This is a genomic window from Bosea sp. 685 (assembly GCF_031884435.1).
GTDB lineage: Bacteria > Pseudomonadota > Alphaproteobacteria > Rhizobiales > Beijerinckiaceae > Allobosea.
On the sequence record NZ_CP134779.1, the window covers coordinates 447,412 to 675,730 of the forward strand.

Below are 228,319 nucleotides of genomic sequence, written 5' to 3' on the forward strand. Positions count from 1 at the left end.
CGAAGGATGGTGTGGACTCGAAGGCGACTGTTGGCGGAAGCTGGCAGGCAGCGTGAAGCGGGGTTTGACGATGAGCGAAACCAGCAAGTCGAGCGTGGCGGCGGCAGCTGCGGCTTTCCCGGCAGTGCGTGATCCTGCAATGCCCGAGCGCCAGGGGCTCTACGACCCGTCCTACGAGAAGGATTCCTGCGGTGTCGGCTTCATCGCCGACATGAAGAACCGCAAGACCCATGCGATTGTCCAGCAGGGCTTGCAGATCCTGCATAATCTCGATCATCGCGGCGCCGTCGGGGCGGACCCCAAGCTCGGCGACGGCTGCGGCATCCTTGTCCAGATCCCGCATGGCTTCTTCATGGAGGAGTGCGCCAAGCTCGGCATCGAATTGCCGGCGGCCGGCCACTACGCCATCGGCCAGTTCTTCATGCCCCAGGAAGCCGAGGATCGCGCCGTCTGTGAGGAGATCGTGGCGCAGGCCGTCACCGAGGAGGGGCTGATCTTCCTGGGCTGGCGCGACGTGCCGGTCGACTCGTCCGATCTCGGCGAGGCCGTGAAGGAGAGCGAGCCGGTCCATCGCCAGCTCTTCGTCGGCCGTCCGGCCGAGATCGCTGACGAGGACGATTTCGAGCGCAAGGTCTATGTCCTCAGAAAGTCGGTCTCCAACAAGGTCTATAAGCGCCAGGATCGCGCCACCGCGACCTATTACCCGGTCTCGATGTCGGCCCGCACCATCGTCTACAAGGGCATGGTGCTGGTGACCCAGCTCGGCTCCTATTTCAAGGATCTGACCGATACGCGCTTCGTCAGCGCGCTCGCGCTGGTCCATCAGCGCTTCGCCACCAACACCTTCCCGTCCTGGCGGCTCGCCCACCCCTACCGGATGGTGGCGCATAACGGCGAGATCAACACGCTGCGCGGCAACGTCAACTGGATGGCGGCGCGCCAGGCCTCGGTCGATTCCGAACTGTTCGGCCCCGATATCTCGAAGCTCTGGCCGATCTCCTACGAGGGCCAGTCCGACACAGCCTGCTTCGACAATGCGCTCGAATTCCTGGTCCAGGGCGGCTATTCGCTGGCTCACGCCATGATGATGCTGGTGCCCGAGGCCTGGGCCGGCAATCCGCTGATGGATGAGGAGCGGCGCGCCTTCTACGAATATCACGCCGCGCTGATGGAGCCCTGGGACGGGCCGGCCGCGATCGCCTTCACCGATGGCCGCCAGATCGGCGCGACGCTCGACCGCAACGGCCTGCGTCCGGCGCGCTATCTCGTCACCGATGACGGGCTCGTGGTGCTGGCCTCCGAGTTCGGCGTGCTGCCGATCCCCGAGGAGCGCATCGTCCAGAAGTGGCGCCTGCAGCCGGGCAAGATGCTGCTGATCGATCTCGAACAGGGCCGCATCATCGGCGACGACGAGATCAAGACGAGCCTGTGCCTCGCCAACCCCTACAGGGACTGGCTGAAGCGCACCCAGATCGTGCTGGAGGAATTGCCCCCGGTCGAGGCACGGGCGCAGCGCACCGATGTGCCGCTGCTCGATCGCCAACAGGCCTTCGGCTACACCCAGGAAGACACCAAGCTCCTGATGGCGCCGATGGCCGTGACCGGCCAGGAAGCTGTCGGCTCGATGGGCACGGACACGCCGATCTCGGCGCTCTCGTCGAAGTCGAAGCTGCTCTACACCTATTTCAAGCAGAACTTCGCGCAGGTCACGAACCCGCCGATCGACCCGATCCGCGAGGAGCTCGTGATGAGCCTCCTCTCCTTCATCGGACCGCGTCCCAACATCCTCGACCTGGAGGGCACCTCTCGGCGCAAGCGGCTCGAGGTGCGCCAGCCGATCCTGACCAATGACGATCTCGAGAAGATCCGCTGCATCGGCCATTACGAGGACCGCTTCGACACCAAGACGATCGACATCACCTATCCCGCCCGCGATGGCGCGGCCGGCATGGAGCATGCGATCGAGCGGCTCTGCGAGCGCGCGGAGGCTGCCGTCAACGGCGGCTACAACATCATCATCCTGTCCGACCGGCAGGTCGGCCCGGACCGCATCCCGATCCCGGCGCTGCTGGCGACGGCGGCCGTGCACCACCACCTGATCCGCAAGGGCCAGCGCACCTCGGTCGGCCTCGTGCTGGAATCGGGCGAGCCGCGCGAGATCCATCACTTCGCCTGCCTCGCCGGCTTCGGCGCCGAGGCGATCAACCCCTATCTCGCCTTCGAGACGCTGGAGGCCCTGCTCGAGGCCGGCGAATTCCCCAGGGAGGTCGACCGTTACGAGGTGGTGAAGCGCTTCATCAAGTCGGTCGGCAAGGGCATGCTCAAGGTCATGTCCAAGATGGGCATCTCGACCTACCAATCCTATTGCGGCGCGCAGATCTTTGATGCTGTCGGGCTCAAGACCGAGACGATCGTGAAGTATTTCACCGGCACGATCTCCTCGATCGAGGGCGTCGGCCTGCCCGAGATCGCGGAAGAGACCGTGCGCCGCCACCGCGACGCCTTCGGGGATTCGCCGATCTATCGCGACTCGCTCGATATCGGCGGCGAATACGCCTTCCGCCTGCGCGGCGAGGACCATGCCTGGACGCCGGAGAACATCGCTCTGCTCCAGCATGCGGTGCGCGGCAATGCGCAGGACAAGTACAAGGCCTATGCCGAGCTGGTGAACGACCAGAGCTCGCGCTTCTCGACGATCCGCGGCCTGTTCCAGATCAAGGATGTGGATGCGCTCCAGCGCAAGCCGATCCCGATCGAGCAGGTCGAGTCGGCCGCTTCCATCGTCAAGCGCTTCTCGACCGGCGCGATGTCCTTCGGCTCGATCAGCCATGAAGCGCATTCGACGCTCGCCATCGCGATGAACACGATCGGTGGCAAGTCGAACACCGGCGAGGGCGGCGAGGAGCCGGAACGCTTCGTGCCGATGGCCGACGGGCGCTCGATGCGCTCGGCGATCAAGCAGGTGGCGTCGGGCCGCTTCGGCGTGACGACGGAGTATCTCGTCAATTCGGCGATGATGCAGATCAAGATCTCTCAAGGCGCCAAGCCCGGCGAGGGCGGCCAGCTTCCTGGCCACAAGGTCGATGCGCGCATCGCCAAGGTACGCCATTCGACGCCTGGCGTCGGCCTGATCTCACCGCCGCCGCATCACGACATCTATTCGATCGAGGACATCGCCCAGCTCATCTTCGATCTGAAGAACGTCAACCCGGCCGCCGACGTCTCGGTCAAGCTCGTCTCCGAGCTCGGGGTCGGCACGGTTGCGGCCGGCGTCGCCAAGGCGCGCGCCGACCACATCACCATCTCGGGCTATGAGGGCGGCACGGGCGCGTCCCCGCTGACCTCGATCAAGCATGCCGGCTCGCCCTGGGAGATCGGCCTCGCCGAGACCCACCAGATCCTGGTGATGAACAAGCTGCGCGGTCGCATCGCGCTGCAGGTCGATGGCGGCTTGCGCACCGGGCGCGACATCATCATCGGCGCGTTGCTCGGGGCCGACGAGTTCGGCTTCGCGACCGCGCCGCTGATCGCGGCGGGCTGCATCATGATGCGCAAATGCCATCTCAACACCTGCCCGGTCGGCGTCGCGACGCAGGATCCGGTCCTGCGCAAGCGCTTCAAGGGCGCACCCGAGCACGTCATCAACTTCTTCTTCTTCCTCGCCGAGGACGTGCGCGAGATCATGGCGAGCCTGGGCGTCGCCAATTTCGACGACCTCGTCGGCCGCTCCGACTGGCTCGACAAGAAGCAGGCGATCGAACACTGGAAGGCCAAGGGGCTCGATTTCTCCCGCATCTTCCATAAGCCCGAGGTCGGCCCCGAGGTCGCGATCCGCCATGTCGAATTGCAGCAGCACCCGATCGACACGGTGCTCGACCGCATGCTGATCGCAAAGTCGCAAGGCGCGCTCGAAAAGGGCGAGAAGGTCGTGATCGAAAGCCCGATCCGCAATGTCGACCGCTCGACCGGCGCGATGCTCTCAGGACAGGTCGCCAAGCGCTACGGCTATGCCGGCTTGGCCGAGGACACGATCACGGTGAAGCTCACCGGCACCGCCGGCCAGAGCTTCGGCGCCTGGGTCGTCAATGGCGTCACGCTCGATCTCACCGGCCAGGCCAACGACTATGTCGGCAAGGGCCTCTCGGGCGGCAAGCTGATCATCAAGCCCTCGCCCGATGCCCGGCCGCTGGCCGAGCAGTCGATCATCGTCGGCAACACCGTGCTTTACGGCGCGATCTCGGGCGAATGCTACTTCCGCGGCGTCGCCGGCGAGCGCTTCGCGGTGCGCAATTCCGGCGCGATCGCGGTGGTCGAGGGCACGGGCGATCATGGCTGCGAATACATGACCGGCGGCGTCGTCGTCGTGCTCGGCCAGACCGGCAGAAACTTCGCGGCCGGCATGTCGGGCGGCGTCGCCTATGTGCTCGACGAGGACAAGAGCTTCGCCAAGCGCTGCAACCTCTCCATGGTCGACCTCGAACCGGTCATCGAGGAGGAAGAGCTGATGCAGCGCATCCATCACCATGGCGGCGATCTCGAATTCAAGGGCCGCATCGACGTGATGGCCAATATGTCCGGCTACGATGCCGAGCGCCTGCACCAGCTGATCAGCGATCACCTGCGCTATACCGGCTCGCTTCGCGCCAAGCACATTCTCGACAGCTGGGCGGAGTACCTGCCCAAATTCGTCAAGGTCATGCCGGTCGAATATCGGCGTGCGCTACAGGAAATCGAGCAGGCGCAGGCCAGCATGTCGGTCGCGGCGGAGTAAGACGATGGGCAAGGTAACCGGCTTTCTCGAGATCGACCGCCGCGACCGGAAGTATCTTCCGGCCTCGGACCGGATCCGGAACTACAAGGAATTCGTGATCCCCCTCGGGGGCGAGGCGACGCGTGACCAGGCGGCGCGCTGCATGAATTGCGGCATCCCCTATTGTCACAATGGCTGCCCGGTCAACAACCAGATCCCGGACTGGAACGACCTCGTCTACAACGACAAATGGCGCGAGGCCCTGACCAACCTGCACTCGACCAACAACTTCCCGGAGTTCACCGGCCGCGTCTGCCCCGCGCCTTGCGAGGCGTCCTGCACGCTGAACCTCGAGGACACGCCGGTCACCATCAAGTCGATCGAATGCGCCATCGTCGACAAGGGCTGGCAGGAGGGTTGGATCACGCCCGAGCCGGCCAAGGTCAAGACCGGCAAGAAGGTCGCGCTGATCGGCTCCGGCCCGGCGGGCCTTGCTGCCGCCCAGCAACTCGCGCGCGTCGGCCACGAGGTGCATCTCTATGAGCGCCAGGCCCGGGCCGGCGGCCTGCTGCGCTACGGCATCCCGGACTTCAAGATGGAGAAGTCCCATGTCGAGCGCCGCGTCCGCCAGATGGAGGGCGAGGGCGTCATCTTCCATTACGGCGTCAATGTCGGCGTCGATATCGATCCCGCTGAACTGCTCGCGCAATATGACGCCGTCGGCCTGACGGGCGGCGCCGAGAAGCCGCGCGACTTAGCCATCGAGGGCCGCGAGCTCGACGGCGTCCAGTTCGCGATGGACTTCCTGCCGCAGCAGAACCGCCGCGTCGGGGCCGAGCCTGCGACCGGCAACGCCAAGCCGATCCTGGCCTCGGGCAAGCATGTCGTCGTCATCGGCGGTGGCGATACCGGCTCCGACTGCATCGGCACCTCGGTGCGCCAGGGCGCGCTCTCGGTGACGCAGATCGAGATCATGCCGGAACCCCCCGTCAAGGAGAACAAGGCGCTGACCTGGCCGAACTGGCCGCTCAAGCTGCGCACCTCGTCGAGCCATGAGGAAGGCGCCGAGCGCGACTTCGCCATCGGCACGCTGAAGTTCATCGGCGAGAACGGCAAGGTCCGCAAGCTGCGCTGCGCCAGGGTCGATGGTCAGTTCAAGCCGATCGAGGGCACCGAGTTCGATCTCAAGGCCGATCTCGTACTGCTCGCCATGGGCTTCATCTCGCCGGTCCATGAGGGGCTGCTGGCGAAGCTCGGCGTCGCGCTCGACAAGCGTGGCAATGTCGAGGCCAACACGCTCGCCTACAAGACCTCGGTCGAGAAGGTCTTCACCGCGGGTGACATGCGGCGTGGCCAGTCGCTGGTGGTCTGGGCCATCCGCGAAGGCCGTCAGATGGCTCATGCGATCGACAAGCACCTGATGGGCGAGACGATCCTGCCGCGGTGAGCCTGCCGCGTAACTCTACTCCGGCGGCCGTCTGACGCGGCTTTCTGCGCTTCCGGTGCTCACGGACATGAAGTCCGCTGCGCTCCGGTTCTCGAAAGCCACGCCAGCCGACTCACCGGAGCGAGTTTCGCGACAAGCTCCGAGGAGTCCGCGAGGATTCAGCGCGGCCATTTGTAATCGTCGAGACGCCCGGGCTTCGGCTCGGGAGCGATGCCTTCGCCGAAGATGCGGTCGAGCTGGGCTGCGGCCTCGCTACGTCCGCGGGCATCCGTGATCGACGCCAGTAGCGCCTGTTCGCCCGCGCTCGCCTGCCCGGTCAAAGGCTGGATCGGCCCGGCCAGTGGCTTGACCTGCAAGGCGGTCGGTAGCCCCGGTGCCGCAGGCAGGTTGCCGACCATGCCGTCGATCAGGCGCTCGATGCCGCAGGGTTGGAGCTCGGGATTGGTCGGAGCGCCGGTTCCCGGCGCGACCGGCAAGGCGATGAGGCCCGGCTGCGGCTGGCTTTCGATCTGCCGGCGGATCAGCACATCGACGAAATGCGCGGCCTTGCGCGCTCCCGCCGTGGTGAAATGGATGCCGTCGCCGAGCCGCAGCCGCATGGTCTGGCCCGAGACATCCGGCCCCATCGCCGTGTAGCGGTTCTCGGCATCGACGAAGGCGCCCCAGAGATCGACATATTGCCCGCCGGCCTTCTCGACCTGCTGACGGTAGAGCTCGTTGAAGGAGACGAAATCGACGGAGAGGCGAGGATTCTGCACGGGCGGCGCGCCGACCCAGATCAGCGGAACGCGCCTAGCCGCGAAGGCGCTGGCGACCGCCTCGATGCGGGCCTTGTAAAGTTCGCTCCAGCGCGGGCTGAGCGGCTCGTGCACCGTCTCGCCTTCGCGGATCGCCTGCCGGTCGTTGAGGCCGAGCAGCATCACGCCGAGGCTGATTTTCGAGTCACTCGCCAGCAGATCGTTGGCAACCTTGGGCCAGTCGTAGAAATCGCTCCTGACCAGGCCGGAATCGGGCTTGGCCTTGTTGACCACCGCCACGTCGGGCCTGTCGTTCAAGGCATCGTCGAGCCCGCCGGCAAGGAGCACGGCGAGCGAGTCGCCGATCACCAGGACATGATGGGCGATATCGATCTTCGGAATGACGGGGTCGTCCCTGACGATGACCGGCGGCGCACGTCGTTTCACCACCGGCGGCACTACACGCGGACGTCTCGGCACGACGACGGGAGGCGGTGGCGGCTGCTGCCAGAAGAAGGAGAAGAAACTGCGCTGTTGCGGCTGGGGCGCGCCTTGGGCGAGCGAGGATGGCCCGCCGGTCATGAACAGCAGGCAGGCCGCGCCCAGCACTGTGACGAGGGAACGCAAACGCATGAGTCTTTCGATCCTGCGCCGTGGCCGATCCTGCCCCGATCCCGGCCACTATAGCCCAGGATCGGGGCAGCGTCAGCGGGCGTCGCGCATCTTGGCCAGCAGGGCCGGTGTCGGATAGCCGTCGGCGATCTCGCCGGTCTTGAGCTGGTATTGCCGCACGGCCTCGCGCGTGCCGGTACCGATGCGTCCATCGGCGTCGTGATTGTAGAGGCCGACCGCCTTGAGCCGGCGCTGCACCTCCTGCAGTCCCGCCTTGTCGAGGCGCGGCGCCTGGACCGGCCAGTCGGCCTGGATCGCCGGGCGGCCCATGATGCGGTCGCCGAGATGGCCGACGGCGAGCGCATAGGCGTCGGAGGAATTGTATTTCTTGATGACGTCGAAATTCTCGGTCAGCAGCATGACCGGCCCGCGATAGCCGGCGGGGAAGAACAGCCGTGCTTCGCCGGAGCCGGGCAGGGGCCGCCCATCCGCCCGACGCACGCCGGCGGCAGCGAAGGAGGAGAAGCTTGCCTTGTTGACGCGGTAGTCGAACCGTTCGGGCAATGTGACCTCCAGGCCCCAGGGCAGGCCCGGCACCCAGCCATAGCCCTTGAGGTAATTGGCGGTGGAGGCGAGCGCGTCGCTGGTCGACGTCCAGATGTCGGCATGGCCGTCCCCGGTCCAGTCGACGGCATATTTCATGTAGCTCGACGGCATGAACTGGGTGTGGCCCATCGCGCCGGCCCAGGAGCCGCGCAGCTCGGCGCGCTCGACATGGCCCTTCTCGATCAGCTCCAGCGCGGTCAGCAATTCGTCGCGGAAGAAGTCGCCGCGATAGCGGATCTGCGCCAGGGTCGCGAGGCAGCGGATCGTATCCTTGTCGCCCTTGAACGAGCCGTAATTGGTCTCCATGCCCCAGATCCCGAGCACGACCTCCTTGGGCACGCCGTAGCGCGCCTCGACCTGCGCCAAGACGCTGGCATTCTCAGTTGCGGCGTCGCGCCCGCGCGGGATGCGCGTGCCGCCGAGCGCGCTGTTGAGATAGCCCCAGATCGGCGCGGTGAACTCGGACTGCTTCTTGGTCAGCGCCACGATCGAGGCGTCGGGCGTCACGCCGCGAAAGGCGAGGTCGAAGGTCGCGCGCGAGATGCCGCGCGCCTGGGCCTGCGGCCAGAGCCCCTTCAGGAAGGCATCGAACGAGGCATCGGCCGGGGCCGTCTTGGCGTCCTTGGCGCGGGCCGCCGAGACGTTGATCGAGCCGGTGGTCTGCGCAAGCGCGGGGGCGAGGCTGATGATGGCCGCGGCGGCAATCACGGACAGACGCATGACGAACCTCGCTCAGGCGGGCTAGTGGGAAACGGAGCTTTCCCCACAGCGCCCGAACAAGATTAACCAAGGGTAAACGGCGCGCAATCGCGCGCCGGTTTCGCGGGCCGTTTTGCTTGGTTGCAAGCTTATTTGGCGTTGCGGGTTTTCAGCTGGTCTTCCCAGGCCAGGGCCTGGCGCACGATCTGCTCGAGATCATCATGCTCGGGCAGCCAGCCGAGTTCGGCGCGGATGCGGTCGGCCTTGGCGATGAGCGAGGCGGGGTCTCCGGCGCGGCGGCCCGAGAGCTTGACCGGGAAATCGACGCCGGAGACCTGCTTCACCACATCCACCACCTGCTTGACCGAATAGCCGCGCCCATAGCCGCAGTTCAGCGTGAGGTTCGCGCCGCCCGCGCGCAGATGGTCGAGGGCGGAGAGATGCGCACGCGCCAGGTCGGTGACGTGGATGTAGTCGCGCACGCAGGTGCCGTCGGGCGTCGGATAATCCGTGCCGAAGACCTCGAGCCCGGCGCGCTGGCCGAGCGCCGCCTGGCTGGCGACCTTGATCAGATGGGTGGCGTTGGGGCTCGACTGGCCCGAGCGACCCCTGGGGTCGGCGCCGGCGACGTTGAAATAGCGCAGCGCGACATAGGTCAGGGGAAAAGCGCGTGCCACGTCGCTCAGCATCCATTCGCTCATCAGCTTGGAGCGGCCATAGGGGTTGATCGGGTTGAGCGCGATCTCCTCCGGCACGGGGCTGACCGGCGGCTCGCCATAGACGGCCGCCGTGGAGGAGAAGATGACATGCTTCACGCCGCCGCGGACCGCGCTTTCCAGAAGCGCGCGCGTCTTTACCGTGTTGTTGAGATAGTAGCCGAGCGGGTCGGAGACGGAATCGGGCACCACGATCTTGGCGGCGAAATGCGCGATTTCGGTGATGCCGTGCTCGGCGATGACGCGCTCGACGAAAGGCTGGTCGCCCATATCGCCCTGGACGAGGGTGGCTTCCTTCGGCACGGCCCACCAGAAACCGGTCGAGAGATCGTCGAGTACGACGACGGCCTCACCACGATCGAGCAATTCCAGAACCATATGGCTGCCGATATAGCCGGCGCCGCCCGAAACCAGAATCGCCATTACACATCCTCATCCGTCACAATCGTTTCGACTCATCTAAGCAAAAGATGTTGACGAGCCATCAAGGTCGTCCTGCTATTTGCCATCATCGGCGGGCTCAGTGAACATGTGAGCCAAGTCGCCACCTCCACCCCAACCGCCGCCGTCATCGCACGGCTAAGCGCGCGAAATGGATCCTTCATGACGAAACGCATTCGCAAGGCCGTTATTCCCGTCGCCGGGCTCGGCACACGCTTCCTGCCCGCCACCAAGGCGATCCCCAAGGAGATGCTGACCGTCGTCGACCGCCCGGTCGTGCAGCATGTCGTGGATGAGGCGAGGGCCGCCGGCATCGAGCATTTCGTCTTCATCACCGGCCGCAACAAGGGCGTGATCGAGGACCATTTCGACCTTGCCTACGAGCTCGACGACACCTTGCGCAAGCGCAACAAGCTCAAGGAGCTGGAAGGGCTCCTGGCCGATCTGCCGGCCGCCGGCGCGACGAGCTTCACCCGCCAGCAGGCCCCGCTCGGCCTGGGCCATGCCGTCTGGTGCGCGCGTGACATCGTCGGCGACGACGAGCCCTTCGCGCTGCTCCTGCCCGACATGCTGCATCATAGCCATGGCAAGGGCTGCCTCGCCGAGATGATGGATGCCTATGAGAAGCATGGCGGCAACCATATCGCCGTGGCGCCGGTGCCCGAGGACCAGACCCATCAATACGGCATCGTCGGCGTCGAGGATCGCAACGCCAAGGTGTCCAGGGTGACGAAGATGGTGGAGAAGCCGGCCAAGGGCACGGCGCCCTCGAACCTGCACATCACCGGCCGCTACATCCTGCAGCCGACGATCTTCAATCTGCTGGCCAATCAGGAGCCGGGCGCCGGCGGCGAGATCCAGCTCACCGATTCGATGATCGCGCTGTCGCGGCTGGAGCCGTTCCACGCGGTGCGCTTCGACGGCGATATCTACGACACCGGCTCGAAGATCGGCTTCCTGACCGCCAACATCGCCTATGCGCTCGAGCGCGGCGATCTCGGCCCGCAGCTCCGCCAGGAGATCGAGCGGCTGCTGGAGCGTTGATGGTGCGCACTGGCGAGGAGCCGTGCGCGAGGAGCCGTGCTTGAGCGAGAACCAGCCCGTCTTCGATCGCGATCTCGGCCGGCGTCGGCTGGCGCGGGCGCTGGCAGTCGGCTACCCGGATTTCCTGCTCGCGCGGGCGGCCGAGGATCTGGCTGAGCGGCTCGACGCTGTCCTGCGGCGCTTTACGCTTGCCGCCGATCTCGGCACGCCTTTGCCGGTTGCGGCTCCGGTGCTCCGGGTCAAGGCGGAGGCGCTGCTGCGCATGGCCGAGGCGGCGGGTGCGGACGCCGACATCCTCGGCGACCTCGAGCGCCTGCCTTTCGCGGTTGGCTCGCTCGACCTCGCCGCCTCGCTCCTGGCGCTGCACGGCGTCAATGACCTGCCCGGCGCGCTGATCCAGATCCGGCGGGCCTTGCGGCCGGACGGGCTGTTCATCGGCTGCCTGCTCGGCGGCCGGACGCTACAGGAATTGCGGCAGGTACTGCTGGAGGCGGAGGCGGAGACCTCGGGTGGGGCGAGCCCGCGCGTCGCGCCCTTCGCCGATCTGCGCGATATGGGCAGCTTGCTGCAGCGCGCCGGTTTCGCGCTGCCCGTCGTCGACAGCGAGCTCGTCACGGTGCGCTATCGCGACATCTTCGGGCTGCTTGGCGATTTGCGCGCCATGGGCTGGGCCAATGCATTGACGCAGCGCAGCCGAACCGGATTGCGGCGCGAAACGCTGGCGAGGGCGGCGGCGCTCTATGCGGAGCGCTTCGCCGACGCAGACGGGCGCTTGCGTGCAACCTTCGAGATGGTCTGGCTTTCCGGCTGGGCCCCGCATGAAAGCCAGCAGAAGCCGCTGCGTCCGGGCTCGGCCAAGGCGCGATTGGCGGATGCGCTCGGCGTGCCCGAGATCGGGGCGGGTGACAAGGCTCCCCGATGAGTGCCCGCGAGCTTCGCCTCTCCCGCGACGACTTCAAGCTGTTCCGGGCGATCCCGACGCGCTGGCACGACAATGACGTGTTCGGCCACGTCAATAATGTCGTCTATTACGGCTGGTTCGATACGGGCGTGAACGCCTGGCTGGTCGAGCAGGGTTTTCTCGACCCGGCGACGAGTCCGGTCGTCGGTCTCGTGGTCGAGACGAGCTGTACCTATTTCGAGAGTGTCGCATTTCCTGAAACCGTCGAGATCGGGCTTGCCGTGGACCGGCTGGGCACCAGTTCCGTGACTTACCGGCTCGGGATTTTCCGCCAAGGCGGGCGGGAGGCGGCGGCGCAGGGCCGCTTCACCCATGTCTATGTCGAGCGGGCGGCGCAGAAGCCGGTGCCGATTCCGGCCCCCTTGCGGGCGGCGTTGGAAGCACTTTCCGCCTGAACAGCGCCATTGCAGGTCGGGAATGCGTTGTCTCGCGCCCGCAGGCGCGCTATGCCCCGCCCATTGAGGGCCGGCCCTTCTTCATGCCGGACGATCAGGAACCGTCGCGCCGTGATTCCCAACGAGATCAAGATCACCCCGCAGCTCGTGGCCGAACATGGCCTGAAGCCCGACGAATATCAGCGCTTCCTGCATCTGATCGGCCGCGAGCCGTCGATCACCGAGCTCGGCATCGTCTCGGCGATGTGGAACGAGCACTGCTCCTATAAGTCCTCGAAGCTGCATCTGAAGACGCTGCCGACCAAAGCGGCCTGGGTGATCCAGGGGCCGGGCGAGAACGCCGGCGTCATCGATATCGGCGATGGACTGGCGATCGTCTTCAAGATGGAGAGCCACAACCACCCCTCCTTCATCGAGCCCTATCAGGGCGCGACCACCGGCGTCGGCGGCATCCTGCGCGACGTCTTCACCATGGGCGCGCGGCCGATCGCGGTGCTCGACGCGCTGCGCTTCGGTTCTCCCGATCATCCGCGCACGCGCCACCTGGTCTCGGGCGTCGTCGCCGGCATCGGTGGCTACGGCAATTCCTTCGGGGTGCCCAATGTCGGCGGCGCGACGGGTTTCCACAGCCGCTATGACGGCAACATCCTGGTCAACGCCATGGCGGTCGGCATCGCCCGCGCCGACGAGATCTTCTACGCCAAGGCCTCGGGCGTCGGGAAAGCCATCGTCTATCTCGGCTCCAAGACCGGCCGCGACGGCATCCATGGCGCGACCATGGCCTCGGCGGCTTTCGGCGAGGGTGGCGAAGAGCGGCGCCCGACCGTGCAGGTCGGCGACCCCTTCGCCGAGAAGCTTTTGCTGGAAGCCTGCCTCGAGATCATGGCGGCCGGCCATGTCGACGCGATCCAGGACATGGGTGCGGCAGGCCTGACCTGTTCGGCCGTCGAGATGGGCGCCAAGGGCGATCTTGGCGTGGAGCTGAACCTCGACGCCGTGCCCTGCCGCGAGGACGGCATGAGCGCCTATGAGATGATGCTGTCGGAGAGCCAGGAGCGCATGCTCATGGTGATCAAACCCGGCCATGAGGGGCCAGCCGAGGCGATCTTCCGGAAATGGGGGCTGGATTTCGCCGTCATCGGCCACACCACCGATACGCTGCGCTTCGTTGTGAAGCACCAGGGTGAGACGATGGTCGATCTGCCGATCAAGGAGCTCGGCGACGAGGCTCCCGAATATGACCGGCCCTGGATCGAGACGCCCAAGCTGCCGGTGGTCGAAGCCGCTTCGGTCCAGCCGCCGCTGTCGCACGCCGATGCGTTGCTGAAGCTCGTCGGCTCACCCGATCTCAGCTCCAAGCGCTGGATCACCGAGCAATACGACACGCTGATCCTGGGTAATTCGGTGATCACGCCCGGCGGCGATTCCGGCCTGATCCGCATCGAGGACGGGCCCAAGGGCCTCGCCATGACGGCCGATGTGACGCCGCGCTATTGCGAAGCCGATCCGTTCGAGGGCGGCAAGCAGGCGGTGGCCGAAGCCTGGCGCAACCTCACTGCCGTGGGCGCGACGCCGCTCGCCATCACCGACAACCTGAATTTCGGCAATCCCGAGCGCCCCGAGGTGATGGGCCAGCTCGTCGGTGCTATCCGGGGCATCGGGGCCGCCTGCAAGGCGCTCGATTTCCCGGTCGTTTCCGGCAATGTCTCGCTCTACAACGAGACCAATGGCGTCTCGATCCTGCCGACCCCGACCATCGGCGGCGTCGGCGTGCTGGCGGATGTGACCAAGCATGCGACCGTCGCCTTCAAGGCCGCGGGCGAGACCATCATCCTGGTCGGCGAGACCTCGGGCTGGCTTGGCCAGTCGGCTTATCTCGCCACAATCTGCGGGCGGGAAGAGGGCGCGCCGCCGCCGGTCGATCTCGCGATCGAGCGCAGGAATGGCGATGCCGTGCGGGCGCTGATCACCGCCCAGCGCGTCACTGCCTGCCATGACCTGTCGGATGGCGGCCTTGCCGTCGCGCTGGCCGAGATGGCGATGGCGGGCAGCGTCGGGGCGACGATCGACGCCCTGCCGGATGGCCCTGCCCATGCCGTGCTCTTCGGCGAGGATCAGGCGCGCTATCTTGTCACGGTGCCGGCGGCTTCGGCCGTCGGGGTGCTTGCCGAGCTCAAGGCGGCCGGCGTTTCCGCACTCGCGCTCGGCAAGACCGGCGGGGATGCGCTTGCCCTTCCCGGCGAGGCGGCGATCGCGGTTGCGGCCCTGAAATCCGCGCATGAAACCTGGCTGCCTGCCTATATGGCAGGCCAAGCCGCCTGAGGAGAGCCACGATGGCGATGGATGCGCATGATATCGAGGCGATGATCAAGGCGGCGTTGCCCGACGCCACCGTCGAGATCAAGGATCTCGCTGGTGACGGCGACCATTACGCGGCGACCGTGACCTCGTCGGCCTTTGCCGGCAAGAGCCGGGTGCAGCAGCACCAGATGGTCTATGCCGCGCTCAAGGGAAACATGGGCGGCGTGCTGCACGCCCTTGCGCTGACGACTTCGCTTCCCCAGAATTAGAGCAAGACCATTCCAGCAGTCCTTGCCAGCGGGCCTTGAACCCGCCTCAGGAGATCAGATCATGAGCGACGTCAACGCCCGCATCGATGCCGAAGTGAAGTCCAACGATGTCGTGGTCTTCATGAAGGGCACGCCGCAATTCCCGATGTGCGGCTTTTCCGGCCAGGTCGCGCAGATCCTCGGCTATCTCGGGGTGCCCTATAAGGGCGTCAACGTGCTTGAGGACCAGGAAATCCGCGAAGGCATCAAGGCCTATTCGAACTGGCCGACGATCCCGCAGCTCTACGTCAAGGGCGAGTTCATCGGCGGCTGCGACATCACCCGCGAGATGTTCCAGGCCGGCGAACTCCAGACGCTCTTCGAGGAGAAGGGCATCACGGTCAAGCAGGCGAGCTGAGGGCTCGTTCTCGGCCCACCAAGGCCCGCCTCTCGCCTGCGCGCGGCAGGCTACTGGCGCTCTCCAAGCCGCAGGGCCCTTCAGGCTGGCGGCGCAGTTGCATGCATGGCGGGCCTTTGGTTCATTCCCGCCCACCAGGCCTTGATCGCTGGCTCATCAGCGAGCAACTGGTCGGCTTCCGGCGCCAGCGTGAAATAAGCGAACATCGGCGCGGCATGCAGATCGGCCGATGTGAGCACGGCGCCGGCGAGGCAGGGGCCGCCATCCATCAGATCGCCGATGGCGCGCAGGCAGAGCCGGGCTTTCGGCAGTGCCGCCTGGATGCGTGCCTCGTCGGGCGAACGGCCCTTCCTCGGATTGGACACGCGCTCCACATAGATATCCCAGACCAGAGTGCGGTAGGCGTATGAGTCGAGGATGCTGATCACCTGATTGACCCTGGCCCGCTCGCGCGGAGCGGAGGGCTGCAGGGCCGGTCCCGGAAACGCCTCATCGACATAGCGCTCGATCGCTCCCGCCTCGTACAGCTTGAAGCCGTCATGCTCGAAGGCGGGTATGCGGCCGAAAGGTTGCCTCTCGAGCAAGGCAGCCGGCGGCCCGGTTTCGGCAAAGACATCGATCGGCTCCAGCCGATACGGCACACCCTTTTCTTCGAGCGCCAACCGGACTGCCCGGACATAAACACTGTAGGGCGCGCCATAGAGGACGGGTGCGGACGTCATTGCGCGCTCCTTGCCCGATCGATCATCCCCATATGCAGGTGCCGTTCAAGCCGCCGCGCATTCCGGATGCGGCTTCCTCACGCGCTCCTGCGAGGCCGGATATGTCTCCAGCTTGCTTGCTGGCCTGACCGGCCGGCGCACCAGTTCGCCGCCGCAATTCGGGCAGGCGCCCTGGAAGCGCGTATCGGCACAGTCCGCGCAGAAGGTGCATTCGAAGGTGCAGATCATCGCGTCGCGCGCGTTAGGCGCCAGGTCGCGGTCGCAGCATTCGCAGTTCGGGCGCAGTTGTAGCATGGCTATCTCCTTCTTGCGCGGAGAATGCGGCCAGTCGCGGCTGTCTGCCAACGCTTCTTGCTGATGGGTTGGATCACTTCACCAGAAGCCAGTCCTCTACCACCAGCGCGTCGAGGCCGCTCGTATAGAACATCAGGATCGCGTCCTCCGCCGTGTGCAGGATCGGCTTGCCCATGATGTTGAAGGAGGTGTTCAGCACCACCGGCACGCCGGTCAGCGCATGGAAGGCCTGGATCAGCGCGTGATAGCGCGGATTGCGCTCCACCGTGACGCTCTGGAGCCGGCCGGTCGCATCCTCGTGGACCACGGCCGGCACGCGAGCGCGCACAGCCCGCTTCCAAACCAATGTGCGCTCCATATAGGGCGCGTCCTGGTAGTTCTCGAACCAGTCCGGCCCGTGCTCGGCCAGGATCGAGGGCGCGAAGGGGCGGAAGGCTTCGCGATATTTCACCTTGGCGTTGAGCAGGTCCTTGGCGTTGGCAGGGCGCGGATCGGCCAGGATCGAACGGTTGCCGAGCGAGCGCGGGCCGAACTCGGCCTTGCCCTGGACCCAGCCGATCAGCTTGCCCTCGGCTAGCAATTGCGCGGTGAGGGGGGCGACCTCGTTGGGGTCAAGCTTTCTCAGGCGCGGCTCCCAGGCCGCCATGCGCTCCAGCGGCTCGGTCGAGACGGTCGAGCCGAGATAGGGCGATTGCGGGCCCTCAGGCGCGCGCCAGTCCGGATTGGCCTGCGCATGGGCGAGCCAGGCCGCACCGATCGCGTTGCCGTCATCGGCCGGCGCGGATGGGACATGGACGCGGGCGAAGCCGTGGCGTCCGACGATCTTGCCGTTGAAGGAGGAGTTCAGCGCGCAGCCGCCGGCGAGCACGAGATTCTCTGCCGGTACCAGCGCGGCGGTTTCGGAGAGCAGCGCCTCCATCATCTCGGCGAAGACGTCCTGGCCGCAGCGGGCGAGATCGGCCCAGCCCTGATCGAGCGCATCGGTCGGGCGCAGCGCCAGGATCTCGGCGCTGACCTCGCGCACCGTCGCGGCATCCGCGAAGGAGAGCTTGTGGCCATCGACCCGGTAGAGCCGGCGCAGCAGCGCCATCAGCGCGGCGTCGGCTCTGCCATAGGGCGCGAGCCCCATGATCTTCCATTCCTCGCCCTTGGCCTGGTCGAAGCCGGCAAGGTCGGTGACGAGGCCGAAATAGAAGCCGATCGACTCACGTCCGCGATGGCGCTTCACCTCGGTGATCTTGCCGTCCGCGAGTGCGAATATTGCCGAAGCCCCGGTCTCGCCCATGCCGTCGACGATCAGGCAGGCAGCGTCGGTGAAGGGCGAGGACCAGCAGGCATAGGCGGCGTGGCTGAGATGGTGGTCGTAGCGCGTCAGGCCGGTGACATTGGCCTTGCCGAAAGCGCGGTCGAGCCCGAGCAGCGTGCCGAGGCCCGCGCGCTGCTGGCCCAGATGCAGCGAGGCGATCAGCGCGCGCTCGGTGCGCTCGGGCACCAGCGAGCGGTTGAGTTCGGGCGAGAGCTTGAGCAGGGCGTCGAGCGAGAAGGAGCCGGCGCGGCTCATTTGGTCGAGGAAGCCGGTGAAATCCTCGCTCCAGCTCGTGGCGATCCGGACCTCGGCGTCCGCGGGGACATAGCGCTTGAGCAGCCCTTCCATGCGCTGCACGGAATCCGGCTCGCAATTGGGAGCGCGCTTATATTGCAGATAGCGCTCGGTCGCCTCGGCGAAGACGACCTCGCCATCGGGGCCGATGATGGCGAGGGCAGGGTCGTGGAAGGTGGTGGCGAGGCCGATAGTGTAGGTCATGGCCGGCAGCGTATGGCGCAGCTGCAAGCGGGAGGCAATCGATGCAAGCGGTCCACGCTACCGCTGCCGGCCTATTGTCCGGCCGCGAAGGCCACGCTGCCGGCAATCGCCGCGATCGTCGGCTGCAGCTTTTCGAAGCTGGCGTCGTCGGCTGAGGCGATCATGCGGAGGAAGCGGCCCTTGGGGTCGAACGCCATATACTGCACGAACCGTTTGGTGGTCCCATTGGCATGGTCGAATGTGCCTGACAGCAACAACCCGTCGGTGCCGGCGAAGCGGGTGCGCTCGCGGGCCGTGATCTTGGCTGTCCGGTAATCGCGCGTCTGTCTCAGCGTAGCTTCCGCCGTCGCTTCGAGCGTGCTCGCTGCCGTCGGGGCGGAGAGCTGGTAGGCGACGATCAGCAGCGGCTGTTTGCCGGCGGGATCGGTATTGAGTTCGCCGGCCGTCATCAGCACGCCGGAGCCGGCGATCGTATCGACGACCCGGAACGGTTCGGCCGGTGTGAGGGTGAAGGGGAGGACGGCGAGCCTTTCCGCCAGCGTCGGCTCCTTGCCGAGCGAGACCGACGACATCAGGGCCAGGATCGTGGCATGCCCGAGCTTCGCGGCCTGCGGAGCCTGGACCGTGACCATCACGGTCTTCTCCCCCTTGAACAGGCCGATCCATTTGTCGAGGCGAGCGCCGCCGGCGGTCTGCGTTCCGCTGATCACCGGCGCCTTGTCGCCGCCCGCGGTGGCCACTTCGTCGATGCTGGCGATGGCGATATTCTGCTTGGCGAAGTTGGTCTTGGCCGTCGCCATGTCGGAGAACAGCGGAACGAGCTGGGGGTGGGCGACTGCCGGCATTTCCATGATCAGGACGCTTGCCTGCGTGGCCTGGTTTGCAAGGCCCGCGAAGCCGGTCGCCGGGACGAAGCCTTTTGGCGCGACGAGCGAGACGCTGGTGCCGGCGATGGCCTGTCGATCTTGAGCGAGGGCGTTCGGGCAAGCTCCGAAGCCGACAGCAAATGCCACGAACAGCGCGGCAACGTAGCGCTGAGCGCTATGGTTGAAATAGTTTTTGTTAGAATTCAGCAATTTTATCCTCCACCAGTCATCGATGAGCGCGCGCTCCCGCAGATGAACTGCAGTCGTGATTAGCCTTGGATTATGATCGGTCGATCACAACTCGAACAGCAAGGCAAGCGGATGCCTGCCTTGCCGTCTGCGGATAAGCGAACCGGCTGCGCTATCCGTGTCGAAGCCGCTTTATTCAGCGCCCCATGGCAGCGGCGATCAGCGCCTTGGCATCGGCGCTCGCCCACTCCGCCGGCCCCTGGATCATGCCGAGTTCGCACCCTTGCGGATCGACCAGCAGGCTCACCGGCATGCCTTCGATCTTCCGCGCAGCGCGCAGGTCCTGGAAGACCTTGGCCTGGGCGTCGGCGTAATAGGGCAGGCGCGTGACCTTGTTCTCGGCGAGCCAGGATTTCGGCTTGTCGAGATTGCGCGTGTCGATGTTGATCGCGACCACCGCGAAATCAGGCCCACCAAATGCGCCCTGCAGGGCGTCGAGCGCCGGCATCTCCTTGAGGCAGGGCGCGCACCAGGTCGCCCAGAGATTGACGAGCACGGTCTTGCCCCTGAAGGCCGCGAGCGTCGTCGGCTGACCGTCGGGGCCTTCGAAGGCGAGATCGGGTGCCGGCTGCGGGCTCGTCCGAACCTCGACGGCGGCGACCTCGCCCTGCGCCAAAGGCTGCATCTTCGCCGCCCGCGCCGCTGCTGCGCCGCAAGAAGCGGAATTGCCGGCACGGCCCTGGCCGGAGTAGAAGGCCGCCATGCCCGCGAGGCCGAGCGCCGCCACGACCCCGAGGGCCAGACCTATCTTCGTTCCAGACGTCATCATACGTCCTTTGAAATCAGGAAAGACCGCCGTGAGCAATCGCATGTGGGGTGGGCGTTTCGCCACGGGTCCCGACGCCATCATGGAGGAGATCAACGCCTCCATCGATTTCGACAAGCGCCTGTGGCGGCAGGATATCCGAGGCTCGCTCGCGCATGCGGCGATGCTGGGCGAGACCGGCATCCTGACCAAGGACGATGTGGCCGCCATCAGCGCCGGACTCAAGAGCGTCGAGGGCGAGATCGAGGCGGGGAGCTTCACGTTCTCGCGCGCGCTTGAGGACGTCCATATGAATGTCGAGTCGAGCCTGAAGGACAGGATCGGCGCCGCGGCTGGCCGTCTGCACACAGCGCGCTCGCGCAACGACCAGGTCGCGACCGATATGCGGCTCTGGGTCCGCGACACGCTCGACGCCATCGACGAGCAGATGGCCGATCTCCAGCTCGCCTTGGCCGAGAAGGCCGATCTCCATTCCGGCGCGGTGATGCCGGGCTTCACCCATCTGCAATCGGCTCAGCCGGTCACTTTCGGCCATCACCTGCTGGCCTATGTCGAGATGCTGTCGCGCGATCGCGGCCGCGTCCGCGATGCGCGTCAGCGCCTCAACGAGTGCCCGCTGGGGGCTGCGGCGCTTGCGGGCACCTCCTTCCCGATCGACCGCCATATGACCGCGAAGGCGCTCGACTTCGACCGCCCGACGGCGAATTCGCTCGATTCGGTCTCGGATCGCGATTTCGTGCTCGAGACTTTGTCGGCAGCCTCGATCTGCGCCATGCATCTCTCGCGGCTCGCCGAGGAGATCGTGCTTTGGGCGACGCCGCAATTCGGCTTCGTCAAGCTCTCCGACAAGTTCTCGACCGGCTCCTCGATCATGCCGCAAAAGCGCAATCCCGATGCCGCCGAGCTGGTTCGCGGCAAGGCGGGCCGGGTTTTCGGTGCGCTGCAAGCCATGCTGACGATGATGAAGGGCCTGCCGCTGACCTATTCCAAGGACATGCAGGAGGACAAGGAAGGGACCTTCGACGCCCTCCAGACGCTCTCGCTCTGCCTTGCCGCCATGGCCGGCATGGTGCGCGACATGGAACCGGACCTGAAGGTGATGAAGAAGGCGGCCGGGCTAGGCTACGCCACCGCGACCGACCTCGCCGACTGGCTCGTTCGCGTGCTCAAGATGCCGTTCCGCGACGCACATCACGTCACCGGCCGGCTCGTCGGCATCGCTTCAGCCAAGGGCGTCGGGTTGGAAAAACTGACGCTCGCCGAGATGCAGGAGGCCGAGCCCAAGATCACGGAGGCGGTCTTCGCCGTGCTTGGCGTGACGCAGTCGGTGAAAAGCCGCGTCAGCTATGGCGGTACGGCTCCGGTCAATGTCCGCCGGCAGGCGAAGTCCTGGCTCAGGCGGCTTGCGAAGGAGCGCGGCTGACGAAATCGTCAGGCTCGGGCTTGGCCTTGGCTTCTCCGCCAGGTGGCCTGGCCTGCGCGGAGCCTCTCCCTGGGCCGGCCAAAAAGGCCGGACCCGAGGGTTGCGCCCGAGAATGAGGTTGCAGCGCCTTCAAAAGCTCGCAACAGGTTGCTCCATTCGCTACAGTCTCCACCACGCTTCGTCCGAGGGTTTCCTTTCGTGCCGCATTCCAGCCTGAAATTGGGCCGCGCCATCGTTCTGGCCGGCTTGCTCGGACTTGCCTTGACCGCCTGCGGCCGCAGGGGGCCGTTGGAGGCGCCGCCGAAGGCGACGAGCGCACTCGACTTGCCCGACCGCGACATCGGTGGGGATGAGCAGCAGCAAGCCGAGGTCCAGGCCGGTGGCGCGCCATTCGGCAAGCCGCCGAAAGCGGACCGGAACTTCACGATTCCGGAAAAGAGCTTCGCGCTCGATCCGATTCTCTAGAGCCGGATGATGTCAGACGGCATCACGAAGTGATCCCGTCCGAGATCTGAATCCGTCTCTCATCAAAGAGTTAGAGCAGGATCGACGCGAAGAACCGGTTCCCACTTTTTCGCATCCTGCTCTAAAACGAAGCTTTTGAAACGCGAGCCCTCGCGCTTCGAGATGCTATTCCGGCCGGAATAGCTCCTTGGCGAGGGCCATCGGCATTCTCGAACAGGCACTGAGCGCCCCATGCATCATTTCAACTATCGCGACGGCTCGCTTTTCGCCGAGGATGTCGATCTCAGGCAGATCGCGGCCGAGGTCGGCACGCCGGTCTATGTCTATTCCTCCGCCACGATCGAGCGGCATTACCGCCTGTTCGCGGCCGCCGTTAAGGCGAATGCTCCGGCCGGAGTGGCCCATGTCTTCTATGCGTTGAAGGCCAACGGCAATCTCGGCGTGCTGAAGACGCTGGCCGCGCTCGGGGCCGGGGTCGATACGGTATCAGAGGGCGAGGTCCGCAAGGCGCTCGCCGCCGGCTTCCCGCCCGAGAAGATCGTCTTCTCCGGCGTCGGCAAGAGCGAGAGCGAACTGCGCTTCGCGGTTGGGGCCGGAATCTATCAGGTCAATATCGAGACCGAGGGCGAGCTCGATCTGCTTTCGCGCGTCGCGGCCTCGCTCGGCAGGCGTCAGGAGGCGGTGTTTAGGGTCAATCCCGATATCGGCGCCGGCGGCCATGCCAAGATCACCACGGGCTCGTCCGAGAACAAGTTCGGCGTCTCCTTCGAGGAGGTCGGCAGGCTTTATGCCCGCGCCGCCAATATACCAGGCGTCAGGATGATGGGGCTCGCGCTCCATATCGGCAGCCAGATCCGCGAGACCGATTCATTCGAGGCGGCCTATATCAAGATGGCGACGCTGGTCGGAAGCCTGCGCAGTGAGGGCCACCGCGTCGAGCGGCTCGATCTTGGCGGCGGGCTCGGCATCCCTTACGAGATTCCGAAGGATTTCGACTACGGTCCCGATCTGATCGAAGCCTATGCCGCCATGGTCGGACGGGTCACCAAGGGGCTCGATGTCGAGCTCGGCTTCGAGCCGGGCCGCCTGATCGTCGGCAATGCCGGCATCCTGCTGACGCGGGTCTTGTATCTCAATCCGCGTCCGACCAAGCAGTTCCTGGTGGTCGACGCCGCGATGAACGACCTGATGCGGCCGGCGATGTACGAGGCCTATCACGAGATCTGGCCGGTGTCCGAGCCGGCTGCGGATGCAAGCCGCATCGCTTATGACGTGGTCGGACCGGTCTGCGAATCAGGTGACACCTTCACGACCGGGCGCGTCCTGGCCGCGCAGAAGCCCGACGATTTGATCGCCTTCATGACCGCCGGCGCCTATGGCGCCAGCATGGCCTCGACCTACAACCAGCGCCTGCTCGTTCCGGAAGTGTTGGTGAAAGGCGGGCAATTCGCGGTGACCCGGCCGCGCCAGAGCTATGAGGAGCTTCTCGGCACGGATCGTGCACCGCCCTGGCTGGCCTGAGCCCGTCGATCACGATGCGCTGAGGCCCCTGTGGGCGGCGCGCCTTCGCTCTGGCCTTGCCACATTCACGTGTTAGCGTGTGTCGAGTGGCGAAGGTTCAGGATGGTGCGCAGGCAGCTCGGAGCGACGGCATGAATGAGGCTGAGCGCCGCAAGGCGTCTGATCCGATCGAGGGCATCCGGCAGCGGCTCGGCCGGCTCACGACCGCCTCACGGCTTTCGCTCGGTTGGGAGCGGGCCTGGCCGCGGCTTTGGCTGGCGGTCGGCATCATCCTCGCCTTCCTGGCGCTCTCATGGTTTGGCCTGTGGACGCTGCTGCCCTGGCAGGGCCGCGCGCTCGGCGTCATCCTGTTCCTTGCGGGTCTGGCGGCGAGCCTGTGGCATGTCGCGACGATGCCGCTGCCGACCCGGCGCGACGGGCTTTCGCGGCTCGACCATTCGCTCGAGGGCGGCCATCGCCCGGCCTCCTCGCTGGAGGATAGCCTTGCCGTCGGCTCGGGCGACCCGGTCTCGCAGGCGTTGTGGAAGCTACATGTCGAGCGCCAGAGCCGGCAGGTCGCCGGGCTCAAGCTCGCGGCCCCGCATCCGCTCATGGCCGGGCGCGACCGCCTTGCCTTGCGCGCCGTCCCGCTGCTCGCGGCGATCACCGCCTTCTTCGTCGCCGGCCACGAGGCTGGGCCGCGCCTCAATGCTGCCTTCGACTGGCGCGGGTCGGCCTCGGCCGCGCCCGCCACCCGCATCGACGCCTGGATCGATCCGCCGGCCTATACGCGCCTGCCGCCGATCCTGATCGACTTCGCCAAGCTGGCGAGCCCCAATTTCAGCGCGCCCGAGAAATCCGTCGTCGTCGTCCGCATCGCCGGCAAGTCGGGCATGGATGTCGCGACCACGGGCCGGCTCGACGCGCTGCCCGCGGCCGACGCCAAGGAGGCGAAGCCGGCGGCGGGGAACGCTCCTGCTGTGCTGGAGAAGCGCTATACGTTGGCCGGCAACGGCACGCTGCGGCTCACCGGCAGCGGCGCCCCCAATACGACGCTGCATCTCAATGCCGTACCCGACCAGCCGCCGGAGATCAGCTTCATCGAGCCGCCCAAGCCGATCACGGGCGCGCAGAGCGGCGGGCTCGGGCTGAGCTACCGCGCCAAGGATGATTACGGCGTCGCCTCGGTCGAGGTTCTGGTCTCGCGGCCCGGCCCACCCTCGGTCGGGCGTTCGCTGGTCGAGCCGCCCAAGCAGTCGCTCAGCACACCCTCTTCGCCGACCGGCGAGGAGGAGATGAAGAGCACGGTCGATTTCTCGGCTCATCCCTGGGCTGGCGCCAAGGTCAGGATGACGCTGGTCGCGCGCGATGATGCCGGCCAGGAGGGGCGCAGCGAGCCGGTCGAGGTCACGCTGCCGCAACGCACCTTCACCAAGCCGCTCGCCAAGTCCCTGGTCGAACAGCGCCGCAAGCTGGTCATGGATATCGAGACCCGGAGCAAGGTCCAGCTCGCCATGGACGCGCTGCTGATCGAGCCCGAGCTGTTCCTGAAGGAGACCGGCGTCTATCTCGGCATGCGGATGATCGCCGAGCGGCTGCGCCGTTCGGCCAGCGACGACCAATTGCGCGACGTCGCCGACCTGATGTGGGCGATGGCGCTGCAGCTCGAGGATGGCGACCTGTCCGACGCTGAGCGCGCCTTGCGGGCGGCGCAGGAAAACCTCCAGCAGGCGCTCGAGCGCGGCGCCTCCGAGGAGGAGATCAAGAAGCTCACCGAGGAGATGCGGCGGGCGATGGACCGCTTCATGCGCCAGCTCGCCGAGCAGATGCAGCGCCAGCAGCAGAATGGCGATCAGAAATCGGCGCAGCTGCCGGAGAATTTCCGCTCTGTGACGCCGCGCGACCTGCAGAACATGCTCAACCGTATCGAGGAACTCTCGAAGCGCGGCGACATGGCCGAGGCGCAGCGCCTGATGGAAGAGCTCAACCAGATGCTCAACAATCTCCAGATGGCGCGCCCCGGCCAGCAGGACCAGCGCCAGCGCGAGATGAACCAGGCGCTGGGCGAGCTCGACAAGATGACGCGCGAGCAGCAGGGACTGCGCGACGAGACCTATCAGCAGGAGCAGCAGCGCCAGAACCGGACCCAGCGCGGGCAGCGCCCTGGCCAGCAGCAGGCGCGCCCCGGTCAGGGACAACGCCAGCAAGGACAACAGGGCCAGCGCGGGCAGCGTGGCCAGCAGCCTGGCCAACAACCCGGCGACCAGGGCGAAGGCGAAGAGGGACAGGACGGCGAGGGCCAGCAGGGGCAGGGACAAGGCCAGAGCCTGTCCGAGCGCCAGCAGGCCCTGCGCGAGCGTCTGCAGGAATTGCAGCGGCGCATGCAAGGCATGGGCGCCCCCAGCCAGAGCGAGCTCGGCGAGGCCGAAGACGCGATGCGCGAGGCCGAGGGCCAGCTCGGCCAGGGCCAGGGCGAAGGCGCGCTCGACTCGCAAGGGCGTGCCCTGGAAGCCCTGCGCAAGGGCGGCCAGAACCTCGCCCAGCAGATGCAGGGCCAGCCCGGCGAGGGTGACGGCACCGAGGGCGCCTTCGGCGAGCCCGATGGCCGTCCGGCCGGACGCCCTTCGGCGCAGCAGCGCGGCCGCGAGGATCCGCTGGGCCGGCCGCAGCGCCAGCGCGACTGGGCCGATGGTCGTGTCCGCGTACCCGGCGCCGATGAGAGCGCGACACAGCGCGCGCGCCGCATCCTGGACGAGTTGAGGCGGCGTCTCGGCGACCCGTCGCGGCCGAGCGAGGAACTCGATTATCTGGAGCGCCTGCTCAGGCGGAATTGAGCTCTTCCGGAATCGTGAAGCGCGGGGAACCCCTCTCCTGCATCGAAGTCGGGTCTACCCGACTTCGACACTCTGAGTGCTGAACTCGGGCAGGCCCGAGTTCAGTGAGAGGGGCAGGGTTGATGTGTAGGCCCCTGAACCAGCGCAGTGTCGATCTCACGGCAAAGCAACGGTGAGGTCGAGATCAAGCGTCAAACGGCCTACCCCTCACCCTGCCCTCTCCCTCCCGGAGGGGGTTCCCCGTGCGCTTCTCTCAAGTGGGGCGCCGTCCCCAGCTTGCCACCAGCGCCCCGACCACGATCAGCAGGCAGGACGCCGCCAAGAGCCAGCTTGCGGGTGCATAACCGGCGATCACCAGAATGATCGTCGAGAGCACCGGGGCGGCGTAGGAGGCGACGCCGAGCAGGGCGACATCGCCCTTCTTCATGCCGATGTCCCAGACGACGAAGGCAAGCCCGATCGCGCCGAGGCCGAGCCCGAGCACGCCGCCCCATTCGACTGATGTCAGCGACCACAGGGTCGTCTCGAAGGCGAAATGGCAGGCGAAGGCGGGGATCGCGCAACCGAGCATGGTGATGCTGAGACTCTCGGAGGGCACGGTGCTGAAGCGGCGCGAGACCACGGAATAGCTTGCCCAAACGAAAGCGCCGAGCGCCGCCAGTCCATGGCCGAGCGAGATGCCGCCGCCGGTGCCGAGGCCGCCCGAGATCAGCAAAGCGGTCGCTGCGAGCCCGATCAGTGCGCCGATGAGGTGGCGCGGCTTCAAGCGGCCGCCCGGCAGCAGGGCTGCAAACAGCACGATCAGCAGCGGCCAGAGATAATGGATCAGATTGGCCTCGGCCGCCGGCGCGGTTTTCATCGCGGCATAATAGAGCGCCGTGTCGCCGAAGGGTCCGTAGAGTCCGAGTGCGAAGGAGGCCGGAGTCGGCATGACGCGGCGCAGCGTCCCGCGCGCTGCGGCGATCGAAAGGATCAGCAGCCCGCCGATGACGAAGGTCATGCCGACAAGCTGGAACGGCGGCACCCGGCCGGACATGGCGGCGAACAGCGCCAGCGTCGACCAGAGCAGGATGGCGATGAAGCCGATGAAGGTGGCGCTGCGGGAGGTCATGGTTCGGCGGGACTTGGCTGGGCAGGACTTGGCTGCGGATCGAAGGAATCTTGCGCCCGCGATATCAGTTTCGGCGGCAAATGCCGATGGGGCGGCAAATGCTGATGGGGGCTTGCCGAAGACGGCTTTTTTGCACCGCAGCACGGCCTGGGCGCGATAGGCGCCATGCTCTGAGCGCCGCGCCGGAATGTTGACCGCGCCCCCGCGTGGGATCATGCGTCAGTCATGGCCACGATCCCGATGCCCACTGCTGCTGCGCGGCGCCCGTTGCTTCCGGTGCTGCTGGCGCTGAGCCTGGCCCATCTGCTGAACGACCTCGTGCAGTCGATGATCCCGGCGCTGTATCCGCTGATCAAGGAAGCCTACCGGCTCGACTTCCTCCAGGTCGGCTTCATCACGCTGGCCTTCCAGGTGACGTCGTCGCTGCTGCAGCCGCTGCTCGGCTACGTCACCGACCGCAAGCCCTGGCCCTATGCGATGGTCGCCGGCATGTGCGGAACGCTGGCCGGGCTGCTGCTGCTCTCCCATGCGCACAGCTATGCGGTCGTGCTGGTCGGGGCTGCGCTGATCGGGTTGGGGTCCGCCGTGTTCCACCCCGAGGCGACGCGCATGGCGCGCCATGCGGCGGCTGGCCGGCAGGGGCTGGCGCAGGGCGTGTTCCAGGTCGGCGGCCATGTCGGCTACGCAACCGGCCCGCTGCTGGCCGCGGCCATCGTGGTGCCGCGCGGGCAGGAAAGCCTGTCCTGGTTCTCCGGGGTGGTACTTGTCGCCATGCTGGTGATGGGCTGGCTTGGCGCGCGCTATTCGGCGCTGCGCCGCGACCAGAAATCCTCCAAGGACCATGTCGAGGAGAGCGCCAGCCACGGCCTGCCGAAGGCGAAGGTCATCCTGGCGATGACGATGCTGATCGTGCTGCTGATGTCGAAGAACGGCTACACCTCGGCTTTCAGCTCCTATTACACCTTCTACCTGATCGAGCGCTTCGGCATCGAGATCCAGCTCTCGCAGATCATGCTGTTCCTCTATCTCGTCGTCGGCGCGCTCGGTGTGATCGTCGGCGGCATGATCGGCGACAGGATCGGCCGCTACCGTGTGATCTGGCTCTCGATCCTGGGCTCGCTGCCCTTCGCGCTGATCCTGCCCTATGCCGATCTGTTCTGGACCGGCGCGCTCAGCGTCGTCATCAGCTTCATCATGGCGAGCGCCTTCTCGGCGATCCTGATCTATGCGATCGACCTCGTGCCGCACCGCATCGGCCTCGTCGGCGGGCTGTTCTACGGCCTCTCCTTCGGTCTGGGCGGCATCGCTGCGGCGGGGATCGGCGCGCTCGCCGACCAGATCGGCATCGTCAGGGTGTTCGGGCTCTGCGCCTGGTTGCCGGCTGTCGGGCTGCTCGCCATGTTCCTGCCGCGGGCCCGGCCGGCGGTTGCATCATCGTCGTCTTGATGGGGCAATTCACGGGCCCGGAGCGCGGCGGCGCGCCGGCACGGATGTCGCCGAGAGGCTGATCAACGCGCCGATGAGATGGCAAGGCACGGGCATCACGCCACCTGCGGCCGCCAGGCGATGACGCCCTCCGTCCGCGCCCGCACCTCGGGCGAGGCCAGGCAGGTCGCGACGGCCTCATAGCCCGGTGCACCGGGATAGGGGGCGACACGGCTCGGTGGGCTGTGATTGGCGGGGCAGAGGATGATCGCCTCGTCGGGGCCAATGGCAGCGAGATCCAGGATCGCGCAGGAGCGCGTGAGCAGGAAGAGCGGCCTCCCGCTTGAGCCACGGCGGCGCAGATGGGCGATCACGGCCTCCTGCGTGGCCTGGTCCAGTCCCTGCTCGACCATGTCGACGACCAGGATGGCCGGGCCTTCGGCTTCCAGCCCGGCGAGCAGGGCGATGAGCGCGTCCGAGAGGACGGCGCCATCCTCGGCGAGCCAGGTCAGGGCCTGGTCGACACGCGCCTCGAGAGTGGGCTCGGCCTTTAGCCGGGCGCGGGCCGCCGCGCCGCCATCGGCCAAGCGATCCAGGCCGAGGAAGGCGGCGCCGGGCAAGGTCTCGGCCAGGCGCAGGGCCAGCCGCGTCTTGCCGCTGCCCAGCGGCCCGATGATGTAGTTCAATGGCCGGATGTCGCGCAATTCGAAGCGTTCGCCGCCCCAGGGCCAGGGCAGCGCGAAGGCGACGTCGAGTTCGGGAGCCGGACCGAGCAGGCGCGCCAGCTCTCCGGCGCCCGGCGCCTTGCCTTGGGCGAGGTCGCTGCGCAGCTCGCGGACCCTCTCGATCGCCCCAGTGAGCTGGCGGATCTGGTCTTCCAGCGTTGCCTGATGCGCGGCGAGTGCCGGCTCCAGGCCCTGCGGGTCGCCGCCCAGCACCCGCGCCACCTGGGCGAGGCTGAGGCCGAGCTTGCGCAGGGCCACGATCTCGTTGGCGCGGGCCATCTGGTCGGGGCCATAGGCCCGCCAGCCGGCGGCGCTGCGGATGGGAGAGACCAGGCCGCGCTGCTCGTAGAGCCGCAGGGCCTTGGTGGAGACGCCGAGCTGCTTGGCGGCTTCGGACGGGTTCAGGAATGGGGTGGAAGCGCTCACGAATCACCTCGCTGTTGCTGACAGCCATGCTTATCGAGGCGGTCCCAGGGGCCGGGTCAAGCGCTGGCGGCGCTTGTGGCTGGTGCCTGCGCTCCATAAACATCGTAGTCCGCGACGCCTTAGAGCAATTGCCGATCCAACTGGATCGTTCAATTTCTCTAACTTTTTATTTTGACGCGTTTTCTTCACGCGAACCGGTATCCACTTCGCTCGAAAACGCTTTAGATTCCGGAGCATCCGCCAGGTGACGATATCGACAGAAAGCTATGCGCCACCGTCGGATGGCGACGCCTGGGACAGCCTTTCGCCGGCACAGGCCGGCTTCGATGCCTCCGGGCTTGCTGCCGCCATCGATTTCGCCAAGGCGCATGAAAGCTCCTGGCCGCGCAGCCTGTACTATCCCGATGGGCGCTATGTCGGCCTTGTCGAATGGAACGAGAGCGGGCCCTGGAGCGAGATCGTCGGCCCCGTGCGCGAGCGCGGCGGGCCGGCCGGGCTCATCGTCAAGGGCGGCCGCATCGCTGCCGAATGGGGCGACACGACCCGCACCGACATGACTTTCTCCATCGCCAAGAGCTATATCGCCATCCTGGCGGGGCTTGCGGTCGCTGACGGGCTGATCGGCGATGTCGACGCGCCGGTGGCAAAGACCGTCGCAGGCCCCTGGTTCGAGAGCGCGCATAACCGCGCGATCACCTGGCGCCATCTGTTGCAGCAATCGAGCGAGTGGCAGGGCGAAATCTTCGGCAAATCCGACCAGGTCGACCATAACCGCCAGATCGGGCCCGGCGCCGACAACAGCCGCAAGGGCGAGAAGCGCGCGCTCCAGCCGCCCGGCAGCCATTACGAATACAACGATGTCAGGGTCAATCTGCTGGCCTATTGCCTGCTGCAGCGCTTCCGCCGGCCGCTGCCGGAGGTGCTGCGCGAGCGCATCATGGACCCGATCGGGGCCTCGCCGGACTGGCGCTGGCAGGGCTATGACAACGCCTTCGTCGAGATCGACGGGCGCCGGGTTCAGTCCGTGCCGGGTGGCGGCCATTGGGGCGGCGGGCTCTTCATCGGTGCGCGCGACCATGCCCGGGTCGGCCTGCTGGTGGCGCGCGCCGGCATGTGGGGCGGCCGCGAATTGCTGTCGCCGGCCTGGATCGCCGCGATGCTCACACCCTCGCCGACGCTCGGCAATTACGGTTATCTCTGGTGGCTGAACCGGGGTGCGGCGGCAAAGTCGGGCGTGCCGTCGACGGCGGTCTTCGCACTCGGCGCCGGGGTCAATGCGATCTGGCTCGACCCGGCGCAGGATCTCGTCGCGGTGCTGCGCTGGATCGACAAGACGGCGCTCGACGGCTTTATCGACCGCCTCATCGCGGCGATCCGCTGAGTGGACCAACAGATAGAGGGATGTCTGGCATGGACCAGTCTTCACGGCGCTTCGGGCGCTACGATATCACCATCCTGCGCGATGGCGTTTTCCAGGCCCCTGCGGATGTCCTGATCCATGCGGGCGGCGACGAAGCGCGAAAGCAGGCTCTCGCAGGCTGGAGCAAATCCGCCATCAGCGTCGATGTGAACTGCTTCCTGCTGCGGGACGATACGAGGATCACCCTCGTCGATGCCGGAACAGGCCCCTCCTGGGGCGATGCCTTCGGCCATGCCCGCGCGGCGCTCGCAGCCGTGGGTGTGACGCCGGACCAGGTTCAGCGCATTCTGATCAGCCATCTCCATGGCGATCACGCGCTCGGTCTCTTCGACGGTGAGGCGCCCTATTTCCCACAGGCCGAGATCTGGGTTCCGCAGGTCGAGCTCGCCTTCTTCACCGACGAGCAGGCGCGCGAATCGCTACCGGCGTCGCGGCGAAGCGGCTTCGTGATCGCGGCGAAGCTGCAAAGCCTCTATGGCGGCCGCATCCGCAGCTTCGGCGAAGGTGAGATCCTGCCGGGCATCGCCGCTCGCGCCCTGCCTGGGCACACGCCAGGCCATACCGGCTTCATCGTGCAGGATCCGCAACACAGCCTGCTGCTCTGGGGCGATCTCGTGCATATCGAGGATCTCCAGCCGGGAGATCCCGATGTCGGGCTCGTCTATGATCTGGATCCGGCGGCGGCTGCGCGCAGCCGTCACATCATCCTGAAGGAGGCGGCCCGAGATGGTTGGATCGTCTCGGGAGGGCATATAACCGGTTTCCAGCGGGTGGAGGCGGTTGGGGACAGCTATCGGCTCGCGCCGGCCTGAGCCCGAGGGCGCCCCTGGCTTGAACCGAGCGCCGGCGTCTCGCGGGCGACCACGCTTGCCGCGACGGGAGCCAGCGCTGCATAGTCAAAAGCCTCAACCCCGATGATGGTCCCGCTTCATTGCCAAGCGATACGCCTGTTCCGCGCGCCGAGAGGCCGACTTTCCTCGACTGCGAAGCCGTCGCCATCGATGCCGTGCCGCGAGGCGCGATCGCCGTGATCGGCCTTCCCGGTGCGACGCCCTATGCCGGGAATGGCGCCCATAGCGCGGGCGCCCCGGCGGCGATCCGGACGGCAAGTGCGCGACATGCCGCCCGCCGGACGCATTACGATTTCGATCTGGGCGCGCCGTTGGTGACGCTTGACACGGTTCTGGTCGATTGCGGCGACCTCGCCTTCGACGAAACCGATTTCACTGGCAATCGCGTGAGGATCGAGGCGGCTTTTGCGACGCTGCTGGGCCGTGGCGCGCGGCCCCTTCTGCTGGGCGGCGACGACAGCGTCCAGATCCCTGCGCTGCGCGCCTTTGCTGCGCATGGCAAGATCACACTGTTGCAGATCGATGCGCATATCGACTGGCGCGACGAGGTCGAGGGCGAGCGCTTCGGGCCCTCGAGCACGATGCGGCGAGCTTCCGAAATGGCGGGTGTCGGGGCAATCGTTCAGATCGGCGCCCGGGGTATCGGCAGCGCCCGGGAATCGGATGTGGCAGACGCCGTCGCCGCGGGAGCGCGACTGGTCGATATGCGCACGCTGCGCGCCAAAGGGCTCGCTTATGCCGTCGAACAGGTGCCGGAAGGCCAGCCGGTCGTCGTGTGTTGCGATGTCGATGGGCTGGACCCCACGGTGGTCCCCGGCGTTGTCGGCCGGGCTCCGGGCGGCCTGGGTTATGGCGACATCGTGGAGCTCCTGCACGGTGTCGCCGTCCGTGCGCCGATCGTCGGCTTCAACCTCGTCGAATTCACCCCTCAGCATGATCTCGGCGACCTCGGAGCCAGGACCGTCTGCCGCCTCGCCATGCTGGGGGCGGGCTTTCTGGCGATGAGCGAACGGGCACGATCGCAGCGGTCATAGGCGACTGTGCTGCGCCCTCACAGCGCGTGCTTCAGGATTTCCGCCGCGGCCCCGGCAAGGATGAGCGCCAGCGTCGCCGTGAGCGCCATCCCGCCGAGATAGGCGCCCAGGGCTCGCGCGGCAGGCAGATCATTCTGCTGCAGCCTGCCCTCTCGGCCGGGCGTGCCGATGTGAGAGCGGGCGTTCATAGCGCACCTGCTTGCGGCAGGGTGTCGAGCAGCGGCCGCGCGAGATGCAGGATCTCGTAGCTCGTGCCGTCCTCGTTTCCGCTTGGCTCCTGCTCGGACAGCAGCACCCGGGTGAGCGTCCAGCTCGCGGTGTCGACGCCGATCGTGGCCGCGACCGTGCCGGGCCGGCTGGCGAGAGCTCGGTTCAATTCGATCTCTCCAGCGAAAATCGCGGTGAGGTCGGCATCGAGCGGGATGGCGAGATCCTCCCGGTAAGCGAAGCGGGCCTCGCGCCCGGTTCCCTTGCGGGCGTCGAGGGCGAAACGCGTCTGGATTTCGGCGCGCCCAAAACTCTCGGTCACGACCTTGTAGCGCCCGCTGACAAGGAATTCGCGGAAAGCCTCGTCGTGACGCCAGAGATAGAGCGAGGAATAGTTGTTCGCGATCGCGCCGTGGCGACCGGCTTCGCGCAGCAGGAAGCCCTTGAAAAAGAGCTCCGGCACGGCGTCCCAGAGCGGACCGCGCTCTCTGGCTCTGGCGCGGATCAGCCCGATGTCATGGTTGGCCGGCAGACGGTGAGCATAATGCGCGATGATCATCACAGGGCTCCTTCTTTATCTCCAGAAGGTAGCGAGACCTTGATCACAAGAAAATCATATGAGATCATATTTCAATGATTTCATTTTGAAATGAAACTCACATGAAAGCGCTCGATCTCGAAGCTGTGCAGGCCTTCATCCTGATCGCCGATCTGAAGAGCTTCACCCGCGCCGCCGAGACGCTGGAGACGACGCAATCGGCCGTGAGCCTGAAGATCAAACGGCTGGAGGACAGGCTCGGGCGGCGCCTGTTCGACCGGACGCCGCGCCTCGTGCGGCTGTCGGCGGAGGGCAATAGCTTTCTCGATGCGGCCCGCAAGCTGATCGCGGCCCATCAGGGCGCGCTGGGCTCCTTCGCGGTCCAGCAGCGGCGGTTGGTCGTCGGCATCAGCCACCATATCGTCGGCTCGGAATTGCCTGCTTTGCTGCGCCGCATGAAGGACGCGGAGCCCGGCCTCGTGATCGAAATGCGCCTCGCCTCGTCGCGGCAGACCCTCGATGATTTCGATCGCGGTGCGCTGGATGCGGCGATCGTGCTGCGCCATGACAACAAGCGTCGTGATGGCGACGTCATCTTCGAGGAGGCGTTTGGATGGATGGCGGCGCCCGATTTCGCCCATCACGCGGGCGAGCCGCTGCGGCTTGCTACCCAGGCCGAGCCCTGCAGCGTCCGCAGCATGGCGGTGTCCGCGCTGGCAGAGGCCGGCGTGCCATGGACGGAGGTTTTCGTCGGTGGCGGCATCGCGACGATCGGGGCCGCGGTCTCGGCCGGCCTTGCCGTCGCGGCGCTCGGCCGGCGTGTCGCTCCCCCTGGTACGGTGGATGTCGGCAGGCCGCTTGATCTGCCGCCGCTCCCGGCGCGGGATGTGGTGCTTTATGCCAATGTCGCAGGCGCACAGGCGCGCGCCTCGCTGCGAAATTTCGTCGCCGTCATTCGCGCCTCGGCGGGTGCGCCGATGGCGTCACGGAAACCGTAGAGCCGCCGCCTGAACTCGGAATCTCCCGGTCATTCCGGACTCAGGCCTGCGGCCTGCCCCGGAATGACGGATGGATCCGACAGAGGCTCAGGCCATGTACTGCCCGCCATTGACCGCGAAGGTCGCGCCCGTCGCGAAGGCGCCGTTATCGGAGGCGAGGAAGACGACCATCTGGGCGATTTCCTCCGGCTTGCCGAGGCGGCCGACCGGGATGCCGGCGACGACACGCTTCAGGGCTTCCTCGGGCATCGCCGCGACCATGTCGGTACCGATATAGCCTGGCGTGATCGCGTTGACGGTGATGCCCTTATTGGCGTTCTCCTGGGCGAGCGCCTTGACGAAGCCGATATCGCCGGCCTTGGCGGCGGAGTAGTTGACCTGGCCCATCTGGCCCTTCTGGCCGTTGATCGAGGAGATCACGATGATGCGGCCGAAATTGCGGGCGCGCATGCCCTCGATCACGGGACGCGTCATGTTGAACAGCGAATCGAGATTGGTGCGGATGACGGCCGACCACTGATCCTTGGTCATCTTGTGGAAGAAGCCGTCGCGGGTGATGCCGGCGTTGTTGACCAGGATGTCGATGGGGCCGAGTTCGGCCTCGACGGTGGCGATGCCCGCGGCGCAGGCGTCATAGTCGCCAACATCCCATTTATAGACCGGGATGCCGGTCTCGGCCTTGAAGGCGGCCGCCGCCTCGTCATTGCCGGCATAGCTCGCCGCGACCTTGTGGCCGGCCTCCTTCAAGGCCTTGCTGATCGCCGCGCCGATGCCGCGCGTGCCCCCTGTGACCAAAGCGACCTTCGTCATTCCTGTCTCCTCCCTCATGGCGGCGTGAGCGCCGCGCTATTGTTCTGCAAGCTTCATGTCGGGCGAATAGGGCCCGTCGACATCCTTGATGATCGCCTGCCCGCAGACCACGCGTCCTTGCGTTGCGTCAAAGGTCAGGGTCGGGTGCCCGTAGAGCACCCAGCCCTGGCTCAGAGCCTCCGAGACCCGATGACAGAACGCGGCGTCATCAGGCCCGGTGAGATAGCGGTAGAGCGTCGTCTGCCTCGCCATGCGCAGGGCTCAACGCTCGACCGCGAGCGCCACGCCCATGCCGCCGCCGATGCACAGCGTCGCCAAGCCCTTCTTGGCGTCGCGCTTGGCCATTTCGTGCAGCAGCGTCACCAGCACGCGCGCGCCGGACGCGCCGATCGGATGGCCGATCGCGATCGCGCCGCCATTGACGTTGACGATGTCGGTATTCCAGCCGAGGTCCTTGTTGACCGCCAGCGCCTGCGCCGCGAAGGCCTCGTTGGCCTCGACGAGATCGAGATCACCGATGCTCCAGCCGGCTCGCTCCAGAGCCTTGCGCGTCGCCGGGATCGGACCCGAACCCATGATCGCCGGGTCGACGCCTGCGGTCGCCCAGGAGGCGATGCGGGCGAGCGGGGTCAGGCCGCGCCTGGCGGCTTCCTTGGCGCTCATCAGCACGAGCGCGGCGGCGCCGTCATTGAGGCCCGAGGCGTTGCCGGCGGTGACGGTGCCCTCCTTCGAGAAGGCGGGGCGCAGCTTGGCCATGGCTTCGATCGTCGCGCCATGGCGAGGATATTCGTCGTCGGAGACGATGATGTCGCCCTTGCGGCCGGCAATGGTGAAGGGAACGATCTCGTCCTTGAAGCGGCCGGCCTTCTGGGCGGCCTCGGCCTTGTTCTGCGAACCGACGGCGAACTTGTCCTGTTCCTCGCGGCTGATCTGCCATTTGGTCGCGACGTTCTCGGCGGTGGTGCCCATATGGTAGCCGTGGAAGGCGTCCCAGAGCCCGTCCTTGATCATCGTGTCGATGAACTTCATGTCGCCCATCTTGGTGCCGTTGCGCAGATGCGCGCCGTGCTGGGACATCGACATCGATTCCTGGCCGCCGGCGACGATGATGTCGGCATCGCCATTGACGATCTGCTGCAGGCCGATCGCTACTGCGCGCAGGCCGGAGCCGCAAAGCTGGTTGAGGCCCCAGGCGGTCGCCTCCTGCGGGATGCCCGCCGCCATCGCGGCCTGGCGGGCCGGGTTCTGGCCCTGACCGGCGGTCAGGATCTGGCCCATGATGACCTCGTCGACCTCGGCCCCTTCGACCTTGGCGCGGGCGAGCGCTTCCTTGATCGCGGCGGCGCCGAGCTCATGGGCGGGAGTATTGGCGAAGGCGCCGTTGAAGGCGCCGACGGCGGTGCGTGCTGCGCCGACGATGACGATGTCCGTATCAGCCATGGGAGAGATCCTCGCTGTTGTCGAGACGGTCCGCTCTCACGCCGGCCGCCTGGTTCGTCAGGCACCTTCGAAGCCAGCCGCGCTTGCGTCAAGTCAGGCGAAGGGAGCGCTTGTCGGGATTCTGCCGGGTCGTCACGCTCCGCCTGCCGCAAAGACGGGCAAACCGGGTCATGCTTTAGTCTTGTTTTTGCGCTGCACGCTCAAAAAACTTGCGGCAAACCACTGAGCGGCTATCGTCAGGAGGGGAGATCGTTCCGTTTGGTCCGTCGCGGGTTTCGCGGCAGGCGCCGAACCAACGTCATGTAGGGTACTGATGGCTAGCGAAAAAGAACCGACCGTCATCAAGAAATACGCCAATCGGCGGCTCTATCATACAGGCACGAGCTCTTACGTCACGTTGGAGGATCTGGCCGGCCTGGTGCGCGGCGGCGAGGATTTCGTCGTCTATGACGCGAAATCCGGCGAGGACATTACCCGCTCCGTCCTGGCCCAGATCATATTCGACGAGGAGGCTAAGGACGGGCAGAACCTGCTGCCGATCGCCTTCCTGCGCCAGCTCATCCGCTTCTATGGCGACAGCATGCAGGCGCTGGTGCCGCGCTATCTCGAATTCTCGATGGATCATCTGACCAAGGACCAGGGCCAGTTCCGCGAGCAGATGACCAAGGCCTTCACGGGCGGGGCCTTCGGCGGCGGGGCGCTCGACGCGATCCAGCAGCAGACGCGAGCCAATATGGCGCTCTTCACCGACGCGTTCCGCATGTTCAACCCCTTCGCTGCCGCGGCAGCCGCCGCCAAGGCGAAGGAAGAGGGCACTGCCGCTCCAGCCAAGGGCGACGATCTCGGCGATCTCAAGCGCGAGCTCGGCGAAATGCGTGAGCGCCTGGACAAGCTCACCAAGACGAAGTGAGCATCGGCCCGAAAAGTGGCAACCGGTTTTCGGGACGAGCCGATGCCAAATCGAGGCTCTGCAGCATCAGACCCGATACGGTATTCGGCCTGATGCTGTAGATTTCGGGCTCAGCCGGTCACGCGCTCGGGCGACCCGGCCTGGGCCTGCGGCCAGATCGCAGCCTTGCCGATCAGGTGACCCTGCAAATAGGTCACCCCCCAATCGGTCAGCATCGTCGCCTGCAATTCGTCATCGACCCATTCGGCGACGGTCTCGACGCCGAGATGGCGGGCGAGGTCGATCAGCGTGCGCACATAGAAGCGGTCGTCGGTCGAGCGGCGCAGATTTTGGGTGAAGGCGCCGTCGAGCTTGAGGATGTCGATCGGGAAGGCGCGCAGGTGCCGCAGCGAGGTGTGGCCCGCGCCGAAATCGTCGATCGCAATGCGGGCGCCCTGATCCTTGATCTGGCCCAACAGCTTGGTGATCCGCACGGGATCCTCGATCGTCGCCGTCTCCGTGACCTCGACGATCAGGCGCTTGGCCACGCCGCGCGCGGCATTGGTGCAGGCGAGGAAGGCGTCGAGCCATTCCGGATCGGCGAGCGAGCGCGGCGAGACATTGACCGAGAGCGACAGGCCAGGATCGCCCACGAGCATATCGACCGCGAGCTCGAGGACGCGATGGTCGAACAGGCGGATCAGGCCGCGCCGCTCCAGTAGAGGAATCAGCTCCGCAGGAGCGAAGAAGAGGCCATTATCGCCCTGGCCGACCCGCAGCAGAGCTTCATGGAAGGCGATGTCGCGCTGGCGGGCGCGGACGATCGGCTGCAGCGCGAGTTGCACGCGCCGTTCGTTCAGGGCGGCCACGGCCTGCAGGTCAAAACCCTGCCGCGCCACGGCGGGCTCGTGCATGTCGCTGCGTTTTGCGATGACGGCGGCGTCGATCGCGCCGGCCTTGGCATTGGCGAGCGCGTTCTCGGCGCCCGCGACCAGGGTTCCGGCATGGGTCGAGAGGTTGGGAGCAATCGCTGCACCGACGCGCAGGCGCACCAGGGCGATGCCGCGCGCGGTCTCGATGGCTGATTGGGCCACTGCCTTGATGAAGCGACGCGCCGCCGCCTCGACCTGATTCTGCGGGCAGCCGGTGAGCAGGATGGCGAAGCGGTTGCCGGAATAGCGCACGAGATGGTCGCGCCGGCGCATGACCGAGCGCAGGCGTTCCTGCACCACGCCGATGATCTCGTCGGTTGCCTCATGGCCGAAATCGTCGTTGAGGCGGGTCAGTTCGTCGATCGCCGCGATGAGCACGACGACGACGCGCTCGGCCGGCAGATGCTCGGCCAGGGCCTGTTCGACGCGCTCGACCAATGAGGTGCGGTCGCAGAGTTCGCCATTGCTGGCGTTGAGCTCGTCGGGCTTCACCGCGCGCTCCAGGCGCAGCACGCCGCGCGCGCTGGCGGGGCGGCCATCGACGCCGGCGAACCAGCGGCCGGCGTCCTCGATCCACATCTTGCGGCCGGCGAGGTCGGCGGCGTAGCGGGTGCGGTAGACCACGCCCTCGCCCTGGTCCTGGCCACTGGCGGAGAAGATCGCATCGTAGCGGCTGCGCCCGCTACCGGGCTCGACCAGGCCGGCGAAGGAGAGGCCGCGACTCATGACGGCGTCGGAGACGCCGGCGAGGACTTCATGCGCATTGGGCCCCCAGCTCAGGGCGTCATGGACGATGTCCCAGGTGTAGACGACCTCGCCGATCGACGAGAGCAGGCTGCGCGGATCGATGCGGCAGTCGTCGCGGGGGCTGAGGATCGACGGCGAGGGCATCGGACGGGGGCCTCAATGGGGCTGCTCGAACGATGCGGATCGATGCCGTCTCGTCTTGGCCCGGGCGGATCAGGAAATGTCTCGAAACGATGCGGCTTTCAGCCTTAACGCGCCGTTAAGTTTGGCTGCGGCTTTGCAAATTCAGCTCCGATGCTGGCCCAATGTTTCGGAGCGGGACATGACGGATTTCGACGATCATAGCCACAGTCGGGCCCCGTTCGCAGCCGATTCCGCATCCGATCTCGCCATGGTGCTGCTGCAGCTCGCGGCCTGCCGGGCCGAGATCGGTCCCTTCGCCCGGTCCGGGCGGGAGACGCCGCGCGAGGCGGCGCGCGTCTATGAGGCGGCCCAGACCGCCAAGGCGACCACGATTTTCAGGGACCGCAGGCCGGTGCGCCTCTAGAGCAGGATGCGAAAAAGCGGGAACCGGTTTTTCTCATCCTGCTCTAACTCCTTGATGAAAGCCGGATGAGTTCGTATTCCAAAGAAAAAGCCGGCCTCGCGGCCGGCTTGTTTCGTTAGCGTCGAGCACGAGGCCCGGCGCTGGGCCTTGAGGCGATCAGGCCTCGGCCTTGACCTTCAGGACCTGGCGGCCGCGATACATGCCGCTCTTCAGATCGACATGGTGCGGGCGGCGCAGTTCGCCGGAGTTCTTGTCTTCGATATAGGTGGGCTGCTTCAGCGCGTCGGCCGAGCGGCGCATGCCACGCTTCGACGGCGACGTCTTTCTCTTCGGAACGGCCATAGTAATCTCCATCGTGCCGCCGTCCGGAAGCGCTTGGCTCAAGGCCGCGCTGCCGTCACGACGACGGATCAATCTCGTGAGGCGTTGCCCATACACGCTGCGGCGCGCGCTGGCTAGAGCGGGATGCGAAAAAGTCGCAAGCCAGCCTGTGAATTTGACTCCACAGCCTCCCGATCAGTCCATGTCCTCCTCGCCCTCGGGCACCGCGCAGCTGGCGAGCGCGCCCAATTGCCCGACGCGTCGCTGCACGCGCGCCGCCCCTGCCTGCAGGCTGCGGCTCGGCCGGCCGGGGTCGCGGGCGCTCGGGTTCGGCAGGGCGGCGGCGAGCCTGGAGGCTTCAGACCCGGTCAGCCCCGCCGCTGATTTCTTGAAATAGCGCTGGGCCGCGGCTTCCGCGCCGAACAACCCGTCGCCCCATTCGGCGACGTTGAGATAGACCTCGATGACGCGCTGCTTCGGCCAGGCGAGGTCGATCGCCAGCGCCAGCGGGATTTCCAGCGCCTTGCGGATGTAGGAGCGGCCGGGCCAGAGGAAGATGTTCTTGGCGGTCTGCATGGTCAGGGTCGAGGCGCCTCGGCTGGGCCCGTCCTCATCGTCGAGCACCGTGTTGAGCTCGATCCAGTCGACGCCGGAATGGGCGCAGAAGCGCTGGTCCTCGGCGGCGATCACGGAACGGATCAGGGCCGACGAGATCTGGTCGAGCGGCACCCATTGCCGTTCGACCGGCTGCAGGGTCAGCCAGCGCGCGATCATCAGCGTCGATGGCGCCGGGATGAAGCGATAGAGCAGGAGGCCGAGCACCAGCAGGATCAGCAGGCCCAGGACGAGCCGGCCGATCCAGCGAATCAGGCGCGCGAAAAACCCGCGCCGCGCCGTCCGCTCTCCTGCCGCCATGCCCTTACGCCCCCTTGGCTTGCTGTCCCCTGGCTTGACGGTGCCGGCCGGCTCCGGCAATCGAGGCTCTCATCACTTGGTGAGGGCAGGCTTCATGCGAGACACCGGTTGCCGCCGTCCCGCATCCCGCGCTCACGGCGAATGCGAGATCCGCGCATGAGTTCCGCCCTGCCCATCGCCGAGACCGGCGACCTTGCCTCCAGCCTCGCACGGACGGCGCAGGCGATCGAGTCCCTGTTGGACGCGCTGCTGTCGGCTGCGCCACGCGAGAGCGAGATCGCCCGGCCGGAGCCCTTGCTCTCGGCCATGCGCCATGGCGCGCTCGGCGGCGGCAAGCGGCTGCGGCCCTTCCTGACGGTCGAGACCGCGCGGCTCTTACGTGGCGATGCTGGCCAGGCGCTGCGGGCGGGCGCGGCGGTCGAGCTCGTGCACTGCTACTCGCTGGTCCATGACGACCTGCCTGCGATGGACGATGACGATACACGCCGCGGCCGGCCGACCGTGCACAAGGCCTATGACGAGGCGACTGCGATCCTGGCCGGCGACAGCCTGCTGACGCTGGCCTTCGATGTGATGGCGGATGAGGCGACGCATCCTTCGGGCGAGGTCCGCGCGGCGCTCGTGCTGGCCTTGGCGCGCGCCTCGGGGCTGGGCGGCATGGCGGGCGGGCAGATGCTCGACCTTGCGGCGGAGGGGCGCTTCGACGGCGGCCAGCCGCGCAGCCTCACCGAGGCCGAGATCCGCCGGCTGCAGGCAATGAAGACCGGCGCTCTGCTGGCGGCGAGCGTCGAGATCGGTGCGCTGATCGCAGGCGCTGCGCCCGAGGCACGCGCCGCGCTGATCGGCTACGGCCGGGCGCTGGGCGCCGCCTTCCAGGTGGCTGACGACATCCTCGACATCGAGGCCACGCCCGAGGCGCTCGGCAAGGCGACGGCGAAGGACCAGGACAAGGGCAAGGCGACGCTGGTTTCCGTGTTGGGGCTGGACGCGGCGAAGCGCGAGCGCGACCGCTTGAGCGCCGACGCGATTGCGGCGCTGGCCGGCTTCGGGCCGGAGGCGAACACCTTGCGCGCGGCGGCGCGCTTCGCGGCTGAGCGGAAAAGCTAGGGTCGCAGGCGCGGCCCGGAATGACGGCGAGCTGCCGTCAGAACGCGAAGGGTTCTAGCGCCAGCGGCCGAAGGCGTCGGCCAGGGTCTGGCTGCCCGGGAAACCCTTTTCGAAGGTCAGGATACCGCGCTTGCCCGAGGCGAAGCGGATCGGCACGTCGATCCAGTTGCGGTTCAAGATCAGATCGAGATTGCGCTCGACCTCCACGGGCACGTTCGACAGGGCCGCGACGAAGAGGTTCTCGCCAAGCGCCGAGTTGATCGCCGACAAGGGCGCGCCGCGCTCGTTCTCGTCAGTCTTGAACTGCGGTACGCCGACCTCGCGAATGGCCTCCGGCGCCGTCGTGCCCGTACTGGTGAAGCGCAGGCCGATGATGTGCGAGGCCGGAAAGGCCGTATCGGTATTGCGGCGGATGGTGAAGTCGAGTCCGATGCCGGCCTCCGGCACCTCGATCGTGGCGCGCACGATCGTCTCGACCGGCCGGCCGGGTCCAGCGCTCTCGCTGTCCAGCCGCCAGAAGACACGGCCGTTCAGGGCGCGCGGCTGCTGCGGGCTCTCGGCGACCTCGGTGTAGAGGATGGCGCGCTGTGCGACGGCGACCTCGCTGCCCTGCGCGGGTGTGCCGGCGTTGCTGTTCGGCCGGGTCTGCGATGGCGCTCCGGCATCGCCGACGCGGTCGTTCAACTTGCCGGCAGCGTCGGGCTGCGGCGGCTGGGCCGGCGTCTCGACATGGCTGCGCGCGGTGTTCTCGGGCGGCCTGATCTTGTTGACATAATAGGCGGCGGCGGCGATCGCCGCGACCGCGATGGCGACGCCGCCGCCGACGATGGCGGTGCGGACATGGCCGGGATTGACGCGGCGTTCGCGCCGGGGTGCGACGCGGGGGCGGATCGCCTGCTGCTCGGCGACTTCCGGCAGCGGATCCTCGAAGCGCCCGTCATCCTGGTTTTGCTCGGGCTCCGGCTCCGCCCGCGTGATGGCGGCCGGAGGTGTCGTGACCTCCCTGCGGGCCGGCTCGGGCGTGACGGCAGGGCGGAAGACCGGTCCGGCCTGGGCCGGCGGCTGCGCCGGGCCCTCGCCGTAATCGGCCTCGATCTTCGCCACGGCCTCGTCGAGCGAGAGCCGCTCGCGCATGATCTCGGCCTCGCCGAGCGGTGGGTCAAGGCTGCGCAACTGCGCGACGAGCGCGGTCCTGGCGCGGTCATAGACGGCCCGCCGCGCCGCAGACGACTTGTCGGGCAACCCAGCGATTGCACGTGCCAGGATGGGATAGAAATCGGCCATTGGCCTCACTTGTCGATGTTGGCTGGTCCCGTCAACCCTCGAAGGGGTTGTGGACGAGGATGGTGTCGTCGCGTTCCGGGCTGGTCGAGAGCACCGCCACGGGCGCGCCGATCAGTTCCTCGATACGGCGGACATATTTGATCGCCTGGGCCGGCAGATCGGCCCATGAACGGGCATTCGCGGTCGAGCCTTCCCAACCTTCGATCGTCTCGTAGACGGGCTCGACGCGGGCCTGGTCGCTCTGTCCGGCGGGCAGGTGCTCGAGCAGCTCGCCATTGAGCTTGTAGCCGGTGCAGACCTTGATCTCCGTGAAGCCGTCGAGGATGTCGAGCTTGGTCAAGGCGATGCCGTCGATGCCCGAGGTCTTCACCGTCTGGCGGACCAGGCAGGCGTCGAACCAGCCGCAGCGGCGCTTGCGCCCGGTGACGACGCCGAATTCCTTGCCCTTCTGGCCGATCAGTTCGCCGGTCTCGTCGAAGAGTTCGGTCGGGAAGGGGCCTTCACCGACGCGGGTCGTATAGGCCTTGGCGATGCCCAGCACATAGCCGACCGCGGAGGGGCCGAGCCCCGAGCCGGTCGCGGCCTGACCGGCGACGATGTTGGAGGAGGTCACGAAGGGGTAGGTGCCGTGGTCGACATCGAGCAGGGCGCCTTGGGCACCCTCGAACAGGATGCGCTTGCCGGCGCGACGCTCCGAATCGAGCAATGCCCAGACGGTGTCGGCATAGGGCAGGATCTGCGGCGCTATGGTCGTGAGCTGCGTCAGCAACTCCGCTCCGTCGACCTCGGCGATGCCCAGGCCCCGCCGCAGCGCATTGTGATGCGCGAGCAGGCGCTCGATCTTGGCCTCGAGGATCGCGGGATCCTTCAGGTCGATGACGCGGATGGCGCGGCGGCCGACCTTGTCCTCATAGGCCGGGCCGATGCCGCGCTTGGTCGTGCCGATCTTGAGACCGGCATTCGAGGTCTCGCGGAAATGGTCGAGCTCGCGATGCAGCGGCAGGATCAGGGTCGCGTTGTCGGCGACGCGCAGGTTCTCGGGGCTGATCGCGACGCCCTGCTTGCGCAGCCGCTCGATCTCTTCGACCAGATGCCAGGGATCGACGACGACGCCGTTGCCGATGACCGAGAGCTTGCCTGGCCGCACGATGCCCGAGGGCAGCAGCGAGAGCTTGTAGACATTGCCGTCGATGACGAGGGTATGCCCGGCATTATGGCCGCCTTGAAAGCGCACCACGACATCGGCTTGGCTCGACAGCCAGTCGACGATCTTGCCCTTGCCCTCGTCGCCCCACTGGGCGCCGACCACCACCACATTTGCCATGGTCCAGGTGTCCTGCTGTCTTGCCTGTTTGATCCCACGCAAGCGCCGCGCACATGAAAAACCCCGGCGCAAGACCGGGGTTTGTAAGGCAGGTTCTTGCAGGCCCTCATGAGGCAACACTGCGGCGAGGTCAAGGCTGTGCATATCCTACGTCGCCGGCGGCGGGGTTCGTGGCGGCGTCAGGCGCCCGGTGGCACAGGCTCCGGTATCGCTCAGCCCGGCAGCGAACGGCGCATATAGGCGCGCGGCGGGGTTCCCAGGCGGCGCGTGAACATCGTGGTGAAGGCGGCGACATTGTCATAGCCCGCCAGCATGGCGATCTGCGTCACCGGAGCGCCGGCGGCGAGCTTCGGCAGGCAGGCGAACAGGCAGGCCTGCTGGCGCCATGCCGCGAAGCTGAGGCCGGTTTCGCGCAGGAAGAAACGCGTGAAGGTGCGCCGGCTCATCGCCAGCCTGTCGGCCCACTGGTCGAGGCGCAGATGGGCCGAGGGCGCTTCCATGAAAGCCCGGCACAGCACCGAGAGCCGGGCGTCGGTGGGGAAGGGCAGGCCGAGCGGCCGGGGCGCCAGGGTCGTGACCTCCTCGGCGAGCAAATCGAGCACCAGTTGCGATTTGCGGCCCTCCACCCCGGCGTCATGCAGGCGAATCGCCTCGATGATCAGGCTGCGAACGAGCTGCGTGACCGCGAGCACCTGCAGGAAACGCTTGGCGAGCGCATCGTCGCCGGGCAGCAGATAAACCGAGCGCATGCTGACATCGCTCATCATCTCGACGGAATGTTCGAGGCGAGGCGGGATCAGCAAGGCGTGGCCGGGCGGGATCATCCAGCAGCCGACCCCGGTCGCGACCAGCACGACGCCGGAGAAGACGCAAAGCAGCTGGATATGCCTGTGGCTGTGCGGCGGCACGGTGTAGCCGGCCGGATCGTCCGAGCGATGCACGATCACGGTGCTGTCGGCATGGAAGATCTTGCCGGCACTGTGCCGGTGGCTCTCGTCGAGCGCAGCGACCGTCGGCATCGGCAGCTTTGTCATATCTTTGGTTTCGTCACTACCTTGGCCCAATCGCGAAAGTTTTTGACCAAAACACGAATGAAGGTCAGCGGCAAGACCTGTAGAAGGAGCCCGGCATGGCGCGCCGAATGGCGCTGCGAACGAGGTTTCGAGATGGTTGCGGCATTTCCGGGGGCACAGCCCCGTATCGAGAAGACGACGACGTCGATCCTGCTGGCGGTGAGCTTCTGTCATCTGCTCAACGACCTGATGCAGTCGCTGCTCGCTTCGCTCTACCCGCTGTTCAAGGCGAATTACGCGCTCGATTTCGTCCAGATCGGGCTTCTGACCATGGCCTTCCAGGTCACGGCGTCGCTGCTGCAGCCGCTTGTCGGCATGGCGACGGATCGCTGGCCGATGCCCTATTCCTTGCCCGTCGGCATGGGCTCGACCTTCCTCGGGCTGATCCTGCTCGGCAATGCCGGAAATTTCACACTGCTGGTGACGGCGGCCTGCCTGATCGGGTTAGGCTCGGCGATCTTCCATCCGGAGGCGTCGCGGGTGGCCAGGCTGGGTTCCGGCGGCCGGCATGGGCTGGCGCAATCGCTCTTCCAGGTCGGTGGCAATATGGGCTCGGCGATGGGACCGCTGCTGGCTGCCTTCATCGTCCTGCCCTTCGGCCAGGGCAGCGTCGCCTGGCTCTCGGGCGTCGCGATGCTGGGCGTCGTCGTGCTCTGGCGCGTCGGGGCCTGGTATGCGGCTCATCGCAAGCAGAACGCCGGCAAGCCTGCCGCCAGCCGCGCCTTGCCGCTGCCGCAGGGGCGGGTCGCCATCGCCTTTGGCATCCTCGTGCTGCTGACCGCGACGAAGAACGTCTACATGGCCAGCATCTCCAGCTATTTCACCTTCTATGTCATCGACCAGTTCCAGCTTAGCGTGCGCGAAGCGCAGCTCATGCTGTTCCTGTTCCTGGCGGCGGCTGCGGCGGGAACCTTCCTCGGCGGGCCGATCGGCGACAGGATGGGCGCGCGCTTCGTGATCTGGTTCTCGATCCTGGGCGTCATCCCCTTCGCTTTGCTGCTGCCCTATGCCAACCTGTTCTGGACGGGTGTGCTCAGCGTGGTCATCGGGCTGATCTTCGCCTCGGCCTTCTCGGCCATCGTGGTGTTCGCGCAGGAACTGGTGCCGGGGCGCGTCGGGCTGATCGCGGGGGTGTTCTTCGGCTTCGCTTTTGGGGCCGGCGGGTTGGGGGCGGCGCTGCTCGGCAGCTTCGCGGACACGCATGGCATCGCCTTCGTCTACCGCATCTGTTCCTACCTGCCGCTGCTGGGGCTGCTCACCATCCTGCTGCCGCGCCTGCCGCGCGCGGGGTAAGGGGCCGACCGCTCTGGCTGCAGTGGCAGGCCGTCATCCGCGGCGGCTACCGCGAAGAGGGCGGCTCGCAAGAGCAGGATGCGAAAACTGGGCACCGGTTTTTCGCCTAGATCCTGCTCTCGCTTTTAGATGAGCGACGGATTCAGATCTCAGATGGGATCACTTCGTGATTCCATCTGAGATCATCCGGCTCTATGCCGACCTGTCCCTCCAGTCGCCCGGTGCTCCCGCATGAAGACGCTCGCCATCTCGACCCTGACGATCTGCGGCATCGACGAATTGCCGGCGCAGAGCGAGCGCCGCGTCACGCATGTCCTTTCCCTGCTCGACCCGGGCCTGGCGGAGCTCGACGCCTTCGGCGCCTATGGCGAGCATCACCGCGTCACCCTGCGCTTCCACGACATCCTCGGCCCCTCCCAGGGCTATACCCATCCGCAGCCGAAGCATGTCGAGGCGATCCTGGGCTTCGGCGAAAGCCTGCGGGAGGGCGTGGCCGGCCGCGTCGAGGGCCATCTCCTGGTGCATTGCCATATGGGCATTTCGCGCTCGACCGCGGCGATGCTGTCGCTGATGGCGCAAAACGACAGCGAGGCGAGCGAGGACGAATTGTTCGAGCGCCTGCGCAGCGTGCGCCCGCAAGCCTGGCCGAATTCGGTGATGATCGGCTTCGCCGACGAGCAGCTCGACCGTGGCGGGCGATTGGTCGAAGCGCTGCGCCGCCATTACGGCCACCAGCTCAAGGTCCAGCCGCAATACCAGGACTGGATGCCCCGGCTTGGCCGGCAGAGCGAGCTCGACATGGCGCTGTGAGCGCCGGTTGGCACCAGAACCACGCCGTCATTCCGGGGCTTCGCGCAGCGAGGGCGGAACCCAGAACCGATGGGCCTTGTCGCCAAAGCTCGGCTGTCGGGCGGCTTTCGTTAGCCTGCATCGGTTCTGGGTTCCGGGCTCAGGCCTGCGGCCTGCCCCGGAATGACGGCGTGGTTCCGAGGACGGCTGCGTAGCTGAGCCTGCCTCAGCGCATCAAGCGCGGTTCCGCTATGGCCTGGGGCTGAAAGGTCACCTCGCGGTCGCCGGGCCATTTGATCCGGTAGGCGAGCTTGATCTCCTTCTCGGTCGCGGGGGCGAGGTCGAAGGTCCAGGCCTGGATGCCGCGCTTGTCGCCGACCTGCTTTTCGGTCGGCGGGGTGGTCTGCGGCAAGGTCTCGATGGTGATGGCGCTGCTCTCGGAGAAGGGCACGCGCTCGGTCACTGTGACCTTCACGGGCTGGGCGTGCAGGCTCTTCACCACGGTGCGGAACTCGCGCAGATCGGTGCGGCTCTGGCCGAGCCAGGTCGGGTCGTTCTCGCGCCGCCTGACCGGCGCGCGCGTCACCTTGAGCTTGTCGTCGGCGCCGAAGCCGAGCTCGACCTTGTCGCCTGATGCGACGAGGCCGATCCGGCCCTTGCCGATATAGCCGCCGTCGCGATGCAGGAAGACCTCGCCGGGCAGCAATGGGGCCTCGTCCTCATGGGTGAAGGCGGCTTCGAGATAGGCTTTCTCCTCCAGCTCCGGCGTCGTCCGGGCGCTCAGATTCGGGCTGACCTTGCTCTGGCTCAGCAGGACGGCCTTGGACGAGCCGTCCTGCGGAACCGTGATCCGGCCGGGCACCTGGAAGCTCGCCTGATAGGCGCCGGCCTCGATCGTCGAGGCCTCGATGGTCGCCGGCCGCGCGACGCGGTCCTCCAGCGATTGCGTTGCACCGAAGCTGCGTGGCGCCGGCGCACTGGCAGGAGGAGCGGCGCGCTCCGTCGCCTGTTTGCGGGCCTGCTCCATGGCGCGCTCGCGCGCCTGGTAGATTTCCTGCGGCTCGAAGAACATCACCTGCATCGGGGCAAGATCGGGCGCCCGCGTGCCGCCGGCCGAGCGGGTCGTCGAGAGGGTGACGGCGACATCGGCCCAGTCCTCGCCGCTGCGCTGGCGCAATTCGGCGCGGCGCATGAAATTGATCTCGGGCTTGGCCCCAGTGCTGCCGGTGGCGAGCCTGGCCTCGTAGAGCGGTGTCCAATTCGCCCCGGCAACGCGATAGCTCACCGTGAACTCGGCAGCGACGGGAGTGGGGGCCTCGACGGCGATGGCGACGTCGCGCTTGGGCGCGCCGGGGCGGCCGGTTTGCGGGCGGGCGCGTTCGAGGGCTGCGATCTCGCTTTCGATCTCGGAGGCGCGGCCGCGCACAGTCCTGAGCTCGGCATTGACCTTGACCAGCGCGGTGCCGATCGCATCGAAAATCGCCGGCCAGTCGGCGACCGGCAGCGCCTTGCCGTCGGGGCCGAGCTTGTCGGGGCCGGTCTGCGCAAAACGTTCGATCGTGCCGCGCTTGGCCTCGATGGCGCCAGCCTGGCCGTCGAGCACGTCCTTCTCGTCGCGCAGAGCCTTGAGCTTGGCCTCGATCACGCTGTCGAGCGGCTTGGCGTCGCCCGGGGCGAGGCGGACATCGACGGCGCCGATCGAGAAGGAGCCGTCACCGGGTTTTTCCGAAAAGCTCTTGCCCTCGACGCGGATCGAGGCCGGATCGATCGTCGCCGGCAGGCCACGCAGGACGATCTGCGAGGCGCCCTGCAGCAGTTCGGCCCGGCCGAGACGGGTGATCACCGCCCCGTCGGGATAGACGGTCACGCGGTCGATCCGCGAGGCGAGGTCCGTTTCGGCGGCGGCTGCGAAGCTCGGCGCGATGATCAAGGCTGCGGCAAGTCGGCTCATCATGATCTCATCCCCTCCCGGATTGCGAAGCCATTATAGGCACGCTGGATTTCGACGCCGCAAAGGCGGAATTGGGCCGGACTGCGGAAGGGAATGGCAGAGTGCGCCACAGGTGTTGACGCAGGGGTCGGGGGCGCAGAGCCGTTCTCGATCAGAAGCGGCTCTCTCGCAGCGTCAGGGCTTCGCGCCTGGTCGCATGGTCAGAACGGCGGAAGGTCGATCGTGGTGCTGAGCATCGGCCCCTGGATCGATCCCAGAAGGTCGACGCTGAGATAGCTCGGCTCGTCCCACTTCAAGGGTTTGACCAGATAAGTGAAATCGGCGGCTCCGCGCGTCTTGCCGAAGGCAAACGAGTCGTTGGGCAGGAATTTGCCCTTGGCGATCTTGGCGTCGCCGCCGAAATCACCGGTCGTCATGATCCGCGCCTGGCCCGGAGGGGTCCAGAACGGGTGATAGCCGCTGGGCTTCAGGGTCTTGCCACCCTGGATCTCGGAGCCGAGGCCGGCATTGAGCTCCTCGCCTTCGAACAGATAGCGGTGCGGCCTCTGCTTGAAGCGGTCAGTGATCTCGACGTCGATCTTGATCTTGCCCAGGAAGAAGACGCCGACCTTGGTGATCTTGAGGAAGCGGAGATGGAACAGTTGCGCCTCGCCGATCTGGGGCGGCAGGGGCTTGTCCTCGAAGGGCGGCGGCTCGTCATCGGGCTCCACGCCCTTGTCGCTCGGCACCGCCTTGATGTGCACCGAGCGGTCGAGGCGGTTCTCCCACTCCTTGGCGTATTTTTCGCCGGCGCCCGTCGGCTTGATGCGCAGCGAGCGCAGCGGCGTATGGAAGCGAAGATGCAAGGCGACGGCCTGCGCCCGCCGCAAGGACAGCTCCTTGTTGTGGGCCGTGCTGCCCGAGGCGCTGCAATGGCCGATAATGGCGATGTTCCAGGGCATGAGCATGCCCTTTTGCATGAGGATGGGGGCGAGAACCTTCTCGATATAACCGCGATGCAGCGACTTCAGCCGGGTGCTGTCGATGTCGAAGTCATAGAGCAGGGTGCTCACAGTCGGTTCGCGGCTATATTCTTCGAACCCGCCGGCGCTTCCGGTTTTTCTTATCATCGCAAGTCCTCCTTTGAGTAGAGGTTGCCTGCGACGTTACGGCATGGAGGGCGCTATTGCACGCAGATTCCTTGAGTCAATGCGGTAGATTGGGCCAATGCGGCAGATTGCGCGTTTGCTGCGATTGCGGGCCGGTATGGGCGACGCGCTGCCGTTGCGTCATATTCTAGGCCCGTCCCCGGGCGCTCACCTGCGGCTGGACGCGATGCTCCAGGAAATTGCGCAATTCGGTGACGCGCCGCCAGGGATCGAGCACCTCCTCGTCGAGGGCATGCGCCCAGGCGAGGTCGAAGCGCGCCGGCTCGGCGTCGAGCGCGGTGATTTCCTCCAGCCAAGTCTGTGCTGCCGCCTCGTCCTTGCGAAAGCCTTCCGCGATCAGCAGCGGCGTCATCCGTCCCAGGATCGAGGCGACCTGCGCCAGCGGGAATTCGGGGTGGTATTGCACGCCCCAGAACAGCCCGCCCTCATGGGCGATCTCGCAGGCATGGACGACGCTATAGGGGTTGGAGGCGAGCACGGTCGCGCCGGCTGGCGGCTGCGCGATGGTATCGAGATGGATCGCCGGCGCGTCGAAGGCGGCTGGCCGGCCCGCGAGCAGTGGATGGCTCTGCCCGGCCTGCGTCAGCGTGATCCTGCGGGCGAAGCCGATCTCGCGGCCCCTGGGATTGGCGATGACCGTGCCGCCGGCCGCGACCGCGCCCATCTGGATGCCCCAGCAGGAGCCGAAGCAGGGCGTGCCGCTGGCATAGATCGCCCGCATCAATTCGATCTGGCGCGTGACCGCCGGCTCGAGATTGTAGATGTGCAGCGAGGAGCCGGTCAGGAAGACGCCGTCATAGGATTGCAGGCCGCTGCCGTCGGGCAGGTTGGCGCCCTCATCGGCCGGCAGGCAGATATCGGTGATGCTGCCCGGCGCGATGCAGCGCACCTCCTCGGCATAGGCGTCGGCGGGCGAGAGGTCGCGATAGCCTGCCGCATGGTTCTCGCGCTGCTCGCGCGTGTTGCCGTCGACGAAGAGCAGGCGGAGCGGGCGAGGCGAAATCTGCAGCATGAGCGGAGTCCAGGCCAGGAGTGCGTGCAAAAAGGGCGTACTGAGGGATGCGCGGGGCGACGGGCGGCCCTGCGCCTCATCTCATAGGACGCAAGCCGTCTGCAAGGCTATTGCAATTGCCCATTCCTGAGGCAGCCGGACGCCAGACGTGACAGAAGTCGAGACCATGCCTGCCAAGATTCCGCTCAACAAGCTCCCACTCGACAAGACCCTGCTCGACAAGACTCCCCTCAACGGGGTCGTCAGCAAGACCTTGCCGCAGCGCCTCTGGGGCAACGCCTATCTCCTGCTCAGCCTGACCACGCTGATGTGGGCCGGCAATGCTGTGGCCAGCCGGCTCGCAGTCGGCCAGATCTCGCCGATGGCCCTGACCTCGCTGCGCTGGGTCTTCGTCTGCGCCATCCTGCCCTGGCTGATGCGCCACGAGCTTGCCGCCTATTGGCCGGTGCTCAAGGCGCGCTGGCGCTATGTCGTCATGACGGGGGCCGTGGGCTTCACCGCTTTCAACGCGCTGATGTATCTCGCCGGTTATTCGACCACGGCGATCAATATCGGCATTCTCCAGGGCGCGATCCCGATCTTCGTCCTGGTCGGGGCCTTCGTGGCCCATCGCACCGCGATCGGCCCGCTGCAGGCGCTCGGCGTCTTTGTCACCCTGCTCGGCGTCATGGTCGTCGCCAGCCGTGGCGACTATCACGTGCTGACGCAGTTCGCCTTCTTCCCCGGCGATCTCCTGATGATCCTGGCGAGCTTTTTCTATGCCGGCTACACGGTGGCGATCCATTCGCGCCCAGTCATGCCCGGGCTCGTCTTCTTCACCGCGCTGGCGATCGTCGCCTGCCTCGCCTCGCTGCCACTCTTCGGGGTCGAGATCGCCTTGGGCCACAGCTACTGGCCGACGCCGAAGGGCTGGCTCATCCTCGCCTTCGTGGTGATCTTCCCCTCGCTGATCTCGCAGATCTTCTTCCTGCGCGCGGTCGAACTGATCGGCCCCGGGCGCGCCGGCGTCTTCGTCAATCTGGTGCCGGTCTTCGCGCCGATCCTGGCGGTCTTCATCCTCGGCGAGCAATTGGCGCTCTATCACGGCCTGGCGCTGGCGCTCGTGCTCGGCGGCATCTTCATCGCCGAGCGGCTGGGGAAGCGGTGAGCCGGCAGCCCGGAAGCGGCCGCCATCGACACCCCAAATCGAGAATCTGGCTCATGTACATGATCTCGCAAGTCAGTTTGGTCGCGGGCTTGATGACCGTGTCGATCTCCGGCGTCTCGGCGGCGCCGAGATATCTGTCCTGCGAATTTGCGCAGCCCTCGGGCAAACCTCAGGTCTTCAATTTCGCGCTCGATGCGTCCTCGGGAATGCTTGGAATTCATGTTCCGAGCACCGGCAGGGAAAGACAGGTGAAGGCGGTCTTCGCCGCCAACACGGTCAGCGCGAATGAGGGCGCGGTCGCATGGGAGATCGACCCATCCAAGCTGGTTGTCGTCCGCGACAAGCGGATGGTGGGGGCGAAGGATCGCGGCGTCTGCAAGCGCATATCCGCCGGGGAAAGCGGTTTTGACCAATAGGGGGCCGGCGTGCTCGGAAGGCGCCGATGAGATCAGCCCGGCCGGCCCCTCGACGGGTCGTTGTAGAACTCTGGACATTCGCGACAAGACGGGTGGCTGCGGTCGGCATGCCGCGATGGCTCACGGCCGAGTTGGAAGGCATTCTACGAGGCAAGCGCCCGTTTTACGAGGCAAGTCCCCGCGGAAGCGCGATCGCCCGCTTTTGCTGCTCTGCCACGATCAGCATTTCCACGAAGGCGGTCACCTTGCGCGGCCGGAACCGCGCTGCGGGATAGACCGTATGGATGCCGCCGGACGGTAGCGACCATTGCGGCAGAATGTGGATCAGCCGGCCCGACGCCAGTTCATCTGCGACCAGGAAATCCGGCAGGACCGAAAGACCGCCCCCGGCTCGAACGACCCCGAGCACGCCTGGAGTCGTGTCGGTGGCAATTCTCGCCTGCAGGCGAACCGCGCGTCGATCGAGATCCCCGCGCGAGAATTGCCACAGCAGCGGTTCGCGCAGCGCCATGTTGGCAACGAACGGAAGGGACACAAGATCGTTCGGGTCGAGGGCCCCCGCAATCCGGTCCGCGAACGCCGGTGCTGCGACCAAGACTTGCTGGAAGGCACCTATCTTGCGCGCCTGAAGGCTGGAATCCGCGAGCCAGCCGAGGCGGACCGCCATGTCGACCTGGCCGGATGTCAGATCCATGGTCTGGTCGCTCAGCGTCTGCTCCACGCGGCAAGCCGGATAACGCGCCGTGAAAGCCGCGATGACCGGAGCGAGCACCGCGGCGCCGTAGTCGTTGGGCGCGGTAATCCGCAAGGTGCCGGTCGGCTCGATGGCGGCCTGGGCAAGTTCGTCGAAGGCATCCTCCGCTTCACGCAGGATCATCACGCAACGGGCATGAAACATCACCCCGGCCTCGGTCGGGTGGACGCGCCGGGTGGTGCGCACGAGCAGGCTCGTCCCGAGATCCTGTTCGAGCTGTGCCACCTGGTGGCTGACCACGGCCTTGGTGATGCCGAGCCGCTCCGCCGCGCGCGTGAACGATCCGGCATCAACGACCGCAGCGAAATAGGTCAATCGATTGAGATTCATCGTTTCGATCAAGTCTCGCCGGCATTGATTGTCAAATAATAACAGACATTCTGTCTTATCTGTCGGTCTTTCTCAATCAGTATCCGCGCGTCATATCGGGTGGCGAAGGAGCCCGGATATGATCGTCACCACCCGCATCACCTATCTCTTCGATCCGCTGTGCGGCTGGTGCTACGGCGCCTCGGCGGTGCTCGAAAAGCTGGTGGCCGGGCCGGATTTCGCCATCGATCTCGCGCCGACGGGACTGTTTGCCGGCACTGGGGCTCGTCCGATGGACGATGGTTTCGCGGCTTACGCCTGGAGCAATGATCAGCGCATTGCGCGCCTGAGCGGCCAGCCCTTCAGCGCAGCCTATCGCCGCGATGTGCTTGGCGACCATACGCGTCTCTTCGACTCCGGCCCGGCGACGCTGGCGCTCACCGCTGTCGCCGTCACCGCCCCGGGGCAGGAATTCGCAGCGCTCAAAGCCATCCAAGGCGCCCGCTATGTGGAAGGCCGCGACATTACCGCTGTCTCCGTCCTCTCTGATGTGCTGCGCGCCCTGGGTCTTCAGGAGGCCGCTCACCGCCTCACAACGCCCGATGACGGTCTGCTTGCCGCCTATCGCAGACGCATCGAGGCCGCCCGCGAAGAGATCCGCCGCTTTGGCATTGATGGCGTTCCAGCCCTGATTACGGGCGTTGGAGAGAGCCGCCGTCTCGTGCCCGGGAATGCGCTCTTCGGCAGCCTTGAGGTCCTGGTCGCCAGGCTGAACGGCGTGAGCCCCGATCTGCCCGGAACAGGCACAGGCCGCGGCTGAATTTCACCTTCACAAATCCAGCAGCAGGAGACGATCATGCTCACAAGGAGAGCCATCATGACATCCAGCATCGCCGCCGGCACCGCTGCCGTCTTTGCTCCCGCAGGCCTCGGCCATGCCGCAGGCGCGCTCAGCTGGAAGCATTTTCCAGCCGGGCAGAACGGCTTTTACCGCGCCCCGGTCCTGGTCTCCGGGGCGACGGAAGCCGTGCTGATCGACGGCGGCTTCACCTTGTCTGACGGCCGCGCCCTCGCGGACGCAATCAAGGCGACCGGCAAGACGCTCACCACGATCTATATCAGCCAGTCCGACCCCGACTACTACTTCAGCCTCGGGCCGATCAAAGCTGCCTTTCCCAATGCGCGCGTGATTGCCGCCTCGGCCACGGTCGAGGCGATCAAGGGCAGCGTCGAGAAGAAGCTGGCCGTGTGGGGGCCGCAGCTCAAGGAGAACGGCCCGCAGACCCTCGCCGAGGTGGTCATTCCCGAAGCCTTCGACGGCAAGACGCTGACCGTCGATGGCGAGAGCATCGAGATCGTCGATGCGGAAGGCCTCCCCAACCGCCGCTATCTCTGGGTGCCGTCGCTCAAGGCGGTGTTCGGTGGCGTGCTTGTCTTCTCCGGTGTTCATGTCTGGACTGCGGACACCAATGGCGCCGAACTGCGAGCCGCCTGGGTCAGGAATCTCGATCTGATCGCCGCGCGTCGGCCCGCCCTCGTGGTCGCCGGCCATATGACAGCGGACGCCAAGACCGATCTGTCCGGCGTCGATCACACGAAGGCCTATCTGCTGGCCTTCGAGGAAGAGCTGGCGAAGAAGCCCGATTCCGCTGCGCTCAACGCAGCGATGAAGGCACGCTTCCCCAATTTGGGAATGAGCGTCGCGATCGATATCGGCGCCAAGGTCGCGACCGGCGAAATGAAGTGGGGCTGAGCGCCAAGGGCGCCAATCTCGATCTGATCCGCTCGAGGCCTTGCGCGCTTCAGCGCAGCGCCGCGACCGCCGCCTTCGCCACCGCCGCATGGGCGGCCTCGCGGCCCTTCTCGTCGGCCTTCGATCCGGCGAGATAGATCGCGATGGCGAAGACGCGGCCATTGGGCAGCGTCACGATGCCGATGTCGTTGGTGGCGTGGTTGACGCCGTCCATGGTCAGCCCGGCCCCGGTCTTGTGGGCGAGGCGCACCCCTAGCGGCAGGCCGACGCGGATGCGCAGCGGGCCGCTCTTCGTCTCCGTGATGACCGTATCGAGGAAGGCGGCATGGGCTGGGTCGCGCAGCCAGTTGCCCTTGGCCAACGCCTCGAGGAACAGCGTGCTGGCCTCGGGCGTGGCGGCGTCGCGCGGGTCCTTGAGGGCGAGAGCGAGCGCGGCGGAGCGCTTCTTCGGAGCGAGCGCCTTCAGCTCGGCCCGGAAAGCCTGCTCATCGACGGTCCTGTCCCAGCCGAAGCCTTGCAGGCCGAACACCTGCGGCTGGAACTCGCGCTCATAGCGATCGACCGAAATCCCCCCGATGCCGCCATCCCGGAGCATCTTCGTCACCACCTGAGGGCCGCCAATGAGGCGCATCAGAGTGTCGGCCGCGGTGTTGTCGCTCTGGCCGGCGGCGAGCGCGATCAGCTCGCGCAGCGGATAGGCGTTGCTCTCGCCCTTGAAGGCCTTGGCCAGCGGGCTGTGAAACAGCGAGAAATCCTTGCGGGTGATGGTGATCGGCTGGTCGAGCTTCAGCTTGCCGGCCTCGACCGCCTGCAGCACCGCAACCGCCAGCGGCAGCTTGAAGACGCTCTGCATCGGGAAGGTCTCGGAGCCGCGATGCGACCAGCTCTTGCGGTCCTTCAGGTCGAGCAGGGCGACGCCGAGCCGGCCCTGCGACTGGCGCTCGATCGCCGCGATCTCCTGGTCGAGCTTGGTCTTATCCCAATCGGCGAGGGCCGGTGTCGCGAGCAGATTCGGTGCGGCGGCGAGGATTGCGAGAGCAAGGGTGGCGTAGCGAAGCATGAGGCATCTCCTGTGGCGGCGTCACAGGGGCGTGCGATTGGGGCGGCGATGGGGCGCGTTTTGGGCTAAGCCGCGCCGCCCGGCTCGTCCGTGCAGATCTCCAGCTCGATCGGGCAGTCGCAGTCGAGATCGAGATGATCTGGCACGAGCTGCTTCAGGCGTTCGCGCAGGCCCTCCAGCGTCGGGGCTTCCGTGACGATGCCGAGATCGCAGCAGGAGACCGCGTACCAGACGCCAGCCTCCTCGTCGCGGCGGACCTCGAACTTGACGGGAAGCATGGGCGCAGCCTTGCGGGGTGCGACCATGGCGCGCAGATCTGCAAAACGCATCAGCTCAGAACCTGAGCCGCCGGGCCCGTTTGACCATCGGGATCTCGTGGATCTTGTCGAGCAGCGCGTCCGAGATCGGCTCGTCGACGGCAACATAGCAGATCGCGTCGCCGCCGGGCTTGTCGCGGCCGAGCGAGAAGGTCGCGACATTGACGCCGGCCTCGCCCAGGAGCGAGCCGAACTGGCCGATGAAGCCCGGCTTGTCGGCGTTGCGGACATAGAGCATGTGCGGGGCGAATTCGGCATCGACCTGGATGTCGCGGATCTCGACGATGCGCGGCTTGCCATCCTGGAAGACCGTGCCCGAGGCATGGCGCGGCATGTCCTCGGCCTCGACCACGATGCGGATGACGCTTTCGAGATTCCCCGCCACGTCGCGGGTCAATTCCTCGACCACGATGCCCTTCTCCTTGGCGATCATCGCGGCGTTGACCATGTTGATCTCGGGCAGGAAGGGCCGCAGCACGCCGGTGATGGCGGCAGCCGAGATCGCCTTCAGGTTGAGATGGGCGACGGCGCCCTCATATTCGATGCGGATGCCCTTGACCGGCGCCTCGGTGAGCTGGCCCAGGAACGAGCCAAGCTTCTCGGCCAGCGCCACGAAGGGCTTGATCCGCGGCGCTTCCTCGGCCGAGATCGAGGGGAAGTTGACCGCATTGGTGATCGCGCCCTTGAGCAGATAGTCCGACATCTGCTCGGCGACCTGCAGCGCGACATTCTCCTGCGCCTCATTGGTCGAGGCGCCCAGATGCGGCGTGCAGACGACGTTCTCCAGGCCGAAGAGCGGGTTGGCCTCGGCGGGCTCGACCGAGAACACGTCGAAGGCTGCGCCCGCGACATGGCCGGACTTGATCAATTCGGCCAGCGCCGCCTCGTCGACCAGTCCGCCACGGGCGCAGTTGATGATGCGCACGCCCTTCTTGGTCTTGGCGAGGTTCTCCGCCGAGAGAATGTTCTTGGTCATCGCCGTCATCGGCACATGCAGCGTGATGAAATCGGCGCGCTTGAGCAGGTCCTCCAATTCGACCTTCTCGACGCCGAGCTGAACCGCCCGTTCGGCTGAGAGATAGGGGTCGAAGGCAATGACGCGCATCTTCAGCCCGATGCCGCGCTCGGCGACGATCGAGCCGATATTGCCGCAGCCGATCAGCCCGAGCGTCTTGGCCGTGATCTCCACGCCCATGAAGCGGTTCTTCTCCCATTTGCCGGCCTGTGTGGAGGTGTCGGCTGAGGGGATCTGCCTGGCCAGCGCGAACATCATCGCGATGGCGTGCTCGGCGGTGGTGATCGAATTGCCGAAGGGCGTGTTCATCACGATGATGCCGCGCGCGGTGGCGGCGGGAATCTCGACATTGTCGACGCCGATGCCGGCGCGGCCGATCACTTTCAGCCTCGTCGCGGCCTCGAGCAATTTGGCGGTGGCCTTGGTCGCCGAGCGGATGGCGAGGCCGTCATACTCGCCGATGATGCTGGCGAGCTTGTCCTTGTCCTTTCCCAGATTGGGATCGAACGTCACCTCGATGCCGCGATCCTTGAAGATCTGCACGGCCGCGGGGGAGAGGGCGTCGGAGATGAGGACTTTGGGGGCGGGGTTCTGAGCGGTCATCGGGGATGGCTCCGGCGGCGCAGCGGCGCACGCGAAAAGAGGGTGCCTCGTCTGTCATTCCGGGGCGGCGCGTCAGCGCCGAACCCGGAACCCATGACGGGGTGCGGCGGTATGGATGCAGCGGCGGGGAAGGCTCGCCCGGTCGTGGGTTCCGGGTTCGCGGGCTTGCGCCCGCGCCCCGGAATGACAGGGCAGCGCCTTACGCCGCCTTCTTGCTCAGCCCCGCCTTGGCCTCGGCGAAGGCATAGGTAATCCAGGGCAGCAGCGCCTTGAGATCACGCGATTGCACGGTGGCGCCGCACCAGATGCGCAAGCCCGGAGGGGCGTCGCGGTAATGGCCGAGATCGAAGCCGGCGCCCGCCTTCTCGATGATCGAAACGACCTGCTTGGCAAACGCCGCCTGCGCGTCGGCCGGCAGCGCCGTCACCGCCGGATCGGTGAACTTCAGGCACACGCTCGTATTGGAACGCGTCTTCGGCTTCACCGCCAGGAAATCGATCCAGTCATTTTCGCGCACGAACTTTTGCAGCACACGGAAATTGCCGTCGGCGCGCTTCACCAGCCCGTCCAACCCGCCAACCTTCTTCGCCCAGTGCAGCGCATCGAGATAATCCTCGACCGCGAGCATGGAGGGCGTGTTGATCGTCTCGCCCTGGAAGATGCCCTCGGAGAGCTTGCCGCCCGAGACCATGCGGAAGATCTTCGGCAGTGGCCAGCTGGGCTTGTAGGTCAAGAGCCGCTCGACCGCGCGGGGCGAGAGGATAATCATGCCATGGGCCGCCTCGCCGCCGAGCACCTTCTGCCAGGAGAAGGTGGTGACATCGAGTTTTTGCCAATCGAGGCGCTGGGCGAAGGCCGCCGAGGTCGCGTCGCAGATCGTCAGCCCCTCGCGGTCATCGGCGATCCAGCTGGCATCGGGCACGCGCACACCAGACGTCGTGCCGTTCCAGGTGAAGACGACGTCGCGGGTTTTCGTGTCGACCTTTTTCAGGTTCGGCAATTCGCCATAGGGCGCGGTGATGGTGCGCACATCGGCGAGCCGGAGCTGCTTGGCGACATCGGTCACCCAGCCCTCGCCAAAACTTTCCCAGGCGACCATGTCGACGCCGCGGGCGCCGAGCAGCGACCACATCGCCATCTCGACGGCGCCGGTGTCGGAAGCTGGCACGATGCCGATGCGGTAATCCGCCGGCACCTGCAGCACCTCGCGGGTCAGGTCGATGGCAAGCTTGAGCTTGTCCTTGCCGACCTTGGCGCGGTGCGAGCGGCCGAGCGCTGCGTCAGAGAGGTTCTTGAGAGCCCAGCCGGGGCGCTTGGCGCAGGGGCCGGACGAGAAATGCGGCACGCGCGGACGCGTGGCCGGAACGGTATTCGCCATCGATGTCTCCATCCTTACAGATGGGCGCGCCACGGTGGGGTGGCGTGTCCCGTCGATGGGGGTAAGGCGGGAGGGTGGGGGGAGTCAAGGGTGGGGCCACCCGATCTGGGAACTGGCGCCAAAGGCTCGCGCTGCCGGACGGCCTCGCGAGGCCAGCGGCCAGAGCGCGCCTCAATCCCCCGTGATCGTCATCTCCGCGTCGATCGCCTTCATCTTCGGGTTGGCGGCGCAGAAGGCCCTGATCCTGGCTTCGACATCATGGCTGGCCTGATGGGCCTTCGGCTGGCGATGGCCTGCTGCGCTGTTCTTGAGATAGGCGGCGCAATCCATCTCCGGATCGGTGATGGCGGCGCGGGCCGGGGCGGCGAGGAGGAGCCAGGCGAAGGCCGCGATGAGTGCGCGGAAGGCGAGGGGCATGATGGCGGTCCTGAAACGAGCGGGCCGCGCGCTGCGGCCGCGCCGCTCGTGCACTGCCCCGCTGCCGCGCGCAACGGCGTTTCCGGGTGCCCCGGATTGCAGGGAGGGCATTGCTCGGGGGAGGGCACGTCATGCTCGGGCTTGACCCGAGCATCTCTGAAACCAGTGCCTTCTGGTCATGAGATTCTCGGGTCTGCGCGGAGCCTGTCCTTGGGCCGGCCAAAGGCCGGACCCGAGGGCTCCGCCCGAGAATGACGGAGAGGACGGCTCACCCAAGCCCACCGCCCAGGCCCAAAATTGACATGATCGCGGCAAAAATTGCTATTGGGAGGGGGCGCTGGGAACACGGCGATCAAGATGACCAGAGATGACAATCCGGGCGGCTTTGACGACGCGCCGCCTCCACAGCAGGAGCCGGGCGACGACCCCATGGTCGCGGAGGCGATGGAGCTGGTGAAGCTGTTTCGGGCGCTGCCGCCGATCAAGCGCAAGCTCGTCACGGATTTCGCCCGGGCGCTGGCCGAAGAGGCGGCGCGATAGCGGGATGTGGAGAACCAGCTTAGAATTGTTGCAAGATTGGCCCGGAGCGGCGCAGTCTTTCGCGGTGCAGCAGGGCGCCGGTCCGGCTTCACCGCGACGAGGTCGATATGGCGGCACCCGCAAAGCGTGATCCAGCTCTGATCGGTCCCAGGCGCGTGCTCGGCTCGTGGCTGTGGAAGATCGAGGAGGGCACGCTACGGGCCAGCCCCGCCATTGCCAGGGCTTTCCGGGTTGATCCCGAGCGCGCCAAGATCGGGCTGCCGCTCGACGATTATATCCACGCCGTCCATCCCGATGATCGCGAGGCTTTCGATATTGAGGTCTCGAAGGCGGTCGCTGTTTCCGGTGAGTTCTGGGCCGAGTATCGCGTCGTGGCGCATGATGGCTCGGTGCGCTGGCTCTGGGATCGCGGCCAATGCGTCGTCTCGAAAGCCGGGCGGCCGATCGAATATATGGGGGTGGTGATCGACATCACCTTCGGCGCGCACCACGATCTGGACGATGCCGCCGACCATCTGATGGCGGCGCGCGAGATCGCGGCCGCTGCAGGGCAGAACGATCTGCGCTTCATGATCGACATGGCCCTGCTCGAGGTCGGCCGCGTGTCTCCGTCCGAGCAGGTGCGGCTGTCTCCGGGCAGCGAGCGCTAGAGTAATTTCCGATCCAGTTGGATCGTTCAATTGCTCTAGGTCTTTGTTTTAACGCGTTTTCTTCACGCGAACCGGTAGCCACTTCGCTCGAAAACGCGCGAGAGCATCGGCCCGAAAGGTGGAATGCGGTTTTCGGAAGAAGCCGATGCTGTAAGCGGAAGCGGGCTGGCTTTGCGCAAAACGGCCCTTGCGCTGGCCTAGCCGTCATGATGGGACAGGCTGACACATGCACCGGAGCCCGTCATGGCCAAGAAAACCCCCGAACAGCTAACCAAGGAGTTCGAGGGCCGCAAGGCGAAGGGGCTCGCCAAGGGCGCGGCGGCGTTCTGGCCCAACATCATCGCCAATGCGGTGCTGAAGCTCACCGTCGCCGGCAGCGAGATCAATGCGGCCGTGCTGATCGAGATGATCGAGCGCGAGGCGCAGACGCAGGAATTGGTGATCAAGGCCGGCGCGACGGAGGCCGTGGCGCGGTTGAAGCAGGCGGTGGCGAAGGGGACGTAAGGGCGTTTTCCTTTCTCCCCTTGAGTTTTCCTTCTCCCCTCGGGGGAGAAGGTGGCAGCGCGTAGCGCTGACGGATGAGGGAAGGACGGATGAGGCAAGACTTCCCTCATCCGTCTGCTTCGCAGACACCTTCTCCCGCCCATCTCGGGCTTGCCCGCGATGGGCGACCCAAAGTGTCAAGTCGGCAACAGCCGACTTTGATGGGGGAGAAGGGAAAAGAAGCCGTCGTGCCCTTTAGGCGCTCAGGCGCCCTTCAGCTTGGTGTTGCACTGGCTGTAATAGCCGCCGCCCTTCTCGATCCATTTCAGGCCGCCATTGCCGGTGCCGCCGCCGGCCTTGTTGGCGTTGTACTGGTCGTCGCAGGTCTTGAAGCGCTGCTTGCCGGCCGAGAGGGTCGAATATTTGGGATCGACCTTGGCGGGGAAAACGGCGTTGCCGACGGCGGCCGGCGCGGCAGCCACGGGCTTGGGAGCCGCTGCGGGAGCTGCGGCCACAGGCTTCGCCGGAGCGGCTGGGGCCGGCGCGGTGGCTGCAGCCGGGGCGGCCGTGTCGGAGCACTGGGCCTTGCGGAAATCGTTCCAGGATTGACCGCCCAGCGTATTGCCGGTCTTGGCGGCGTTATATTTGGTGCTGCATTCCTTCATCGTCAGTGCCTGGGCCGGAGCCGAGGCTTGCAGGATGAAACCGCCGACGAGTGCGAAGACGCCGGCGGCGAGCGCGGTGCTGGTCTTTGTCATGATCATCGTTCCCTGACGGGCATGGCCCGTTGGTGGAGCTTCGGCCGGACGGCTCATTCCGGGCGGTCGTGCTGCAAGGAAGAAGGCTAACGCCTTTAAAATGAACGGTCCATGACAGAAATCCGGGCTTGTGGCCGAGCCAAGCCGGTCCTTTAGCCGGGTTCGCCCGCGATCACGCCCTTGCGAAACAGGAAGCAGCCATAGGGGCGGGGATCGCCGACCTGGACGACGGCGAAGGCGGCCTTCGCCGCCTCATAGAAGGCGAAGCGCTCGATGCCGACGAGCGGGAGCGGAGCACCGGTCGCGCGGTCGAGTTCATGCTGCACCTGCGCCTGCACGGCGGGCACCGCCTGCGCATCGCCGACCACCAGCATGCGCCGCACTGGGGCGGGCTCGAAATCGTCGATCGGCAGCACGGAGAGGATGGCGCGGGCGGCGCGGGCCATGGTCAGCCCGGGCAGGCGAATAAGCCGGCCGCTGGTGGTGGCGCGCGCGATGGTTTCGGCCGGGTGGTTGGCGTCGACCAGCGCGAGATCGTCGCCATGGCCCATGGCGGCGAGCAGCCAGAGCAGATCGGCGGAGAGGACGGGATCGAGGCCCTTCAGCATGCGAGACCTTTCTGAATCCGTTTGGAAACACAGCCCTCATCCTGAGGAGCCATTCCGAGCGGAATGGCGTCTCGAAGGATGCTCCAGCGGATACCGGAGCCTCCTGGAGCATCCTTCGAGACGCCGCTACGCGGCTCCTCAGGATGAGGGCTCAGAAAAAGGCGCGAACAGATCGTCAGCATGGCAGCACCGTCATAGCGGGTTGCGTCCCCGGCGCGCGAGATAGAGCTTGCGGGCGTTGCCGCCCATGATGGCGGCGCGCTCGGCCTCCGCAAGCGGCGCGAGCAGCGTCTCGACGGTCTCGATCCAGCGGCCATAGCTGGCGCGCAGGGTCAGGACGGGCCAGTCGCTGCCCCAGATCAGGCGCTGCGGGCCGAAGCTCGCAAGCAGATGCTCGAAGACCGGGCGCAAGGTCGCGAGCGTCCAGTCCTCGCTGGCCTCGGTGACCAGGCCGGACAATTTGCAGAAGAGGTCCGGATGCCGCGCCAAGGCCGTGATGCCCTCGCGCCAACCGTCGAGATCGCCACTGACGAGGTCGGGCTTGGCGGCGTGGTCGATCACGGCGGCGAGCCCGGGATGGCGTTCGAGCCGGCTCAGCATCGGCGCGATATGCCGGGGCTTGAGCAAGGCGTCGAAGACGAGGTTTTCCGCGATCAGCGCATCAAAAGCGGGGTCGAGCTCCGGTTTGCCGAGCCAGTCCGCGTCGGGGATGTCATGTACCATCGGGCGCAGGCCGACGAGCAGCGGGGTCGAGGCGAGATGCGCGATGCGCAGGCTTGCATCCCGCGCCTCGAAATCCGTCCAGCCGACGACGCCGGCGACGAAGGGCGTATGGGCGGCGACATCGAGCAGGAACAGGGTCTCGGCCTCGGTCGGGGCAGCCTGGACCAGGATGGTGCGGTCGATATCGTGGCCGGCCAGAAGCGGGGCGAGATCGTCGGGGCCGAAATCGCGATGGATCGGTCCCAGCGCCGGCGTCAGCCAGCCATAATCGCCGCGTGCGAGCGTCCAGACATGCTGATGGGCGTCGATCCGCATCGATTCAAACCGGCACGGGAACATTGGCGCCGAGCAGCCCTTGCGCCTTCAATTCGGCCCAGAGCGCGGCGGGAACAGGGGCGGCGAATTCGGCGATCTGGTCCTCGACCTCGCGAGGAGAGACCGCGCCCATGACGAGGCTCGCGACAGCGGGATGCCCCAGCGGGAAATGCAGCGCGGCGCGTCGCAGCGGCACGTCATGGCGGAGGCAGACGGCTTCGATCGCCGCCACGCGGGCGAGGATCTCGGGCGGGGCGGGCTTGTAATTGTATTTCGCCCCAGTAACCGGGCCGGTCGCGAGGATGCCGGAATTGAAGACGCCGCCCAGCAACAGGCCGATGCCCTTCTCCAGCGCCAATGGCATGAAGGAGGCGAGCCCCGGCTGCTCCAGTAGGGAATAGCGGCCCGCCAGCAGCATCGTGTCGAAATCGCCGGCGCGGGCGAAGCGCTCGCACATCTCAGCTTCGTTGACGCCGACGCCGATCGCTTTCACCGCGCCGGAAGCGCGCAGGCGTTCGAGCGCGCGATAGGCCCCCTCCATGGCTTGCGAGAAGCGCGCCTCGATCGCGTCCGCGCCATGCGTCCAGACATCGACATCGTGGATCAGGACGATGTCGATCCGGTCGACGCCGAGCCGTAGCGCCGATTGCTCCAGCGAGCGCATCGCGCCGTCATAGGAATAGTCGAAGCGCAGCGCATGCGGCAGGCCGCCGAGATAGCCGGAGCCATCGCCGCGCGGACCGAAGGGCTCGGCGACGCGGCCGACCTTGGTCGAGATGGCGATGTCGGCGCGGTCCACACGGCGAAGCGCTGCGCCGATGCGGTGCTCGGACAGGCCGTGGCCATAAAGCGGAGAGGTGTCCAGAAGCGTCACACCGCCCGCGATGGCGGCCTCGACCGTCGCCACGGCCTGGGCCTCGTCGAGCCGGGCATAGAGATCGCCGAGCGGCGCGCCGCCGAAGCCGAGCGTCGAAACATCGAGGCCGGAGCGGCCGAGCGGGCGCGTTGCGAGGGCAGTCGTGGCAGGCATGTCGGGGCATTTCCATGGTTGTTACCGGCACTATGTGCACGCCAACATGTTAGCTTGCAACCCGGATCGAACGGCGCTAGCGTCCGTGCCGGATCGATCGAGGCCGAGGTCGGAAGATCAAGGCGATCGCATAACCAACAGGCCCGAAAACGGGTCGTGCCATGTCCGGAGGGAGGACACCAATGTCATCTGAGATTCTCAAGCTGACCCGTCGCGCCTTATTGCGCAATGCCGCAGCGCTCGGCGCGCTGGGCACGCTCGCGGCGCCTGCGATCATTCGCGAGGCCAACGCCCAGTCGAGCTTCAACTGGAAGCGCTTCGCCGGCGCCAAGCTCGACGTGATGCTGGTGAAGAACCCGCGTTCGGATTTGCTGCAGGCGCATGAAAAGGAGTTCACGGAACTCACCGGCATCCAGGTCTCCTCCGAGCAGGTGCCGGAGCAGCAGCAGCGCCAGAAGGCGATGATCGAATTCTCCTCGGGCAAGCCCGCCTTCGACGTGACGATGCTGGCGCTGCACGTCCAGAAGCGGCTCTCGGCCAAGGGCAAGTGGATGGAGGACCTGCGGCCCTATCTTGCGGACGCCTCGCTGACCTCGCCTGATTTCGACTATGCCGATTTCGCAGCCGGCGCGGTGGATTTCGGCAAGCAGGCGGACGGCTCGATCGACACGCTGCCGCACTTCATGGATTTCTGGATGGTCTATTACAACAAGGAGATGTTCGCCCAGAAGGGGCTCGAATATCCCAAGACCTTGGACGAGCTGGTCGCTGCCGCAGCCAAGCTCAACGACCCGTCGAAAGGTATCGCGGGCTTCGTTTCGCGCGGCCTGAAGAACGCCAATATTCCGGTCTGGACCTCCTGGCTGCTGGGCCAGGGGCTGGAGACGGTCTCGGCCGACGGCAAGCTGCAGACGGACGGCCCCGAAGCTGTGTGGGCGGCGGACATGTACCGCAAGCTCAACAAGGATTACGGCCCTCCGGGCACGATCGGCTTCAACTGGAACGAGTGCCAGACCACCTTCATGCAGGGCCGGGCCGCGATGTGGCTCGACGGTATCGGTTTCGCGACCCCGCTCGAGGATCCGACCAAGTCGCGCATCGTCGGCAAGGTCGGTTATGGCGTGACGCCGGCCGGCCCGAAGGGGCATCACTCGGCGTTGTTCGGCGACGGACTCGGCATTGCGCGCGGGTCGAAGAACAAGCAGGCCGCTTGGCTCTATGTCCAGTTCATGTGCAACAAGGGCCACCAGCTCGCCATGATCAAGGCTGGCGCCGGCGCGCCGGGGCGGCTCTCGGCGCTGAGCAACCCGGAAGCTGCGGCGGGTTCACGCTTCCCGAAGCAGTATTTCGAGTGCCTGGCGGAGTCCGGCAAGATCGCGCGGGCCGGCCTGCCGCAGATCATTCCAGTGACGGAATTCCGCGACGTCTTCGGCGTGGCTCTCACCAATACCCTGTCGGGCGCGGATTCGGCCACCGAACTGAAGAAGGCGACCGAGACCTTCAAGCCGATCCTCGAGAAGAGCGAGCAAGCTTAAAGCATCCGCGCTCGCGTCATGGCCGGGCTCGTCCCGGCCATCCACATCTTCGCGGCCGCCATGCGGCGTTCAAGAGGTGGATGCTCGCCGCAAGGGCGAGCGTGACCAAGCGTGCCAGACAAGGCGCATCTGATGACGATCAGCACATCCATGCCTGCAGCCATTGCGCGGCCGCCCTCCGCGGCGTTCCAGCATTCGGCCGATTTCACGCCGCGCTACTGGCTGTTCTCGCTGCCGGCGGTGCTGCTCATCCTCGGCGTGATCGTGTTTCCGTGGCTGTTCACGCTCTACATGTCGACGCAGGACTGGAAGATCGGCGGTGGGCCGGAATTCGTCGGTCTGCAGAATTTCGCCGAACTCTTTCGTGATGCCCGCTTCATCGAATCGATGGGGCATACCGCCTATTTCACGATTCTGGCGGTAGTGCTGCCGATCCTCTTCGGCACGGCCGCGGCGCTGGTCTTCCATCGCGAATTTCCGTTCCGGGGTTTGCTGCGCACCGTCTTCGTGATGCCGATGATGGCGACGCCGGTCGCGGTCGCGCTGGTCTGGACGATGATGTTCCACCCGCAACTCGGCGTGCTGAACTACCTGCTCTCGCTGGTCGGCATCGGTCCGCAAAACTGGGTCTACGACCCGGGAACGGTGATCCCGACGCTGATCCTGGTCGAGGTCTGGCACTGGACGCCGCTGGTCATGCTGATCGTGCTCGGTGGCCTCGCCGGACTGCCGCGCGAGCCCTATGAATCGGCGCTGATCGACGGTGCCAATAACTGGCACATGTTCCGCCACATCACGCTGCCTTTGGTCTGGCCCTTCATCATGGTCGCGATCGTGATCCGCACCATCGACGCGCTGAAGGCCTTCGACACGATCTTCGTGATCACCCAGGGCGGGCCGGGCACGGCGTCGGAGACGCTGAACATCTTCCTCTATCTGCAGGCCTTCCAGTTCTACAAGATCGGCTACGCCTCGGCCGTGGTGGTGATCTTCTTCGTGATGATCATCATGCTCTCGCTGCTGCTGCTCTATGCGCGCCAGAAGTCGAAGTGGAACGCGTGATGAAGCGCCTCGCCACCAAAATCGGCTTCTATGCCTCGGTCTTTGTGCTGGTCTCGCCGGCGGTGCTGGTCTTCCTCTGGATGATCTCGCTGTCGCTGAAGAACGAGCTCGACAACACGGCGTTCCCGCCAGTCTTCATCCCCGATCCGCCGACGCTGAAGAACTATGTCGACGTCTTCGCGCAGAACAATTTCGGGCTCTATCTCTGGAACTCGATCCTGGTGACGGGTGGGGCCGTGCTGATCGGCCTGCTGGTCGGCGTGCCCGCGGGCTACGGCATCGCGCGCGGCAAGGCGACGAAGTTCGCGATCCTGATCCTGATTGCGCGGATGACGCCGGCCTTGTCCTATCTGATCCCGCTCTTCCTGCTGTTCCAGATCACCGGGCTGGTGGGCACGATCACGGCGCTGGTGATCACTCATCTCGTCATCACGATCCCGATCATCGTCTGGATCATGATCGGCTATTTCGAGAATGTTCCCATGGAGCTCGAAGACGCGGCGCGTATCGACGGCGCCACGACCTGGCAGGCCTTCCGCCATGTCGCGTTGCCGCTGGCGCTGCCCGGCGTCACGATCGGCGGCATCCTCGCCTTCATCTTCTCCTGGAACAACTTCATCTTCTCGGTCGTGCTCGGCGGCAAGAACAGCCGCACGCTGCCCTCGGCGGTCTATAACTCGCTGACCTTCGAGCAGATCTCCTGGGGCCCGCTCGCGGCGGCTGCCCTGCTCGTGACCCTGCCCGTCCTCGTCGTCACCGTACTCGCCCAACGTCAGATCGTCGCTGGACTCTCGGCCGGCGGCCTCAAAGACGGCTGAGAGCGGCGCGACGATATTGCGTGGCACGAACTTATCACATACTAACATGTCAGTCCGTCATCTTCCTGGAAAGACAAGCTCCATGGCTCTCAACCCCAACCGTTTCGGCCTCTCCTGCGCCATCACCACGCCGATGCGGGAAGGCGGCGCCGTCGATCTGCCGCGCCTCGTCAAGCATGCGCGCCATGTCCTCGCCGAGGGCTGCGACAGCATCACCCTGTTCGGCACCACCGGCGAGGGCGCGGCGCTCGGCCTGCCGGCGCGCACCGCGATGATGGGCGCGCTGATCGGGGCGGGCGTCGATCCGGCCAAGCAGATCTATGCGGGCATCGCGGCGGCTTCGCTGCATGAGGCTGTCGAGCAGGCGCGGCTGGCGCTCGACGCCGGAGCCAAGGGGCTCCTGGTCGCGCCGCCCTTCTACTTCAAGGGCGTCAGCGACGAAGGGCTCTATGCCTGGTTCTCGCAGTTCTTCGACAAGCTCGGCGCCTCCGCGCGCAACGCCATTCTCTATCACATCCCCTCGGTGACGGCGGTCAGCATCAGCGTCGGGCTGGTACAGAAGTTGAAGACGGCGTTTCCGGGTGTCGTCTCCGGCATCAAGGATTCCTCCGGCGATTATGCCAGCACGGAAGCGTTCCTGAAGGCGCATGGCGAACTCGCCATCCTGGTCGGCGACGAGCGGCAGCTCGCCCGCGCGGTGCGTGCGGGTGCGCAGGGCTCGATCTGCGGCGTTGCCAATCTCGTGCCGCATCTGCTGCGGCCGCTGGTCTATGAGGGAACCGACAGCCCGGTGGTGAACGCGCTGGTCGACGAGATCTGCAGCTATCCGGTGCTGGCGGCGGTGAAGGCTCTGGTCGGGCATTTGCATGGCGATGCCGGCTACGGCGCGATGCGCGCGCCGCTGGAGGCGCTTGACGACAGCCAGCGCAAGCGGCTCTTCGCCGCCTTCGACACGATCACGCGCGCCAAGGCGGCCTGAGTCGGGGCGGCCCCAGGGAGGACAGGTTGAACCAGCCGGAGACGGAGCCCGAACGCGAGGCCGAGCCGCTGAAACTGCGGGAGCGGGCTTATGCCAGCTTCACCGAACGGTTGTTGGCGCGCGAGATCAAGCCCGGGCAATTCGTGACCCAGCGCGAGCTCGTGGCGCTGACCGGCCTGCCTCTGGGGGCGATCCGCGAACTGATCCCTCGGCTCGAAGCCGAGGGATTGATCAAGACGGTGCCGCAACGGGGCATGCAGGTCGCCCATGTCGACCTCAACCTGATCCGCAACGCCTTCCAGTTCCGGCTTTTCCTGGAAAGGGAGGCGACCGCGCTCTATGCGGCGAACGCGACCGACACGGAAATCGCCGAGCAGCGCGAGCGGCACGAGGCGATCATCGCGCGCGCTGAGGCCGGCGGCGACGAGGCGCTGATCGAGGACGCCGAGGATGTCGACCGATTGATGCATGAGGCGATCATCGATCACCTCGACAACGATATCGTCTCGAAGGCCTTCCGCGTCACCTGGCTGAAGATCCGGCTGATCCGGCAATATGAGACGCGGATCCAGAACCACATCCTGGTGCCGGTGATGCGGGACCACCTCAAGATCATCACGGCGATCGAGGCGCGCGATCCGGTGCGCGCCGCCGAGGAGATGAGCCTGCATATCGGCAATGCCCGGATGCGGGCGATGAATTACTGACGCAATATGAAGCCGGCTCATGAGAGCCGGCTTCACCCAATAGCGATCCGGATAACCGGGCATTCTCGGGAGGAGCAAAGATCATGACCAGGCTGACCAAACGCGAACTGCTCGTCGGCTCCGCCGCGCTTGCCGGAGCAAGCATCGCCATGCCGGCCGTGCTGCGGGCGCAAGCGGTCGTGCTGCGCTGGGCCGACGGCCAGCCGATGACGCATCCCTCGCCGCAAAGCGCGGTGAAGGCCTCAGCCGAGGTCAAGGACAAGACCGGCGGGCGCATCGACATACAGACCTTCCCGGCCGGCCAGCTCGGCTCGTCGCGCGACATGGTCGAGTCCGTCGCCAGCGGCGCCTTGACCATGGTGACGGAAGGGGCGGCGCAGCTCGGGCAGTTCGTGCCGCAGCTCTCGATCATCGAGGCGCCCTATCTCTGGCGCGACGCGGCGCATATGGCGCGGGCGCTGAAATCGCCACTGATCGACGAGCTCAACAAGGCTCTGGTCGAGAAGCGCGGCATGCGCGTCATCGGCGTGAACTATTACGGGGTCAGGCATCTGACCAGCGGCAAGCGCCCGATCAACTCGGTCGAGGACATGAAGGGCTTCAAGCTGCGGGTGCCGGAGGTCGACACCTTCCGCGCCATGGCCGAAGCCTGGGGCGCGCGGCCGACGCCGCTGAACTTCAGCGAGCTCTATCTCGCTTTGTCGCAAGGCGCGGTCGACGGCCAGGAGAATCCGCTGCCGACGATCCAGTCGGCCAAGCTCGCCGAGGTCCAGAAATACCTCGTCCTGACCGCCCATATCATCACCCCGCGCCTCGTCATCGTGAACGAGGCTGCCTGGTCGAAGCTCTCCGAGGCCGACCGTGCCCTCGTCCGGGCCGCGATCGACACGGCCGCGACCTGGCAGGACAACGAGATCATCACGCAGGAGAACGGGCTCGCCGAGAGCCTCGGCAAGAGCGGCATGATCGTGGTCAAGCCCGACCTGGAGAGCTTCCGCAAGCCGGTGCTGGCGTCGCTGCCGGCCAAGTTCGAAAGCAAATGGGGCAAAGGCCTGTGGGAGCGCATCGAGGCGCTCTGAAACGACTTCGCCGAGACTATCTCAGCCCTCATCCTGAGGAGCACTCTGCAGGCGTGCGTCTCGAAGGATGCCCCAGCTTGCACGGGAGCCTCCTCTTGTACGGAAGCCTCCTGGAGCATCCTTCGAGACGCCGCTTCGCGGCTCCTCAGGATGAGGGCTGAGCCAGCAACCCGCTTTGGAGACACAGCATGATCGCCCTCGCGCGCACGGTGTTCGACCGTGCGATGGAGATCCTCGCCGGCATCCTGATCGTGACGCTGCTCGTCTGCGTGACGCTGGGCATCGTCACGCGGGCGCTGGGCGATCCGCTGATCTGGACCGATGAGGTCTCGCGCTTCCTGATGCTCTGGGTCGCGGTCTGCGGCTGGGTCATCGCCAGCCGGCGGCAGGCCCATATCCGCATCCGCTTTTTCCATGACCTGCTGCCGCGGCAGGGCTGGCGGGCCACTGAGACGGTGATGCAGATCGCCATGATCGTCTTCGGCCTGCTGGTTGGCTGGTACAGCATCCATCTCGTCGCCGTGAACTATGATCTCGAGGCGACGACGGTGCCGATCTCGATGGGGATGCTCTATGCGCCGATGGTCTTCGCCGGCTTCGTCACGGCTGTGCAGGGCCTGTTCGAACTGATCGCCAATCTCAGGAACTGGGCGGTTTCGCCCTATGAGCCGGCCGAGCCGCCGATCACGGGAGAGGTCCTTTGAGCGCGCTGATCTTCAAGATCTCGGGCGTCTGGCTGCTCTCGATCCTCGCCGGCTTTCCGCTCTTCGCCTCGATGGGGCTCGCCGCCTTCGCCTTCGTGGCGCTGGCCGACCTCTCGGCCTCGATCGTGCCGCAGAAGATGGCGCAAGCCATGAACGCCTTTCCGATCGTCGCCGCCCCGCTCTTTATCCTGATGGGCAACATCCTGGGCGCGGCGCGGATCACCGACCGGATCGTGGCGTTTGCGACCTCGGTGATCGGCTGGCTGCGCGGCGGCTATGCCCATGCCTCGATCCTGACCAGCATGATCTTCGCGGGCATGGTCGGCTCGGCTGTCGCCGATGCGGCAGGCTCAGGCGCTATCGAGATCAGGGCCATGAAGAAGGCCGGCTACCGGCCCGAGACGGCGGCCGCGATCACGGCCGCCGCGGCGACGATCGGCCCGATCATCCCGCCCAGCCTGCCGATGGTGATCTACGGCGTCACGGCCGATGTCTCGATCGGCCGGCTCTTCATCGGCGGCGTCATTCCCGGCATCCTGATGGGGCTGTCGCTGATGGCGATGGTCATGCTGATCTCGAAGCGCCAGGGTTTCCGCAAGGAGCCGTTCAAAGGCTTCCGCGAGATCGGCCGAACCTTCCTCAGCGGCTTCTTCGCGCTGATGACACCGCCCTTGATCCTGGGCGGCATGTTCTCCGGCATCTTCACGCCGACGGAAGCCGCCGCGGTCGCCTGCCTTTACGCGCTGTTCCTCGGCTTCTTCGTCTACCGCACCCTGGAGGTGAAGCAACTCGGGCCGATCCTGGTCGAGACCGTCGAGACCACCGGCCTCGTCATGGTCCTGGTCATGGCGGCGGGCGCGCTCGGCTGGTGCATGTCGATCTCGCGGGTGCCGCAGACGCTGACGCCGCTGATCGTCGAGACGATCAAGAATCCGCTGGTCTTCCTCCTCGTCTGCAACCTGATCCTGCTTCTGGTCGGCTGCTTCATGGAAGCACTGGCGGCGATGCTGATCCTGATCCCGATCCTGGTGCCGGCCGCGCATAGTTTCGGCATCGACCCGGTCCAGTTCGGCATCATCATGATCCTGAACCTGATCCTGGGCACGATCCATCCGCCGATCGGGGTGGTGCTCTTCGTGGTGACCCGGATCGCCAATGTCTCCTTCGAGACCATGTCGAAGGCGATCCTGCCCTGGATCGTGCCGCTGCTGGTCGTGCTCGCGGCGATCACGCTCTGGCCGCCGCTGACGACCTGGCTGCCCAATCTGGTGATGGGCAAGTAAGGCGGCGGGTAAGTAAGGCGGCTTGGCCGCGAGAGCAGCACGCTGCTCATGCTCTGAACCACGCCGTCATCCTGGGCGACCCACCGGGTCCGGCTTTCAGCCGGCCCGATGGCAGGCTCCGGTCGTCCCAGGATCCGAAGCGCGTCATGGTCGGGCTTGACCCGACCATCTCGGAAACTGGAGCGCTCTGGTCACGAGATTCTCGAGGCGCAACTGTTCTTCTTGAGAGATATCGCCCTGGAATGACGCCCTCCGATCGACCCCGGAGCGGCGTCGGCTGTCCTGCATGCCAGAAACCTCGCGCGCAGGCGGCTGCGATTGCGATTTCACGCCTGCAGACGCAGACTCGCAGCAAGGGCTCGTCTTGCAATTGGTATTCTAGAGGGCTAGCCTTCGATGAGACCACTCCGGGCAAGGCCATAGGCCGCCCGATGCATTCGGTAGGGGAGTTGAGGCATGGCGCGTTTTCTGACCACCACGGCGCTGGCGCTGACCATGGGGCTCGCTGCGGCGGCTCTTCTGCCGGCAACATCGCAGGCTCAGGTCCTGCAAGCGGCGGTCGATGCCTCTCCCGCCGGGCTCGACCCGCATATCATCACCGCCTTCAGCTCATTCCAGGTGGTGAACGGCTCGATCTATGAGGGCCTGACCGGGATCGACAAGGATCTGCACGTGGTGCCGGCCCTGGCCCAGTCCTGGACGCTCTCCGCTGATGGCAAGAGCTATGTCTTCAAGCTGGTCTCGGGCGCGACCTTCCATGACGGCAAGCCACTGGAGGCGGCCGATGTGGTGGCGAGCCTCAACCGCGTGCTCTCCAAGGACATTGCCTCGCCATTGGCGAGCCGTCTCGCAGCGATGGAAAAGGCGAGCGCCGTCGATGCCGGGACCGTCGAGGTCACGCTGAAGGAGCCGTCGGCGCCCTTCCTGACCGCGCTGGCCTCGATCGCGATCGTGCCGCGCGCTTTCGAGGCCGACAAGGATGGCTTGCAGCGCAAGCCTGTCGGCACAGGCCCGTTCAAGTTCAAGGAATGGCAGCCCAACGGCTTCATCGAATTGGAGAAGCATGCCGGCTACTGGAACAAGGGCCAGCCCAAGCTCGACGGCGTGAAGTTCAACATCATCCCGGAATCGGCGACGCGCCAGGTCGGGCTGTCGAGCGGCCAATATGCGCTGTTGCCGAATATCGATGCGGCCACGGCCCTGCAGCTCAAGGGTCGGCCGAACGTCAAGATCGCCGACACGCTGGAGCTCGCCTATACGCTCGTCGGCATGAACACCTCCAAGCCGCCTTTCGACAATCCGAAGGTGCGCGAGGCGCTGAATTACGCGCTGAACCGGCAGGAGATCGTCCAGGCCGCGCTGTTCGGCGCCGGCGTTCCCGGCGGGCCGCTCTCGCCGGCGCTGAAGCAATGGGCGCTCGACGTGAAAGAGTTCCCCTGCTTCACGCCGTCCGCCGCCAAGGCGCAGGAGCTGCTCAAGGCCGCCGGCATTACGACGCCGGTTGCCGTGACGCTGCTCGTGCTGCCGCGCCAGGATATTCGCGACATCGCCCAAGTCGTGCAGGCGCAGCTCAACAAGGCCGGCTTCAAGGCGGAGCTGAAGATCCCCGAACTCGGCCAGTTCGTGCAGGATTGGCGCAACTCGAATTTCGACGCCTTCGTCTCGACCAATGCGGGCTCGATCGATCCCGACGACTATTTCTACCGGACCTTCCGCACGGCCGGCTCGACCAATGTGTTCAAATACTCGAACCCCGAGATCGACGGCCTGCTCGATGCGGCCCGCATCGAGACCGATCAGGCGAAGCGCAAGGCGTCCTATAACCGGGTGCAGTCGCTGCTGACCTGTGACGGCCCGGCCGCTTTCATGACCTATGGCCAGCTCTTCACCGCCATGCGCACGAATGTCAGCGGGTTCGACATCGTCGCAAACCGCTCGCTGTTCTCGCTTTCCACGACGATGCAGGCGCGGTGAGGCAGGGTTGATCGTCGCGATTTTGGGATTGTATCCAAAAACCGCGCCGTCATTCCGGGCGCAGCCCTCGGGTCCGGCCTTCGGCCGGCCCAAGGACAGGCTCCGCGGAGACCCGGAATCCCTTGTGGAGTGCGCCGCCCTTCGATGGATTCCGGATCAGCGCCGCTTGCGCGGCTTGTCCGGAATGACGGGAGATCGTTTGCCGAGCGCCTGCTGGTTTCGCCAATGAATTTCCTGCGCTCCCGTGCGCTTGATCTTGCCGTCGTTTTGTTTGGCGTGTCGGTGCTGACGTTCCTGATGATCCGGCTGATCCCTGGCGATGCGGTTGCGATCATGCTCGGCGCCAACACCGAGGTGACGCCCGATCGGGTGGCTGCGCTGCGCAGCCGGATCGGGCTCGATCAGCCGGTGCTGCTGCAGTATTTCAGCTGGCTCGGCGGCGTGCTGAGCGGTGATCTCGGCGTGTCGTTGTGGACCAGGCGGCCGGTCTCGCAGGAGATCGCGGGCCATATGTGGCCGACGCTCCAGCTCACCGTGCTGGCGCTGATCGTGGGAGCGGGCCTGTCGCTGCCGCTGGGCGTGCTGATGGCGCGGTTGCGCGGCAAGGCCTGGGACACCGCCTTGCGGATCGGCTCGGTGGCGGGGCTCACCATCCCCTCCTTCTGGCTCGGCATCATGATGATCCTGGCGCTGACGACATTGGCGCCGGACTGGCAGCTGCTCGGCTATGTCCCGTTCAGCGAGGACCCGCTCGGCAATGTCGCAAAACTGCTGCTGCCGGCGGTGGCGCTGGCCCTGCCGATCCTGGCCAACCTGTCCCGGCTGGTGCGCTCGGCCATGCTCGACGCGCTGCAGCAGGACTATGTCCGCACTGCCCGCGCCAAGGGCCTGTCGGAGAGGCGCATCCTGTACCGGCACGCGCTGCGCAACGCGCTGATCCCCTTCGTGACGAGCGCGGGCATCATGACCGGCTATCTGCTCGGCGGTGCTATCGTGGTGGAGCAGGTTTTTGCCATTCCGGGACTGGGACGATTGATCCTGGGGGCCATCGCCGAACGCAATTATCCGCTGGTGCAGGCGACCATCCTCGTCATCACCTTCGCCTTCGTGCTGGTCAATTTCGTGGTCGATCTGCTGTATGTGCTGATCGACCCGCGCGTGCGGCTGTGAGCGCTGCCATGGCCGGCAAGACGCCAAAAACAGGCAAGACACCAAAGACAGGGAAGTCGCCAAAGCTGCTGATCGTGGCAGCGAGCGCCGTGATCATGCTCGTCCTCGTCGCCGTGCTGGCGCCCTGGATCTCGCCTTACGATCCGCTGGCGCAGGACATCCTGGCCCGGTTGAAGGGTCCAAGCGCGGCGCATTGGCTCGGCGCCGACCAGTTCGGCCGCGATCTGCTGTCGCGGCTGATCCATGGCCTGCGCGCTTCGCTGGGCATCTCGGCTGCGGCGGTGATCGTCGCACTCCTGATCGGCGGCACGCTTGGCCTGGTCGCCGCCTATTATCGCGGCTGGACCGAGCGCATCGTCATGCGCTGCATGGATGTGCTCTTCGCCTTCCCGGTGATCCTGCTCGCCATCGGCGTCATCGCGATGCTGGGTCCAGGCTCCGGCCCGACCGCGATCGCGATCGCCGTCGTCTACACGCCGATCTTCGCGCGCTTGCTGCGCGGGCCGGCACTGGTCGTGGCCGAGAGCGATTTCGTGATGAATGCGCGCGCGATCGGGGCCTCCGATGCGCGCATCATCTTCGTCCATATGCTGCCCAATCTGGCGAGCGTGCTCTTGGTGCAGACGAGCCTTCTGCTCTCGGCCGCGATCCTGGTCGAAGCCTCGCTCTCCTTCCTCGGGCTCGGTACGCAGCCACCGGCGCCATCGCTGGGTACCATGCTGTCGGAGGGGCGCAATGTGCTGCTGCTCTCGCCCTGGAGCGCGGTGTTCTCAGGCGTGGCGATCCTGATCCTGGCCTTCGCGCTCAACCTGCTCGGCGACGTGCTGCGCGACACGCTCGACCCGCGCCTGCGAGGCGAGCAGTGATCTGCCGCGACGCTACAGCATTTCCGCGTTTCTCCGAATCGCGGAAATGCTGTAGCTCCTTGTTTTATCACGTTTTCTTCACGCGAACCGGTGTCCACTTCGCTCGAAAACGCTCTGGCGCCCGCGATCTCGCATGGCTGACAGAGGTGGCGTTCTGATCGTCACAGCGTTTCCGTGATCTTCTTCAGATGCGGTGGATTGTCGGGGTCATAGCCCATCGCGAGCGCCGTGCGCTCGATCATGCGATAGGCCGGGGCCAGCATGGCGATGGCGTCCGTGACCGGGTGATCGTCGCCGATCCAGGGCAGGCGCGAGTCCGGCCCGCCGGCCAGGTGCGCCGCGAGATGGGAGGCGTCGAGATTGGCGACCAGCGCGTCGACCGCCTCGGCGGTCTCGTCGCCGACCCGCAACGCCAGCACCGGGGTCTGGTCGGTGACGGCTGCGCGCGGCCCGTGCAGCAATTCGGCAGCGGAATAGGCGAGTGCCGGCAGGCGCAGGGTCTCGGCCATCTTGAGCGCGATTTCGCGCGCCGGGCCCAAGCCGTAGCCGCGTCCTGCGATGAAGGCGGCGCGCGCCGTCGGCAGGCTCCGGCCGACCACGTCCCAATCGAGCCGCAACGCTTGCGACAGCCGCCCCGGCAGGCGCTCCAGCGCGGCCACGAGCTCGTGATCATCGGCGAGAAGAGCGACCAGCAGCGCGCCAAGCGCCATCGACCCGATCACACTCTTGGTCGCGGCGACCGAGCGTTCTCGCCCCGCCTCGAGCGGCAGCACCCATTGGGCGGCCTGAGCCACGGGCGAGGCGATGTCGTTGAGGATGGCGACCGTGGCGGCACCTTCACGCCGGGCGGCCATCGTGGCCGCCACGAGGTCCGGGCTGCGGCCCGATTGCGAGATGACGATGAACAGTGCGCGGCGCAACGCCACCGGCCGTTTCAAGCTGGTGATCACCGACGGCGCGGTCGCGGAAACGGGCACGCCGATACGCGTCTCCAAGAGATAGCGCAGATGGACGCCGGCATGCCCGGAACTGCCGCGCCCGCAGATCACGGCGACATCGAAATCCATCCGCTGCAAGCGCGCTGCCAGCGCCGCGAGGTCACCGCGCGAGGCCATGATGCGAGCCACTACATCCGGGGCTTCGGCGGTTTCATTCGCCATTGCGGAGCCGAGCTCGAGATCCGTCATAGGTCGTTGGCCATTGCTTGACCGGCGCGGGGAGCGGCGACGGCCGAATTCGCTCCCTCCAGCGCATCGCCGGCCATCCCGGGGTGGGGATCGACGAAACGGTGACTGAGGCGTTCCGTCGGCATGGCTGGATTCCCTAGTGGTTATAGAACCACTTTAATGCCTTTCGTCATTCTAGCAATACCAATCGATGCGCGCCTGGGTAAAGTCGCTGCCACCGGATGACCGGAGTCCGTACCCGGCTCTCATCAAAAAGTGAGAGCCGGACCGACGCGAAAAACCGGTTCCCGCTGTTTCGCATCCAGCTCCAGCGCTGCTGGGTTCCTCAGATTGTCCCCGCCGCCTGCAACCGTTCGATCTCAGGGGCGCTCATGCCGAGCCAGTCCGACAGGATCTCGGCGCCGTGCTCGCCAAGGCCGGGCGCGCCGCGGCGAATGACGGTGGGCGTGCCATGCAGCCGCACCGCAGGCGCCTGGAACGGCACCGAACCCATCACCGGGTGAGGCACGTCGACGATCTGCTTGCGATGCACCACCTGCGGATTGGCGATGACGTCGGCGATGGTGGCGACGCGCTCGCAGGGTATGTCGGCTGCGTGGATGATCTCGAGAACGGCTTCGCCATCGCGCTCAGCTGCCCAGGCATCGATGATCGCCTCCAGCTCCGCGACATTGGCATTGCGGGCGACGAAGGTGGCGAAGCGCGCATCCTGCGCCAGCTCCGGCCGCCCCATTGCGGCGGCGAGCCGCGGGAAATGCACGTCGTTGCCGGCGACGATGTAGATCCAGATGCCATCCCGGCTGCGGAAGCAATGCGAGGGCGAGAGGTAGCGGTCACGGTTGCCAAGGCGCTCCGGCTCGCGCCCGAAGAGGATGCGCTCCGGAATCGCTGTGGTCATCAGCGCCATGCCGCTATCCATCAAGGTCGCCTCGACGACCTGGCCGCGGCCGCTGGTCTCGCGCGCATGCAGCGCCGCGAGGGTACCGATCACTCCATAGAGCGCGGTCGAATAGTCGCAGACGAAGACGCCCGCCATGGTCGGCGCGCCGCCTGCGGGTCCGGTCATCGCCATGACGCCGGACTGCGCCTGGGCGGCGCCGTCGAAGCAGGGGTGCTGGGCGAGCGGCCCTTCCTGCCCGAAGCCGGAGATGCGCACCATGATCAGGCGCGGATTCAGCGCGCTCAGCACGTCCCAGCCGAGCCCCATGGCCTCCATCGTGCCGGGCCGGAAGTTCTCGATCAGGATGTCGGCCGTAGCGGCGAGCTGCCGGAGCAGCGCCTGACCTTCCTTGTCGCGGAAATCGATGGCGAAGCCGCGCTTGTTGCGGTTGGCCGAGAGAAAGAACAGCGTGTCTCCCTCGACCGTCTCGCCGACGCGCCGGCCCTCCTCGCCGCCGTCGATGCGTTCGACCTTCACCACATCGGCGCCGAGATCGCCCAGAAGTTGACCGCAGAACGGCCCGGCAATATAGCGCGAAAGGTCGATGATCTTTACCCCGTCAAGCGATGCCGGCATGAATTCACCCTTCGGTTATTGGCGCGTTTCTATAAAAATACTATAAATCTTGATTTTCTGAGAGATTGTTATTGACATAAACGTCGATACCAGAATGTATTACGCTTGGAAATGGAGATCCATATGAAAATTTCCTATTTCTCCTGGCTCCGCACCAAGACCGGCGTCCCCAATGAGGAGATCATCTTGCCGGCGCAATGCCGGACGGTTGACGACCTCGTGCGGCATCTTGCGGCGCGCTATCCGGCCCTGGCCGAGATCGCCGACGCCCGCGGCAGCATGCGCTTCACCGTCAATCGCCGTTACGTCGAGAATTCGCACGAGCTTGCCTCCGATGACGAGGTCGGGCTGTTCCCGCCGGTGACGGGCGGCTGAGTCAACGCTTCGCAGGTCAGGCAACCCACCCGGCGTGGCAGGGCGATGGCGTCGAGCGCGCAGCGCCAGGCGTCGTACATCATCAATGTGCCCGAGAGGCTCGGCCCCGTGCCCAGGACCTCCTTGATCACCTCGATGGCCTGCATCGAGCCGAGTGCGCCGACCGCCGGGCCGAGCACACCGATTTCGGAGCAGGACGGCGTCACCGCCGCTGGCGGCGTGTCCGGGAACAGGCAACGGTAGCAAGGGTGCGGCGGGCCGAGATAGGCCTTGAAGGTGGTGATCAGCCCGTCGGTGAGCTGTACCGCGGCGCTGACCAGCGGGATCTGTGCCGCAAGGCAGGCCGAATGCACGGCGTCCCGGGTGGCGAAATTGTCGCTGCCGTCTGCGACGATGTCGTAGCCGGCCACCAGCCCTGCCGCGTTCTCCGCGCTGATCGGCATGTCGTGCCGGATGATCGCAACATGCGGGTTGAGCGCGCGCAGCGACTTCTCGGCGCTCTCGGTCTTCGGCATATCGAGCCGCTCGACCGAATGCAGGATCTGCCGGTGGAGGTTGGAGATCTCGACATAGTCGAAATCGACGATCCCCAGCGTGCCGATGCCGGCCGCGGCGAGATACAGCAGCAGCGGCGAGCCCAGCCCGCCGGCGCCGATCACCAGGACCCGGGCCGCCTTGAGCTTTTCCTGGCCGGAGACGCCGATCTCGGGCAGCACGGTCTGCCGCCGATACCATTGCAGCTCCTCGGGACTCAGCGTCTGGGGCATCCGCATTCCGGCGCTCCTCCTTGCGTGCAATCCTGGCGGGCTGCCGCCGCTCATGCTTCCTGGGCCATCTGACGCCCGTCCGACGCGGCCGCTGCGGCCGCCCTGATGCGCTTGACCACCAGATACAGCCCATTGGCGCGACTTGGCGCGAGGCTGCGGCCGACGAGCAGCCGCTCGACCACCTCGGGCGAGTAGGCCAGGATCTCGTCCGGTCGCCGATCGCCATAGAGCCTGAGCACCATGGCGAGCAGGCCGCGCATCAGCATCGCGTCGGAATCCAGCGCGAGCCGCATGCGGTCCTGGTCGGCGTCATGCTCGGCCACGACCCAGACCTGAGACTGGCAGCCCTTGACGCGGTTGTCCTCGCAGCAATCCTCCGGCGCCAGACGCGGCAGGCGCCGGCCGAGGCTGAGCACGTGCCCGACCCGTTCGGTGAAATCCGCGAAGGCGGCGAACTCGGCTTCGAGTTGCGCCGCGACTTCGGCGATGGATTCCTCGATCGGGCTGTCGAGCATGGTCATGGCCGACTCCGGCTTGATGACATTGGTCGTGCAGAGGGCTTGTTCCAGGCCGGTTCAGGCCCGCCTGGCCGTGGCCGGGCGGGTCGCGATCTGCCCTCCGGTCATCGGCCCGGCGACGCCGGTGGTGAGGGGGAAGCTCAACGGCATGCCGCGCAAAGCGCGGACCGCGAGAAAGGCGAAGCATTCGGCCTCGACCGCGTCGCCACGGAAGCCCACCGCCTCGGCTGGAACGACCTCGACCCCGGCGCGCTTCTGCAGCGCCGCCATGATCGCCGGATTCTTGCGCCCGCCGCCACAGACGATGAGCTTCGTCGGCCGTTGCGGCAACTGGTCGAGCGAGCGCCCGACCGTGCCGGCGGTGAAGGCGGTCAGCGTCGCTGCCCCGTCTGCCAGCGAAAGCCCTTCGGCCATGTCGGCGGTGAAATCGTAGCGGTCGAGCGATTTCGGATAGGGCGCGGTCAGATAGGGGTGGTCGAGCAAGCGGGCGAGCCGCTCCTCATCGACCGTGCCGCTGAGCGCCAGTGCGCCGTCGATATCCATCTCGCCCTTGCCGTGGCGCATGATCCAGTCGTTGATCGGCCCGTTGGCCGGCCCGGTGTCGAAGGCGTGGAACTCCTCGCCACCTGCCCACCAGGTGATGTTGCCGACCCCACCGAGGTTCAGCGCAGCCGCCTCGGGCCCCGCATTGATGCCGCGCAGCAGCGCGACGTGATAGCTCGCCGAAAGCGGCGCGCCATGGCCGCCGGCGCGCATGTCGGCAGTGCGGAAGTCGTAGACGACGTCGACGCCCAGCATGTCGGCCATCAAGCGCCCGTCGCCGAGCTGGCGTGTGTCGCCATGTCGGCCGGGCTCGGGCGCGCGGTGCAGCACCGTCTGCCCGTGGAAGCCGACAGCTGCGACATCGGACGGCGTCAGACCCGCCTCCGCCATGAAATCGGCCACCGCCTCGGACTGCGCCCGGGTCAACGCCGCCTCGGCTTCGGCGAAGATGGCGGGCTCCGGCCCTTCGAAGCGCCAGGCCAGCGCCGCCTCGACCGCGGCCGCGAGCAGGGCCCGGATGTCGGTCTTGTACGGAGCGAGCTTCCAGTGGCCGAACTCAGCCACATTCTCCCCATCGGTGCGGATCGACGCCACGTCGATCATCCCGTCGAGAACTGTCCCGGTCATTAACCCGATAGCCCAAACCGGCTTCATGCGCCGCACTCCCTTTCCGTTCCCAGATCCTAGTGATTCATAGTCAATTCGGCGCGGCGCGCATCACGGTTCATCGCCTCAGGCGGCCAGGCGGTGCTTGGCGTAGACCTGACCCTCCGGCTTCCGGCAGGTCTTGCAATGGCCGACGCTGCAGCGGCCCTGCGTTTCCATGCGGTCGCGGAAGGCCAGTCCGCGCTCCAGCACCTGCTCGGCGCTCTCCTCGAAGAGATTGCCGATCACGCCGTGCTGGCCGTGGCTGATGATGCAGATCGAAACCTTGCCGTCCGGCGCCAGGCACATGACATGACCGGCCCAGAAGCAGGCGCCGCTCGGCACGGGCAGTTTGGGGTTGACGTCTTGCATCATGCGCTGGTGCAGCTTCTCGTCGCTTTCGAGATCCGACAGGGAGGCGACGTCGTGATGCGCGCCGCCGGGCAGCAGCGGCGTGACCTTGACGTGGTCGTCGACGCGTTCGAGCAGGCGCAGGAAAGCCGGATCATAGCTCTCGATCGGTTCGCCGAGGTCGATCTGGTAAACTCCGACCTTGACGTGCTCGTCGCCGGCCGCCTCCTCGAGCAAGATCTCGAGCCCACGCAGCGTGCGCAGGAAGGTACCCTCGCCGCGGTTGAGATCGTGAGACAGTGCGTTGCCGCCGTCGATCGAGACGAAAATCTTGTGCCGGTGCTTCACCTCGAGCAGCTGCCGCGCCCGCTTCCTGGTCAGCATCGTGCCGTTGGTGTGCCATTGCAGCTGGGTGTCCGGCATGATGTCGCGCGTGACCGCCAGAAGTTCGTGGAAACGGTTGTTCATCAAGGGCTCGCCGCGCCAGTTCAGGTGGATGGTCTTCACCTCGAGCGCCGGCGATTCCTTGAGCTTGATCAGGGCCTGCTCCAGATCGGCCGGATCGAGGTCGAGCTTGCCGTGACTTTCCTTGGTGTAGCAAAGGCGACACGCCAGATTGCAGCGTGTCGTCGGGTCGAGCCAGAGCCAGACGGGCGAAGGAGTGGCCCCCTGGGCGGTGTTTGCATGCAGCATAGCCTTGGCCTCCGGGTTGAATTGCCCTTGCATGATTGCCATGGCCGGCCTGCCGCCCGGCGCACGCGCCGGGCCTGTTCTTGACGGCAGAAATACGCGCCGCCCTGCGGCGGCCAACCCTGTGCAACCTCGAAACGCCCCACCACGGCGCTCGCTGCGCCGGTCGACCTCCATGCGTGTTCGATCATGGCCCCGCGGCGCGTCACGGGGACGCCGCCTCGGCAGCCGGGAGAGAGTGTGTTTCGCGTATTTTTATAGGACCACTTTAGTATCGGAATAATACCACTGCGTCAAACGATCCACCGCGCCGGACGCTCACGCCGGAGCCGGCGTCCGGAGAAATTTCGTCTCGTCATGTGCCGGAAAACCACCCTCGCGCGGGTAATAGATTGGTACGCACCAATGGTTCGTGGCGGCCCATTCCGTATTCGGCAGCGAGACGTCCTGGCCGAATATCCGATGGCACGGCAATTCGTAGACCTTGCCGGTCGAGACCGGGATCTCATCGAAGACGATGTATTTGTAGAAGCCGCTCGACATGCCGGCGGGCAGGCGCACGCGGTTGGGGTGGTGCTGGTCCAGCACGTCGCGGGCATAGGCCTGCTTCCAGGCCACGATCTCGCCGAGGCGGCGGGTCTGCACCACGCCCAGCGCGGCCCGGAACTCGTCCAGGCGGTGGTTGAGGCTGCGCACCTTGTAGCGCGAGCCGCGCCCGTAATCGCGGTAGCTGCGCAGGTGCCGCACCATCTCGTCATTGGTGCTGACGGCGATGCCGCCCTCGGCCGTGGAGATCGTCTTGGTGGCATAGAAGGAGTAGAGGCCAACCTCGCCCCAGCTCCCGGGCTTGCGGCCGTTCCAGTCCGCGCCCGCAGCATGGGCGCAGTCCTCGAACAGGACGATGCCCTTCTCGCGGCAATAGGCGGCGATGCGCTCGATGTCGAAAGCGATGTGCCCGCCGATATGAACGATCCAGGCGAGTTTGGGCTTCACCATCTCGGCCTTGGCGACGAAGTCGTCATAGGAGCCGCAGAGATCCTCGCGGTTGCAGTCGTAGAACACGATTTCGGCGCCGGCGAGCTGGGAGGCGCGCGGCGTCGCCAGGAAGGTGTTCGACGGGCACAGCACCGTCTCGCCGGCGACGCCGACGAAATCCAGCGCGGCCAACGCGGCCCCAGCCCAGTTATCGAAAGCGACGGAGGCGAGACCGTTCCAGTCCCGCCACAGCGCTTCGAACTCCTCGATCTGTTCGCCATGGCTCCAGCGCTGCGAGCGCAGCACTTTGCGCCAGCGCGCCATCACTTCGTCCTCGTCGCGGTCGTCGAAACCGACGGTGAAGGGCATTGGCGGCGGCATGGCGGGGGTCATGGGCTTTGCGCTCCGGTGCTGATCGATGGCGCCTCGCAGCGCCAGATTTTCGAATTCACCAAATTTCTGCAGTTGCAATCCGCAGACAATACGAATCTATGGTAGTAGTCAATCAGATTATTATAGTAATTTTACGAATACTATTCCATAAAATGAACTATAATACCGTATCTTCTACGCCAACACCAAGCATAAATCCGCCAAGTGAGCGACCTTGAGCTTCGCTTTGATTGGCCGCATGCTGACGCGCGGCGGCGATATCGGCGAGATACCGCCCGAAAGGATGGCTCTTCGCCAGCCCGGAGGCGCCGCAGGCCTTGAACAGCCTCGCGGCAAGCAAGGTGCAGCGTTCGGCCGCCATCGTCGCCTGCAGGCGGTAGACCATGCGCTGTGGGATCGGCGCCTGCTCGCCGCGGCGGGCATAATCCGTCAGCCGCGCGAAGTTGCGTCCCATCATGGCGGTGATCTCGTCGAGGGAGGCCTCGACCTCGGCGACGATGAGCTGGGCCACCGGATCGCGCGCCACGGCCTGGCCGGTGACGGCGACGCGGGCGCGGCTATGGTCGAGGAAGGCGTCAAGGAAGCCCTGCAGTGCCCCCACCGCCGGCATGGTGATGGTGCGGAACAGCAGTTGCGGCAGCGGCAGCCGGTAGAGCGGGGCCGTGTTGATCGCGAGCCCCGGGCTGGTGCCGAGGAAGCGGTCGATATGCCGGTGCGCGCGGTGCTCGGGAACGAAGATGCTCTCCACCGTGACATCTTGGCTGCCGGTGCCGCGCAGCCCCGTTGTGTCCCAGTTGTCATGCACGAGGGCGTCGGCGCGGGGCACGAGGAAGACGCGCAAATCCGGCAGCGCGCCTGATGCCCCGGCTGCCGTTTCGGGCGTCTCGGCGTTTACGCTGCCGGCGAGTATCAGCCAGTCGCAATAGTCGGAACCGCTGGCGAAGCCCCAGCGCCCGCTGAGTCGGAAGCCGCCGCCGACCGGCGTCGCCTTGCCTGTCGGCATGTAGCTGCAGGCGAGGAGAGCGTCGGGATCCTCGCCCCAGACATCGTCCTGCGCGCGTTCGTCGAACAATGCGAGGTGGAAGGCGAGTACCCCCATCACGCCCTGCAGCCAGCCGGCCGACATGTCGCCCTCGGCGAGCGCCGCCTGGATGATGAAGAAGGTCTCGGGGTCGAGTTCCGGCCCGCCATAACGCTGCGGCTGCAGCAACCGGAACAGCCCGGCCGAACGCATGGCATCCATCACGATCGGCGAGAGCCGTGCATCGCGATCGCCGTCCCCGGCCTTGCTGCGCAGCAGGGGGATCAGCGCCCGAGCCCGCGTCAACGCTGCAGCACGAGACTCCTCCGCCGCGGCACTGGGCGGGGCGGAAAATGATCGAAATACGCTAGCATTCTGCATGGCCACACTCCTCGAGATAGGACCAATTCGAATTATCTTCGCTTTCGCCTGCGATGTGTTGGCAAACGGCGAGGCCGTCTAACGATGGATAAAATATCGAATAATATCAGTAGAATTGGACTGTTCAGCTTCGGAGATGATCAAAACAGGGCCATTTGAGATCTTACGCTGAATTCTCGGCGGACATCCAGTGGCAGAAAGCCGTCATAGAGGTCGCCGAGAACCCTCTCAAGAGCAATACCTATCCTGTACCAATCTGTCTATTGCGTGACGGGAAAGAGAACGCCATCCTGAATCGGAGCGGCACTGCCGCAGGCATGAATCCGGCGGTCGCGCCGGCACAAGCGCTACCTGCGCGAAGCCGCTCCGGGAGAGCCGATGACCGAGGCCGTTTTCGCCCTGAAGGCCGCGCTGGCCGATCCCGCTCAACTGGAGGCCCGCGCTGCATGGCTCGCCGGCGCCGGCCGGCCCATCGTGCTGGAGCTGCATACCTTCGGCGCGCGCGACATCGACACGACCGCCGGCCTCGCCGCCTCCCGCGCGACGGTGACCCAGCTGCGGGAACATCACGCGGTCGAGCGCCTGATCGTGCATGTGCCCGTGCAGCAGGTGCCCGTGGTGACGCAGGTCGATTTTGACGCCGGCCAATGCCAGAGGGCGATCGCCTTCGCGGCGGAGATCGGCGCCGAGGCGGTCGTGCTGCATCGCTATTTCGATCTGGTTTTCGGGGATGCGCCGCCCCGCGCCACCTCGAAGCTGGAGGCGGTCGCGCGCTTTAACGCCATTATTCACGACCTTGCCCGTCTCGCGCCCGAAATCAGGCTGCTGGTCGAGAATATCGGGCACTACTCGCTGCTGCCGCGCGATGGCCGAACTTACCTCAGCGGACCGCTCGACCATTTCTTCCCTTGGGAGATCAGCGCCTTCCGCCGCTTCTGCGCGCAGGAAGGGCTGACCAATGTCGAGCCCTTCGTCGACGTGGCGCACGCCACGCTCTCGGCCAATCTGTTCAACCGCCGCAAGCTGCACTTCACTGAGACGGTCGACGATCCGCGCTTCGCCTGGATCACGCCGGACGATCTCGATCAGGCGGAATGGCTGGCGCCCTTCGATTTCGTCGATCCTGCGATGAGCTACCTCCATGTCTCGGACGCCAGCCTGCTTGATGCGGCCGAACTTGCGGAGCCGAACCTGCCCGAAGCGCGTCTCGTCGAGGGCATCGTCAGCGAGGGGCTGGAAATCTGTACGGGCAATCTGCCTTTTGCGCTGCTGCCAAGCCGGCTGGGACAGGGGACGCCGACGCTTGTCGTCGAGGTCGAGCCAGGAGCCGGTGAAACGCATATCGACAACGGCGCCCAGCTCCGCTCGCTCGAACGGCTCTCGGCGCTGTTCGACCGGGCGCCGGCGTCACATCGACCCGATGGCTCATAACAGCCTCTAGCCTTTGGATAAGGGCGCGTTCGCGGAATGAATCGATGTTAAACTCGTTTCGTCTGGCATAATCTCGATCCGCGGCCCCTGAGGCTTTTCAAGCATCGGCGGGGTGGAGCGTGTCGGCTCCCGGCGCAGCAGCACCCGTCGCGAGACGCTGCGGCCGAGTTCCGGTGCGCTTCGCGTAGCGCGGACATAAACAGACGAACGGATGATGACGAAGCAGCCGTCGAATCGCGCCCGGTCGACGGTCGCCGAGCAAGCATCTGAAGCGGGGGACGCCGTCCGGCGCAATGTGCGGACGGAGCTCCTCGCGGCACTCAACCCGGCAAGCGCAACGCCGCGCTATCTACAGCTCGCCTCGGCCCTCCGCTACCTGATCCAGCGCGACGTCTTTCGCGCTGACGAGGCGTTGGCATCGGAGCGCGACCTGGCGGCCTGGACCAATTTCGCACGCATCACGGTGCGTCGCGCGATCGAGGTGCTGCTGGGGGAGGGCATCCTGACACGGCGGCAAGGCTCAGGCACCTATGTCACCCGCCGCATCGAGCAGCCTCTCTCCGTGCTGGCGAGCTTCACCGAGGAGATGTCCTCGCGCGGGCGTCGGGCCGGCTCGACCTGGATCTCCAAAGAGGTCGCGCGGGTCTCCTCCAGCGAGGCGCTGGCGCTGGGCCTGGATCCTGGCGAGTCCGTACTGCGCCTCTCCCGGGTCCGCACTGCCGAGAACGAACCGCTGGCTATCGAGATCGCGGCCGTGCCCGCCTCTTTGCTGTCCTCGCCGGATCTGGTGGGGGATTCCCTCTATGCGGCGCTCGCGACCGCCGGCTGCCGGCCGGCGCGGGGCGTGCAGCGTCTGCATGCCTCGCTCGCCACCACGCAGGAGGCCAAGCTGCTGATGATCCCGCCCGGCAGCGCCGTGCTCCGGATCGAGCGCCGCGCCTTCCTCGCCAATGGCCGCCCGATCGAGTTCACCGTCTCTGCCTATCGCGGCGACCGCTATGATTTCGTCGCGACGCTGCGTTCCAGCCCGAGCGAGGCCAATGGCGAGGGCGAGGGCAGCTGACGCAACCTTCGCGTAGAGCCGCCCTCGCCTTAGACTTTTTCCGCCACGATCTTTCGGGCGGGTTCCCAGTGGGCCGGAGGCTGGAAGGGGGCCGTGTCTGCAGCCTGATCGGCGAAGCCGCGCACCCGGCCGCAGGCGCAATCGCCCTTGCGGCGCTGCGGACGGTCGACGGCGCCGAGGCATTCGGCCACCAGATCGAGCTGGAGGCGCTCGAATTTGGGATCGAAGCGCCCGGTCAGCCAGCCGATGACGAAGCCCGCCGCCAGCGTTCCCGCCGTCGTGGTGATGTAGCCCACCGTGTCGATCTGTGGGATCGCGCTGGCGATCGGGTCTGGCCGCTCACCGCGCGCGACGGCCGCCTCGGCTTCGGCCTTAGCGGCCTCGCGCTCGCTGGTCGACATCAACTCCTGCCGGAAGCGGGTCGGGTTTATCATGCCCCGGCACTGCGGGCAGGGATCCTCCGGGAGGAAGCGGACGAGTTGGACGATCTGCCCCGTGACCACCCCGTTCGCGCCCTCGATCAACCCGCCGGTGTCGAGCGCCGGCATGGCGTAGCGCCGCGCGATGTCGGACACCGCGAGCCGGCTCGTATGCTGGTCGGTGCAGCCCATCAGGACATCGGCCTGGATCACGGCGTCGATGATCTCGGGCTGGGGCAGCCGGCCGATCCAGGTCTCGACGATCACGTCGGGCGACATGCCGGCGACATGGCGACGTGCGATCGTGACCTTGGGCACAGCATCCGCCGCGTCCTGCGGCACGCTGCCATGCAGCCTTTCCAGATTGGATTCGCTGGCATGGTCGGAATCGATCACGATCAGGCGTCCGACCCCGGCGCGCGCCAGGATCGGGATCGCGGCCGAGCCGGTGCCTCCGGCGCCGATCAGCGCCACGGTCGCGCGCTGGAGCCGCTGGTAGGCCTCCTTGCCGAAGGCGCTGGTCAGCCTGGCCACGCGCTCGGGCGGGATCGGAGGGGCGGGTGGGCGCTCGCCGCGCGGCCAGGCGACTACGTCGGGCCGGCGTGCCGCCGCCACGCGTGTCACCTCCCGCCAGATGCCGCCGTGGAAGATGCGGCCCGAGACCGCGATCTCCTTGCCGGTGTCGCCTGCGAACTCTGACATGATGATGCTGAGATAGGGGCGGCCCGGCGCGAAATCGGCAAAATACTCCGCGTAATAGCGATCCATCTCATCATCGATGGAGCTTGGCCGGGGCGGAGCGCCTTCGGGATGCGAGTGGATGATGCCGATACCAAGCGCATGCCGCTCCGCTGCGAGCGCGATCCGCCGCGAATAGCGGGCCGAAATCTTCACATCCGCGACGCTGTCGTCGAGATCGCCCTCAGCCGGCTCGTCGAGCGCAGCCAGAGTCACGACGAGCCCTTCCGGCGTCTCGCGCCAGCCGAAGCGCGCGAAACTCGCCCATTCCTTGTGCGGATAGCGCCGGAAGACGAGGCGCTCGAGGAGGTCGAACTCCGGCGAGGCGAAGCGCAACAGCGCTGTCGGCTCCGCCATGCGATGGAGGGCGTTCACGCGCGCTCTCCGGCCGGCGACCCGCCCATCACATATTGGCGCGTGACCAGGAATTGCTGGCCAGGCGCGAGCGTGACGGGCGCATCCAGCACCAACTCGGTGGGTTCGCCATCGCTCGCTTCGATCTCGACCACGGCGTTCTCCGCCGGCACCCCGAGCAGGGCGGCGATGCCTGCGCCTGTCACCCCCGGCTTGACCTCGAACCGCCTGCGATTGACGAAGATGACGACGGCGCTGGACGTCGTCTCATCACCGGCGGGGTTTGTCGTGCTGCTCATCGCTTGCCTCCTGGGGACGCTGCAAAGCCTTGGGTTCAAAAAAGCCTTAGGTTCAAACTTTGGGTTCGAGCGCATGCGTGCGGCCCAGCGGCCGCTCGCGAATACCTGCGGCGAGGCAAGGCGCAATCATCGGCGCGGCTGCCTGCGGCAATACCAATATGAAACCAGATAGCCGCAACTTTGGGTAGATAGTCAAGGACGGACCGGATCATCGTTAAGGGCAGCCCAATCCGCGATGGAAGCATTGAACGATCGGCGAGGCAGGGGTATCCCACTCGAGGCCCGTGAAGCTCTTTCTCTGCGTCGATGGCGGCGGCAAGGGCTGCCGACCGTGGATCGATATGCGGCATGGGCTGTTGTTGACGCTGGGCGATGCGATGGCGGGCGTGTTGTTTCTCGCCGACCGTCCCTGAAAATTCCGCCGTCGCGGGCGGGCAGGGATGTAAGTGGCTTGCAATTGGTATTCTCGAAGATTACCAATTTAGAACCGGATGGATGCTGGCATCGTCCGCCCAACGCACGGGCAGTCTCCGCCCGCGCCTGCAGTCAAAACCGAGTCAGTCAAACCGCATCATGCGCTCCTTCCTTGCCAACCGCGCGATAGATCTTGCCGTCGTTTTGTTTGGCGTGTCGGTGCTGACGTTCCTGATGATCCGGCTGATTCCTGGCGATGCGGTTGCGATCATGCTCGGCGCCAACACCGAGGTGACGCCCGATCGGGTGGCTGCGCTGCGCAGCCGGATCGGGCTCGATCAGCCGGTGCTGCTGCAGTATTTCAGCTGGCTCGGCGGCGTGCTGAGCGGTGATCTCGGCGTGTCGTTGTGGACCAGGCGGCCGGTCTCGCAGGAGATCGCGGGCCATATGTGGCCGACGCTCCAGCTCACCGTGCTGGCGCTGATCGTGGGAGCGGGCCTGTCGCTGCCGCTGGGCGTGCTGATGGCGCGGTTGCGCGGCAAGGCCTGGGACACCGCCTTGCGGATCGGCTCGGTGGCGGGGCTCACCATCCCCTCCTTCTGGCTCGGCATCATGATGATCCTGGCGCTGACGACATTGGCGCCGGACTGGCAGCTGCTCGGCTATGTCCCGTTCAGCGAGGACCCGCTCGGCAATGTCGCAAAACTGCTGCTGCCGGCGGTGGCGCTGGCCCTGCCGATCCTGGCCAACCTGTCCCGGCTGGTGCGCTCGGCCATGCTCGACGCGCTGCAGCAGGACTATGTCCGCACTGCCCGCGCCAAGGGCCTGTCGGAGAGGCGCATCCTGTACCGGCACGCGCTGCGCAACGCGCTGATCCCCTTCGTGACGAGCGCGGGCATCATGACCGGCTATCTGCTCGGCGGTGCTATCGTGGTGGAGCAGGTTTTTGCCATTCCGGGACTGGGACGATTGATCCTGGGGGCCATCGCCGAACGCAATTATCCGCTGGTGCAGGCGACCATCCTCGTCATCACCTTCGCCTTCGTGCTGGTCAATTTCGTGGTCGATCTGCTGTATGTGCTGATCGACCCGCGCGTGCGGCTGTGAGTGCTGCCATGGCCGGCAAGACGCCAAAGACAGGCAAGACACCAAAGCTGCTGATCGTGGCAGCGAGCGCCGTGATCATGCTCGTCCTCGTCGCGGTGCTGGCGCCCTGGATCTCGCCTTACGATCCGCTGGCGCAGGACATCCTGGCCCGGTTGAAGGGTCCAAGCGCGGCGCATTGGCTCGGCGCCGACCAGTTCGGCCGCGATCTGCTGTCGCGATTGATCCATGGCCTGCGCGCTTCGCTGGGCATCTCGGCTGCGGCGGTGATCGTCGCGCTCCTGATCGGCGGCACGCTTGGCCTGGTCGCCGCCTATTATCGCGGCTGGACCGAGCGCATCGTCATGCGCTGCATGGATGTGCTCTTCGCCTTCCCGGTGATCCTGCTCGCCATCGGCGTCATCGCGATGCTGGGTCCAGGCTCCGGCCCGACCGCGATCGCGATCGCCGTCGTCTACACGCCGATCTTCGCGCGCTTGCTGCGCGGGCCGGCACTGGTCGTGGCCGAGAGCGATTTCGTGATGAATGCGCGCGCGATCGGGGCCTCCGATGCGCGCATCATCTTCGTCCATATGCTGCCCAATCTGGCGAGCGTGCTCTTGGTGCAGACGAGCCTTCTGCTCTCGGCCGCGATCCTGGTCGAAGCCTCGCTCTCCTTCCTCGGGCTCGGTACGCAGCCACCGGCGCCGTCGCTTGGCACCATGCTGTCGGAGGGGCGCAATGTGCTGCTGCTCTCGCCCTGGAGCGCGGTGTTCTCAGGCGTGGCGATCCTGATCCTGGCCTTCGCGCTCAACCTGCTCGGCGACGTGCTGCGCGACACGCTCGACCCGCGCCTGCGAGGCGAGCAGTGATCTGCCGCAACGCTACAGCAGGCGATCTCACATGGCTGACGGCGGTGGCGCTCGACAATTACCGCGCGGTGTTCGCGCCGCTCCTGCCGGATTGCGATTGGTCGCCTTTCGACGAGGCGCATTTCCGGGCGCGCTTCAGCGAGGCCTGGCCGCGCATCAGGATCGTTGCGGATGCCGTTCCGCTCGGCTTTGCGCTGGTCACAGATGGGCATATCGACATGTTCTTCGTCGATCGCAGCGCGCAGGGCAGGGGCGTCGGGGCGAGCTTGCTTGGCGACGTGCAGGAGCGCGGCGCAGGCTCGCTTGAATCCTTCGCGGTCAACCAGGCCGCGCGGCGTTTCTATGAGCGCGCCGGCTGGCGCATCGTGGCGCGCTATTCCCGGCCTTTCGCCGGGGCGGAGTGCGATTTCCTGCGCTACGAACGGCCCTGACCGCTGTCAGATCGCGCTCTCGAGTTTAACGCCCTCGCTGCGCAATTCGCGGACCTCGACGACGAAATCGTAGCGGTCGCCGCGATAGGCCGAGCGAGTGAACTCGACCGGCGTGCCATTGGGCAGGAAGCCGCGGCGCTCGATCCGCAGGATGGCGGCGCCCACCGGCACGGATAGCAGTTTCGCCTCGGGCGCGGTCGCGAGCGAGGCTTGCAGGCGCTGCAGGCCGCGCACGGGCTTGGCGCCGCGCGCCTCCAGCGCGGCGTAGAGCGAGATGCCGACCTCGTCGAGCGAGGGCAGGTGACGCGCGGGGATGACGGCGCGCTCGATCGCGAGGGGCTCGTCATCGGCGGTGCGCACGCGCGTCAGGCGATGCACGGGTTGGTCGAGCGACAGCGCCAGCGCCATGGCCTCGTCGGGCGTGGGCAGGCCGGTCGCCTTCTCGACCCAGATCGAGCCCGCAGCATGGCCGCGGATCGCCATGTCGGCCGAGAACCCGGCCAGCAGCGCCGCCGGCTGTTCGATGCGCGGCGCGATATAGGTGCCCGAACCATGCTTGCGCGAGAGCAGGCCCTCTCGCAGCAGCACCTCCAGCGATTTGCGCACGGTGACGCGCGAAATCCCGATTGCGTCCGATAGTTCGCGCTCCGAGGGCAGCGCGTCGCCGGTCTTGATCGCGCCGTCGCGGACCTGGGTTCGGATCAATTCGGCCAGCTGCAGATAGAGCGGCGTCGGGCTCGCCTCGATGAGTTGGCCCTTGGTGATGCGCAGCATCAGAGCGCCTCGTCGGCGATATCGGAGAGCGCGACGCGCAGATTGCCGCCGCTGCGCGCGAGAATGCCGGCCGCCGTCTCGGGCGTATAGCCGAGCACGACCAGTGTCGCGAGCTTGATGTCGCCATGCGTGATCTGCAGCGCAGCGGCGGCCTCCTCGACATCGCAGCCGGCGATGCGCGCGACCATCTGCTGCGCCCGCAGCTTCAGCTTCGCATTGGCGGTACGCATATTGACCATCATGCCGCGATAGACGCGGCCGAGCCGGAGCATGATGCCGGTCGAGATCAGATTGAGCACGACCTTCTGGGCGGTGCCGGCCTTCATCCGGGTCGAGCCCGCGATCAATTCGCTGCCGGTCTCGACCAGCACCGGAAACCGCGCCGCTGCCAGCAAAGGCGCGCCGGCATTGTTGGCGATGCCGATCGTCACCGCACCGCGCTCCGTCGCGCGCTGGACCGCCGCGACGGTGAATGGCGTCGTGCCGCTGGCCGCGACTCCGATCACCACATCGGCAGGGCCGATGCGCGCTTCTTCCATGCGCCGGATGCCGTCGGCGGTGTCGTCCTCGGCGCCTTCGACGCTGGAGATCAAGGCGTCCTGGCCACCGGCCATGGCGAAGACGATGCGCTCCAGCGGCCAATCGAAGGTCGGCGGCAATTCGGCGCCGTCCTGCACCGCGACGCGGCCCGAAGTGCCTGCTCCGACATAGACCAACCGCCCGTTCTCGCCGAGGACTTCGGCTGCTGCAGCCGCTGCTGCGGTCAGTGCGGGCAGGGCGCTGCGGACAGCGGCGACAGCGGCCATCTGGCCGTCCCACATCGCTTCCATGGCGCTGGCGAAGGGCCAGGCGTCGAGATCGGTGAATCGGGGATCGACGTCTTCGGTCGCCATTTGCGGCAGGCTCTCAAGATACCAGTTAAATGCCTTTTACGAAATCAGAGATACCAATTAGTCCAGGCTACCGCAATCGCCAATCCGCCCCGGCCGAGTGTGAAGCATCGCGATGGAGAGCCTGGTCGCCCGATTTCCCTTCGTCGCCGCCTGGCTCGGCATGGCGCCGCTGACCGGCACTGGTCGCGCTGGTGCTGACGCCTGTCCTTGTCGTGCAGTTCGTTTGGCCGTCGCCTCAAGCCGGGCTGGTCTTCCTGCTGCGGGCCGGGGCTGCTCGGGGCTATGTCTTCTTCCGAAGGATGCGGCCGCTGTCCGTCTGGCTCGGCACTGGCGTGATCACCGCGGGCGTCCGAGGACGCATCAAGCCTAAGTTGCCGTCGTTCTCGCCAGGATGATCGCGCCCGAGACTGCATCGCCGTCGGCGGGCTTGAGGCGATGGCGGACATCGGGCGAGAGCCAGGGTTCGATCGCGCTCGACAGGCCGCCGAGCAGCGTGACGCGTGGCGCGCCCTGGTCGAACAGAGCGCGCACGAGCCCGTCGACATGCTCGGCCGCGCTCTGGACGATGCGCCGGCCGGCCGCGTCGCCCTGATTGGCATGGCGCATCACCAGGGGAGCGAAGGTCGCGTAATCCGTCGCCGTGGCGCGGTCCATCCAGGCGACAGCCTCGGCCGGCTCGTTCTGGAAGCGCTGCATCACCTCGCCGAGCAAAGCGGTGCGTTCATGGCGGCCGTCATGGGCCCGCAAGGCGAGCCTGACGGCTTGCAGGCCGAGATCGGCGCCGCTGCCTTCGTCCGAGATCGGGAAGCCATAGCCGCCGACACGCAATTCGCGCTCTCCGACGCGGCCGATTCCCATCGAGCCCGTGCCGGCGATCACGATCGCGCCGTCCTGGCCGGAATGCGCGCCGAGGCAGGCAGCGAAGCCGTCGCTGGTGAAAGCGATGCCGGCGAAGGGGTGGGGCAGGGCCTGCAGAGCCTCCAGCGCGCCCTTGCGGCCGAGCCCCGCAAGCCCGATGCCGGCGCGGATGGCGCCACGCGCCTCACCGGCAATACCGGCCTCCTGCAAGGCGGCCTCGACCGCCGTCATGATCGAGGCCCAGGCCTTGTCGATGCCGAACCGCGTCGCCGCCGGTCCCGACAGACCCTGGCCGAGCACCTCGCCCGTGTCTGTCTCAAGCCGCGCGCGGCAGCCCGTGCCGCCGCCATCGACGCCCAGATAATGACGTGCTTGGCCCGACACCGCGCTCAATCCTTCAATCGGGTGATGTCGGCACCGCAGCGGCGGAGCTTGACGTCGAGCTGCTCATAGCCGCGATCGAGATGGTAGACGCGGTTGATGATGGTCTCGCCCTCGGCGACCAGCGCTGCCAGAACGAGGCAGACCGAGGCGCGCAGATCGGTCGCCATCACCTGCGCGCCCCTGAGAGGCGAGCGGCCGCGCACCAGCGCGGTCGTGCCCTGCAGCGCGATATTGGCGCCGAGTCGCTGCAACTCCGGCACATGCATGAACCGGTTCTCGAACACGGTTTCGCGGATCATCGCCGCACCAGTGGCCTGCGTCATCAGGGCCATGAACTGCGCCTGCAGATCCGTCGGGAAACCCGGATAGGGCTCGGTGCTGATGTCGACGCCGGTGAGGGCACCATCGCCGGAGACGATCAGGCCGCGATCGCCCGGCCAGATCCTGACGCCGGCTGCCTCCAGCACCTGTGCGACCGAGGCCATCTGTTCGAGCCTGGCATGAGTCAATTCGAGCTGGCCGCCGGTGATGGCGGCGGCGATGGCATAGGTGCCGGTCTCGATGCGGTCTGGGATGATCTGGTGTTGCGTTGCGCGGAAGTCGGTATCGCCGGCAATCAGGATGCGGTGCGTGCCGACGCCTTCGATGCGCGCGCCCATGGCGATCAGGCAATCGGCGAGGTCGGCGACTTCCGGCTCGCGCGCCGCGTTGACGATTTCGGTCTCGCCCTTGGCGCGGGTCGCCGCCATCATCGCGGTCTCGGTCGCGCCGACCGAGGGCGAGCCGAGCACGATGCGTGCGCCCTTCAGCCCCGCCTTCGCCTCGGCGACGATCGTGCCGCCTTCGATCTCGATCCTGGCGCCCAGCGCCATCAAGGCCTTGACGTGGAGGTCGACCGGGCGCGCGCCGATGGCGCAGCCGCCGGGCAGCGAGACCCGCGTCGCCCCGAAGCGCGCGAGCAGGGGGCCGAGCACGAGCACGGTCGCGCGCATGCGTCGGACGGTGTCGTAGGGCGTCTCGCCGCCATTGGCAGCACCAGCGTCGATCGTGGCGGAATGGAGATCATGGCGTGTGACCGTCGCGCCATGAGCGTGGACGACCGCCAGCATGTTGTCGATATCGCTCACGGCCGGGAGGTTGGTGAGCGTCAGCGGCTGGTCGCTCAAAAGAGCGGCCGCGATCTGGGGCAGACTCGCATTCTTGGCGCCGGCGATGGTCACCGCGCCTTCCAGCCGCTTGCCGCCGACGATCCTGAGCCGATCCATGAGCTTCCTCTTGTGATGAGCTGAATGGTGTTATACTGGTCTTGTCAAGACAAGACCACAACAAGCAAGATCACAGCAAAGCGGCATCGCGCCGCGCGAACGGTCCTCAGCCCTTGCATCGCGATCCCTCTCCGTCTTGGCAAGGCCCCCATCTGATCGCGGCGTCGCAGCTCTTCGACGGCGAGCGGATGCTGGGACCGTGCTCGGTTGAGATCGCCGCTGGCCTCATCGTTGCGCTGCATGAGCCGGACGAGGCGCCAGCGGGGCTGCCTGCAAGGCAATTGCCCGCCGGCAGCCTGCTCGCGCCGGGCTTCATCGACATCCAGGTCAATGGCGGCGGGGGCCTCCTGCTCAATGACGATCCGTCGGTGGAGACGGTCCGCACGATGGCTGCTGCGCATCGCCGTTTTGGCACGACGGGGCTGTTGCCGACATTGATCACCGACGCGCCGCGCCGGCTGACCGCGCTCGCTGCGATCGCCGGCGAGGCGCTGGCGGTCCCGGGCGTGCTGGGCTTTCATCTCGAAGGGCCCTTTCTGAATCCGGGGCGCAAGGGCATCCACCCACTGCCGCATATCCGCCAGCCGGGCGAGGCGGAGATCGCGCTGTTGACGCGGTTCGGCATGGTGGGCCGTTCGCTGTTGACGCTCGCGCCGGAGCAGGTCGACGGGGCCGTCCTGAAGCGGCTCGCTGCTGCGGGCCTGCGCATCGCGATCGGCCATAGCGATGCAACCGCTGCCGAGGTCGCGGCTGCTGTGGGCGATGGCGCGACGGGAGTGACGCATCTCTTCAATGCGATGTCGCAGATGACACCGCGTGCGCCCGGCGTCGTCGGCGCAACGCTGGCGGATGAACTCCTCTTCGCCGGGATCATCTGCGACGGCCTGCATGTCGACCCGGTCAATCTGCGCGCCGCCTTCCGTGCGACGGGGCGCGACAGGCTGATGTTGGTCACCGATGCGATGTCGCTTGTCGGCTCCGACAAGGCATCCTTCCTGCTGCATGGCCGCATTATCACCCTGAAAGACGGGCGCCTGACCGATGCGCAAGGCACGCTTGCGGGCGCGCATATCGGCATGATCGAGTCGGTCTGCAATGCGGTCAGGCTGATGGGCGTGACGATCGAGGATGCGCTCATCATGGCCTCGCGGACGCCGGCGCGCTTTCTCGGGCTGGACAAGGAGCTTGGACGGATCGCGCCTGGCTTCCGGGCCAATCTTGTCGCTTTTGATGCGACAAGCGTGCTCGCGACCTGGATCGATGGCCGGCCCTGACGATCCGTGCTTGCGGCTTCGCCCGCAGGCTGCATAACTCCGGCCGCCTGATTTTGCGCCGGACCTTTACGCCCATGAGCCCAGCCTCGCATCTGATCGCCATTGACTGGGGCACCTCGTCGCTGCGGGCGGCGCTGATGGACCGCGACGGCACGATCCTCGACCGGCTGCAATCAGGCGACGGTGTCATGGCGATGCTGGGGCGCGATTATGCCGAGCGTTTTGAGAGCCTGTTCGGCCCCTGGCTCGACCGCCATCCCGCGGCGACCGTCCTGGCCTCGGGCATGGTCGGCAGCCGCCAGGGCTGGCGCGAGGCGGCTTACGTCGCTTGCCCCGCCAGTTTTGAGGATCTGGCGCGCGGCATCGCCTATATCGAGGTGGAAGGGCGCGGCCGGATCGGCCTCGTGCCGGGCCTCGTCAGCGATCAGGCCGGGTCGGCGCCGGATGTCATCCGAGGCGAGGAGGTCCAGGTTTTCGGCGGCATGGGCCTCAACGGGCAAGGCAGCGGCGTCTTCGTGCTGCCGGGCACGCATAGCAAATGGGTCGTGGTCGAGGAGGGGAAGATCGCGCGCTTCCACACCTTCATGACCGGCGAGCTCTACGGCTTGCTCAAGCGGCATTCGATCCTGGGCAAGCTGATGCCGGAGGACAGCGAGCCGCCTTTCGCTCCCGCAGCCTTCGAAGCCGGTAGCAGGCTCGCGCTTTCCGACGAATCGGGTGCGCTGCTGCACAGGCTATTCTCGGTCAGGACGACCGGGCTGTTCCACCGCTTCACCAGCGAAGAGTTGCCGAGCTATCTCTCTGGCCTGCTGATCGGGGAGGAGGTGCGCGAGGCGAAGGCGCTGATCGGGGGGCATGCCCCCGGCCCCGTTCAGCTCATCTGCCGCGAGGATCTGGCGCGCTCCTATCGGCTCTGCCTCCAGGCCGCCGGGATCGACAGCGCCTGGATCGATGACGCGGCCTTTCTCGGCCTGTTCGATATCGCCCGCCGCAACGCTTTGATCGCCTGAGGTCCAGCATGAGCTTTCACGATGCGCTCCGCGCCTTTCCGTTCATCGCCATCCTGCGCGGCGTGAAGCCTGACGAGGTCGTGGGCCTCACCGCGGAACTGGTCGAGGCGGGATTTCGCATTGTCGAGGTGCCGCTGAACTCGCCCGAACCGCTGCGCAGCATCGAGGCGCTGGCGCGCGCCTTTCCCGACATCCTGATCGGCGCGGGCACGGTGATGAGCGCTGAGGCCGTGGCTTCTGTCGAGCAGGCCGGTGGACGCCTGATCCTGATGCCGCATAGCGATGGGGCGGTCGTGCGCGCCGCCAAGGAGCGCGCCTTGACCTGCGTGCCCGGCGTCGCGACGCCGACAGAGGCGTTCGCGGCGCTCGCCAACGGGGCCGATGCGCTGAAGATGTTTCCGGCCGAGCAGATGCCGCCTGCCGTGGTCGGCGCCTGGCGCGCCGTGCTGCCGCAGGGGACGCTGCTCGTCCCGGTCGGCGGAATCAGCCCCGACAAGGTCGAGGCCTATCGCAAGGCTGGCGCAGGCGGCTTCGGTCTCGGCTCGGCGCTCTACAAGCCGGGCATGACGCGCGAACAGATCGGTGCCACCGCGCAGGCCTTCGCCCAGGTATCGGCTTGACGCGATAGGCCTGGCGTTAGCTACGCAGCCCCGCCGCTCGGGCCGCTGTTCCCACGACGATTTTTGCAGAGCCGCGCGCTTCCTCGCGCGGCTTTTGCATGTGGCTGCCTGTGTAAAGCATTGCCGCGGGCGAGCGGGGCATGTCGGGCTGCCATGGCTCGATTGACTCCCGATCGCAGCGGCGTATATGTTCCTGTTATTGCAACTTAAGTTCCATTTAATGGAACTTTCTGAGATGCGCTCGATTGTCCATCCTGCTCGCAGCCGCTGATGTGCTTCGTTGCTTCTCCAGCACGCGTCACGATGTGACGGTGACGGATCTGGTTGCTTTGCTCGACATGCCGAAAAGCAACGCGTCGCGGCTGCTGCGGACGATGCGGGATGCGGGGCTCCTGGAAACGGTCGGCGACAGCAAGCGCTACCGGCCCAGCGTGCTCCTGCATCAGGCCGGGCAGGTCTATCGCTTCTCTGCCTCCCTGATCGATCGCGCCGACGCGGTCGTTGCGCGAGTCTCGGCCGAGATCGGCCATACCGGCTATATCAGCGTGCGCCAGGGCACCGATATCATCGGCGTTACCGCCCATCCCGGCCGCCATGCGCTGCGGGTGGTCACAGCGATCGGCGACAGGATCGCGGCCTTTGCCTCCAGCACCGGCCGGGCTTTGCTGGCGCGGCTGCCCGATGACGAGATCCGCCGCCTCTATGCCGGCGGTTTCACCCCGCCATCGGCCACGGCGCCGCAGGGTTTCGACGAGTTGTTCGCCCGCCTCGCGGCGGCGCGTGCCCGCGGCTATGCCGAATCCGAGGACGAAGCCGTCCGTGGCGTCGGCGCGATTTCGGTCGCGGTCGGCGATCCCGTCAGCGGCGACGAGGTCGCGCTCTGCATTTCCTTTCCGGCAGCGATGGCCAGCGCGGCCGAGCGGGCCGCCATCATCACCTCCCTTGGGCAGGGGGCGGCCGAGATCGCCGCCATCACCAAGGATCCCCGCTTCATCCCCCTCTCATCCTCTATCGCGGAGTGAGCTCCATGAGCACGCGTTGGCGCATCGGCTTCGACATCGGCGGCACCTTCACCGATTTCATCCTCTATGACGGGCAGGAGCGTTCGGTCCGGCTGCATAAGCGCCTGACCACGCCCCACGACCCGTCCGAGGCGGCTCTGATCGGCCTCGAGGAACTCGTCGCCATGGCCGGAATCACGCTGGCGGATATCGGCGATATCGTCCACGGCACGACGCTGGTGACCAATGCCGTGATCGAGCGCAAAGGCGCCAAGCTCGGGCTGATCACCACCCAGGGCTTCCGCGACATCCTCGAAATGGGGACCGAGCAGCGCTACGACATCTACGATCTGTTCCTGACCTTCCCGGAGCCGCTGGTCTCACGCGAGCATCGGCTCGAAGTCACTGAGCGCATCGATCGCGACGGCAAGGTCGTCACGGCCCTCGACGCGGAGGCCGTGCGCAAGGCTGCCGGCGAACTTACTGCCGCCGGCTGCGAAGCGGTCGCGATCTGCTTCCTGAACAGCTATCGCAACACCGCCCATGAGCGCGAGGCCGGTCGCATCGTCCGCGAGGCCTTCCCGGAGCTGATCGTCTCGATCTCGAGCGAGGTCGTCGCCGAGATCTGGGAATATCAGCGCTTCGTCACCACCGCCGCGAATGCCTATGTCCAGCCCTTGATGGGGCGCTATCTCGAGCGGCTGCAGCGCGAACTCGCGGCCCGTTCATTTGCCGGTGCGCTGCGCCTGATGCATTCGGCCGGCGGCCTGGTCTCGCCCGAGACGGCGCGCGCCTTCCCGATCCGCCTGCTGGAGAGCGGCCCGGCGGGCGGCGGGCTGGCCACCGCCCTGTTCGGCGAGCTTGCCGGCCACAAGGATGTGATCTCCTTCGACATGGGCGGCACCACCGCCAAGGCCTGCATGATCGAGGACGGCCGCGCCGAGATCGCGCCGATGCTCGAGGCCGGGCGCGTCAACCGTTTCGCCAAGGGCTCCGGCCTGCCGATCAAGGCGCCCGTCATCGACATGATCGAGATCGGTGCCGGCGGCGGCTCGATCGCGGCGATCGACGAGGTCGGCCTGCTCAAGGTCGGTCCGCATTCGGCCGGCTCCGATCCGGGCCCGGCCTGCTACGGCATGGGCGGCACCAAGCCGACCGTGACCGACGCCAATCTCGTGCTCGGCTATTACGATCCAGGCTTCTTCCTCGGCGGGCGCATGGCGCTCGACTTGGAAGCGGCGCGCAAGGCCGTGGCCTCGATCGCGACCCCGCTCGGCCTCTCCATCGAGGAGGCTGCCTGGGGTATCCATAAGGTCGTGACCGAGAGCATGGGCGCCGCAGCCCGCGTCCATCTCGTCGAGAAGGGCAAGGATCCCCGCCGTTACGCCATGGTCGGCTTCGGCGGCGCGGGTCCGGCGCATGCCGTCGATGTCGCGCGTGTGCTCGGCGTCAGCCAGGTCATCATCCCGCCGGCCTCGGGCGCGGCTTCCGCGCTCGGCTTCCTGGCCGCGCCGCTGTCCTTCGATCTCGTCCGTTCGCTGCCGGTCGAATTCGCGGAGGGGTTTGACGCCACCTCGGTCAACGCCATGCTGGCCGATCTGGAGGCGGAAGGGCGCAAGCACCTTCTCGAAGCCGGCGTGAAACCGGTCGACATCGCTGTCGAGCGCTCGGCCGATATGCGCCTCGTCGGCCAGATGCACGATATCGCGGTCGATCTGCCAGCCGGGACGATCGACGCGTCGAGCCTGGAGGCAATCCGCGCCGCCTTCGCCAAGGCCTATTCGGCCCGCTACACCTCGGTCTATGAGGGCGCGCGGCTGGAGGCGATCAATTTCCGCGTCCGCTGCATTGGCCCCGCGCCGACGCTCTCGTTCTCCGGCGCTGCCGGCGGGGCCGAGGCCAGCGCCAAGGTCAAGGGCAGCCGCCAGGCCTGGTTCGAAACCGGCTGGAGCGAGGCCACGGTCTATGACCGCTATGCGCTGCGCCCCGGCGACCACATCAGCGGACCGGCCATCATCGAGGAGCGCGAGGCGACGACGATCGTGCCGCCCGGCGACACGGTGGCGATCGACGAGGTCCTGAACCTGCTGATCAGCGTCGCCAGCACCAGCGCGGCCGATGTCAGCATCACCGCCGACATGCCGATGGCGGAAGCGGCGCGCCGCATTGAGGCCGATCCGATCTCGCTCGAGATCATGTGGAGCCGCCTCGTCAACGTCGTCGAGGAGATGTGGCTGACCGTCTGCCGCACCGCCTTCTCGCTGGTGATCTCGGAATCGCAGGATTTCGCCTGCGAATTGCTCGATCCGGAAGGCGAGACGCTGGCGCATAGCCCGCGTGCCATGCCGGTGTTCAACCTGACGCTGCCGCGCGCGGTCAAGGCGCTGCTGGAGCGCTATCCGGCCGAGACGCTGAAGCCCGGCGACGTGCTGATCACCAATGATCCCTGGCTCTGCGCCGGCCATCTCTTCGACATCGCCATCGTCACGCCGGTCTTCCTGGGCGAGCGCGTCGTTGGCCTGATGGGCACCGTCGGCCATGTCTCCGACATCGGTGGCACCAAGGACTCGTTGCGGGCTCGCGAGATCTATGAGGAAGGCTTCCAGATCCCGCCGATGAAGCTCTACGAGGCCGGCGCGATCAACGAGACGCTGGTCAGGCTGCTGGCTGAGAACGTCCGCAACTCCGAGCAGGTGTTGGGCGACCTGCACTCCTTCGTGGCGGCCAACGCCATCGGGGCCGAGCGCCTGCAGTCCTTCATGGGCGATTACGGCATGCAGGATCTGCGCGCGCTCGCCTTCGTCGTGCAGAACCGCTCGGAAAAGGCGATGCGCGAAGCGATCTCGGCGCTGCCGGACGGGACCTATCACGGCACCGTCTCGAACAACCCGTTGGGCACGCCGATGACCTATCCGCTGGCGCTGACGGTGAAGGGCGACACCATCCATCTCGACTTTGCCGGCGCACCGCCGCAGCTGGCGCAGGGCGGGCTGAACTGCACGCTGAACTACACCAGCGCGCATGCGACCTACCCGCTGAAATGCATGCTGACGCCGAATGTGCGCGGCAATGCCGGTTGCTACCGTGCCTTCACGCTCGATGTGCCCAAGGGCTCGATCCTGAACTGCGACAAGCCGCTGGCGGTCAATTTGCGCACCCGCACCGGCTGGTACATCGCGCCCAACATCTTCCGGGCGCTGTCGCAGGCCGCGCCGAAACAGGTCCAGGCCTTCACCGGCCTGCCCGTGGCGGCCAATGTCTATGGTCGGGACGAGGCCGGCAGCACCTATTCCGACATGCTCTTCGTCGGCGGCGGCCAGGGCGGTTCCGCCCATGGCGACGGCAAATCAGGCTTGCTCTACCCGACCTCGGCCGCCAACACCTCGATCGAGACCTTCGAGGCGCGCGTCCCGGTCCTTGTCGTCGAGAAGACCTATCTCCAGGATTCCGGCGGTGCCGGCCAGCAGCGCGGCGGCCTCGGCCAGCGCGTCAAGCTGCGCAAGCTCGCCGCCGACGGCCTGCCGACGCTCGTCTCGCTCTATCCGGAAGGCGTCAACAACCCGATCCCCGGCCTGTTCGGCGGCAAGCCGGGCGGCGGCGCTTCGGGCCGCGTGCTCAATGAGGCCGGCGAAGTGCTCAAGGATGTCGGCACCGGCCAGCTGGTCCAGGTCATGCATCCCGATGAGATCGTCGAGCTCGTCCTGGCCGGCGGTGCCGGCTACGGCGCGGCTTCTGAACGCTCACCCGACGCCATCGCCCGCGACATCGCCCTGGGCTTCGTTTCGCCCGAGGCCGCCAGGCGCGACTACGGCGTCGCGGGCGGAGAGGCACGGCTGGACGAGGAGAAGACCAAGTCCGGTGCGTTTGCCGCCGGCTGAGATCATCGCCAATCGGCGTTCAAGCCCGAAAGGGGCAAAGAGGGGGACTACCTATGACTGAACCTACCGGGGCGGGGCCGCAGAAGCACCCGAGCCTGTTCGAGCCGGCGACGCTGGTGCTGATCGGCATCCTCAGCGTCTTCGGCGCCATCATCGGCATGCAGCTTTTGGTGTCGCTTGGCGTCACCGCCAACACCTCGCTGATCGGCGCAATGGCGGCGATGGCGCTGGCGCGCCTGCCGCTGGGGCTGTTCCTGCGCTACCGCTCGATTCATGTGCAGAACCTGGCGCAAAGCGCGATCTCGTCGGCGACCTTCGGCGCCGCCAACAGCCTGCTCCTGCCGATCGGCATTCCCTTCCTGCTCGGGCGCCCCGACCTGGTCCTGCCGATGTTCGCCGGCGCCTTCATGGCGATGCTGCTCGACGCCTATCTGCTCTATCGGATGTTCGATTCGCGCGTCTTCCCGGCGACCGGAGCCTGGCCTCCGGGCGTCGCCGCCGCCGAGGCGATCAAGGCCGGTGACGAGGGTGGCCGCAAGGCCGTGCTGATGGGTGTCGGCTTCGTCACCGGCATCGCCGTGTCCTTCATCAAGATCCCGCTGGCGGCGATCGGCTTCGTCGGCTCGACTGCCGTCTCGGGCATTCCGATGTCGGCTTTCGGTGTCGCCTTCATCGGCAATACCTGGGCCCTGACGATGTTCGGCGTCGGCCTGCTGCTGCGCGGCTATTCCGGCCAGCTCTTCAACAACGAGACCTTCGCCACGCTGATCCCCAAGGGCGATCTGATGGCGGCCTATATCCCTCACGGCTTCATGATCGGCGCGGGTGTCGTCGCGCTGTTCCAGGTGGTGCAATTGCTGATGCAGCGCAACGAGGCCGCCCGGAAGGCCGAGGCTGCCGCGGGCACGTCGGACGCTGCGGTACGCCGGGCGCTCGGGCTGGGCACCATCGGCTATCTCGTGATTGCCGTGTTCATCGCTGTGGCCGGCGGGCTGATGAGCGACATGTCGATCGGTATGCTGATCCTGTTCGTGCTCTATGCGGCCTTTGCGGCCTATGTGCATGAATTGATCGTCGGCCTGGCGGCGATGCATTCCGGCTGGTTCCCGGCCTTCGCAGTGGCGCTGATCACGCTGATCATCGGCATGCTGATCGGCTTCCCCGTCCCGGCTCTGGCCTTGCTTGTCGGCTTCTCCGCTGCGACGGGGCCGGCCTTCGCCGATATGGGCTACGACCTCAAGGCCGGCTACATCCTGCGCGGCAATGGCGTCGATCCCGCCTTCGAGCTTGACGGCCGCCGCCAGCAGCTCTTTGCGGCGATGTTCGCCTTCGTCATCGCCGGCATCGTGGTCCTGGTCTCCTATCAGAGCTATTTCGCCCAGAACCTCGTGGCTCCGGTCGACAAGGTCTATGCCGCGACGATCAAGGCCGGCGTTGCTCCGGGCGTTGCGTGGTCACTGTTCATGTGGGCGATTCCGGGCGCGATCCTGCAGTTCATCGGCGGGCCGAAGCGCCAGATCGGCGTGCTCTTCGCGACCGGCCTGCTGATCAACTTCCCGATGGCGGGCTGGGCCGTGCTGTTCGGCATCGTCTGCCGGTTGATCTGGGAGAAGCTGCGCGGCACGAGCGGCGAAGGCGACATGGAGGTCTTTGCCGCCGGCGTCATCGCGGGCGATGCGATCTTCAGCTTCTTCGACTCCGTGCTGAAGGGCTTCAAGCGCTAGATGTGAGCTGTCAATAGGTTGTCCATCCGGTCCCGAGCGAGGAAGCTGAGGTTGCGAAGCTTCAGAGCCCTCGGGGAGGAACCGGATGAACATCCACAAGAATGCCCGTCTGACACCGCTGGGTCGAGAGCGGATTGTGCGGATGGCGGCCGATGGGCACAGGCCTTCCGAGATCGCGGTCTGCGTCGGCGTCAGCCTGAAGACCGTCGATAAATGGATCGCCCGCTTCGCCGCCGAGGGTGTGGCAGGTCTGGCCGACCGCTCGTCGCGGCCGCACCGGCTGCATCGCCCGACGCCGAGCGAACGGATCGAGCAGATCCTCGCGCTGCGGCGCCAGAAGCTGAGCGGCAAGGCCATCGCCAAGCAAGCTGGCGTCTCGCCGGCGACGGTGAGCCGGATCCTGCGGCGGGCGCGATTGAGCCGGATGCGCGACCTCGAGCCGGCCGAACCGGTGCGCCGCTACGAGCGCGCCCATCCCGGCGAGTTGATCCACATCGACATCAAGAAGCTCGGCCGCATCGACGGTGTCGGCCACCGCATCACCGGGGACCGGACCCGCCAGAGCAACCGGCGCGGACGCGGCGAAGGCCTCGGCTGGGAGTTCGCCCATGTCTGCATCGACGATGCCTCGCGACTCGCCTTCGTCGAGATGAAGCCCGACGAGAAGGCCATAAGCGCGGTCGCTTTCCTCAGGGCGGCGGTGGCCTATTACGAGCGCCTCGGCGTCACCGTCACCCGCGTCATGACCGATAACGGCTCATGCTATAAAGCCTTCGCTTTCCGCGACGCATGTCGCGATCTCGGGCTCAAGCACATCCGGACAAAACCCTACACACCCAAGACCAACGGCAAGGCCGAGCGCTTCATCCAGACAGCTCTGCGCGAATGGGCCTACGCCAGGCCCTATGATCACTCAGACCGCCGAACAGAGGAGCTGCCGCGCTGGCTCCACCATTACAACTGGCATCGACCCCATGGCGGTATCCAGGCCAATACCCCAATCAGCAGACTCGCTCTCGATCAGGACAACCTGTTGAGGCTCCACAGCTAGAGCAGGATGCGAAAAAGTGGGAACCGGTTTTTCGCAATCGATCCTGCTCTAACTCCTTGATGAGAGACGGATTCAGATTTCAGATCGGATCACTTCGTGACCCGATCTGAAATCATCCGGCTCCAGTGCCGGGGTCCGCGCGTCGGGGCTCCTCCCGGCGCGCGGACTGCCCGATAACGACGAGATCCCACCATGACGATGACGGCTCGCAAACTCGGCACGCTCACCATTGGCCAGGCGCCGCGCGCCGACATCACGCCCATTCTCGACGCCGTCATCGATGCGGGCACGCCGCGCCGGCACGCCGGCGTGCTCGACGGTTTGAGCAGAGCCGAGATCGAGCGCGATTTCGCAGCCCGCCCGGGCGAGGCGATGCTGATCACCAAGCTGCTCGACGGCAGCTCCGTCATCATCGAAAGGAGCAAGACCGAAGCTGCGGCGCAGGCCAAGCTCGCCATGCTGGAGGCCGAGGGCTGCAGCACGATCCTGATGCTCTGCACCGGCCATTTCGAGACGCTCTCCTGCGAGCGGGCGCGCCTGATCGAGCCCGACCGCATCCTGCCGCCGACGGTCGCGGCCCTGACGCATGGGGCTCGGCTCGGCATCATCGTGCCGATCCCCGAGCAGATCGCCAGCGAAGCCGGCAAATGGGCGGCGCTCGGCCAGGAGCCGCTGTATGGCGCGGCCTCTCCCTATGCGGAGCCGAGCCCGGCGCTGGCGGAGGCCGCGCGCGATCTCGCCGAGCGCGGCGCACAGATCCTGCTGATGGACTGCATGGGCTTCGTCGAGAGCCATCGCCGCGAGGCGGCGGAGGCTTCCGGTTTGCCGGTCATCCTGTCCAACAGCCTGATCGCGAAGCTGGTCTCCGAAATCGTCTGATTACGGGCGGCGCGCGCTCGCCACGCCGAGACAGCAGATGCCTTCGCCGAGCTTGGCGGTGGCGTTGGGAAAGATGGTGAAGCCGTCGCGGGCTGCGGTGACTGGGTCGCCATTGGCGCGCCGCGCGATCACCTGGCCGGCCGCGATGCGGTCGCCGGTCTTCCAGATCCCTTCAAGACGGTCGCCCTCTGCTTCGCAGAGCACCTGATCGACCATGTCGATCACCGTGCGCTGCAAGGGCGCGGGTGGCGGCGCATCGACCAGCCCGAGATGTGTGAGCGCGTTGTGGATCGCGGCATGGCCGACATCCGCCGAGCTGGGGTCGTCATGCCGGCCGCATTCCAGCGTGACGCCGTAGCCCCCGGCGAAGCGCATATATTCCGTGGTGCCGAAGCCCTCCGTGACCGAGAGCGGCGGCAGGTTCAACCGTTCGCGCGCCGCGATCTGGCGGGCATAGATGGGAAGCCAGCCATGGGTCAGGATGTCGGGGCCGAGGCAGGCGGCGAAGGCCGCCTCCTCCGTGGCATGACGGAAAGCCTCGAGCTCGCCGGTATTGTTCTCCGGACCGAAGAAGACGAAGGGCTCGCCCTCGCCTTTGAAGGAGTGGATATCGAGCAGGACATCGTGTTGGCGCAGCAGGGCGCAGAGGCGGTTGCCGATCCGGTCCTCATTATCGGCGGGGAGCGGCTTCTCGCGCAGGTCGCGGTTGAGGTTGCGATCGCCCTCGCGGGTGTTCTGCCGATAGGCCTTGGGATTGGCGACGGGCAGGAAGGTGACCTCGCCGCGCAGGATCGTCAGCCGGCCTTCCCGGCAGTCGGCAATGGCGCGGGCGATCGCGTTGGGGCCGCAGATCTCATTGCCATGGACTGCGCCGAGCACGAGCAGCTTCGGGCCGGCCTTGAGGCCGTGGAAGCACAGGCTTTCCAGCGGCGCGAGATCGATTGCGGCGTCAGGGCTGGGTTTCGTCGTCATGGTCTCGGTCTCGGCTTTGAGGAGGCGGCCGCTCAGGCGCGGCGCGATTGCGATTGGGGGTCGAGGATGTCGCGCAGGCCATCGCCCAGCAGGTTGAGGCCGAGCACGGTCATGAAGATGGCAAGCCCGGGAAAGACCGAGATCCAGGGCGCGGTGGTGATCTGGTCGCGCGCATCCGAGAGCATCGAGCCCCAGCTCGGGAAGGGCGGGCGGATGCCCAAGCCCAGGAAGGACAGGGCAGCCTCCGCCAGCACCGCCCCGCCCATGCCCAGCGTGCCGATGACGATGATCGGGCCGGCGATATTGGGCAGGATTTGTTTGAGCATGATCCGGGTATTGCCGCTGCCGAAGGAGCGCGCCGCCTCAACATAGCCCTGCTGCTTGATCGAAAGCGTCGCCGCCCGCGAAAGTCGGCAGGTATAGGACCAGTTGGTCAGCCCGAGCGCGATCAGGAGGCTGGTCAGGCCGGGCTGCAGGATCGCCATGATGGCGAGCGCGAAGATCAGCGAAGGGATCGAGAGCATCAGATTGGTCAGGCCGTTGACGAAATCATCCCACCAGCCGCCCCAATAGCCCGCCGATAGTCCGAGTGCGACCCCGATCAGGGTGTTGATTAACTGCGAGACGATGCCGACGGTCAACGAGATGCGTGCGCCGTAGAGCACGCGGCTGTAGATGTCGCGCCCCTGCGCGTCGGTGCCGAACCAGAACTCGCTGCCGGGCGGCACCTCGGCATTCATCAGGTTGGCGTCCATGACCGGATCTGTATGTGCCAGCCAGGGCGCCAGAGTGCCACCGACGATCACAGCTGCGAAAAGCACGCCGCCGATCCAGAGATTAGCTCTAAATTTCATAGGCTTACTCGATCCTAGCTGTATTTGATGCGTGGATCGATCAACGCGCAGAGCACGTCCACGACGATATTGACGATGAGGAAGAACAGCACGAGCAGCAGGATGCAGGCCTGGACGACGGGTATGTCGCGCAACGAGACGCTATCGACCAGCAGCGACCCGATGCCTGGCCAGGCGAACAGCTTCTCGATCACGACGGCGCCGCCCATGATCGAGCCGAACTGCAGGCCGAGCGTCGTCAGCACGATGACGGCTGCGTTGCGCGCCACATGCCAGCGCATCACCCGGACTTCGCTGTTGCCTTTGGCGCGCGCGGTGCGGACGAAGTCTGCGTTCATCACCTCGAGCACGGCAGCCCGCGTGGTTCGTGCCAGCAGGGCCAGCGGCGCCACGCCGAGCGCGACAGCCGGCAGCACGAGATAGCGCGGATTACCGTCGCCATAGCCGAAACTGGGGAACCAGCCGAGCAACAGGGCGAAGGTGTACATCAGCATCAGGCCGAGCCAGAACTGCGGCAGAGACAGGCCGGAGACGGCGACGACCATCGACTGCATGTCGACCCATCCGCCGGGCTTGAGAGCGGCAAGAAAGCCAAGCGGGACGCCGAATGCGATCGCAAACAGCATCGCGGCCATGGAAAGCTGCAAGCTGGGCCAGATCCGCTCCGACAGTGAATTGATCACGGGCTGACGCGTTCTGAAGGATGTCCCGAGGTCCAATGTCAGCAGTTTCGCGGCATATTTGCCAAAGCGCAGATGCACGGGTTCGTCGAGACCGAACTGCGTGTTCATCCGCGCCACAGCCTCAGCATCGATGGCCGAGCGGCCATCGGACGACTGTGTGGATGCGAAGTCGCCGGGGATCACGCTGAACATCACGAAGACCAGCGCCGCAACGGCGAGCAGGATCGGCACGGCCTGCAGCAATCGCTTGAAGATATAGGGCAGCATGGGCAGCTCCTGGCCATGAACGCCCGGCGGAACGAGCCGCCGGGCGTAGGGACTTGGCGCGGGAGGGTTACTTCGCCGCCGGCGACGAGGCGTCGACCCAGAGATCCTCGAAATATTGCAGGGCGAGCTCTGTCGCGTTCGGCTGCAGGCCGTGCAGCCAAGGCTGATAGGCCAGCACCGCCTTGTTGTAGTTGAAGAACCAGACCGGCGCGTCGGCATAGACGATCGCATTGGCCTGCTTGATGAGGTCGAGGCGCTTGGCGGCGTCGCCGGTGGTGCCGGCCTCGTCGAGCAATTTGTCGACCGCGGGGTTCTTGTAGGTGGTGTAGTTGCAGGCGCTCTGCGGCGTCGCCGAGTGGAAGCACTTCATCGCCGTCAGCGGGTCGGGCCCCGAGGTGTTCGACCAGATATAGGCCTGGAAATCGCCTTTCGCGACGATGCCGCCCAGGGCCGACCCCTCGACCGGCTTGACCTTCACCTTGATGCCGACCTTGGCCAGCATCGGGATCGTCGCCTCGACGATCGGCATGCCCCAGCTCTCATTGGGCGTCGCGGTCCATTCGAATTCGAAGCCGTCGGGATAACCGGCTTCAGCCAGGAGCTTCTTGGCCTTCTCTGGATTGAAGTCATAGGGCTGCATCGCCTTGTCATAGGCCGGCGAGGAGAGCGGCAGCCAGCCGGTGGCGCGATAGGCCTTGTCGCGGACGAGGCGCTTGATGATCAACTCGCTGTCGATGGCGTGGTTGATCGCCTGGCGCACACGCTTGTCGGCAAAAGGCTTGAAGCCTGGATTCATGCCCATATTGCGGGTGAAGACCTCGGCGACCTCGAGAATGCCCTTCGACAGGTTGGGGTCGGCCTTGTAGGCGACGTATTGCGTCGGCCCCAGGATCGAGACGTCGATCTCCTTGTTGCGGAAGGCGACGTCGCGGGCGGCAGCCTCTCCCATCGGCGAGATCACCAGCTTGTCGGCATAGGGCTTGCCGGGCTGATAGAACTTCTCCCAGCGCTCGAAGACCATGCGCGAGCCGGGGATATGCTCGACGAATTTGAACGGACCGAGTCCGATCGGCTTGTTGAAGAAGTCCGGCGCCTGGGCCTCCTTGGCAGGGTAGATCGAGGTCGTCGCGAAGTTGAAGAGGAAGCCGGGCTCGGTGCGCTCGGTGAAGGTCATCTCGAGCGTGAAATCGTCGATCTTCCTGAGGCCCACGATCTCCTTGGCCTGGCCCTTCTCGACATCGATCGCGCCCTTGAGCAGGCGGACATAGCGCGCGGCAGGATAGCTCTTCGAGCCGTCCATCAGACGCGTGAAGGACCAGATGATGTCGTCGGCGACCATCTTGCGGCCATTGTGGAAGAGCGCGTCGTCCCTGAGCTTGAAGGTGTGGACGAGGCCGTCGGCCGAAACCTCGACGCTTTTGGCGAGCTCGAGCACCGGCTTGTTGTTGGCCGAATCCCAATTGTAGAGCGAGCGGTGCAGCGCCTTGCCGTAGATCTCGTCCTGGATTTGGTTGGAGACGTGGCTGTCATTACTGACGAAGGAGGCCGCATAAGGCGCGGTGAAGCGGATGGTGCCGCCCCGACGCGGTTCCTGTGCCTGGACCGTAAAGGCCGCGAGCGTCAGCGCGGTCGTGAAGACAAATGTCTTGAGCATCGAATATCCTCCCATATGCGCCGTCTAACCGGACCGCTCATCGGCCTGGCTGCGGCTTTTCCGTTTTGCCGGCGCGGTTGGGGCCGGATCTCTCCGGCCTTCCGCGCCTGGCTGGTTTGGCGCAGTCAGCTTGCGGCGGACACGCGCTCGAATACGACAACGCCGCCGCGGATCGTCAGATCGCAGCGCGTGTCCTTCAAGATCTCGTCGGGCGCTGCCGCCAGCAGGTCGCGTGAGAACACGGCGACATCGGCCAGGAAACCGGGCGCGAGTCTGCCCTTCACGGCCTCCTGCTTCTGCGAGAAAGCGCCGAACTCGGTATAGGCCTGCAATGCCTCTTCGATCGAGACGCGCTGGGCTTCGTCCATCACCGTGCCGCGCCAGGTCTGGCGGGTCAGCATGGCGTGGAAGTTCGGGAAAGGATTTGGGTCACAGACCGGCGCGTCGCTGCCGGTCGCAGGCTTCAGGCCGAGATCGAACCAGGTCCTGAACGGATAGCTTGGCAGAGCGCGCTCCGGTCCCAGAACCTTGACATAGGCGTCGCCGAAATCATGGATGAAGACCTGCTGCGGGCAGGGGTAGATGCCGGCCGCGACCATGCGCTCATGCTGCCTGGGCGTCGAGAAACCGCAATGTTCGACGCGATGGCGCCGGTCCGGATCGGGATGGGCCTTGAGCGCCTTCTCATAGGCGGTGATCAATTGCTCGATCGCGGCGTCGCCAATGGCGTGGCAGGCGAGCTGGTAGCCCTTGGCATGGATATCCATGACCATGCGCTCGAGTTCAGCATCGTCCAGCATCCAGACGCCGGTTGTCTTGTCCTCGCCGAGATAGGGCTGGCTCATCCAGGCGGTGCGGCCGCCGGCCGAGCCGTCGAGGAAAAGCTTCACCGCGCCGATCATCAGCATGTCGTCGCCGGTGCCCGAAATCAGCCCGGCAGCATGGCATTGCGGCACGATCGAGCGGCCTTCGTCGCCGAGCAGGGTCAGCCAGGTGCGCACCGGCAGGCGGCCGTCGCGCTTGGCGCAGTGATAGGCGGCGATTTCTGCAAAGCCCGCCTTCTGGCCGACAGCGGCGTCCATGCAGCTGGTGATGCCGAGCGAGAGCAGGTAATGCCCGGCGCGCTCGATCGCCGCGACGATCTCGGCCTCGCTCGGCAGCGGGATCGCGGCCTGTATCGGGGCACGGGCGTTCTCGGCGAGCAGACCGGTGAGCCGGCCGTTCTGTTGCTCGATCAGGCCGCCTTGCGGCGTCGGCGAGGCCTCGTCGATGCCGCCGAGTGCGAGCGCCGCCGAGTTGCAGATCGCGATATGGCCGCAGGTGCGCACCAGCATGACCGGATTGTCAGGGGCTGCGCGGTCGAGTTCCTCGCGGAAGGGATGACGGCCGGTGTCGAGCTTGGTCTGGTCGTAGCCACGCGAGAGGATCCATTCGCCGGGTTTCGCCGCGGCGGCGCGGGCCGCGATGGCGCCGAGCAATGCCTCCAGTGTCGGCGCGGCGGCGGGCTTTGAATCGACCCAGTCCATGGTCAGCCCGAGCGAGACCAGATGGAGATGGGAATCGTTCAGGCCCGGCGTCGCCAGCCGCCCCTTCAGATCGATGACCCGTGTCTTGGGGCCGATCAGCGGCGCGATCTCGCTGTCCTGGCCCGCGGCGAGCACCTTGCCCTGCCAGAGCGCCAGCGCCTGCTTGACGCCATCCTCGCGACCGCACCAGATCGGGCCGTTCCGCAATACGATATCGGCCTGCACGCTCATGGGCGGGACCTCGTTGCCACCTTGCTCGCCTTGGTCATCGCTGTCCTCCGATTGCCTTGTTGTCGCCGGCGCTTCAGGGCCGGTCGTCGTCAGATATCGTCGAGCGGGAAGATCGGCCGGCGCACCTTGCGGTAGGGCCGGGTCTTGAAGTTGCGGGTCGAGAGCGCGCCGGTGTCGACCTCCAGCACCTCGCATGCGACGGGCTCGAAGGCGGCGCGGAAATGCTGCATCGATTTGACGATCAGGGTCGATTTGCGGGCCGGATCGACGCCGAGCGAGGTGAACTGGGCGAGATCGGTCGCCTGGCCGTTATGGCTGATCACGATGATCTCGACATCATCGACGCGGAGCAGGGCGGACAGCCCGTAATTGCGCCAGACGCCGCCGCCCATCGGGCCATAGGCGATGAAGTGGCCGTCGGTCAGCGCCACGACATGGGCGTCGAGATCGAGCGGCCCGCCGCCCGTCGATGGATCGACCTTGCCGCCGAGCTTGAGCCTGACCCGGTTGCCGACGCCCGCCGCCTGGGCAGCGAGCGCGGCCTGCGGATCGCGGATCGCGTGGAAGCCGACATTGTGGAGCCCGGCATCGAGCACGGCGCGCAGCAGATTGGTCGCGTCGCCATAGGCGCCGGAACCCGGATTGTCGGAATAGTCCGAGATCAAGAGCGGCTTGTCATATTGCCCTTCGCCAGCCTTGGCGCGGGCCATGGCTTCTGCCAGCGGTGTGAAGCTGATCGAGGAGAAATGCCGCTGCTCCCAAGCATAGTCCATCAGCTCCTCGGCGATGGCCTGAGCCCGGCCGCGATCATTGGCGGTGACGGCGACGGAGGGGCCGATATCGTGGACATCGGCGGAGGAGAAGCCGGCTTGCACGCTGACCACCAGCGCTTCGCCGGAGGCCTCAAGGGCGTCGCCCCGGCGCAGCAATTCCTTGAAGGGCGGCGAGGTCGTGCGGCCGCCGTCGAGCGCGTAGAGGATCGGGCGGCGGGCGACTGCGACCTTTGGCCTGATCTCGCCGGCCATGGCCCTTTCGAGCAAGCGCGCGCCCTGCCAGCTCCGCTCGTACTGATCGATATGGGGATAGGTACGGTAGGAGATCAGCGCATTGGCGCTGTCGGCCATGAGCTGCGTCAGGGTGGCGTGGAGGTCGAGCACGGCGATAACCGGGATGTCGGGGCCGAGCCGCTTGCGCAGCCGGGCGAGCAATTCGCCCTCGCCATCATCGGAGCTTTCCGTCGCCATCGCACCATGGAGATGCAGCAATACGCCATCGACGTCGGCGCTGGCGTCGAGGATGTGGCCGGCGAAGAGCTCGAAAGCCGCGTCCAAGACGCGGCCGGACGGGTTGGCGCCTGTCACCAGCGGGTGAACGAGGTTCCAGCCGAAGTTCTCGGCGGCCTCGAAGGCTGCGCCCATCGCGGTTCGCGTGCCACGAAACGCTTGTGGAATCGCGTTGCCGAGATAGACGCCATGCGCCTCGAAGGCGTCCTGGCCGGTGAGTTGAACACTGAAGGTGTTCGTCTCATGCATGAATTCCGCGATCAGTACGCGCCGCCCCATCGCCTCGTTGCCCTCCCGGAGCCGGATAAAGAGCAGGTTTCACGCGAAAGCCGCTTCCAGCCTTCTCGCATCCTGCTCTGGTCGTTTCCTGTCCCAATACCCTTTTCGACTCTTGTGGCTGGTCGTTCGGGTCGCTGCCAATTCCCTTGCGTGCATGTGCTCCCTGCATTCGGGCGCTTGCCGAGCCCGGGCGGATATGCTCGCCGCTCTGTCAGGCGGCGCGGCTGGTCTCACTCGCCGGCATGTCGCCATGGTCTTGTGCCCGGGCATAGACCTTGCCGAAGCGGTTGGCGAGGAAGGCCTGAAGCGTGATGTCCTCCTGCCGGACGAAGCCGCTTTGCGGGAGGGTTCCATTCGCGAGCAGATCGAGCACCGTGCAGATGCCGGCCGCGGTGGTGATCTGGATGGCGCTGCGCGTCACGCCGTCGACCAGGCCGCTATAGATCTTGTGGGCGTAGGTCTCCTGCACGAGGCGGCCGCCTTTGCGGCCGCTCACCGTGACGAAGACGATGACGACGTCCTGCAAGGTGCTCGGCAGCGCGTTCTCGAAGATGTCCTTCAGCACGTCGCGACGATCGGCCAATCGCAGATCCTGCAGCAGCACCTTCATGAGGGCGCAATGGCCGGGATAGCGGATGGTGCGGTAGTTCAGCGTGCGGACCTTGCCGGCCAGTGTCTCGCAGAGCGTGCCGAGGCCGCCCGAGGTGTTGAAGGCCTCATAGGTGACGCCGTCGAGCGAGAACTCCTCGCGCTCTTCCAGCGCTGGGACGAGGACATGCTCGCCATTGGCAATCGCTTCGCAGGGCTCGCAATATTCGTTGATGATCCCGTCCGTGCTCCAGGTCAGGTTGTAGCCGAGCGCGTTGGAGGGATATTGCGGCAAGGCGCCGACCCGGAGCTTGAGCGAGTCCAGCGTGTCGAAATCGCGCGCCAGATCGGCCGCCACGATCGAGATGAAGCCGGGCGCGAGGCCGCATTGCGGGATCAGTGCGGCCCTGGCGTCGACAGCCAGCTCCTTGACGCGCTTCGTGCTCGCAACATCCTCGGTCAGGTCGAGATAATGCACGCCGAGCGGGGCGGCGGCTTCGGCAATCAGCGTCGTCAGATCGTAGGGCGCGGCGCTCAGCACGGCGAAGCGGCCAGCGAGCAGGCGGTTCAGGGCAGCGGCATCGGCGATGTCGATCGTCTGGGTCGAGACGGTCGCGCTCTTGCGGATTCCGGCGAGCTGAACGTCGGAACGATCGGCCACGATGACGCGGTAATCGCCGCTTCCGCCGAGCAGATCGGCGATCGTTGCTCCGATCTTGCCCGCGCCAACCACCACCACGTCCCGCATCGTCTTCGTCCTCAGCTGCAATCCTTAAGAGCGATGGTCGCTCGCGGCATCATCGGATAGAAGCCACGAACACGACGATTCATATGGTATTTTTCGGCAGATCGCCGTAAGCATTACTCAAGATGACGATCGACCAGACCGACCGCCTCCTGCTCGTGCTGCTGACCGAGAACGCCCGCGCGCCGGTCGCCGAACTCGGCCGCAAGCTCGGCTTGTCGCGCACCACCGTGCAAAGCCGGATCGAGCGCCTGGAGCGGCGCGGTGTCATCGCCGGCTATACCGCGCGCCTCTCCGACGATCACGAGAAGGGGCTGGTCAAGGCGCATGTGCTGATCACGGCGATGCCGAAGCTTGCGCCCAAGGTCGAGGCGGAATTGCGCCGGATTCCGGAGGTCCGGATGCTGCATTCCGTCAGCGGGCATTTCGACATGATCGCGATCGTGGTGGCGCCATCGATTGGCGAGCTCGACCAGCTCATCGACCGGATCGGCGGACTTGAAGGTGTCGAGCGGACGATGTCCTCGATCATCCTCTCGACGCGGATCGAGCGTTAGAGCCTGGCGCTTGGAATTCCATGGCTTGCCAGGTGTGGGTGCACCGGCTTTGATCCCAGCAGGCCGTCTCTCACGACGCGGCGGGTTCAATCTACCAATCAACTTGCATACCAAACGGCCTGCTCAAGCAGGCGGCTATCGGGAGAGAAGCATGACGGTCGTTGCATTGTTCGGCGCTGGCGGAAAGATGGGGATGCGGCTTGGGCGCAACCTTGCCGGCTCACATTTTCAGACGCGCCATGTCGAGGTCAGCCCGGCCGGTCGCGAGCGCGTGAAGCAGGCCTATGGCTTGGACTGCCTGGACGCGGCCGAGGCTATCATGGGTGCTGACGTCGTGGTCTTGGCGGTGCCGGATACCGCTGTCGGCGCGGTCGCGCATGATCTCGTGCCGAAGCTTGCCCCCGGCACCATGGTCGTCATCCTCGATGCCGCCGCCCCACATGCCGGCCATCTGCCTGAGCGCGCCGACATCACCTATTTCGTCACCCATCCCTGCCATCCGCCGATCTTCAACGACGAGACCGATCCGGCGGCGAAGGCGGACCATTTCGGCGGCATCGCCGCCAAGCAGCATATCGTCAACGCATTGATGCAGGGGCCCGACGCGCATTATGCGCTCGGCGAGGAGGTCGCGCGTGCGATCTGGGCGCCGGTGATGCGTTCGCACCGGGTCACGGTCGAGCAGATGGCGATTCTGGAGCCCGGCCTGTCGGAGACTGTCTGCGCCACGCTGCTGGATGCGATGCGCGAGGCGATGGAGGAGGCGATCGCGCGCGGCGTACCGCGCGAGGCGGCGCGCGACTTCCTGCTCGGCCATATGAACATCCTCGCCGCCGTGACGTTCGAGCAGGTCCAGGGCGTGTTCTCCGACGCCTGCAACAAGGCGATCGTCTTCGGCAAGGACACGATCCTCAAGCCGGATTGGAAGCGGCTCTTCGAGCCGGAGGAGATCTCTGAGAGTGTGCGCCGCATCACCTGAGACACAGCCCGAAGTGACGACGCTCGGCTCAATGTCTGGGGCCTAGCCCCCAAGCGCGCGGTCATCCCGGGCGGAGCGAAGCGCAGACCCGGGATCCATTCCGGAGCGCTGACCGGGGAGGTTCAGGGATGGATCCCGGATCTCCCGGAGCCTGCCATCGGGCCGGCTGAAAGCCGGACCCGGTGGGTCGCCCGGGATGGCCGCGTGTTTGATTTTTGACTATATCGTATTGAAATCGTGGCGCTTCCTGCTCCGCCCCTGACGGACGTGGCCCCTGTCATCTCATGCGCCGCTCATTCCCGGCGCTGGTCACGCAGGCCTGCGCTGCCTCAATTTTTTGCCGAATTCGCCCATGGATTGAGCGCTCTCGTCTCGATTGGCTCTTGACGTGTCCCATTGGTATACCAAAAATATCCCACAAGGAGCCAATGCCTTTGACCACGTCATCAAGCCCTTCCGACGCGAGCCTTGCCGACGACGTCGACGAGTCGCTGGCCGAGCGCGCCAAGCAGCAGATCCGGCAGATGATCCTCGTCGGGGAATTGCCCGGCGGCGCGGTCGTCCAGGATCGCCGCCTGGCCGAAAAGCTCGGCCTGTCGCGGACGCCGGTTCGCGAGGCGCTCGGCCGGCTGGCGGGCGAGGGCTATCTGCGCCGTGACCGGCGGATCCTCACCGTTCATTCGGTCTCGATCGAGGACGTCATGGAAATCCTGGCGACGCGTCGTGTCCTCGAAGGCGAGACGGCGCGGCTGGCGACCGGGCGGCTCGCGCCGGCGCGCATCGCGGACATCCGCGCCGCCGTCGAGGGCATGGTCAGCGCGGCTGCCGTCTCGCATGACAAGCACTGGTCGGTGGACGATCTGGTGCATCTCTCCATCGCCGAGGCTGGCGGCAACGGGCTGATGGCGCGGATGGTCAAGGATCTGCGCGAGCGGACCCGGATGTTCGGCCTCGCCCGGATTCCGCGCCGCTTCGATCCGGGCAAGGGCGAGCACCTTGCCATTCTGGCCGCGATCGAGGCCGGCGATGCGGAGACCGCCGCGCTGGCCATGCAAAGCCATATCGACAATGCCCGCCAGGGCATCCTCGACCTGCTGGCGGGAACGCTGGCGAGGGATGCGCGGTGAAGCGGCTCAGCATCAGGTCATGGCGCGCAAGCCAGGAAAGGACGACGAGATGAGCGGACGATTGCTCTTCCTGCAGAACGGACCCAGCCGGAACTCGGTCGCGCAGCTGCCCGAGCGCTTCGCCTCCTGGGGGCTCGATGTCGATGCGCGCTGGGCTTATGACGGCGACTTCCCCGAGCGGCTCGACGGCTATGACGGCATCTTTCTCTCGGGCAGCCCGCATGGCGCCTATGAGGACGTGCCCTTCATCCATCGCGAGCATGAATTGATCAGGGAGGCCGTGAGCCTCGACATCCCGATGCTCGGCGTCTGCTTCGGCAGCCAGATCCTGGGTTCGGCGCTATGCGGGCGCGACCAGGTGTTTCGCCGCTCCGTCTGCGAGGTCGGCAATAAATGGCTTGATGTTGCGTCGGCGGCGCGGACGGACCTGATCGCCGACGCGATCGGCGAGCGTGTCTACATGTTCGTCTGGCACAATGACGAGGTGCGCGCCGGCCATCCGGACATGACGATCCTGGCGTCCAGCGATCTCTGCCCCAACCAGATCTGGCGTTACCGCGATCGCAAGGTCTGGGGCATCCAGGGCCATCCCGAGGTGACGCAGGCGCAGGCGCGGGTCTGGTTCGAGCAGAACCGGGTCACCATGGAGCGCGACGGCGCCGATATCGACGAGCTCAAGGCGACCGCCGACGAGGCGCTGCCTGCCAAGACCATGCTCAGCAAATTCGCCGCCCTGTGCGGCGCCACGGCCGCGTAGCCCGCGTCCAATCTTGAGGAGAAGCGTGATGAAGAAGCTGCTCATCGCAGCGGCCGTAGCGGCCTTGCTCGCTCCGGTCGCGGCATCCGCGAAGGAGATGACCTTCGCCTCATGGGGCGGGGCCTATCAGGAGGCGATCCGCAAGGCCTGGATCACCCCGTTCTCGAAGGAGAGCGGCATCAAGGTCGAGGAGGATACCGGCCCCGATACCGCCAAGATCAAGGCGATGGTCGACACCAAATCGGTGACCTGGGACGTGGTGACCGGCGGTGGTGGCGGGTTGATGCGCGGCGTCAAGCTCGGCCTGTTCGAGAAGATCACGCCCGACATGGTCAAGACCGACCATGTCCTGCCCGGCGCGCGCAATGACTACGCCATCCCCTCCGAGATCTTCTCGACCCTGATCGGCTATTCGACCAAGGCCTTCCCGACGACCGGCGCGCAGCCCAAGAGCTTCGCCGATTTCTGGGACACCGCGAAGTTCCCGGGCAAGCGCACGCTGCCTGATGCACCGGAGACGGTGGTCGAGGCGGCATTGCTCGCCGATGGCGTGCCGATGGCCGATGTCTACAAGACGCTTTCGACCGAAGCCGGCCTCAAGCGCGCACTCGACAAGATCCGTGCCTTGAAGCCGCAGGTCGCGGTCTGGTGGTCGAGCGGGGCGCAGCCCGTCCAGGCGCTGGGCTCCGGCGACGTCGTCATGGCGCTCGGCTGGAACGGCCGCTTCCAGGCCGGCATCGACTCGAAGCTGCCGATCGCGATGGCCTGGGACCAGCAGATCCCGCAGGTCGGCTTCTTCATGATCCCCAAGGGCGCGCCCAACAAGGCTGAGGCCGTCGCCTTCCTGAACTACATGGTCAAGCCCGAGAACAATGCCCGGCTGAGCGAATATGTCGCTTATGGCCCGGTGACCGAACAGGCCTGGGCCTCGATCGATGCAGGCCGTGCCGCCACCCTGCCCTCCACGCCCGAACGGCTCAAGAACGCGCTCTTCCTCGACATCGAATGGTGGGCCGAGAATGGCGCGAAGGTGACGGAAGCCTACAAGACGATGCTCAAGGAATGACGATGGCGACCCCCAGCTACTGGTTCCCGCGCGAGGATTACCTCGCGCGGGTTGACAAGATCCGGGCCGAGCTCGTGCGGACCGAGCAGGACGCGTTCATCGCCTTCCTGCCGGAGACGGTGACTTATCTCACCGGCTTCTTCACGCGCGGCTATACGAGCTTCCAGTTCGCAATTATCCCGGCCGATGGCGAGCCGGTGCTGTTCTGCCGCGATGTCGAGGAATATTACCTCGACGCGACCTGCGTCTTCCCCAAACGGGTGATGTGGACCGATTCCGACGATCGCCATGCCGTCGCGGCCCGCGCGATCAGCGAGGCGGTCGGCGCCAAGGCGCGGCTCGCCGTGGAGATGCAGGCCTGGCCGCTGAGCGTGTCGCGCTATGACGCCTTGCGCGCGGCCTTGCCGGAGGCGCAATGGAGCGACGCCTCGCGTTTCGCCACCGAAATGCGCTTCATCAAATCCCGCGCCGAGATCGCCTATCAGCGCTCTGCCGGCAAGGCGGCGGAAGCCGGCATGGCGGCCGGCATCGCCTCGGCCAAGGCCGGGGCGACCGAGCGTGAGATGGCAGCCGAGATCTGCGCCGCGATGATCCGCGCCGGTAGCGACCTGCCGGGGCCGGGTGTGCTTTCCTCGGGCGAGCGCGCCTATCACCTGCATGGCGGCTATTCCGATCGCGTGCTCGAGCGGGGCGACATCGTCCAGTTGGAGACGACGCCCAATGTCCGGCACTACCACGCCCGCTTCATGCGGCCGATCAAGGTGGCGGAGGCGACCGATGCCGAGCACGCCATCGTCGAGCAGTTGATCGCCATCCAGGACGCGGCGATCGCTGCGGTGAAACCAGGCGTGGCGGCGATCGTGCCGGATGCAATCTATCGCGAGGGCGTGCTCGCGGCCGGCCTGCGCGAGACCTACACCAACAAGACCTTCTACTCGGTCGGGCTGATGTTGCAGCCCAATGGCGGCGAGCCGCTGGAGGCCGAGCCCAGGGCGAGCTGGTCCTTCGTGCCTGGCATGACCTTCCATACCTATGTGCTGGCGAAGGGGTTCGGCATGTCCGAGACCATCGCCGTGACGGACAACGGCTGCGAGCGCTTGACCAATTTCCCGCGCCGCCTGTTCGTGTCGTGAGGCTCACCGCGTGACCGGGATCGCCACCAGCGAGGGTCGCAGCCGCAGCGCGGTCGGGCGGGGTTTCCCGGTCTGGCTCGGCCTCGCGCCCTTCGCCCTCGTGCTTGCCGTTCTGTTTGCCGCGCCGGTGCTGTCCCTGCTGCGGCTCGGCTTCGGCGAGGGCGCCTTCACGCTCGCGCAATTCCAGCGCCTGATCGACGTGCCGGTCTATCGCTCGGTGCTGGGCACGACCTTCGGCATCGCGGGGCTGGTCACCGGGCTCTCGGTGCTGGCGAGCTACCCGCTTGCCTATGTCATGGCGACGGTCGGCCCGCGCACGCGCAACCTGCTCCTGATCCTCGTCCTGCTGCCGTTCTGGACGAGCGCGCTGGTGCGCACCACCGCCTGGATCATCCTGCTGCAGAGCAATGGCGTGGTGAACCAGCTCCTGATGGCGGGCGGCCTGACCTCGTCGCCGATCGCCTTCGTCTATAATCTCTCGGGCGTGCTGATCGGCATGACGCATGTGCTGATGCCCTTCGTCGTGCTGCCGCTCTATGCCGCCTTCCGCAGCCTCGAACTCTCGACCGTCCAGGCGGCCGAGGGCCTGGGCGCCGGGCCGCTCACCATCTTCAGTCGCATCATCCTGCCGCTGACGGCGCCGGGCGTGGTCGCTGGTGCGATGATCGTCTTCATGAACGCGATCGGCTTCTACCTGACGCCGGCACTGATGGGCGGGCCAGGGCAGACGATGATCGCCCAGATGATCGCCACCAACATCAACAAGGAACTCGACTGGCCGTTCGCCGCGGCGCTGGCGAGCGTGCTCCTGGTCGCGACGGTCTCGCTGCTGGCGCTGTTCCAGCGCCGTTTCGGGCTCGACCGCCTGATCGAGGGCGGCGGCGGCAAGGCGGGCGAGCCCTTCACCGTGACCTCGCGCGGGCGCTCATGGGGTGGCTGGGCGGCGGTTGCTGCGGCCGTTCTGGTCGCAGCCTTCCTGATCGCGCCGATCGTGATCGTTTTCCCGATGAGCCTGGGCTCCTCGCCCTTCCTGAGCTTCCCGCCCGACAGCTACAGCCTGGTCTGGTACGAGAACTTCTTCTCGACCAGCAAATGGATGGCGGCGCTGACGCGCTCGCTGCAGATCGCGGCGCTGGTGGTGGTGATCTCGGTCGGGCTCGGTACGCTTGCCGCGCTCGGTGTCTCGCGGATGCGGCCGCGCTGGCGCGCTTTGGTCGAGACGCTGTTCATCCTGCCGATGATCGTGCCGGTGATCATCCTGGCGGTCGGGCTCTACTACCTGCTCGCGCCGACCGGCCTCGTCGGCTCGATCTGGGGCGTGACGCTCGGCCATGTCGTGCTGGCGACGCCCTATGTCTTCATCACCGTGCGGGCGGCCTTGAAATCCTTCGACGGCAATCTCGAACTCGCCGCGCTGGGCCTGGGCGCCTCATGGCCGACGATGTTTCGCCGCGTCATGCTGCCGGGCATTGCGCCTGGCATCGCGGCGGGCGCCATCTTCGCCTTCATCACCTCCTTCGACGATGTCGTCATCGCGCTGTTCCTGACCAATATCCGCAGCCGGACCTTGCCGAAGCTGATGTATGAGGGCGTCGCGCATGAGATCGACCCGACCATCATCGCCGCCTCCTGTCTCATCATCCTGGTGACGATCCTGGTTCTGGGCGCCAACCTCCTCGTCTCGAAGCGCACATGACATGACCATTCCCGCTCTCGGCAAGGCCGTCTCGATCCGCAGGCTCGACAAGCATTACGGCGGCACCAAAGCGCTGGAGGGCGTCTCGCTGGAGATCGCGGCCGGCGAGTTCTGCACGCTGCTCGGCGCCTCCGGCTCGGGCAAGACGACGCTGCTCAAGACCATCGCCGGCTTCGAGAGCTATGATGCCGGTGCGATCCTGGTCGGTGGCGCGGATATCGGCCCCGTGCCGGTGTCGAAGCGCAATATCGGCATGGTCTTCCAGAACTATGCGCTGTTCCCGCATATGAGCGTGCGCCGCAACGTCGCCTTCGGCCTGGAGATGCGGCGTTTGGCGAAGCGGGAGGTCGATGCCCGTGTCGAGGAGGCGCTGGCGCTGGTCGATCTCACGGCGCTGGCCGAGCGGCAGCCGCGCCAGCTTTCGGGCGGGCAGCAGCAGCGTGTGGCGCTGGCGCGCGCCCTCGTCATCCGACCCGACATCCTGCTGATGGACGAGCCGCTCGGCGCACTCGACAAGAATCTGCGCCAGTCGATCCAGCTCGAACTGAAGCGGCTGCATGCGGCGGTCGGCGCGACGGTCGTCTATGTCACGCATGACCAGGAGGAGGCGCTTTTCCTCTCCGACAGGATCGCGCTGATGGACAAGGGCCGCATCGTGCAGACGGCGAGCCCGCAGGAGCTTTATGCGAAGCCGGCGAACCGTTTCGTCGCAAGCTTCCTCGGCGAGTGCAATTTCATCGCGATGGAGGCGGGCGAGGTCGCGGTCAGGCCGGAGAAGACGCGCCTCGGCGAGCAGGCCAGGGTCTGCGACCGCATGATCCAGGCCGAGATCCTGTCGGTGATCTTCATCGGCCGGGGCTACCGCATCCTGCTCAGCGCCGGCGGGCACGAGATCATGGCGCTGGCCGAGGCCAGCGACGAGATCGCCGCGCTTAAGCCCGGCCAGAGCGTCGCGGTCGGCTTCGACCAGAGCGACGTCATGCCGTTGGCCGCGGCCTGACGGGACGGCTGTTTACGCTCGCAACCACGCCGCCAGCCCGATTGCCCGGGATGGCGGCGAGGGTCTGAGTGAAGATGAAAAAGCTCTACCGCGCGCGTTTCGCGCCGACCAGCTCGTCCCATTTGCGGAAGGCTACGACCATCTTCTCGGGCTTCAGCGGCAGCTCGATCGGATTATTGGCGATGAGGTCGGCATATTCCGGCCGGCCGAATTCGGCGATGACCTTCTGGCTGCTTTCCGGGGCGAGCGAGAGCGGGACGTTCTTCACCGCCGGGCCCGGATAGAGATAGCCCTCGTCATAGGCATAGGCCTGCGCCTTGGGCGTCAGCACATAGGCCATCATGTCGAGGACCACGGCGAGGCGGTCATTGGGGACGCCCTTGGGCACGCACATGAAGAAGGCGTCCGAGACCCAGTGGAAGCCTTTCAGCGTCTGGATCTTCGCCTCTTTCGGGACGATGCCGAGCGCGCGCGGATTGATGTCCCAGCCGGTGGTCGAGATGATGATGTCGCGCGAGCCGTCGCCGAACTCCTTCATCGTCGCGCCGGTGCCGGTCGGGTAATATTCAACGTATTGGCCGAGTTCCTGGAGATAGGCCCAGGTCTTGTCCCAGCCACCGAGCGGGTCCTGCGGGTCCTTGTCGCCGAGGATATAGGGCAGGCCCATCATGAACGTGCGGCCCGGTCCCGAATTGGTCGGGCGGGCATACATGAAGCGGCCCGGATTGGCCTTGGCCCAGGCGAGCAGCTCTTCGGCCGTCGTCGGCACGGCCTTCACCCGCTCGGGGGCGTATTCGAGCAGCGGGCCTGACGGGTAGTAATTGACCACGACGCCGAAGCCGTCGCCCTGGACCTTGTGCAGGTTGAGCGCCGCCGGCTCGTAGTTCTCTTCGATCTTTGGGAATTTATCCGCGAAATCGGGCAGAATCTTCAGCCAGAGCTTCTGGTCGAGCCCAGCGGCGAGGCCGTCGCTGCCGGTGAGGACGAGGTCGAGATCGGCGCGGCCGGCATCCTGCTGCGCCTTGATCTTGCTGGCGAGCTCAGGTGCGGGCGCCTTCACGAAGGCGATGCGCGAGACCAGCTTGGGGTTGGCCGTACGGTAATCCTCGAAGGCTTTCTGCATCAGGGCGAGCGCGCCGCCGACATCGATGATGCTGATCGTGACCGGCGCGCTCGGCAGCGCTGGCGACGCGGCGAAAGCGCTGGGCGCACCGGCTGCGATTGCGCCCAGACCGCCTAGCACCGTGCGGCGGTTGATGCTCGTAAGATCCTGTTTCATCCGGTCTCTCCCCTGTTGTTGTGACTGGCTAGTTCCAACGCGTTTTCTTCACGCGAACCGGTATCCACTTCGCTCGAAAACGCTCTAGTGCACCGTTTCGATCGTGCCGAAACGGCGTTCGATTTTGTCGACGCGCACGCGCCGGACCCTTAGATCGTCGGACCATTCGACCTCGCTGTCCGCGAGTGCGATGCCGTGAGCGGCCAAGGCCGGCGCAAGCACGGCGAGCGGGTGGTGCGAGGCCATCGCGATCGCTTCATCCGGGGTTGCGAGCCCCCAGGCGACGACGTTGCGGATTGCCGCATCGAGACACAGCGCCGAGCCCGCGAGCAGGGCGGTGCCAGTCTGCCGGACCGAGCCGTCGGCGAGGCGCTCGACGCTCATGCCGGCGAAATCGTAGCGGCCCGTTTTGGCTGCCGCGCCGACCACCGCGTCGGTGACGAGGATCGAGCGCGACAGCCCTTTGGCCCGGATCAGCGATTGCAGGGCCTTGGGATGGATGTGGATGCCGTCGGCGATGAAGCTTGCCCACATCCGGTCCTCGGCGAGCTGGGCGAAGATCGGGTTGGCGAGCTTGTGAGCGGTCTGCGGCATGCCATTGCCAAGATGGGTCGAGAGCGTCGCGCCGGCTTCGGCTGCCGCCGCGATCTGATCGAAATCGGCGGCGGTGTGGCCGAGCGCGACGATGCGCCCTTGCCGGGCGAGGGTCTTGATCAACGCCGCCGCTCCCGCAACTTCCGGAGCGACCGTCACCATCAGGATCGGCCGCTTGAGCCCCTTCTGCAGGCTTTCGACGAGTCCGGAATCGGCTGCCGTCATCGCATCGGGCGGGTGGCAGCCGGCATAGCCGGCGGCGGGATTCAGGAAGGGGCCTTCGAGATGGTAGCCTGGGCACATCGCCGGCCCCAGCCGGCTGGCGGCAACGGCGGCGTCGAGCGCCTTGAAGCGCGCCTCCAATTCATCGGGATGGGCGGTGATGATCGTCGGCAGGCAGGTCGTGACGCCGGTCGCGAGCATCGCTTCCAGCGCCCGGTCCAGTTCGGCGGCGGTGATCGTGCCGGAATTGAAGTCGACGCCGGCGAAGCCGTTGACCTGGAGATCGACGAGACCGGCCGAGATCCGCATCGCGCCGCCTCAGGCCTTGGCCAGCAGCGACGCCGCCGGCGGGTCGAGGAACAGCACCGTGTTGGGGTGGGTCTGCAGGATCGAGGCAGGGTGCTGCGGGCTCACCGGGCCTTCGACGGCATCGCGGGTCGCCTTGGCCTTGCGCTCGTCGGGCACGGAGAGGACGATCAGCTTGCTCGTCATGATCTGTCGCACGCTCATCGAGATCGCGCGCTGCGGCACGGCCTCAAAGCTCTCGAACCAGCCTTCGCCGAATTGCTGGCGGCGGCAGGCTTCGTCCAGCGTCACCACGATATAGGGCTCGGTCGTCTCGAAATCGGCCGGCGGATCGTTGAAGGCGAGGTGGCAGTTCTCGCCGATGCCGGCGAAGCAGACATCGATGCGGCGGCCGGCGATCAGTGTGTTCAGCCGCTGCGTCTCGGCTTGTGGATCGCTTTCGCCATCGACGGGGATGAATCTGACCGTCCCGCCCAGGGGCGCGACGAAACGCTCGCGCAGATAGCGCCGGAAGCTCGCCGGATGGGCCTCGCTCAGGCCGACATATTCGTCGAGATGGAAAGCCGTGACCTTCGACCAGTCGATGCCCTCGGCCGCGACGAGATGCTGCAGCACCTCGAACTGGCTCGCGCCGGTGGCGACGATGATCGTCGCCTCGCCATGGCGCGCCAGTGCTTCGCGGATCGCGGCCGCGCCGAGCGCGGCAGCCTGGGCGCCGAGGGTCGCCTTGTCGGGAACGATGCGGATATCGAGCATGGTATTTTTGAACCGTTTGCGCTTGTTTTTGTTTGAAAACCTGTCGTTCGAGTTTAGAAAAGCGCGCGACAAAGGCAATCGATATTTTTGAACGATGCGGTTCTAAAAGGAGGTGCGATGGCGCTTACGAGCCTCGACGAGAGCGTCTTCTCCAATGCCCATGAGCGCGACCGCGCCCGCGTCTACGGGCTGGTCGCCGGGGGGCTTGCGCAATCGCGCGCCGAGGCCGGGCGGCTTTCGGGTTTGCGCTCCACCACGGTCTCGCGTGTCGTCGCCGATCTGGCGGCGCGCCGCCTCGTGGTCGAGAGCCTCGGGGAAACGGCGGGGCGGGGCCGGCCGGCAGGCGTGCTGCTCGCCAATGCGCGACGCATCGGCGGCAGCGTGATCCATGTCGTCAGCCAGTCGTTGATGGGTGCGCTGGTCGATCTCAACGGCCAGATCATCGCCGAGCGCGCGGTCGCGCTCTCGCCTGAGGCCGATAATGAGGCGATGTCGCGCGCGATGTGCGGCCTGGCGGCCGAGTTGAAGGAGGCGACGCCGCTCGGCATGGTCCATGCCGGCACGGTGGTCTCGCTATCGGGCCTGCTCGATCTGCGCGAGAAGCGCTGGCTGATGGCCTCGCGCTGGCCGCGCATGCGCAACCTCGACATCCAGGCGCTGCTCGATCCCGTCGCCGGCCCGGTCGAGATCTGCCGCAATCTCGACGCCGAATTGCGCGCCCGCGTGGCGCGCGATCCCGGGCGCTTCTCGGGCGGTACGCTGCTGCTGCATTGGGGGTGGGGCATCGGCCTCGCCCATGCGGTCGATGGCGAGCCCCTGGCGCCGGCCGGCGGCCCGTTCGGTGAGATTGGCCATTGGCGTTTCTCGGTGCTCGGCGAGCGGCGCTGCGGTTGCGGCAACACCGCTTGCCTGGAGACCGGTTCGGCGCTGTGGGCGCTGCTGCCGATCCTGCGCGGCCATTGGCCCGAGCTTGACGAGGATGAGGCCGATCTCGGCGAGCAGTTCGCCAGCCGCGACCTGATGAGCGTGCCCGAGATCGACGCGGCCGCGCGCATCCTGGCGCGGGCGCTGGCCAACGCCTGCCGCCTGCTCTTTCCGCAGCGCATCATCGTCAGCGGTCCGCTGGTCGCCAATGCGCGGCTCTGGGCGCATTTCGATGCGCTGTTCCGTGCCGAGGGCGCGATGGAAGGGATCGCGGTGCCGCAATTGACCAGCGTGCGCGCGAGCCAGGATCACGAAATCCAGGGCGCGGCGGCGCCGTTGCTCCGCCGCGCCACCGAGGCGCTCCTGAAGGGGCTGTGACGAGAACTGTCTCTCAGGACAGCGGCCAGCCCTTGGGCGAGGATACGGCCCGCATCACGCCGCGCAATTCCGCCAGGCCTTTCAGCCTGCCGATGATCGGGTAGCCGGGATGGGTCGGCTTGCCGATGTCGTCGAGCAGTTCATGGCCATGGTCGGGCCGCATCGGGATGCGCCAATTTTCGTCGCCCGCGAGGCGGCGGCGTTCCTGCTCCTCCAGCAGCACCGAGACCAGCGCGACCATGTCGGTATCGCCGTCGAGATGGTCGGCTTCCATGAAGGAGCCGTCCGCTTCCTTGGCGACATTGCGTAGATGGGCGAAATGGATGCGGCCGGCGAAGCGCCTAGCGATGGCGGGCACGTCGTTATGCGGGCCGGCGCCGAGCGAGCCCGAGCACAGGGTCAACCCGTTGGCGATGCTGTCCACCGCGCCGAGCACGAAGGCGATGTCGTCGCCGCCCGAGACGATGCGCGGCAGGCCCATCAGCGAGCGTGGCGGATCGTCGGGATGGATGGCGAAGCGCATGCCGAGCTCTTCGGCGGTCGGGATGATCTCGCGCAGGAAGCGCGCCAGGTTTTCGCGCAGGATCGCCGGCGTGATGCCGCGATAGCGGTCCAGCATGCGTCGGAGGCCGGGGATGTCGTAGCGGTCGAAGGCGCCGGGCAACCCGGCCATGATCGTTGCCAGCAGCTGCGCCTTGGTGCTTTCGGAGGCGGTCTTGGCCCAATGCCGCGCGGCTTCCAAAGTGGCGGGGGCGAATTCGGCTTCCGCGCCCGGCCGCTCTAGCATGTAGCAGTCGAAGGCCGCGAATTCGACGATGCCGAAGCGCAAGGCGCGGCCGCCGCCGGGCAGGGGGTGGGCGAGTTCGGTGCGCGTCCAGTCCAGCACCGGCATGAAGTTATAGCAGATCGTCTTGACGCCGCAGGCGGCGAGATTGCGCATCGAGGCGCGGTAATTCTCGAAGAGCGGGGCGAGGTCGCCCTCGTTCAGCTTGATCCGCTCATGAATCGGCAGGCTTTCGACCACGCTCCAGCGCAGGCCGAGCGACGGGTCGGCGGCGATCAGCGCCTTGCGCTCCTCGATCGCGGCAATGCTCCAGACCTCGCCATAGGGGATGTCGTGCAGTGAGGTGACGATCCCGCGCGCGCCCGTCTGCCTGATCTGCGACAGCCCGACCGCGTCCTTCGGGCCGAACCAGCGCCAAGTTTCTTCCATAACGTCTCTCCCTGCGGGCGCTTGCTGCGCTGCCAGTGTCTTGTCTCAGTCCCGTGACGGGCCGAGCCTGCTCTTGTCGAAGGCGTCGACATGCGCTTGTGCGATCGCTTCGATCGCGTCGAAAACGGTGCGCAGATGGGCTCGCATCGCAGCTTCCGCGCCGCTCGCGTCGCCGCGGCCGACGCAGGCAGCGATCTCGCGGTGCTCCCTTAGGATCATGTCCGACCAGGACGGCGTCTCCAGCGAGAGGCAGCGGACCCGGTCGAGCTGTGCTTTGACGGCTTCGATCATGCTCCAGACCGAAGGGTGGCCGGCAAGGCGCGACAATTCGGCATGGAAGCTCTCATCCAGGCGAAAGAAGCTCTTGCGGTCGCCTGCCGCCATGGCCTGGCCCTGCTGCGCGACGAGAGCGTCGAGCCGCGCCTTGCCGGCGGCGTCGATGCGCTCGGCCGCCAGGACAACAGTGCGGCATTCCAGTGTTTCGCGGACGAACTGGCTGTCATGGACGGCCGCGAGGTCGATCGGGGCGACGAAGGTGCCGGCTTGCGGCCGCACGAGCAGGAAGCCCTCATCGACCAAGCGTTTGAAGGCTTCTCGTACCGGCGTGCGGCTGACCCCGAATTGCGCCGCCATCCGCGCCTCCGACATCGCCTTGCCCGGCAAGATCGCGGCGTCGAGGATATTGGCCCGAAGCGCACGGTAAATCTGATCGGCGCTTTGTCCCGCCGTGGAGAAGGTCATTGCATTCTCACTCGCTAGTATACTAGCATACCAATGCCGCGATCAGAGCGTCAACCGTCGTCGGGCGGAAGGCGTCACGGATGTTGCAAAGGGGAGACCCGGCGCGATGCCCGAATGAAACAACACTGCGGTGGACATTGTCGGGGAAGAGGCCATGGCACGGGACAGGACCAGCGCGGACGTATCTCGCCTCGAGCGTGATCTCCCAGCAGCAGTGCTCGCCGCCTCGCCTCTCAGCGCATGATCCTGCCCGTGTTTCCGCTCGGCGCGACTCCCTTGTTAAACACCTGGCCCTTGTTCAACGCTTCGCTTCCGCCCGCTCCAGGCGGCCTGCGCCTGCCCTCAATCCCGTGGCTTCCATGACAATACATGCAGCGAATTTCCACGAGCTCAGGCTCGATCGACTCAGTCGCGATTTCGGCACGCACAACGCGCTGAAGGACGTCTCCCTGACGATCAAGAAGGGCGAGTTCATCGCGCTTCTCGGCCCGTCGGGTTGCGGCAAGTCGACGACGCTGAACCTGATCGCCGGTCTCCTGCCCGCGACGGGCGGCGGCATCTGGCTCGACGACAAGCGTATCGACCCGCTGCGGCCCGAAGAGCGCGGCTTCGGCATGGTGTTCCAGAACTATGCGCTGTTTCCGCATATGAATGTCCGCCGCAATATCGGCTTCGGGCTCAAGATGCGCGGCCTGCCCAAGGCCGAGATCGACAAGCGCGTCGACGAGGCGGCCGCGCTGGTGCGCCTGCAGAGCCAGGTCGACAAGCTCCCCGGCCAGCTTTCAGGCGGCCAGCAGCAGCGCGTCGCGATCGCCCGCGCCATCGTGGTCGAGCCGCCGCTGGTGCTGATGGACGAGCCCCTGTCCAATCTCGACGCCAAGCTGCGCCTCGAGATGCGCGCCGAAATCCGCCGCATCCACAACACGCTCGGTGCGACCACGATCTACGTCACGCATGACCAGGAGGAAGCGCTGTCGCTCGCCGATCGCATCGTGGTGATGCGCGACGGCGAGGTTCGCCAGGTCGGGGTGCCGGAGGATTTGTTCTCGCGGCCCGACCATCTCGACGTCGCCGAGTTCATGGGCTTCCGCAACGTCGTGGCCGGTCGCGTCACCTCCGTCGATGGCGGCGTGGCGCAAGTCGCGGTCGGCTCTGCCAGCGTGACCGGGCGGGTTCGCGGCGCGGTCGCTGCGGGTGCAGCCTGCCATGTCGCGATCCGGCCGGAAGACCTGAATCCGAGCACCGAAGGCGGGCTCAAGGCGACGATCATCTCGACCGAATTCCGCGGCCGCGAATTCGTCGGCTTCGCGCGCATGGAGGACGGCACCGACCTGTCCTTCCTGGCTCACACCAAGCTGGAACCCGGCACGACCGTCACGCTGGGCGCCGATCCCGATCGCGTGCTCGTCTTCGGCGGGGGGCGGCATGAGCGCTGTTCCCGACACGATCCCTCTCCAGCAGCGGCTCGCGGCGCGCGGCGTCGACGGCTTGACCATGCTGGTCCTGCCGGCGGTGCTGTTCCTGCTGGCGCTGTTCGTCTACCCGTTCCTTTACGGCCTGGTGTTGTCCTTCAACCCCAAGAGCGGTGGCGCGCTGGCGAACTACACCAAGTTCTTCTCCGACTCGTTCCTCTACGGCACGATTGCGACGACGCTCTGGCTTGCACTGCCGGTGACGTTCCTGACCTTGCTCTTCGCGGTCCCGATCGCATTCCGCGTCAGGCTGCTGCAACATCAGCGCCTGCTGACGACGCTATTGGTGATCCCGATCACGCTCGGCACCGTGCTGGTCGCGCAGGGGCTGCTGAACTATCTAGGCCCGCAGGGCTGGTTCAACCGGACCCTGCTGACGCTCGGCCTGATCTCGACCCCGATCAAGCTCCTGCACAATTACTGGGGCGTCGTGATCTCGCTGGTGATCACCGGCTTCCCCTTCACCTTCCTGCTGACGCTGTCCTATCTCTCGGGCATCGATCCGGCGCTGGAGCGGGCGGCGGCGACGCTGGGAGCAGGCCCCTGGCAGCGCTTCAAGACCATTATGTTCCCGCTGCTGCTGCCGGGGCTGGCGATCACCTTCTGCCTCAGCTTCGTGCAGGCCTTCTCGGTGTTTCCCTCGGCCGTGCTGCTGGGCGCGCCGGCGGGACCGACGCGGGTGATCTCGATCGCGGCCTATCAGGCTGCCTTCGAGGAGTATGATTATTCGATGGCCTCGGCGGTGGCGATGATCATGGGTGTCGTTCAGCTCGGGATCGTCGTCCTTATCCTGAGCGCGCGCGGCCTGCTTTATCGCGGCCCGGCCGGCGGCGGGAAGGGCTGACGATCATGGTTGCAGATACCCGCCTCTCGACGAAGCTCTGGGCCGCCGCCAACTGGGCTGTCATCGGCTTCTTCCTGCTCAACCTGCTGGCGATGATCGCCACCGTGGTGACGAGCTCCTTCGCCACGCGCTGGCTCGGGACATGGTTCCCGGCCGGCTGGACCATACGCTGGTACTCGGCCGCCTGGGCTGAATTCCAGCTCGACGAGGTGCTCAGCGTCACCTTCCAGATCGTGTTCCTGGTGGTCCTGCTGTCGGGATTGATCGGCGTGCCGGCGGCCTATGCGCTGGCGCGGCGCGAATTCCCGGGCAAGCGGCTCGTTATGCTGCTGTTCCTGCTGCCGCTGCTGGTGCCGCCGATCACCTTCGGCATTCCGCTGGCGACGGTGCTCTACCGGCTCGGCCTCGCCGGGCAGATGTCGGGCGTCGTGCTCGCCAATCTGGTGCCGACAGTGCCCTTCGTCATCCTGGTGATGATCCCCTTCATCGAGCAGATCGACACCAAGATCGAGGCGGCGGCGCGCGTCTTCGGCGCCAACACCTTCAAGCTCTTCGTGCATGTGCTCCTGCCCTTGCTGATGCCGGGCATTCTCGCCTCGCTGCTGCTCGTGCTGGTGCGCACCATCGCGATGTTCGAACTGACCTTCCTCACCGCCGGCCCGACCAGCCAGACGCTGGTCGTGGCGCTCTACTACGCGGTCTTCGCGGCCGGCGTGCGCGCCGTGCAATCGATCGACGCGATGGCGGTGGTCTACATGGTCACGACGCTGATCTGGCTCGTGATCGCGCTGCGCTTCGTCAACCCGACGCAGATCGTCGGGCGGGGAGGGCGGCGCTGACGTGATCTAGCGCAGCCGGCTCAGGGCCGGCTGCGGAGGGATGAATTCAAGGCCCCGGCGCGCCCTGTCAAAGGGGGCGGATAGAGGGTCGAACCTTCAGGGAGATAAGCCATGACAGATTCGACATATCCGACACGCAGACGCGTCGTGGCCGGCGCGGCGGGACTTGCCGCGTTTGCCGCGACCGGGGCCCGCGCCCAGGCCGCGCCGGTGGCGCTCAACATCATCGATGTCGCGGGTAATCTGCAATTGACGCAGGCCGCGATCGAGCGCTTCGGCAAAGACAATCCCAAGCTGATCTCGCGATTGAATTTCTCGCGGGCGCCCTCACCGGAACTGCCGGCGAAGCTCAAGGCGCAGCAGGAGGCCAACCGCGTCGATATCGACCTCGTCCTGACCGGGCCGGGCGCGATGTCGGACGGCATCCAGCAGGGGCTTTGGGTCGATGTCTGGAAATCGCATGCGGCGAAACTGCCCAAGGCCGAGGAGGTCTATCACGAGCAGGCGCTGATGATGCAGCGCAATTTCGGCCAGAACGAAGGCGTCGCCGTCGTCTATTCGCCGTCGGGCCCGCTCTTCGAATATGCGCCCGAACGCCTGAAGGTCGTGCCCAAGACGGCGGAGGAGTTCCTGGCTTACGTCAAGCAGAACCCGAAGCGCTTTACCTATGCAAGGCCGGTCAATTCCGGCCCCGGCTGGACCTGGCTGCAGGGCCTGCCCTACATCCTCGGCGATGCCGATCCGTCCGACCCGATGAAGGGCTGGGACAAGAGCTGGGCCTATCTCAAGGAGCTCGGCACCGGCATCGACTACTATCCCGGCGGCACCACGCCGACGATGAAGGAGCTCGGCGAGGGCACGCGCGACGTCATCGTCTCGACGCTGGGCTGGGACATCAATCCGCGCGCGCTTGGCATCGTGCCGAAGGAGGCCAAGGTCTTCGTGCTGGCCAACACGCACTGGATTCCCGACACCCAGTTCATGTGCATTCCCAAGGGCGTGCCGGCCGACAAGATCGCCGTGCTGCTGGCGCTGATGTCGTATATGCTGAAGCCCGAGGCGCAGGCCGCGACCTATGACAAGGGCTATTTCTACCCAGGGCCGGCGGTGAAGGGCGTGACGCTTGCCATGGCGCCGCAGGAAAGCCGCGACGTCCTCACTGAATATGGCCGCCCGGAATATGACGACCTCATCGCCAAGCTGCCGACCAGGCCGCCCTTGACGCCGGAGCGTCTCGTCGCCGCCTTCCGGCGCTGGGACCAGGAGATCGGCGTCGGGCACGGAGCACCGAAATAGGATGCGCTTCGCCGCGACAGGGCTGGACCACCGCCATATCTTCCACATGGTGGGCGGACTTATCGAGGCCGGCGCGCAATGCGTCGGCTTCGATCCGCGGACCAGCGACGAGCGCGTGCTTTCAGGCTTCCGCGAGCGCTTTCCCGCTCTCGCGCCGCGCAGCACGGACGAACTTCTCGACGACCCCTCGATCGAGCTGATCGTCTGCGCCGGCATTCCCGATGAGCGCGCCGCGCTCGCGATCCGTGCGATGCGGGCCGGCAAGGATGTCATGGTCGACAAGCCCGGCGTCACCACGCTGGCGCAGCTGGCCGAAGTCGAGACGGTTGTGGCGGAGACCGGCCGCATCGTCTCGGTCTGCTTCTCCGAGCGCTTTATCGTTCCCGCGACCATCATCGCCGGCAAATTGATCGCGGATGGCGCGATCGGGCGTGTCGTGCAGACGATCGGGCTCGGGCCGCATCGGCTCAACCGCGCGATCCGGCCCGGCTGGTTTTTCGACAAGGCCAGGTTCGGCGGCATCCTGACCGATATCGCCTCGCATCAGATCGACCAGTTCCTGCACTTCACCGGTTCGCGCGAGGCCGAGATCGTGGCCTCCGCCACCGGTCATTTCGGCGCGAACGATCTGTCCGATTTCGAGGATTTCGGCGAGATCCTGCTGCGCAGCCCGCAGGCCGGCGGCTATATCCGCGTCGACTGGTTCACCGCCGATGGTCTGCCGACATGGGGAGACGGACGGCTCACCATCCTGGGAACCGAGGGCACGATCGAGCTGCGCAAATATGTCGATATCGCCGGCCGAGCGGGGACCGACCATGTCTTCCTCGTCGACAAGGCCGGCACGCGCCATATCGACGCCTCGCAGGAGCCATTGACCTATTTCCGCAACCTCGTCGCCGATATCGGCGCGCGGACGGAAACGGCCATGGCGCAGGCCCATGTCTTTACGGTCTGCCGTTTGGCGTTGGAGGCGCAGGCCAGGGCCGTGCGTCTGCAAGAGGAACCGGGCCGGGCCATGCCAGGGAGTTCACGCGCATGACAGGCAAGGTCGGCATCGCCATCATCGGGCTTGGGCCGGCTTCGCTGCCGCATTCCAAGAGCCTGCTCGATCTCGCGGATAGCAGCCAGGTGCGCTGGGCGGTCAGCCGCTCACGGGAGCGTGCGGACGCCTTTTCCCAGCAGTTTCCCTTCCCGGTGACAACCGATCTCGACGCTGTTCTGGCGGACCCCGCCGTTGATGCAGCGATTGTTCTGACACCGCCGAGCAGCCATCTCGATGCGTCGGCGCGCTGCCTTGAGGCCGGCAAGCATGTCCTGGTCGAGAAGCCGCTGGAATTAACGAGCGCGCGCGGCGCCCGCCTCGTCGAGGTGGCGCGAAAGGCCGGTAAGGTCTTCGGCGTCGTGCTGCAGCATCGCTTCAGGCCAGCGAGCCTTCGCCTCAAGGCTGCGCTGGACGACGGCGAGCTCGGCAGCGTCGAGGCCGCCTTCCTGCGGGTGCCGTGGTGGCGGCCGCAATCCTATTATGACGAGCCGGGGCGCGGCACGCTGGCGCGCGATGGCGGCGGCGTCTTGCTGACGCAGGCGATCCATTCGCTCGACCTGTTCCGTTCGCTGGTTGGCGTCTCCAAGGTCGTGGCGGCGCAGGCCCGCACCACGGCGTTGCACCGCATGGAGACGGAGGACTACGTCTCGGCCCTGCTCGAAACCGCTGGCGGTGCGCCCGCGACATTGGTCGCGACCACGGCCGCCTATCCCGGCCACCCCGAGCGCATTGAGATCATCGGCGGCAAGGGGTTTGCCGCATTGGTCGGCGGCCGGCTGGAATTGTCGTTCCTCGACGGCCGCTCCGAGATCGTCGAGGCCGAGGGCTCGACCGGCAGCGGCGCCAACATCATGGATTTCCCGCATGACGCCCATCGCGCCGTGATTGCCGATTTCCTCGAGGCGATCACGCAGGGCCGCGATCCGGTCGTGACCGGCGAGGAGGCGCTGACCTCTCAGCGGCTCGTCGACGATATCCTCGCGGCAGCGGGCTGGAAGGCTGGCGAGGGAGCGGTATCATGAGTCCGGGCTCGCGCCGCCGCTCATATGTTCTACGGCAGCTTTGTCTCGGGTCGCAGCCGCACGATCTCGGTGCAGGCGAGCAGCAGGTGGTAGAGCACGCGCACCGGGACCGGTTCGACGATGGCGTGCGCGGCGCTGTCGATCTGGTTGATCCAAAGCCCGGTCTTGCGATCGACGAAGCGGTCGAACATCAGGCGCAGATGCGCGTCGAGCCGGTCGGCTCCGGCCTCGTCGCCCTCGAACTCGATCCGTGCGACGAGCGCCTTGAGATATTCGGTCTGGGGCCAGAGCAGCGCCGCACCGTTCAGGACCGCTCCGTTGGGATCGATCTCGTTGATGATGGGATGCGTCGTACCTTGATCGCGGTGCCGCTCGGCGAAGCCATAGAGCCGGCGCGCGTCGACGCGGGCGCTGGCGGAATGCGTCAATCGCTCATGGTGGTAGAGCAGCCAGGTCCATTCGTAATGGTGGCCGGGCTCGCGGACGAGCCGGCGCGGTTCCGGCCAGGCGCTCCAATCCTCGCCGAAGAACTCCCCGAGCGAAACTGTCGCCTCATCGAGCATGCGCGTGCGCATCAGCGCGACGATGGCGTCCGCGCGCGCGAGCCAGCGCCTGTCGCCGCTCGCTTCGGCCAGAGCGTGGCAGGCTTCGAGCAGGTGCATATGCGGGTTCTGCCGGCGCGGCAGCGTGCCCAGCGTATCCTCGGCGAAGCCGCCGCTCGGGTGGGCGAGGGTCGTCTCTATGAAGCTCATCACCTCCTCAGCGTGCGCGAAGGCTTGGCCGTCACCGCTCGCCTTGCCGTACCAGCCCAGTGCGAACAGCACGAAGGCGAGGTCGTAGAAATCGGACCTGGTATCGACGACCTCTCCGCTCGTTCTGCAGCGATGGCAGAAACGGCCATCGGGGCGCCGGCAGGTCTCCCAGAGGAAGGCCATGCCGTGGCGCGCGGCGTCCAGGGCGCCGGGCACGCCGAGCAGATGGGCGTGGCTGAAGACATAGGTCAGGCGCGCCGTCACCAGCGTGCTGCGGATGTCGCTGCCGGAGGCTGCGCCGCTGGGCTCGAGCATCTCGACGAAGCCGGGCCGGGCGGGGTCGTAGACGCGCGCGAGCCAGCCCGGCAGCAGCGTTTCCCTCAGCCAGCCGGAAAGAGTCTCGGCGGTGTCGGCAGGCATGGCGTCGTCCTTTGCAGGCCCCGGCGTCGGGGCAGCTCGAAGGCGATGTATCGGGACGCCGCGGCTTTCGACAAGTGCGCGGTGCGAGCGCGCGCCATCTCATTTCCGCATCCGCCTCGGCGCTGCGGCCAAGGACGTCAGGCCTGACTCGACGGAGTTCCGGCCTGACGAAGCAACCAAGCAAGGGAGACAAACGATGACAGACGATCAGAGGACAAGAAGGCCGGGCACCTCACGCCGGCAATTCGTCGAAGGCGGCGCAGCCGTGCTGGCGACCCTGCCGGCACTGGGGGCGACGGGTGCCTTCGCGCAGGCGCTGGCGCTGCCAAAATCGCCGGTTGCGATCAGCGTGATCGATGTCGGCGGTGCGCTCGCTTTGCTGCAGAAGCCGCTGGAGAATTATCGCGACGCCAAGAAGAATCTGGTCTCGCGCATGACCTTCACCAAGGCGCCGGCGCCGGAGCTGCCGGGCAAGATCAAGGCAATGCAGGAGGCCGGCCGGGTCGATATCGACCTCATCATCGGCGGCCTGGATGCGCTCTCCGCCGGTATCGAGCAGAATCTCTGGGAACCGCTCCTGCCGGCTCACGCGGCGTCGCTGCCCGATCCGACCAAGATCCTGCTCAAAGCCGCGCTCGACATGCATAATCTCGGCAGCGGCCAGGGCATGTGCGTGGTCTATTACCCCTCCGGTCCGCTGCTCGAATACATGCCGGCCAAGGTCAAGACGCCGCCGACCACGGCCGAGGAGCTGCTGACCTGGACCAAGCAGAACCCCAACCGCTTCCTCTATGCCCGCCCGGCCAATTCCGGTCCGGGTCGTACCTTCATCATGGGGCTGCCCTATCTGCTTGGCGACAAGGATCCCAAGGACCCGGTCAATGGCTGGGACAAGACCTGGGCCTATCTCAAGGAGCTCGGACAGAACATCGAGTACTACCCGACGGGAACTGGCGCGACGATGAAGGAGCTCGGCGACGGCTCGCGCGACATGATCGTCTCGACCACCGGCTGGGACATCAATCCGCGTGCGCTCGGCATCGTGCCGAAGGAAGCCAAGATCCAGACGCTGAAGGGTTTCCACTGGGTCTCCGACGCCCAGTACATGTTCGTGCCCAAGGGCGTCTCGAGCGAGAAGCTCGCCGTCATCCTCGACCTCATCAGCCACACGATGACGCCGGCGCAGCAAGCTTTCACCTATGACGAGGGCTATTTCTATCCGGGTCCGGCGGTGAAGGACGTGCCGCTCTCGATGGCGCCCGAAAGCAGCCAGAAGGCGATCGCCGAATATGGCCGGCCCGAATATGCCGACCTGATCGCCAATAACCCGATCGAGACGCCGCTGACGCCCGACAAGATGGTCGTGGCCTTCCGCCGCTGGGACGAGGAAGTCGGCACCAAGCGGAAATAAGTTGTCCAGCGGCCGGTCCAGGCCCGAAACGAGAAGGCGGCGCGGTTCATCCGCGCCGCCTTTTTCGTATGGGTCCGGTCTCTCGGCTCAGGCGGCTTGCGCGAGGAAGCGCTCGGCGTAGTGGCAGGCGACCAGGCGCTGGTCGAGCTCCCGGGCGGGCGGGCGCTCGCTGCGGCAGAGATCGGTGACATGCGGGCAGCGGGTCGAGAAGACGCAGCCCTTGGGCGGGTTCAGCGGCGAGGGCAATTCGCCCTTCAGCACGATGCGCTCGCGCTTTTCCGTGGTGACGCGCGGCGTCGAGGCGAGCAGAGCCTGGGTGTAGGGGTGCAGCGGGCGCGCGAAGATCGCCTGCTTGGGGCCGTGCTCGATGGCATGGCCGAGATACATCACCATCACGTCGTGGGCGATGTGCCGGACGACGCCGAGATCATGGGAGATGAAGAGATAGGCCAGCCCGAATTCGTCCTGGATATCGGCGAGCAGGTTCAGCACCTGGGCCTGGATCGAGACGTCGAGCGCCGAGACCGGCTCGTCGGCAACCAGCAGCTTCGGCGAGAGGATCAGCGAGCGCGCGATCGCGATGCGCTGGCGCTGGCCGCCCGAGAACATATGCGGGTAGCGGCTGTAATGCTCGGGACGCAAGCCGACCTTGGCCATGATGGCGCGCGCCTTCTCGGTGCGCTCGGCCTTGCTCAGCTTGGTGTTGATCAGCAGCGGCTCCTCAAGGATCGCGCCGATGCGCTTGCGCGGATTGAGCGAGCCGTAAGGGTTCTGGAAGACCATCTGCACCGTACGGCGCAGCCTTGTCTTCTCGGAAGACGGCGGGTGGATCGCGTCGAGGCCGTCGAGCGTCAGCGCGCCCGATGTCGGGGTCTCGATCAGGGTCGCCATCCGGGCGAGCGTCGATTTCCCGCAGCCGGATTCGCCGACGACGGCGAGCGTCTTGCCAGGTTCGACCGTGAAGGAGACCCGGCTCACGGCCTGCAGGCTCGCCGGCGCGCGGAACAGGCCGCGCTTGACCGGATAGGTTTGCGTCAGTTCGCGCGCATCGATGACCGGGTTTGTCACGGCGTCGTCTCCGGGGCCGCGAGCTGATTGCCGCCGGCCGCGCGCAGGGCGTCGCGCTGCGGATCACCGAGCGGGTAGTGGCAGCGGATCTGCCCGTCCTGCCAGGGCCGCAGCTCCGGCTGGACCAGGCGGGAATGATCAGTGGCATAAGCGCAGCGCGGGCTGAACAGGCAGCCCTTGGGCCGGTCATGCAGGCCCGGCACCATGCCGGGAATGGTCGCGAGCCGATGCTCGCCCTCGCTGCGCTCGGGCAAGGCGGCGAGCAGCGCTGCGGAATAGGGGTGCTGCGGGGCCGCGAAGAGCGAGGCGACGTTGCGCTCTTCCATGATCTGGCCGGCATACATCACCATGATGCGCTGCGCCGTCTCGGCGACCACGCCCATATTATGGGTGATCAGGACAAGGGCCATGTCGCGCTCGCGCTGCAGCGAGATCAGGAGATCGAGGATCTGCGCCTGGATGGTGACGTCGAGCGCGGTGGTCGGCTCGTCGGCGATCAGCAGGCGCGGATTACAGGCGATCGCCATGGCGATCATCACGCGCTGGTTCATGCCGCCCGACAACTGGTGCGGATAGGCCTTCATCCGGCTCTCGGGAGCGGGAATGCCGACCTGCTCGAGCAGTTCGATCGCGCGCCGGCGCGCCGCCTTGCCGTCCATGCCCTCATGCTTCCTGAGCGTCTCTGCGATCTGGAAGCCGATGGTGAAGCAGGGATTGAGGCTCGTGCTGGGCTCCTGGAAGATCATCGCGACATCCTTGCCGGTGAGCTTGCGGCGCTCCCGGTCGGACATGGCGAGCAGGTCACGTCCGCCGAACATCAGGCGGTCGGCGGTGATCTTGCCGGGATAGGCGACGAGGCCCATCAGGGCGAGCATGGTGACGCTCTTGCCGGAGCCGGACTCGCCGACGACGCCGAGGATCTCACCCTCGTCGAGCGTCAGGCTGATGCGGTCGACGGCCTTCAGCGTGCCGGCGGAGGTCGGGAATTCGACACTCAGATTCTCGATTTCGAGCAGCGGCATTGTTCTAGCGTTTCAGTTTGGGGTCGAGGGCGTCGCGCAAGCCATCGCCGAGCAGGTTGAAAGCGAGCACGGTGATCAGGATCGCCAGGCCCGGCAGCGTCACCACCCACCAGGCGCGCAGCACGAACTCCCGCGCATCGGCCAGCATCGTGCCCCATTCCGGCGTCGGCGGCTGCGCGCCCAGGCCGAGGAAGCCCAGCGCTGCGGCGTCCAGGATCGCTGTGGAGACGCCGAGCGTCGCCTGCACGATCAAGGGGGCGGTGCAGTTGGGCAGCACTTCGCTGAACATCAGTCGCAGGGTGCCTGCGCCGCTGACTTTGGCGGCGACGACATAGTCCTTCGAGGTCTCGGCGATGACGGCGGCGCGCGTGATCCGGACATAATGCGGCAGAACCACGATCGCGACGGCCAGCATCGCGTTCATCAAGCCCGGCCCCAGGATCGCGACGATGACGATGGCGAGCAGCAGGCTCGGCATCGTCAGCACGATGTCCATCAATCGCATGATGATGATTTCGGTGATGCCCTTGAAGAAGCCCGCGACCAGGCCGAGCACGATGCCCAGCGCCATGGCGAGCGCCACCACGGCGATGCCGATGACCAGCGAGAGGCGCGCGCCATAGAGCAGGCGCGAGAGAATGTCGCGGCCGATTGCGTCGGTGCCGAGCGGATAGCTCCACGAGCCGCCTTCCTGCCAGGCCGGCGGTTTCAGGAAGACAGCGTTGTTCGTCAGATAGGGCGAATGCGGCGCCAGCACCTCGGCGAAGACGGCCGCCAGCAGCACGAGGACGATGACGACGAGGCCTGCGACTGCGCCGCGATTGGCGCTGAAATAGCTCCAGAACTCGCGCAAGGGATGAGGCGGGGCGCCAGCATGGGCGGTCGCGCTCGGGGCTTCCAGGGTTTCGGCGGTCATGGTTCAGCGCCCCTCAACGTGCATGGCGGATGCGGGGGTTGATCAGACCGTAAAGCAGATCGACGAACAGATTGACGCTCATCACGACGACGCCGATCAAAAGCGTGCCGCCTTGCAGGATCGGGTAGTCGCGCCGGCTGATCGCTTCGATCAGCCATTTGCCGATGCCCGGCCAGGAGAAGATCGTCTCGGTCAGGATCGCGCCGGTGAACAGCACGCCGACCTGCAGGCCGATGACCGTGATGACCGGAATCAAGGCGTTGCGCAGGGCGTGCAGCGCGACGACGCGCAAAGGCGCCATGCCCTTTGCGCGCGCGGTGCGGATATAGTCCTCGCCGAGCACCTCCAGCATGGCCGAACGCGTCATGCGCGCGATCACGGCGAGCGGCACGGTGCCGAGCACGATCGAGGGCAGGACGAGATGCGACAGCGCCGATTTGAAGGCGTCCCAATCGCCCGCCAGCAGGCTGTCGACGGTGAGGAAACCGGTGACGGGCTCAATGTAATATTGAACCGCGATGCGGCCCGAGACCGGTGTGATGCCGAGCTGGACCGAGAATAGCAGGATCAGCAGCAGGCCCCACCAGAAGATCGGCATGGAATAGCCCGTCAGCGACAGGCCCATCACACCGTGGTCGAAGATGGAGTTTCGCTTGACCGCCGCGATGATGCCGGCGGGCAGCCCGATCGCCAGCGCGATGAAGATGGCGCAGAGCGCGAGCTCGATCGTCGCCGGGAAGAGCGCGTTGAATTCCGAGATCACGCTCTCGCGGGTGACGATCGACTTGCCGAGGTCGCCATGCAGCACGCGGTCGATATAGATGCCGTACTGGACCAGCAGCGGCCGGTCGAGGCCGAGCTCCTTGCGCAGTATCTCATGGCGCGTCGCGTCGATGCCGCGCTCGCCGGCCATGGTTTCGATCGGGTCGCCAGGCACGAGCCGGATCAGGAAGAAGGCCAGCATCGTGATGCCGATGAAAGTCGGGATCACGAGACTGACGCGTGTGAGGATGAAGCGAAGCATCGGAGCCCCAGTCTTGTCGGCCTGTTCGCCGCGTGAACCGATCGTCGCGACAGATTTTATTTGGTCCTGTTACAACAAGGTCGAGCGCGCCTGCAAATCCTGCCTGTGGATTAGGCAATCCGGGCGCGGCTTTGAGAGGCCCGCGCCCGGTTTTTCAAATCATTTCGCCAGCGAGACGCCGACGAAGGGCTGGCCGCCGAAGAAATGGATCTTGTAGTTCTGCACGTCCTTGCGCACCGGTGTGAAGGCCTGCGCGTTGGCGAAGAGCAGTCCGCCGACATCCTCCTGGAAGATCTCCTGCATGCGCACGAACATCTTGGTGCGCTCGGCCTGGTCGGTGATCGTGTTGGCCTTGGTCAGGAGGTCGGAGAACTCCTTGTTGCACCAGCGCGCCCGGTTGGCGCCGGATTTGACGCCGTCGCAATGCCAGCCCGAGAGCAGGATCTGGCTCGGATCGGGATAGTCCCAGGTGTAGCCGAACATGCCGACCTCATGGTCGCCGGCACGGCCGCGCTTGAGGTATTCGCCCCATTCATAGCTCTGAATCTCGGCCTGGACGCCGATCTTGGCCCAGTCGGCCTGGATCAGTTCGGCGGCACGCCGGCCATTGGGCATATAGGCGCGCACCACTGGAATGGCCCAGAGCACGGTCTTGAACCCGTTGGGGTAGCCGGCCTCGGCGAGCAGCGCCTTGGCCTTCTCGGGGTCGTAAGGGCGCGGCTTCAACGCGTCGTCATGCGACCAGAGCGAGGGCGGCACGAGCGCCGCCGCCTGCTTGCCGGTGCCCTGATAGACCGCGTCGATGATGGCGGGGATATTGGTGCCGTAGACCAGCGCCTCGCGCACGCGCTTGTCGTCGAAGGGCTTCTTCTGCTGGTTGAAGGCGAGGAAGCTCTGATCGGCAATGCTGCCCGAGAGCATGGTCAGGTTGGAGTCGGCCCGCATCGCCGGCAGATCGCCTGGATTGGGATAGCGCGCGATCTGGCATTCGCCGGACTTGACCTTGGCATAGCGCACCGAGGCGTCGGGCGTGATCACGAAGATCAGGTCGCTGACCAGCGCCATGCGGTCGCGATTGCCGACTGCCTTGGTCCAATGGTCCGGCACCGCCTTGAAGCGGATCGTCGCATCCTTCTGGTAGACGACGAGCGAGAACGGCCCGGTGCCGATCGGCGCCTGATTGACCTGTTCGGGTGTGCCTGCCTTCATCATCGCATCGGCATATTCGGCCGAGAGGATCGACATCGGCTCGACCGAGAGCGCGCTCAGGAGCGGCGCATAAGGCTTGGTCAGCGTAACTTTGAGGGTGTAGTCGTCGAGCTTCTCGACCGCCTTCAGGCTCGGCTTCACGATCTCGCCGAAGAACTGGTAATTCGAGCCGCCGACTTTGTAATAGGGGTGGTTCTCGTCGAACATCCGCGTGATCGTGAAGACCACGTCGTCGGCGTTGAAGTCGCGCGTCGGCGTGAAGATCTTGCTGGAGTGCCATTTCACGCCGCGGCGCAGCTTGAAGGTGTAGGTCAGGCCGTCATCCGAGATCGACCAGGATTCGGCGAGGCTGGGAATGATCTGAGAGCCGCCGCGCTCGGTCGTGACCAGCTTGTCGTAGATTTGCGCCGCGACATCATAGGCTGTGTTCTGCGACGAGAACTGCGGGTTGAGGAAGTCGGGGCTGGCCTCGGAGCAAACGACGAGAGCCTGCGCGCCGGCCGTACTCGGCAGCAGGAGGGCGCTCAAGCCAAGGGCCGCAGCGGCGGCGAACATGCGAACGGACATGGTGGTTTCTCCGAAGACGATCAAAGGCCGAGCTGGACGCGAAAAACCGGTTCCCACTTTTTCGCATCCTGCTCTAGCAAAACGGGCGCGGCTCGAAAGCCACGCCCAGCCGTCAATGCATCAGGCGGGCCAAGGCCTCAATTGGTGATGTCGACGCCGTAGAAGACATGACGGCTGAAGGGTGAAAGCTTGAAGTCCTTCACCTCCTTGCGGATCGGCTTCAACTGCACCGCGTGCGCAATGGTGAACCAGGGCGACTGCTCCTTGAAGATCACCTGGGCCTGGCGATAGAGCTCGGTGCGCTGCGCCGGATCGGAGATCGTCTTGGCCTTCAGCACCAGATCCTCGAAGGGCTGGTAGCAGAACTTCGCGACGTTGCCGCCGTTGTTCTTGGAGGCAGCGCAACCCAGCAGCGTGTGCAGGAAGTTGTCCGGATCGCCATTGTCGCCGGTCCAGCCGAACATGCCGGTCTGGTGCTCGCCTGCCTGCAGGCGCTTGCGGTATTCGCCCCATTCGAACGTCTTGATCTCGGCCTTGATACCGACCTTGGCGAGGTCGGCCTGCATCAATTCGGCGATGCGCTTGGCGTTGGGATTATACGGACGCTGCACCGGCATCGCCCAGAGGTCGATCTCCAGCCCGTTCGGATAGCCCGCCTCGGCCAGCTCCTTCTTGGCCGCCGCCGGATCATAGGGATCGTCCTTGATCGTCTCGTTATAGGACCACATCGAGGGCGGGATCGGGTTGATCGCGGCGATGCCGCTCGACAGATAGACCGCGTCGATGATCGCCTGCTTGTTGATCGCCTTGTTGACCGCGTGGCGGACCTTGACGTCGTCGAAGGGCTTCTTGGTGGTGTTGTAGGCGAGGTAGCCGATGTTCAGGCCCGGCTGCTCCAGGATCTGGACATTGGCGTCCTTCCTGATCGCGTCCAGATCGGCCGGATTCGGATAGGGCATGACATGGCATTCGCCCTTCTGAAGCTTGGCCCAGCGGACGGAGGCGTCAGGCGTGATCGCGAAGATCAGGTCGTCGATCTTGGCCTTGCCCGCCCAGTAATCCGGGAAGGCTTTGTAGCGGATGATCGCGTCCTTCTGGTACTGCACCAGCGAGAACGGGCCGGTGCCGATCGGGTCCTGATCGATCTTTTCGGGCGTGCCGGCCTTGAGCATGGCGTCGGCATATTCCTTGGACTGGATGCTGGCATATTGCATCGCGAGGTCGGAGAGGAACGGCGCCTCAGGCTGGTTGAGCGTGATCTTGACGGTGTAGTCGTCGATCTTCTCGACCGATTTCAACAGCTTGGGCATGCCCATGTCGTTGAAGTAGGAGTGGTTCGAGCTGGTGACCTTGTAATAGGGGTCGCTCTCCTTCCACTGCCGGTCGATCATGAAGATGAAGTCGTCGGCGTTGAAGTCGCGCGTCGGCTTGAAGGCACGGGTGTTGTGCCACTTCACGCCTTTGCGCAGGCTGAAGGTGTAGGTCAGCCCGTCCGCCGAGATATCCCATTTCTGGGCGAGCGCCGGCTCGACCTTGGTGCCGCCGCGCTCGAACTGCACGATGGTGTCGTAGATCTGGGTGTTGGCGTCGAAGGAGGTGCCGGTGGTGTTGATGCTCGGCGCGAAATTCTCGGGGCTGCCTTCGGAGCAATAGATCAGGGTCTTGGCCATCAGCGGCTGCGCCGCCATCAGGGCCGACGCCGAGAGCGTGGCCAGCAAAATCTTCTTCATAATCAGCTTCCCCAGTTTGTGATCGCACGGTTCAGGGTCGTTCATGCCCAACTCCGTTCGATCTTTCATGGGACCATGGCGCGAGCCTCGGCCCGGCCGGAACTTGGTCCCGATTGGGACGGAGCTTATTGGAATGCGAGCAAGCTGGGTAGCGGATTTGCGGGGGTTGTAAGGACAGGTGTCTTATCCAAATGGCTCAGATGCCAAATTGCTCAGATGTCTGGTACAGGATCGTCGTGACCGCCGTTTCAGCGACAGAAATCGGCGCAAGCCTGGTCCCAGAACGCAGTGTTGGCCGCCGGCTGCGGAATGGACGGGCGCGGCTTGCTGCCGGGCAGGTCGGTCGGCGTCGGGCTGACCTTGTCCCACCAGCCATGGGCGCATTGCGAGCGCCAGGCCATCTGGTCGGAGATCGAGGTGTCTTCGCGGGCGAGCGCCGCATCCAGAGCCTCGCAGCTCTGGCGCAGAATGGCATCATGCGCGTCCGAGGGGGTGTTGGCGTAGTCGTGGAAGGCTTCGGTGAAAGTCTCCATCTCGCGGGCGATATGGGGCCATTGCGTGCGCTCGAGATTCCAGGCCTGCATCCACTCGCTCACGACGGTCTCCACAGCCTCGACCTTCGGTTTGCCGGCGACCTTTTTCGCGGTCGTCAGCATATGGCGCATCAATTCGGCGCGGGCGTGGATGTGGCGGGCGGCAAGCGCGGCCTGCTTCATGCGCGCGATGGCGCCTGCCGCTTCCTGCTGAAGCTCTTCGACGAAATGGGGCATGCGGATCTCCTCGAGAGCGTTTTCGAGCGAAGTGGACACCGGTTCGCGTGAAAAAACGCGCGCCGGCGGCTTCCGGTCAGGGGAGGGTGGCGAGGCGCGCGGTCATGCGCTCGAACAGTTCATGGGCTTGCACGCCCGCGACGACATGGGCATTGGCCGGGCGCTTCAGCCGGCCGTTCCAGTCGATCGTCGTGCGGCCGCGCTGGGAGCCGTCCGAGGTCTCGACCGCGACGAAGCAATCGCGTCCCTCGAACAGTTCAGGCCAGAGCAGGAAGGCGATGACGCAAGGGTCATGCATCGGGTGGCCGGCCGTGCCGAGCCCACCAGGCCGCGGCCGTGTCAGCATGCCGTGGATTGCCTTGCCGGTCGCGGTGCCGAGCGAGCCGATCGCGGCGACCTGCTGATGGCTCGCGATCGCCTGATGCGTCACGCCGAGCCCCATCATCACGATCGGCCGGCCTGAAGCATAGACGATCGCGGCGGCGTGGGGGTCGACATAGATGTTGAACTCGGCCGCCGGCGTCATGTTGCCGAGCCCGAGCGCCCCGCCCATCGAGACGATGCGTTTCACCTTCGGCAGAATGTCGGGCGCGAGGCGGAAGGCGAGCGCGAGATTGGTCAGCGGCCCGAGCGGGCAGAGCGTGACACTGTCATCCGGCGCAGCGCGGCAGAGTGCGATGATCGCCTCGACGGCATGGCCGGGTGCGGGCTCGCTTTGGGGCGGCGGCAGATCGGCGCCGGCCAGCCCGTCCGGCCCGCAGACGAATTCGGCGGTTTCGAGCGGGACGAGCAGGGGGCTTTCCGCACCGCGATGGACGGGTGTCGCGGCACCGGCAAGCTCGCGGATGCGCAGCGCATTCGCGGTGGTCTGGGCGACCGGGACATTGCCGGCGACCGTCGTGATGGCGCGCAGGTCGAGCCGGTCGCTGCTGGCGAAGGCGAGCAGCAGGGCAACCGCATCGTCCTGGCCCGGATCGGTGTCGATGATGATCGTTTCGCGCATCGCTTCAGGCCGCCTTGGCGTTGCCGCTCATGATCATATGGGCGATGTCGTCGGCGCTGAGATCGCCGATCGGCCGGTCGACATATTTGCGGCCTGCTCCCATGATCACGACCCGGTCGGCCAGCGCCACGACATCGCGCATGTTGTGGCTGATCAGGATCACGGTGCGGCCATCCGATTTCAGCTTGCGGATCAGGTCGAGCACCAGCGCCGTCTCCTTGACGCCGAGTGCCGCCGTCGGCTCGTCCATAATGATGATCTCGGCGTTCCAGCGCAGGGCGCGCGAGATCGCGACCGCCTGGCGCTGGCCGCCGGAGAGCCGCTCCACCGGGCGGTCCATGTCGGCGACCGTGACCGAGAGCTGCGCGAGGAAGCCGCGCGCCTGCTCGCGCATCCCAGCCTTGTCGAGCACGCGCAGGAAGGGCAGCAGGACCGGCCTCGTCAGCTCCGAGCCCATGAAGACGTTCTGGGCGATGGAGAGACGCGGGGCGAGGGCGAGATCCTGGTAGATCGTTGCGACGCCATGCTTGAGGGCCTCCTGCGGCGAGGCGAAAGCGACGGGCTTGCCGCGCATGGCGAGCGCGCCGGCCGTCGGCTCTTCTGCGCCAGAGATGACCTTGATCAGGCTCGACTTGCCCGCACCATTGTCGCCGCAGATCGCCACGACCTCGCCGGGGAAGATGTCGAGATCGACCTCGCGCACGGCGGCGACGGCGCCATAGCTCTTGCTGACGCCGCGCAGCGAGAGGAGGGGAGTGGATTCTGTCATATGTCGGAACCAGTTCGCAAAAGGCGTCGCGCCCTTCCCGTCATGCTCGCCCTTGTGGCGAGCATCCACGTCTTGAACACGCCCCTCGACCAGCGAAGACGTGGAGGGTCGGGACAAGCCCGACCATGACGGGTGAAGGAGCGCACGGACCCCTTCAAGGCTTCACTTCAGAAATTTGTCGACATTGGTCTTGTCGACCAGCACGGCCTCGGTGAAGAGATAAGGGCCGCTCGTCACCGTCTCCTTCGGCTTCTTGTCGATGGCGATGGTCTGGATGGCGTCGACCGCCTGCTTGCCCATCTCCTCGAAGGGGATTGAGACGGTGGCGGTGAAGGTCGAGGCCGGGTCGGCGATGCGGGCATAGGTTTCCTTGCCGCCATCGACCGAGACCAGCGGGATCTGGCCCTTCTTGACGCCTTGAGCCTGCAGCAGGTCGTCGATGATGTAGGCCTGGCCGTCGAAGGAGGCCCAGATGCCGTTGATCTTGCCCTGGTTCTGCAGCAGCAGCGCCTGCATGCCGGCGCGGACATCATCCCTCCAGCTCTGGGTGCGGGCCATTGAGAACTTGCCGAGCTCCTTCACGCCCTGGTTCTCGGCCAGCACATTGTCCAGCACCTTGCCGCGGATGCGCGAGGCGACGTTGAGGTCGAAGCGGGCGGTGACGATGTTGCCCTGATAACCGAGCTGGCCGAGCAGATAGAGCGCGGCATCGGCGCCGATCTTGTATTCATTGCTCTGGATGTCGAAGAGCGCATGCGGGCTCGCGCCGGACTGCACGGTGATCACCGGGATCTTGGCGTCCTTGGCCGCCTTGAACTGAGCGTCGGCCTCGACCGGCTTGCCCATCGCGATGATGATCGCATCGACCTTCTTGGCGATCAGCGCGTCGAACTGCTCGGCATGCTTGGGCAGCGAGCCCTCCGAATTCAGCAGCGTCACGCCCCAGCCCTTGGCCTTGGCGGCGGCGGCAGCCGCATTGGCGACGCGCGCATGCGTCTCCGAGGAGAACTGGAAGCCGATGACGCCGACCTCGAAGGCTTCAGCCGATTGGCAAAGCGCGAGCAGCGCCGCAGTTACGACCAGGAATTTGCGAAACCCTGACATGATGACCTCTCCCCCTGTCTTTTAGACCATGAACGCCGTTAGACCTTGAACGCCGCCTTCTTCATCGCGCTGGCCGAGAAGGCGACCGAGCCGATGATGATGACGCCGAGAACGATATCCTGAGCGTAATAGGGTGCGCCCATCATCACCAAGCCATTGCCGAGAACCTTCAGCACCAGCGCGGCGAAGACCGTGCCCGGCACATTGGGCTTGCCGGGCTCGAACATGGTCATGCCGAGCAGCACGGCGGCGATCGCATAGAGCAGGTAGTCGCCCGCCATATTGGGCGCGGCCGAGGACAGGCTTGCCGCCAGCAGCATGGCCGTGATGCCGGCGAAGAGACCGGTCAGCAGCAGGCCGATCCGCTTCATCCTGCCTGTTGCGATGCCAGCGAGCCGCGCCGCTTCGTCGGCCTCGCCGGTCGCCACCATATGCGCGCCGGTGCGGGTCCATTTGACCAGGCCATAGGCGAAGAGCGTGACTGCCGTCATCCAGAGGACGAGATTGGGAATGCCGAATGTGGTGCCGCGCGCCAGGCCGGTGAAATTCACCGGCCAGCGCCCGACGAAGGCGATGCCCTGCGTGATCATGAAGGCCAGCCCCTTGGCGATCGCCGCCGTGCCCAGCGTCATGATCAGGGAGGGGATGCGCAGCACGGTGACGCCCAAGCCGTTGAACGCGCCGAGCGCGCCGCCGACGCCGATCGCAGCCACGACGGCAACGACGGGCGGATATTGCGATTGGATCAGCCAGCCGCAGACGACGGCGGCAAGGCTCGCCGTCTCAGCGATCGAGAGATCGAGCTCGGCGACAGTGAAGGCGAGCGCGAAGCCGAGCGCCAGGATGGCGAGGAAACTCGTATCCTTCAGCACATTGACGATGTTGGTCGCGCTGGCGAAATTCGGCGCGAAAACCAGGAAGAAGGCGATCAGGACCAGCCCGGCGATAGCCGTGCCATAATATCCGATCACATCGCGCCAGTTGATCCCGAGCACGGCCTCATGCCCCCTTGGCGATGGTCGAGATCGGCGACAGGATCTCGATGCCACCTGTGATCGGGATCAGCGCGCCGGTGACGAAGGCGGCTCCGGGCGAGAGCAGGAAGGCGATCACGGCTGCGACATCCTCGGGTCTGCCCAGCCGGCCGAGCGGCGTGCGGGCCGCCGCGCCCGCGACCAGGGTGTTGAATTGCTGCGCGAAGCCACCGCGCACCATCGGCGTGTCGATGATGCCGGGAGCGACTGCGTTGACCCGGATCCCATGCGGGCCGAGCTGCTGGGCCATGCCATAGGTCAAGGTGGCGACGCCACCTTTGGCTGAGCCGTAGGCGAGATTTGCACCGCCATTGGCATGGGCGATCGAGGAGATGTGGACGATGGCGCCGCCCTCGCCCTGCGCGATCAATTGCTTCGTCACGGCCTTGGAGATGCGGAAGACCGCCGACAGGTTGATGTCGAGGAGCTTGTCCCACTCATCGTCTTCCATTTCGACGAGCGTGACGGATCGGGAAGCTCCCGCCGCGGTGACGAGGTTGTCGAGCCGGCCAAAGCGCGCGATGGCGAGGTCGACGAGTTGCTGCGGTAAATCGTGGTCGCGGACATCGCCGGCAATCGTTGCGACCTCGCCGCCTGAGCGGGCGATCCCTTCGGCCATCTCCTCAAGCTGTGCGGCGTCGAGCCCGGAGAGGACGAGCCGATGGCCGGCAGCCGACAGCATGGCGGCGAGTGCGCCGCCGATGCCGCCTGAAGCGCCGGTGATGAGCGTGACAGGAGCGCTCATGGCGCGGGCCTCCTTGCGGTCAGGGCGTCGGTGCCGTGCGACAGGGCCGCAAGCTCGGTCGAGATCGGCGCGAGCGCCGCTTCGCTGCGGCGGTAGAGCGAAAACAGGTTGTCGTAGAGCGCGGCGCGTGCCGGGTCGGGCTCGAAGCGCGCGGAGACGCTGACCAGCGCAGCTTGCGCCTCGGCAAGCGAGGTGAAGCGACCGAGCCCCGTCCAGGCAACGATCGCCGCGCCCAGGATGCCAGGCTCCTTCGCATGGCCAACGACGACCGGACGCTGGCAGATATCGGCCTTGATCTGGCACCAGAGCCGGTTGTTGGCCGCGCCGCCGCCGAAGCGGATTTCCGAGACGGGCGCACCGAGCGCGGCTTCCGCGCGCTCCAGCACGATCCGGTTGAGGAAGGCGACGCCTTCTAGCACCGCCCAGGCGAGGTCGGTCGCGCCATGCTGGCGGTTGAGGCCGATGAAGGCGCCACGCAGCGACGGATTCCAGTAAGGCACGCGCTCGCCTTGCAGATAGGGCAGGAAGAGCAGCGGCTGGGCGTGGCGTGGTCCGGCGAGCAGGGCGTCGATATCGCGTCCGATGGCGGTGTGGTCGCCATCGCCGCGTGCCAGCAGCGACAATAGCCAGGACACCGTATCGGCACCGTTCTGGCTGGGGCCGCCGAGCTGCGATACGCCGCGCCAGTCAACGGTCATCAACCCCTCGGCTTCCGCTGCGCGCTCGCTGACGACACCAAGCACTTCGGTTGTGCCGGAGATGTTGTAGGCATAGCCGGGCCGCATGGCGCCGAGCCCGGCGACGGCGGCCCAGGTGTCGTTGGACGAGCAGAACACCGGCACCCCCGCGATCACGTCGAACGGCGCGGGCAAATCGGCCTGGACCGGTCCGACGGCCTGGCAAGGCTCCAGTACCTCGGGCAGGATCGCAGGGGAGAAGCCGACCGCGGCGAGCGGGTCAATGCCTGCGACGATCTCGGCGGAGGCAAGCAGGCGCGCCATCGAGACCGGATCGCCGGCCTGGCGACCGGTCAGCCTGAAATTCAGATAGTCCTTCGGCTCCAGCACCGAACCGAGGCCCGGGAACGTCGCCTCCTCCTCGTGCAGTTCTTGCTCATGCAGCCAGGCGAGGCGCGCCAGGGGATGGAAGGCGTTGATCCGCGCGCTTTCGGGATGCGCGTCGCCAAGCCGCTCGCGCAGGCGGGTGGCGGCGGCTTCCGAGCGCGTGTCCTTCCAGGTCATGGCAGGGCGCAACGGCTCTCCACCGCGTCCGAGGAAAACTTGTGTACGCGTGACGCCGCAGATCGCCACGGCCTGGACATGAGAGAACAGTGCCGGCTGCGCCTTCGCGATTGCGGAGCAGGCTTCGATCAGGATCTGCCACCATGCGGTCGGGTCGATCTCCGACCAGCCCATCCGGTCGAGGCTCACCGGCCCCGGAATCATGCTCTCGGCGAGCGTCACGCCCTGGGCATCGACGAGCGCGGCACGGAAACTCGTGCCGCCGAGATCGCAAGCGAGGACGACGCTCATGGCGCGACACCCGGAGCCCGGCGCTGAATGATGAAGCGGTCGATGGCCTGGAGGATCAAGTTAGTGCCGATCTCGATGATCGTCGTAGGTAAGCGGAAGGCAATGCTCCAGGCAGCCGGCAATGTCCTGACGATCGATCACAATACGGCCCCTCTCCGGCGCCGCATGTGAGGGACAAGCCCGGGATAAATCAAGCCGGCGCGAGCGGCGCCCGCTGCAGTCCCCCGGGTCGTTTGCCGAATGGCGGGATCGAGGTTGGTCGGTTCAGGCTCCGTTCTTCATCAACTCCTTGGCGATGATCGTGCGCTGGATCTGGTTCGTGCCTTCATAGATCTGGGTGATCTTGGCGTCGCGGTAGAGGCGCTCGACCTCGAAACCTTGGATGTAGCCGGTGCCGCCGAAGATCTGCACGGCGTTGGCGGTCTGGGCGACGGCCATGTCGCTGGCAAAACATTTGGCGATCGAGGCGGCCGAGGTCGCCGAGGCTCCAGCGTCGATCAGGCCGGCAGCCCGTTCGACCAAAGCGCGGCCGGCGGCGATGTCCTTGGCCATATCAGCCAGCATCCATTGCAGGCCCTGGTTCTCGAGGATCGGCTTGCCGAACTGGCGGCGCTCCCGGGCGTAGCCGAGCGCGGCCTGCAGCCCGGCCTGGGCGATGCCGACCGCCAGCGCGCCGATGCCAACGCGGCCCTTTTCCAGCACGCTCATCATGATGTGGAAGCCGCGATTGATCTCGCCGAGCAAGGCATCGGCCGGCAGCAGGACATCGTCGAAGCTCAGGCCGCCGACCTGGCTCGCGCGCTGGCCCATCTTGTGCTCCTTCTGGCCGCGCGAGACGCCCTTGGCGTGCAGATCGACGATGAAGATGCTCATGCCGCGATGCCTGGCCTGCGGGTCGGTCGAGGCGAGCACGAAGCCGAGATCGGCGACCGGCGCGTTGTGGATCCAGAGCTTGCCGCCGTTCAGCACCCAGCCCTCGGCTGTGGGCTTCGCCGTCGTCCTGACATTGGACAGATCCGAGCCGGCCTCCGCCTCGGTGAGGCAATAGGCGACGCGGGTGCGGGCCTTGAGGATATCCGGCAGATGGCGTGCCTGCTGCGCGGCTGTGCCGTAGCGCGTGAGCAGCGTCCCGATCAGCTCGACCAAGCCGCATTGGTCGGCGATCGAGGCGTAGCCCCGGGACAACTCCTCCATGACGATTGTGTAAGCCAGCGTGTCGAGCCCCGTCCCGCCGAGCGCTTCGGGGACGGTGATGCCGAACAGGCCGAGTTCGGCCATCTGCCGGTAGATCTCGGCTGGAAAGGCCTCGCTGCGGTCGAGTTCCACTGCCGCGGGACGGATGACATCGTCTGCGAAACGGCGCGTGGTGTCGCGGATCTGGTCGTAGATGGCGGTGTCGATTGTCATGGCGGCGGCCGGACTTTCGAGGTTGCGAGGAGCAAGGTGGCGAGGCGGGCGTCAGGACGAAAGTTCGATCGTTCGGGAGATACCCTCATTGGTTGGGCGCTGCTGCCTCGACTTTAGAGCCAGAGGAGGCTTGCCTTGTGCGCGGGATACAAGGCGGCTCTCGTTCGAAAGTCGGTTCCTCCTTTGGCGCGTCATGCTCCAGATCACGTCGCATTCGGACGGTTCCGTCCGAATGCGACGTGATCGATTCTCAAAGTTTAGAGCATCGCTAGTTTGGAGCATCGCTCTTGTGAAAAACCGGTACCCACTTTTTCGCGCAATGCTCTAAGGAACGAGTTGATGAGCTGCGCCGCTTGCCGGAGTGATGTGGTTCGCGCGACTTTTAAAACACGGTGGCCGGGTTCAACCGACTCCAGACGATCTGGGAATAAGGAAACCTGGTCTTGATCGAGCCTGCGCCGCCCGCTTGTTCCTGTCGCCCTGTCCGGATGCGGCGCTGACATGGGCTATCAATTCGAATTCGCGGATGTCTTCGCCTATTGGCCGGATCTGCTTGCGGGCGCGCTCCACACGCTGGTGCTGTCGGGGGTGGCCATGGCGATCGGCATGGTCGTGGCGGTGCTTGGCGCGCTCGGCAAGACATCGGGCCCGCGCTGGCTGCAATGGTTCCTCGACGGCTATATCGAGGCGATCCGCAACACGCCCTTCCTGATCCAGATCTTTATGATCTATTTCGGCTTGCCGGCGGCCGGCATCCGATTGTCCTCCGACACGGCTGCCATGCTCGCGCTCGTGGTCAATGTCGGCGCCTATGGCATCGAGATCATCCGCGCCGGCATCGAGAGCATCTCCAAGGGCCAGATCGAGGCGGGCAAGTCACTGGGCCTGCGGCCCCTGCAGATTTTCCGCTTCATCATCCTGAAGCCGGCGATCCAGGCGATCTATCCGTCGCTGACCAGCCAGTTCATCCTGCTGATGCTGAATTCGAGCGTCTGCTCGGCGATCGCGGCGAGCGAGCTGACGGCTGCTGCCGGCGATATCCAGTCGCGCACTTTCCGCAGCTTCGAGGTCTATTTCATCGTGACCTGCATGTATTTCGCCATGTCGGTGCTGTTCTGGGGCGTTTTCGCCGCCATCGAACGCATCTGGCTGCGCAAACCCAGCCTGCGCTAGAGCATTGCGCGAAAAAGTGGGTACCGGTTTTTCGTGGGAGCAATGCTCTAAGCTTTAGAATCGATCACGTTTTTCGCGTTCGGGCGGAACCGTCCGAAGGCGACGTGATCTGGGAGAGCCGACAATGCGCGTCCTCAGCGAAGGCGACATCTTCTTCATCGTGACGGCCGTCCGCTGGACGCTGCTTCTCTCCCTGGCCGCCTTCATCGGCGGCGGCATCGGCGGGCTCGTTGTGGCGCTGGCGCGCACGGCGGAGTTCAAATGGCTGCGCTTCCTGGCGCTCGGCTACATCAAGATCTTCCAGGGCACGCCGCTCCTGATGCAGCTCTTCCTGGCCTTCTTCGTGCCGGGCATCTTCGGCATCGACGTCGATCCCTGGGGCGCCGCGGCGGTGGGCCTGTCGCTGCACGCCAGCGCCTTTCTCGGCGAGATCTGGCGCGGCTCGATCGAGGTCGTGCCGCGCGGTCAATCCGAGGCCGCGCGCGCACTCGGCCTGACCTATGTGCCGCGCATGTTCCTGATCATCATCCCGCAAGCCTTCCGCATCGCAATTCCGCCGACGATCGGGTTCCTGGTGCAGTTGATCAAGGGCACCTCGCTCGCCTCGATCATCGGCTTCGTCGAGATCACGCGCGCGGCGCAGATCATCAACAACGCGACGTTCCGCCCCTTCACGATCTTCGCGCTCGTCGCGCTCGTCTATTTCCTGATCTGCTGGCCGCTCTCGGCCTATAGCAAGATCATGGAGCGGAGACTGGCCGTCGCAAGCCGGTGAGTGACAATGATTAGAAAAACACCATCGAAATCACAGGAGAAACGACCATGACCATACTGAAGACGATATCCCGCAGGGCCATATTCCGCAGAGCCATGAGCCTGACGCTGGCGCTCGGCCTCGCGGCGGCGCTGCTGCCGTTCAGCCGCAACGCCGCTTCGGCCGCGACGCCAGACGAGATCAAGGCGCGCGGCAAGTTTCTGGTCGGCGTGCTGACCGACTATCCGCCGTTCGGCGGTACCGACGCCAACCAGAAGCCGGCGGGCTACGATGCTGATGTCGCCGTGCTGATGGCGAAGTCGCTCGGCGTGCCGCTCGAGCTCGTCCCGGTGACCGGCCCCAACCGCATCCCCTATCTCCTGACCAACAAGATCGACGTCCTGATCGCCACCTTCGGCATCACCGCCGAGCGCCAGAAGCAGGTGCTGTTCTCCAACCCCTACAGCGCCCTGACGATCTATGTGCTGGCGCCCAAGAACGTCGTCATCCAGAAGCCCGAAGACCTGAAGAACGTCTCGATCGGCACGGCGCGCGCCAGCACGCAGGACACTGCGATCAGCGCGATCATGCCTGCCGGCACCCAGCTCAAGCGCTATGACGACGATGCGACCGCCCTGCAGGCGATCATCTCCGGGCAGATCCAGGCGATCGGCGCGAGCAACACCATCCTGGCGCAGTTGAACAAGGACTATCCCCAGCTCAACATCGAGCCGAAGATCACCTTGAAGGAACAGGCCAACGGCATGGCCTTCCGCAAGGCCGATACCGCGCTGGCGGAATGGTCGAACAAGTTCATCGCCGAGATCGCCGCCAACGGCCAGCTCAGTGAGATCAACAAGCGCTGGTTTGGCATTCCTCTGTCGGGCCTGCCTCCGATGCCGACCTTCTGAGCGAGGTTGCCGGTTCGCGCGGCCGCCGGACAAGGGCGGCCGCGCAAATGCTCCGATCGGCTCAATCGCGATTGCCTGGGGTGACCGCCTGGCAGGATTGCCGGATGACCAGGGTGGTCGGGAGCTTGAGCGCGCGCGAGGTCGCGGGCGCTTCGCCGCGCATGCGTTCCAGCAGCATCGTTGCGGCATGGCGGCCCATCTCGGCGAGGTTCCAGCGGATCGCCGTCACGCCCGGAGAGTAGAGTTCGGCGAGGTCTGAATCGCTGCCGGCGACGAGGGCGACATCGCGGCCGACCTCGCGGCCGAGTGCGCGCAGCGCCCGCAGGCTGCCGCCCAGCGTGTCCATCGCGGCGACGAAGAAGGCGGTCGGCGCATCCGGCAGGCTGAGCAGCGCCATCGTCTCGCGGAAGGCGTCCTCCTGGTCGAGGACCCGTTCGCGCAGCAGCCCGGGATCGATCGCGACCCCGGCCGCAGCGCAGGCTGCGCGAAAACCCTCGACGCGGCTGCGTGAGGGAAAGGCCTTGAGGTCGCCGACGAGCATGGCGATGCGGCGATGGCCGAGGCCGAGCAGATGCTGGGTCGCGACCTTGGCCCCGCCGAAATGGTCGACGGTCACCCGGTCCAGCGTCCCGATATGGTCGCGGTCGATCAGCAGGACGGGCACGCCTGCTTCGGCGAGCGCCCTGGCGACGCCGGCATGACCCTCGTCGCTGATCGTCATCATGATGCCGTCGACGCGGCGGCGCTCGAAGGCGCGCAGTAGCGCCATCTCGACATCGGGCTGGTTCGTCGTGCTCGACAACAGCAGCGTGTAGCCGTTCTCGCGGAAGATCCGCTCGGCTTCCTTGATGTAGGTGGCAAATTGCGGGATGTCGAAATCCCGGATGGCACAGGCGACCATCTTGGTGGTGCCGCCGCGCAGGCTCTGGGCGACGACATCCATCTCGTAGCCGAGATCGTCGATCGCCGCCTGCACCTTGCGGCGGACGGCCTCCGTCACGGTCGGGTTGGCGTTGAGCACGCGCGAGACCGTGCCGACCGCCACGCCCGCCGCCTGCGCGACATCGCGCAGCTTGACCTGCCTCGGCTTGGCTTGCGTGCTCATGCGGTTCCCGTCGGATGGGCCGCACTTGACGAAGTTGCGGTGAACCGGTTCATAATTGATCCTCTTTCGCGATGCAATCCTAGCGGGATCAGATGACGTCTCAAGCCCGAACCGCTGGAAGCGTCTGGGTCATCCTCTGGCTCGGCGCGGTGGCCTTCGCCAACGCGCTGGGTTCGGTGATGGTGTTTCCGCTGGCGCCGTTCCTGGCCGATGATCTGAGGGTGCCGGCCCAGGATGTCGCCTATACCAGCGTCTATTTCAATGGCGCGGCGGGGCTGGGCGGGATCGTCGGAGCTCTGCTGCTGGGGCGGATTGCGCGCCGCAGCGCGCTGCTCGGGGCGCTTGCCGGGCTGGGCGTCACGACCGGGCTCGCGGCGCTTGCACCGAATTTCTCCTGGCTGCTGCTCGGCCGCCTGCTCGCCGGGCTTTGCGCCGGGCCGCTCCTGGCGGTGGTCTTCGCGACGGCTGCCGACCTTGCGCCGAAGGGTGGGCGCAATCGCGCCGTCAGCGCGATCGTCGGCTCCTATGGTCTGGCGCTGCTGCTCGGCTCGCCGCTCGCGCTGGGGCTGATTTCGGTTGCGGGGAGCTGGCGCGCGCCCTTCATCGGCATGGCGGTCTTGTGCCTGGGGCTGACTGTCCCCGTCCTGTTTGGCCTGCCGGGGCTCTCGGTTGGGGCCGCGCGAGCGGATTTCGGGCGCACGCTGCTGCGTGATGTCGGGGCGATCCTGCTGCGCCCCGGCAGCCTGACGGGGCTCCTGCTGACGGCTGGAGCCTCCTTCGCGACCTTGCTGATCTCGCCTCATATCGGCACCTTCGCGCTGAAGAATCTGGGCGCGAGCACGGCCGAGCTCGGCTCGATCTATCTGATCGGCGGCGGTTTGGCGCTGCTGACGACGGGCTCCACCGGCTGGGTGATGGACCGCATCGGCTCGCGGGCAGCGTCGCTGGGGGTGGGGGTTGCGCTGACGCTGCTCCTCACCTGCGCCTTTCTGCTCCCCATGCCGCTGCCGATCATGGCGCCTGTCCTCGGCCTGATCCTGGCGGCGCAGCTCGCCCGCAGCACGGTCGCCCAGGCGAGCGCCAGCCGCGTGCCGCGCTCCAGCGAGCGGACGGCCTATCAATGCCTGGTCGCGGCCGCGACCAGCCTGGCCCAGGCGGCGGGGGCGGGCGGCTCGACCTTGCTCCTGTCCGAGCGCACTGATGGGCATCTGGTCGGAATGGAGCGCCTGGCGCTGATCAGCATCCTGCTGTGCTGGGTCTCGCTATGGCTCGTCGCGCGCCTCGAGCGCCAGATCGGGCGGTCGGCGTCGCTTATCGATGCATCACGCTGATAATTTGTGCAATTTTGATGAACCGGTTCATTGTGTGCCGTTGGAGGTGGTGATTAGCTGAGTGGGCATCGCTGCATCAGGGGACCACTGCCATGCGCTTCCGCCTGCTCCTCGGCCGCCTTCTCGTCGCATCGACCTGTGCCGGCGCATCGCTGGCCGCGAGCGCGCAAACCCTGCCGCGCCTGAACTTCGCCGGCTCGGTGACCTGGATTGGTCAGGTGCCGATCCTGGTCGCGATCGAGAAAGGCTTCTTCCGCGAGCAAGGGCTCGACGTGCAGGTCCAGGTCATCGTCAACTCCGCCGACCGGATCCGCGCGATCGCCGCCGGCGATGCGGCTTTCAGCAATCTTGGCCGCGTCTCGGTGATCAGCGAGATGGCACGCGGCAACGAGGCTTTCTCGATCTTCGCCAATGTCGACGATTCGCCGGGGCAGGAGGGCTGCTGGGCCCGTCCGGGCATCGCCTCGGTCAAGGATCTGAAGGGCAAGCCGGTGGCGGCCAATTCCTCGGCCGAGATCACCTTGATGGGGCTTCTCTCCGAAAGCGGCATGACATTGCAGGACACCGACTATCGCAGCCTGCCCGGCACCGAGATGGCGGCTGCGCTCAGCCATGGCGATGTCCAGGCGGCCTGCGTCTGGCAGCCCTTGCTCGATCGCCTGAAGCAGGCCGTACCCGAGGGCAAGCTGCTCGGCACCGACAAGGACACGGCGATATACCGCGATTTCGGCACCATGGCGGCAGGCGACATCGTCATCATCTCGCGCAAGCTCGCCAAGGAGGATCCCGCCACCGCCAAGAAGATCGCGGCCGGCGTGCTCAAAGGGGCCGACTTCACCATCGCCAATCCCGGGGAGGCGGGGGCTGCGGTCGCGAGCTATTTCCGCCAGACGCCGGAACAGGTCACGACGGCGATCAAGGGCTTCCAGTTCTTCGGCAGCGCGGGCTGGCCCGAGCATATGCGCCGGCACCAGGGCCAGATCAAATACCTGACCAAGTTGCTGCATGGCGCCGGCAAGATCCCGACGGCTCCCGACACCGACCTCTGGGTCGACACCAGCTTCGTACCTGGGGTGAAGTGATGACGATGCGCGACCATCTCGCGGTCGGCACGCGGCGCCTGCCGCGGCTGGCGATCGACTGGCCGGGCCGGGCCGCCTTGGTCAGCATGGCCTCGGTCCTGATCTTCATCGCGCTGTGGGCGCTGGCGACCGCGACGGGCTGGATCTCGCCGCTGTTCCTGCCGTCCCCGGTCGCGGTGGCGCGGGCCGCTGCCAAGCTGGTGCTGTCGGGTGATCTCTGGCGGGCGGTGGTCGCCTCGTCCGCCCGCGTCTTCGCCGGCTTCTTCCTGGCGGCGATTGTCGCCATCCCGCTCGGCGTGGCGATGGCGACCTTCTGGCCGGTAAGGGCGATCTTCAGCCCGTTCATCTCGCTGCTGCGCCCCTTGCCGTCGATCACCTGGATCCCGCTGACGATCCTGTGGCTGGGCATCGGCGAGCAGCAGAAGGTGACGATCGTCTTCCTGGGAAGCTGGGTTTACATCCTGCTCGCGACCTATGAGGCGACGCGACGCGTCGACCCGCTTCTGGTCCGGGCCGCGCGCAATCTCGGCGCGGGCGATCTCACCGTGATGCGCGAGGTGATCTTTCCCGGCGCGCTGCCCGGCATCCTGGCGGGGCTGAAGGTCTCGCTCGCGATCGCCTGGTCCTGCGTGCTCTCGGCCGAGATGGTCGCGGCGCGCAACGGCCTGGGCTCGCTGATCTGGGAGGCAAAGGACTGGGGCGACATGACCGTGGTGCTGGTCGGCATGGTCTCGATCTCGCTGACCGTGCTTGCGGCCGACGTCGTCGCGAACCGGATCGAAATCCTGCTGCAGCCCTGGGAACGCCACCGGCGCCACTAGAGCCGGATGATTTCAGATGGAATCGCTTCGCGGTTCCATCTGAAATCTGAATCCGTCTCTCATCAAAGAGTTAGAGCAGGATGCGAAAAACCGGTTCCCACTTTTTCGCATCCTGCTCTAGAGCCGGCCCCGTCACGATCGGACAAGCCATGCCCGCCATCCTCAGCGCAGAGCACGTAACCAAATCCTACCCCGTCGGCGGCGCCGACGTCGTTGCCGTCCGCAACCTGTCGCTGGATGTCGAGGAGGGCGAATTGCTCTGCCTGCTCGGCGCGTCGGGCTGCGGCAAATCGACGATGCTGAACCTGTTTGCCGGCTTCGCCAACCCGACGAGCGGGCGCGTCCTGCTCCGTGGCCGCCCGATCACCGGCATCGAGCCGCGCTGCGGCATGGTGTTCCAGTCCTATGCGCTGTTTCCCTGGAAGACGGTGCGCCAGAATGTCGAGTTCCCGCTGCGCATGCGCGGCGTGCCGCGGCATCAGCGGCGAGGCATGGCCGAGTTCTTCATCGACATGGTCCAGCTCAACGGCTTTGCCGACCATTACCCGGCCGAGCTTTCGGGCGGCATGCAGCAGCGCGTGACGCTGGCGCGCAGCCTCGCCGCCGATCCGGAGGTGCTGCTGATGGACGAGCCTTTTGCGGCGCTCGACGCGATGACGCGCCAGGTGATGCAGGACGAATTGCTGCGCATCCAGGAGCAGAGCGGCAAGACCATCGTCTTCATCACCCATAATATCGACGAGGCGATAGTATTGGGCCACCGCATCGTCGTGATGTCGGCCCGGCCGGGGCGCATCCGCACGATCATTCCCAACGCCTTGCCCAGGCCGCGCGACATCCATGTTCAGACCTCGCCGGCCTTCGCGGAGCTGAAGACCGAGATCTGGAGCCATGTCGAGGAGGAGGTCACGCAGCACATGGCGGCCTCCCGCCTGGCCGAGCCAGCCTGAGACCGCCGGAGCCCCGGAGAAGGACACGAACCCCCATGCAGAAGCGTCAGATGCGGCTCGTCGCCTTTCTCAAGGCCGGGCCGACCAGCCACCACCACGGCATGTGGCGGCACCCCGAGACCGATAACGGCTTTCTCGAGCCCGATTGGTATGAGCACATTGCCCGTGTGCTGGAAAAGGGCTGCTTCGACGGCCTGTTCTTCGCCGATGTGCTCGGCATCTACGATTATTACAACCGCAGTTTCGCGACCATGGTCGGCAAGGGCGGCGCGCTCAGCCTGCTCGATCCATTGCCGATTCTGGCGATGATGGCGCGGGTGACGCGGCATATCGGATTGGGCGCGACACTCTCGACGACCTTCCACAATCCCTACCAGATCGCTCGCACGCTCGGCACGCTCGACATTCTGAGCAAGGGTCGCATGGCCTGGAACGTCGTGACCTCGGCGAGCAATCTGGAGGCCCGCAATTTCGGTCTTGAGGCGATCCCGGGCCGGGAGGAACGCTATGGCCGCGCCGATGAGGTGCTGGAAGCCTGCATGGCGCTTTGGCAGAGCTGGGACGAGGGCGCGCTCGTCATCGACAAGGAGGCCGGCCACTTCGCCGATCCCGGCAAGCTGCACTATGCGGATTATCGCGGCGAATGGGTCAGGACGCGCGGGCCTTTGACCGTGCCGCGCTCGCCGCAAGGCCATCCGGTGATCATGCAGGCCGGCTCGTCGGGGCCGGGCAAGGCGTTCGCGGCGCGTTGGGCGGAGATGATCTTCACCTTGCAGCACACGGCGCAGGACATGCGCCGCTTCCGCAGCGAGATGCGCGCGGCGATCGAGGCTGCCGGCCGCGACCCCGATGATTGCGCCGTGCTGCCCTCGGTCGATCCCATCATCGGCGAGACCGCCTCGATCGCCCGCGAGAAGCAGGATTTCGTCAACAGCCTGGTCGATCCCGAACTGGGCATGGCGCTGATGTCCTCGCATATCGGTACCGATCTTTCGCGCTTCCCGATCGATCAGCCGGTGGTCGACCTGCCGCTCGAGGAAGGCTCGCGCGGCTCCTTCGAGGTGATCCTGCAAGGCACCAAGGCTAAAGGGCTGACGCTGGGCGAGGCGGCGAAGCGTTTCGCGACCAGCGAGCTCGCGCCGCAGATCGTCGGCACGCCCGTGCAGGTCGCGGATCAACTGGAGGCGATGTTCACAAGCGAGGCCTGCGACGGCTTCATCCTGACGCCGACCGTATCGCCGGGCACCTGGGAACAGTTCTCGCGAGCCGTGGTGCCGATCCTGCAAAAGCGCGGATTGATGCGCAGCTCCTATGAAGGCGCGACATTGCGGGAGAACCTCCGGGCTGGAGCGAAGCTCCGCGAGACCGCACAGGGGAGGGCGGCATGACGGCTCCCGTCATCGGTTTTGTCGGCTTCGGCGAGGCGGCGCAGTGCTTCGCGCGCCATCTGGCCGCTTCGGACGCCAGCACGCCGCTCGTCTTCTGCGAGGGCCGCACGAACCGCCCGCCCTATTCGGAGTCGTTTCGCCTGCAGGTGCGCGAAGCGGGCGCGGAATTGGTCGACACGCTCAATGAATTGCTGGCGCGGGTCGACATCGTGATCTCGGCTGTCGTCGTCGCGACCGCCGCTGAAGTCGGGGCTGCGATCGCGGCCGGCCTGCGGCCAGGCACGCTCGTCGTCGACATCAACGCCTCGACGCCATCAAGCAAGATCGCTGTCGCCGAGGCAGTGCGGGCCAGAGGCGGCTCCTATGTCGACGCCAATCTGATGGGCGCGGTCAGCATCTATGGCGCGAAGGTGCCGCTCTATTGCTCGGGCGATGGCGTCGAGCGTTTCACTGCCGTCTTCGCCCCGTTTGGCTTCACCATCGAGAGCGCCGGTCCGCGCGCGGGCGACGCGGCTGCCGTGAAGATGCTGCGCAGCGTTGTCACCAAAGGCATCGAGGCCCTGGTGATCGAGGCGATGACGGCGGCTTCAGTTGCCGGCGTGCGCGCCGAGGCGCTGCGCGGGATCTGCGAGCCGATGGATGCGACGCGCTTCAGCTCCTTCGTCGACATGTGCATCAGGACCGATGTGCTGCATGCCGAGCGGCGCGCGGTCGAGATGGACGGCGTCGCGGAGGGCCTTCGCGAGCTCGGGCTGGATCCGGTGATGACGGAGGCGACCTGCGCCCGGCTGCGGGCCTCGGCCGCGCTCGGGCAGCGCGAGGCCTTCGTCGCGCGGACAAGCTACACGGCTGATGATGTCCTCGACGCCTATCGCGCCCGATCTGGAGAACTACCGTGTCGATGAGCGCGCTCAAGCTGCCGAATACGGAACGCGAAGAGGACGGCACTGGCGGTGTGGCGCTCGACACGCGCGAACTGCGCCGCGCGCTCGGACAATTCGCGACCGGCGTCGCCGTGGTGACGACGCATGAGCGCGGCGGCGATCCGGTCGGCCTGACGCTGAGCTCATTCAACACCGTCTCGCTCGATCCGCCGCTGATCCTATTCAGCGTCGCGCGCAAGGCGCGCAGCCTCGAACATCTGCTGCAGGCGGACAGCTTCGCCATCAACATCCTACATCGCGAGCAAGAGGCCATTTCCAATCGCTTCGCCCAGTCGGTCGTGACCAAATGGGATGGCGTCGATCACCGGCCCGGCCAGACCGGAGCGCCGCTGCTGCCCGGTGCGCTCGCCCATTTCGAATGCCGTTGCTATGCGCGCCATGATGGCGGCGACCACGTCATCTTCGTCGGTGAGGTGCTTCGCTTCCATTGCGAGCCGATCGATGCGCCCCTGATCTTCTACCGGGGGCAATATCGCAGCCTGGACGGTTCGCGATAAGCTGCTACGCCCTCTGATGTCATGGTTCACATAGGCGTTATTGCAAGCCTCGCTCTCCGAAAATGCGGCATATGGCGATATGCCGGGGACGCGCATCTTGCTAATGGAAGAGGCGCGGCGTCGATGCACTGATCTGGACTATCTTGCCGATCGTGACGGGGCTCAATCCACCACTGTTCCGCATTCAGCAGGGTATGTTTCCATGACAAGCATCAATCATCGCGTCGCCGAGCATGCGATCGACCCGCTCTTCCTCGAGCGTTGGTCGCCGCGCGCCTTCACCGTCGATGGCATCTCCGAGGCCGAGCTCCTGTCCCTGTTCGAGGCGGCGCGCTGGGCTCCGTCCTCCTATAATTCGCAGCCCTGGCGGTTCGTCTATGCGCGGCGCGGTACGGCGCATTGGGACAAGCTGCTGGGCCTGCTGAACGAGTTCAACGCCTCCTGGGCCAAGCACGCCGCCGCTTTGGCCATCGTGGTCTCGAAGCAGACCATGGCCGTTCCCGGCAAGACCGAAGAGGTTCCGTCCTACAGCCACTCCTTCGATGCCGGGGCGGCCTGGGCCCAGCTCGCCTTGCAGGCGACACGGTCGGGCTGGCAGGCCCATGGCATGGTCGGCTTCGATCATGCGCGCGCGGCGACCGAACTGAACGTGCCGGCCGGCTACCGCGTCGAGGCTGCGATCGCGATCGGCAAGCCCGGCGACAAGTCGCAATTGCCGGAGGGGTTGCAGGCGCGCGAAACCCCGAGCCAGCGCAACCCGCTCTCGGCCAGCGTCTTCGAAGGCGCCTTTCCGACAGGCTGACGACATCATGATCCTCGATGAACGCACCTACGCGATCAAGCCGGCCCATGTGCGCGATTATCTCGACCTCTATGTCCGCGAGGGCATGGAGCTGCAGGTCTCGCATCTCGGTCATCTGATCGGCTGGTTCACCACTGATACGGGCGTCGTCAACGAAGTCGTCCATATGTGGCGCTTCGAGGATGCGGGCGACCGTGAGCGCCGGCGCGCGGCGATGGAGGCCGATCCGCACTGGCAGGAGTTCCGCGCCAAGGCCGCGCCCTATGTGCTCGAGATGCGCAGCCGCATCCTGCGCCCGACGGCGTTCTCGCCATTGCGCTGAAAGTCGCGCTCCACCTACAGCATCGGACTGAATATCGTATTCGGTCCGATGCTGAAGCTCTTTATTTTAAAAGCGTTTTCTTCACGCGAACCGGTCTCCACCTCGCTCGAAAACGCTCTCGTTCACAAGGACGCCCCGCGATGCCGCTTTCGATCGACCATATCGTCATCGCCGTCACCGATCTCGATCAGGCCATTCGCGATTATGAGGCGCTGGGCTTCACCGTGCTGCCCGGCGGCGAGCATCCGCGCGGCTCGCGCAATGCGCTCGTGGTGCTGGCGGACGGCGCTTATCTCGAAATCATCGCCTTTTCCCGGCCGGTGCCGGATTTCCGCTGGTGGCGTGTCCTGGATGAGGCCGGTAGCGGGCTGGTCGACTACGCCCTGCTGCCGGATTCGCTTGATCTCGATCTGGCTCGCGCCCGTGCCGGCGGAATCGTGATGGATGGCCCGATCGACGGCGCACGCTTGCAGCCCGACGGCACGCGCCTGGCCTGGCGCTCGGCGCGCCCGCCGGAAAGCGACATCCCCTTCCTATGCGAGGACGTCACGGCGCGGGCGCTGCGCGTGCCGGAGGGCGCGGCCCGCAAACATGCAAACGGAGTCACGGGCGTCGCCGGCGTGACCGTGGCGGTCCGCGATCTTGGCGTGTCGGCAGCACGCTATCGCACCTTGCTTGGCATGGCGCCTGTCGCCAGCGGCGGCGTGCCGGGGCTCGGCTTCGGGCTCGTGCAATTCCAGCTCGGCCGCCAGATGGTGTCGCTGGTCGAGGGGCGGGCCGAGGCCTGCGAAGGGCTGACGCGCCATCTCGAACAGCGTGGCCAGGGAGCCTATGCGATCTCGTTCTTCGGTGGGAAGGACCAGACGCTCGACGCCAGCCTCACCCATGGCGCGAGGCTGGAGATCGTCAGGGAGCGCTGAGGGCTCTAATAGGCGCGCAGACCTAGTGCCGTGGTCGCTTCCTCGATCATCCAGCCGAGCCGTTCATAGTCGCCGCGCCAGTAGACCAGGGCGGCGTCGTCGCGGCCGAGCCTGACCTCCCGGACCCGGCCGATGATGATGGCATGGGAGTGGCGCTCGATGATCTCCTCGACCTCGCAATCGAGGTTGGCCAGGGCGCCGAGCAGGAGTGGCGCGCCGGATACCCCGCTCGTCCATTCCGCATCGGCATAGCGCGCGGCGCCCTTCTCGCCGCCCCGGCCGGCGAAGCGGTCGGCGACTTGCTTCTGGGTCGCGCTCAGGAAATTCACCCCGAAGCTGCGATGGCGCTGGAGCACGGGATAGCTCGACGAGCCCAGATTGAGGCCGAAGAAGATGGTCGGCGGCTCCGCCGAGAGCGAGGAGACCGAGGTCGCGGTCAGGCCTGTGCGATCTTCGCCGCGCCCTGTCGTGATCACGCTGACGCCGCCGGCGAGATGGCGGAAGGCGGCGCGGAAGCTGGCTGCGTCGTCGTGGACCGGGCGGATCGCCTTGGGCAGCTGGGTGATGACGGCCATCGCTTTCATCTCCTTCAGATCGCGTATTCGGGCGGGTTGGCGTCCTCGCGGATCAGATCCTTGAGGATGCGCTCTTCGAGCAAGGCGAGGTCGACCGAGCCACGCCGGCGCGGGCGCGGCAGATCGACCGCGATGTCGAGCGTGATGCGGCCCTCGTCGATCATCACGACGCGGTCGGCGAGCGTCAGCGCCTCCGAGACGTCATGCGTCACCAGGATCGCGGTGAAGCCCTGGGCGAGCCAGACCCGCTCCAGCAGCCCCTGCATCTCGATGCGGGTCAGCGCGTCGAGCGCGCCGAGCGGCTCGTCCAGCGCCAGCACGCGCGGCCGGCTGACCAAGGCGCGGGCGAGCGCGACGCGCTGGCGCTGGCCGCCGGAGAGCAGAGCGGGCCATTGCTGCGCCTTCGCTTCGAGCCCGACGGCGCGCAGCGTCTGGAAGGCACGCTCCTCGGCCTCCGGCAGCTTGCGCTCGGCGCCCAGCCCGACCTCGACATTGGAGAGCACGCGCGCCCAGGGCAGCAGGCGCGGCTCCTGGAACATGATGCGCGGGGTCGCGGCGGCGGTGCCGGCCTGACTGAGACTGAGCGTGCCCTCGCTTGGCGTATCGAGGCCGGCGAGGATGCGCAGCAGCGTGCTCTTGCCGCAGCCGCTGCGCCCGACGATGGCGAGGAACTGCCCTGCGGGCACGTCGAGATCGATCCCGCGCAGCACCTCGAGCTCGCCGAAGCGCTTCTTCAGGCCCCGTATCGCGATCGGCTGGCCGCGCGCGGCCCGGGCCTTCGCCGACTGGTCCTCGAACAGGGCCTCGAAAAGCCGGGCGCCGGGCGCCAATGTCGCTGTCGTCATGGCCGGCTCCTCAGTGCCTCTGGAAGGCGGGATGCCAGGACAGGCAGAGCCGCTCCAGCAGCCGCACCACGGAGTCCGCGAGCTTGCCCAGCGCCGCGTAGATCACGATCGCCAGCACGACGACGTCGACCAGCATGAACTCGCGCGCATTCATCGCCATGTAGCCGATGCCGGAATTGGCCGCGATCGTCTCCGCCACGATCAGCGTCAGCCACATGATGCCGAGCGCATAGCGTATGCCGACGAAGATCGAGGGCAGGGCGCCGGGCAGGATGACACGCCGGAACAGCTCGAAATTGCTCATGCCATAGGAGCGGCCCATCTCGACGAGCTGGCTGTCGACGGTGCGCACACCATGGAAGGTGTTGATGTAGATCGGGAAGAAGACGCCGAGCGATGTCAGGAACAGCTTCGCCTCCTCCTCGATGCCGAACCAGAGGATGACCAGCGGGATCAGCGCCAGGTTCGGGATGTTGCGCACCATCTGGATGGTGGTGTCGGTGACGCGCTCGGAGGTCTTGGACAGGCCGTTGAACAGGCCGAGCGCGAAGGCGAGCGAGCCGCCGAGCAGGAAGCCGGAGATGGCGCGCTTGAAGCTGACCGCGATGTTCTCGGCGAGCTGTCCATTCAGCGTCAGCCGCCAGCCTGCGGCGAGCACGTCGCTCGGCGCCGGCAAGACATTGGCGGCGATGAAGCCCAGCCGCGACGCTGCTTGCCAGACCACGAGGATGGCGAGCGGCAACAGCCAGGGCGTCAGGCGCGTAAGCCAAGGCTGCAGTGACTTGAGGTCCGGCACACGCAAGCTGGTGCGTTGCGGGCGTGGGATCGGCTCAGCGCGGTCGGTCATGAGCTTGCGGCCCGTTTCTGCTCGGGCTTGGCGTCATTGGCGATGGTCTCGCCGAAGGGGCCGTTATTGACGACGCCGTTGATCACCGGCTTGCCGTGGTTGAGCGGCAGCAGCGGGAAGACCAATTCGGCGAAGCGGTAAGCCTCCTCCAGATGCGGGTAGCCCGACAGGATGAAGCTGTCGATGCCGAGCGCCATGTACTCCTTGATCCGGTCGGCGACCTGCTCGGGGCTGCCGACCAAGGCCGTGCCGGCCCCGCCGCGCACCAACCCGACACCGGCCCAGAGATTGGGCGAGATCTCGAGCTTGTCGCGGTTGCCGCCATGCAGCGCCGACATCCGCCGCTGGCCCTCGGAATCCATGCGGGCGAAGATCTGTTGCGACTTGGCGATGGTGGCGTCGTCGAGATGGCTGATCAGCTTGTCGGCCGCCGCCCAGGCCTCGGCCTCCGTCTCGCGGACGATGACGTGCAGGCGAATGCCGAAGGAGAGTTTCCGCCCCGCCGTCTTGGCTGCGGCGGAGACCGTGGCGATCTTCTCGGCCACCGCTGCCGGCGGCTCGCCCCAGGTCAGGTATTTGTCGATGGTCTCAGCCGCGACATCGATGGCGGCGGGCGAGGAACCGCCGAAATACAGCGGCGGCCCGCCGGCTTGCGTCGAGGGATAGAGCAATTGCCCGTCCTCGATGCGGATATGCTTGCCCTCATACCGCACGGTCTCGCCGCGCAGCAGGGCGGAATAGACCGAGAGGAACTCGCGGGTCACCTCGTAGCGCTCGTCATGCGACAGGAAGATGCCGTCGCCGGCGTTCTCGACCGGATCTCCGCCGGTGACGACATTGACGAGCAGCCGCCCGTTCGAGATGCGGTCGAGCGTTGCGGTCATGCGCGCCGCCAGCGTCGGCGATTGCAGCCCGGGTCGGACCGCCACGAGATAGCGCAGGTTCTGGGTCAGTGGTGCGACGGCGGAGGCGACGACCCATGAATCCTCGCAGCTTCTGCCGGTCGGCAGCAGGACGCCGTAATAGCCTAGCGTGTCGGCGGCCTGGGCGATCTGGCGCAGATAGGCGAAATCGGTCTGGCGGCCGCCCGTGGCCGTGCCGAGATAACGGCCGTCGCCATGGGTCGGCAGGAACCAGAGGACATTGGCGCTTTGTGCAGGCGCGACGCTCATGAGCCGATCCTCTTCACGGCGCTGGCGATGGTGACCGGCTTGGGCAGCAGGCCGAGCGCATGGAAGGTGTCGGCGATGCGCTGCTGCTCGGCGATCGTGGCCTCGTCGAGCGGCCTGATTCCGTAGCTCTGGCGCGCCAGCGCCAGCTGCAGGATCGGGGCCGGAATGCCGGTCGAGGGGCTCAGCGCCTCGGCGACGGCGGCGATGTCGGCCTTGGCCCAGTCATCGACCTCGCTCAGCTGCTTGAGGAAGACCTTCAAGGCTGCGTCGTGATTGGCAACGAGCCTCTCGCTGGCGAGATAGAACTGGTGGTTGGCGACGATGCCGGTGCCGTCAGTCAGCGTGCGCGCGCCGATCGTCTTCTCGGCCGCGGCCTGGAAAGGATCCCAGATCGCCCAGGCATCGACCGCGCCGCGCTCGAAGGCGGCGCGCGCATCGGCCGGGGTCAGGAACACCGGCGTGATGTCGGCATAGGCGACGCCCGCCTTCTCCAGGGCCTTGACCAGCAGGTAATGGACGTTGGAGCCCTTGTTCAGCGCGACCTTCTTGCCCTTGAGCTCGGCGACCGACTGGATCGGGCTGTTCTTGGGGACGAGGATGGCCTCGCCCTTCGGTGCGGGCGGCTCATAGGCGACATAGACCAGCGGCGCGCCCGCGGCCTGGGCGAAGATCGGCGGCGCTTCACCGGTGTTGCCGATGTCGATCGCCCCGACATTGACCGCTTCCAGCAATTGCGGGCCGGCCGGAAACTCGATCCATGTAACCTTGTAGCCGAGCGGCTCCAGCGCCTTCTCCAGTGTGCCCTTGCCCTTGAGCAGGACGATCTTGCCGTATTTCTGGAAACCGACGCGTAGCGTCTTCTCCTGCGCGGAGGCTCCGGTCGCGGACAGGCCCAGCGCCAGGCTCGCCGCCGAGAGGGTCAGGAACGATCTCTTCGAAATCATCGGATGATTGTCTTTCTTGGGATCATGCAGGACTTGGGGTCACGAAGTACTTGGGGTCACGGAGGACTTGGGGTCACGGAGCAGGCCGATCGCTCAGGCGGTCGGCTTCCAGTCCCAGACGATGTCGCGGACATTGATCGGTTTCGGGATCAGGCCGAGCCGGTGGAAGCGGTCGGCGACGCGCTGCTGCTCGTCGAGCACGCGCGGATTCAGCGGCGCGATGACGAAATCGGAGCGCTCGACCGAGCGCTTCCAGGGTTCGATCGGCAGGCCGGTCGCGGCCGCCTGGACGCTGGCGACCTCGTCGCGATGGCTGTCGGCCCAGCGCGCGACCTTGGCGAGCTCGTCATTGATCGCCGCGACGATCTCGGGATTCTTCCCCGTGAAGTCGCGATTGGCGAGGAAGAACGAATTCTGCGAGACGATGCCCTTCGACAGCGACAGGATGCGCACGCCGGGGATGGCCTCGGCGATGGCGAAGAACGGATCCCAGATCGTCCAGGCATCGACCGAGCCGCGCTCGAAGGCAGCGCGCGCATCGGCCGGCGGCAGGTAGACCGGCGTGAACTCGTCATAGCCGAGCCCGGCCTTCTCGATCGCCGCGATGGTGAGGTTGTGCGAGCTCGACGCCTTGGCGAAGGCGATCTTCTTGCCCTTGAGCTCTGCGAGCGTCTGGATCGGCGATTTCGGCGGCAGCAGGATCGCGGCGCCGGAGCCGGCTGCTTCCTGGGTTGCGACATAGAGCAGGTTCGCCTTGGCGGCCTGGGCGAAGATCGGGGGAGCATCGCCAGTCGGGCCGTAATCGATCGAGCCGACGTTCAGCGCCTCCAGCAGCGGCGGGCCGAACTGGAACTCGACCCATTTGATCTCGATGCCTTGCGGCTTGAAGCGTTTCTCCAGCACGCCCTGCTGCTTGGCGATGAGCAGGACGCCGTTCTTCTGGAAGCCGATGCGCAGCTCCTTGGGCGAGGGGCTGGATTGGGCGATGGCGGCCCCCGCGGCGAGGGCGAGTGACGAGCCGGCCAGGCTGGCGATGAAATCTCTGCGGTCCATGGCTTTAAGCGCCCTTGTCTGGATCGAGGTGCAAAAGGGTTCAGGCGGCCTTGCGGTCGTCTTTGCGGTGGTCCTGGGCGGTGCGATGCGCGGCGGCGGTGCGGCGCGCCTGCTCGGCGGAATGAAAGCTCCGGCCGTCGAGCCTGTCGAAGGCCGGCTCGGAGGAGAAGAAGCGGAAATTACCGGGGGAGCCGACGACGATGCCGGCTGTCGCGCCGGAGATTTCGATGATGATGGCTTGAGACATAGTTTTGCCTTCGCCGAGCGGGATCGGCGCCTTTTCGTCTGCGATGATGAGTTAATCCTCGGCGGTCAGCCGGGCCGGGCGCGCAATGGGCGCGCGGTCAACATCGGGTGGAGCGCAGGAAGGCCGAAACGCGCAGCAAGCCTCGTATGACGAAGTGGGTGAGATAGATCATGACCGTGTCTCCATCCATTGGGAGCCCACGAATTCATCGTGGTGCTTTTAGCGTTGGTGACGCGGCGCAAGCTGCTCCAGCAAATCCCGCGATCGATCCGGACGACATCGTTTCGATACTTGAGTATTTCTCGATCGATTGGGCCCGGTCAATGAAACGTCCTTTCAAAGATCGCCGTCCGGGAGGGATGATGACCTCTCCAGACGGCGCTCCGCGATAGCCTTTCGCTTGGTGCCGCTTATCCGGGCAGCTTCGGGCTCGAGCTTTGTCCGGCTGTCAGGCGAAGAACCGGTTCGCCGGGCGGGGCAGGCCGAGATTCTCGCGCAAGGTCTTGCCGGCATATTCCGTGCGGAACAGGCCGCGCCGCTGCAGCACCGGCACGACCTTGTCGACGAAGTCGTCGAGCCCTTCCGGCAGATAGGGGAACATCACGTTGAAGCCGTCGCTGCCGCGCGTCGTCAGCCACTCCTCCATCGAATCCGCGATGGTCTCGGGCGTTCCGACGAAGGCGAGCCCGCCATAGCCGCCCAGCCGCTGCGCCAATTGGCGCACGGTCAAATTCTCGCGCCGCGCCAGTTCGATGGTGCGCTCGCGGCCACTCTTGCTTTGATTGGTCTCAGGAATGTCGGGCAGCGGCCCGTCGGGGTCGAAGCCCGAGGCGTCATGGCCGAGCGCGATCGAGAGCGAGGCGATGGCGCTGTCGTAATGCACGAAGCTGTCGAGCAAAGCGCGCTTCTCCCGCGCCTGCTCGACCGTGTCGCCGACCACAGTCAGGACGCCGGGCAGGATCTTGAGATGGTCGGGGTCGCGGCCGATTGCCGCCATCCGGCCCTTCACATCGGCATAGAAGGCCTGGCCGGCGTCGAGCGTCCGGTGGGCGGCGAAGACGACCTCGGCAGTTTCGGCGGCGAGCTGGCGGCCCGGCTCGGAGGCGCCGGCCTGAACGATCACCGGCCAGCCCTGCGGCGTCCGGGCGATGTTGAGCGGGCCACGCACCGAGAGGTGCTCGCCCTTATGCGCCAATACATGCAGCTTTTCCGGATCGAAGAAGAGCCCGCTCTCGCGGTCGCGGATGAAGGCGTCGTCGGCGAAGCTATCCCAGAGCCCGGTGACGACGTCGTAGAATTCGCGCGCCCGGTCATAGCGCTCGCCATGGTCCATATGCTCGTCGAGCCCGAAATTCAGCGCGGCATCGGGGTTCGAGGTGGTGACGATGTTCCAGCCCGCCCGGCCGCCGCTGATATGGTCGAGCGAGGCGAAGCGCCGGGCGATATGGTAGGCGGCATCAAAAGTCGTCGAGGCGGTGGCGACGAGCCCGATATGCTCGGTAACGCTGGCGAGCGCCGAGAGCAGGGTGAAGGGCTCGAAGGAGGTCACGGTGTGGCTGCGCTTCAGCGCCTCGACCGGCATGTTCAGCACGGCGAGATGATCGGCCATGAAGAAGGCATCGAATTTGCCGGCTTCGAGCTTCTGCGCGAAACGCTTCAGGTGCCCGAAGTTGAAATTGGCATCCGGATAGGCGCCGGGATAGCGCCAGGCGCCGGTATGGATGCTGACGGGGCGCATGAAGGCGCCGAGATGAAGCTGGCGGGGAGCGGGCATGGAGCGGCCTGTCGTGAGGGTCTCGAGCGCTTCAAGACTTAAGACAGGGGCGTTGCGTTTTTTAGGAGAGGCCGCACAAAGCGATATTCCGGCTCGTTACGGGCGCGTAGCGAGCGCATTTGCCCTGTCCCGATGCCTCGCGGTGGAACAATAATCCGCCCGGCTGGCAGCGGCGCCGGCTCTCAGGGTTCCAGCGGCTCGCCCAGCGTATGCATGAGCCGGTTCGCCCAGCCGAAGATGGCGGAGGAGAGAACGAGGTCGAGCATTTCGAGCTCGTCGAGCCCTGCCTTGCGCAGCGCGTCCGCGTCGCCTTGCGTGAGCTGTGATGGCGTCGTCGAGAGCCGCGCCGAAAAGTCGAAGATCGCCTGCTCGCGCGGTTCGATCCTGGCGTCGAGTTCGTCCTTGAAGATCGCCTCGATCACGTCGGGGCGCTTGGTCAGGCCGTTGAAGCGCGAGGCGTGGACCGCCGCGCAATAGATGCAGCGGTTGACGACGGAGGCGCCGACCGCCCCGAGCTCGCGCTCGGCGGAGGACAGGCCGTCCTTGCCGTACATGATCAGGTTGAACAGCGGCGAGCGCACCGCCAACGATTCCGGATCATGCGCCAGGGTGAGGACATATTTCGAGACGCCCTTGTTGGAGGGCGTCACCTGCATCGCCGCCATCTGCTCGGGCGTCGCCGAGGCGAGGTCGACCGGCGTGACATAGGGCGACCAGACCGGAACCGTGCTGGTGAAGGCGTGGACGACGTTGCTCATCGGGATCCCTTCAAGACCTTGAGGCCGGCCAGGACGCGGACCTGATAGTTCACGAAGGCGGCGAGTTCGGCGAGGCGAACAATGTCGGCCTCCTCGACGCCGGCCGTCTTCAGCGCCTCGATATCGGCCCGGGTCGCGTCGCGCGGGGACAAGGTCAGCATGTCGGCATGGCGGAGGATCGCCGCGATGCGCTGCCGTTCCGGGTAGGAGAGGGGCACGGCCTCCACTTCGCCGGTGCGGGCGAGGCAGGCCTCGTAATGCGCCACCAGGGCAAGGTCGGCATTCTGCCGCGCCATGCGGGCCGCGAGCGCGGCGCGCAGGCCATGGCTCAGACCGCCCGGCTCCTTGGGTATCAGGACCGCGTCATGGCTCGCCTGGCTCAGGCGCATCACCTCGGCGCGGGTCGAGAGCGCCTGCGCGAGCGCCGAGCCGGGCGCAATGCCCGCAAGCTGCTCGATGAGAGTGGTGGAAGACATATTGTCCCTCTTGCGACCGGGTGGAGGCTCAGGCCTCTTCGAGATGGCAGTCGAAGGCGCCGCCGGCCAGCAGGGTCTCGATCCTGGCCTCATAGGGCGCGGGGTCGAGGCCTTTCGAGACGACCCATTCGGGCTCGTAATAGGTCTTCAGATAGCGCTCGCCGGAATCGCAGATCAAGGTGACGAGCGAGCCCTCGACGCCGTTCGTCTTCATCTCGTTGGCGAGCCAGCACAGCGCGAAGAAATTCGTGCCCGTCGAGCCGCCGACGCGGCGGCCGAGCCGGCGCGACAGGACATTCATTCCCGCGATCGAGGCCGCATCGGGAATCTTGACCATGCGGTCGACGACGCCGGGAATGAAGGAGGGCTCGACGCGCGGCCGCCCGACGCCCTCGATCAGCGAGGCGCGCTCGCAGCAGCAGGCGGCGTCGCGCGTCCGGAAACCCTCGAAGAAGGCGGAATGCTCGACATCGGCGACGCAGAGCCTGGTCGCATGGCGCTTGTAGCGCAGATAGCGCCCGAGCGTCGCCGAGGTGCCGCCGGTTCCGGCGCCCATCACCATCCAGCGCGGGATGGGATGGCGCTCGCGCTGCATCTGCTCGAAGATCGATTCGGCGATATTGTTGTTGCCGCGCCAGTCGGTGGCGCGCTCGGCGAAGGTGAACTGGTCCATGTAATGGCCGCCCAGGCGCTGGGCGAGCGCGGCGGCCTCGCTGTAGAGCAGCCGACCGTCATCGGTGAAATGGCAGGATCCGCCGTAATGCTCGATCGCCGCGACCTTCTCCGCCGAGGTCGAGCGCGGCATCACCGCATAGAACGGCACGCCGATCATCTGCGCGAAATAGGCTTCCGAGACGGCCGTCGAGCCTGATGAGGCCTCTACGACCGGCGTGTTCTCGCGGATATGCCCGTTGCAGAGCGCGTAGAGGAAGAGCGACCGTGCCAGCCGGTGCTTCAGGCTGCCTGTGGGATGGGTCGATTCGTCCTTCAGATAGATGTCGATCCCGCTCAGCCCGGCACAGCCGAGCTTGAAGAGATGCGTGTCGGCCGAGCGATGCTGGTCGGCTTCGAGCACGGCGATGGCGTCTCCGACCCAGGCGCGAGGGCAATTGTCAGAACTGCGCGGAGAGCTGGAGACTTGCATTGCTGTGTCGGGTTCCGATCGGGGAGGATCAGTCTCCCATTATGTGAAATCAGTATCAATATCTTCCAATCATTCAAAAATGTGCGGATCGACCGTGATCGATCAGTGTTTTATGTTTGATCTGCATCAATGCCGCCCTAGCATGTCAGATATGAATAATGACGCGCTCGACATCCGGCAGCTCGAAGCCTTCGTGGCGGTGATGTCGGCTGGCAGCATCACCGGCGCGGCGCGCTTGCTGGACCGTTCCCAGCCGGCCGTGACCCGGCAGATCCGGGATCTCGAGGCGGAGATCGGCTACGAGCTTCTGCATCGCAGCGGACCGCGCATCAGCCCGACGCCGCGCGGCGTGCTGTTCCATGTGCAGGTCGAGCGCCTGTTCTTCGGCCTCAAGCATATCCGCGAGCGCGCGGCGGCGATCGGGGCCGGGGCGCTGCCCGCGATCGAGCTCGCTGCGACGCCGGCGCTCGCGGCCGGCATCGTGCCGGACGCGCTCGCCGCGATGGACCCCGCGCTCCTGCCGCGGCAGATCCATATCGAGGCGCTCTCGGCCGAAGGCGTGGTGCAGCAGGTGCTGTCGCAATCGGCCGATTTCGGCCTGGCGACCCTGCCGATCGAGCATCCCGGCCTCGATGTCCACTGGATCGGTGAGGCGCCTTGCCTGGCGGCGATGGCGGAAAGCGATCCGCTGGCGAAGCGTGACGTCGTCGCGCTCGCCGACCTCGCCGTGCGGCGCGTCATCACCATGGCGAACCCCTACCGGCTGCGCCGGCGGGTGGACGAGGCCTTCGCGGCAGCCGGCATCGCGCCGCGCGAGCTGATCGACGCCAACGCATCGCTCACGGCGCTCGCCTTGGCGCGCCGCGGTCTGGGCGTCGCCATCATCGAGCCTGCGGCAGCGTGCGGGTTGCCAATCAAGGGCGTCGTGCTGCGCCCGCTCGACGTGACGATCCCGTTCCTGTTCGGGGCGATCTCGCCTGTCGCGCGTCCGCTCACGCCCAGCATTGCGGCGCTGAACGAAGCGCTGCTGAAATCCGCCGCTGCTCTCATTCCAGGCTTCGTGCTGCGTGATGCGACTGGGGCCGAGATGCTGGCTGATGCCGTCTATGGCACGGCGGACAACCAGGAGGCGCGCTCATGACCGTATCATCCGCGAGCCCGATGGGGCTGGCTGCGCTGGAAGCCCGCTTGCGGCAGGATCTGGAATGGCTGGAGCTTCCGGCAAAATCCTGGGTGCCGCCGCGCGAGATCGACGGGCGGCGCGTGCGCGACGTCGTCATCATCGGCGCCGGCATGGCAGGGCTTGTCGTGTCGGGCATGCTGAAGCGCCTCGGCGTCGACAATCACGTGCTTTACGACCGCGCGCCCGCGGGCCTGGAAGGGCCGTGGGTGACTTTCGCGCGGATGCGCACCTTGCGCTCGCCGAAGCAATTGACCGGGCCGGCGATGGGCTTGCCGGCGCTGACCTTCCGCGCCTTCTACGAGGCCCAGTTCGGGCGGGCCGCCTGGGACGCGCTCGACAGGGCGCCGCGTGCGCTCTGGATGGATTACCTGATCTGGTACCGCAAAATGCTCGACCTACCCGTCGAGAACGAGACGGAGGTGGCCGCGATCCACGGCGGGCCCGATGGCATCCTCGCGCTCCAGATCGTTAGGGCGGGCGTAACTGAGGCCGTCCATGCGCGCCATGTCGTGCTGGCCACGGGGCGCGACGGGCTTGGTGGGCCTTATGTTCCGCCGATCGCCGAGACGATCGACCGCCGCTACTGGGCCCATACCGCCGCCGCCATCGATTTCAAGGCACTGAAAGGCAAGCGTGTCGCCGTCATCGGTGCCGGCGCGTCATCGATGGACAATGCCGCCGTCGCGCTGGAGGCAGGCGCTGCGCGGCTCGACCTGTTCATCCGCCGCACCGACATACCCCGCGTCAACAAGTTCACCGGCATCGGTAGCCAGGGCGTCGTGCACGGCTTCGCCGGCCTGCCCGATGAGTGGAAATGGCGCTTCCTCGACCACACGCTGCGGGCGCAGACGCCGCCGCCGCGCCCAAGCACCTTGCGGGTCTCGCAACATCCCAACGGGCATTTCCATTTGGGCAGCCCGATCCTCGGCATCGAGGAGCGCGACGGACACCTCGTCCTGACGACGCCGAAGGGGCGTTACGACACGGATTTCATCATCTTCGGCACAGGCTTCCGCGTCGACCTGATGTCGCGCCCGGAACTGGCCGATTTCGCTCCCCATATCCGGCTCTGGCGCGATCGCTTTCCGGTCCCTGCCGACATGCCCAATGTGGAGCTCGAAACCTCGCCCGATCTCGGCGAGAGCTTCGAGTTCCTGGAGAAGATTCCGGGCACCTGCCCGGCGCTCCGAGCGATCCACTGCTTCAATTTTCCCGCCACCTTGAGCCATGGCAAGCTCTCGGGCGACATCCCGGCGATCAGCGAGGGCGCGGACCGCCTCGCACGCGGCATCGTCCGCAGCTTGTTCGTCGCCGATCGCGAGACGCATTTCGCCACCCTCCAGGCCTTCGACACGCCCGAGCTCCAGGGCGACGAATGGACCGATGCCGACGCCAACGTCGGAGCGCCCCATGCCGCAGCCTGAGACCGACCGTTCCATCGAACGCGACAGCAGCGCTCCTTTGAAAGGACACCAGCCAGAGATGCTTGAACTCAAGAATTTGAGGCTGTCCTACGGAAACGCACAGATCCTGAACGGTGTCGATCTCTCCGTCCGTCGCGGTGACGTGGTGTCGATCATCGGCCCAAGCGGTACCGGCAAGACCACGCTGCTGAAGTGCATCAACTATCTGGTCAAGCCGGCATCTGGAACCATCACGTTCGATCAGATCCGGATGGATTATCAGCGCGTGGACAAAGCCGCGATCCAGGCGATCCGGTGCCGGACGGCGATGGTTTTCCAGCAATTCAACGTCTTCAAGAATATGACGGTCATTCAGAACGTGATGGACCCGCTTGTGGTCGTGCAGCGCAAGTCCAAGGACGAGGCGCGCGAAATCGCCCTGCAAGAGCTTGAACGGGTCGGCCTCTCCGCGAAGCAAGACAGCTACCCGTCGCAGCTCTCGGGGGGCAGCTCCAGCGCACGGGCATCGCGCGTGCGCTGGCGGTGCGACCGGATGTGATGCTCTTCGACGAACCCACCTCATCGCTTGATCCTGAACTCGTCGGTGAAGTTCTGAAGGTGATCAAGGATGTCGCATCCTCAGGAATTACGTCTCTGCTTGTGACCCACGAGATGCAGTTTGCAAGGAGCATCTCGAACCGAATTGTCTTCATGGACAAGGGCGTCGTCGCCGCCGACGGCAGCCCGGCCGAGATATTCGATACACCTTCCAGCCCGCGCCTCGCCCAATTCCTGAATTCTGAACACACCCACAACTAAGAAAGGATTCCTAGACAATGTCTACAATGAAATCTCTTTCGCGCCGCCAGTTCGGTTTGGCCGTTGTCGGCGGCATGGCAATCGCTCTTTCAACCGCCGGGGCGAGCCATGCTCAGACCTCTGGCAGCCCAGTCCGGACGATCAAGATCGCGACGTCAGCAGAGTCCAAGCCCCTGTCATGGGGCGCAATCGGCGTCGAGCCGCAAGGCTATGAGCCCGATGTCCTGAAAGCGATCAACGCGAAGCTGCCCCAGTACAAATTCGAGATGGAAGGGGCCGCGGATATTGCGCAGGAGACCGGCCTCGTCACCGGGAAATACGACATATCGACCGGCGGCTATTACAAGAATCCGGCACGCAGCAAGCAGTTCCTCATTCCGGAAAACCCGATGGGCGCCAGTCTGCTGAAGATCTATAGCCGCAAGGATAGCAACATCAACGAATTGAAGGATCTGGTCGGCAAGCAGGTCGTGCCGCTGACGGCCGGCGGAGGGACTTACAGGTTCGTCACCCAATGGCAGGCAGACAACCCGAGCTACAAGCTCGACATCACCGCATCGAATGCCGGTGTCCCCTATCCCAATCGCCTGAACGAGATTCAGAATAAAAAATACGATGCGGCGATCCTTCCTTCGAATCTCGGACAGCAGGAAGTCATCGACAACCAGAAGCTCGATATCAAAGCGAGCGATCCAATCACCATAAACAACACCTTCATGCTGATTCACAAGGCGGAAAAAAACCAAGCTTTACTTGCCGATGTGGACAAGGCGCTCAAAGAACTTAAGGACAATGGCACGCTGAGCAAGATCTCGCAGAAGTGGTTCGGCGAGGATATCGTCGTCTACATGAAGTAGCGAATGCTCAACGCCGAGCGTCGGATGCGGTAACGTATTCGACTCCGATGCCTCGTCGCCTTGATCAAGTGAGCCGTTATAGGTTCGACGATCAAGCCTGAACTTTGCGGGAAGGAGTGTTTCGAAGTGAGCCTTGTGGACATGTCTGCAATGATACCCGAGCTCCTCTCGGCATTGCCGCTGACGCTCGCCATCATGTTCGTGGCCCTGCTGGCCGGTTTTTGCCTGGCTCTGGTCGCGACGACATTCCGGGTTCGCAGGGTACCCGTGATCAGTCAGCTGGCCGACCTTTACGTGTCCTATGCACGCAGCGTCCCCGTCGTTCTGCAGCTCTTCGTCGCGTTCTACGGGCTTCCCGTATTGGCAGGCCTGTTCGGTGTTCCGGATTTTCTGTCGGCTACGGCGGCTTCGATGTTGGGGCTGAGCATATACCACGGCGGCTATCTGTCGGAGGTCATGCGGCCTGCCTATCTGGCCGTGGAGCGCGGACAGCATGATGCCGCGGACAGCCTGGGATATAGCTTTCGACAGAAGATCTTCCGCGTCGTTGGCCCACAAACGATTCACATCGCACTGCCAGGATATGGAAATTCATTGATATACATGATCCATAACGTCGCTTTGGTCATGTATATAGGTGCCGCAGATGTCATGGCGACTGCGCATTTAATTATGGAGAGAGACTATAATCAATATCAATTTCAAACGTATCTTGTTCTTGCGGTTATATATTCGGCAATGTGCCTGATTGTGTGGCTCGCTGTACGTTTCTTCGAGCGTCGCTCCTCGATGTACGTACCGAACGCGGCGCCGATCAAAACCACGCTCATGGCCAGCGCCTGACAGAGAGGTTGATCAGACATGTTTGATATGGATGTTCTGCTTCCGGATTTCCGGGACATCATGGGCGCCGTGCCCGTGACACTCGCCATGGCGCTCATCGTCTTCGTCTTCTCGACGATCATAGGCGGCCTGTTTGCGCTCGTTGAGCATCGACGGATACCGGTGTTGCGGCAACTCGTCGTAGCCTACAAGGTCATTTTCAAGGGCGTACCGAAGGTCATCGTGATCTTTCTCGTATACTATAGCCTTCCCACCGTAATTCAGTTCCTTGGTTCACTTGTCGGGCTGACGCTCAACGGCCACGCAACCTCCAACTGGGTCATCCTCGTCGTTTCCTTGATTGCTTGCATGGCCGCGTTCCAGGCGGAGATCGTCAAGGGAGCCCTGAACTCCTTTGACACAGGCCAGTCAGATGCAGCGCATTCATTAGGCTACAAAAACAGCCAATTGTTCCGGAGAATCTTGTTTCCACAAGTCGTTGTCTCGGCAATCCCGGATCTTGCCAGCTCGATCATGGTAATCATGAAGGCGCTTTCTCTTGGCTTCGCAATCGAGGTTGTCGATATATTTGCGCAATCGCAACTGACTGCCGCGTTGAATTTCTACTACCTCGAAGCCTTTTTGATCGCCGTGGTGATCTACATGGTGATCGCTTATATCGTCACGCAACTCGCCGACAGGACGGAACGGGCCCTTCGGGTATGGTGAGGCTTCGATCAAGGCCTTCAGGTCGCCACCCTCCAGGCCTTCGACACGCCCGAGCTCCAGGGCGACGAATGGACCGACGCAGACGCCCCCTCTCAGGACGCTTCCCATGCCGCTGAATGACGCCCCGCGCTGGATCGAGCTCAACGGCGCGACGTTCTGCTACGACGTTGCCGGCGAGGAGCATGACGAGACCATCATCGTGCTGCATGGCGGGCGCGGCATCGGCGACCATCGTGGCGAGTTCGGCGCCTATCAGGCGCTGTCGGACCGCTATCGCGTGCTGGCCTTCGACCAGCGCGGCTGCGGTCGCAGCTCGCTGACGCCGCCTTTCCTGTTCGAGCAGTTCGCCGACGATGTGGAGGCCTTCCGGCAGGCGCTCTGCGGCGGCCGCAAGATCGTGCTGATCGGCGGCTCCTTCGGCGGCATGATCGCGCTGACCCATGCGGTCAAATATGGCAGCAACAGCCTGTCGCGCCTGATCCTGCGCGGCACCGCGCCGAGCCATCACCATGAGGCGGAGGCGATCGAGCATTTCAAGGCGCGCTTGCACAAGGCGCCCTGCGCCTCGATCGGCATGGTCGAGAAGCTGTTCTCCGACAAGATCATCGACGACACCGAATTGCGCCTGATCTGGCTCGCCCTGCAGCCGCTCTATTTCGAGAATTTCGACCCGGACTCCGCCCTGGAGAAGACGCGCACGCTGCATCTGCATGCGCAAACCCATAACGCGCTCTTCGCCACCAAGGATTACGACCTGCGCGACAGCCTCGCCGGCATCGACGTGCCGACGTTGGCGATCTGCGGCGCGGCGGACTGGATCTGCCCGCCGAGCCAGTCGCGCCTGATCGCCGAGATGGTTCCGGGCGCCGAGCTGCTGGAGATCGAGGGCGCAAACCACGCCGTCCATATCGAGGCCAATGCGCGCGTGCTGTCGGCCGTCAGGCACTTCCTCGCAAGGACGGCGCCGTGACGCGCTACTTCGCCGGAAAGCTTGGCGAGGCCCTTATCGCGATCTGGGGTGTGGTGACGATCGTGTTCTTCGTCACGCGCTTCCTGGGCGATCCGGTCGCGCTGCTCCTGCCGGTCGGTGCTTCGCCCGAGCAGATGCAGGCATTGTCGGCCGAACTGGGGCTCGATCAGCCGATCTGGCGGCAATACATCAGCTTTCTCGCCCAAGCCCTGACCGGCGATTTCGGCCAGTCCTTCCAGTTCGGGCGCCCTGCCATCGGCGTCGTGCTGGAGCGGATGCCGGCGACGATCCAGCTCGCACTGACCGCGATCGTGCTCGGCGTCCTGATCGGCGGCACGGCCGGAGCGATCGCTGCCATGCGACGCGGCTCGGTTGCCGAATTCGTGGTGATGACGCTGGCCTTGCTGGGGCAGGCGACGCCGGTGTTCTGGCTTGGCATCATGCTGATCCTGCTGTTTGCGGTTGATCTCGGCTGGCTGCCGACAGGCGGCTATGGCAGCCCGGCCAACCTCGTCCTGCCGGCCTTGACGCTTGCCGTCTTCGTCTCCGCTTCGATCGCGCGTTTGTTCCGCTCCAGCATGCTCGATGTGCTGAAGGAGGATTATGTCCGCACCGCCCGCGCCAAGGGGCTGATGCCGGCGACCGTCTTCACCTGGCATGTCGCCCGCAATGCGCTGATCCCGGTGGTGACGATGATCGGCATCCTGACCGGCGAGCTTCTGGGCGGTTCGGTCGTCACCGAGACGGTGTTCGCCTGGCCAGGCGTCGGCCGGTTGATCGTCCAGGCGATCGAGACCAAGGATTTCCCCGTGATCCAGGCTGGCGTCGCGCTGATCGCGGCGATTTATGTCGCGACGAACCTGATCGTCGACCTGCTCTATGCGCTGCTCGATCCCCGTATCAAGGGGAGCACCTGAGATGGCTGACTTCCTGCGCGCCTTGCTTCGCAGCCGAACCGGCCTGCTCGGTGCGGTTCTGCTGACACTGTTCATCGGAGCGGCGATCCTGGCGCCCTTGCTGGGGCTGCCGGACCCGGTGCGCTCGGATCTGCGCGGGCGCTTCGCGCCGCCGACATGGTCGGGCCTGTTCAGTCCGGGCGCCCATCCGCTCGGCGCCGACCAGCTCGGCCGCGATATCCTCAGCCGCATCATCTATGGCAGCCAGATCACGCTTTCGGTCGCGACCTGCGCTGTGGTGCTGGGCGGCATCGTCGGCGTCTTCCTCGGCATCGTCGCCGGCTATTTCGGCGGGGTCGTCGACCGCATCCTGATGCGGCTCGTCGATATCCAGCTCGCGATTCCGCTGATGCTGCTGGCGCTGCTCGTGGTCGCGGCGCTTGGTCCCAACCTGACCAATCTGGTCATCGTCCTGGCCGTCACCAGCTGGATCCGTTACGCCCGCATCATTCGGGGGCAGGTGCTGGCGCTGCGCTCGCGCGAATTCGTGCAATCGGCCCGGGCGATCGGCGCGAGCACCTGGCGCATCATGCTGCGCCATATCCTGCCCAATGTCCTGACGCCGGCGCTCGTCGTTGGGACGCTGGAACTTGCACGCGTCATCATCATGGATGCGGCCCTGTCCTTCCTGGGCCTCGGCGTGCAGCCGCCCGATGCGAGCTGGGGCCGGATGCTGGCCGAGGGGCGCGTCTACATCTCCACGGCCTGGTGGATCGTCACCTTTCCCGGCCTCGCCATCCTGCTGACGGTTCTGAGCGTCAACCTGCTCGGCGACTGGCTGCGCGACTATTTCGACCCGAAATTGAGGACGTGACCATGACCATTATCGCTCCCCGCACGGAACGCCTGCGCCAGAGGATGCGGCAAGCCGGTCTCGATGTGATCCTCGCCTTCAAGCCCGAGAGCAGCTTCTATCTGACCGGCTTCAACCCGATCATCTACAGCCATCCGGTGATCGCAATCCTGCCGGCGCAGGGCAAGCCCTCGATGCTGATCCATGCCTTGCGTGACGACCATGCCCGCGCCTCGACCTTCATCGAGGACATCCGCCTCTACGGCGCCTGGTCGACCAAGGTCACGATGGGCCCGAGCTGGCTCGATGCGCTGAAGACGATGCTGGAGGAGGCCGGTCTCGCCAAGGCCGTCATCGGCGTCGAGGAGGATTTTTTGCCGGTCGCGCGGTCGCGCCAGCTTGCCGAGCTTCTGCCCGGCGCCTCCTTCCGTGACGCGTCCGAGATGATCATGACGACCCGTCTGGTGAAGGACGCCGACGAGATCGCCAATGCCCGCGACGCCGCCCGCATCGCCGACACCGGCATGATCGCGGCAGTCGAGGCTGTCCGGCAAGGCGGCTCGGAGCGTGACGTGTCGCTCGCGGCCATGGCGGCGATGAACCGTTTCTGGGCCGATAACTTTCCCGACAAGGAGGTCTGCGATTTCGGCAGCCTCGAAGGCGGCGCGCAGAACGGCCTCTGGGCCTGGGCGCTGGCCGGCGACCGCATGTTCATGAATTGCGACAACCCAACCAACCGCAAGCCTGTAGCCGGAGAGGCGATCAGCATCCTGATCTGGACGATCGTCAACGGCATTCATGCCGAGAACGAGCGCACGGTTGCGGTCGGCGTGCTGAACGATGAGCGCCGCCGCGCGCTCGATTCGATCATCGAGATCCGCAACGAGGTCGCGACCTTGCTGAAGCCCGGTACGCCGATCAGCGCGCTGTTTGGTGCGACCAAGGCCGGGCTCGAGGCGCGCGGCTATGGCAAGTACCTGCCGGGCCGCATCGGCCACGGCATCGGGCTCGGCGCGCATGAACACCCTTCCCTCGACGCCAAGACCGGCATCCTGCTCGAACCTGGCATGATCCTGACGCTGGAACCCAATCTGCGCATCCCCGGCATTGCCGCGACCCAGTTCTCCGACACCGTCCTGATCACGGAAGGCGGTTGCGAGTTCCTGACGCGCGCGCCGGATGTCGTGTTGAACGCCTGAGGCGAACCGGCATGGCCCCGCTCCTCGAAGTCAGGAACCTGACCGTCGCCTTCGATACGCCGGGCGGGACGGTCCATGCCGTCAACGACGTCTCCTATGCGTTGAACGAAGGCGAGACGCTGGGCATCGTCGGGGAATCCGGCTCGGGCAAGAGCGTGCATGTGCTGGCGATGTGCGGGCTGATTCCGCGCCCGCCCGGCCGCATCGTTTCCGGGCAGGTGCTGTTCCAGGGGCGCGATCTGCTGACGCTGCCCGAGCGCGAATTGCGCGACATTCGCGGCGGGCAGATCGGCTTCGTCTTCCAGGATCCGATGACCTCGCTCAACCCGGTGCTGACGGTGGAGCGGCAGCTGGTCGAGCTGATCCGCCGGCACGCCAGGCTTGACGCCAGGGCGGCGCGGGCGCGCGCGATCGAACTGCTCGAGATCGTGCGTATTCCCGATGCCGCGCGCCGCATCGGCCAGTACCCGCACCAGTTCTCCGGCGGCATGCGCCAGCGCGTTATGATCGCGATCGGCGTCGCCTGCCGGCCCAAACTCCTGATCGCGGATGAGGCGACGACGGCACTGGACGTGACCGTGCAGGCGCAGATCCTCGACATGGTCAAAGACCTGAAGCGCGAGTTCGGCACCACGGTGATCTGGATCACCCATGACATGGGCGTGGTTGCCGGCATCGCCGACACCATCCAGGTGATGTATGGCGGGCGCATCATGGAGCGCGGCCCGGTCGATGCGATCTTCGCCGACCCGCGCAGCGCCTATAGCTGGGGCCTGCTGCAATCGCTGCCCACAGTGGAGCGCCGCGCTGAGGGGCGGCTCCACCAGATCCCGGGCTCGCCGCCCGATCTCTACAAGCCGGCGGTGGGCGACCCCTTCGCGCCGCGCAATGCCTTTGCAACACCGCGCTGCCTGCTGGAGATGCCGCCGCTACGGCAGGTCGAAGGCAGCGTGCCGGGCCATCTCGTCGCTGCGTGGTATGATCTGCCAGCCGCGCTGAAGGCCCGCAGGGAGACCGCGGCATGAGCACGTCGCCGACACATCCTCTCCTCAGCGTCCGCAACCTGGCGAAGCATTATACCAGCGGCGGCGGCTGGCTCGGCGGGCCGTCGCATCTCGTCAAGGCGATCGACGACGTCTCCTTCGACATCGCGCCCCGCGAGATCGTCGGGCTGGTCGGCGAATCCGGCTCGGGCAAGAGCACGACCGGGCGCGTCGTGCTGCGCCTGGAAGAGCCGACCGGCGGCGAGATCCGCTTCGACGGCCACGACATCACGACCTTGCCGGCGCGCGAACTGAAGGCCTTCCGCCGCCAGATGCAGGTCGTCTTCCAGGATCCTTACGCTGCGCTCAACCCGCGCATGACCGTGGGGGATTTCGTTGCCGAGCCGTTGATCGTGCATGGTCTCGTCACCAGCCGCTCGGAGCGCAGCGATCGCGTTGCGGCCCTGTTCAAGCAGGTCGGGCTCGATCCGCGCTTCATGACGCGCTATCCGCACGAATTCTCCGGCGGCCAGCGCCAGCGCGTGAACATCGCGCGCGCCGTCGCGATGCGCCCGCGCCTGATCATCGCCGACGAGCCGATCACGGCGCTCGACGTCTCGATTCAGGCCCAGATCATCAACCTGTTCCAGGACCTGCAACAGGAGCTGGGCATGGCCTATCTCTTCATTGCGCATGACCTGTCGATGGTGCGCTATCTCTGCCACCGCGTCGCGGTGATGCTGCGCGGGCGCCTGGTCGAGATCGCCCCGACGGAAGCGATCTTTTCCGATCCGCGCCACGCCTATACGCGCTCGCTGCTCTCGGCGATCCCGATCCCGAACCCGGCGATCGAGCGCGCCAGGCGGCCGCTGGCCTTCGATTACGAGACCCAGAAGCCTGCCCCCGATGCTGTGCTGACCGAGGTTTCGCCCGGTCATTTCGTCCTGATTTGAGACTTCATTGCCTTTGCTCGCTGCCATTCCTTGCCACCTCCATTGGAGCCCGTGACATGACATCGTTCTGGATCAAGACCCTCAGCACTGCCGCATTGGCCGCCGCGCTGTCCGCTTCGCCGGCGCTGGCCCAGACGGGGCGCAGGGCGACGATCGCGCTCTCGATCAACGTCAACACCTTCGACCCGCATATGACGGGCTCCTTCGGCTCCGATATGAGCCTGCTGAGCCATATCTATCCGTCCCTCGTCATCCGCGGCGCCGACCTCAAATTGGCGCCCGCGCTGGCGAAATCCTGGACGCTGGTGAACGACACGACATGGCGCTTCGAGCTCGTCGAGGGCGCCAAATTCGTCAATGACGAGCCGCTCGACGCCGCGACGGTCAAATGGAACCTCGACCGCGTGCGCGATCCCAAGGTCAATGCGCGGATCAAATCCTGGTTCGATCTGGTCAAGGAGGTCCGCGTCATCGACGCTAGGACTGTCGAGGTCGAGACCAGCGCGCCGTTCCCGGCCTTCGTCGACCAGCTCTCGATGTTCTTCCTGCTGCCGCCGCAATGGGCGGCGAGCCACAATCCGGCAACCGAGACGATGTCGGGCAGCCGCTACCGCATGACCGAGAACGTGCCGGGCGACCACATCACGCTCGCCGCCAATCCCGCCGGCTGGCAGGGCAAGCCCGATTTCGACACGGTCGTGTTCAAGACGATCCCGGAACCGGCAAGCCGCATCGCCGCGCTGCTGGCCGGTGAGGCCGATCTCGTGACTGGCATCCCGACCTCGGAGCTTGCGCGGGTCAAGGCGAGCAAAAACGCCATCGCCGGCTCGGTGCAGAGCACGCGCAATGTCTTCATCAAGTTCAACACCCAGAAGGCGCCGCTCGACAACAAGCTGGTGCGCCAGGCGATGAACTACGCCATCGACAAGGATGCGATCCGGGATTCGATCTTCGACGGGCAGGCCTATATCGAGCCTTGCCAGATCCTGACCCCGTCCTATTTCGGCTTCAATCCGGACCTCAAACCCTACCCTTTCGACGTGAAGAAGGCGCAGGCCCTGCTGAAGGAATCCGGCATCGATCTCAAGCAGGTGATCGAGATGGACATCCCCGTCGCGACCTACATCCAGGGGCAGGAGGTCGCCCAGGCAGTCGCCGCCATGCTCGGCGACGCCGGCCTGAAGGTGAAAATGAACGAGATGGATTTCGGCGCCTATATGAACAAATATCTGCGGTCGCGCACCTTGGCGCAGACCTCGCTCCTGACCCATGGCTGGCCGACCCTGGACGCCGACGGCCAGTTGACCCTGCTCGCGCCCGGCAACCAGTACGCCTATTGGGACGATGCCGCCTTCGGCAAGGCGCTCGAGGCCGGACGCTCGACCATGGACAAGGACAAGCGCCTCGCAGCCTATAAGGACGCGACCAAGATCATGTGCGAGGAGGCGCCGGTGCTGTTCCTCTATGCACAGCCGACCACTTATGGCGTCTCGAAGCGGGTGACATGGCAGGCGCGCGGCGACGATTGGGTCCGCTCCTTCGATATGAAGCCGGCTCAGTAGGAGGACGGCCCTTGCACCTGTTCGGGACGCATTTCGGCACCTATGAGGTCGTCCGCGACGGTTCCGGACAGGCTGCCTTGCAAGGTTTCGGGCTCGACCCGCAGCCTTCGCCGGTCGGGGCGGCTTATCTCGATCTCAAGGACCACCCGGCGCGCGTCCTCTACCCGATGGTGCGCAAGGGCTGGCTCGCAGCGCGAGAAAATCCGGAGGGGCGCGGCCGAGACCGTGGCCGTGATGAGTTCATCCGCATCAGCTGGGACGAGGCGGCGGCGCTCGTCGCCGGGGAGGTCGAGCGCGTCCGCACGGTTCACAGCAATGCCGCCATCTTCGGCGGATCCTATGGCTGGGCCAGCGCGGGGCGCTTCCACCATGCGCAGGGCCAGCTCAAGCGCTTCCTCAATCTCGCTGGCGGCTTCACCTCGGCCGTCAACACCTACAGTTTTGGGGCCGCCGCCGTCATTCTGCCGCATGTCATCGGCCCGCGCTTCAAATTCGCCACGGATGTCGCGCCGAGCTGGGACCAGATCGCCGCCCATGCCAAGCTGCTGATCTCCTTTGGCGGCTTTCGCCTGTCGAATGCGCAGGTCGAGGCGGGGGGCACCGGCCAGCACCGCTCCGAGCGTGGGCTGGCGGCGGCTGCAGCGGCGGGCGTCAGGATCGTCGTCGTCAGTCCGGTGCGCGCCGATGTCCCGGACCTGCCGGGCGGAACGATCGACTACATCGCAATCCGCCCCAACACCGACACGGCGATGCTGCTGGCGATGGCGCAGACGCTGCTGGCGGAGGGCCTGGCCGACCGCGCTTTCCTCACGCGCTGCACGGTGGGGCTTGCACCCTTTGAGGCCTATCTGGCGGGTGAAAGCGACGGGGTGGTCAAGGATGCCGATTGGGCGGCCGAAATTTGCGGCGTGCCGGCCGCGACCATCCGGGATCTCGCTTGCGCCTTCGCCTCAGAGCCCGCGCTCGTCAATGCGGCCTGGTCGCTGCAGCGGGCGCGCTTCGGCGAGCAGCCCTATTGGGCGGCGATCGCCCTTGCGGCCATTGCCGGCCATGCCGGACGGCCCGGCTGCGGCATTGCCTTCGGCCTGACCTCCGTCAGCACGGTTGGCCAGCCGATCCGTCGGCTGCGGGGCCCGGCCTTCGATCAGGGGCGCAACCCGGTCGAAAGCTTCATCCCCGTCGCGCGGATCACCGAGCTCCTGTCCCAGCCGGGCGGATCGCTGGATTATGACGGCCGGCGCCTGGTGCTGCCTGACATCCGCCTGGTCTGGTGGGCGGGTGGCAACCCGTTCCACCACCATCAGGATCTCGCCGGCCTGACTGAGGCCTGGCGGCGGCCGGAAACGGTGATCGTCAATGAGCCGATGTGGACCGCGACCGCGCGCCATGCCGACATCGTGCTGCCGGCAAGCTTCCCGTTCGAGCGCGACGACATCGCCGCTTCCTCCCGCGACAACTGGCTCATCGCCAGCCGGCAGGTCTGCGCGCCGCCGGACGAAGTCCTGTCCGATCACCAGATCATGGCCCGCATCGCCCGCGAGATGGGCTTTGAGCACGCCTTCACTGGAGGGCGCGAGCCGCGGGAGTGGTTGCGCCGGATGTATGACGGCTACCGCACAGCCCATGCCGAATTGCCGGATTTCGAGGCGTTCTGGGCGCGCGGCTATGCCGCCCTCGACGAAGGCGAAGCTGCGCCGGCCCCGGTCACGCCATTGGCCGATTTCGTCGCCGACCCCGTGGGGAAACCGCTGGAGACGCCGTCCGGTCGCATCGAGATCACTTCTGCGGTGATCGCCGGCTTTGGCTATGACGATTGTCCCGGCCATCCGACCTGGCTCGCGCCGGAGGAATGGCTCGGCTCGCCTTTGGTGCAACGCTATCCGCTGCACCTGCTCTCGCCGCAGCCGGCGCATCGCCTGCACAGCCAATTGGAACTGGCGGGGCCGAGCCAGGGGGCCAAGCGCGACGGGTATGAGGTCGTGCTCTTGCACCCGGCCGAGGCGATCAAGCGGGACCTCCGGGACGGCGACACCGTGGAACTCTTCAATGATCGTGGCCGCTGCCTGGCGGCGCTCAAATTGACGATCGATGTCGCGCCGGGCGTCGCGGTGCTGCCGACCGGGGCCTGGTATGATCCGGTTGGCGATGGCGGGGCCTTGCCGCTCGACCGTGGCGGCAATCCCAACAGCCTCACCTCCAGCATGCCGACCTCGCGCCTGGCGCAGGCGACCGCGCCCAATTCTTGCCTGATCGAGATCAAGCGGGCAGTAGCCTGAGCGCCGATCGAATCCGCCACCGCCATCTCGCATCGCAAGAGGCCGACCATGCCCCCGACCGCAGCCAATTCGCATGAAGCCGGGGCACTTGATGCAGCGCTCGCCGAGGCCCGCGACGATTATGTGCGCCGCAACCCCGAAAGCCGGGCGCGTTTCATGGCGGCTGCGGAGTCGATGCCGGGCGGCAATACGCGGACCTCGCTCTTCTACGATCCCTTCCCGCTCTGCATGCTGCGTGGCGAAGGCTGCCGCCTGACCGATGCCGACGGGCGCGAATATCTGGATTTCCTGGGCGAGTTCACCGCCGGCATTTTCGGCCATTCACCCGAGGTGCTGAAGCAGGCGATCCGCGCCGCGCTCGATGACGGGATCAACCTGTCCTCGCACAACGCCATCGAAGGCAAGCTGGCCCAGCGTATCTGCGCCCGTTTTCCGTCGATGGACCTGCTGCGCTTCACCAATTCCGGCACGGAAGCCAATCTGATGGCGCTCGCCGCCGCACTCACCTTCACCGGGCGGCGCAAGATCCTGGTGTTTGCCGGCGGCTATCATGGCGGCGTGCTGACCTTTCCGCCTGGCGGCACGTCCGTGACCGTACCCCACGACTTCGTCGTCGCCTCCTATAACGACCTTGAAAAGACGCTCGACCTTGTCAAGCCGCATCGCAGCGCATTGGCGGCGATCCTGGTCGAGCCCATGCAGGGTGCAGGGGGCTGCATTCCGGGCACACCCGAATTCCTCGCCGGCCTGCGCCGGCTCGCCGACGAGACGGGCGCCGTGCTGGTCTTCGACGAGATCCAGACCTCGCGGCTCTCGCTGGGCGGGCGCCAGCAGTTGCTCGGCATCACGCCGGACATGACGACGATCGGAAAGTTCTTCGGCGGTGGCCTCGCTTTCGGCAGCTTCGGCGGCCGGCGCGAGATCATGCAGGTCTTCGACCCTCGCCGGCCATCCTCGATCGGCCATGCCGGCACCTACAACAACAACACCTTGACCATGGCGGCAGGGCTCGCGGCGGTGGAGCAGCTCCTGACGGCTGAGGCGCTCGACGCCTTGAATGCGCGTGGCGACCGGTTCCGCGCCGATCTGAACGCAATGTTTGCGGCCAGGGGTGTGCCGATCAGCGTTTCCGGCCTCGGCTCATTGATGAACATTCATCCACAGGGCGCACCGCAGATGGCGGGGGCGAAGCGCAGCCTGCTGTTCTTCGATCTCGCGAAGGCCGGCATCTATTTCGCGCCGCGCGGCCTGATCGCCCTGTCCTTCCCGATCGGAGGCCAGGAGGTTTCGGCTTTCCTGAACGCGCTCGATCGGGTTCTCGACGCCCGCAAGAGCCTGCTCGCCTGAGATCGGAACGGGCGGGGCGTGTTGCCCTGCCCAAATAGGCTGCCCTGCCCAAGTAGGTTGCCCTGCCCAAGTAGGTTGCCCTGCCCAAGTCGTAGGCGTCAGTAGCCGGTGCGCGGATGTGGCCAGGTGTTCACGTCGACCACTGCCGGCGAGGACACGTCGACCGGCTTGGTCCAGCTGCCGCCGAGCGCCTTGTTGAGGGCGATGAAGTCCGTGGAGACGGCGACGCGGCTCTGCAGCAGCGTGTCCTCGGCGCTGTAGAGCGAGCGCTCGGCGTCGAGCACGTCGAGGAAGCTCGACGAGCCGGACTGGTAGAGCGTGCGGGAGAGCCGCGCCGCATCGCGATAGGAGGTTGCGGCGGAGGACAGCTTGCCCGCGCGCAGGCGTTCCTGCGCCAGCGAGACCAGCGCGTTCTCGACATCCTGCATCGCGGTCAGCACCGAGAGCTTGAAGGCGGAATCATACTGGTCGCGCTGGGCCTGGGCGACCTCGACGGCTGCCCTGAGCTCGCCGCCATTGAAGATCGGCACGCTCAGCGTCGGCCCAAAAGACCAGCCGATCGAGGAGTTCTTGGCAAGGTCGCCGGTTTTCAGGGCCGATGTCGTGATATTGCCAGTGAGGCTGACCGACGGATAGAGCGCCGCTTCCGCCTGGCCGATCTTGGCTGTGTACTGGGCGAGCTGGCGCTCGGCCTTGCGGACATCGGGGCGGTTGCGCAGGACATCGGCGGGCAGGCCGGCAGGCGGCGTGCTACGCGCAGCCGGGATCGGGCCGCCACGCGCCAGCCGGCCGGCGAGCGCGGTGGGGGCTTGCCCTGTCAGGATACCGAGCTGATGCAGGCTCTGGGCATAGGCGGTCTCCAGGCTCGGAATTGCCGCCTCGGTCGAGCTCGCCTGCGCGGCCGCCTTGGCGACGTCGACAGCCGAGGCCGAGCCGGCCTGGAACTTGGTCCGCGTCAGTCTTTCGGTGTCGCGCTGCGAGGTCGCAGTGCGCCGGGCCAGCGCGATGCGGGCCTGGTAGCCGCGCGCCTCGACATAGTTGGAGGTCACGTCGCCGACCAGCGTCAACAGGGTCGCGCGCAGATCCTCATCGGCGGCGTCGCTGCCATAGGTCGCCGCCTCGACGCCGCGATAATTCGCGCCGAACAGGTCGAACTCCCAGCTCGCATCGAAGCCGGCCTGATACAGGCTGGAGGTGGTGTTGCCGCCCGTGCTGGAGGTGGCGGCGCTGGTCCGCGACCGCGTGGCCGAGCCGGTGCCGTCGAGCGTGGGAAACAGCGCCCCGATGGCCTGGCGCCTGGTCGCCCGCGCCTCCCGGATGCGCGCCTTCGCCGAGGCGACGTCGAGATTGCCGGCAACGGCCTCCTCGACGATGCCATTCAGCGTCCTGTCGCCGAGACGCTTCCACCACTCATCCAGCGTCCTGGAGGCCGGCGGTCGTTTTGAGGCCGGCGCGTTGCCCCATTTCGCCGGCAGGCTCAGGGAGGGGCCGGCATAATCGGGCCCGACCGCGCAGGCGCCCAGCGTCAGGCAGAGCGGCAGGGCCAGGCTGAGGCGTTTCATCGTCGCGCGGCTTCCGGTCATCGTTGCGGCCATCTCAGCTTGCCTTTGCCGGCTCGGCCGCCGGCTCATCCGTGCGCTTGCCTTGCGCGCTCTTGCCCTGCGCGTCCTTGCCCTGCGCATCCTTGCCCTGGACAAGGCGGCGCACGGTGACGAAGAGCAGCGGCACGAAGAACACGCCGAGCGCGGTGGCGGCGATCATGCCGCCCATCACGCCGATGCCGATCGCGTTCTGGCTGCCCGAGCCCGCGCCGGTTGCGACCGCCAGTGGCGTCACGCCGAGAACGAAGGCGAGCGAGGTCATCAGGATCGGGCGCAGGCGCTGGCGCGCTGCTTCCAATGTCGCTTCGACCAGCCCCTTGCCGGCCTGCTGCTGCTCGATCGCGAATTCGACGATCAGGATCGCGTTCTTGGCTGCAAGGCCGATCGTCGTGAGCAGTCCGACCTTGAAATAGACGTCGTTGGTCTGCCCGAACCAGGTCGCGGCCAGCAGTGCTCCGAAGATGCCGATCGGCACTGAGAGCATGACTGCGAAGGGAATCGACCAGCTCTCATAGAGCGCGGCCAGGCAGAGGAAGACCACAAGCATGGCCAGTGCATAGAGCGCCGCCGCCTGGCTGCCGGAGAGCCGCTCCTGATAGGACAGTCCGGTCCATTCATGAGCGTAGCCGGCCGGTAGCTGCTTCATCAGGGCATCGATCTCGTCCATCGCGGCACCCGAGCTGACGCCGGCAGCGGCCGCGCCCTGGATCTCCACCGCCGCCGAGCCGTTATAGCGCTCAAGCCGGGGCGAGCCGTAGGTCCAGCGCCCCGAGGAGAAGGCCGAGAATGGCACCATCGTGCCGCCGGAGTTGCGGACATACCATTTATCGACATCCTGCGGCTGCATCCGGGACGCCGCACCGGACTGGACATAGACCGATTTCACCCGGCCGCGATCGATGAAGTCGTTGACATAGGCGCTGCCCCAGGCGGTCGAGAGCGTCGCATTGACGTCGGCGAGCGAGAGCGTCAGTGCGCTTGCCTTCTCCTGGTCGATCTCGACGGAGTATTGCGGCGTGTCTTCCTGGCCGTTGGGCCGGGTGCCGGACAAGACCGGGCTCTTGCCGGCGAGGCCAAGGAGCTGGTTGCGCGCCTCGATCAGCTTGTCATGGCCGGCGCCGGCGATGTCCTGCAAGTAGAAGTCGAAACCCGCCGTGTTGCCGAAGCCCTGGATCGCGGGCGGCGCCAGCGCGAAGACCATGCCGTCCTTGATGGAGCGGAACGCGCCCATGGCGCGCATCGCCACGGCCTGCGCCGTCGCCTGCTTGCCCTTGCGTTCGGCGAAGGGCTTCAGCCGGACGAAGGCGAGGCCGACATTCTGGCCCTCGCCGCCGAAGCCGAAGCCGGCGACCGTCAGCACGCCCTCGACCAGATCCTTTTCCTTGTCGAGATAATGGGTGCGGATCTGGTCGAGCACACGCAAGGTGCGGTCCTGCGTCGCGCCGACCGGCATCTGCACGATGGTGAACAGCGTGCCCTGGTCTTCCTCCGGCAGGAAGGAACTCGGCAGGCGCGTGAACAGCACCGCCATGCCGACGCCGATCAGCAGGAAGACGGCAATGAACCGGAACGGCCGCGCGATCATGCCGGCGATGCCGCTGCGATAGCCGTGGGTCGCCTTGTCGAAATTGCGGTTGAACCAGCCGAAGGGGCCCTTCTGAGTGGCATGGTCCGTCGGCGGCTTCAGCATGGTGGCGCATAGCGCCGGCGTCAGCACGAGCGCGACGAGCACGGAGAGCATCATGGCGGTGACGATGGTGACCGAGAACTGCCGGTAAATCACGCCGACAGAGCCGCCGAAGAAGGCCATCGGCACGAACACGGCCGAGAGCACGGTGGCGATGCCGACCAGCGCCCCGGTGATCTCGCCCATCGATTTGATCGTCGCCTCCTTCGGCGACAATTTCTCTTCCTGCATCACGCGCTCGACATTCTCGACGACGACGATCGCGTCGTCGACGAGCAGGCCGATGGCGAGCACCATGGCGAACATGGTCAAGGTGTTGATCGAATAGCCGGCGACCGCCAGCACGCCGAAGGTGCCGAGCAGCACGACCGGCACGGCGAGCATCGGGATGATCGTCGCGCGCAGGTTCTGCAGGAAGACGAACATCACCACGAAGACGAGCACGATCGCCTCGATCAAGGTCTCGACCACCTTCTCGATCGAGAGCCGGACGAAGGGCGTGGTGTCGTAGGGGTAGACGACCTCGACGCCCTCGGGGAAGGTCTGCGACAGCCGCGTGATCGCCTTCTGCACCGCCTCGGCGGTCGAGATGGCGTTGGCGCCGGTCGCCAGGCTGATCGCCAGCGCCGCCGTCGGCTGGCCGTTATAGCGGGCGGCCGTGCGATAGTCCTTGGCGCCGAGCTCGACCGTCGCGACATCGTTCAGCCGCACGATCGAGCCGGAGCTGCCGCTCTTCAGAATGATGTTTTCGAATTGCTGGACGGTCTGAAGGCGGCTCATCGCCGTCACCGTCGCGTTGAGCTGCTGGCCGGGCTTCTGCGGCAAGCCGCCGAGCTGGCCGGCCGACACCTGCGTGTTTTGCGCCGTGATCGCGGCGGAGACGTCGCTCGGCATCAGCGCGTATTTCTGCAGCTTGTCGGGATCGAGCCAGATGCGCATCGCATAGCCCGAGCCGAAGAGCTGGCTCGAGCCGACGCCCGGCACGCGCTTGAGCGTGTCGTTCAGCGTCGAGTCGACATAGTCGGCGAGGTCGGTCGAGGACATCTTGCCGTCGCGCGAGACGAAGGCGATGACCATCAGGAAGCCGGTCGAGGATTTCGACACGGTGATGCCGGTGTTCTGGACCGTCTGCGGCAATTGCGAGGTGACGAGCTGCAGCTTGTTTTGCACCTGCATCTGCGCGACGTCGGGATCGGCCGCGTTGGTGAAGGTCAGCGTCAGCGAGGCATTGCCCGACGAGGTCGAGGTCGCGGTCATGTATTGCAGGTTGTCGACGCCGGTCATGCCCTGCTCGATGACCTTCGTCACCGAGTTTTCGACCGTCTGGGCGTCGGCGCCGGCATAGCTCGCGCTGATGTTCACGGTCGTCGGCGCGATCTGCGGGTATTGCGAGATCGGCAGGGATTGCAGCGCCAGCACGCCGGCGAGCATGATGACGATGGCGACGACCCAGGCGAAGATCGGCCTGTCGATGAAGAAGCGTGACATATTCAGTTCTTCACCGTGCCGGGCGTGTCCGTATCAGCAGCCGCGCGCTGCGCCGCCGGCCGCAGCTCCCCGCTTGCCTCGTCGATCGTGACCTCGTTGGCCGTGACCGCCTGGCCGACGCGCACGAGCTGCCCGCCCTCGACGATCACCTTGTCACCGTCACTGAGGCCGGTATCGACCAGCCAGTTGTTGCCGATGGTGCGGCGGGTCACGAGCATGCGCTCCTCGACCTTGCCGTCCTTGTTGACGAATTTGGCCGTGGCTTCGCCCTTGGTATTGCGGCCGACAGCGCGCTGCGGCACCAGGTAATTATTCTCGGCGATGCCCTCCTGCAGGATGGCGCGCGCATACATGCCGGGCAGCAGCAGCCGGTCGGGATTGGGGAATTCCGCCCGCAGGGTGAAGGTGCCGGTGGTCTGGTCGACATTGGCCTCGGCGAATTCGAAGCGTCCGTCCTGATTGTAGAGCGTGCCCGTATCGAGCCTGAGCTTGACCGCGACATTGGGGCCGCTGAGCTTCAACCGACCCTCAGTGAGCGCGCTGCGGAACTTCAGCAGGTTGGTGCTCGACTGGGTGATGTCGACATTGATCGGGTCGAGCTGGCGGATGGTGGTGAGCGCGTCGGTCTGGCTCGCCGTCACCAAAGCGCCTGGCGTCAGGGAGGATTTGTCGATCCGCCCGCCGATCGGGGCAACGACCTTGGTGTAGTCGAGATTGATTTTCGCCGTGGCGAGGCTCGCCTTGGCCGAGGCGACGTCGGCATTGGCCTGGGCCAGGGCCGAGATCGCATCGTCGAGGTCCTGCTTGCTGACGGCGTTCTGGCGGACCAGGTCGCGGTAGCGGTCGAGCTTTGCCTGGGCGCTCGGTACAGCGGCCTCGGCTTTCTGCAAGGCTGCGGCGGAGCTGTCATAGGCCGCCTGGTAGCTTGCCGGATCGATCTCGTAGAGCACGGTCCCGGCCGCGACCTCGCCGCCTTCCTTGAAGAGGCGCGACTTGATGATGCCGTTGACCTGCGGACGCACCTCCGCGACGAGGCTCGCCGAAACCCGGCCCGGCAGTTCGGCCGTGATCGCGACGGGCTGCGGACGCAGGCTGACCACGCTGACCTGCATCTGCACGGTCGGCGGGGCGGGGCCGGCCGCCTTCTCGTTGCAGGCCGAGAGCAGAAGCCCTGCGGCAATGGTTGCGACCGCGATTCGCCCACGCAATACGGGCATGCCGCAGTGCGAAAGGCTGGTCTCGCGATGTTGCATCCTCAAGCGCTGCACAGCATCACCCTATTTTGGAAACTTAAGAGTACCCTTATGGCTTGCAATCTTCCGCTGTCAATCGCATGGAGGTGAAATAAGGGGAAACATATGGCGCAGGGTCTGACGATAACGTGTGAGGACGCGGCAGCGGCGGCCAAGGGAACACCCGCGCGCGGGCGCCCGAAAATCATGGCCGACGAGGCCTTGCGCGCGATGATCGTGGCCCATGCCAGGGATGCTTTCCTCGAGGTCGGCTATGCCGGCACGACGATGGATCTCGTCGCGGCACGTTGCCGCATCTCGAAGCGGACGCTCTATCGCCTCTTCCCCGGCAAGACCGATCTGTTCACGGCGGTCGTCATCCTGCACCGGCAGTCGATGTTCGATCTGCCGCGCCCCGACGATGAAGAGCTGCCCGTGACCGAGGCCCTTGAAGCGATCTTCAAGATCGACATCGACGAAGCCGCCGATCGTGAGCGCATCGCGTTCATTCGTCTCGTCATTACGGAATCGACCCGATTTCCCGAGATCGAGCTCTTGATTCTACGCGACGGCGCCGAGGCGTCGCGTCGCCTTCTCGCGGAATGGCTGGCACAGCAAGTGGAGCGCGGCCTCATCGAGCTCGCCGATCCCTCAAAAGCGGCACGGATGCTGATGGACATGGTGTTCGGCGTGTTCGCGCGCCGGCCTCACCATGACGAATGGGGTTCGCGCGAAGAGCGCCGCGCCTATGTGCGGATGTGCATCGACATCTTCGTCAATGGCGTCGCACGCCACTGAAGCGCGCAGCGCGCGCCAGGCGCGCCGGTTTCAGACCTTCAGGGCCATGCCGTCGCGCTGCGGATCGGCGCCGCCCGACCAGTTCGCCCCTTCCGCGCGGATGCCATGCGGCGCGCCGAAGGCGAAGGATTGGTAGGACCGGTTTACGGTGTAGCCTTTGGCTTCCAATGCGGCGGTGACGCGGCGTTCGATGCGGTTGGAGACGTCGATCGTGTCGCTCAGGCAGACGATGCGCGGCGCGGCGACCGCCTCGGACATACTCATTCCGAAATCGATGACATTGCTCAGCGCTTGGGCGATGGCGGGCACGATGAAGGTGCCGCCTGGCGCGCCGATGGCGATGATCGGCGCCTCGTCCTTGAACATGATCGTCGGCGCCATGGCGCTGCCGCGCGCCTTGCCCGGAGCGATCGAGCCGGCGCGGCCAGGACGGGGGTCGAAACCGCTCATCGAGCCGTTATACATGAAGCCCAGGCCGGGGGTGATGCCGCCCGATGGCTGGCCAAGGGTGTGGGTGAGCGTCACCGCATTGCCCTCTTCGTCCATGACGCAGACGACGGTGGTGTCCGGTGGATCCCTGGACAGCTCCGAGCGCGCCACGCGCGCCTTCCCGCCGGACCGGATCGCGTCGGCATGGCCGGCGGCATGGGCCTGCGAGAGCAGCCTGTCGATCGGCACGTCGACGAAGTCGGGATCGCCGATATGGGCGTCGCGATCGATCGTCATCCACTTCATCGCCTCGGCGAGGATCGCAATGTGCTCGGCGCCGTTGTGCTCGAGTGCGCCGATCTCGAACTCCTGCAGGATATGCATCAGTTCGATCAGCGAGACGCCGCCAGCGGCGGGCGGGTTGCCGGCGATGCGCAGGCCGCGATAGGCGCCCCAGACGGGTTGCTTCTCGCGCACCTTGTACTCGGCGAGATCGCGCTTCGTCAGCAGCCCGCCTTGCCTTGCCATGTCGGCGGCGATCTCCTCGGCGATCGCGCCGGTGTAGAAGATCTCAGGGCCGGCTGCGGCGATGCGCTCCAGCGTGCGGGCGAGGTCGGGATTAGTGATAACGTCGCCGGGGCGCTTCAGCGTGCCGTCGGGGTGGAAATAGATCGCGCGCCCGGTCTCGCTGTGGCGGAGCTTGTCTTCGGTGTTGATCTGGCCGGTGCTGCGCTGGTCGATCGTCCAGTAGTAGTGGACATAGGGGCGGATCGTGAAACCGTCGCGCGCCTGCCGGATCGCCGGCGCCATGACGTGCCTGAGGTCCATCGTGCCGAAGCGCGACAAGGCCTCAGCGTAGCCCTTGACGTTGCCTGGCGTGCCGGCCGCGAGATGGCCGAGCTCGTTGGCGTGGTCGCTGAGCAGGAAGACGAAGCCGTCGCGGGTCTGGCCGACGAAACGGTCGGCCCACATCTCGGGTGTGGCTGCGAGCGGCGCCAGCGCCAGGAATTCGAGCACAGTGTGCACGCCGCGTTTCGGCATGCTGATCTGCATCGCGCCGAACCCGCCGATCCCGCACATCTGCGGGTCGACCACGCCCTGGCTGAAGGCGCAGGCGATGGCGGCGTCGATGGCGTTGCCGCCCCGACGCAGGATGTCGGCGCCGGCTTCGGCAGCCTCGGGCTGGGCCGCTACGATCATGCCGCGCATATATGTGTCTCCCTGGTCCCGTCGCGCATCATCGCCTTGAGGCTACGTCGCTCCGGAAGAGGCAGCATCGCGCGTCGCGTGGCGATCCACCACCCGCAAATCCGCATGCGCTTTCAGCCGACAGCGCAGGTGCCGTTTCGAGCAGATGCGGTCCATAACAAGCCCTTCATCGCTCCGATCGGTCTCTAGAGGTTGATCGGTCCAATGCTTTTGCGACCGGATGAATGAGGACACGACCTATGACGATTGGAGTGGGCGGATCGAGCTTTGAGGCCGAGCTCGCCAAATTGAAGCCGATGACGGATGGCATCGAGCCGATCGCGGTGACCGAGTTCAAGACTCGCATCGCCAAGGCGCAGGCCCTGCTGCGTGAACAAGGTCTCCAGGCGCTCTATCTCGATACCTCCACGAGCCTTGCCTACTTCACCGGCATCCAGCTCACCTTGTCCGAGCGCCTGCATGGCGCGGTCATTCCGGCCGAGGGCGAGATCGTCTATCTCAGCCCGACCTTCGAGGAGCCGAAGACGCGGGAATTGATGCGCTTCGGCGAGGAGGTGCGCTGCTGGGAGGAACACGAGGACCCAACGGAGCTTGTCATCGAGACCATCCGCAGCCTGGGCTATGAGAGCGGCCAGGTCGCGCTCGATCCGCATACGCCGTTCTATATCGTCGACGGGCTGCGCAAGGCCGGCAACCGTTTCTCCTTCACCCAAGGCAGTTCAATCACTGCGGCCTGCAGGCAATTGAAGTCGGCAGCCGAGATCGCCTTGATCCAGCGCGCCATGGACATCACCATGGAGGTGCACCGGGCGGCTGCCCGGGCGCTGCAGGTCGGCGTCACCACTGCTCAGGTCAAGCTGTTCCTCGACCAGGCGCATCGCAAGCTCGGCATGAGCTGGACCAGCGGCGCCGCCCAGTTCGGCGAGGCGACCGCCTATCCCCATGGCGTGCCCTATGAGCAGACGCTGCAGGACGGCGACATGGTGCTGATCGACATGGGCACCAAGGTCGGCGGCTATCGCTCCGACATCACCCGCACCTATGTCTTCGGCGAGGCCAACCCTCGCCAGCGCGAGATCTGGAACCTGGAGAAGAGAGCGCAGCTGGCAGCGTTCGATGCGGCTGTCCTGGGTGCGCCCTGCGAGGCGGTGGACGCTGCGGCGCGCGGCGTCATCGAGGCGGCGGGCTTCGGCCCGGGCTACAAGGTGCCGGGCTTGCCGCATCGCACCGGCCATGGGCTCGGCCTCGACGTGCATGAGGAGGCCTTCATGGTGAAGGGCAACAAGACGCCACTCCAGGTCGGCATGTGCTTCTCCGACGAACCGATGATCTGCATCTATGGCGAGTTCGGCGTCCGCCTCGAGGACATCATCTACATGGCCGAGGACGGGGCCCACTGGTTCACCAAGCCGGCTCATTCCGTGGACGACCCGTTCGGCTACGAAGCCTGAACGCGCGGCGTTGGGCGCCGATCAGGGCCCAGTCGTCGCGAGCAGCTTGTCGATCCGCTTGCCGTCCATGTCGATGATCTCGAAGCGCCAGCCTTCATAGTCGAAATGCTCACCGGCTTCCGGAAGCCGGCCGAGCTGGACCAAAGCGAAACCGGCGATGGTGTGAAAATCGCCTTCCACCGATCCCGACCGGAAGCCGAGGCGGGCGAAGGCGTCGTGAGCCAGCATCGCGCCGTCGAGCAGCAGCGAGCCGTCTTCGCGCTCGACGATATCCGGCTCTTCGCCTTCCGCATCCGACAGGTCGCCGGCGATGGCCTCGAGCAGGTCGGTTTGGGTGACGATCCCTTCCAGGCTGCCATATTCGTCGATGACGATGGCGAGGCGGACCGGCGCCTTCTTGAACTGGTCGAGCACGCGGAAGATCGGCACGCCTTCGTGAACGACCACAGGTTCGCGGATGACGGCCATCGGGTCGAGTGTCTTTCCGTCGAGCACCTGGTCGAGCAGGTCCTTCTTCAGGATCATGCCCAGGGGCTCGTTGACATCGCCGCGCCCGACCAGGAGCTGCTCGTGGCGGCAGGCGCGGATGGTGCGCAGAATCTCGGCCGGGCTATCATCGGCGTCGATCCACTCGATGTCGCGGCGTGGCGTCATGATGTCGCCGATACGGCGGTCGCCGATATTGAGGACGCGTTCGACGACCTCCTGCTGCGTCTGCTGGAGAATGCCGGCTTCCTGGCTGGCCTGGATGAGGAGCTTGAGCTCCTCCGGAGAATGCAGCGCTTCCTCGCCCGTACCTGGCCGCAGGCCGCATAGCCGCAGCAGGAGATTGCCGAGGCCGTTGAGCGCGATGATCGCAGGCCGGAGCAGGAACAGGAACAGGCCAAGGGGGCGCACGATCCAGAGCGCAGTGCCTTCGCTGCGCTGGAGGGCAAGACTCTTGGGGGCGAGTTCGCCCAGCACGATATGCAGCGTGGTGATGATGATGAAGGAGATCGCGACTGCGATCGCATGCGAACTGGCCGTCGCCAGGGATCCGGGCAGCGCGTTCAGCAAGGGCATGATCAGATGGGCGAGTGCCGGTTCGCCGACCCAGCCGAGCGCCAGGGACGAAATCGTGATGCCGAGCTGGGTGGCCGCGAGATTGGCGTCGAGATTGTCGACGGCCCGCTTCAGGGCGCCGGCATTGGTCCTGCCGGAATTGACCAGTTCAGTCACACGGCTGCGGCGGACGGCGACGAGGGAAAATTCCGCTGCGACAAAAAAGCCGTTCGCGGCAACGAGAACAAGTACGGCGAGTATCCCGATCAGATCGGGCATACCACCATCAGGACTAGGCATGGTCTCCTTTTGGGCAGCGGGCCGCCACGGACTATTGCGGGAGTTTCCCGTATAGCACGGCTTTGCCTGATGCGTGTGACCACATATGCGGCGATCGGGCCGGGGCGATGCTTCGCCCGAGCCCGGTGACTCCTGGCGCGGTGCGATTATTCTTCGGCTATGCCAGCTGGGCTGTGGCAAGACGTTGGGAACTCTGCCAATTCCAGCCTGGCCGCCGATCCGGGTTTCAGGTGGTCAGAGCACGCCAGGCTGGCAACCGCGCCTTCGGACAACGCCTCATTGAGCGACATCCCCGTCACGAGCGTATAGGACACCGAACGAGCTGGATGGAGAGCCTTCTCGATGGCGAGTGCATGTTCGGCCGGTATCGATACCGGGTTCGCTGCGTTGGATTTTGGGCAGATGGTCGTGCTGGGCCTCGTGCAGGGCGTCAGCGAATTGCTGCCGATTTCCTCGACGGCCCATATGCGCGTCGTCCCGGCCGTGCTGGGCTGGCCGGATCCGGGATCGGCCTTCTCGGCCCTGATGCAGCTGGCAGCGCTTGCCGCCGTGGTGAGCTATTTCCGGCGCGATGTCAGCGAGATCGCGACCGGGTCCTGGCTCGCGCTGAGGCGCCGCAAGACCGGCGGGCCGCATTTCAGGCTGGCGGTCGGCATCGTGCTGGCGACGATCCCGATCGTCGTTGCGGGCGTGCTGCTCGCGCCGCTGCTCAATGCCTGCGGCTCGCCTTTGCGCTCGCTCTGGGTGATCGGCGCGAGCTCGATCGTGATGGCGCTGCTTCTAGCCCTGGCCGAATGGCTGGCCCGTCATGACCGCAGCGTCGAGCAGGCCAAGCTTCGGGATTTCCTCTTGGTTGGCCTTGCCCAGGTCGGCGCGCTGATCCCCGGCGTATCCCGCTCGGGATCGACCCTGACTGCGGCGCTGGGCCTGGGCTTCAAGCGCGCGGAAGCCGCGCGCCTGTCCTTCCTGATCGGCTTGCCGGCGATCGCGCTGGCCGGCCTCAAGGAGGCGGTCGAACTCGCCAGGGCCGGCATCGACGCTCATGCCGCCGCACTGCTCCTGGTGGGCCTCGTCGCCGGTTCGCTGGCGTCATTTGCCGCGGTCTGGGGCCTCATGCGCTTTCTGGAACGCATGTCGAGCTGGCCGTTCGTTCTCTATCGCGGCAGCATGGGCATCCTGCTGTTGGCGGGAGTCGCGTCGGGTTGGCTGCATTAGCGGTAAGCGGTCGAGCGATAGGCGAGGGTTTGCTCTCAGCCCAGGAGCGCTTTCGCGTAGGTCTCGCCCGAATTGGCGATATGCGCGGTCATCAGGCTGGTGAAGCTCGCGAAGTCGCCGGCCTGGAAGAAGCCGAGGATGGCGCGGTGCTCCTCGAAGGAGCGCGGCGTCTGGACGTCGATGGGCGAACTCAGATTGGTCCGCAGCGCCGCGACGCGCCCGGCCACGAGCCGGTAGGATTCCTGCAGATAGCGATTGCCGCAATGGTTGAAGAAGGCCTCGTGCAGGGCAGTGTCGGCACGGCCATAGGCGACGTTGTCCTTGGCCTTCAGCGCCTGTTCCATCCCGGCGATCGCCGCCTCGATCTCGGTGACGACACTGTCGCGGTCACGGTTATAGGCGAGTTCGGCCGCCTTGGGTTCGAGGATGATCCGGAACTGGCAGATCGTGGCGATGTCCTCGGCATCGGGGCTGAAGACGAAGCTGCCGACCTGCGGCTTGACCACCACCAGGCCTTGCAACTGAAGCTGGTTGAGCGCCTCGCGCACCGGGGTTCGGCTGACGCCGAAGGACTGCGCCAGCATCTCCTCCGCGATGAAAGCGCCGAGCGGGAGTTCGCCTTCGATGATCGCCTGGCGGAGGCGCGCGACCGCCTTCTGCGCCAATGACTTCGTGGGCTGGAGCTTCAATGACAGCATGGCGAGGTTGGTTCCGCCTCATGAGGACGGCGACATGGAGCGGAGCGGGAATGCCCGAAGCCGGGAGAGGCTTCGGGCACTCTCAATAACAGATTCGCGTGGGAGTGAGCGGAGGGCCGGTGGCCAGCCTTTACCGCTCCAGATTCCGCAAGCGCTGGAAATCAGCTCCCGCGAATGCGCTTGAGATCTCCGAGGACGAGGTCGAGCGCCTCCTGTCCGATCGAGGCGGCATTGCGCTCGTAGATGACCTTGAGCTTGTCGCGCAGCCTTGCGGTTTCCTCGGGCGAGATCTCATTGACCTGCATGCCCGCGGCCTTGAGATTGGCGAGGCTGAGGTCTGACTTCTCGCGATTGACCTTGCGCTGCTCGGCTTGGCCGACGATGGCGCATTCCTTCAGCACGGCTTGTTCGGCTGGCGAGAGCGTGTCCCAGATCTTCTTCGAGAACAGCACCAATGTCGGGCTGTAGGCGTGCTTGGTCAGCGTGAGGTATTTCTGGACCTCGTAGAACTTCATGTTTTCGATGTTGTTGTACGGGTTCTCCTGCCCGTCGACCGTCTTGGTCTCCAGCGCTGAATAGACCTCGGAGAAGGCCAGCGGCACGGCATTGCTGCCGAGCTCCTTGAAGGTGTCGATGAAGATGGTGTTCTGCATCACCCGCATCTTCACACCCTGGAAATCCTCGGCCTTGGTGATCGGCCGGCGCGAATTCGTGGTGTAGCGGAAGCCGTTCTCCCACCAGGCGAGATTGATCACGCCGACGGCCGGCAGCTTGTCCGAGAACCAGGTCCCGGCCTTGCCGTCGAGAACCTGGTCGGCCTCCTTCTCGTCGTTGAAGAGGAAGGGCAAATCGAACACGCCGAGCGCCGGTACGATGCCGGTCAACGGTGCGGTCGAGGTCAGCACCATGTCGAGCGAGCCGGTGCGCACGCTCTGTGTCGCGGTGAGGTCGTTGCCGAGCGCTCCGTCCCAATAGGCTTGGATCTTCAGCTTGCCGCCGGATTTCGCCAGCGTGCAGGCGCCCATGGCGGCAAGGCCGTTGCCCATGGGGTGTTCCTTGCTGACGCCATTGGAGACGCGGATGTTGCGCTCCTTGAACTGGGCCGCGGCGGGACCGGCGACGCAAGTCAGAGCAACAGCGGCAAACGCGGCGGGCAAGCTCACAAGCAGCGATTTTTTCGTCATTTTCTTGATCCTCCCTTTTTGAAATCAGTGCGACAGCCAAGCCAGCGGAACCATCACCAGCCCGGGGAAAAGAACGAGCAGGAACAGCACGAGCAGTTCCGCCCAGAGGAAGGGCCAGAGCCCCTTCATCAGATCGCTCATCGAAATATTGGCGACGCCGCACATCACGTTCAGCACGATGCCGACCGGCGGCGTGATCAGCCCGATGGCGTTGTTCATGATGAAGAGCACGCCGAAATAGACGGGATCGATCCCCGCCTGCTTGATCACCGGCATCAGCACGGGGGTCAGGATCATCAACGTCGGCGCGAAATCCAGCGCCGTGCCGACGACGACCACGATCGCCATGATGACGAACATCAGCAGGATCTTGTTGCCCATGAAGGGGCTGAGCATCGCTGCGACCTGCTCGGGCAGCTCCGACAGAGTGATCAGCCAGGCCGAGATCAACGCGGCCGCGATCAGGAAGACCACGACCGAGGTGCTTTTGGCTGCCGCAACCAGCAGCGGATAGAGCTGGCGCAGCGGGAGTTCGCGGTAGACGAAGGCGCCGATCACGAAGGCGTAGACGCAAGCCGCGACGCCGGCCTCCGTCGGCGTGAAGACGCCGAACTTCAGCCCGCCGATGATGCCGAGCGGCATGACCAGAGCCCAGATGCCGTCGATGCCGGCGCGTGCGCGCGCGCCCCAATTCTGGCGCGGCAGCACCGTGACCTTGTCGCGGCGCGCGACCCATAGCCAGGCGAGGGTTAAAGCCAGGCCCATCATCAGGCCAGGCACGATGCCGGCGAGGAAGAGCTTGCCGATCGAGACATTGGCGATGACGCCGAAGACGATCAATCCGATCGATGGCGGGATCACCGGCGCGATGACGCCGCCAGCGGCAATCAGTCCGGCTGCGCGCGGAACATTGTAACCGGCCTGCCGCATCATCGGGATCAGCAAGGCGCCGATCGCCGCAGCGTCTGCCGCCGCGCTGCCGGAAATCGCGGCCATGACGACGGAGGCGAAGATCGCGACGAAGCCGAGCCCGCCGCGCAAATGGCCGACGAAGGTCAGCGCGAAGACCACGATGCGCCTGGAGATGCCGCCGGCGTTCATCAATTCGCCGGCGAGCATGAAGAAGGGGATCGCCAGCAGCGGGAAGCTGTCGGCGCCCTCGATCAGCTTCTGCGACAGGATCGCGGTGTCGATATTGCCCTGCATCAGCATGAGGGCGACCGCGCAGACCAGGAGCGCGAAGGCGATCGGCATGCCCAGCGCCATGGCGCCGAGCAGCGAGGTCGTGAAGACGACGACGGTCACGGGCGCAGTTCTCCGGCGACGGGCGGATGGGGCATCTCTTCGCTCTCGCTGACGTCGATCAATTCATCGTCCCGGATTACTCCGGTTGCGACGCGCCAGAGCTTGATAGCGGCGTGCAGGCCGATGCCGAGCGCCGTGACGTAGCTCACGCCATAGACCCAGATCATCGGCAGGCCGGTCACCGGCGCGGCCGTGGTCGCGTTCACCTCGTGCTGGACCCAGGTGCCCTCGAACAACAGGACGCAGCAGATCAGGATCAGGGCTTGGCTGAGGGCGAAGCAGATCAGCCGTCCGCGGCGCGACAGGGCGCGCACGACGGTGTCCATGCCGAGATGGCTGCCGTCGCGCATGGCCAGCACCGCGCCGATGAAGGTCAGCCAGACGAAGCAGAAGCGCGACAGCTCTTCGGAGACGACGATGCCGGAATTGAAGACGTAGCGCAGCACGACATTGCCGAAGACCATCACCACCATGGCCAACAGCAGCGCGGCCAGCAGCGCCTCGATGAGCTTGAAACCACGCGCCATGGTCAGATCACCTTGCCGGGGTTGAGCAGATTGTCGGGGTCGAGCGCCGTCTTCAGCGTCCGCATCAGCGCGATCTCGGGTTCGCTGCGGGCATGGCCGAGCCATGGCTTCTTCATAGTGCCGATGCCGTGCTCGGCCGAGACGCTGCCGCCGAGTTCGCGGACGAGGCCGTAGATGATCGCGTCCATCGCCGTCTTCGGCTGCTGCTCGATGGCAAGCCCCGGCACCCAGGCGACGAGATGCAGGTTTCCATCGCCGATATGACCGTAATAGACGCTCTCGCAGCCGGGGATGCCGGCGCTCAGCTCCGTCTTGCAGCGCGTCGCGAAGGTGTCCATGCGCGCCACCACGAGACCGATATCGTAGGAGACATGCGGGCCGAGCACCTGGCCGAACTCGGCGCAGGCGTCGCGGACGGCCCAGAAGGCCTGCGTCTGCGCATGCGATTGCGCGACGGCAGCGTCAGCGAGGACGCCGCGCTCCATCATGCCTTCGAGCCAGGCTTGGAAGCGCGCACCATCGGCCACCTCGTCCGAGCCATGCGTCTCGACCAGCACATAGAGGCCATGGCCGCTGCCGACCGGAGCGCGCACGCCGACGCGCTCGGTGACGACCTGCCAGTAATCCGGCCACATCACCTCGAAAGCCGAGAGGTTCGAGCCGAGGCCGTTGCGCGCCTCGCCCAGCAGCCTCACGACCGCGTCGTAGTCTGAGAGCGCGCAGAGCGCGGCCATGGTCGAGCGCGGCTTGGGGAACAGCCGCAGCACGACGCGGGTGATGATGCCGAGTGTCCCCTCCGAGCCGATGAAGAGATGCTTCAGGTCATAGCCGGCATTGTTCTTGAGCAACTTGTTCAGATTGGTGACGACCGTGCCGTCTGCGAGCACGACCTCGAGCCCGAGCACGAGATCGCGCGTCATGCCGTAGCGGATGACCCTGTTGCCGCCAGCATTGGTCGAGAGATTGCCGCCGATGGCGCAGGAGCCGCGCGAGCCGAGATCGAGCGGGAAGAGGAAGCCGGCGGCGTCGGCCGCGTTCTGGATCACCTCCAGCGGCGTGCCGGCCTTCGCCGTCATCGTGGCGCTGGCGGTATCGATCTCCTCGATGCCGGTCATGCGCTCGAGCGAGATGGCGACCCAGCCCGCCTCGGGCGTGGCGCCGCCGCAGAGCCCGGTCATGCCGCCCTGCGGCACGAAAGGCAGGCCCGCCGCACGGCAGGCAGTGACCGCCTGGGAAACTCCTGTCGCATCAACCGGTCGCACGACGGCCAGGGGCCGGCGAGGGAGCTGGGCGCTCCAATCGTTGCAGTTGCGCGCGGGAACATCGGCCCCGGTCAGGACGGCATGCGCCCCGAGCCCGGCCTTCAGATCCTCAAGCGCATCCTCCGCGCGACGGGGTTGATTCATCGCAAGCATCGCGTGACCGCCCTCTTGTATGTAAGGTACAGTTTTCTATGAGGCGTGGTGACGCAGGTCAAGAGGCGGCGGCTGGTCCGAAAGCCATTAAGCGAGAATCGACAACCAAAACGCGAGACCGGTAAACCAGATTCGGCCGTATGTGCCTGTGCGGGGAAGCCGGGTCGATCAGGCGCGAGCAGAATTTAAACCTATCGCAAGGGTATGATTTTTCTAATCAATTACGTTTTCCCCGGGGCGTCTCCGCTTCTAGGCGGGAGGTCATTTCTGGACCCGGCCCTTTTGTAGGACCAGCCGCATTTCGCAATGGATTTGGTGCGGTCCCGAAGGTCGCTCATGTGTAGCCGGCCTACTGGCCTGTCCCCGCAGAGCGATCCGGGGTGACTGTTTCTGGACGGTGGCCTTGAACTGAACAGTTCCTGCTTCACCTGAGGCCGCTTTGGTTTGCGTTATGCGCCATGGCTCTCAAACGCCAGGGATGAAGGGGGCGGCGGATGCTGGGGCGCCACACTCGACCAGCGCCTGTCATGGCTGATCCCAGCGCTGCGTTCCTGTACATTCAAAGGGGGAGTAGAGATCTTGCAAAGGGAGAGTAGAGATCTTGGCCGGCGCTACCTATCGCCTCTCGACGGAGTTGGCCAACGTCGCGCCTAGAGGCTACCTCCAAGCATTGAAACAGTGGCTGGGGACAGATCGTGACATATCGCTTCGTCCATGCGGCGGACATCCACCTGGATTCGCCGCTGCGCTCGCTCGCGCTGCGCGATGCGGATCTCGCTGATCTGATCGGAAATGCCACCCGGCGGGCCTTCGTGCGCGTCGTTGATCTGTGTCTCGACGAGCAGGTCGATGCGCTGCTGTTGGCCGGCGATCTCTATGATGGCGACCAGACCTCGATGAAGACGGCGCGCTTCCTGGCTGAGCAGCTCCGCCGGCTGCATGAGGCCGGCATCAGGGTCTTCGTCATCCGCGGCAACCACGATGCGCTGTCGCGGATCAGCAAGGAGCTGACCTTGCCGGATTCGGTGAAGCTGTTCGGTGGCCGCGCTGAAGCGATTGCGATCGAGCGGGACGGTGGCCAGTTTCCCGTCGCGATCCATGGCCTCAGCTTTGCGCAGCCCCATGCCCCCGAAAGCCTGCTCGGCAAGTACAGGCCACCCATCGAGGGCGCTGTGAATATTGGCCTGATGCACACCAGTCTCGCCGGCATGCCCGGACATGATCTCTATGCGCCGTGTAGCCTGGCTGATCTGCAGGGCACTGGCTTCAGCTACTGGGCGCTTGGCCATGTCCACAAGCGTTCGATCGTCGAGGGTGGCTGCGCAATCGTGATGCCCGGCATGCCGCAGGGCCGCGACATCAACGAGGCCGGTGCCAAATCCGTGACCCTGGTCACGATCGGCGACGATCGCTCGATCCGGATCGAGGAGCGAGCCACGAGCATCGCGCAGTTCGAGAGGGTTGCTGTCGATGCGACGGGAATCGACGATTGGCGCGATCTTGTCGCTGCGCTGGCGCGAGCGCTGGAGCAGGCGCACGGCGAAGTCGCCTGCGAGCATCTTGTCGCCCGTTTGCGGGTGACAGGGGCGACGCCGCTGGCCTGGCGCATCCGGCGCGATCTCGACCTCCTCAAGACGGAAGCCGACAATCGGGCGTCGGTCATCGGGAACTGCTGGGTCGAGAAGCTCGAGGTCGATTGCCGGGCTCCCGGCGTGGCGGCCGGCTCATCGGCCGATCCGCTCACTGAACTGCGCCGTCTGATCGACGAGGAGGTCATCGGCTCCAACGCCTACCATGCCGAGGTCGCGGCCATCGCCGAGGAGCTCAGGACGCAGCTTCCGCAGGAATGCCGCGGCCTGCTCGGCTCTGATGAGGAAACGTTCAAGGCTATGATCGCGGTGCTGGCGAGGGACGGCTCTGAAGACGTGCTTGCCCGACTCCATGCTGGTGCGGAAGGCGGCGTTTCCTGATGCGCCTGAAGTGCCTCGATCTCACACGCTACGGCAAGTTCACCGATCATCGCATCGAGTTTGGCGAGCGGTTGGAAGGCCAGCCCGACCTGCATATCGTCTACGGTCCCAATGAGGCGGGTAAATCGACCGCCCTGGCCGGTTTTCTCGATCTCCTTTTCGGGATCGAGACGCGCAGCCGCTTCAACTTCATCCATCCCTATCCGACGATGCGCATTGGCGGGACATTGGAACTCGCTGGCGGTCCCCAGGAGCTCGTTCGGATCAAGCGGCCACAAAACGGCCTGCTCGATGGGCGCGACCAGCCGATTGCTGAGGGCGTCCTTCTGGGAGAACTCGGCGGTATCGATCGTGAATCCTATCGCACCATGTTCTCGCTCGACGATGCAACGCTGGAGGCTGGCGGCGAAAGCATCCTGTCGAGCAAGGGCGATCTCGGCCAACTCCTGTTTTCGGCGAGCGCGGGTCTGGCGGATCTGAGCAAAGGCCTCGTCGATCTCAAGACCGAGGCCGAGGGGTTCTACAAATACCGCGCCCGCAGTGGCGAGCTATCGGACCTCAAGGCCCGTCTCGGGGAGCTCAAGGCCGAACGGGAGCGGATCGATACTCTCGCATCCGACTATGCCCAGCTTATCGAGGCGCGTGATCGGGCCGCCATTCAGTACGAAGAGGCGATCGTCAGCCGCAGCCGTATCCAGGCGCGCATGGACGAAATCCAGCGCCATCTGAACGCCTTGCCGCGCCTGACGGATTTGCGCGCGCTCAAAGAACGCATCGCGCCCTTGGCCGACCTTCCCGGCGCTCCGCGCGGCTGGGCCGACGAGTTGCCGCAATTGCAAAAGGACGAGATCGAGCTCGGCATTCGCGCGCAAGGCTTCACCGAAGAGATCGCGGAATTGTCAGGGCAACTCGACGCGATCGTCGTGGATGAGGCGGCGTTACGGTTGGCCGACAGGGTCGAGCGGCTCGCTGATCTGCGCGCTCGCCATGTCACGGCCGAGAAGGACATCCCCGAGCGCCACCTGCAACTGCGCGAGGCCGAACTCGCGATCTCCGCGATCCTGGGCCGGATCGATCGGACTGGAGAAACCGGGCCCGATCGTCTTGTGCTGGGAGCCTCCGTCATGGGCGCTCTTCGCGCCCTGATCGAAACGCGCTCTGGCATCGATGCGGCGCTGAAATCGGCGGCCGATGAGCTGTCCGAGGCTCGCGGGCGATTGGACGAGGCGCAGGCGAAACTGCGCGAGGTTGGCGGCGATCCGGAAGCCGCGCAGGGACGAGAGACGCGGATGTCATCGCTCGCTGCAACCGTTGCGACCGCGCGGGCCGATGACCACGCGGCTCGACGCCGGTTGGCCGAACGGATTCGTGACGCCGCGCGCGTGACGCTGGCGGATCGTCTGCGCGAGTTGCGGCCCTGGAGCGGTGACATCGACGAGCTTGTCGACCTGTCGGCGCCCGATGCGGGAGAGATACAACACTGGACGCTGGCGACCGTCGAGGCACAGAAGCGGATCGATCAGTATGCCGGTGAGGTCGAGCGCCTGACGACGGAGCAAATCCGCCTTACGGCCGAGTTGAACGCGCTCAGTGGGATCTCAGGTCTCGTCTCGGATCAGGAAGCTGCGAGCATTCGTGCAATCCGGGAGCAGGCCTGGGCCGCTCATCGGGACAAGCTCGACACCGCTTCTGCCGATGGTTTCGAGGCCGCCCTTCGGCGTGACGACATCGCCACGAATGGGCGGCTCGGCCATATGGGAGATGTCGCAAAACTCCACCAGGTGGGCCAGGCACTGGCCATCGTCAAAGCGGAGTGCGATCGCGCCATAGAACTCCGGAATGTCGCAGCAGCGGCTCTGCAAAGCATCCAGCGCGAGATAGCCTCGGTCGTAGCTGCGGCCTGCCCGGCGCTGTCGGACCGGATGTCGCTGCCTCAGTTCGAAGCCTGGCTCAGCCGACGAGATAAGGTTTTGGAGGCGCGGGGGCTTGTCCGCACGGCGGAGAGCGATCTCCGCGAGGCGGAGGCCGACGCCGTGGCTGTGCGAGAGAGGCTGGTCGCCGCGCTCAGCGCGGCTGGTCTGCCGCAGGATGCGGATGCCCGGTTCGAGGCGCTGCTCGCAGCGGGGCAGGGGGCGATCGACCGGGAGGTCGAGCTGAAGGCGTTGCGGGCTAGCGTGGATGAACGGCAGGGCGACCTGACGAGCCGCGAGCGCGAGGCCGAAAAGGCTGCGAAGGCCGATCGGGACTGGAACGCTTCATGGACCGAAGTCTGCTCGGCCTGCTGGCTGGGAGAGGGCGGTAAAGCGCCCTTGCTCGCGACTGTTCGCGAAATCCTCGTGGCCGTCACCGAGCTCGGCCCGGTGCTGGAGAAGAAGGCCGGTCTCGTCGACCGCATCGGCAAGATGGAGAAGGATCAGGCCATATTCCGCGATGAGGCTGAAGCGCTCGCCAGAGAGATAGGGACCATCGCGCGGTCGGGCGATATCCTGGATCTGGCGCAGGCGGTCAGCGCTCAGATTCAGCAAGCCCACACCGAACGAACGCGGCGGGCGACTGCAGCCCAAAACCTCGAGGCCGCTCGGAGCCGGCAACGCACGCTCTCCGAGACCTTGGCGGTTCACGATCGCCGCAAGACAGAGATGATCGCTTTCTTCGGCGTCGAGACCTTGGCGGAGGTCTCCGGCAAGCTGTCGGCCATCGAGAAGAGGGCGGAGTTGGCGGAGCAGGCCGAAGCTGCCGAGCGCGACATCCTCGCGGCGCTTCGGCTGCCCATGATAGACGAGGCGCAAGCCGCCCTCGATTGTGCCGATCACACCGCCCTGGAGGCAGAGCTTGTCGAGCTGAAGGCCCGCTTTGATGATCAGGACCAGCGCAGCCGTGACATGTTCTCCGCCCACAGCAAGGCGCTCGATCGTGTCGAGGCCGTCGGCGGCGATGGCACCGTGGCGAGGATCGAGGAGGAGAAGCGCACGCTGTTGCTCGACATCGAGGATCGGGCGCTCCGCTATCTCAGGTTGAAGCTCGGCGCAGCCGCGGCCGAACAGGCGCTGCGCGCCTATCGCGACCGGCATCGCAGTTCGATGATGGCGCGCGCGTCCCAAGCCTTCGCGACGATCAGCCGTGGCGCCTATACCGGGCTCGCGGCCCAGCCCGAGAAAGACGGCGAGATCCTGATTGCGCTGGCGGCCGGGGGCGGCTCGAAGGAAGCTGCGGAGCTGTCAAAGGGCACGCGCTTCCAGCTTTATCTCGCGCTGCGTGTCGCCGGGTACTACGAATTCGTCGCCTCTCGGCAGCCGGTGCCGTTCATCGCCGATGACATCATGGAGACTTTTGATGATTTCCGCGCCGAGGAGGCGTTCCGGCTCTTCGGTGAAATGGCGCAGGCCGGGCAAGTGATCTACCTCACCCATCATCCGCACCTCTGCGAGATCGCGCGGCGTGTCTGCCCAGGCGCCAGAGTTCATGAACTCCAAGCGGGCGGGTGACCGGCGTGACGTCCGCCTGGCGCAAAGTAATCCGTTCACGGCCTCGCAAGTCGATGTGCTGTTTGGTAGGCCGCGCTGATCCGTGTCTTGATCCCATTGCGAGCATCGATCGCAAGTGCCTCCGCCGCTAGACCAGAAATTGGATACTTCAAGATAACCGGTCCTAATGAGCACGCGCCGCCAAAGATCTGGTCCTTGAGCAAGGCGAATGACGGTCGGCTCGCTAATATCAATCGCCCGGTCGTAGGGTCGAATCATGAGAGGTACCTGCCGATATGCAGTCACGTGCTCCGGCTCTATTCGTTGGCGACGCCGAATTGGCGCGATCTTACTGTGTGATCTGGCGGTAATTGATATAACTAAATTTCAAACTCTCGATTTTTGCCTTATGGACCGGGCGTGCAAGAGCAGGACACGAAAAAGTGGCACCGGTTTTTCGCATTGATCCTGTGCTCACTCTTAGATGAGAGACGGATGCGGCCAACGAGGGCGAGGCCCGCCTTTCCGGCGCTGTCTCGTGCCCGTCATTGCGATAGGGTCGTTGTGACGGAGGCGAGGGACAAAGCCTCAATGGGCCGGACGGAGGCAGGATGAGCATTCGCGTGCAGCTGATCGAGCGGTTCTTCCGCTATCTGGCGGTGGAGAGTCAGAGCGACGCCAAATCCACGGCGTTGCCGAGCACGCCGGGCCAGCAGCGTATGGCCGCCTTGCTGGCGGAGGAATTGCGCGCGCTCGGGCTCGAGAAGGTCGTCATCGACGACCATGCCACCGTCACGGCGCTGAAGCCGGGCACGCGGCCGGGCGCGCCGAGGATCGGCTTCATCGCACATGTCGACACGGTCGATTCCGGGCTTTCGCCGGTGATCCACCCACAGATCCTGCGCTTCGAGGGCGAGGATCTCTGCCTGAACGGGCAAGAGGACATCTGGCTGCGCGTGGCGGAGCATCCCGAGATCCGCCCCTGGGCCGGCGCGGATATCATCGCGAGCGACGGTACGAGCGTGCTCGGAGCCGACAACAAGGCCGCGATCGCGGTGATCATGACGCTGCTTGCCGATCTGGGCTCCGAGGACGCGCATGGCGATATCCTGGTCGCTTTCGTCCCGGACGAGGAGATCGGCCTGCGCGGCGCCAAGGCCCTCGACCTCTCCCGGTTCGATTGCGATTTTGCCTATACGATCGATTGCTGCGAACTCGGCGAGGTCGTGATCGAGAACTTCAACGCCGCGGCCGCCGACCTTGTCTTCACCGGTGTCAGCGCCCACCCGATGTCGGCGAAGAATGTCCTGGTGAACCCGCTGCTGATGGCGCACGACTTCATCAGCCAGTTCGACCGGACGCAGACGCCCGAGCACACCGAGGGCCGCGAAGGCTATATCTGGTTCCATGACATCGTCGCCAATGTCAGCGAGGCGCGGTTGCGGGTGATGATCCGCGACTTCGACAAAGTCTCGTTCGAGCGGCGCAAGGCGCGCCTCGGCGAAGTTGCGGCACTGATCGCCGCGCAATATCCGAAAGGCCGCGTCGATTGCGGGGTGAGCGACACCTACAGCAATATCCATGACAGCCTGGGCGATGACCGTCGCTCGGTCGACCTGCTCTTCGCCGCGCTGGCGGCGCTGCGGATAGAACCGAAGCTGATCCCGATGCGGGGCGGGACGGATGGCGCGGCGCTCTCCGCCAAGGGGCTGCCGACCCCGAATTTCTTCACCGGCGCCTATAATTTCCATTCGCGCTTCGAGTTCCTGCCTGTCCCGGCCTTCGAGAAGTCGTTCGAGGTCGCGCGCATGATCTGCAGCTTGGCGGCGCAAGGCGACAGCGCCGAGCAATCCTAAGGCGGGCTGTTTATCCTCGGAACCACCCCGTCACCCCAGGACCACCGTCGGTCGTCGAGGATGACGGGGTGGTCTTGAGGCAAGGTGGCGTGCTCAAGGGCCTGCGCGCATTTCAGGATGAGGGTTGTGTGTCCAAAAGCCTTCTCGATGGCAAGCGCATGATCTGTAGAAGGCAGCGCCTCTGCTAGGATATCCGTTTTATTGCAGTAATTCTTGAATTCCATTCCAGAATTATGTGCGGATCTTGAAATTAACCGCTTCCGCTCTTCGAAAATAAGGCGCGAAGACATCGTTCAGACACCGCGCGAAATGGTCGGAAGCAATTGGAATCAATCTCGTCGATTCTTCGCCTTTAGTCGCTGGTTAGCCTGCCGTCGGCGTAACCGGTGATGCAATAGGCGATAGAATGACGTGGACCTCCCCGAGCCGGGCTTTCAAGGCGTGGCTCTCTCTGTCGGCCGGGCTTGCGATGCTCATGCTGGTTTTCAGCGGCGGCGTGGCGTTCGCGCAGGCCGTGGTCGTGCAGGGCAACAGGACCGTCGATGCGGAGACGATCCGGGGCTATGCGAGCGACCCCGAGGCAAGGACGCCCGAGCAGATTCGGACGCCCGAGCAGATCCGGCAGAAGCTGGTCGCCAGCGGCCTGTTCTCCAGCGTCCAGGTCAGCCGGCGCGGTTCGCAGATCGTCATCGCCGTGCGCGAGAACGAGGCGGTCAATCGCGTCGCCTTCGAGGGTAATCGCCGCCTGAAGAGCGATGTCCTGTTGCAGCAGGTCCAGTCCAAGGCCGGCGGCCCGTTGAGCCAGGCGCTGATCGATGCCGATGTCCAGCGCCTGAAGGATGCCTATCGCCGCGCCGGCTACGGCCTGGCCTCGATCAGCGGGCGCATCAACGCCTTGTCGAATGGTCGCTCGGACGTGGTTTTCACGATCTCCGAAGCGGGTAAGACCGGCATCAAATCGATCAATTTCAGCGGAAACAGCGTCTATTCGTCGGGCCGCCTGCGCGATCTGATGACCTCGACCGAGTCGAATTTCCTCAGCTTCATCAAGACCTCGGACGTCTATGAAGCGGACCGGATTACCTCCGACCTCGAAATCATCCGCCGCTATTATCTGAAGAACGGCTATGCCGATTTCCAGATCGCCTCGAACAAGGCCCATTTCGACGAGACGCAGGGCGGCTGGATCATCGACATCGCAGTCGAGGAGGGGGCGCGATACCGCGTCGGCAATGTCGCGGTTGATTCCAAGCTGCCCGACGTCGACCCTGCGGCCCTGCAGCGCATCGTCGCGACGTCCTCCGGCGACACCTACAACGCCGAGGCGGTCGAGAAGTCGTTGCTGGCCCTGACGATGGAGGTGTCGCGTCGCGGCTATGGCTTCGCGCAGGTCCGCCCGCGCGGCGACCGCGACGCTGCCGGCCATCTCATCGGCATCACCTATGTCGTCGACGAGGGGCCGCGCGTCTATGTCGAGCGCATCAATGTGCGCGGCAATACCCGCACCCGCGACTATGTCGTGCGCCGCGAACTCGATCTCAGCGAGGGCGACGCCTACAACAAGGTGCTGGTCGACCGGGCCGAGCGGCGCCTCAACAATCTCGGCTTCTTCAGCAAGGTCCGCATCACCAACGAGCCGGGCTCGACGCCCGATCGCGTCATCGTCAACATCGATGTCGAGGACAAGGCGACCGGATCGTTCTCGGTCAGCGGCGGTTATTCGACCTCGGATGGCGTCATCGGCGAGGTCGCGCTGTCGGAGGCGAATTTCCTCGGCCGCGGCCAGTTCGTGCGCATCGCCGGCACGCTCGGCCAGCGCACCCAAGGCGTCGATTTCTCCTTCACCGAGCCCTATTTCCTCGGCCATCGCGTCGCGGCCGGCTTCGATCTGTTCTCGAAGTACAATGATTATTACAGCACCAGCCGCTATTCGAGCCGCGTGACCGGCGGGCAGCTGCGCTTCACCCTCCCGATCACGGAGGAGTTCTCGATCACGCCGCGCTATTCGCTCTATACGACTGAAATCAAGGTTCCGAACTCGACGGACTATCCCTATAACGACTGTACGAACGCGATCACGGGCACGACGCCGGGGACAACGGGCGCAACCGCGGAAAGCTCGACCTATAACTGCCTCACCAATGGCGAGGCGTCGGTCGCGGTGAAGGAGGCGCAAGGCTCGACCATCACCTCGCTGATCGGGCTGAACCTGAACTACAACTCGCTCGACAACACCCAGGCCCCGCGCAACGGCTTCGTTGCCGAGGTGAAGCCCGAATATGCCGGTCTCGGCGGCGATTCGAAGTTCCTGCGCGTCGCGGCGGATGCGCGCTATTACCGCGAGCTCTTCGACGATGTCGTCGGCTTCGTGCGGCTCCAGGGCGGCCATGTCCAGGCGACCAGCGGCGATCTGCGCATGATCGACCATTATTCGATGGGGTCGAACCTGGTGCGCGGTTTCTCCTCCACCGGCATCGGCCCGCGCGACGTGCTGACCGGCGCCGCACTCGGCGGCACGACCTATCTCGGCGGCACGCTGGAAATGCAGTTCCCGCTGCCGGGCCTGCCGCGCGATGTCGGCCTGCGCGGCGCGATCTTCGCCGATGCCGGCACGCTGTTCGACTATGACGGCGGCTCGAAGACGATCACCAGTGCGAGCTATACGGGCTGCCCCGGCGGCTCGGATGCACGGCAGTACAGGGTCTCGACGAGCTCGAGCTATCAATCCAACATTGCCTGTGTCCGCGACAACAACGTCATTCGCTCGTCGGTCGGCGTCAGCCTGCTCTGGCAATCGCCGCTCGGCCCCATCCGCTTCGACTATGCCTATGCGCTGTCGAAGGATGATGGCTGGCGCGACCCGACGACCGGTATCAGATATGGCGGCGACAAGCTCCAGGCCTTCCGCTTTTCGGGCGGCACGCGCTTCTGAAGTCACGGCGTCTGCGGCGGAGGAGTCTCCGGAGACGCGATCAGTCCGCGATGATGATCTCGATGCCCGCCGCCAACAGGGTTTGCGCAAGGGGGCTCGCCGGAAGCTGGTCCAGCACCATGCGCTGGATCCGCTTGAGGTCGCAGACCTGGAAGATGGCGGTTTTCCCGAGCTTGGAGCTGTCGGCGATGACGGTCAGGGAGCGGCTCTGGCCGAGCATCGCCTGGGCGATCTCGGCCTCTTCGGGATTGAAATCGGAGACGCCGTCGGCATCGATCGCCCCGACGGTGATCACCAGATGCGCGGCCTTGAATGCGCCGATCTGGTCTAGCGCGAGGCGGCCGACATTCTGCGCGGTGTCGTCCCGGTATTCGCCACCGATGAGGAAGACGCGATTATTGGCGCCCTTGCTCACTTGCTGCGCGACCAGGATAGAGTTCGAGATCACGGTAAGGCCCGAAAGCTTCCCGAGTTCCTCGGCCAGATAGACCGTGGTGCTGCCTGTATCGACGAAGATCGAGTCCCCGGGCTTGAACAGAGCGGCCGTGGCCTTGGCGATCCTGCGCTTCTGGGGCACGTTTTCATGCATGCGGGCCTGGAACGAGCCCTCGACGATCTGGCCCTCCGCATAGGCGCTGAGCTCGCTGGCGCCGCCATGGAATTTGCGCACGCGTCCATCCTTCGCCAGGGCGGACAGGTCGCGGCGGATGGTTTCGCGCGAGGTGGACAGGGTGGAGGCCAGAAACTCCACCGTGACGCTGCCGCGTTTCTCGACATAGTCGACGATGAGGTCCTGGCGGGCCGACGGACGCATTCCCTAGCCTTCTTCTCGTAGCATCGATTCTTGGCAGCGCCGCATTCTTGGCATCGAATC

General features: G+C 65.9%; 202 protein-coding genes and 2 pseudogenes. 106 read left to right on the forward strand and 98 right to left on the reverse strand.

All coding sequences use genetic code 11. The features are described from left to right. The first annotated feature begins 70 nt into the window (after positions 1-70). Together gltB and RMR04_RS03270 are read left to right on the forward strand one after the other, a co-directional pair. A complete protein-coding gene (gene gltB / locus RMR04_RS03265; protein WP_311912947.1) occupies positions 71-4,771 on the forward strand; it encodes a glutamate synthase large subunit in 4,701 nt (1,566 codons plus the stop codon). Between the two features lie 4 nt (positions 4,772-4,775). Beyond that, positions 4,776-6,197, forward strand: coding sequence for a glutamate synthase subunit beta (locus RMR04_RS03270; RefSeq protein ID WP_311912948.1), 1,422 nt, complete (start codon positions 4,776-4,778; stop codon positions 6,195-6,197). A gap of 158 nt (positions 6,198-6,355) precedes the next feature. Here the strand turns inward: RMR04_RS03270 and RMR04_RS03275 are convergent, their stop codons facing one another. The 3 genes from RMR04_RS03275 to galE form a co-directional block, all read right to left on the reverse strand. Beyond that, positions 6,356-7,567, reverse strand: a complete 1,212-nt coding sequence (locus tag RMR04_RS03275; RefSeq protein WP_311912949.1) for an SGNH/GDSL hydrolase family protein — start codon at positions 7,565-7,567, stop codon at positions 6,356-6,358. A gap of 72 nt (positions 7,568-7,639) precedes the next feature. Then, entirely contained in the window at positions 7,640-8,872 is a 1,233-nt protein-coding gene (locus RMR04_RS03280) for a lytic murein transglycosylase (RefSeq protein ID WP_311912950.1), read from the reverse strand. A gap of 128 nt (positions 8,873-9,000) precedes the next feature. After that, positions 9,001-9,990 (reverse strand): UDP-glucose 4-epimerase GalE, encoded by a 990-nt coding sequence (gene galE, locus RMR04_RS03285; RefSeq protein ID WP_311912951.1) that lies wholly within the window; start codon positions 9,988-9,990, stop codon positions 9,001-9,003. Positions 9,991-10,170: 180 nt separating this feature from the next. On the opposite strand from galE, the gene RMR04_RS03290 reads away from it, so the two are divergent. From RMR04_RS03290 to grxD, 6 genes are all read left to right on the forward strand, one after another. Further along, positions 10,171-11,052, forward strand: a complete 882-nt coding sequence (locus tag RMR04_RS03290) for a UTP--glucose-1-phosphate uridylyltransferase (protein ID WP_311912952.1) — start codon at positions 10,171-10,173, stop codon at positions 11,050-11,052. A gap of 40 nt (positions 11,053-11,092) precedes the next feature. Further along, complete coding sequence (locus RMR04_RS03295; RefSeq protein WP_311912953.1) at positions 11,093-11,974, forward strand: methyltransferase domain-containing protein; 882 nt, start codon at positions 11,093-11,095, stop codon at positions 11,972-11,974. Continuing rightward, the gene (locus tag RMR04_RS03300; protein ID WP_311912954.1) at positions 11,971-12,408 is read left to right on the forward strand and encodes an acyl-CoA thioesterase; all 438 of its coding nucleotides are present in this window, start codon (positions 11,971-11,973) and stop codon (positions 12,406-12,408) included. The genes RMR04_RS03295 and RMR04_RS03300 overlap by 4 nt, the downstream gene beginning before the upstream one ends. Positions 12,409-12,522: 114 nt before the next feature. After that, a complete protein-coding gene (gene purL / locus RMR04_RS03305; RefSeq protein ID WP_410492313.1) occupies positions 12,523-14,730 on the forward strand; it encodes a phosphoribosylformylglycinamidine synthase subunit PurL in 2,208 nt (735 codons plus the stop codon). Between the two features lie 11 nt (positions 14,731-14,741). Further along, positions 14,742-14,978 carry a BolA family protein gene (locus RMR04_RS03310; protein ID WP_311912956.1) on the forward strand — a complete coding sequence of 79 codons (237 nt, stop codon included), beginning with the start codon at positions 14,742-14,744 and terminating at the stop codon, positions 14,976-14,978. Positions 14,979-15,039: 61 nt separating this feature from the next. Then, positions 15,040-15,375 (forward strand): Grx4 family monothiol glutaredoxin, encoded by a 336-nt coding sequence (gene grxD, locus RMR04_RS03315; RefSeq protein WP_092175186.1) that lies wholly within the window; start codon positions 15,040-15,042, stop codon positions 15,373-15,375. Between the two features lie 80 nt (positions 15,376-15,455). Here the strand turns inward: grxD and RMR04_RS03320 are convergent, their stop codons facing one another. The 5 genes from RMR04_RS03320 to tlpA form a co-directional block, all read right to left on the reverse strand. Next, complete coding sequence (locus RMR04_RS03320) at positions 15,456-16,097, reverse strand: glutathione S-transferase family protein (protein WP_311912957.1); 642 nt, start codon at positions 16,095-16,097, stop codon at positions 15,456-15,458. A 45-nt stretch (positions 16,098-16,142) separates the two neighbouring features. Beyond that, positions 16,143-16,391 (reverse strand): DUF1272 domain-containing protein, encoded by a 249-nt coding sequence (locus RMR04_RS03325; RefSeq protein ID WP_311912958.1) that lies wholly within the window; start codon positions 16,389-16,391, stop codon positions 16,143-16,145. A 73-nt stretch (positions 16,392-16,464) separates the two neighbouring features. Continuing rightward, positions 16,465-18,195, reverse strand: a complete 1,731-nt coding sequence (locus tag RMR04_RS03330; protein WP_311912959.1) for a carbamoyltransferase family protein — start codon at positions 18,193-18,195, stop codon at positions 16,465-16,467. Positions 18,196-18,266: 71 nt separating this feature from the next. Further along, on the reverse strand, positions 18,267-19,271 hold the full coding sequence (locus tag RMR04_RS03335; RefSeq protein ID WP_311912960.1) for a hypothetical protein: 1,005 nt from the start codon (positions 19,269-19,271) through the stop codon (positions 18,267-18,269). A gap of 175 nt (positions 19,272-19,446) precedes the next feature. Continuing rightward, complete coding sequence (gene tlpA, locus RMR04_RS03340) at positions 19,447-20,076, reverse strand: thiol:disulfide interchange protein TlpA (RefSeq protein ID WP_311912961.1); 630 nt, start codon at positions 20,074-20,076, stop codon at positions 19,447-19,449. Between the two features lie 31 nt (positions 20,077-20,107). Here tlpA and argH point away from each other — a divergent pair, with 31 nt between their 5' ends. The 4 genes from argH (at position 20,108) to RMR04_RS03360 (ending at position 26,298) form a co-directional block, all read left to right on the forward strand. Next, complete coding sequence (gene argH, locus RMR04_RS03345; RefSeq protein WP_311912962.1) at positions 20,108-21,499, forward strand: argininosuccinate lyase; 1,392 nt, start codon at positions 20,108-20,110, stop codon at positions 21,497-21,499. A 198-nt stretch (positions 21,500-21,697) separates the two neighbouring features. Next, positions 21,698-21,964, forward strand: coding sequence for an LPS translocon maturation chaperone LptM (lptM, locus tag RMR04_RS03350; protein ID WP_311912963.1), 267 nt, complete (start codon positions 21,698-21,700; stop codon positions 21,962-21,964). Positions 21,965-22,195: 231 nt separating this feature from the next. Continuing rightward, positions 22,196-23,485, forward strand: coding sequence for a diaminopimelate decarboxylase (lysA, locus tag RMR04_RS03355; RefSeq protein WP_311912964.1), 1,290 nt, complete (start codon positions 22,196-22,198; stop codon positions 23,483-23,485). 131 nt (positions 23,486-23,616) lie between these two features. Beyond that, a complete protein-coding gene (locus RMR04_RS03360) occupies positions 23,617-26,298 on the forward strand; it encodes a TIGR02302 family protein (protein ID WP_311912965.1) in 2,682 nt (893 codons plus the stop codon). Positions 26,299-26,551: 253 nt separating this feature from the next. On the opposite strand, the gene RMR04_RS03365 is transcribed toward RMR04_RS03360, so the two are convergent. Further along, positions 26,552-27,409 (reverse strand): aromatic amino acid exporter YddG, encoded by an 858-nt coding sequence (locus tag RMR04_RS03365; RefSeq protein ID WP_311912966.1) that lies wholly within the window; start codon positions 27,407-27,409, stop codon positions 26,552-26,554. A 225-nt stretch (positions 27,410-27,634) separates the two neighbouring features. Between RMR04_RS03365 and RMR04_RS03370 the strand changes: the two genes are divergently transcribed. Then, positions 27,635-28,855, forward strand: coding sequence for an MFS transporter (locus RMR04_RS03370; RefSeq protein ID WP_311912967.1), 1,221 nt, complete (start codon positions 27,635-27,637; stop codon positions 28,853-28,855). 95 nt (positions 28,856-28,950) lie between these two features. Here RMR04_RS03370 and RMR04_RS03375 read toward each other — a convergent pair whose 3' ends face one another. Further along, the gene (locus RMR04_RS03375) at positions 28,951-29,985 is read right to left on the reverse strand and encodes a MerR family transcriptional regulator (protein ID WP_311912968.1); all 1,035 of its coding nucleotides are present in this window, start codon (positions 29,983-29,985) and stop codon (positions 28,951-28,953) included. A 244-nt stretch (positions 29,986-30,229) separates the two neighbouring features. Between RMR04_RS03375 and RMR04_RS03380 the strand changes: the two genes are divergently transcribed. The 3 genes from RMR04_RS03380 to RMR04_RS03390 all read left to right on the forward strand — a co-directional run bounded on the left by RMR04_RS03380 (position 30,230) and on the right by RMR04_RS03390 (position 33,290). Beyond that, positions 30,230-31,366 carry a serine hydrolase domain-containing protein gene (locus RMR04_RS03380; RefSeq protein WP_311912969.1) on the forward strand — a complete coding sequence of 379 codons (1,137 nt, stop codon included), beginning with the start codon at positions 30,230-30,232 and terminating at the stop codon, positions 31,364-31,366. Positions 31,367-31,395: 29 nt separating this feature from the next. Continuing rightward, entirely contained in the window at positions 31,396-32,217 is an 822-nt protein-coding gene (locus RMR04_RS03385; protein ID WP_311912970.1) for an AidB family quorum-quenching N-acyl homoserine lactonase, read from the forward strand. Positions 32,218-32,336: 119 nt separating this feature from the next. Next, the gene (locus RMR04_RS03390) at positions 32,337-33,290 is read left to right on the forward strand and encodes an arginase family protein (protein WP_311912971.1); all 954 of its coding nucleotides are present in this window, start codon (positions 32,337-32,339) and stop codon (positions 33,288-33,290) included. A gap of 17 nt (positions 33,291-33,307) precedes the next feature. On the opposite strand, the gene RMR04_RS03395 is transcribed toward RMR04_RS03390, so the two are convergent. Together RMR04_RS03395 and RMR04_RS03400 are read right to left on the reverse strand one after the other, a co-directional pair. Further along, complete coding sequence (locus RMR04_RS03395) at positions 33,308-33,478, reverse strand: hypothetical protein (protein WP_311912972.1); 171 nt, start codon at positions 33,476-33,478, stop codon at positions 33,308-33,310. After that, complete coding sequence (locus tag RMR04_RS03400) at positions 33,475-34,056, reverse strand: DUF4865 family protein (RefSeq protein ID WP_311912973.1); 582 nt, start codon at positions 34,054-34,056, stop codon at positions 33,475-33,477. The genes RMR04_RS03395 and RMR04_RS03400 overlap by 4 nt, the downstream gene beginning before the upstream one ends. A 101-nt stretch (positions 34,057-34,157) precedes the next feature. On the opposite strand from RMR04_RS03400, the gene RMR04_RS03405 reads away from it, so the two are divergent. Beyond that, positions 34,158-35,033 (forward strand): LysR family transcriptional regulator, encoded by an 876-nt coding sequence (locus tag RMR04_RS03405; protein WP_311912974.1) that lies wholly within the window; start codon positions 34,158-34,160, stop codon positions 35,031-35,033. Positions 35,034-35,120: 87 nt separating this feature from the next. Here RMR04_RS03405 and phbB read toward each other — a convergent pair whose 3' ends face one another. Genes phbB through RMR04_RS03420 form a run of 3 tightly spaced genes read right to left on the reverse strand, consistent with a single transcriptional unit; the run spans position 35,121 to position 37,283 of the window. Further along, positions 35,121-35,843 carry an acetoacetyl-CoA reductase gene (gene phbB / locus RMR04_RS03410; protein ID WP_311912975.1) on the reverse strand — a complete coding sequence of 241 codons (723 nt, stop codon included), beginning with the start codon at positions 35,841-35,843 and terminating at the stop codon, positions 35,121-35,123. 36 nt (positions 35,844-35,879) lie between these two features. Beyond that, positions 35,880-36,095, reverse strand: a complete 216-nt coding sequence (locus tag RMR04_RS03415; RefSeq protein ID WP_311912976.1) for a DUF1737 domain-containing protein — start codon at positions 36,093-36,095, stop codon at positions 35,880-35,882. 9 nt (positions 36,096-36,104) lie between these two features. Beyond that, positions 36,105-37,283 carry an acetyl-CoA C-acetyltransferase gene (locus RMR04_RS03420; protein WP_311912977.1) on the reverse strand — a complete coding sequence of 393 codons (1,179 nt, stop codon included), beginning with the start codon at positions 37,281-37,283 and terminating at the stop codon, positions 36,105-36,107. 313 nt (positions 37,284-37,596) lie between these two features. Here RMR04_RS03420 and phaR point away from each other — a divergent pair, with 313 nt between their 5' ends. Beyond that, entirely contained in the window at positions 37,597-38,193 is a 597-nt protein-coding gene (gene phaR / locus RMR04_RS03425; protein WP_311912978.1) for a polyhydroxyalkanoate synthesis repressor PhaR, read from the forward strand. A 110-nt stretch (positions 38,194-38,303) separates the two neighbouring features. Here the strand turns inward: phaR and RMR04_RS03430 are convergent, their stop codons facing one another. Then, positions 38,304-39,995 (reverse strand): bifunctional diguanylate cyclase/phosphodiesterase, encoded by a 1,692-nt coding sequence (locus RMR04_RS03430; RefSeq protein WP_311912979.1) that lies wholly within the window; start codon positions 39,993-39,995, stop codon positions 38,304-38,306. Positions 39,996-40,173: 178 nt separating this feature from the next. Here RMR04_RS03430 and RMR04_RS03435 point away from each other — a divergent pair, with 178 nt between their 5' ends. Next, entirely contained in the window at positions 40,174-40,398 is a 225-nt protein-coding gene (locus RMR04_RS03435) for a hypothetical protein (protein WP_311912980.1), read from the forward strand. A 156-nt stretch (positions 40,399-40,554) separates the two neighbouring features. Here the strand turns inward: RMR04_RS03435 and rpmF are convergent, their stop codons facing one another. Together rpmF and mtgA are read right to left on the reverse strand one after the other, a co-directional pair. Beyond that, positions 40,555-40,740 (reverse strand): 50S ribosomal protein L32, encoded by a 186-nt coding sequence (gene rpmF, locus RMR04_RS03440; protein WP_069688448.1) that lies wholly within the window; start codon positions 40,738-40,740, stop codon positions 40,555-40,557. A gap of 174 nt (positions 40,741-40,914) precedes the next feature. Further along, on the reverse strand, positions 40,915-41,634 hold the full coding sequence (mtgA, locus tag RMR04_RS03445) for a monofunctional biosynthetic peptidoglycan transglycosylase (protein ID WP_311912981.1): 720 nt from the start codon (positions 41,632-41,634) through the stop codon (positions 40,915-40,917). Between the two features lie 156 nt (positions 41,635-41,790). On the opposite strand from mtgA, the gene RMR04_RS03450 reads away from it, so the two are divergent. Then, the gene (locus tag RMR04_RS03450) at positions 41,791-42,741 is read left to right on the forward strand and encodes a polyprenyl synthetase family protein (RefSeq protein ID WP_311912982.1); all 951 of its coding nucleotides are present in this window, start codon (positions 41,791-41,793) and stop codon (positions 42,739-42,741) included. Positions 42,742-42,795: 54 nt separating this feature from the next. On the opposite strand, the gene RMR04_RS03455 is transcribed toward RMR04_RS03450, so the two are convergent. From RMR04_RS03455 to RMR04_RS03465, 3 genes are all read right to left on the reverse strand, one after another. Next, complete coding sequence (locus RMR04_RS03455) at positions 42,796-44,025, reverse strand: histidine kinase (protein ID WP_311912983.1); 1,230 nt, start codon at positions 44,023-44,025, stop codon at positions 42,796-42,798. A 31-nt stretch (positions 44,026-44,056) separates the two neighbouring features. Further along, positions 44,057-45,349, reverse strand: a complete 1,293-nt coding sequence (locus RMR04_RS03460; RefSeq protein ID WP_311912984.1) for an adenylosuccinate synthase — start codon at positions 45,347-45,349, stop codon at positions 44,057-44,059. A gap of 212 nt (positions 45,350-45,561) precedes the next feature. After that, entirely contained in the window at positions 45,562-46,383 is an 822-nt protein-coding gene (locus RMR04_RS03465) for an AraC family transcriptional regulator (protein ID WP_311912985.1), read from the reverse strand. 132 nt (positions 46,384-46,515) lie between these two features. Between RMR04_RS03465 and RMR04_RS03470 the strand changes: the two genes are divergently transcribed. Both RMR04_RS03470 and RMR04_RS03475 read left to right on the forward strand, forming a co-directional pair. Beyond that, complete coding sequence (locus RMR04_RS03470) at positions 46,516-47,715, forward strand: MFS transporter (protein WP_311912986.1); 1,200 nt, start codon at positions 46,516-46,518, stop codon at positions 47,713-47,715. 231 nt (positions 47,716-47,946) lie between these two features. After that, positions 47,947-48,525, forward strand: a complete 579-nt coding sequence (locus RMR04_RS03475) for a tyrosine phosphatase family protein (RefSeq protein WP_311912987.1) — start codon at positions 47,947-47,949, stop codon at positions 48,523-48,525. A 205-nt stretch (positions 48,526-48,730) separates the two neighbouring features. Here RMR04_RS03475 and RMR04_RS03480 read toward each other — a convergent pair whose 3' ends face one another. The 3 genes from RMR04_RS03480 to RMR04_RS03490 form a co-directional block, all read right to left on the reverse strand. After that, positions 48,731-50,455: a mucoidy inhibitor MuiA family protein gene (locus tag RMR04_RS03480; protein ID WP_311912988.1), complete on the reverse strand. Its 1,725-nt coding sequence runs from the start codon at positions 50,453-50,455 to the stop codon at positions 48,731-48,733. A 200-nt stretch (positions 50,456-50,655) separates the two neighbouring features. Further along, entirely contained in the window at positions 50,656-51,507 is an 852-nt protein-coding gene (locus RMR04_RS03485; protein ID WP_311912989.1) for an OmpA family protein, read from the reverse strand. Between the two features lie 223 nt (positions 51,508-51,730). After that, positions 51,731-52,615: a type 1 glutamine amidotransferase gene (locus RMR04_RS03490; RefSeq protein ID WP_311912990.1), complete on the reverse strand. Its 885-nt coding sequence runs from the start codon at positions 52,613-52,615 to the stop codon at positions 51,731-51,733. A 166-nt stretch (positions 52,616-52,781) separates the two neighbouring features. Here RMR04_RS03490 and RMR04_RS03495 point away from each other — a divergent pair, with 166 nt between their 5' ends. Together RMR04_RS03495 and RMR04_RS03500 are read left to right on the forward strand one after the other, a co-directional pair. Continuing rightward, positions 52,782-53,762: a DMT family transporter gene (locus RMR04_RS03495; RefSeq protein ID WP_311912991.1), complete on the forward strand. Its 981-nt coding sequence runs from the start codon at positions 52,782-52,784 to the stop codon at positions 53,760-53,762. A 53-nt stretch (positions 53,763-53,815) separates the two neighbouring features. Next, a complete protein-coding gene (locus RMR04_RS03500) occupies positions 53,816-54,178 on the forward strand; it encodes a hypothetical protein (RefSeq protein ID WP_311912992.1) in 363 nt (120 codons plus the stop codon). Positions 54,179-54,341: 163 nt separating this feature from the next. Here the strand turns inward: RMR04_RS03500 and RMR04_RS03505 are convergent, their stop codons facing one another. Beyond that, the gene (locus RMR04_RS03505; RefSeq protein ID WP_311916044.1) at positions 54,342-55,262 is read right to left on the reverse strand and encodes a LysR family transcriptional regulator; all 921 of its coding nucleotides are present in this window, start codon (positions 55,260-55,262) and stop codon (positions 54,342-54,344) included. 118 nt (positions 55,263-55,380) lie between these two features. Between RMR04_RS03505 and RMR04_RS03510 the strand changes: the two genes are divergently transcribed. Further along, on the forward strand, positions 55,381-56,061 hold the full coding sequence (locus RMR04_RS03510; protein ID WP_311912993.1) for a DsbA family protein: 681 nt from the start codon (positions 55,381-55,383) through the stop codon (positions 56,059-56,061). A 36-nt stretch (positions 56,062-56,097) separates the two neighbouring features. Continuing rightward, complete coding sequence (locus tag RMR04_RS03515) at positions 56,098-56,994, forward strand: MBL fold metallo-hydrolase (protein WP_311912994.1); 897 nt, start codon at positions 56,098-56,100, stop codon at positions 56,992-56,994. 49 nt (positions 56,995-57,043) lie between these two features. On the opposite strand, the gene bla is transcribed toward RMR04_RS03515, so the two are convergent. The 5 genes from bla to RMR04_RS03540 form a co-directional block, all read right to left on the reverse strand. Continuing rightward, the gene (bla, locus tag RMR04_RS03520; RefSeq protein WP_311912995.1) at positions 57,044-58,054 is read right to left on the reverse strand and encodes a class A beta-lactamase; all 1,011 of its coding nucleotides are present in this window, start codon (positions 58,052-58,054) and stop codon (positions 57,044-57,046) included. Between the two features lie 65 nt (positions 58,055-58,119). Beyond that, positions 58,120-58,383, reverse strand: a complete 264-nt coding sequence (locus RMR04_RS03525; RefSeq protein WP_175525691.1) for a DUF1902 domain-containing protein — start codon at positions 58,381-58,383, stop codon at positions 58,120-58,122. 4 nt (positions 58,384-58,387) lie between these two features. Then, positions 58,388-59,989 carry a phosphoglycerate dehydrogenase gene (gene serA / locus RMR04_RS03530; protein ID WP_311912996.1) on the reverse strand — a complete coding sequence of 534 codons (1,602 nt, stop codon included), beginning with the start codon at positions 59,987-59,989 and terminating at the stop codon, positions 58,388-58,390. Between the two features lie 199 nt (positions 59,990-60,188). After that, complete coding sequence (locus RMR04_RS03535; RefSeq protein WP_311912997.1) at positions 60,189-61,367, reverse strand: phosphoserine transaminase; 1,179 nt, start codon at positions 61,365-61,367, stop codon at positions 60,189-60,191. 171 nt (positions 61,368-61,538) lie between these two features. After that, positions 61,539-61,784 (reverse strand): hypothetical protein, encoded by a 246-nt coding sequence (locus tag RMR04_RS03540; protein WP_311912998.1) that lies wholly within the window; start codon positions 61,782-61,784, stop codon positions 61,539-61,541. A gap of 357 nt (positions 61,785-62,141) precedes the next feature. Here RMR04_RS03540 and RMR04_RS03545 point away from each other — a divergent pair, with 357 nt between their 5' ends. The 3 genes from RMR04_RS03545 (at position 62,142) to RMR04_RS03555 (ending at position 63,478) form a co-directional block, all read left to right on the forward strand. Beyond that, the gene (locus RMR04_RS03545) at positions 62,142-62,324 is read left to right on the forward strand and encodes a hypothetical protein (RefSeq protein WP_311912999.1); all 183 of its coding nucleotides are present in this window, start codon (positions 62,142-62,144) and stop codon (positions 62,322-62,324) included. 107 nt (positions 62,325-62,431) lie between these two features. Then, entirely contained in the window at positions 62,432-62,974 is a 543-nt protein-coding gene (locus RMR04_RS03550) for a PAS domain-containing protein (RefSeq protein WP_311913000.1), read from the forward strand. Positions 62,975-63,217: 243 nt separating this feature from the next. After that, positions 63,218-63,478 carry a hypothetical protein gene (locus RMR04_RS03555; RefSeq protein ID WP_311913001.1) on the forward strand — a complete coding sequence of 87 codons (261 nt, stop codon included), beginning with the start codon at positions 63,218-63,220 and terminating at the stop codon, positions 63,476-63,478. 242 nt (positions 63,479-63,720) lie between these two features. Here RMR04_RS03555 and RMR04_RS03560 read toward each other — a convergent pair whose 3' ends face one another. The 4 genes from RMR04_RS03560 to RMR04_RS03575 form a co-directional block, all read right to left on the reverse strand. Next, entirely contained in the window at positions 63,721-64,215 is a 495-nt protein-coding gene (locus tag RMR04_RS03560; RefSeq protein WP_311913002.1) for a hypothetical protein, read from the reverse strand. Between the two features lie 152 nt (positions 64,216-64,367). Then, the gene (locus tag RMR04_RS03565; protein WP_311913003.1) at positions 64,368-64,823 is read right to left on the reverse strand and encodes an RbsD/FucU family protein; all 456 of its coding nucleotides are present in this window, start codon (positions 64,821-64,823) and stop codon (positions 64,368-64,370) included. Between the two features lie 192 nt (positions 64,824-65,015). Further along, positions 65,016-65,861 carry an amidohydrolase family protein gene (locus RMR04_RS03570; protein WP_311913004.1) on the reverse strand — a complete coding sequence of 282 codons (846 nt, stop codon included), beginning with the start codon at positions 65,859-65,861 and terminating at the stop codon, positions 65,016-65,018. Between the two features lie 4 nt (positions 65,862-65,865). Further along, complete coding sequence (locus RMR04_RS03575) at positions 65,866-66,891, reverse strand: aldo/keto reductase (RefSeq protein WP_311913005.1); 1,026 nt, start codon at positions 66,889-66,891, stop codon at positions 65,866-65,868. A 182-nt stretch (positions 66,892-67,073) separates the two neighbouring features. Here RMR04_RS03575 and RMR04_RS03580 point away from each other — a divergent pair, with 182 nt between their 5' ends. The 11 genes from RMR04_RS03580 (at position 67,074) to RMR04_RS03630 (ending at position 79,068) form a co-directional block, all read left to right on the forward strand. After that, entirely contained in the window at positions 67,074-68,426 is a 1,353-nt protein-coding gene (locus RMR04_RS03580; RefSeq protein WP_311913006.1) for an ABC transporter substrate-binding protein, read from the forward strand. 132 nt (positions 68,427-68,558) lie between these two features. Beyond that, positions 68,559-69,488 (forward strand): carbohydrate ABC transporter permease, encoded by a 930-nt coding sequence (locus RMR04_RS03585; RefSeq protein WP_410492194.1) that lies wholly within the window; start codon positions 68,559-68,561, stop codon positions 69,486-69,488. Further along, the gene (locus tag RMR04_RS03590; RefSeq protein WP_311913007.1) at positions 69,488-70,306 is read left to right on the forward strand and encodes a carbohydrate ABC transporter permease; all 819 of its coding nucleotides are present in this window, start codon (positions 69,488-69,490) and stop codon (positions 70,304-70,306) included. The genes RMR04_RS03585 and RMR04_RS03590 overlap by 1 nt, the downstream gene beginning before the upstream one ends. Positions 70,307-70,388: 82 nt before the next feature. Continuing rightward, the gene (locus RMR04_RS03595) at positions 70,389-71,285 is read left to right on the forward strand and encodes a dihydrodipicolinate synthase family protein (RefSeq protein ID WP_311913008.1); all 897 of its coding nucleotides are present in this window, start codon (positions 70,389-70,391) and stop codon (positions 71,283-71,285) included. A 26-nt stretch (positions 71,286-71,311) separates the two neighbouring features. Then, positions 71,312-71,992 carry a GntR family transcriptional regulator gene (locus RMR04_RS03600; protein ID WP_311913009.1) on the forward strand — a complete coding sequence of 227 codons (681 nt, stop codon included), beginning with the start codon at positions 71,312-71,314 and terminating at the stop codon, positions 71,990-71,992. An 83-nt stretch (positions 71,993-72,075) separates the two neighbouring features. Beyond that, a complete protein-coding gene (locus tag RMR04_RS03605) occupies positions 72,076-73,071 on the forward strand; it encodes a sialic acid TRAP transporter substrate-binding protein SiaP (RefSeq protein ID WP_311913010.1) in 996 nt (331 codons plus the stop codon). Between the two features lie 188 nt (positions 73,072-73,259). Next, entirely contained in the window at positions 73,260-73,775 is a 516-nt protein-coding gene (locus tag RMR04_RS03610) for a TRAP transporter small permease (RefSeq protein ID WP_311913011.1), read from the forward strand. After that, on the forward strand, positions 73,772-75,058 hold the full coding sequence (locus RMR04_RS03615; protein ID WP_311913012.1) for a TRAP transporter large permease: 1,287 nt from the start codon (positions 73,772-73,774) through the stop codon (positions 75,056-75,058). The genes RMR04_RS03610 and RMR04_RS03615 overlap by 4 nt, the downstream gene beginning before the upstream one ends. A 456-nt stretch (positions 75,059-75,514) precedes the next feature. After that, on the forward strand, positions 75,515-77,032 hold the full coding sequence (locus RMR04_RS03620) for an ABC transporter substrate-binding protein (RefSeq protein ID WP_311913013.1): 1,518 nt from the start codon (positions 75,515-75,517) through the stop codon (positions 77,030-77,032). 225 nt (positions 77,033-77,257) lie between these two features. After that, positions 77,258-78,202 (forward strand): ABC transporter permease, encoded by a 945-nt coding sequence (locus RMR04_RS03625; protein WP_311913014.1) that lies wholly within the window; start codon positions 77,258-77,260, stop codon positions 78,200-78,202. Positions 78,203-78,210: 8 nt separating this feature from the next. Beyond that, positions 78,211-79,068, forward strand: coding sequence for an ABC transporter permease (locus RMR04_RS03630; RefSeq protein ID WP_311913015.1), 858 nt, complete (start codon positions 78,211-78,213; stop codon positions 79,066-79,068). Positions 79,069-79,229: 161 nt separating this feature from the next. Here the strand turns inward: RMR04_RS03630 and RMR04_RS03635 are convergent, their stop codons facing one another. Both RMR04_RS03635 and RMR04_RS03640 read right to left on the reverse strand, forming a co-directional pair. Continuing rightward, positions 79,230-80,255 carry an SIS domain-containing protein gene (locus tag RMR04_RS03635; protein ID WP_311913016.1) on the reverse strand — a complete coding sequence of 342 codons (1,026 nt, stop codon included), beginning with the start codon at positions 80,253-80,255 and terminating at the stop codon, positions 79,230-79,232. 325 nt (positions 80,256-80,580) lie between these two features. After that, positions 80,581-81,771 (reverse strand): CaiB/BaiF CoA transferase family protein, encoded by a 1,191-nt coding sequence (locus tag RMR04_RS03640; protein WP_311913017.1) that lies wholly within the window; start codon positions 81,769-81,771, stop codon positions 80,581-80,583. Between the two features lie 123 nt (positions 81,772-81,894). On the opposite strand from RMR04_RS03640, the gene moaD reads away from it, so the two are divergent. Next, positions 81,895-82,146 carry a molybdopterin converting factor subunit 1 gene (gene moaD / locus RMR04_RS03645; protein WP_311913018.1) on the forward strand — a complete coding sequence of 84 codons (252 nt, stop codon included), beginning with the start codon at positions 81,895-81,897 and terminating at the stop codon, positions 82,144-82,146. Here the strand turns inward: moaD and RMR04_RS03650 are convergent. The 6 genes from RMR04_RS03650 to RMR04_RS03675 form a co-directional block, all read right to left on the reverse strand. After that, the gene (locus RMR04_RS03650) at positions 82,074-82,967 is read right to left on the reverse strand and encodes a HesA/MoeB/ThiF family protein (RefSeq protein WP_410492195.1); all 894 of its coding nucleotides are present in this window, start codon (positions 82,965-82,967) and stop codon (positions 82,074-82,076) included. The genes moaD and RMR04_RS03650 overlap by 73 nt on opposite strands. Beyond that, positions 82,964-83,434, reverse strand: a complete 471-nt coding sequence (locus RMR04_RS03655; RefSeq protein ID WP_311913020.1) for a SufE family protein — start codon at positions 83,432-83,434, stop codon at positions 82,964-82,966. The genes RMR04_RS03650 and RMR04_RS03655 overlap by 4 nt, the downstream gene beginning before the upstream one ends. Before the next feature lie 54 nt (positions 83,435-83,488). Continuing rightward, complete coding sequence (locus tag RMR04_RS03660; RefSeq protein ID WP_311913021.1) at positions 83,489-84,628, reverse strand: anhydro-N-acetylmuramic acid kinase; 1,140 nt, start codon at positions 84,626-84,628, stop codon at positions 83,489-83,491. A 78-nt stretch (positions 84,629-84,706) separates the two neighbouring features. Further along, positions 84,707-85,705 carry a radical SAM protein gene (locus tag RMR04_RS03665; RefSeq protein ID WP_311913022.1) on the reverse strand — a complete coding sequence of 333 codons (999 nt, stop codon included), beginning with the start codon at positions 85,703-85,705 and terminating at the stop codon, positions 84,707-84,709. A 273-nt stretch (positions 85,706-85,978) separates the two neighbouring features. Beyond that, the gene (locus tag RMR04_RS03670) at positions 85,979-87,028 is read right to left on the reverse strand and encodes a DegT/DnrJ/EryC1/StrS family aminotransferase (RefSeq protein ID WP_311913023.1); all 1,050 of its coding nucleotides are present in this window, start codon (positions 87,026-87,028) and stop codon (positions 85,979-85,981) included. A gap of 157 nt (positions 87,029-87,185) precedes the next feature. Beyond that, the gene (locus RMR04_RS03675) at positions 87,186-88,430 is read right to left on the reverse strand and encodes an acyl-CoA dehydrogenase family protein (RefSeq protein ID WP_311916047.1); all 1,245 of its coding nucleotides are present in this window, start codon (positions 88,428-88,430) and stop codon (positions 87,186-87,188) included. Between the two features lie 378 nt (positions 88,431-88,808). Here RMR04_RS03675 and RMR04_RS03680 point away from each other — a divergent pair, with 378 nt between their 5' ends. Continuing rightward, positions 88,809-89,861: a hypothetical protein gene (locus tag RMR04_RS03680; RefSeq protein WP_311913024.1), complete on the forward strand. Its 1,053-nt coding sequence runs from the start codon at positions 88,809-88,811 to the stop codon at positions 89,859-89,861. A 214-nt stretch (positions 89,862-90,075) separates the two neighbouring features. Continuing rightward, on the forward strand, positions 90,076-90,924 hold the full coding sequence (locus RMR04_RS03685; protein ID WP_311913025.1) for a GntR family transcriptional regulator: 849 nt from the start codon (positions 90,076-90,078) through the stop codon (positions 90,922-90,924). A gap of 29 nt (positions 90,925-90,953) precedes the next feature. Here RMR04_RS03685 and RMR04_RS03690 read toward each other — a convergent pair whose 3' ends face one another. Beyond that, the gene (locus tag RMR04_RS03690; RefSeq protein WP_311913026.1) at positions 90,954-92,456 is read right to left on the reverse strand and encodes a ThiF family adenylyltransferase; all 1,503 of its coding nucleotides are present in this window, start codon (positions 92,454-92,456) and stop codon (positions 90,954-90,956) included. Beyond that, entirely contained in the window at positions 92,453-92,734 is a 282-nt protein-coding gene (locus RMR04_RS03695) for a multiubiquitin domain-containing protein (protein WP_311913027.1), read from the reverse strand. The genes RMR04_RS03690 and RMR04_RS03695 overlap by 4 nt, the downstream gene beginning before the upstream one ends. Positions 92,735-93,018: 284 nt before the next feature. On the opposite strand from RMR04_RS03695, the gene RMR04_RS03700 reads away from it, so the two are divergent. The 4 genes from RMR04_RS03700 to RMR04_RS03715 all read left to right on the forward strand — a co-directional run bounded on the left by RMR04_RS03700 (position 93,019) and on the right by RMR04_RS03715 (position 95,534). Continuing rightward, the gene (locus RMR04_RS03700) at positions 93,019-93,147 is read left to right on the forward strand and encodes a hypothetical protein (RefSeq protein ID WP_311913028.1); all 129 of its coding nucleotides are present in this window, start codon (positions 93,019-93,021) and stop codon (positions 93,145-93,147) included. A 160-nt stretch (positions 93,148-93,307) separates the two neighbouring features. Continuing rightward, positions 93,308-94,255 carry an ABC transporter permease gene (locus tag RMR04_RS03705; protein WP_311913029.1) on the forward strand — a complete coding sequence of 316 codons (948 nt, stop codon included), beginning with the start codon at positions 93,308-93,310 and terminating at the stop codon, positions 94,253-94,255. A gap of 8 nt (positions 94,256-94,263) precedes the next feature. After that, positions 94,264-95,103, forward strand: coding sequence for an ABC transporter permease (locus RMR04_RS03710; RefSeq protein WP_311913030.1), 840 nt, complete (start codon positions 94,264-94,266; stop codon positions 95,101-95,103). Then, entirely contained in the window at positions 95,100-95,534 is a 435-nt protein-coding gene (locus RMR04_RS03715; RefSeq protein WP_311913032.1) for a GNAT family N-acetyltransferase, read from the forward strand. The genes RMR04_RS03710 and RMR04_RS03715 overlap by 4 nt, the downstream gene beginning before the upstream one ends. A gap of 6 nt (positions 95,535-95,540) precedes the next feature. Here RMR04_RS03715 and RMR04_RS03720 read toward each other — a convergent pair whose 3' ends face one another. The 4 genes from RMR04_RS03720 to murA form a co-directional block, all read right to left on the reverse strand. Next, entirely contained in the window at positions 95,541-96,308 is a 768-nt protein-coding gene (locus tag RMR04_RS03720; protein ID WP_311913033.1) for a GntR family transcriptional regulator, read from the reverse strand. Then, the gene (locus tag RMR04_RS03725; RefSeq protein ID WP_311913034.1) at positions 96,308-97,201 is read right to left on the reverse strand and encodes an N-acetylmuramic acid 6-phosphate etherase; all 894 of its coding nucleotides are present in this window, start codon (positions 97,199-97,201) and stop codon (positions 96,308-96,310) included. Before RMR04_RS03725 ends, RMR04_RS03720 begins: the two co-directional genes overlap by 1 nt. 366 nt (positions 97,202-97,567) lie before the next feature. Further along, entirely contained in the window at positions 97,568-98,443 is an 876-nt protein-coding gene (locus RMR04_RS03730; RefSeq protein ID WP_311913035.1) for a glucosamine kinase nucleotide-binding domain-containing protein, read from the reverse strand. 5 nt (positions 98,444-98,448) lie between these two features. After that, positions 98,449-99,708 (reverse strand): UDP-N-acetylglucosamine 1-carboxyvinyltransferase, encoded by a 1,260-nt coding sequence (gene murA, locus RMR04_RS03735; protein WP_311913037.1) that lies wholly within the window; start codon positions 99,706-99,708, stop codon positions 98,449-98,451. A gap of 188 nt (positions 99,709-99,896) precedes the next feature. Here murA and nagA point away from each other — a divergent pair, with 188 nt between their 5' ends. From nagA to RMR04_RS03775, 8 genes are all read left to right on the forward strand, one after another. Beyond that, entirely contained in the window at positions 99,897-100,982 is a 1,086-nt protein-coding gene (gene nagA / locus RMR04_RS03740) for an N-acetylglucosamine-6-phosphate deacetylase (RefSeq protein ID WP_311913038.1), read from the forward strand. 74 nt (positions 100,983-101,056) lie between these two features. Continuing rightward, positions 101,057-101,992: a 2-dehydro-3-deoxygalactonokinase gene (locus RMR04_RS03745; RefSeq protein WP_311913039.1), complete on the forward strand. Its 936-nt coding sequence runs from the start codon at positions 101,057-101,059 to the stop codon at positions 101,990-101,992. 8 nt (positions 101,993-102,000) lie between these two features. Continuing rightward, entirely contained in the window at positions 102,001-102,612 is a 612-nt protein-coding gene (locus tag RMR04_RS03750) for a 2-dehydro-3-deoxy-6-phosphogalactonate aldolase (protein ID WP_311913041.1), read from the forward strand. A gap of 311 nt (positions 102,613-102,923) precedes the next feature. Then, the gene (locus RMR04_RS03755; RefSeq protein ID WP_244546342.1) at positions 102,924-103,634 is read left to right on the forward strand and encodes an IclR family transcriptional regulator; all 711 of its coding nucleotides are present in this window, start codon (positions 102,924-102,926) and stop codon (positions 103,632-103,634) included. Positions 103,635-103,639: 5 nt separating this feature from the next. After that, on the forward strand, positions 103,640-107,491 hold the full coding sequence (locus RMR04_RS03760; RefSeq protein WP_311913042.1) for a hydantoinase B/oxoprolinase family protein: 3,852 nt from the start codon (positions 103,640-103,642) through the stop codon (positions 107,489-107,491). 53 nt (positions 107,492-107,544) lie between these two features. Continuing rightward, positions 107,545-109,215: an OPT/YSL family transporter gene (locus tag RMR04_RS03765; RefSeq protein ID WP_311913043.1), complete on the forward strand. Its 1,671-nt coding sequence runs from the start codon at positions 107,545-107,547 to the stop codon at positions 109,213-109,215. Between the two features lie 85 nt (positions 109,216-109,300). Then, complete coding sequence (locus RMR04_RS03770; RefSeq protein ID WP_311910089.1) at positions 109,301-110,266, forward strand: IS481 family transposase; 966 nt, start codon at positions 109,301-109,303, stop codon at positions 110,264-110,266. 192 nt (positions 110,267-110,458) lie between these two features. Then, positions 110,459-111,145: an AroM family protein gene (locus RMR04_RS03775; protein WP_311913044.1), complete on the forward strand. Its 687-nt coding sequence runs from the start codon at positions 110,459-110,461 to the stop codon at positions 111,143-111,145. Here the strand turns inward: RMR04_RS03775 and RMR04_RS03780 are convergent, their stop codons facing one another. From RMR04_RS03780 to RMR04_RS03810, 7 genes are all read right to left on the reverse strand, one after another. Continuing rightward, positions 111,146-112,117, reverse strand: coding sequence for a succinylglutamate desuccinylase/aspartoacylase family protein (locus RMR04_RS03780; RefSeq protein ID WP_311913045.1), 972 nt, complete (start codon positions 112,115-112,117; stop codon positions 111,146-111,148). 32 nt (positions 112,118-112,149) lie between these two features. Then, positions 112,150-112,971 carry an ABC transporter permease gene (locus RMR04_RS03785; RefSeq protein ID WP_310146830.1) on the reverse strand — a complete coding sequence of 274 codons (822 nt, stop codon included), beginning with the start codon at positions 112,969-112,971 and terminating at the stop codon, positions 112,150-112,152. 14 nt (positions 112,972-112,985) lie between these two features. After that, positions 112,986-113,921, reverse strand: a complete 936-nt coding sequence (locus RMR04_RS03790) for an ABC transporter permease (RefSeq protein ID WP_311913046.1) — start codon at positions 113,919-113,921, stop codon at positions 112,986-112,988. 67 nt (positions 113,922-113,988) lie between these two features. Continuing rightward, on the reverse strand, positions 113,989-115,575 hold the full coding sequence (locus tag RMR04_RS03795) for an ABC transporter substrate-binding protein (RefSeq protein ID WP_311913047.1): 1,587 nt from the start codon (positions 115,573-115,575) through the stop codon (positions 113,989-113,991). A 125-nt stretch (positions 115,576-115,700) separates the two neighbouring features. Then, on the reverse strand, positions 115,701-117,332 hold the full coding sequence (locus RMR04_RS03800; RefSeq protein WP_311913048.1) for an amidohydrolase: 1,632 nt from the start codon (positions 117,330-117,332) through the stop codon (positions 115,701-115,703). Between the two features lie 89 nt (positions 117,333-117,421). Further along, entirely contained in the window at positions 117,422-118,894 is a 1,473-nt protein-coding gene (locus tag RMR04_RS03805) for a M81 family metallopeptidase (protein ID WP_311913049.1), read from the reverse strand. 211 nt (positions 118,895-119,105) lie between these two features. Further along, complete coding sequence (locus RMR04_RS03810; RefSeq protein WP_311913051.1) at positions 119,106-120,230, reverse strand: saccharopine dehydrogenase family protein; 1,125 nt, start codon at positions 120,228-120,230, stop codon at positions 119,106-119,108. 122 nt (positions 120,231-120,352) lie between these two features. Here RMR04_RS03810 and RMR04_RS03815 point away from each other — a divergent pair, with 122 nt between their 5' ends. The 8 genes from RMR04_RS03815 to RMR04_RS03850 all read left to right on the forward strand — a co-directional run bounded on the left by RMR04_RS03815 (position 120,353) and on the right by RMR04_RS03850 (position 128,542). Then, positions 120,353-120,784 carry an Lrp/AsnC family transcriptional regulator gene (locus tag RMR04_RS03815; protein WP_311913052.1) on the forward strand — a complete coding sequence of 144 codons (432 nt, stop codon included), beginning with the start codon at positions 120,353-120,355 and terminating at the stop codon, positions 120,782-120,784. A gap of 151 nt (positions 120,785-120,935) precedes the next feature. After that, positions 120,936-121,763 (forward strand): phosphogluconate dehydrogenase C-terminal domain-containing protein, encoded by an 828-nt coding sequence (locus tag RMR04_RS03820; protein ID WP_311913053.1) that lies wholly within the window; start codon positions 120,936-120,938, stop codon positions 121,761-121,763. 434 nt (positions 121,764-122,197) lie between these two features. Beyond that, the gene (locus RMR04_RS03825; RefSeq protein ID WP_311913054.1) at positions 122,198-122,890 is read left to right on the forward strand and encodes a GntR family transcriptional regulator; all 693 of its coding nucleotides are present in this window, start codon (positions 122,198-122,200) and stop codon (positions 122,888-122,890) included. 49 nt (positions 122,891-122,939) lie between these two features. Next, positions 122,940-123,647, forward strand: coding sequence for a type 1 glutamine amidotransferase (locus RMR04_RS03830; protein ID WP_311913055.1), 708 nt, complete (start codon positions 122,940-122,942; stop codon positions 123,645-123,647). 28 nt (positions 123,648-123,675) lie between these two features. After that, entirely contained in the window at positions 123,676-124,713 is a 1,038-nt protein-coding gene (locus RMR04_RS03835) for an ABC transporter substrate-binding protein (protein WP_311913057.1), read from the forward strand. A 2-nt stretch (positions 124,714-124,715) separates the two neighbouring features. Beyond that, positions 124,716-125,846: a M24 family metallopeptidase gene (locus RMR04_RS03840; RefSeq protein ID WP_311913058.1), complete on the forward strand. Its 1,131-nt coding sequence runs from the start codon at positions 124,716-124,718 to the stop codon at positions 125,844-125,846. 10 nt (positions 125,847-125,856) lie between these two features. Beyond that, positions 125,857-127,542, forward strand: coding sequence for an ABC transporter permease subunit (locus tag RMR04_RS03845; RefSeq protein WP_311913059.1), 1,686 nt, complete (start codon positions 125,857-125,859; stop codon positions 127,540-127,542). 1 nt (position 127,543) lies between these two features. After that, entirely contained in the window at positions 127,544-128,542 is a 999-nt protein-coding gene (locus tag RMR04_RS03850; RefSeq protein WP_311913060.1) for an ABC transporter ATP-binding protein, read from the forward strand. Between the two features lie 85 nt (positions 128,543-128,627). Here the strand turns inward: RMR04_RS03850 and RMR04_RS03855 are convergent, their stop codons facing one another. The 3 genes from RMR04_RS03855 to RMR04_RS03865 form a co-directional block, all read right to left on the reverse strand. Next, entirely contained in the window at positions 128,628-129,821 is a 1,194-nt protein-coding gene (locus RMR04_RS03855; RefSeq protein WP_310146847.1) for an ABC transporter substrate-binding protein, read from the reverse strand. 84 nt (positions 129,822-129,905) lie between these two features. Beyond that, complete coding sequence (locus RMR04_RS03860) at positions 129,906-130,946, reverse strand: N-acetylglucosamine-6-phosphate deacetylase (protein WP_311913061.1); 1,041 nt, start codon at positions 130,944-130,946, stop codon at positions 129,906-129,908. Between the two features lie 9 nt (positions 130,947-130,955). Beyond that, positions 130,956-131,699 carry a glucosamine-6-phosphate deaminase gene (locus RMR04_RS03865; RefSeq protein ID WP_311913062.1) on the reverse strand — a complete coding sequence of 248 codons (744 nt, stop codon included), beginning with the start codon at positions 131,697-131,699 and terminating at the stop codon, positions 130,956-130,958. 117 nt (positions 131,700-131,816) lie between these two features. Here RMR04_RS03865 and RMR04_RS03870 point away from each other — a divergent pair, with 117 nt between their 5' ends. Beyond that, positions 131,817-133,001: an ROK family protein gene (locus tag RMR04_RS03870; RefSeq protein WP_311913063.1), complete on the forward strand. Its 1,185-nt coding sequence runs from the start codon at positions 131,817-131,819 to the stop codon at positions 132,999-133,001. A gap of 13 nt (positions 133,002-133,014) precedes the next feature. Here RMR04_RS03870 and uxuA read toward each other — a convergent pair whose 3' ends face one another. Further along, positions 133,015-134,214: a mannonate dehydratase gene (gene uxuA / locus RMR04_RS03875; RefSeq protein WP_311913064.1), complete on the reverse strand. Its 1,200-nt coding sequence runs from the start codon at positions 134,212-134,214 to the stop codon at positions 133,015-133,017. A gap of 45 nt (positions 134,215-134,259) precedes the next feature. Next, positions 134,260-134,955 carry a GntR family transcriptional regulator gene (locus tag RMR04_RS03880; protein WP_311913065.1) on the reverse strand — a complete coding sequence of 232 codons (696 nt, stop codon included), beginning with the start codon at positions 134,953-134,955 and terminating at the stop codon, positions 134,260-134,262. A gap of 359 nt (positions 134,956-135,314) precedes the next feature. On the opposite strand from RMR04_RS03880, the pseudogene RMR04_RS03885 reads away from it, so the two are divergent. From RMR04_RS03885 to RMR04_RS03910, 6 genes and pseudogenes are all read left to right on the forward strand, one after another. Then, positions 135,315-136,367 (forward strand): annotated as a pseudogene (locus tag RMR04_RS03885) (ABC transporter ATP-binding protein); the annotation flags it as partial. A 13-nt stretch (positions 136,368-136,380) separates the two neighbouring features. Beyond that, complete coding sequence (locus RMR04_RS03890; RefSeq protein WP_311913066.1) at positions 136,381-137,271, forward strand: ABC transporter permease; 891 nt, start codon at positions 136,381-136,383, stop codon at positions 137,269-137,271. Positions 137,272-137,276: 5 nt separating this feature from the next. Next, entirely contained in the window at positions 137,277-138,110 is an 834-nt protein-coding gene (locus RMR04_RS03895) for an ABC transporter permease (RefSeq protein ID WP_310146863.1), read from the forward strand. Between the two features lie 111 nt (positions 138,111-138,221). Further along, positions 138,222-139,406, forward strand: coding sequence for an extracellular solute-binding protein (locus RMR04_RS03900; protein ID WP_311913067.1), 1,185 nt, complete (start codon positions 138,222-138,224; stop codon positions 139,404-139,406). A 1-nt stretch (position 139,407) separates the two neighbouring features. Next, positions 139,408-140,448 carry a Gfo/Idh/MocA family protein gene (locus tag RMR04_RS03905; protein WP_311913068.1) on the forward strand — a complete coding sequence of 347 codons (1,041 nt, stop codon included), beginning with the start codon at positions 139,408-139,410 and terminating at the stop codon, positions 140,446-140,448. Next, positions 140,445-141,473, forward strand: coding sequence for a Gfo/Idh/MocA family protein (locus tag RMR04_RS03910; protein WP_311913069.1), 1,029 nt, complete (start codon positions 140,445-140,447; stop codon positions 141,471-141,473). Before RMR04_RS03905 ends, RMR04_RS03910 begins: the two co-directional genes overlap by 4 nt. Before the next feature lie 29 nt (positions 141,474-141,502). On the opposite strand, the gene RMR04_RS03915 is transcribed toward RMR04_RS03910, so the two are convergent. Beyond that, the gene (locus RMR04_RS03915; RefSeq protein ID WP_311913070.1) at positions 141,503-142,645 is read right to left on the reverse strand and encodes an AGE family epimerase/isomerase; all 1,143 of its coding nucleotides are present in this window, start codon (positions 142,643-142,645) and stop codon (positions 141,503-141,505) included. 196 nt (positions 142,646-142,841) lie between these two features. Between RMR04_RS03915 and RMR04_RS03920 the strand changes: the two genes are divergently transcribed. Further along, a complete protein-coding gene (locus tag RMR04_RS03920; RefSeq protein ID WP_311913071.1) occupies positions 142,842-144,056 on the forward strand; it encodes an extracellular solute-binding protein in 1,215 nt (404 codons plus the stop codon). An 87-nt stretch (positions 144,057-144,143) separates the two neighbouring features. Here RMR04_RS03920 and RMR04_RS03925 read toward each other — a convergent pair whose 3' ends face one another. The 14 genes from RMR04_RS03925 to RMR04_RS03990 all read right to left on the reverse strand — a co-directional run bounded on the left by RMR04_RS03925 (position 144,144) and on the right by RMR04_RS03990 (position 159,956). After that, positions 144,144-145,124: a peptide ABC transporter ATP-binding protein gene (locus tag RMR04_RS03925; protein ID WP_311913072.1), complete on the reverse strand. Its 981-nt coding sequence runs from the start codon at positions 145,122-145,124 to the stop codon at positions 144,144-144,146. Beyond that, positions 145,121-146,146, reverse strand: a complete 1,026-nt coding sequence (locus RMR04_RS03930) for an ABC transporter ATP-binding protein (RefSeq protein WP_311913074.1) — start codon at positions 146,144-146,146, stop codon at positions 145,121-145,123. Before RMR04_RS03930 ends, RMR04_RS03925 begins: the two co-directional genes overlap by 4 nt. 4 nt (positions 146,147-146,150) lie before the next feature. After that, entirely contained in the window at positions 146,151-147,062 is a 912-nt protein-coding gene (locus RMR04_RS03935; RefSeq protein WP_311913075.1) for an ABC transporter permease subunit, read from the reverse strand. 13 nt (positions 147,063-147,075) lie between these two features. Next, positions 147,076-148,086 (reverse strand): ABC transporter permease subunit, encoded by a 1,011-nt coding sequence (locus RMR04_RS03940; RefSeq protein WP_311913076.1) that lies wholly within the window; start codon positions 148,084-148,086, stop codon positions 147,076-147,078. Between the two features lie 159 nt (positions 148,087-148,245). Beyond that, the gene (locus RMR04_RS03945; RefSeq protein WP_311913078.1) at positions 148,246-149,862 is read right to left on the reverse strand and encodes an ABC transporter substrate-binding protein; all 1,617 of its coding nucleotides are present in this window, start codon (positions 149,860-149,862) and stop codon (positions 148,246-148,248) included. A 137-nt stretch (positions 149,863-149,999) separates the two neighbouring features. Then, positions 150,000-151,592, reverse strand: coding sequence for an ABC transporter substrate-binding protein (locus RMR04_RS03950; protein ID WP_410492196.1), 1,593 nt, complete (start codon positions 151,590-151,592; stop codon positions 150,000-150,002). Positions 151,593-151,840: 248 nt separating this feature from the next. Further along, complete coding sequence (locus RMR04_RS03955) at positions 151,841-152,362, reverse strand: hypothetical protein (RefSeq protein WP_311913079.1); 522 nt, start codon at positions 152,360-152,362, stop codon at positions 151,841-151,843. A gap of 76 nt (positions 152,363-152,438) precedes the next feature. Then, entirely contained in the window at positions 152,439-153,365 is a 927-nt protein-coding gene (locus RMR04_RS03960) for a nucleoside hydrolase (protein WP_311913080.1), read from the reverse strand. A 4-nt stretch (positions 153,366-153,369) separates the two neighbouring features. Continuing rightward, entirely contained in the window at positions 153,370-154,134 is a 765-nt protein-coding gene (locus RMR04_RS03965) for an ATP-binding cassette domain-containing protein (protein ID WP_311913081.1), read from the reverse strand. A 162-nt stretch (positions 154,135-154,296) separates the two neighbouring features. Next, a complete protein-coding gene (locus tag RMR04_RS03970; RefSeq protein WP_311913083.1) occupies positions 154,297-155,238 on the reverse strand; it encodes a sugar ABC transporter substrate-binding protein in 942 nt (313 codons plus the stop codon). A 38-nt stretch (positions 155,239-155,276) separates the two neighbouring features. Next, the gene (locus RMR04_RS03975) at positions 155,277-156,233 is read right to left on the reverse strand and encodes an ABC transporter permease (RefSeq protein WP_311913084.1); all 957 of its coding nucleotides are present in this window, start codon (positions 156,231-156,233) and stop codon (positions 155,277-155,279) included. A gap of 4 nt (positions 156,234-156,237) precedes the next feature. Further along, positions 156,238-157,017 carry an SDR family NAD(P)-dependent oxidoreductase gene (locus tag RMR04_RS03980; protein WP_311913085.1) on the reverse strand — a complete coding sequence of 260 codons (780 nt, stop codon included), beginning with the start codon at positions 157,015-157,017 and terminating at the stop codon, positions 156,238-156,240. After that, positions 157,014-158,549, reverse strand: a complete 1,536-nt coding sequence (locus RMR04_RS03985) for a xylulokinase (protein ID WP_311913086.1) — start codon at positions 158,547-158,549, stop codon at positions 157,014-157,016. Before RMR04_RS03985 ends, RMR04_RS03980 begins: the two co-directional genes overlap by 4 nt. A gap of 264 nt (positions 158,550-158,813) precedes the next feature. Further along, complete coding sequence (locus tag RMR04_RS03990) at positions 158,814-159,956, reverse strand: acyl-CoA dehydrogenase family protein (RefSeq protein ID WP_311913087.1); 1,143 nt, start codon at positions 159,954-159,956, stop codon at positions 158,814-158,816. A gap of 501 nt (positions 159,957-160,457) precedes the next feature. Between RMR04_RS03990 and RMR04_RS03995 the strand changes: the two genes are divergently transcribed. From RMR04_RS03995 to RMR04_RS04005, 3 genes are all read left to right on the forward strand, one after another. Then, on the forward strand, positions 160,458-161,129 hold the full coding sequence (locus RMR04_RS03995; RefSeq protein ID WP_311913088.1) for an amino acid ABC transporter permease: 672 nt from the start codon (positions 160,458-160,460) through the stop codon (positions 161,127-161,129). 124 nt (positions 161,130-161,253) lie between these two features. After that, positions 161,254-161,904, forward strand: a complete 651-nt coding sequence (locus tag RMR04_RS04000; protein WP_311913089.1) for an amino acid ABC transporter permease — start codon at positions 161,254-161,256, stop codon at positions 161,902-161,904. A gap of 47 nt (positions 161,905-161,951) precedes the next feature. Further along, positions 161,952-162,794 (forward strand): transporter substrate-binding domain-containing protein, encoded by an 843-nt coding sequence (locus tag RMR04_RS04005; protein ID WP_311913090.1) that lies wholly within the window; start codon positions 161,952-161,954, stop codon positions 162,792-162,794. A 61-nt stretch (positions 162,795-162,855) separates the two neighbouring features. On the opposite strand, the gene RMR04_RS04010 is transcribed toward RMR04_RS04005, so the two are convergent. After that, positions 162,856-163,899, reverse strand: a complete 1,044-nt coding sequence (locus RMR04_RS04010; protein ID WP_311913091.1) for a substrate-binding domain-containing protein — start codon at positions 163,897-163,899, stop codon at positions 162,856-162,858. Between the two features lie 92 nt (positions 163,900-163,991). On the opposite strand from RMR04_RS04010, the gene RMR04_RS04015 reads away from it, so the two are divergent. The 10 genes from RMR04_RS04015 (at position 163,992) to RMR04_RS04060 (ending at position 172,956) form a co-directional block, all read left to right on the forward strand. Next, positions 163,992-165,230 carry an MFS transporter gene (locus tag RMR04_RS04015; RefSeq protein WP_311913092.1) on the forward strand — a complete coding sequence of 413 codons (1,239 nt, stop codon included), beginning with the start codon at positions 163,992-163,994 and terminating at the stop codon, positions 165,228-165,230. 92 nt (positions 165,231-165,322) lie between these two features. Continuing rightward, complete coding sequence (locus tag RMR04_RS04020) at positions 165,323-166,312, forward strand: ABC transporter substrate-binding protein (protein ID WP_311913093.1); 990 nt, start codon at positions 165,323-165,325, stop codon at positions 166,310-166,312. Beyond that, positions 166,312-167,133, forward strand: a complete 822-nt coding sequence (locus tag RMR04_RS04025; protein WP_311913094.1) for an ABC transporter permease — start codon at positions 166,312-166,314, stop codon at positions 167,131-167,133. The genes RMR04_RS04020 and RMR04_RS04025 overlap by 1 nt, the downstream gene beginning before the upstream one ends. Before the next feature lie 149 nt (positions 167,134-167,282). After that, positions 167,283-168,083, forward strand: coding sequence for an ABC transporter ATP-binding protein (locus tag RMR04_RS04030; protein ID WP_311913095.1), 801 nt, complete (start codon positions 167,283-167,285; stop codon positions 168,081-168,083). 35 nt (positions 168,084-168,118) lie between these two features. Then, on the forward strand, positions 168,119-169,471 hold the full coding sequence (locus tag RMR04_RS04035; RefSeq protein ID WP_311913096.1) for an LLM class flavin-dependent oxidoreductase: 1,353 nt from the start codon (positions 168,119-168,121) through the stop codon (positions 169,469-169,471). Then, positions 169,468-170,376 (forward strand): NAD(P)-dependent oxidoreductase, encoded by a 909-nt coding sequence (locus RMR04_RS04040; RefSeq protein ID WP_311913097.1) that lies wholly within the window; start codon positions 169,468-169,470, stop codon positions 170,374-170,376. The genes RMR04_RS04035 and RMR04_RS04040 overlap by 4 nt, the downstream gene beginning before the upstream one ends. Next, on the forward strand, positions 170,373-170,912 hold the full coding sequence (locus tag RMR04_RS04045; protein WP_311913098.1) for a flavin reductase family protein: 540 nt from the start codon (positions 170,373-170,375) through the stop codon (positions 170,910-170,912). Before RMR04_RS04040 ends, RMR04_RS04045 begins: the two co-directional genes overlap by 4 nt. A gap of 202 nt (positions 170,913-171,114) precedes the next feature. Then, complete coding sequence (locus tag RMR04_RS04050; protein ID WP_311913099.1) at positions 171,115-171,714, forward strand: nitroreductase family protein; 600 nt, start codon at positions 171,115-171,117, stop codon at positions 171,712-171,714. Between the two features lie 7 nt (positions 171,715-171,721). After that, a complete protein-coding gene (locus tag RMR04_RS04055; protein ID WP_311913100.1) occupies positions 171,722-172,036 on the forward strand; it encodes an NIPSNAP family protein in 315 nt (104 codons plus the stop codon). Positions 172,037-172,176: 140 nt separating this feature from the next. After that, positions 172,177-172,956 carry a VOC family protein gene (locus tag RMR04_RS04060; protein ID WP_311913101.1) on the forward strand — a complete coding sequence of 260 codons (780 nt, stop codon included), beginning with the start codon at positions 172,177-172,179 and terminating at the stop codon, positions 172,954-172,956. Positions 172,957-172,961: 5 nt separating this feature from the next. Here RMR04_RS04060 and RMR04_RS04065 read toward each other — a convergent pair whose 3' ends face one another. The 11 genes from RMR04_RS04065 to RMR04_RS04115 form a co-directional block, all read right to left on the reverse strand. After that, entirely contained in the window at positions 172,962-173,531 is a 570-nt protein-coding gene (locus tag RMR04_RS04065; RefSeq protein WP_311913102.1) for a flavin reductase family protein, read from the reverse strand. Between the two features lie 14 nt (positions 173,532-173,545). Then, positions 173,546-174,376, reverse strand: a complete 831-nt coding sequence (locus RMR04_RS04070; RefSeq protein WP_311913103.1) for an ATP-binding cassette domain-containing protein — start codon at positions 174,374-174,376, stop codon at positions 173,546-173,548. 10 nt (positions 174,377-174,386) lie between these two features. Next, positions 174,387-175,223 carry an aliphatic sulfonate ABC transporter permease SsuC gene (gene ssuC / locus RMR04_RS04075; RefSeq protein ID WP_311913104.1) on the reverse strand — a complete coding sequence of 279 codons (837 nt, stop codon included), beginning with the start codon at positions 175,221-175,223 and terminating at the stop codon, positions 174,387-174,389. Beyond that, a complete protein-coding gene (gene ssuD, locus RMR04_RS04080; RefSeq protein ID WP_311913105.1) occupies positions 175,220-176,395 on the reverse strand; it encodes an FMNH2-dependent alkanesulfonate monooxygenase in 1,176 nt (391 codons plus the stop codon). The genes ssuC and ssuD overlap by 4 nt, the downstream gene beginning before the upstream one ends. Next, positions 176,392-177,339, reverse strand: coding sequence for a sulfonate ABC transporter substrate-binding protein (locus RMR04_RS04085; RefSeq protein ID WP_311913106.1), 948 nt, complete (start codon positions 177,337-177,339; stop codon positions 176,392-176,394). The genes ssuD and RMR04_RS04085 overlap by 4 nt, the downstream gene beginning before the upstream one ends. Before the next feature lie 93 nt (positions 177,340-177,432). After that, positions 177,433-178,392 (reverse strand): sulfonate ABC transporter substrate-binding protein, encoded by a 960-nt coding sequence (locus RMR04_RS04090; protein ID WP_311913108.1) that lies wholly within the window; start codon positions 178,390-178,392, stop codon positions 177,433-177,435. A 40-nt stretch (positions 178,393-178,432) separates the two neighbouring features. Next, on the reverse strand, positions 178,433-178,639 hold the full coding sequence (locus RMR04_RS04095; RefSeq protein WP_311913109.1) for a hypothetical protein: 207 nt from the start codon (positions 178,637-178,639) through the stop codon (positions 178,433-178,435). A gap of 448 nt (positions 178,640-179,087) precedes the next feature. Then, positions 179,088-180,413, reverse strand: a complete 1,326-nt coding sequence (locus RMR04_RS04100; RefSeq protein ID WP_311913110.1) for an LLM class flavin-dependent oxidoreductase — start codon at positions 180,411-180,413, stop codon at positions 179,088-179,090. A gap of 182 nt (positions 180,414-180,595) precedes the next feature. Next, positions 180,596-181,171, reverse strand: coding sequence for a peroxidase-related enzyme (locus tag RMR04_RS04105; RefSeq protein WP_311913111.1), 576 nt, complete (start codon positions 181,169-181,171; stop codon positions 180,596-180,598). After that, positions 181,168-181,647, reverse strand: a complete 480-nt coding sequence (locus tag RMR04_RS04110) for a CMD domain-containing protein (protein WP_311913112.1) — start codon at positions 181,645-181,647, stop codon at positions 181,168-181,170. The genes RMR04_RS04105 and RMR04_RS04110 overlap by 4 nt, the downstream gene beginning before the upstream one ends. 28 nt (positions 181,648-181,675) lie before the next feature. After that, the gene (locus tag RMR04_RS04115; RefSeq protein ID WP_311913113.1) at positions 181,676-182,791 is read right to left on the reverse strand and encodes a PLP-dependent cysteine synthase family protein; all 1,116 of its coding nucleotides are present in this window, start codon (positions 182,789-182,791) and stop codon (positions 181,676-181,678) included. Positions 182,792-182,933: 142 nt separating this feature from the next. Here RMR04_RS04115 and RMR04_RS04120 point away from each other — a divergent pair, with 142 nt between their 5' ends. The 15 genes and pseudogenes from RMR04_RS04120 to RMR04_RS04190 all read left to right on the forward strand — a co-directional run bounded on the left by RMR04_RS04120 (position 182,934) and on the right by RMR04_RS04190 (position 199,643). Next, the gene (locus RMR04_RS04120) at positions 182,934-183,932 is read left to right on the forward strand and encodes a LysR family transcriptional regulator (protein WP_311913114.1); all 999 of its coding nucleotides are present in this window, start codon (positions 182,934-182,936) and stop codon (positions 183,930-183,932) included. Next, positions 183,929-185,398, forward strand: coding sequence for an NAD(P)/FAD-dependent oxidoreductase (locus RMR04_RS04125; protein WP_311913115.1), 1,470 nt, complete (start codon positions 183,929-183,931; stop codon positions 185,396-185,398). The genes RMR04_RS04120 and RMR04_RS04125 overlap by 4 nt, the downstream gene beginning before the upstream one ends. A 58-nt stretch (positions 185,399-185,456) precedes the next feature. Continuing rightward, a pseudogene (locus RMR04_RS04130) lies at positions 185,457-186,196 on the forward strand (amino acid ABC transporter ATP-binding protein). A gap of 17 nt (positions 186,197-186,213) precedes the next feature. After that, entirely contained in the window at positions 186,214-187,053 is an 840-nt protein-coding gene (locus RMR04_RS04135; RefSeq protein ID WP_311913116.1) for a transporter substrate-binding domain-containing protein, read from the forward strand. A 135-nt stretch (positions 187,054-187,188) separates the two neighbouring features. Beyond that, a complete protein-coding gene (locus RMR04_RS04140; RefSeq protein WP_311916049.1) occupies positions 187,189-187,896 on the forward strand; it encodes an amino acid ABC transporter permease in 708 nt (235 codons plus the stop codon). An 18-nt stretch (positions 187,897-187,914) separates the two neighbouring features. Next, positions 187,915-188,604, forward strand: a complete 690-nt coding sequence (locus RMR04_RS04145) for an amino acid ABC transporter permease (RefSeq protein ID WP_311913117.1) — start codon at positions 187,915-187,917, stop codon at positions 188,602-188,604. A gap of 106 nt (positions 188,605-188,710) precedes the next feature. After that, entirely contained in the window at positions 188,711-189,574 is an 864-nt protein-coding gene (locus tag RMR04_RS04150) for an alpha/beta fold hydrolase (protein ID WP_311913119.1), read from the forward strand. Further along, positions 189,571-190,491 carry an ABC transporter permease gene (locus RMR04_RS04155; protein WP_311913120.1) on the forward strand — a complete coding sequence of 307 codons (921 nt, stop codon included), beginning with the start codon at positions 189,571-189,573 and terminating at the stop codon, positions 190,489-190,491. Before RMR04_RS04150 ends, RMR04_RS04155 begins: the two co-directional genes overlap by 4 nt. Position 190,492: 1 nt before the next feature. After that, entirely contained in the window at positions 190,493-191,344 is an 852-nt protein-coding gene (locus RMR04_RS04160; protein ID WP_311913121.1) for an ABC transporter permease, read from the forward strand. 2 nt (positions 191,345-191,346) lie between these two features. Next, on the forward strand, positions 191,347-192,522 hold the full coding sequence (locus tag RMR04_RS04165) for a M24 family metallopeptidase (protein WP_311913122.1): 1,176 nt from the start codon (positions 191,347-191,349) through the stop codon (positions 192,520-192,522). Between the two features lie 11 nt (positions 192,523-192,533). Beyond that, the gene (locus tag RMR04_RS04170; protein WP_311913123.1) at positions 192,534-193,547 is read left to right on the forward strand and encodes an ABC transporter ATP-binding protein; all 1,014 of its coding nucleotides are present in this window, start codon (positions 192,534-192,536) and stop codon (positions 193,545-193,547) included. Then, the gene (locus tag RMR04_RS04175; protein ID WP_311913124.1) at positions 193,544-194,458 is read left to right on the forward strand and encodes an ABC transporter ATP-binding protein; all 915 of its coding nucleotides are present in this window, start codon (positions 193,544-193,546) and stop codon (positions 194,456-194,458) included. Before RMR04_RS04170 ends, RMR04_RS04175 begins: the two co-directional genes overlap by 4 nt. A gap of 56 nt (positions 194,459-194,514) precedes the next feature. Next, the gene (locus RMR04_RS04180; protein WP_311913125.1) at positions 194,515-196,020 is read left to right on the forward strand and encodes an ABC transporter substrate-binding protein; all 1,506 of its coding nucleotides are present in this window, start codon (positions 194,515-194,517) and stop codon (positions 196,018-196,020) included. 11 nt (positions 196,021-196,031) lie between these two features. Then, a complete protein-coding gene (locus RMR04_RS04185) occupies positions 196,032-198,296 on the forward strand; it encodes a molybdopterin-dependent oxidoreductase (RefSeq protein ID WP_311913127.1) in 2,265 nt (754 codons plus the stop codon). 48 nt (positions 198,297-198,344) lie between these two features. Next, positions 198,345-199,643 carry an aspartate aminotransferase family protein gene (locus tag RMR04_RS04190; RefSeq protein WP_311913128.1) on the forward strand — a complete coding sequence of 433 codons (1,299 nt, stop codon included), beginning with the start codon at positions 198,345-198,347 and terminating at the stop codon, positions 199,641-199,643. Between the two features lie 98 nt (positions 199,644-199,741). On the opposite strand, the gene RMR04_RS04195 is transcribed toward RMR04_RS04190, so the two are convergent. The 3 genes from RMR04_RS04195 to RMR04_RS04205 are packed head-to-tail and all read right to left on the reverse strand — an operon-like array spanning position 199,742 to position 205,636. Beyond that, the gene (locus RMR04_RS04195; protein ID WP_311913129.1) at positions 199,742-201,205 is read right to left on the reverse strand and encodes an efflux transporter outer membrane subunit; all 1,464 of its coding nucleotides are present in this window, start codon (positions 201,203-201,205) and stop codon (positions 199,742-199,744) included. A gap of 34 nt (positions 201,206-201,239) precedes the next feature. Then, complete coding sequence (locus RMR04_RS04200) at positions 201,240-204,419, reverse strand: efflux RND transporter permease subunit (RefSeq protein WP_311913131.1); 3,180 nt, start codon at positions 204,417-204,419, stop codon at positions 201,240-201,242. 2 nt (positions 204,420-204,421) lie between these two features. Then, on the reverse strand, positions 204,422-205,636 hold the full coding sequence (locus tag RMR04_RS04205; RefSeq protein ID WP_311913133.1) for an efflux RND transporter periplasmic adaptor subunit: 1,215 nt from the start codon (positions 205,634-205,636) through the stop codon (positions 204,422-204,424). Positions 205,637-205,777: 141 nt separating this feature from the next. Here RMR04_RS04205 and RMR04_RS04210 point away from each other — a divergent pair, with 141 nt between their 5' ends. After that, positions 205,778-206,449: a TetR/AcrR family transcriptional regulator gene (locus RMR04_RS04210; protein ID WP_311913134.1), complete on the forward strand. Its 672-nt coding sequence runs from the start codon at positions 205,778-205,780 to the stop codon at positions 206,447-206,449. A 30-nt stretch (positions 206,450-206,479) separates the two neighbouring features. Here RMR04_RS04210 and ggt read toward each other — a convergent pair whose 3' ends face one another. Then, positions 206,480-208,087 (reverse strand): gamma-glutamyltransferase, encoded by a 1,608-nt coding sequence (gene ggt / locus RMR04_RS04215; protein ID WP_311913135.1) that lies wholly within the window; start codon positions 208,085-208,087, stop codon positions 206,480-206,482. 239 nt (positions 208,088-208,326) lie between these two features. Between ggt and RMR04_RS04220 the strand changes: the two genes are divergently transcribed. Next, positions 208,327-209,538 carry a M24 family metallopeptidase gene (locus RMR04_RS04220; RefSeq protein ID WP_311913136.1) on the forward strand — a complete coding sequence of 404 codons (1,212 nt, stop codon included), beginning with the start codon at positions 208,327-208,329 and terminating at the stop codon, positions 209,536-209,538. Positions 209,539-209,559: 21 nt separating this feature from the next. Here RMR04_RS04220 and RMR04_RS04225 read toward each other — a convergent pair whose 3' ends face one another. Next, positions 209,560-210,879 (reverse strand): hemolysin family protein, encoded by a 1,320-nt coding sequence (locus RMR04_RS04225; RefSeq protein ID WP_311913137.1) that lies wholly within the window; start codon positions 210,877-210,879, stop codon positions 209,560-209,562. A 342-nt stretch (positions 210,880-211,221) separates the two neighbouring features. Here RMR04_RS04225 and RMR04_RS04230 point away from each other — a divergent pair, with 342 nt between their 5' ends. Beyond that, positions 211,222-212,094, forward strand: coding sequence for an undecaprenyl-diphosphate phosphatase (locus RMR04_RS04230; RefSeq protein ID WP_311913138.1), 873 nt, complete (start codon positions 211,222-211,224; stop codon positions 212,092-212,094). Positions 212,095-212,129: 35 nt separating this feature from the next. On the opposite strand, the gene RMR04_RS04235 is transcribed toward RMR04_RS04230, so the two are convergent. The 5 genes from RMR04_RS04235 to RMR04_RS04255 all read right to left on the reverse strand — a co-directional run bounded on the left by RMR04_RS04235 (position 212,130) and on the right by RMR04_RS04255 (position 217,214). Next, a complete protein-coding gene (locus RMR04_RS04235; protein ID WP_311913139.1) occupies positions 212,130-212,792 on the reverse strand; it encodes a GntR family transcriptional regulator in 663 nt (220 codons plus the stop codon). A gap of 161 nt (positions 212,793-212,953) precedes the next feature. Then, complete coding sequence (locus tag RMR04_RS04240; protein ID WP_311913140.1) at positions 212,954-213,976, reverse strand: TRAP transporter substrate-binding protein; 1,023 nt, start codon at positions 213,974-213,976, stop codon at positions 212,954-212,956. A gap of 24 nt (positions 213,977-214,000) precedes the next feature. Beyond that, on the reverse strand, positions 214,001-215,281 hold the full coding sequence (locus RMR04_RS04245) for a TRAP transporter large permease (RefSeq protein WP_311913141.1): 1,281 nt from the start codon (positions 215,279-215,281) through the stop codon (positions 214,001-214,003). Next, positions 215,278-215,808: a TRAP transporter small permease gene (locus tag RMR04_RS04250; protein ID WP_311913142.1), complete on the reverse strand. Its 531-nt coding sequence runs from the start codon at positions 215,806-215,808 to the stop codon at positions 215,278-215,280. The genes RMR04_RS04245 and RMR04_RS04250 overlap by 4 nt, the downstream gene beginning before the upstream one ends. 2 nt (positions 215,809-215,810) lie before the next feature. Next, positions 215,811-217,214, reverse strand: a complete 1,404-nt coding sequence (locus RMR04_RS04255) for an FAD-binding oxidoreductase (protein WP_410492197.1) — start codon at positions 217,212-217,214, stop codon at positions 215,811-215,813. A gap of 704 nt (positions 217,215-217,918) precedes the next feature. Between RMR04_RS04255 and RMR04_RS04260 the strand changes: the two genes are divergently transcribed. The 4 genes from RMR04_RS04260 to bamA all read left to right on the forward strand — a co-directional run bounded on the left by RMR04_RS04260 (position 217,919) and on the right by bamA (position 227,445). Beyond that, positions 217,919-219,193, forward strand: a complete 1,275-nt coding sequence (locus RMR04_RS04260; RefSeq protein WP_311913144.1) for a metallophosphoesterase family protein — start codon at positions 217,919-217,921, stop codon at positions 219,191-219,193. After that, a complete protein-coding gene (locus tag RMR04_RS04265) occupies positions 219,193-222,678 on the forward strand; it encodes an ATP-binding protein (protein ID WP_311913145.1) in 3,486 nt (1,161 codons plus the stop codon). Before RMR04_RS04260 ends, RMR04_RS04265 begins: the two co-directional genes overlap by 1 nt. Positions 222,679-223,268: 590 nt before the next feature. Next, entirely contained in the window at positions 223,269-224,513 is a 1,245-nt protein-coding gene (gene pepT, locus RMR04_RS04270; protein WP_311913146.1) for a peptidase T, read from the forward strand. Between the two features lie 406 nt (positions 224,514-224,919). Further along, positions 224,920-227,445: an outer membrane protein assembly factor BamA gene (bamA, locus tag RMR04_RS04275; RefSeq protein WP_311913148.1), complete on the forward strand. Its 2,526-nt coding sequence runs from the start codon at positions 224,920-224,922 to the stop codon at positions 227,443-227,445. A gap of 40 nt (positions 227,446-227,485) precedes the next feature. Here bamA and RMR04_RS04280 read toward each other — a convergent pair whose 3' ends face one another. Beyond that, positions 227,486-228,259 (reverse strand): DeoR/GlpR family DNA-binding transcription regulator, encoded by a 774-nt coding sequence (locus RMR04_RS04280; RefSeq protein WP_311913149.1) that lies wholly within the window; start codon positions 228,257-228,259, stop codon positions 227,486-227,488. Between the last annotated feature and the right edge of the window lie 60 nt (positions 228,260-228,319).

Bases quoted from the DNA above. Each gene is read 5' to 3' on its own strand.
- RMR04_RS04230 (WP_311913138.1), top strand. From the start codon at position 211,222: ATGGCGAGTGCATGTTCGGCCGGTATCGATACCGGGTTCGCTGCGTTG.
- RMR04_RS03635 (WP_311913016.1), bottom strand. From the start codon at position 80,255: ATGACGGATCTCGAGCTCGGCTCCGCAATGGCGAATGAAACCGCCGAA.
- RMR04_RS03815 (WP_311913052.1), top strand. From the start codon at position 120,353: ATGACGATCGACCAGACCGACCGCCTCCTGCTCGTGCTGCTGACCGAG.
- RMR04_RS03980 (WP_311913085.1), bottom strand. From the start codon at position 157,017: ATGAGCGCTCCTGTCACGCTCATCACCGGCGCTTCAGGCGGCATCGGC.
- RMR04_RS03545 (WP_311912999.1), top strand. From the start codon at position 62,142: ATGACCAGAGATGACAATCCGGGCGGCTTTGACGACGCGCCGCCTCCA.
- RMR04_RS03780 (WP_311913045.1), bottom strand. From the start codon at position 112,117: ATGACGACGAAACCCAGCCCTGACGCCGCAATCGATCTCGCGCCGCTG.
- RMR04_RS03540 (WP_311912998.1), bottom strand. From the start codon at position 61,784: ATGCCCCTCGCCTTCCGCGCACTCATCGCGGCCTTCGCCTGGCTCCTC.
- lysA (WP_311912964.1), top strand. From the start codon at position 22,196: ATGCATCATTTCAACTATCGCGACGGCTCGCTTTTCGCCGAGGATGTC.
- RMR04_RS03300 (WP_311912954.1), top strand. From the start codon at position 11,971: ATGAGTGCCCGCGAGCTTCGCCTCTCCCGCGACGACTTCAAGCTGTTC.
- RMR04_RS04200 (WP_311913131.1), bottom strand. From the start codon at position 204,419: ATGTCACGCTTCTTCATCGACAGGCCGATCTTCGCCTGGGTCGTCGCC.
- RMR04_RS04045 (WP_311913098.1), top strand. From the start codon at position 170,373: ATGAGCGCGCTCAAGCTGCCGAATACGGAACGCGAAGAGGACGGCACT.
- RMR04_RS03275 (WP_311912949.1), bottom strand. From the start codon at position 7,567: ATGCGTTTGCGTTCCCTCGTCACAGTGCTGGGCGCGGCCTGCCTGCTG.
- RMR04_RS03880 (WP_311913065.1), bottom strand. From the start codon at position 134,955: ATGACCTTCTCCACGGCGGGACAAAGCGCCGATCAGATTTACCGTGCG.
- RMR04_RS04025 (WP_311913094.1), top strand. From the start codon at position 166,312: ATGACGATGCGCGACCATCTCGCGGTCGGCACGCGGCGCCTGCCGCGG.
- ssuC (WP_311913104.1), bottom strand. From the start codon at position 175,223: ATGACCGACCGCGCTGAGCCGATCCCACGCCCGCAACGCACCAGCTTG.
- RMR04_RS03630 (WP_311913015.1), top strand. From the start codon at position 78,211: ATGGCCGGCAAGACGCCAAAAACAGGCAAGACACCAAAGACAGGGAAG.
- RMR04_RS04110 (WP_311913112.1), bottom strand. From the start codon at position 181,647: ATGTCTTCCACCACTCTCATCGAGCAGCTTGCGGGCATTGCGCCCGGC.
- RMR04_RS03750 (WP_311913041.1), top strand. From the start codon at position 102,001: ATGAGCTTTCACGATGCGCTCCGCGCCTTTCCGTTCATCGCCATCCTG.
- RMR04_RS04100 (WP_311913110.1), bottom strand. From the start codon at position 180,413: ATGCCCGCTCCCCGCCAGCTTCATCTCGGCGCCTTCATGCGCCCCGTC.
- RMR04_RS04160 (WP_311913121.1), top strand. From the start codon at position 190,493: ATGGCTGACTTCCTGCGCGCCTTGCTTCGCAGCCGAACCGGCCTGCTC.
- RMR04_RS04190 (WP_311913128.1), top strand. From the start codon at position 198,345: ATGCCCCCGACCGCAGCCAATTCGCATGAAGCCGGGGCACTTGATGCA.
- RMR04_RS04090 (WP_311913108.1), bottom strand. From the start codon at position 178,392: ATGGACCGCAGAGATTTCATCGCCAGCCTGGCCGGCTCGTCACTCGCC.
- RMR04_RS03890 (WP_311913066.1), top strand. From the start codon at position 136,381: ATGAGCGCTGTTCCCGACACGATCCCTCTCCAGCAGCGGCTCGCGGCG.
- RMR04_RS03320 (WP_311912957.1), bottom strand. From the start codon at position 16,097: ATGACGTCCGCACCCGTCCTCTATGGCGCGCCCTACAGTGTTTATGTC.
- RMR04_RS04070 (WP_311913103.1), bottom strand. From the start codon at position 174,376: ATGACGACAGCGACATTGGCGCCCGGCGCCCGGCTTTTCGAGGCCCTG.
- RMR04_RS04065 (WP_311913102.1), bottom strand. From the start codon at position 173,531: ATGGCCGTCATCACCCAGCTGCCCAAGGCGATCCGCCCGGTCCACGAC.
- RMR04_RS03955 (WP_311913079.1), bottom strand. From the start codon at position 152,362: ATGCCCCATTTCGTCGAAGAGCTTCAGCAGGAAGCGGCAGGCGCCATC.
- RMR04_RS04280 (WP_311913149.1), bottom strand. From the start codon at position 228,259: ATGCGTCCGTCGGCCCGCCAGGACCTCATCGTCGACTATGTCGAGAAA.
- RMR04_RS04205 (WP_311913133.1), bottom strand. From the start codon at position 205,636: ATGCCCGTATTGCGTGGGCGAATCGCGGTCGCAACCATTGCCGCAGGG.
- RMR04_RS04120 (WP_311913114.1), top strand. From the start codon at position 182,934: ATGTCAGATATGAATAATGACGCGCTCGACATCCGGCAGCTCGAAGCC.
- RMR04_RS03510 (WP_311912993.1), top strand. From the start codon at position 55,381: ATGATCGTCACCACCCGCATCACCTATCTCTTCGATCCGCTGTGCGGC.
- RMR04_RS03405 (WP_311912974.1), top strand. From the start codon at position 34,158: ATGAAAGCGCTCGATCTCGAAGCTGTGCAGGCCTTCATCCTGATCGCC.
- phaR (WP_311912978.1), top strand. From the start codon at position 37,597: ATGGCTAGCGAAAAAGAACCGACCGTCATCAAGAAATACGCCAATCGG.
- RMR04_RS03460 (WP_311912984.1), bottom strand. From the start codon at position 45,349: ATGGCAAATGTGGTGGTGGTCGGCGCCCAGTGGGGCGACGAGGGCAAG.
- RMR04_RS03525 (WP_175525691.1), bottom strand. From the start codon at position 58,383: ATGCGTTTTGCAGATCTGCGCGCCATGGTCGCACCCCGCAAGGCTGCG.
- RMR04_RS04145 (WP_311913117.1), top strand. From the start codon at position 187,915: ATGTTTGATATGGATGTTCTGCTTCCGGATTTCCGGGACATCATGGGC.
- RMR04_RS03800 (WP_311913048.1), bottom strand. From the start codon at position 117,332: ATGAGCGTGCAGGCCGATATCGTATTGCGGAACGGCCCGATCTGGTGC.
- RMR04_RS03870 (WP_311913063.1), top strand. From the start codon at position 131,817: ATGGCGCTTACGAGCCTCGACGAGAGCGTCTTCTCCAATGCCCATGAG.
- RMR04_RS03450 (WP_311912982.1), top strand. From the start codon at position 41,791: ATGAGTTCCGCCCTGCCCATCGCCGAGACCGGCGACCTTGCCTCCAGC.
- RMR04_RS03705 (WP_311913029.1), top strand. From the start codon at position 93,308: ATGCGCTCCTTCCTTGCCAACCGCGCGATAGATCTTGCCGTCGTTTTG.
- RMR04_RS04005 (WP_311913090.1), top strand. From the start codon at position 161,952: ATGACCATACTGAAGACGATATCCCGCAGGGCCATATTCCGCAGAGCC.
- RMR04_RS03270 (WP_311912948.1), top strand. From the start codon at position 4,776: ATGGGCAAGGTAACCGGCTTTCTCGAGATCGACCGCCGCGACCGGAAG.
- tlpA (WP_311912961.1), bottom strand. From the start codon at position 20,076: ATGACGTCTGGAACGAAGATAGGTCTGGCCCTCGGGGTCGTGGCGGCG.
- RMR04_RS04220 (WP_311913136.1), top strand. From the start codon at position 208,327: ATGACGATTGGAGTGGGCGGATCGAGCTTTGAGGCCGAGCTCGCCAAA.
- RMR04_RS03455 (WP_311912983.1), bottom strand. From the start codon at position 44,025: ATGGCCGATTTCTATCCCATCCTGGCACGTGCAATCGCTGGGTTGCCC.
- RMR04_RS03660 (WP_311913021.1), bottom strand. From the start codon at position 84,628: ATGAAGCCGGTTTGGGCTATCGGGTTAATGACCGGGACAGTTCTCGAC.
- RMR04_RS03385 (WP_311912970.1), top strand. From the start codon at position 31,396: ATGGACCAGTCTTCACGGCGCTTCGGGCGCTACGATATCACCATCCTG.
- RMR04_RS04125 (WP_311913115.1), top strand. From the start codon at position 183,929: ATGACCGTATCATCCGCGAGCCCGATGGGGCTGGCTGCGCTGGAAGCC.
- RMR04_RS03665 (WP_311913022.1), bottom strand. From the start codon at position 85,705: ATGGCAATCATGCAAGGGCAATTCAACCCGGAGGCCAAGGCTATGCTG.
- RMR04_RS03560 (WP_311913002.1), bottom strand. From the start codon at position 64,215: ATGACAAAGACCAGCACCGCGCTCGCCGCCGGCGTCTTCGCACTCGTC.
- RMR04_RS03575 (WP_311913005.1), bottom strand. From the start codon at position 66,891: ATGCCTGCCACGACTGCCCTCGCAACGCGCCCGCTCGGCCGCTCCGGC.
- murA (WP_311913037.1), bottom strand. From the start codon at position 99,708: ATGGATCGGCTCAGGATCGTCGGCGGCAAGCGGCTGGAAGGCGCGGTG.
- serA (WP_311912996.1), bottom strand. From the start codon at position 59,989: ATGACCGCTCAGAACCCCGCCCCCAAAGTCCTCATCTCCGACGCCCTC.
- RMR04_RS03860 (WP_311913061.1), bottom strand. From the start codon at position 130,946: ATGCGGATCTCGGCCGGTCTCGTCGATCTCCAGGTCAACGGCTTCGCC.
- bla (WP_311912995.1), bottom strand. From the start codon at position 58,054: ATGCTTCGCTACGCCACCCTTGCTCTCGCAATCCTCGCCGCCGCACCG.
- RMR04_RS03920 (WP_311913071.1), top strand. From the start codon at position 142,842: ATGACAGACGATCAGAGGACAAGAAGGCCGGGCACCTCACGCCGGCAA.
- RMR04_RS03640 (WP_311913017.1), bottom strand. From the start codon at position 81,771: ATGCCGGCATCGCTTGACGGGGTAAAGATCATCGACCTTTCGCGCTAT.
- RMR04_RS03605 (WP_311913010.1), top strand. From the start codon at position 72,076: ATGACCAGGCTGACCAAACGCGAACTGCTCGTCGGCTCCGCCGCGCTT.
- RMR04_RS04265 (WP_311913145.1), top strand. From the start codon at position 219,193: ATGCGCCTGAAGTGCCTCGATCTCACACGCTACGGCAAGTTCACCGAT.
- RMR04_RS03655 (WP_311913020.1), bottom strand. From the start codon at position 83,434: ATGACCATGCTCGACAGCCCGATCGAGGAATCCATCGCCGAAGTCGCG.
- RMR04_RS03775 (WP_311913044.1), top strand. From the start codon at position 110,459: ATGACGATGACGGCTCGCAAACTCGGCACGCTCACCATTGGCCAGGCG.
- RMR04_RS03610 (WP_311913011.1), top strand. From the start codon at position 73,260: ATGATCGCCCTCGCGCGCACGGTGTTCGACCGTGCGATGGAGATCCTC.
- RMR04_RS04235 (WP_311913139.1), bottom strand. From the start codon at position 212,792: ATGCTGTCATTGAAGCTCCAGCCCACGAAGTCATTGGCGCAGAAGGCG.
- RMR04_RS03745 (WP_311913039.1), top strand. From the start codon at position 101,057: ATGAGCCCAGCCTCGCATCTGATCGCCATTGACTGGGGCACCTCGTCG.
- ggt (WP_311913135.1), bottom strand. From the start codon at position 208,087: ATGCGCGGCATGATCGTAGCGGCCCAGCCCGAGGCTGCCGAAGCCGGC.
- RMR04_RS03325 (WP_311912958.1), bottom strand. From the start codon at position 16,391: ATGCTACAACTGCGCCCGAACTGCGAATGCTGCGACCGCGACCTGGCG.
- RMR04_RS03810 (WP_311913051.1), bottom strand. From the start codon at position 120,230: ATGCGGGACGTGGTGGTGGTTGGCGCGGGCAAGATCGGAGCAACGATC.
- RMR04_RS03670 (WP_311913023.1), bottom strand. From the start codon at position 87,028: ATGACCCCCGCCATGCCGCCGCCAATGCCCTTCACCGTCGGTTTCGAC.
- RMR04_RS03430 (WP_311912979.1), bottom strand. From the start codon at position 39,995: ATGCCCTCGCCGTCGATCCTCAGCCCCCGCGACGACTGCCGCATCGAT.
- RMR04_RS04250 (WP_311913142.1), bottom strand. From the start codon at position 215,808: ATGGCGCGTGGTTTCAAGCTCATCGAGGCGCTGCTGGCCGCGCTGCTG.
- RMR04_RS04150 (WP_311913119.1), top strand. From the start codon at position 188,711: ATGCCGCTGAATGACGCCCCGCGCTGGATCGAGCTCAACGGCGCGACG.
- RMR04_RS03365 (WP_311912966.1), bottom strand. From the start codon at position 27,409: ATGACCTCCCGCAGCGCCACCTTCATCGGCTTCATCGCCATCCTGCTC.
- RMR04_RS03675 (WP_311916047.1), bottom strand. From the start codon at position 88,430: ATGCAGAATGCTAGCGTATTTCGATCATTTTCCGCCCCGCCCAGTGCC.
- RMR04_RS03790 (WP_311913046.1), bottom strand. From the start codon at position 113,921: ATGCTGCCCTATATCTTCAAGCGATTGCTGCAGGCCGTGCCGATCCTG.
- RMR04_RS03595 (WP_311913008.1), top strand. From the start codon at position 70,389: ATGGCTCTCAACCCCAACCGTTTCGGCCTCTCCTGCGCCATCACCACG.
- RMR04_RS03865 (WP_311913062.1), bottom strand. From the start codon at position 131,699: ATGCTCGATATCCGCATCGTTCCCGACAAGGCGACCCTCGGCGCCCAG.
- RMR04_RS03550 (WP_311913000.1), top strand. From the start codon at position 62,432: ATGGCGGCACCCGCAAAGCGTGATCCAGCTCTGATCGGTCCCAGGCGC.
- RMR04_RS03370 (WP_311912967.1), top strand. From the start codon at position 27,635: ATGGCCACGATCCCGATGCCCACTGCTGCTGCGCGGCGCCCGTTGCTT.
- RMR04_RS03950 (WP_410492196.1), bottom strand. From the start codon at position 151,592: ATGAAGAAGATTTTGCTGGCCACGCTCTCGGCGTCGGCCCTGATGGCG.
- RMR04_RS03280 (WP_311912950.1), bottom strand. From the start codon at position 8,872: ATGCGTCTGTCCGTGATTGCCGCCGCGGCCATCATCAGCCTCGCCCCC.
- RMR04_RS03465 (WP_311912985.1), bottom strand. From the start codon at position 46,383: ATGACAAAGCTGCCGATGCCGACGGTCGCTGCGCTCGACGAGAGCCAC.
- RMR04_RS03395 (WP_311912972.1), bottom strand. From the start codon at position 33,478: ATGAACGCCCGCTCTCACATCGGCACGCCCGGCCGAGAGGGCAGGCTG.
- RMR04_RS03505 (WP_311916044.1), bottom strand. From the start codon at position 55,262: ATGAATCTCAATCGATTGACCTATTTCGCTGCGGTCGTTGATGCCGGA.
- RMR04_RS03435 (WP_311912980.1), top strand. From the start codon at position 40,174: ATGACGGATTTCGACGATCATAGCCACAGTCGGGCCCCGTTCGCAGCC.
- RMR04_RS03915 (WP_311913070.1), bottom strand. From the start codon at position 142,645: ATGCCTGCCGACACCGCCGAGACTCTTTCCGGCTGGCTGAGGGAAACG.
- RMR04_RS03580 (WP_311913006.1), top strand. From the start codon at position 67,074: ATGTCATCTGAGATTCTCAAGCTGACCCGTCGCGCCTTATTGCGCAAT.
- bamA (WP_311913148.1), top strand. From the start codon at position 224,920: ATGACGTGGACCTCCCCGAGCCGGGCTTTCAAGGCGTGGCTCTCTCTG.
- RMR04_RS03820 (WP_311913053.1), top strand. From the start codon at position 120,936: ATGACGGTCGTTGCATTGTTCGGCGCTGGCGGAAAGATGGGGATGCGG.
- RMR04_RS03905 (WP_311913068.1), top strand. From the start codon at position 139,408: ATGCGCTTCGCCGCGACAGGGCTGGACCACCGCCATATCTTCCACATG.
- RMR04_RS03995 (WP_311913088.1), top strand. From the start codon at position 160,458: ATGGGCTATCAATTCGAATTCGCGGATGTCTTCGCCTATTGGCCGGAT.
- RMR04_RS03495 (WP_311912991.1), top strand. From the start codon at position 52,782: ATGCCTGCCAAGATTCCGCTCAACAAGCTCCCACTCGACAAGACCCTG.
- RMR04_RS03565 (WP_311913003.1), bottom strand. From the start codon at position 64,823: ATGCTGAAGGGCCTCGATCCCGTCCTCTCCGCCGATCTGCTCTGGCTG.
- RMR04_RS04085 (WP_311913106.1), bottom strand. From the start codon at position 177,339: ATGATTTCGAAGAGATCGTTCCTGACCCTCTCGGCGGCGAGCCTGGCG.
- RMR04_RS04010 (WP_311913091.1), bottom strand. From the start codon at position 163,899: ATGAGCACGCAAGCCAAGCCGAGGCAGGTCAAGCTGCGCGATGTCGCG.
- phbB (WP_311912975.1), bottom strand. From the start codon at position 35,843: ATGACGAAGGTCGCTTTGGTCACAGGGGGCACGCGCGGCATCGGCGCG.
- RMR04_RS03965 (WP_311913081.1), bottom strand. From the start codon at position 154,134: ATGACAGAATCCACTCCCCTCCTCTCGCTGCGCGGCGTCAGCAAGAGC.
- RMR04_RS03490 (WP_311912990.1), bottom strand. From the start codon at position 52,615: ATGCTGCAGATTTCGCCTCGCCCGCTCCGCCTGCTCTTCGTCGACGGC.
- RMR04_RS03555 (WP_311913001.1), top strand. From the start codon at position 63,218: ATGGCCAAGAAAACCCCCGAACAGCTAACCAAGGAGTTCGAGGGCCGC.
- RMR04_RS03805 (WP_311913049.1), bottom strand. From the start codon at position 118,894: ATGGGGCGGCGCGTACTGATCGCGGAATTCATGCATGAGACGAACACC.
- RMR04_RS03515 (WP_311912994.1), top strand. From the start codon at position 56,098: ATGCTCACAAGGAGAGCCATCATGACATCCAGCATCGCCGCCGGCACC.
- RMR04_RS04135 (WP_311913116.1), top strand. From the start codon at position 186,214: ATGTCTACAATGAAATCTCTTTCGCGCCGCCAGTTCGGTTTGGCCGTT.
- nagA (WP_311913038.1), top strand. From the start codon at position 99,897: ATGCTGGGACCGTGCTCGGTTGAGATCGCCGCTGGCCTCATCGTTGCG.
- RMR04_RS03855 (WP_310146847.1), bottom strand. From the start codon at position 129,821: ATGAAACAGGATCTTACGAGCATCAACCGCCGCACGGTGCTAGGCGGT.
- pepT (WP_311913146.1), top strand. From the start codon at position 223,269: ATGAGCATTCGCGTGCAGCTGATCGAGCGGTTCTTCCGCTATCTGGCG.
- RMR04_RS03850 (WP_311913060.1), top strand. From the start codon at position 127,544: ATGACCATTCCCGCTCTCGGCAAGGCCGTCTCGATCCGCAGGCTCGAC.
- RMR04_RS03470 (WP_311912986.1), top strand. From the start codon at position 46,516: ATGGTTGCGGCATTTCCGGGGGCACAGCCCCGTATCGAGAAGACGACG.
- RMR04_RS03310 (WP_311912956.1), top strand. From the start codon at position 14,742: ATGGCGATGGATGCGCATGATATCGAGGCGATGATCAAGGCGGCGTTG.
- gltB (WP_311912947.1), top strand. From the start codon at position 71: ATGAGCGAAACCAGCAAGTCGAGCGTGGCGGCGGCAGCTGCGGCTTTC.
- RMR04_RS04095 (WP_311913109.1), bottom strand. From the start codon at position 178,639: ATGTCTCAAGCCATCATCATCGAAATCTCCGGCGCGACAGCCGGCATC.
- moaD (WP_311913018.1), top strand. From the start codon at position 81,895: ATGAAAATTTCCTATTTCTCCTGGCTCCGCACCAAGACCGGCGTCCCC.
- RMR04_RS04030 (WP_311913095.1), top strand. From the start codon at position 167,283: ATGCCCGCCATCCTCAGCGCAGAGCACGTAACCAAATCCTACCCCGTC.
- RMR04_RS04175 (WP_311913124.1), top strand. From the start codon at position 193,544: ATGAGCACGTCGCCGACACATCCTCTCCTCAGCGTCCGCAACCTGGCG.
- RMR04_RS03725 (WP_311913034.1), bottom strand. From the start codon at position 97,201: ATGGCGACCGAAGACGTCGATCCCCGATTCACCGATCTCGACGCCTGG.
- RMR04_RS03590 (WP_311913007.1), top strand. From the start codon at position 69,488: ATGAAGCGCCTCGCCACCAAAATCGGCTTCTATGCCTCGGTCTTTGTG.
- RMR04_RS03695 (WP_311913027.1), bottom strand. From the start codon at position 92,734: ATGAGCAGCACGACAAACCCCGCCGGTGATGAGACGACGTCCAGCGCC.
- RMR04_RS03330 (WP_311912959.1), bottom strand. From the start codon at position 18,195: ATGACCTACACTATCGGCCTCGCCACCACCTTCCACGACCCTGCCCTC.
- RMR04_RS03935 (WP_311913075.1), bottom strand. From the start codon at position 147,062: ATGACCGCCGAAACCCTGGAAGCCCCGAGCGCGACCGCCCATGCTGGC.
- RMR04_RS03360 (WP_311912965.1), top strand. From the start codon at position 23,617: ATGAATGAGGCTGAGCGCCGCAAGGCGTCTGATCCGATCGAGGGCATC.
- galE (WP_311912951.1), bottom strand. From the start codon at position 9,990: ATGGCGATTCTGGTTTCGGGCGGCGCCGGCTATATCGGCAGCCATATG.
- RMR04_RS03620 (WP_311913013.1), top strand. From the start codon at position 75,515: ATGGCGCGTTTTCTGACCACCACGGCGCTGGCGCTGACCATGGGGCTC.
- RMR04_RS03910 (WP_311913069.1), top strand. From the start codon at position 140,445: ATGACAGGCAAGGTCGGCATCGCCATCATCGGGCTTGGGCCGGCTTCG.
- RMR04_RS03795 (WP_311913047.1), bottom strand. From the start codon at position 115,575: ATGCTCAAGACATTTGTCTTCACGACCGCGCTGACGCTCGCGGCCTTT.
- RMR04_RS03500 (WP_311912992.1), top strand. From the start codon at position 53,816: ATGTACATGATCTCGCAAGTCAGTTTGGTCGCGGGCTTGATGACCGTG.
- RMR04_RS04210 (WP_311913134.1), top strand. From the start codon at position 205,778: ATGGCGCAGGGTCTGACGATAACGTGTGAGGACGCGGCAGCGGCGGCC.
- RMR04_RS04170 (WP_311913123.1), top strand. From the start codon at position 192,534: ATGGCCCCGCTCCTCGAAGTCAGGAACCTGACCGTCGCCTTCGATACG.
- RMR04_RS04115 (WP_311913113.1), bottom strand. From the start codon at position 182,791: ATGCAAGTCTCCAGCTCTCCGCGCAGTTCTGACAATTGCCCTCGCGCC.
- RMR04_RS04240 (WP_311913140.1), bottom strand. From the start codon at position 213,976: ATGACGAAAAAATCGCTGCTTGTGAGCTTGCCCGCCGCGTTTGCCGCT.
- rpmF (WP_069688448.1), bottom strand. From the start codon at position 40,740: ATGGCCGTTCCGAAGAGAAAGACGTCGCCGTCGAAGCGTGGCATGCGC.
- RMR04_RS04180 (WP_311913125.1), top strand. From the start codon at position 194,515: ATGACATCGTTCTGGATCAAGACCCTCAGCACTGCCGCATTGGCCGCC.
- RMR04_RS03290 (WP_311912952.1), top strand. From the start codon at position 10,171: ATGACGAAACGCATTCGCAAGGCCGTTATTCCCGTCGCCGGGCTCGGC.
- RMR04_RS03480 (WP_311912988.1), bottom strand. From the start codon at position 50,455: ATGAGCCGACTTGCCGCAGCCTTGATCATCGCGCCGAGCTTCGCAGCC.
- RMR04_RS03650 (WP_410492195.1), bottom strand. From the start codon at position 82,967: ATGAGCGGCGGCAGCCCGCCAGGATTGCACGCAAGGAGGAGCGCCGGA.
- RMR04_RS03720 (WP_311913033.1), bottom strand. From the start codon at position 96,308: ATGCTGCGCATCACCAAGGGCCAACTCATCGAGGCGAGCCCGACGCCG.
- RMR04_RS03765 (WP_311913043.1), top strand. From the start codon at position 107,545: ATGACTGAACCTACCGGGGCGGGGCCGCAGAAGCACCCGAGCCTGTTC.
- RMR04_RS04105 (WP_311913111.1), bottom strand. From the start codon at position 181,171: ATGAGCAACGTCGTCCACGCCTTCACCAGCACGGTTCCGGTCTGGTCG.
- RMR04_RS04255 (WP_410492197.1), bottom strand. From the start codon at position 217,214: ATGAATCAACCCCGTCGCGCGGAGGATGCGCTTGAGGATCTGAAGGCC.
- RMR04_RS03930 (WP_311913074.1), bottom strand. From the start codon at position 146,146: ATGCCGCTGCTCGAAATCGAGAATCTGAGTGTCGAATTCCCGACCTCC.
- RMR04_RS04015 (WP_311913092.1), top strand. From the start codon at position 163,992: ATGACGTCTCAAGCCCGAACCGCTGGAAGCGTCTGGGTCATCCTCTGG.
- RMR04_RS03420 (WP_311912977.1), bottom strand. From the start codon at position 37,283: ATGGCTGATACGGACATCGTCATCGTCGGCGCAGCACGCACCGCCGTC.
- RMR04_RS03585 (WP_410492194.1), top strand. From the start codon at position 68,559: ATGACGATCAGCACATCCATGCCTGCAGCCATTGCGCGGCCGCCCTCC.
- RMR04_RS03830 (WP_311913055.1), top strand. From the start codon at position 122,940: ATGAGCGGACGATTGCTCTTCCTGCAGAACGGACCCAGCCGGAACTCG.
- RMR04_RS03895 (WP_310146863.1), top strand. From the start codon at position 137,277: ATGGTTGCAGATACCCGCCTCTCGACGAAGCTCTGGGCCGCCGCCAAC.
- RMR04_RS03760 (WP_311913042.1), top strand. From the start codon at position 103,640: ATGAGCACGCGTTGGCGCATCGGCTTCGACATCGGCGGCACCTTCACC.
- RMR04_RS03940 (WP_311913076.1), bottom strand. From the start codon at position 148,086: ATGCTTCGCTTCATCCTCACACGCGTCAGTCTCGTGATCCCGACTTTC.
- RMR04_RS04165 (WP_311913122.1), top strand. From the start codon at position 191,347: ATGACCATTATCGCTCCCCGCACGGAACGCCTGCGCCAGAGGATGCGG.
- RMR04_RS03970 (WP_311913083.1), bottom strand. From the start codon at position 155,238: ATGTCAGGGTTTCGCAAATTCCTGGTCGTAACTGCGGCGCTGCTCGCG.
- RMR04_RS04225 (WP_311913137.1), bottom strand. From the start codon at position 210,879: ATGCCTAGTCCTGATGGTGGTATGCCCGATCTGATCGGGATACTCGCC.
- RMR04_RS03945 (WP_311913078.1), bottom strand. From the start codon at position 149,862: ATGTCCGTTCGCATGTTCGCCGCCGCTGCGGCCCTTGGCTTGAGCGCC.
- RMR04_RS03685 (WP_311913025.1), top strand. From the start codon at position 90,076: ATGACGAAGCAGCCGTCGAATCGCGCCCGGTCGACGGTCGCCGAGCAA.
- RMR04_RS03535 (WP_311912997.1), bottom strand. From the start codon at position 61,367: ATGGCGAATACCGTTCCGGCCACGCGTCCGCGCGTGCCGCATTTCTCG.
- RMR04_RS03990 (WP_311913087.1), bottom strand. From the start codon at position 159,956: ATGACAATCGACACCGCCATCTACGACCAGATCCGCGACACCACGCGC.
- RMR04_RS03710 (WP_311913030.1), top strand. From the start codon at position 94,264: ATGGCCGGCAAGACGCCAAAGACAGGCAAGACACCAAAGCTGCTGATC.
- RMR04_RS04020 (WP_311913093.1), top strand. From the start codon at position 165,323: ATGCGCTTCCGCCTGCTCCTCGGCCGCCTTCTCGTCGCATCGACCTGT.
- RMR04_RS04055 (WP_311913100.1), top strand. From the start codon at position 171,722: ATGATCCTCGATGAACGCACCTACGCGATCAAGCCGGCCCATGTGCGC.
- RMR04_RS03570 (WP_311913004.1), bottom strand. From the start codon at position 65,861: ATGCGGATCGACGCCCATCAGCATGTCTGGACGCTCGCACGCGGCGAT.
- RMR04_RS03900 (WP_311913067.1), top strand. From the start codon at position 138,222: ATGACAGATTCGACATATCCGACACGCAGACGCGTCGTGGCCGGCGCG.
- RMR04_RS03985 (WP_311913086.1), bottom strand. From the start codon at position 158,549: ATGAGCGTCGTCCTCGCTTGCGATCTCGGCGGCACGAGTTTCCGTGCC.
- RMR04_RS03415 (WP_311912976.1), bottom strand. From the start codon at position 36,095: ATGGCGAGGCAGACGACGCTCTACCGCTATCTCACCGGGCCTGATGAC.
- RMR04_RS04195 (WP_311913129.1), bottom strand. From the start codon at position 201,205: ATGAAACGCCTCAGCCTGGCCCTGCCGCTCTGCCTGACGCTGGGCGCC.
- RMR04_RS04000 (WP_311913089.1), top strand. From the start codon at position 161,254: ATGCGCGTCCTCAGCGAAGGCGACATCTTCTTCATCGTGACGGCCGTC.
- grxD (WP_092175186.1), top strand. From the start codon at position 15,040: ATGAGCGACGTCAACGCCCGCATCGATGCCGAAGTGAAGTCCAACGAT.
- ssuD (WP_311913105.1), bottom strand. From the start codon at position 176,395: ATGAGCGTCGCGCCTGCACAAAGCGCCAATGTCCTCTGGTTCCTGCCG.
- RMR04_RS03835 (WP_311913057.1), top strand. From the start codon at position 123,676: ATGAAGAAGCTGCTCATCGCAGCGGCCGTAGCGGCCTTGCTCGCTCCG.
- RMR04_RS03770 (WP_311910089.1), top strand. From the start codon at position 109,301: ATGAACATCCACAAGAATGCCCGTCTGACACCGCTGGGTCGAGAGCGG.
- RMR04_RS03400 (WP_311912973.1), bottom strand. From the start codon at position 34,056: ATGATCATCGCGCATTATGCTCACCGTCTGCCGGCCAACCATGACATC.
- mtgA (WP_311912981.1), bottom strand. From the start codon at position 41,634: ATGGCGGCAGGAGAGCGGACGGCGCGGCGCGGGTTTTTCGCGCGCCTG.
- RMR04_RS04040 (WP_311913097.1), top strand. From the start codon at position 169,468: ATGACGGCTCCCGTCATCGGTTTTGTCGGCTTCGGCGAGGCGGCGCAG.
- RMR04_RS03475 (WP_311912987.1), top strand. From the start codon at position 47,947: ATGAAGACGCTCGCCATCTCGACCCTGACGATCTGCGGCATCGACGAA.
- RMR04_RS03840 (WP_311913058.1), top strand. From the start codon at position 124,716: ATGGCGACCCCCAGCTACTGGTTCCCGCGCGAGGATTACCTCGCGCGG.
- uxuA (WP_311913064.1), bottom strand. From the start codon at position 134,214: ATGGAAGAAACTTGGCGCTGGTTCGGCCCGAAGGACGCGGTCGGGCTG.
- RMR04_RS04035 (WP_311913096.1), top strand. From the start codon at position 168,119: ATGCAGAAGCGTCAGATGCGGCTCGTCGCCTTTCTCAAGGCCGGGCCG.
- RMR04_RS03960 (WP_311913080.1), bottom strand. From the start codon at position 153,365: ATGCGCGAAACGATCATCATCGACACCGATCCGGGCCAGGACGATGCG.
- RMR04_RS03625 (WP_311913014.1), top strand. From the start codon at position 77,258: ATGAATTTCCTGCGCTCCCGTGCGCTTGATCTTGCCGTCGTTTTGTTT.
- RMR04_RS03785 (WP_310146830.1), bottom strand. From the start codon at position 112,971: ATGAAATTTAGAGCTAATCTCTGGATCGGCGGCGTGCTTTTCGCAGCT.
- RMR04_RS04060 (WP_311913101.1), top strand. From the start codon at position 172,177: ATGCCGCTTTCGATCGACCATATCGTCATCGCCGTCACCGATCTCGAT.
- RMR04_RS03680 (WP_311913024.1), top strand. From the start codon at position 88,809: ATGACCGAGGCCGTTTTCGCCCTGAAGGCCGCGCTGGCCGATCCCGCT.
- RMR04_RS04050 (WP_311913099.1), top strand. From the start codon at position 171,115: ATGACAAGCATCAATCATCGCGTCGCCGAGCATGCGATCGACCCGCTC.